The organism is Comamonas sp. UBA7528, from assembly GCF_002479375.1.
Lineage (GTDB): Bacteria > Pseudomonadota > Gammaproteobacteria > Burkholderiales > Burkholderiaceae_C > Comamonas.
Map to the genome: position 1 here is coordinate 1 of NZ_DLMU01000004.1, position 193,082 is coordinate 193,082.

173 protein-coding genes, 1 tRNA gene, 1 other RNA gene, 1 pseudogene and 1 riboswitch are annotated in these 193,082 nt (G+C 64.0%); of the genes and pseudogenes, 74 read left to right on the top strand and 102 right to left on the bottom strand.

What is annotated here, in order from left to right; genetic code table 11:
- The first annotated feature begins 463 nt into the window (after positions 1 to 463).
- The 9 genes from B3349_RS04110 to B3349_RS04155 all read left to right on the top strand — a co-directional run bounded on the left by B3349_RS04110 (position 464) and on the right by B3349_RS04155 (position 7,241).
- The gene (locus B3349_RS04110; RefSeq protein ID WP_291586645.1) at positions 464 to 697 is read left to right on the top strand and encodes a hypothetical protein; all 234 of its coding nucleotides are present in this window, start codon (positions 464 to 466) and stop codon (positions 695 to 697) included.
- 134 nt (positions 698 to 831) lie between these two features.
- Positions 832 to 2,145, top strand: coding sequence for a tyrosine-type recombinase/integrase (locus B3349_RS04115; RefSeq protein ID WP_291586646.1), 1,314 nt, complete (start codon positions 832 to 834; stop codon positions 2,143 to 2,145).
- A gap of 668 nt (positions 2,146 to 2,813) precedes the next feature.
- On the top strand, positions 2,814 to 3,071 hold the full coding sequence (locus B3349_RS04125; protein ID WP_291586647.1) for a hypothetical protein: 258 nt from the start codon (positions 2,814 to 2,816) through the stop codon (positions 3,069 to 3,071).
- A gap of 284 nt (positions 3,072 to 3,355) precedes the next feature.
- On the top strand, positions 3,356 to 3,562 hold the full coding sequence (locus tag B3349_RS04130) for a hypothetical protein (protein ID WP_291586648.1): 207 nt from the start codon (positions 3,356 to 3,358) through the stop codon (positions 3,560 to 3,562).
- A 3-nt stretch (positions 3,563 to 3,565) separates the two neighbouring features.
- A complete protein-coding gene (locus B3349_RS04135) occupies positions 3,566 to 4,015 on the top strand; it encodes a hypothetical protein (RefSeq protein ID WP_291586650.1) in 450 nt (149 codons plus the stop codon).
- A complete protein-coding gene (locus tag B3349_RS04140; RefSeq protein WP_291586652.1) occupies positions 4,012 to 4,218 on the top strand; it encodes a hypothetical protein in 207 nt (68 codons plus the stop codon). Before B3349_RS04135 ends, B3349_RS04140 begins: the two co-directional genes overlap by 4 nt.
- The gene (locus B3349_RS04145; RefSeq protein ID WP_291586654.1) at positions 4,215 to 5,129 is read left to right on the top strand and encodes a toprim domain-containing protein; all 915 of its coding nucleotides are present in this window, start codon (positions 4,215 to 4,217) and stop codon (positions 5,127 to 5,129) included. Before B3349_RS04140 ends, B3349_RS04145 begins: the two co-directional genes overlap by 4 nt.
- Positions 5,119 to 6,978 carry a DUF927 domain-containing protein gene (locus B3349_RS04150; protein WP_291586656.1) on the top strand — a complete coding sequence of 620 codons (1,860 nt, stop codon included), beginning with the start codon at positions 5,119 to 5,121 and terminating at the stop codon, positions 6,976 to 6,978. The genes B3349_RS04145 and B3349_RS04150 overlap by 11 nt, the downstream gene beginning before the upstream one ends.
- Entirely contained in the window at positions 6,975 to 7,241 is a 267-nt protein-coding gene (locus B3349_RS04155) for a hypothetical protein (RefSeq protein WP_291586658.1), read from the top strand. Before B3349_RS04150 ends, B3349_RS04155 begins: the two co-directional genes overlap by 4 nt.
- A 57-nt stretch (positions 7,242 to 7,298) precedes the next feature.
- On the opposite strand, the gene B3349_RS04160 is transcribed toward B3349_RS04155, so the two are convergent.
- Positions 7,299 to 8,060: a DUF5677 domain-containing protein gene (locus tag B3349_RS04160; RefSeq protein WP_291586660.1), complete on the bottom strand. Its 762-nt coding sequence runs from the start codon at positions 8,058 to 8,060 to the stop codon at positions 7,299 to 7,301.
- Between the two features lie 260 nt (positions 8,061 to 8,320).
- Here B3349_RS04160 and B3349_RS04165 point away from each other — a divergent pair, with 260 nt between their 5' ends.
- Entirely contained in the window at positions 8,321 to 8,800 is a 480-nt protein-coding gene (locus B3349_RS04165) for a DUF2280 domain-containing protein (protein WP_291586662.1), read from the top strand.
- 80 nt (positions 8,801 to 8,880) lie between these two features.
- Here B3349_RS04165 and B3349_RS04170 read toward each other — a convergent pair whose 3' ends face one another.
- Positions 8,881 to 9,756, bottom strand: a complete 876-nt coding sequence (locus B3349_RS04170; RefSeq protein ID WP_291586664.1) for a hypothetical protein — start codon at positions 9,754 to 9,756, stop codon at positions 8,881 to 8,883.
- A gap of 174 nt (positions 9,757 to 9,930) precedes the next feature.
- Between B3349_RS04170 and B3349_RS04175 the strand changes: the two genes are divergently transcribed.
- From B3349_RS04175 to B3349_RS04185, 3 genes are read left to right on the top strand one after another with little or no spacing between them, the layout of a single operon-like run.
- Positions 9,931 to 10,554, top strand: coding sequence for a hypothetical protein (locus B3349_RS04175; RefSeq protein ID WP_291586666.1), 624 nt, complete (start codon positions 9,931 to 9,933; stop codon positions 10,552 to 10,554).
- The gene (locus B3349_RS04180) at positions 10,551 to 10,904 is read left to right on the top strand and encodes a hypothetical protein (protein WP_291586668.1); all 354 of its coding nucleotides are present in this window, start codon (positions 10,551 to 10,553) and stop codon (positions 10,902 to 10,904) included. Before B3349_RS04175 ends, B3349_RS04180 begins: the two co-directional genes overlap by 4 nt.
- Positions 10,905 to 10,907: 3 nt before the next feature.
- Positions 10,908 to 11,363 (top strand): hypothetical protein, encoded by a 456-nt coding sequence (locus B3349_RS04185; protein WP_291586670.1) that lies wholly within the window; start codon positions 10,908 to 10,910, stop codon positions 11,361 to 11,363.
- Positions 11,364 to 11,926: 563 nt separating this feature from the next.
- Here the strand turns inward: B3349_RS04185 and B3349_RS04190 are convergent.
- The 10 genes from B3349_RS04190 to B3349_RS04235 all read right to left on the bottom strand — a co-directional run bounded on the left by B3349_RS04190 (position 11,927) and on the right by B3349_RS04235 (position 25,164).
- Positions 11,927 to 12,460: a hypothetical protein gene (locus tag B3349_RS04190; RefSeq protein WP_291586672.1), complete on the bottom strand. Its 534-nt coding sequence runs from the start codon at positions 12,458 to 12,460 to the stop codon at positions 11,927 to 11,929.
- Positions 12,460 to 13,770 (bottom strand): AAA family ATPase, encoded by a 1,311-nt coding sequence (locus tag B3349_RS04195; RefSeq protein ID WP_291586674.1) that lies wholly within the window; start codon positions 13,768 to 13,770, stop codon positions 12,460 to 12,462. Before B3349_RS04195 ends, B3349_RS04190 begins: the two co-directional genes overlap by 1 nt.
- Positions 13,771 to 14,303: 533 nt before the next feature.
- Positions 14,304 to 14,379, bottom strand: a tRNA-Thr gene (locus tag B3349_RS04200).
- A gap of 12 nt (positions 14,380 to 14,391) precedes the next feature.
- On the bottom strand, positions 14,392 to 15,414 hold the full coding sequence (locus B3349_RS04205; RefSeq protein WP_280014254.1) for a class 1 fructose-bisphosphatase: 1,023 nt from the start codon (positions 15,412 to 15,414) through the stop codon (positions 14,392 to 14,394).
- Positions 15,415 to 15,519: 105 nt separating this feature from the next.
- Positions 15,520 to 18,219 carry an aminopeptidase N gene (gene pepN, locus B3349_RS04210; RefSeq protein WP_291587220.1) on the bottom strand — a complete coding sequence of 900 codons (2,700 nt, stop codon included), beginning with the start codon at positions 18,217 to 18,219 and terminating at the stop codon, positions 15,520 to 15,522.
- 3 nt (positions 18,220 to 18,222) lie between these two features.
- Positions 18,223 to 19,327, bottom strand: a protein-coding gene (gene prfB, locus B3349_RS04215) for a peptide chain release factor 2 (protein ID WP_115594698.1) whose coding sequence is annotated in 2 segments (ribosomal slippage) — positions 18,223 to 19,245 and positions 19,247 to 19,327 — 1,104 coding nt in all. Because the reading frame shifts where the segments join, the coding sequence is not laid out codon by codon here.
- A gap of 226 nt (positions 19,328 to 19,553) precedes the next feature.
- Complete coding sequence (locus B3349_RS04220) at positions 19,554 to 21,314, bottom strand: methyl-accepting chemotaxis protein (RefSeq protein ID WP_291586678.1); 1,761 nt, start codon at positions 21,312 to 21,314, stop codon at positions 19,554 to 19,556.
- 645 nt (positions 21,315 to 21,959) lie between these two features.
- A complete protein-coding gene (locus tag B3349_RS04225; RefSeq protein ID WP_291586680.1) occupies positions 21,960 to 23,234 on the bottom strand; it encodes an acyl-CoA dehydrogenase family protein in 1,275 nt (424 codons plus the stop codon).
- Positions 23,235 to 23,346: 112 nt separating this feature from the next.
- Positions 23,347 to 24,438 carry a phosphotransferase gene (locus B3349_RS04230; RefSeq protein ID WP_291586682.1) on the bottom strand — a complete coding sequence of 364 codons (1,092 nt, stop codon included), beginning with the start codon at positions 24,436 to 24,438 and terminating at the stop codon, positions 23,347 to 23,349.
- Between the two features lie 6 nt (positions 24,439 to 24,444).
- Positions 24,445 to 25,164 (bottom strand): Crp/Fnr family transcriptional regulator, encoded by a 720-nt coding sequence (locus tag B3349_RS04235; RefSeq protein WP_066534849.1) that lies wholly within the window; start codon positions 25,162 to 25,164, stop codon positions 24,445 to 24,447.
- A 328-nt stretch (positions 25,165 to 25,492) separates the two neighbouring features.
- On the opposite strand from B3349_RS04235, the gene B3349_RS04240 reads away from it, so the two are divergent.
- A complete protein-coding gene (locus B3349_RS04240; RefSeq protein ID WP_291586687.1) occupies positions 25,493 to 26,095 on the top strand; it encodes a MarR family winged helix-turn-helix transcriptional regulator in 603 nt (200 codons plus the stop codon).
- Positions 26,095 to 28,269, top strand: a complete 2,175-nt coding sequence (locus B3349_RS04245; RefSeq protein WP_291586689.1) for an FUSC family protein — start codon at positions 26,095 to 26,097, stop codon at positions 28,267 to 28,269. Before B3349_RS04240 ends, B3349_RS04245 begins: the two co-directional genes overlap by 1 nt.
- Positions 28,270 to 28,389: 120 nt before the next feature.
- On the opposite strand, the gene B3349_RS04250 is transcribed toward B3349_RS04245, so the two are convergent.
- The 5 genes from B3349_RS04250 to B3349_RS04270 form a co-directional block, all read right to left on the bottom strand.
- The gene (locus B3349_RS04250; protein WP_291586691.1) at positions 28,390 to 30,195 is read right to left on the bottom strand and encodes a methyl-accepting chemotaxis protein; all 1,806 of its coding nucleotides are present in this window, start codon (positions 30,193 to 30,195) and stop codon (positions 28,390 to 28,392) included.
- A 395-nt stretch (positions 30,196 to 30,590) separates the two neighbouring features.
- Positions 30,591 to 30,932 (bottom strand): DUF4148 domain-containing protein, encoded by a 342-nt coding sequence (locus B3349_RS04255; RefSeq protein WP_291586693.1) that lies wholly within the window; start codon positions 30,930 to 30,932, stop codon positions 30,591 to 30,593.
- Positions 30,933 to 31,163: 231 nt separating this feature from the next.
- The gene (locus B3349_RS04260) at positions 31,164 to 34,322 is read right to left on the bottom strand and encodes a CusA/CzcA family heavy metal efflux RND transporter (RefSeq protein ID WP_291586695.1); all 3,159 of its coding nucleotides are present in this window, start codon (positions 34,320 to 34,322) and stop codon (positions 31,164 to 31,166) included.
- 12 nt (positions 34,323 to 34,334) lie between these two features.
- Positions 34,335 to 35,708 (bottom strand): efflux RND transporter periplasmic adaptor subunit, encoded by a 1,374-nt coding sequence (locus B3349_RS04265; RefSeq protein WP_291586697.1) that lies wholly within the window; start codon positions 35,706 to 35,708, stop codon positions 34,335 to 34,337.
- A 2-nt stretch (positions 35,709 to 35,710) separates the two neighbouring features.
- Complete coding sequence (locus tag B3349_RS04270) at positions 35,711 to 37,084, bottom strand: TolC family protein (RefSeq protein ID WP_291586699.1); 1,374 nt, start codon at positions 37,082 to 37,084, stop codon at positions 35,711 to 35,713.
- A gap of 173 nt (positions 37,085 to 37,257) precedes the next feature.
- Here B3349_RS04270 and B3349_RS04275 point away from each other — a divergent pair, with 173 nt between their 5' ends.
- The 4 genes from B3349_RS04275 to bsh all read left to right on the top strand — a co-directional run bounded on the left by B3349_RS04275 (position 37,258) and on the right by bsh (position 41,488).
- Positions 37,258 to 37,947, top strand: a complete 690-nt coding sequence (locus B3349_RS04275; RefSeq protein WP_291586701.1) for a heavy metal response regulator transcription factor — start codon at positions 37,258 to 37,260, stop codon at positions 37,945 to 37,947.
- Positions 37,944 to 39,305 carry a heavy metal sensor histidine kinase gene (locus tag B3349_RS04280; RefSeq protein WP_291586702.1) on the top strand — a complete coding sequence of 454 codons (1,362 nt, stop codon included), beginning with the start codon at positions 37,944 to 37,946 and terminating at the stop codon, positions 39,303 to 39,305. Before B3349_RS04275 ends, B3349_RS04280 begins: the two co-directional genes overlap by 4 nt.
- Positions 39,306 to 39,498: 193 nt before the next feature.
- Positions 39,499 to 40,152 (top strand): glutathione S-transferase family protein, encoded by a 654-nt coding sequence (locus tag B3349_RS04285; protein WP_291586704.1) that lies wholly within the window; start codon positions 39,499 to 39,501, stop codon positions 40,150 to 40,152.
- 268 nt (positions 40,153 to 40,420) lie between these two features.
- Entirely contained in the window at positions 40,421 to 41,488 is a 1,068-nt protein-coding gene (gene bsh, locus B3349_RS04290; protein WP_414646855.1) for a bile salt hydrolase, read from the top strand.
- Positions 41,489 to 41,691: 203 nt separating this feature from the next.
- On the opposite strand, the gene B3349_RS04295 is transcribed toward bsh, so the two are convergent.
- The 5 genes from B3349_RS04295 to thiO form a co-directional block, all read right to left on the bottom strand.
- Positions 41,692 to 43,521 (bottom strand): sensor domain-containing diguanylate cyclase, encoded by a 1,830-nt coding sequence (locus B3349_RS04295; RefSeq protein WP_291586707.1) that lies wholly within the window; start codon positions 43,519 to 43,521, stop codon positions 41,692 to 41,694.
- A 463-nt stretch (positions 43,522 to 43,984) separates the two neighbouring features.
- Positions 43,985 to 44,923 carry a thiamine phosphate synthase gene (locus tag B3349_RS04300; protein WP_291586708.1) on the bottom strand — a complete coding sequence of 313 codons (939 nt, stop codon included), beginning with the start codon at positions 44,921 to 44,923 and terminating at the stop codon, positions 43,985 to 43,987.
- Between the two features lie 20 nt (positions 44,924 to 44,943).
- Complete coding sequence (locus B3349_RS04305) at positions 44,944 to 45,765, bottom strand: thiazole synthase (protein ID WP_291586711.1); 822 nt, start codon at positions 45,763 to 45,765, stop codon at positions 44,944 to 44,946.
- Positions 45,766 to 45,853: 88 nt separating this feature from the next.
- Positions 45,854 to 46,051, bottom strand: coding sequence for a sulfur carrier protein ThiS (thiS, locus tag B3349_RS04310; protein WP_280011638.1), 198 nt, complete (start codon positions 46,049 to 46,051; stop codon positions 45,854 to 45,856).
- A gap of 83 nt (positions 46,052 to 46,134) precedes the next feature.
- A complete protein-coding gene (thiO, locus tag B3349_RS04315) occupies positions 46,135 to 47,262 on the bottom strand; it encodes a glycine oxidase ThiO (protein ID WP_291586717.1) in 1,128 nt (375 codons plus the stop codon).
- Between the two features lie 316 nt (positions 47,263 to 47,578).
- On the opposite strand from thiO, the gene thiD reads away from it, so the two are divergent.
- Positions 47,579 to 48,436 carry a bifunctional hydroxymethylpyrimidine kinase/phosphomethylpyrimidine kinase gene (gene thiD, locus B3349_RS04320; protein ID WP_291586718.1) on the top strand — a complete coding sequence of 286 codons (858 nt, stop codon included), beginning with the start codon at positions 47,579 to 47,581 and terminating at the stop codon, positions 48,434 to 48,436.
- Between the two features lie 124 nt (positions 48,437 to 48,560).
- Here the strand turns inward: thiD and B3349_RS04325 are convergent, their stop codons facing one another.
- The 4 genes from B3349_RS04325 to B3349_RS04340 all read right to left on the bottom strand — a co-directional run bounded on the left by B3349_RS04325 (position 48,561) and on the right by B3349_RS04340 (position 50,861).
- The gene (locus tag B3349_RS04325; protein WP_066534792.1) at positions 48,561 to 48,974 is read right to left on the bottom strand and encodes an ExbD/TolR family protein; all 414 of its coding nucleotides are present in this window, start codon (positions 48,972 to 48,974) and stop codon (positions 48,561 to 48,563) included.
- Between the two features lie 3 nt (positions 48,975 to 48,977).
- Positions 48,978 to 49,697, bottom strand: a complete 720-nt coding sequence (locus B3349_RS04330) for a MotA/TolQ/ExbB proton channel family protein (protein WP_291586721.1) — start codon at positions 49,695 to 49,697, stop codon at positions 48,978 to 48,980.
- 21 nt (positions 49,698 to 49,718) lie between these two features.
- Positions 49,719 to 50,432, bottom strand: coding sequence for an energy transducer TonB (locus B3349_RS04335; protein WP_218332544.1), 714 nt, complete (start codon positions 50,430 to 50,432; stop codon positions 49,719 to 49,721).
- A gap of 159 nt (positions 50,433 to 50,591) precedes the next feature.
- Positions 50,592 to 50,861: a (2Fe-2S)-binding protein gene (locus B3349_RS04340; protein WP_280011633.1), complete on the bottom strand. Its 270-nt coding sequence runs from the start codon at positions 50,859 to 50,861 to the stop codon at positions 50,592 to 50,594.
- A 333-nt stretch (positions 50,862 to 51,194) separates the two neighbouring features.
- Here B3349_RS04340 and B3349_RS04345 point away from each other — a divergent pair, with 333 nt between their 5' ends.
- The 5 genes from B3349_RS04345 to B3349_RS04365 all read left to right on the top strand — a co-directional run bounded on the left by B3349_RS04345 (position 51,195) and on the right by B3349_RS04365 (position 56,020).
- Positions 51,195 to 51,836, top strand: a complete 642-nt coding sequence (locus B3349_RS04345) for a PepSY-associated TM helix domain-containing protein (RefSeq protein ID WP_291586727.1) — start codon at positions 51,195 to 51,197, stop codon at positions 51,834 to 51,836.
- 31 nt (positions 51,837 to 51,867) lie between these two features.
- Complete coding sequence (locus B3349_RS04350; RefSeq protein ID WP_283339148.1) at positions 51,868 to 52,389, top strand: DUF2271 domain-containing protein; 522 nt, start codon at positions 51,868 to 51,870, stop codon at positions 52,387 to 52,389.
- Positions 52,390 to 52,475: 86 nt separating this feature from the next.
- Positions 52,476 to 53,276: a DUF4198 domain-containing protein gene (locus tag B3349_RS04355; protein ID WP_066534773.1), complete on the top strand. Its 801-nt coding sequence runs from the start codon at positions 52,476 to 52,478 to the stop codon at positions 53,274 to 53,276.
- Between the two features lie 55 nt (positions 53,277 to 53,331).
- A complete protein-coding gene (locus B3349_RS04360; RefSeq protein WP_291586733.1) occupies positions 53,332 to 54,525 on the top strand; it encodes an FAD:protein FMN transferase in 1,194 nt (397 codons plus the stop codon).
- 94 nt (positions 54,526 to 54,619) lie between these two features.
- On the top strand, positions 54,620 to 56,020 hold the full coding sequence (locus tag B3349_RS04365) for a sulfite reductase subunit alpha (protein WP_291586735.1): 1,401 nt from the start codon (positions 54,620 to 54,622) through the stop codon (positions 56,018 to 56,020).
- Between the two features lie 31 nt (positions 56,021 to 56,051).
- On the opposite strand, the gene B3349_RS04370 is transcribed toward B3349_RS04365, so the two are convergent.
- The 4 genes from B3349_RS04370 to B3349_RS04385 form a co-directional block, all read right to left on the bottom strand.
- Positions 56,052 to 57,215 carry an alpha-hydroxy acid oxidase gene (locus B3349_RS04370; RefSeq protein ID WP_291586737.1) on the bottom strand — a complete coding sequence of 388 codons (1,164 nt, stop codon included), beginning with the start codon at positions 57,213 to 57,215 and terminating at the stop codon, positions 56,052 to 56,054.
- The gene (locus B3349_RS04375; RefSeq protein WP_291586738.1) at positions 57,212 to 57,892 is read right to left on the bottom strand and encodes a Fe2+-dependent dioxygenase; all 681 of its coding nucleotides are present in this window, start codon (positions 57,890 to 57,892) and stop codon (positions 57,212 to 57,214) included. The genes B3349_RS04370 and B3349_RS04375 overlap by 4 nt, the downstream gene beginning before the upstream one ends.
- Positions 57,893 to 58,025: 133 nt before the next feature.
- Positions 58,026 to 60,287, bottom strand: coding sequence for a TonB-dependent receptor (locus tag B3349_RS04380; protein WP_291586740.1), 2,262 nt, complete (start codon positions 60,285 to 60,287; stop codon positions 58,026 to 58,028).
- 378 nt (positions 60,288 to 60,665) lie between these two features.
- Entirely contained in the window at positions 60,666 to 60,965 is a 300-nt protein-coding gene (locus tag B3349_RS04385; RefSeq protein WP_066534759.1) for an SWIB/MDM2 domain-containing protein, read from the bottom strand.
- A gap of 526 nt (positions 60,966 to 61,491) precedes the next feature.
- Between B3349_RS04385 and rraA the strand changes: the two genes are divergently transcribed.
- Entirely contained in the window at positions 61,492 to 62,016 is a 525-nt protein-coding gene (rraA, locus tag B3349_RS04390) for a ribonuclease E activity regulator RraA (protein ID WP_291586743.1), read from the top strand.
- 119 nt (positions 62,017 to 62,135) lie between these two features.
- Here rraA and B3349_RS04395 read toward each other — a convergent pair whose 3' ends face one another.
- Both B3349_RS04395 and B3349_RS04400 read right to left on the bottom strand, forming a co-directional pair.
- Positions 62,136 to 63,716, bottom strand: coding sequence for an ATP-binding protein (locus B3349_RS04395; RefSeq protein ID WP_291586745.1), 1,581 nt, complete (start codon positions 63,714 to 63,716; stop codon positions 62,136 to 62,138).
- Positions 63,717 to 63,725: 9 nt separating this feature from the next.
- Positions 63,726 to 64,403 carry a response regulator gene (locus B3349_RS04400; protein ID WP_291586747.1) on the bottom strand — a complete coding sequence of 226 codons (678 nt, stop codon included), beginning with the start codon at positions 64,401 to 64,403 and terminating at the stop codon, positions 63,726 to 63,728.
- Positions 64,404 to 64,652: 249 nt separating this feature from the next.
- On the opposite strand from B3349_RS04400, the gene B3349_RS04405 reads away from it, so the two are divergent.
- On the top strand, positions 64,653 to 64,949 hold the full coding sequence (locus tag B3349_RS04405) for a YkvA family protein (protein ID WP_291586749.1): 297 nt from the start codon (positions 64,653 to 64,655) through the stop codon (positions 64,947 to 64,949).
- A 48-nt stretch (positions 64,950 to 64,997) separates the two neighbouring features.
- On the opposite strand, the gene B3349_RS04410 is transcribed toward B3349_RS04405, so the two are convergent.
- Positions 64,998 to 65,843 carry a type 1 glutamine amidotransferase gene (locus B3349_RS04410; RefSeq protein WP_291586751.1) on the bottom strand — a complete coding sequence of 282 codons (846 nt, stop codon included), beginning with the start codon at positions 65,841 to 65,843 and terminating at the stop codon, positions 64,998 to 65,000.
- 265 nt (positions 65,844 to 66,108) lie between these two features.
- Here B3349_RS04410 and B3349_RS04415 point away from each other — a divergent pair, with 265 nt between their 5' ends.
- Both B3349_RS04415 and B3349_RS04420 read left to right on the top strand, forming a co-directional pair.
- The gene (locus B3349_RS04415; RefSeq protein ID WP_291586753.1) at positions 66,109 to 67,800 is read left to right on the top strand and encodes a VRR-NUC domain-containing protein; all 1,692 of its coding nucleotides are present in this window, start codon (positions 66,109 to 66,111) and stop codon (positions 67,798 to 67,800) included.
- Entirely contained in the window at positions 67,797 to 70,364 is a 2,568-nt protein-coding gene (locus B3349_RS04420) for a helicase C-terminal domain-containing protein (protein ID WP_291586754.1), read from the top strand. The genes B3349_RS04415 and B3349_RS04420 overlap by 4 nt, the downstream gene beginning before the upstream one ends.
- 335 nt (positions 70,365 to 70,699) lie before the next feature.
- On the opposite strand, the gene B3349_RS04425 is transcribed toward B3349_RS04420, so the two are convergent.
- The 4 genes from B3349_RS04425 to B3349_RS04440 form a co-directional block, all read right to left on the bottom strand.
- Positions 70,700 to 70,894 carry a hypothetical protein gene (locus B3349_RS04425; protein WP_291586756.1) on the bottom strand — a complete coding sequence of 65 codons (195 nt, stop codon included), beginning with the start codon at positions 70,892 to 70,894 and terminating at the stop codon, positions 70,700 to 70,702.
- A 10-nt stretch (positions 70,895 to 70,904) separates the two neighbouring features.
- On the bottom strand, positions 70,905 to 71,099 hold the full coding sequence (locus B3349_RS04430; protein ID WP_291586758.1) for a hypothetical protein: 195 nt from the start codon (positions 71,097 to 71,099) through the stop codon (positions 70,905 to 70,907).
- A gap of 192 nt (positions 71,100 to 71,291) precedes the next feature.
- On the bottom strand, positions 71,292 to 71,462 hold the full coding sequence (locus B3349_RS04435; RefSeq protein ID WP_291586760.1) for a hypothetical protein: 171 nt from the start codon (positions 71,460 to 71,462) through the stop codon (positions 71,292 to 71,294).
- Positions 71,463 to 71,888: 426 nt separating this feature from the next.
- A complete protein-coding gene (locus tag B3349_RS04440; protein ID WP_291586761.1) occupies positions 71,889 to 72,245 on the bottom strand; it encodes a PRC-barrel domain-containing protein in 357 nt (118 codons plus the stop codon).
- Positions 72,246 to 72,560: 315 nt separating this feature from the next.
- Here B3349_RS04440 and B3349_RS04445 point away from each other — a divergent pair, with 315 nt between their 5' ends.
- Together B3349_RS04445 and B3349_RS04450 are read left to right on the top strand one after the other, a co-directional pair.
- On the top strand, positions 72,561 to 72,965 hold the full coding sequence (locus tag B3349_RS04445; protein WP_291586762.1) for a hypothetical protein: 405 nt from the start codon (positions 72,561 to 72,563) through the stop codon (positions 72,963 to 72,965).
- A gap of 163 nt (positions 72,966 to 73,128) precedes the next feature.
- Positions 73,129 to 73,422: an ElaB/YgaM/YqjD family protein gene (locus tag B3349_RS04450; RefSeq protein WP_291586764.1), complete on the top strand. Its 294-nt coding sequence runs from the start codon at positions 73,129 to 73,131 to the stop codon at positions 73,420 to 73,422.
- A 135-nt stretch (positions 73,423 to 73,557) separates the two neighbouring features.
- Here the strand turns inward: B3349_RS04450 and B3349_RS04455 are convergent, their stop codons facing one another.
- Both B3349_RS04455 and B3349_RS04460 read right to left on the bottom strand, forming a co-directional pair.
- A complete protein-coding gene (locus tag B3349_RS04455) occupies positions 73,558 to 73,884 on the bottom strand; it encodes a BON domain-containing protein (RefSeq protein WP_291586766.1) in 327 nt (108 codons plus the stop codon).
- A gap of 31 nt (positions 73,885 to 73,915) precedes the next feature.
- Positions 73,916 to 74,080, bottom strand: a complete 165-nt coding sequence (locus B3349_RS04460) for a DUF1328 domain-containing protein (RefSeq protein ID WP_083520354.1) — start codon at positions 74,078 to 74,080, stop codon at positions 73,916 to 73,918.
- A gap of 362 nt (positions 74,081 to 74,442) precedes the next feature.
- Between B3349_RS04460 and B3349_RS04465 the strand changes: the two genes are divergently transcribed.
- On the top strand, positions 74,443 to 75,363 hold the full coding sequence (locus B3349_RS04465) for an SDR family oxidoreductase (protein ID WP_291586769.1): 921 nt from the start codon (positions 74,443 to 74,445) through the stop codon (positions 75,361 to 75,363).
- Positions 75,364 to 75,533: 170 nt separating this feature from the next.
- On the opposite strand, the gene B3349_RS04470 is transcribed toward B3349_RS04465, so the two are convergent.
- The 5 genes from B3349_RS04470 to B3349_RS04490 all read right to left on the bottom strand — a co-directional run bounded on the left by B3349_RS04470 (position 75,534) and on the right by B3349_RS04490 (position 80,359).
- The gene (locus B3349_RS04470; RefSeq protein WP_291586770.1) at positions 75,534 to 75,866 is read right to left on the bottom strand and encodes a four-helix bundle copper-binding protein; all 333 of its coding nucleotides are present in this window, start codon (positions 75,864 to 75,866) and stop codon (positions 75,534 to 75,536) included.
- A gap of 168 nt (positions 75,867 to 76,034) precedes the next feature.
- A complete protein-coding gene (locus B3349_RS04475) occupies positions 76,035 to 78,125 on the bottom strand; it encodes a catalase (RefSeq protein ID WP_291586772.1) in 2,091 nt (696 codons plus the stop codon).
- A gap of 428 nt (positions 78,126 to 78,553) precedes the next feature.
- Positions 78,554 to 78,982 carry a VOC family protein gene (locus B3349_RS04480; protein ID WP_291586774.1) on the bottom strand — a complete coding sequence of 143 codons (429 nt, stop codon included), beginning with the start codon at positions 78,980 to 78,982 and terminating at the stop codon, positions 78,554 to 78,556.
- 22 nt (positions 78,983 to 79,004) lie between these two features.
- Complete coding sequence (locus B3349_RS04485) at positions 79,005 to 79,781, bottom strand: carboxymuconolactone decarboxylase family protein (protein ID WP_414646851.1); 777 nt, start codon at positions 79,779 to 79,781, stop codon at positions 79,005 to 79,007.
- Positions 79,778 to 80,359 (bottom strand): (R)-mandelonitrile lyase, encoded by a 582-nt coding sequence (locus B3349_RS04490; RefSeq protein WP_291586776.1) that lies wholly within the window; start codon positions 80,357 to 80,359, stop codon positions 79,778 to 79,780. The genes B3349_RS04485 and B3349_RS04490 overlap by 4 nt, the downstream gene beginning before the upstream one ends.
- Positions 80,360 to 80,483: 124 nt before the next feature.
- On the opposite strand from B3349_RS04490, the gene B3349_RS04495 reads away from it, so the two are divergent.
- Entirely contained in the window at positions 80,484 to 81,380 is an 897-nt protein-coding gene (locus B3349_RS04495; RefSeq protein WP_291587227.1) for a LysR family transcriptional regulator, read from the top strand.
- An 80-nt stretch (positions 81,381 to 81,460) separates the two neighbouring features.
- Here the strand turns inward: B3349_RS04495 and B3349_RS04500 are convergent, their stop codons facing one another.
- Positions 81,461 to 81,685, bottom strand: a complete 225-nt coding sequence (locus tag B3349_RS04500; RefSeq protein ID WP_291586778.1) for a ferredoxin family protein — start codon at positions 81,683 to 81,685, stop codon at positions 81,461 to 81,463.
- Positions 81,686 to 82,112: 427 nt separating this feature from the next.
- Here B3349_RS04500 and B3349_RS04505 point away from each other — a divergent pair, with 427 nt between their 5' ends.
- Positions 82,113 to 82,364 carry a hypothetical protein gene (locus B3349_RS04505; RefSeq protein ID WP_291586780.1) on the top strand — a complete coding sequence of 84 codons (252 nt, stop codon included), beginning with the start codon at positions 82,113 to 82,115 and terminating at the stop codon, positions 82,362 to 82,364.
- 128 nt (positions 82,365 to 82,492) lie between these two features.
- Here the strand turns inward: B3349_RS04505 and B3349_RS04510 are convergent, their stop codons facing one another.
- Entirely contained in the window at positions 82,493 to 83,131 is a 639-nt protein-coding gene (locus B3349_RS04510; RefSeq protein ID WP_291586783.1) for a CDGSH iron-sulfur domain-containing protein, read from the bottom strand.
- 327 nt (positions 83,132 to 83,458) lie between these two features.
- Here B3349_RS04510 and B3349_RS04515 point away from each other — a divergent pair, with 327 nt between their 5' ends.
- Both B3349_RS04515 and B3349_RS04520 read left to right on the top strand, forming a co-directional pair.
- Positions 83,459 to 83,980, top strand: a complete 522-nt coding sequence (locus B3349_RS04515; protein ID WP_291586785.1) for a DsbA family protein — start codon at positions 83,459 to 83,461, stop codon at positions 83,978 to 83,980.
- Positions 83,981 to 84,216: 236 nt separating this feature from the next.
- The gene (locus B3349_RS04520) at positions 84,217 to 84,807 is read left to right on the top strand and encodes a hypothetical protein (RefSeq protein ID WP_291586787.1); all 591 of its coding nucleotides are present in this window, start codon (positions 84,217 to 84,219) and stop codon (positions 84,805 to 84,807) included.
- Between the two features lie 167 nt (positions 84,808 to 84,974).
- Here the strand turns inward: B3349_RS04520 and B3349_RS04525 are convergent, their stop codons facing one another.
- On the bottom strand, positions 84,975 to 85,595 hold the full coding sequence (locus tag B3349_RS04525) for a flavin reductase family protein (protein WP_291586789.1): 621 nt from the start codon (positions 85,593 to 85,595) through the stop codon (positions 84,975 to 84,977).
- Between the two features lie 637 nt (positions 85,596 to 86,232).
- Here B3349_RS04525 and B3349_RS04530 point away from each other — a divergent pair.
- Positions 86,233 to 86,463 (top strand): hypothetical protein, encoded by a 231-nt coding sequence (locus tag B3349_RS04530; RefSeq protein ID WP_291586791.1) that lies wholly within the window; start codon positions 86,233 to 86,235, stop codon positions 86,461 to 86,463.
- Between the two features lie 70 nt (positions 86,464 to 86,533).
- Here the strand turns inward: B3349_RS04530 and B3349_RS04535 are convergent, their stop codons facing one another.
- Positions 86,534 to 87,784 carry a chloride channel protein gene (locus tag B3349_RS04535; protein ID WP_291586793.1) on the bottom strand — a complete coding sequence of 417 codons (1,251 nt, stop codon included), beginning with the start codon at positions 87,782 to 87,784 and terminating at the stop codon, positions 86,534 to 86,536.
- A 77-nt stretch (positions 87,785 to 87,861) separates the two neighbouring features.
- A riboswitch (Fluoride riboswitch) is annotated at positions 87,862 to 87,927 on the bottom strand.
- Between the two features lie 60 nt (positions 87,928 to 87,987).
- Positions 87,988 to 88,470, bottom strand: coding sequence for a methyltransferase family protein (locus tag B3349_RS04540; RefSeq protein WP_291586795.1), 483 nt, complete (start codon positions 88,468 to 88,470; stop codon positions 87,988 to 87,990).
- 274 nt (positions 88,471 to 88,744) lie between these two features.
- Here B3349_RS04540 and B3349_RS04545 point away from each other — a divergent pair, with 274 nt between their 5' ends.
- The 5 genes from B3349_RS04545 to B3349_RS04565 all read left to right on the top strand — a co-directional run bounded on the left by B3349_RS04545 (position 88,745) and on the right by B3349_RS04565 (position 93,057).
- Positions 88,745 to 90,205, top strand: a complete 1,461-nt coding sequence (locus tag B3349_RS04545) for a cryptochrome/photolyase family protein (protein ID WP_291586797.1) — start codon at positions 88,745 to 88,747, stop codon at positions 90,203 to 90,205.
- Positions 90,206 to 90,322: 117 nt separating this feature from the next.
- Positions 90,323 to 90,751 carry a sigma factor gene (locus B3349_RS04550; RefSeq protein WP_291586799.1) on the top strand — a complete coding sequence of 143 codons (429 nt, stop codon included), beginning with the start codon at positions 90,323 to 90,325 and terminating at the stop codon, positions 90,749 to 90,751.
- Entirely contained in the window at positions 90,748 to 91,050 is a 303-nt protein-coding gene (locus tag B3349_RS04555) for an iron uptake protein (protein WP_291586801.1), read from the top strand. Before B3349_RS04550 ends, B3349_RS04555 begins: the two co-directional genes overlap by 4 nt.
- A gap of 11 nt (positions 91,051 to 91,061) precedes the next feature.
- On the top strand, positions 91,062 to 92,735 hold the full coding sequence (locus B3349_RS04560) for a PepSY-associated TM helix domain-containing protein (protein ID WP_291586803.1): 1,674 nt from the start codon (positions 91,062 to 91,064) through the stop codon (positions 92,733 to 92,735).
- A complete protein-coding gene (locus B3349_RS04565) occupies positions 92,728 to 93,057 on the top strand; it encodes a DUF3325 domain-containing protein (RefSeq protein ID WP_291586805.1) in 330 nt (109 codons plus the stop codon). Before B3349_RS04560 ends, B3349_RS04565 begins: the two co-directional genes overlap by 8 nt.
- A 206-nt stretch (positions 93,058 to 93,263) precedes the next feature.
- On the opposite strand, the gene B3349_RS04570 is transcribed toward B3349_RS04565, so the two are convergent.
- Complete coding sequence (locus B3349_RS04570) at positions 93,264 to 93,710, bottom strand: winged helix-turn-helix transcriptional regulator (RefSeq protein WP_291586807.1); 447 nt, start codon at positions 93,708 to 93,710, stop codon at positions 93,264 to 93,266.
- A gap of 110 nt (positions 93,711 to 93,820) precedes the next feature.
- Between B3349_RS04570 and B3349_RS04575 the strand changes: the two genes are divergently transcribed.
- A complete protein-coding gene (locus tag B3349_RS04575) occupies positions 93,821 to 95,077 on the top strand; it encodes an MFS transporter (RefSeq protein WP_414646852.1) in 1,257 nt (418 codons plus the stop codon).
- A 63-nt stretch (positions 95,078 to 95,140) separates the two neighbouring features.
- The gene (locus B3349_RS04580; protein ID WP_291586811.1) at positions 95,141 to 96,499 is read left to right on the top strand and encodes a pyridoxal phosphate-dependent decarboxylase family protein; all 1,359 of its coding nucleotides are present in this window, start codon (positions 95,141 to 95,143) and stop codon (positions 96,497 to 96,499) included.
- 96 nt (positions 96,500 to 96,595) lie between these two features.
- On the opposite strand, the gene B3349_RS04585 is transcribed toward B3349_RS04580, so the two are convergent.
- On the bottom strand, positions 96,596 to 99,211 hold the full coding sequence (locus B3349_RS04585) for a [protein-PII] uridylyltransferase (RefSeq protein WP_291586812.1): 2,616 nt from the start codon (positions 99,209 to 99,211) through the stop codon (positions 96,596 to 96,598).
- 207 nt (positions 99,212 to 99,418) lie between these two features.
- Positions 99,419 to 100,231, bottom strand: coding sequence for a type I methionyl aminopeptidase (gene map / locus B3349_RS04590; protein ID WP_192333220.1), 813 nt, complete (start codon positions 100,229 to 100,231; stop codon positions 99,419 to 99,421).
- Positions 100,232 to 100,409: 178 nt separating this feature from the next.
- On the opposite strand from map, the gene purL reads away from it, so the two are divergent.
- A complete protein-coding gene (purL, locus tag B3349_RS04595) occupies positions 100,410 to 104,420 on the top strand; it encodes a phosphoribosylformylglycinamidine synthase (RefSeq protein WP_291586816.1) in 4,011 nt (1,336 codons plus the stop codon).
- 134 nt (positions 104,421 to 104,554) lie between these two features.
- Here purL and B3349_RS04600 read toward each other — a convergent pair whose 3' ends face one another.
- Both B3349_RS04600 and B3349_RS04605 read right to left on the bottom strand, forming a co-directional pair.
- On the bottom strand, positions 104,555 to 105,340 hold the full coding sequence (locus B3349_RS04600) for a class I SAM-dependent methyltransferase (protein WP_291586818.1): 786 nt from the start codon (positions 105,338 to 105,340) through the stop codon (positions 104,555 to 104,557).
- A 520-nt stretch (positions 105,341 to 105,860) separates the two neighbouring features.
- On the bottom strand, positions 105,861 to 106,070 hold the full coding sequence (locus B3349_RS04605; RefSeq protein WP_291586820.1) for a hypothetical protein: 210 nt from the start codon (positions 106,068 to 106,070) through the stop codon (positions 105,861 to 105,863).
- 143 nt (positions 106,071 to 106,213) lie between these two features.
- On the opposite strand from B3349_RS04605, the gene B3349_RS04610 reads away from it, so the two are divergent.
- The gene (locus B3349_RS04610; RefSeq protein ID WP_291586822.1) at positions 106,214 to 107,227 is read left to right on the top strand and encodes a DUF808 domain-containing protein; all 1,014 of its coding nucleotides are present in this window, start codon (positions 106,214 to 106,216) and stop codon (positions 107,225 to 107,227) included.
- Between the two features lie 212 nt (positions 107,228 to 107,439).
- The gene (locus B3349_RS04615) at positions 107,440 to 108,042 is read left to right on the top strand and encodes an OmpW/AlkL family protein (RefSeq protein ID WP_066534637.1); all 603 of its coding nucleotides are present in this window, start codon (positions 107,440 to 107,442) and stop codon (positions 108,040 to 108,042) included.
- A gap of 174 nt (positions 108,043 to 108,216) precedes the next feature.
- Here B3349_RS04615 and B3349_RS04620 read toward each other — a convergent pair whose 3' ends face one another.
- Genes B3349_RS04620 through B3349_RS04630 form a run of 3 tightly spaced genes read right to left on the bottom strand, consistent with a single transcriptional unit; the run spans position 108,217 to position 111,521 of the window.
- Positions 108,217 to 108,960 carry a sulfite exporter TauE/SafE family protein gene (locus B3349_RS04620; RefSeq protein WP_291586824.1) on the bottom strand — a complete coding sequence of 248 codons (744 nt, stop codon included), beginning with the start codon at positions 108,958 to 108,960 and terminating at the stop codon, positions 108,217 to 108,219.
- Complete coding sequence (locus B3349_RS04625; RefSeq protein ID WP_291586825.1) at positions 108,960 to 110,513, bottom strand: M81 family metallopeptidase; 1,554 nt, start codon at positions 110,511 to 110,513, stop codon at positions 108,960 to 108,962. The genes B3349_RS04620 and B3349_RS04625 overlap by 1 nt, the downstream gene beginning before the upstream one ends.
- A 15-nt stretch (positions 110,514 to 110,528) precedes the next feature.
- Complete coding sequence (locus B3349_RS04630; protein ID WP_291586827.1) at positions 110,529 to 111,521, bottom strand: Bug family tripartite tricarboxylate transporter substrate binding protein; 993 nt, start codon at positions 111,519 to 111,521, stop codon at positions 110,529 to 110,531.
- Between the two features lie 115 nt (positions 111,522 to 111,636).
- Here B3349_RS04630 and B3349_RS04635 point away from each other — a divergent pair, with 115 nt between their 5' ends.
- The gene (locus B3349_RS04635) at positions 111,637 to 112,539 is read left to right on the top strand and encodes a LysR family transcriptional regulator (RefSeq protein WP_291586829.1); all 903 of its coding nucleotides are present in this window, start codon (positions 111,637 to 111,639) and stop codon (positions 112,537 to 112,539) included.
- Between the two features lie 112 nt (positions 112,540 to 112,651).
- Here B3349_RS04635 and B3349_RS04640 read toward each other — a convergent pair whose 3' ends face one another.
- A complete protein-coding gene (locus B3349_RS04640) occupies positions 112,652 to 113,344 on the bottom strand; it encodes a Bax inhibitor-1/YccA family protein (RefSeq protein ID WP_066534625.1) in 693 nt (230 codons plus the stop codon).
- Positions 113,345 to 113,555: 211 nt separating this feature from the next.
- Here B3349_RS04640 and B3349_RS04645 point away from each other — a divergent pair, with 211 nt between their 5' ends.
- A complete protein-coding gene (locus B3349_RS04645) occupies positions 113,556 to 113,963 on the top strand; it encodes a GlcG/HbpS family heme-binding protein (RefSeq protein ID WP_291586831.1) in 408 nt (135 codons plus the stop codon).
- A gap of 324 nt (positions 113,964 to 114,287) precedes the next feature.
- On the opposite strand, the gene B3349_RS04650 is transcribed toward B3349_RS04645, so the two are convergent.
- Positions 114,288 to 115,565, bottom strand: coding sequence for an O-acetylhomoserine aminocarboxypropyltransferase/cysteine synthase family protein (locus B3349_RS04650; protein WP_291586833.1), 1,278 nt, complete (start codon positions 115,563 to 115,565; stop codon positions 114,288 to 114,290).
- A gap of 237 nt (positions 115,566 to 115,802) precedes the next feature.
- Between B3349_RS04650 and B3349_RS04655 the strand changes: the two genes are divergently transcribed.
- Complete coding sequence (locus B3349_RS04655; protein ID WP_291586835.1) at positions 115,803 to 116,993, top strand: GGDEF domain-containing protein; 1,191 nt, start codon at positions 115,803 to 115,805, stop codon at positions 116,991 to 116,993.
- A 283-nt stretch (positions 116,994 to 117,276) separates the two neighbouring features.
- Positions 117,277 to 118,485: a GGDEF domain-containing protein gene (locus B3349_RS04660; protein WP_291586836.1), complete on the top strand. Its 1,209-nt coding sequence runs from the start codon at positions 117,277 to 117,279 to the stop codon at positions 118,483 to 118,485.
- Positions 118,486 to 118,561: 76 nt separating this feature from the next.
- Here B3349_RS04660 and B3349_RS04665 read toward each other — a convergent pair whose 3' ends face one another.
- Together B3349_RS04665 and B3349_RS04670 are read right to left on the bottom strand one after the other, a co-directional pair.
- Positions 118,562 to 119,389 carry a 3'-5' exonuclease gene (locus tag B3349_RS04665; protein WP_291586837.1) on the bottom strand — a complete coding sequence of 276 codons (828 nt, stop codon included), beginning with the start codon at positions 119,387 to 119,389 and terminating at the stop codon, positions 118,562 to 118,564.
- Positions 119,390 to 119,534: 145 nt separating this feature from the next.
- On the bottom strand, positions 119,535 to 121,547 hold the full coding sequence (locus B3349_RS04670; protein WP_291586838.1) for a peptidase U32 family protein: 2,013 nt from the start codon (positions 121,545 to 121,547) through the stop codon (positions 119,535 to 119,537).
- Positions 121,548 to 121,945: 398 nt separating this feature from the next.
- Here B3349_RS04670 and tadA point away from each other — a divergent pair, with 398 nt between their 5' ends.
- From tadA to B3349_RS04690, 4 genes are all read left to right on the top strand, one after another.
- A complete protein-coding gene (gene tadA / locus B3349_RS04675; protein ID WP_291586839.1) occupies positions 121,946 to 123,364 on the top strand; it encodes a tRNA adenosine(34) deaminase TadA in 1,419 nt (472 codons plus the stop codon).
- Positions 123,365 to 123,601: 237 nt separating this feature from the next.
- Positions 123,602 to 124,663, top strand: coding sequence for an LD-carboxypeptidase (locus tag B3349_RS04680; RefSeq protein ID WP_291587229.1), 1,062 nt, complete (start codon positions 123,602 to 123,604; stop codon positions 124,661 to 124,663).
- Positions 124,664 to 124,751: 88 nt separating this feature from the next.
- Complete coding sequence (locus tag B3349_RS04685) at positions 124,752 to 125,486, top strand: sterol desaturase family protein (RefSeq protein WP_291586841.1); 735 nt, start codon at positions 124,752 to 124,754, stop codon at positions 125,484 to 125,486.
- 65 nt (positions 125,487 to 125,551) lie between these two features.
- Positions 125,552 to 126,010, top strand: a complete 459-nt coding sequence (locus tag B3349_RS04690; RefSeq protein WP_291586843.1) for a hypothetical protein — start codon at positions 125,552 to 125,554, stop codon at positions 126,008 to 126,010.
- Positions 126,011 to 126,089: 79 nt separating this feature from the next.
- Here the strand turns inward: B3349_RS04690 and B3349_RS04695 are convergent, their stop codons facing one another.
- A complete protein-coding gene (locus tag B3349_RS04695; RefSeq protein WP_291586845.1) occupies positions 126,090 to 127,043 on the bottom strand; it encodes a DMT family transporter in 954 nt (317 codons plus the stop codon).
- Positions 127,044 to 127,130: 87 nt separating this feature from the next.
- On the opposite strand from B3349_RS04695, the gene B3349_RS04700 reads away from it, so the two are divergent.
- On the top strand, positions 127,131 to 128,003 hold the full coding sequence (locus B3349_RS04700) for a LysR family transcriptional regulator (RefSeq protein ID WP_291586847.1): 873 nt from the start codon (positions 127,131 to 127,133) through the stop codon (positions 128,001 to 128,003).
- Positions 128,004 to 128,030: 27 nt separating this feature from the next.
- Here B3349_RS04700 and B3349_RS04705 read toward each other — a convergent pair whose 3' ends face one another.
- The 12 genes from B3349_RS04705 to B3349_RS04760 form a co-directional block, all read right to left on the bottom strand.
- On the bottom strand, positions 128,031 to 129,476 hold the full coding sequence (locus tag B3349_RS04705) for an efflux transporter outer membrane subunit (RefSeq protein WP_291586850.1): 1,446 nt from the start codon (positions 129,474 to 129,476) through the stop codon (positions 128,031 to 128,033).
- Complete coding sequence (locus B3349_RS04710) at positions 129,473 to 130,645, bottom strand: HlyD family secretion protein (protein WP_291586852.1); 1,173 nt, start codon at positions 130,643 to 130,645, stop codon at positions 129,473 to 129,475. The genes B3349_RS04705 and B3349_RS04710 overlap by 4 nt, the downstream gene beginning before the upstream one ends.
- Before the next feature lie 56 nt (positions 130,646 to 130,701).
- Positions 130,702 to 132,492, bottom strand: a complete 1,791-nt coding sequence (locus B3349_RS04715) for an MFS transporter (protein ID WP_291586855.1) — start codon at positions 132,490 to 132,492, stop codon at positions 130,702 to 130,704.
- Positions 132,489 to 133,124: a TetR/AcrR family transcriptional regulator gene (locus B3349_RS04720; protein WP_291586856.1), complete on the bottom strand. Its 636-nt coding sequence runs from the start codon at positions 133,122 to 133,124 to the stop codon at positions 132,489 to 132,491. The genes B3349_RS04715 and B3349_RS04720 overlap by 4 nt, the downstream gene beginning before the upstream one ends.
- Positions 133,125 to 133,537: 413 nt before the next feature.
- The gene (locus B3349_RS04725; protein WP_291586857.1) at positions 133,538 to 138,226 is read right to left on the bottom strand and encodes a hybrid sensor histidine kinase/response regulator; all 4,689 of its coding nucleotides are present in this window, start codon (positions 138,224 to 138,226) and stop codon (positions 133,538 to 133,540) included.
- 286 nt (positions 138,227 to 138,512) lie between these two features.
- Positions 138,513 to 138,887, bottom strand: coding sequence for a hypothetical protein (locus B3349_RS04730; protein ID WP_291586858.1), 375 nt, complete (start codon positions 138,885 to 138,887; stop codon positions 138,513 to 138,515).
- A 175-nt stretch (positions 138,888 to 139,062) separates the two neighbouring features.
- Positions 139,063 to 139,794, bottom strand: coding sequence for a TetR/AcrR family transcriptional regulator (locus B3349_RS04735; protein WP_291586859.1), 732 nt, complete (start codon positions 139,792 to 139,794; stop codon positions 139,063 to 139,065).
- A 167-nt stretch (positions 139,795 to 139,961) separates the two neighbouring features.
- Complete coding sequence (locus B3349_RS04740; protein WP_291586860.1) at positions 139,962 to 142,409, bottom strand: membrane-bound PQQ-dependent dehydrogenase, glucose/quinate/shikimate family; 2,448 nt, start codon at positions 142,407 to 142,409, stop codon at positions 139,962 to 139,964.
- 317 nt (positions 142,410 to 142,726) lie between these two features.
- Positions 142,727 to 143,557: an IclR family transcriptional regulator gene (locus tag B3349_RS04745; RefSeq protein ID WP_291586861.1), complete on the bottom strand. Its 831-nt coding sequence runs from the start codon at positions 143,555 to 143,557 to the stop codon at positions 142,727 to 142,729.
- 89 nt (positions 143,558 to 143,646) lie between these two features.
- Entirely contained in the window at positions 143,647 to 144,639 is a 993-nt protein-coding gene (locus tag B3349_RS04750; protein WP_291586862.1) for an NAD(P)H-dependent flavin oxidoreductase, read from the bottom strand.
- A gap of 84 nt (positions 144,640 to 144,723) precedes the next feature.
- Entirely contained in the window at positions 144,724 to 145,344 is a 621-nt protein-coding gene (locus B3349_RS04755; protein ID WP_291586863.1) for a 2-hydroxychromene-2-carboxylate isomerase, read from the bottom strand.
- A gap of 52 nt (positions 145,345 to 145,396) precedes the next feature.
- The gene (locus B3349_RS04760; protein WP_291586864.1) at positions 145,397 to 146,125 is read right to left on the bottom strand and encodes an SDR family oxidoreductase; all 729 of its coding nucleotides are present in this window, start codon (positions 146,123 to 146,125) and stop codon (positions 145,397 to 145,399) included.
- A 372-nt stretch (positions 146,126 to 146,497) separates the two neighbouring features.
- On the opposite strand from B3349_RS04760, the gene B3349_RS04765 reads away from it, so the two are divergent.
- On the top strand, positions 146,498 to 148,069 hold the full coding sequence (locus tag B3349_RS04765; protein ID WP_291586865.1) for a class I adenylate-forming enzyme family protein: 1,572 nt from the start codon (positions 146,498 to 146,500) through the stop codon (positions 148,067 to 148,069).
- A gap of 122 nt (positions 148,070 to 148,191) precedes the next feature.
- Positions 148,192 to 149,202: a tripartite tricarboxylate transporter substrate binding protein gene (locus B3349_RS04770; RefSeq protein ID WP_291586866.1), complete on the top strand. Its 1,011-nt coding sequence runs from the start codon at positions 148,192 to 148,194 to the stop codon at positions 149,200 to 149,202.
- A 26-nt stretch (positions 149,203 to 149,228) separates the two neighbouring features.
- On the opposite strand, the gene B3349_RS04775 is transcribed toward B3349_RS04770, so the two are convergent.
- Positions 149,229 to 150,158, bottom strand: a complete 930-nt coding sequence (locus B3349_RS04775; protein WP_291586867.1) for an alpha/beta fold hydrolase — start codon at positions 150,156 to 150,158, stop codon at positions 149,229 to 149,231.
- 291 nt (positions 150,159 to 150,449) lie between these two features.
- Here B3349_RS04775 and B3349_RS04780 point away from each other — a divergent pair, with 291 nt between their 5' ends.
- The 8 genes from B3349_RS04780 (at position 150,450) to B3349_RS04815 (ending at position 159,646) form a co-directional block, all read left to right on the top strand.
- Positions 150,450 to 151,331 carry an ABC transporter substrate-binding protein gene (locus tag B3349_RS04780; RefSeq protein WP_291586868.1) on the top strand — a complete coding sequence of 294 codons (882 nt, stop codon included), beginning with the start codon at positions 150,450 to 150,452 and terminating at the stop codon, positions 151,329 to 151,331.
- A gap of 24 nt (positions 151,332 to 151,355) precedes the next feature.
- Positions 151,356 to 151,685: a hypothetical protein gene (locus B3349_RS04785; RefSeq protein WP_291586869.1), complete on the top strand. Its 330-nt coding sequence runs from the start codon at positions 151,356 to 151,358 to the stop codon at positions 151,683 to 151,685.
- Positions 151,686 to 151,780: 95 nt separating this feature from the next.
- Complete coding sequence (locus tag B3349_RS04790) at positions 151,781 to 152,839, top strand: aldo/keto reductase (protein WP_291586870.1); 1,059 nt, start codon at positions 151,781 to 151,783, stop codon at positions 152,837 to 152,839.
- A gap of 166 nt (positions 152,840 to 153,005) precedes the next feature.
- Positions 153,006 to 153,503 (top strand): Cys-tRNA(Pro) deacylase, encoded by a 498-nt coding sequence (ybaK, locus tag B3349_RS04795; RefSeq protein ID WP_291586871.1) that lies wholly within the window; start codon positions 153,006 to 153,008, stop codon positions 153,501 to 153,503.
- Positions 153,504 to 153,597: 94 nt separating this feature from the next.
- Positions 153,598 to 154,263, top strand: coding sequence for a glycerol-3-phosphate 1-O-acyltransferase PlsY (gene plsY, locus B3349_RS04800; RefSeq protein ID WP_291586872.1), 666 nt, complete (start codon positions 153,598 to 153,600; stop codon positions 154,261 to 154,263).
- A gap of 182 nt (positions 154,264 to 154,445) precedes the next feature.
- On the top strand, positions 154,446 to 157,070 hold the full coding sequence (gene alaS, locus B3349_RS04805) for an alanine--tRNA ligase (protein WP_291586873.1): 2,625 nt from the start codon (positions 154,446 to 154,448) through the stop codon (positions 157,068 to 157,070).
- A gap of 228 nt (positions 157,071 to 157,298) precedes the next feature.
- Positions 157,299 to 158,384 carry an ABC transporter substrate-binding protein gene (locus B3349_RS04810; protein ID WP_291586874.1) on the top strand — a complete coding sequence of 362 codons (1,086 nt, stop codon included), beginning with the start codon at positions 157,299 to 157,301 and terminating at the stop codon, positions 158,382 to 158,384.
- A 14-nt stretch (positions 158,385 to 158,398) separates the two neighbouring features.
- Complete coding sequence (locus B3349_RS04815) at positions 158,399 to 159,646, top strand: GGDEF domain-containing protein (RefSeq protein WP_291586875.1); 1,248 nt, start codon at positions 158,399 to 158,401, stop codon at positions 159,644 to 159,646.
- A 69-nt stretch (positions 159,647 to 159,715) separates the two neighbouring features.
- Here the strand turns inward: B3349_RS04815 and B3349_RS04820 are convergent, their stop codons facing one another.
- The 5 genes from B3349_RS04820 to B3349_RS04840 all read right to left on the bottom strand — a co-directional run bounded on the left by B3349_RS04820 (position 159,716) and on the right by B3349_RS04840 (position 164,685).
- Positions 159,716 to 160,741, bottom strand: coding sequence for a GGDEF domain-containing protein (locus B3349_RS04820; protein WP_066534553.1), 1,026 nt, complete (start codon positions 160,739 to 160,741; stop codon positions 159,716 to 159,718).
- 32 nt (positions 160,742 to 160,773) lie between these two features.
- Entirely contained in the window at positions 160,774 to 161,526 is a 753-nt protein-coding gene (gene trmB, locus B3349_RS04825) for a tRNA (guanosine(46)-N7)-methyltransferase TrmB (protein WP_218332486.1), read from the bottom strand.
- Entirely contained in the window at positions 161,483 to 162,490 is a 1,008-nt protein-coding gene (gene gluQRS, locus B3349_RS04830) for a tRNA glutamyl-Q(34) synthetase GluQRS (RefSeq protein WP_291586877.1), read from the bottom strand. Before gluQRS ends, trmB begins: the two co-directional genes overlap by 44 nt.
- A gap of 62 nt (positions 162,491 to 162,552) precedes the next feature.
- The gene (locus tag B3349_RS04835; RefSeq protein WP_291586879.1) at positions 162,553 to 163,656 is read right to left on the bottom strand and encodes an NAD(P)/FAD-dependent oxidoreductase; all 1,104 of its coding nucleotides are present in this window, start codon (positions 163,654 to 163,656) and stop codon (positions 162,553 to 162,555) included.
- A 60-nt stretch (positions 163,657 to 163,716) separates the two neighbouring features.
- Positions 163,717 to 164,685, bottom strand: coding sequence for a LysR family transcriptional regulator (locus tag B3349_RS04840; RefSeq protein ID WP_291586880.1), 969 nt, complete (start codon positions 164,683 to 164,685; stop codon positions 163,717 to 163,719).
- A 133-nt stretch (positions 164,686 to 164,818) separates the two neighbouring features.
- On the opposite strand from B3349_RS04840, the gene B3349_RS04845 reads away from it, so the two are divergent.
- Positions 164,819 to 165,520, top strand: coding sequence for a pirin family protein (locus tag B3349_RS04845; protein WP_291586882.1), 702 nt, complete (start codon positions 164,819 to 164,821; stop codon positions 165,518 to 165,520).
- A gap of 27 nt (positions 165,521 to 165,547) precedes the next feature.
- Positions 165,548 to 165,961 (top strand): DoxX family protein, encoded by a 414-nt coding sequence (locus tag B3349_RS04850; protein ID WP_291586883.1) that lies wholly within the window; start codon positions 165,548 to 165,550, stop codon positions 165,959 to 165,961.
- 300 nt (positions 165,962 to 166,261) lie between these two features.
- On the opposite strand, the gene B3349_RS04855 is transcribed toward B3349_RS04850, so the two are convergent.
- Genes B3349_RS04855 through B3349_RS04865 form a run of 3 tightly spaced genes read right to left on the bottom strand, consistent with a single transcriptional unit; the run spans position 166,262 to position 169,644 of the window.
- Positions 166,262 to 167,113, bottom strand: a complete 852-nt coding sequence (locus B3349_RS04855) for a MinD/ParA family protein (RefSeq protein ID WP_291586884.1) — start codon at positions 167,111 to 167,113, stop codon at positions 166,262 to 166,264.
- A gap of 10 nt (positions 167,114 to 167,123) precedes the next feature.
- Positions 167,124 to 167,882, bottom strand: coding sequence for a GGDEF domain-containing protein (locus B3349_RS04860; RefSeq protein ID WP_291587231.1), 759 nt, complete (start codon positions 167,880 to 167,882; stop codon positions 167,124 to 167,126).
- A gap of 55 nt (positions 167,883 to 167,937) precedes the next feature.
- Entirely contained in the window at positions 167,938 to 169,644 is a 1,707-nt protein-coding gene (locus tag B3349_RS04865; RefSeq protein WP_291586885.1) for a SulP family inorganic anion transporter, read from the bottom strand.
- A 222-nt stretch (positions 169,645 to 169,866) separates the two neighbouring features.
- On the opposite strand from B3349_RS04865, the gene B3349_RS04870 reads away from it, so the two are divergent.
- Positions 169,867 to 170,325: a BON domain-containing protein gene (locus tag B3349_RS04870; protein WP_291586887.1), complete on the top strand. Its 459-nt coding sequence runs from the start codon at positions 169,867 to 169,869 to the stop codon at positions 170,323 to 170,325.
- 140 nt (positions 170,326 to 170,465) lie between these two features.
- Here B3349_RS04870 and lapB read toward each other — a convergent pair whose 3' ends face one another.
- The 9 genes from lapB to gyrA all read right to left on the bottom strand — a co-directional run bounded on the left by lapB (position 170,466) and on the right by gyrA (position 182,412).
- Positions 170,466 to 171,638 (bottom strand): lipopolysaccharide assembly protein LapB, encoded by a 1,173-nt coding sequence (gene lapB, locus B3349_RS04875; RefSeq protein WP_291586889.1) that lies wholly within the window; start codon positions 171,636 to 171,638, stop codon positions 170,466 to 170,468.
- The gene (locus B3349_RS04880) at positions 171,628 to 171,939 is read right to left on the bottom strand and encodes a LapA family protein (RefSeq protein ID WP_291586891.1); all 312 of its coding nucleotides are present in this window, start codon (positions 171,937 to 171,939) and stop codon (positions 171,628 to 171,630) included. The genes lapB and B3349_RS04880 overlap by 11 nt, the downstream gene beginning before the upstream one ends.
- Before the next feature lie 79 nt (positions 171,940 to 172,018).
- The gene (locus B3349_RS04885) at positions 172,019 to 172,348 is read right to left on the bottom strand and encodes an integration host factor subunit beta (RefSeq protein WP_291586893.1); all 330 of its coding nucleotides are present in this window, start codon (positions 172,346 to 172,348) and stop codon (positions 172,019 to 172,021) included.
- A 99-nt stretch (positions 172,349 to 172,447) separates the two neighbouring features.
- Positions 172,448 to 174,169 (bottom strand): 30S ribosomal protein S1, encoded by a 1,722-nt coding sequence (gene rpsA, locus B3349_RS04890; protein WP_291586895.1) that lies wholly within the window; start codon positions 174,167 to 174,169, stop codon positions 172,448 to 172,450.
- A 121-nt stretch (positions 174,170 to 174,290) separates the two neighbouring features.
- Positions 174,291 to 176,333, bottom strand: coding sequence for a bifunctional 3-phosphoshikimate 1-carboxyvinyltransferase/cytidylate kinase (locus B3349_RS04895; protein ID WP_291586897.1), 2,043 nt, complete (start codon positions 176,331 to 176,333; stop codon positions 174,291 to 174,293).
- A 25-nt stretch (positions 176,334 to 176,358) separates the two neighbouring features.
- Positions 176,359 to 177,246: a prephenate dehydrogenase gene (locus B3349_RS04900; protein WP_291586899.1), complete on the bottom strand. Its 888-nt coding sequence runs from the start codon at positions 177,244 to 177,246 to the stop codon at positions 176,359 to 176,361.
- 12 nt (positions 177,247 to 177,258) lie between these two features.
- Entirely contained in the window at positions 177,259 to 178,362 is a 1,104-nt protein-coding gene (pheA, locus tag B3349_RS04905; RefSeq protein ID WP_291586901.1) for a prephenate dehydratase, read from the bottom strand.
- Between the two features lie 135 nt (positions 178,363 to 178,497).
- Positions 178,498 to 179,604 carry a 3-phosphoserine/phosphohydroxythreonine transaminase gene (gene serC, locus B3349_RS04910; RefSeq protein WP_291586903.1) on the bottom strand — a complete coding sequence of 369 codons (1,107 nt, stop codon included), beginning with the start codon at positions 179,602 to 179,604 and terminating at the stop codon, positions 178,498 to 178,500.
- A gap of 111 nt (positions 179,605 to 179,715) precedes the next feature.
- The gene (gene gyrA, locus B3349_RS04915; RefSeq protein WP_291586905.1) at positions 179,716 to 182,412 is read right to left on the bottom strand and encodes a DNA gyrase subunit A; all 2,697 of its coding nucleotides are present in this window, start codon (positions 182,410 to 182,412) and stop codon (positions 179,716 to 179,718) included.
- Between the two features lie 229 nt (positions 182,413 to 182,641).
- Here gyrA and ompA point away from each other — a divergent pair, with 229 nt between their 5' ends.
- The 4 genes from ompA (at position 182,642) to ssrA (ending at position 185,149) form a co-directional block, all read left to right on the top strand.
- Positions 182,642 to 183,286 (top strand): outer membrane protein OmpA, encoded by a 645-nt coding sequence (gene ompA / locus B3349_RS04920; protein WP_066534514.1) that lies wholly within the window; start codon positions 182,642 to 182,644, stop codon positions 183,284 to 183,286.
- 86 nt (positions 183,287 to 183,372) lie between these two features.
- Positions 183,373 to 184,086: a bifunctional 2-polyprenyl-6-hydroxyphenol methylase/3-demethylubiquinol 3-O-methyltransferase UbiG gene (ubiG, locus tag B3349_RS04925; protein WP_280011312.1), complete on the top strand. Its 714-nt coding sequence runs from the start codon at positions 183,373 to 183,375 to the stop codon at positions 184,084 to 184,086.
- The gene (locus B3349_RS04930) at positions 184,086 to 184,760 is read left to right on the top strand and encodes an HAD-IA family hydrolase (RefSeq protein WP_291586908.1); all 675 of its coding nucleotides are present in this window, start codon (positions 184,086 to 184,088) and stop codon (positions 184,758 to 184,760) included. Before ubiG ends, B3349_RS04930 begins: the two co-directional genes overlap by 1 nt.
- A 12-nt stretch (positions 184,761 to 184,772) precedes the next feature.
- Positions 184,773 to 185,149: a transfer-messenger RNA gene (ssrA, locus tag B3349_RS04935) on the top strand.
- Positions 185,150 to 185,268: 119 nt separating this feature from the next.
- On the opposite strand, the gene B3349_RS04940 is transcribed toward ssrA, so the two are convergent.
- The 6 genes and pseudogenes from B3349_RS04940 to B3349_RS04965 all read right to left on the bottom strand — a co-directional run bounded on the left by B3349_RS04940 (position 185,269) and on the right by B3349_RS04965 (position 187,367).
- Entirely contained in the window at positions 185,269 to 185,619 is a 351-nt protein-coding gene (locus B3349_RS04940) for a tyrosine-type recombinase/integrase (protein WP_291586910.1), read from the bottom strand.
- Positions 185,610 to 185,966 (bottom strand): site-specific integrase, encoded by a 357-nt coding sequence (locus tag B3349_RS04945; protein WP_291586911.1) that lies wholly within the window; start codon positions 185,964 to 185,966, stop codon positions 185,610 to 185,612. Before B3349_RS04945 ends, B3349_RS04940 begins: the two co-directional genes overlap by 10 nt.
- A gap of 30 nt (positions 185,967 to 185,996) precedes the next feature.
- The gene (locus B3349_RS04950; RefSeq protein WP_291586912.1) at positions 185,997 to 186,443 is read right to left on the bottom strand and encodes an Arm DNA-binding domain-containing protein; all 447 of its coding nucleotides are present in this window, start codon (positions 186,441 to 186,443) and stop codon (positions 185,997 to 185,999) included.
- Entirely contained in the window at positions 186,404 to 186,655 is a 252-nt protein-coding gene (gene xisR, locus B3349_RS04955; protein WP_291586914.1) for an excisionase family protein, read from the bottom strand. Before xisR ends, B3349_RS04950 begins: the two co-directional genes overlap by 40 nt.
- A 71-nt stretch (positions 186,656 to 186,726) precedes the next feature.
- Entirely contained in the window at positions 186,727 to 186,951 is a 225-nt protein-coding gene (locus tag B3349_RS04960; protein WP_291586916.1) for a hypothetical protein, read from the bottom strand.
- Positions 186,948 to 187,367, bottom strand: a pseudogene (locus B3349_RS04965) (SAM-dependent methyltransferase). The gene B3349_RS04960 and the pseudogene B3349_RS04965 overlap by 4 nt, the downstream one beginning before the upstream one ends.
- 621 nt (positions 187,368 to 187,988) lie before the next feature.
- On the opposite strand from B3349_RS04965, the gene B3349_RS04970 reads away from it, so the two are divergent.
- Positions 187,989 to 189,899, top strand: a complete 1,911-nt coding sequence (locus B3349_RS04970; protein WP_291586917.1) for a sensor domain-containing diguanylate cyclase — start codon at positions 187,989 to 187,991, stop codon at positions 189,897 to 189,899.
- 326 nt (positions 189,900 to 190,225) lie between these two features.
- On the opposite strand, the gene recT is transcribed toward B3349_RS04970, so the two are convergent.
- The 4 genes from recT to B3349_RS04990 form a co-directional block, all read right to left on the bottom strand.
- Positions 190,226 to 191,284: a recombination protein RecT gene (gene recT, locus B3349_RS04975; protein ID WP_291586918.1), complete on the bottom strand. Its 1,059-nt coding sequence runs from the start codon at positions 191,282 to 191,284 to the stop codon at positions 190,226 to 190,228.
- Positions 191,285 to 191,390: 106 nt separating this feature from the next.
- Entirely contained in the window at positions 191,391 to 192,086 is a 696-nt protein-coding gene (locus B3349_RS04980) for a YqaJ viral recombinase family protein (RefSeq protein WP_291586919.1), read from the bottom strand.
- Positions 192,087 to 192,213: 127 nt separating this feature from the next.
- On the bottom strand, positions 192,214 to 192,354 hold the full coding sequence (locus tag B3349_RS04985) for a hypothetical protein (protein ID WP_291586921.1): 141 nt from the start codon (positions 192,352 to 192,354) through the stop codon (positions 192,214 to 192,216).
- A 136-nt stretch (positions 192,355 to 192,490) separates the two neighbouring features.
- Entirely contained in the window at positions 192,491 to 192,784 is a 294-nt protein-coding gene (locus B3349_RS04990) for a hypothetical protein (RefSeq protein WP_291586923.1), read from the bottom strand.
- Between the last annotated feature and the right edge of the window lie 298 nt (positions 192,785 to 193,082).

Sequence of the window (193,082 nt, forward strand, 5' to 3'; positions counted from 1 at the left end):
CTAGAAAAAGCTGGTCGATTCAGTGGGCGAGGTCTACAGCGAGCGCCAGAGTCCCAGGTGTGCGATGGCGCCATCGTTGCCATTGGCGATGGGGCCAGTCATTGCGGGTGACGTACTGGGCGAAGAGACCACGGCCTGCGGTGGTGACGCCATCGCCGTCCATGCCACGGACGCCGCTGCACTGAGCCTCGCCATCGACAGGTAATTGGTATGGCGCGCCGCGCAATGCAGTATTGATCTTGCGTAGCCAGTTCTAAATTGGCAGGGGGAACTGCGGGTGTTGGTGAAACCGTAGCTGCAATCCCCTGACCGTTCTTGACCAGATTGGAGGTTGGAGTCGGTGGCCAGTCGTCGCGCGAGTCGCACGAACTCAACGACGTTGGTGTTGCAGGCATGGAGGCAATGGCTCCAGCGTAACGCCAGCATCATTCGTAGCAGTCAGGGCGCTGCGCAGCAAACCCGCATGAAGCAACGCTGCAAAGCAGGCAGGGCTGAAGTCAGCTTCACCCAATGGTCGGCAGCAGCACGACCGCAAAAGCGATGTACAGGCGAATGCACTGAAAAACAAAAAACCCGCTATGCAGAACATAGCGGGTTTTTTTATTTCAATGGTGCCGGAGACATGAATCGAACACGCGACCTTCTCATTACGAATGATAAGATAAAGGTGTTTGCCTGTGTTTGTCATTGTTTATAAAATCAATGAAAACAATGGCTTGTGGCTGACTGTTGGCAAAAGACTGTTTATCTTTACATGTCTTTATTTCGCGAATTTGCCTACAGATTGCCTACAGATTGCCTACAAGTTCACCTGAGAGCAGAAGGAGCCGCATGGCTGGCGCATCAAACAGGGTTCGACTGACTGCAGGCCGCGTGGCCTCGTTCCACTGCCCGGACGGCAAGACGCAGGGGTTCCTTTGGGATACCGATGTGCCCGCATTGCTGCTGCGCGCCACCCCTACCGGCCGCAAGACCTACGCCTTTGAGTCCCGCCTGCACGGCAAGACGCTGCGCATCTCGATTGGTGCCGTGGATTCGTGGACGCTGGACCAGGCCCGGGAGCAAGCCCGAGGCTATGCCGTGATGCTGGACAAGGGGCAAGACCCGCGTGAGCTGGAGAGGCAGCAACAAGCCGAGCAGGAAGCCCGGCGCCAGCAGGAGTTGGCCAAGACCTTGACCGTGGGTGAACTGTGGCCTGTGTACTTGGAGAACGGCAGACCTAAGCGGCGTGATGGGTGGAAGCCGCGCTACCTGGCGGACTTGCACGCGATGGCAGCCGCCGGCGGAGTGCCAAAGAAGCGGGGGCAGGGCGTGACAAGGCCTGGCCCGCTCTATCCCCTCTTGGCCCTGCCTCTGGCGGGAATCAATGAGGACTCGCTCAAGCAGTGGCATGACAAGGAAGCCAAGTCAGGCAAGCACCAGGCTGCCCGGGCCTTGATGATGTTCCGCGGTTTTCTGCGCTGGTGCTCGTCACAGCCCCAGTACCGCGACATTACCGACCGTGCTGCTGGCCAGGCACCAGCCATAGTGCAGAACCTACCGGCCACCAAGCGCCGTACTGATGCCCTGGAGACTGCGCAGGTGGCAGCGTGGTGGAGTGGTGTGGTGCAGCTGGACAATTTCACGGCCAGTGCATACCTGCGCGCTCTGTTGCTGACGGGGGCACGCCGCGAGGAAATGGCCGCTCTGCGCTGGAAAGAAGTGGACCTCCGGTGGCGCAAGCTGACTCTGGCCGACAAGGTGGAAAGCTCCAGAGTCATCCCTTTGACCCCTTACCTGCATCACCTGCTGGCCGGGCTGCCGAGGGTAGGGGAGTTCGTATTCCACAGCGCAGGCGAGACCGGTCACATCGTGGATCCTCGGGCCAGCCATGGCAAGGCCTTGAAGTCGGCGGGTATCGATCGGCTGACGTTCCACGGACTGCGCCGCAGCTTTTCCTTGCTGGGGGAGGCAGCAGGTGCACCAGCAGGAGCAATTGCCCAGGTGATGGGGCACAAGCCCAGTGCCACAGCAGAGGGCTACCGACCTCGCAGCGTGGATGCCTTGCGCCCGTTCTTGGAGCGCATCGAGGGCTGGATTCTGGAGCAGGCCGGCGTGGAGTTTGATGCCCAGGCAGAGCCCGGCAAGCTGCGTGCGGTGAGCTGACCACCAGCAGCGGCAGCCCAGCTGCAGCGGCGCCCACCTGGAAAACACTTCACGCGAGTCTCTATTTTTTAGTGTTATTGGTGTTATTCCTTTTCCTATCAACAACTTAGCGCATAACACCTTCTCTTTTCACGGTGTAGCGGGTGTTATGCGAGGCGTGTGCAATGCCGTGCTGCAGGCTGTTGCAACAACAACTACCAAACACGCCCAAACAGAGTAAAGCGTCTCCGTAGCATGAGAAACCATTGCAAATAGCCGCAAGGCGAAAGGATGGTTTCGAGTGCAGATCGCAACACCTGGCAGCGCACAGCTCGCTGCATCTAAGCCCCGTCAATTTCCCGCGCTGGAGCTGGTCACCAACCCCACGGTGACGACTGCAGCGGCGGCCTACTACCTGAACCGCAGCCCTACAACGCTTCGCATTTGGGCCTGCAAGGAAACGTTCCCGATGGGCTTGCGCCCTGTGCGTGTGTCGGGCCGGCTGGGGTGGCCTGTGGCAGGCATCCGAAGCATCCTGGGGGTGGCCTGATGCTGGTGGCCATCTTCTTCATCGCAGAGCGCATCCGCGCCTGGAGGGCAAAGGCATGACAGAAAAGAAAAACGCCCAGCCCCGCAAAACAGAACTGAGCGCCTTCAACACTTGCGCGCATGCTAGCAGAACCCGCCCGATGACACCCCGCCAACAGCGCGTGGTGCATGCCCTGCTGCACACCCGGGAGTGGATAAGCCGCGAGGCCATCGACCGCATTGCCGGTGCCAGCAATGGGCCGGAAATCATCCGGCAACTGCGCCAGCGCCTTGGACAAGACGCCATCGATATGGAGCGCGTCAACGTGCTGGACCGCGACGGGCAGCCTGTCCAGCCTGGCCGCTACCTTTTGACCGCTGCCGGCCGCCAGCGCTTGGCTGAAATGGAGGTGAAATGATGCGTAGCCTCTTCCATCGTCGGCGCATGTCGTGCTACATTGGGGCTGTCGCGCCCGTGAAGCGCGATCGGGATTGGTCTCCCGAAGCATCTCTGCGACGAAAGCCGCAGCTTCCGCAATGGTCTGCGGCTTTGTCATTCGCGCCCCTTTATGGTGGCTCGGCAGGCAGGCGCAAGCCTGGCCGGTTCTCGCAAGAGGTGCCCGGTAGACCAACCTGTCGAGCTACCGCCCTGATTGGTCTCAGAGCGGTGGTTTCTGGAAAACCGCACCTCTTGGAGGCCATCATGGCTACCTCTCCCCGCGCACTCGCGCCTACATCGCCCACCACGGGCACACCTGACCCCATCCAACTGCACGCCCAGGCGCACAACGCGCTGAATATGGCCGTGTTCTACCTGCGCCAGCCGCACGCCAACGTCCCCGGTGCCCGCAGCAAGGCAATTCAGGCCCTGGCCGCTTTGCGCAACCTGTCCGCAACGCTGGAGGGCTGAGCCATGGCGACCCCAAACAACGCTGCCCAAGTGGCAGTGCAGGCGGAGCTTTGCCAAAAACAGGCTGCAAGTCCCTGCGCTGTCCAACTTCCAACGCTTCAGCAAGCCATACACCTGGCTTGTTCGGTGCTGGCCGAATCGTTGAATGACGCCATCAAGGCCGCATCCTCCAACAGCCAATGGCGGGACGAGTACCAGGACAGCATTACTGCGGCGGAGGTGGCTCTGACTGTGGTGGAGCAGTTGAAGGTCGAGGCGCCGAGCGATGCCGGCGCTTTCGATACGCAGTGGTGGCGTGCGACTTCTGTCACCCGCTTGGCCAGAGATGCATTCCCCGACAAGGATTCCGGCGCGTGGCGTTTCCTTCGTGCCGCGGTCGACGAGTTTGAATCGCTGTATCGCGTGGTTGATTTCCTGGCCATCAAGGCAGAGCAGAAAGGCGGTGCAGCATGACCACCGCCACCAAAGAGCAATGGGCACCTTGCCTGCTGCTGGAGGGGCTGCCCACTGCCTGCGGCATCACCACCAGCTATGCCGAGCGGCTGCCGGCGCTCTACGACACGCCGGCCCAGGCCATGGCCGCAGCAGAGGCTGCAGCCAACCAGCGCCCCGACGCCATCGGCTGCAGCGCCAAGCGTGTGGAGGTGCCGGCATGATTGCCGACCACTTCGCCCAGGCCATCGCGGCGGCGGGCCTGATTCCCCCCGACACCATCCACGCTGATGGCCAGCTCTACCGGTTCAGCACCACCGGCAGGCGCAGTGACAGTGCGGGCTGGTATGTGCTGCACGCCGACGGCCTGCCGGCCGGAGTTTTTGGCAACTGGCGCACCGGGCTGACAGAGACATGGTGCAGCAAGTCAGAAAGCACGCTGACGCCGGCCGAGCGCGCCACCATGCTGCAACGCGTACAGGCGGCCAAGCTGCAACGGGCTGCAGCGTTGCAGGTGTGCCAGCAGCAGACCCGGGCAGTGGCACAGGCGCGCTGGAGAGTTGCCACCGCTGCAGGCCAGCACCCATACCTGACGGCCAAGGGCATCGAGCCATGGAGCCTGCGCGCCGAGGGCCCAGTGCTGCTGGTGCCCATGCGTGACAGTGCCGGCGTGCTGCACAGCTTGCAGACCATTGCACCAGACGGTTGCAAGCGCTTTCTGTCCGGAGGCCGCGTGCGTGGCTGCTATCACGCCGTGGGCCGCACAGAGGCGGGGATCGTGGTGTGCGAGGGCATGGCCACAGCGCACAGCGTGCGCGCCGCCACCGGCCTGGCCGTGGCCGCCGCATTCAGTGCCGGCAACCTGGCGCCCGTGGCCCAGGCCCTGCGCCGGAAGTACCCGGGCTTGCACATCGTCCTGGCTGCCGACGACGACCACACCACCGAGGGTAACCCGGGCCTGACTGCCGCACGCGCTGCAGCGCTGGCCGTCGGCGGCCTGGTGGCAGTGCCGCAGTTCCCTGCAGACCGACCGCCCAAGGCGACCGACTTCAACGACCTTTTTTCACTGGCAGGCAGCAACGCTGTGCGTGCGTGCTTTGCCGAAGTTATGGAAGGGCTAGACCATGGCCACTGAAGACATCGAGACCACCACCCGCGCCAGCATGGATGCAGGGCAGCAAGCCTGGAACCCACTGGAACCCAGCGCCATCCCAGCAGAACCCAGCCCTATCCCAAATGAGCTGGAGCGCCCGCGCTATGTGGTGCTGGACGAGCCGCACACGGCCGGCGACGGCACCAAGTACCGGGCCGGGGTCTGGTGGTTTGGCCTGAAGCCAAGCAAGGGGGATGCCCTGCCGGCCTTGGTGCAAAGCTGGATCTGCAGCCCGCTGCATGTGGACGCTGTGACCTTCGATGCCGCTGGTGCCAACTTCGGCCGACTGCTGCGCTTTCGCAATACGCTGGGCCATTGGAAGACGTGGGCCATGCCCATGGAGATGCTGCGCGGCGACACGGCAGACCTTCGGGGCGTGCTGCTGTCCATGGGGGTGCACCTCGACCCCAGCAACGCCGGCCGCAACATGCTGGCCACCTACCTGCAAAGCCAGGTGCCCACCAGAAAGATGGAGGCCGTCATGCAGACCGGCTGGGCCGGCGGGCAGTTCAAAGCCTTCGCGTTGCCGGACATGGTCATCGGCCCCCAGGCCATGCGCGTGACCTACCAGAGCGAGGCCAAGGGCACGGACGAATACACCCAGCGCGGCACCCTGGCCGGCTGGCAGCAAGGCATTGCAGCACCTGCTGCCGGCAACCCACTGTTGGTGCTGGCCATCAGCTCTGCCTTTGCTGGGCCAGTGCTGGCCCTGGTGGGGGTGGAGTCTGGCGGCTTGCACCTCATTGGTGACAGCTCCACCGGCAAGACCACCGCACTGCAGGCCGCTGCCAGCGTGTGGGGTGGCGATAACTTCCGCCGCAGTTGGCGCACCACTGCCAACGGCCTGGAAGGCGCGGCCGCGCTGTTCAATGACTCCCTCCTGGCCCTGGATGAAATCAGCGAGTGCGACCCACGCGATGTGGGCGAGGTGGTCTACATGCTGGGCAATGGCCGGGGCAAGCAGCGGGCCAGCCGCAACGGCTCTGCACGCACCGTGCACCGCTGGCGCACCAGCGTCATCAGCACCGGGGAGCGCAGCATTGCCACCAGCATGGCCGAGGCTGGCCAGCGGGTGAAGGCAGGCCAGGCCGTGCGCTTGCTGGACATTACGGCGCAGCGCACATTTGGCGCCTGGGACAACCTGCACCAGCACCAGAACGGGCCTGCATTTTCCGACGCGCTCAAGCGGGCTGCAAATGCCAACTACGGCACGGCCGGCCGGGCATTCTTGGAGAAGCTGACCCGCGACACCGGCGACATGGCCACTCGGCTCGAGGACATCAAAGCGCACCTTTTGAAGGGCGTGCAAAGTGGTGATGGGCAACCCTCCCGCGCTGCTGCCCGGCTGGCTGTACTGGCCCTGGCCGGCGAACTGGCCACCACCTACGGCATCACCGGCTGGGATGAAGGCGAGGCCACCACCGCGGCGAAGGTGGGTTTTGCTGCCTGGACTGCCTTACGCGGGGATGTGACCGGCAATGCAGAGCAAGACCAAGTAGTGCAGGCAGTGATGGCCTTTGTGGAGCGGCACGGGGACAGCAGGTTTTCCGATGCGGGCGAGATCTACAGCGAGCGCCAGCAGTCCCTTGTGCGCGACCGTGCGGGCTGGTGGCAAAGCACTGAGGAGGGGGTGGAATACCTCTTCACCGGGGACGGTATGCGCGAGGCGTTGAAGGGCTTCGACTTCGGCAGGGCGGTTCGCACTCTGCAGCAATCAGGTTTGCTGGCCCCTGGTGTTGACGGCAAGGCATCAAGGGTGAAGCGCATTCATGCGCGCAATGTCCGTGTGTACGTGGTGCAGCCTGAGAAGCTGGCAGTGGGGCGCGCATGAGCAGAGAGCAACGCCAGCAACTGGCCGAGGCTGCAATCCTGGCCATGGTGGAGCAGTTCGGGGAGGCGGTGGCCAGGCGCTTGCTGGAGGCCGTGGCCCGCCCCGAGGTGTTGGCTGCTTTGCCCCGCGTCATGGCCATGCAGCACGCCCAGCACTTCCACCGCCAGGGCCTGAGCCCACGGGATGCCAGCTACCGGATTGCTGACCTTACAGGGATGAGCGTGCGCAATGCCAGGAGGTATGCGGATGCGGTGTGTTTATAGGCTATGGATATGGGCGAAACTAGAGGGGGCGCAGATTCTAAAGAAAATCTGAAAGTTCTAATCGAACTGGATATGGCTGAAATGTTCTCGCAGGCGCTCCCGGCCAGTCTGTATGCACAAGACTGACATTTCGAAGATTTTTTCAAAATTTTCAAAAGAAGGCCCGATATTGACAGTCATATTTTCCCCACTGGGTTTATAGTTGATTAGGCTATGTTCTGTGGCATGTGCTCCTAGCATGGAAAGGCTTCTATAAATTCCTTGGAATAAAATTTCTAAATCTGCAACTTGAGCCGCCTCATAGTAAGTTGGGCCGCTTTTTAATGGTTTTACATTAAGTTTTGAAATTTTATTTGCTATTTCTTCTGAGAAATCAGAGTCATTAAAAAATCTACTTAGCCCATTTGTGATTTTGTACATTTCATTGCGGGTGCCATCTGGTAATTTCTCTTTAAATTCTGGTTTTCGCCAACAAGCACATGCAAAAAAAAGGCACTCATACCCCGTTCTTAACGTTGTTGTGGCAGCTCCATTCATTCCCATATCAGCGAGAAGTATAGACGCCTGACTACTTTCCAACATCCGAAAGAAAAATGACATTGCTGTCCATTCTTTTGGTGCGAAAGTTTCTTTGTTTAATATTTCTAGATCATTTAATGAATATCTTATAAGCTTCCTGGCAATGTCAATTATTTCTTGACCATTTTCTTCATTTCGGTAACGCATTTGCATAAGCTCTTCAGAAAGAAAGCTATGTTTTGCGAATGTGCTTTCTGTCCTGCTATCCATTCCAAATGCTGGGAATTTAATATTTTTCAATTAATACCGCCTAAATTTATTTATGACGCAAGAGGTGATGAGATAAATCTACATGAAATCATTTCTTGATAAAATCAGTATGCCCTCGGGTGGATATTAGATGTTATTGATTTATCCAAATCTAGGCATGTCTGGCTCCGCGGCTTGATTTCTGCTCAGTGCGCCAGCTTGAGAGGTAGCGACGGGACGATGCATGACCGGTTCGTAGCATGCCATGTGAGTAGCTCAACCAAGACCCACCCCCGACAGAAAGCATCATCATGGCGACCCTGACCGAAGACCTCAAAGTCTTTATTGTCCAAGCCCTCGCGTGCTATGACTCACCCTCCACGGTGGCCACAGCCGTCAAGGAACAATTCGGGGTTGTCGTCAGCCGCCAGCAGGTGGAGAGCTACGACCACACCAAGGCATCCAGCAAGGGCGTGGCCAAGAAGCTGGTGGCGCTTTTTGATGAAACCCGGGCGCGATTCCTTGAAGGCGTTGCAGCCGTACCCGTGGCAAAGCAGGTCTACCGCCTTCGGGTGTTGCAGCGTGCCCTGGAACGGGCCGAGAAGCAGGGCAATGCCGCGCTGGTGCTCCAGATCCTTGAGCAGTCTGCCAAGGAGTTGGGTGGGGCCTACACGAATCGCAAGGAAGTCACAGGCAAGGATGGTCAGCCCCTGGCCATGACCAGCGTCACCACCAACGTCACACCGGAGCAGCTCAAGGAGGCGGTGCAGAGCGTGCGGGACAAGTTCTAGCACTGCAGTAAAGGGCCAGTTGCTAGATAAGCGTAATTAATTTTCAGAGTTTCTATAGAGAATTTATAATTAAGCACTCTTTAGTAACTATGGCTTTTAATCGTTTCGATTGCAAGTGAAATACTATTTTTTTTCCCTGGCGGAGTTCTCCGTTCTTTTTCTACTGTGTAAACCATCTCTTGAATATTGTTGAATGCTCTTGATTTTTCAAATGGAGTAATAAATACAATGCTTTCTGGGCCGTTGCCTAAAGATAATTTCATAAAATCGTCATTAAGTTTCTCATTTCTTGGCAAGGTTATGTGGGCGATAAGGCCGTCTATATATATTCTTGCTCGTAGGATTTTTACGTTGCTATTGCTTGGAATTTCTGCTTCTTCGATTAATGGAATCCGATTGTGTGATATTCCACGGGTGCTTAGTTGAAATAAGTGTATCGGGAAATCTCTAAAATCTCCTGGATTCTCATTAAGAACACGAATTCTTAGATCTTCTTCTTCGTCGGGTAATAGTTTGACTTCGTCAAACTCATGGCGACTGCTTGCTGATGCTCTCCAGAGGATACTGAGGAAAAAAAGTCTGATTGCAGCTTCATCTGGTAATTTAAGAACTCTATGCCATGCTTCTGTGTTTTCTAATGGCGCAACATCCCATTCGGTGGATACTAAATCTTTAGAATTTATCGGCCATCCACTCCATACTAAATTTAACTCGCGAAGCTCTTCTATTCCACGAGTGTCAATTCGTTCGAGAATTTTTTCACCAGTGCTAGTGCACAATTGGTCGTCATACCATGTATCGGGGCGTGTTTTTCTCCCAAGACCGATTCCAGCTTCTATGACCTTTTGGCCGTCTCTGGATATTTTTGTTAGAGCTCTTGGCAGTATATGAGATTTAACATATTTTCCAGGAATTTTTGTTAATGCGCAAGATCCTTGAAATTCTTTTGTTTTCACCGAACTCCCTCTAAATATATTCTTAGCACGGCATAGCGGCTTTCTGTAGTGGTTGGCATGGCCGCTTTTGCTGTCGTAACTCTCTATTCTTAATCTCTTGGCAGTTACGTGCAACTGTCAAGCATGACACGCCACCCCAAGCGCTGACACAACCTCATCCCCAGCATTGGCCCCATGTTCACCAACATGGGATCACCAATGACAATAGAACCACTCGCCGCGGCCAAACAGCGGTGGCAGCAGGCCAGCCAAGCGCACGTTGCCGCAATTAAGGGAGTGCGCACAGCACAGGAAGCGTTGGAGCGCCTGCAGGGGCTGATTGCCACTGAGACGGCCGAGCTGACCAAGGCCCAGGAGGAACAGCGCGCCGGCATCCTGGCGGCCTTTGGGCTGGGCGGGAAGGCCCAGGAACCCCAGCACAGCGTGGCAGACATTCGCGCCCGCCTGGATGCCTTCGAGTCCGTTCTTCCGGAGCATGAGCAGGCGCTGCAGCAGGCCCAGGACAACACCAAGGAAACGGACGCCGCCGTCAAGGAAGCGGAGAAGGCCATCCTGCGCGCCAAGGCCCATGCTGCTATCGAGATGGAGAGCAAGGCATTTTCGGCCTTCAAGGCGGCCCACCTGCACCGCCTCGCGGTCGGCGCCGCGCTCAACGAGCGCGAATTGATGGTGATGCAGACTGCCCCCGGATACTGGCCCAGTCGCCTCTATGGTGACCGCCACCACATCGACTTCACCGTGCCAGGACTGGATGTCGCCAAGGCCAACCTCATCAACCTGGCAGAGAAGGGCGAATGATGGTCTTCACCACCAACACTCACCCGGCGCCCAAAGACTTGCGCCACCTTTCCCTGGCCGAGGCCAGCCGCCTTTACCGCCCGGTGCGCAACGATGGCACCCAGGCACCCGCACCAGGCCCGGAGGCAGATCCCATCCGAGTGGAGGTTTTGGCCAAGCTGGAGGAGGCCGGCATCCACACCGACGGCAAGACTGATGTGGCGTTGCTGGCCGACTACACGAAGATGCTGCGCGACCAGGCCGGCAAGCAGCAGGAACCGGCGAAGGGGGAGAAGCAAGCCCAAAACTCGGCAAGCAATGAGTTTGCGGGCTACTCCATCAACAGCCTGATTGACGAAGGAGCCAAGTAAGCCATGGCAAACGTAATCTATCGCGGCCCGAGCAGTGGCCAGCCTCGCACCGTATCGGACAAGCCCGTGGCCGCGGCCCTGCTGCCTGGCACGTTCGTGACCGAAGGCGCCACCACGTTGACCCAGGCGGCTGCCTTCGGCCACAAGGTGCGCCTGCTGGCCCACCGTGATTTCTATTCCTCTTTCGGAAGCGCCTTCGATGCCTCCCACCCGCTCAAGCAGCCATATCAATCGGGCGAGACGGGCGTGGCCTACGTCCTGGAGCCGGGCCAGCAGTATCAGGCCGCCATGGCTGCCGGGAACTACACCTTTGGCCAGCCATTGACCATCGGCGCCGCCGGCCGCCTGACCGCTGCCGCTGCCGGCAACGTGGTGGTGGCCTTCGCCGACAAGGCTGCCAACGTCGCTGCAGGGGATCTGCTGGACGTTGAGATAGCCAACTTCTACGCCATGGCCTGACCTGGCCAGCAGTAGCACTCCACGCGGCTTAGGCCGCGTTTTTCATTGGTGGGGCGGTTCCTAGCATGGGGTAGGTGTTCAACCTTTCGACGCCTACCAATGAGTGCGCTGAGCAGCTTTCTCGCCCTTGCCGATGATGACGACCCGTGGCACCCCAGCATTGTCATCAAGCCCGCTGCAGAGTGCCCACCGCTTGCGTGCATGCACACGGCACCAGCATCTGTTTTTCACCTGGCCAGCCGGCCTGTACAGGTGAAGCAGTCTCGCCACAAGGTTGCGGAGACACAGAGGCTCAAGGTCTCGGGCAGCACACGCGTTGTCCGTGGCGTCACGCGTATTGAAGGCGCGGCCTATCCATCCCGGTGGACTGCAGAGGATTACAAGCGTGAGGAGCAGCGGCGTGCACGGCAGGTGCCGCCGCGACCATCAAAGGGCGCGCGCTCGAAGGGGCAGAAGCTGCGAGAGCTGCTGGGCGAGGGGGCTGCTAGTAGTTGATGGTTGCAAGAGGATGCAGTGGAGGGTAGACCTGTTGCCCTAGGGCGCTCTAGTTAGCCGTGGGCGCATCATGTTAGGTGCACCGTACGACGCGGCATGTCTAAACCATTCAGGGCTAGCAAACGAGCTTCCTTGCTGCTCGCCGTTACTCGGATCGTGGCGTCAGTCGCAAGCCATCGATAAGGGGATACTCCCTTTGTCGCTGCAGAATCCCTTAATTTTCGTAGATCAGAAAATCCCTCGGTTTCCAATTTTTTCTTCAGCCACACCAATTTTTCAATCATCTTCTTCACTTCACCAGTACTGTTGGCGGGGTGTGGTTCGATCCAAAAAGCCGACTCAATATTCGCTCCTGACTTTATTCCAACGGCATAGTCCCACCGAGGTGATGCGCCCTCACTTTGCTTATAGTGAGAATCAATGTCAACGCTATGCGTGAAAATGTTTCCTGCACTAACAGTAATGCGATCCCGGTATTCCCCCTTGACGGCGTGCTTCCCTGCAACTATTGCTAGCCCAGCCTTGGTAGCTGCATTTTCGAAGTCTGTCTTTTTCGTCGGTGACGCTTTGGCACCTGCCTTTGCAATTTTTTTGGTTGCCATCAGCGGCGCTCCTCATTTGTTGCTGCCTTGCGTGAGACTCGCTTGGTCCGAGCCTCTGCTTTGTTCACTGCTTTCGCAATCGCCGAATTTGTCTTGTTGGAGAAGCCTGTAATGCCTCCCCAGCTAGCTTCCTGCTCATTGTCTGCGCCTGGGTTCAAATGAGAAATTTCTGTGGCAGAAGACGTACGACCTAAAAAATAAACCCTGTAGTCCTTCTCGAGTGCTGCTTTGCCTAGCGCCTTAGCTTTGTTAGATGCTGTCAGGCCAAACAACTCGCGGACTGACGATTCATCTGCTTCTAGGCTCTTGAACTCCTGTAGTGCCCAAACCATTTCTAGTACAACCGGGGAGTGAGTTGAGATAACGACACGGTAATCACGGCGTAGCAACTCAAGAACCAGGAGCAAGACAGCAGAGATGGCTTGAGGGTGGAGTCCCATCTCCGGCTCTTCTAATACCACCCACTCAATGGCCTCTTCTTTGCTATGGCCAGTCTTGCGCCGAGGCTGAGGCGTACAAAGCCAATACAGTCCAAGCAGCATAGGAATGAATTCGCGTTGTCCAGCTGACAAAGACAGGAATCCTAATGCCTGCTTTTGTCCGTCGACTTTTAGCGCAAGCTTCTTTGTGTAGTCTGCCTCATCGATCATCAGGCGGCTACCGCCGAATAGGTGTTCGCTAATTGGTGCTCGCAAATCCTCATTTAGGCGATTTGACGCTGGAAACAATTCACCTTTTGCACCAAATTCATTTTGAATAAGGTCATGAACCGCATCACTGAAGGCTCGCAGCGAATAAGGGTCGCCAAAATTAAACTGCCCAAAGTTCTGCGAGATTCCCCCAGGCAAACTCATCACTCTTTGCGCGGGGATGTAAAATACACGCTCATATCTGAGCGTGCTTTTGCTTGGCTTGGCATAATCGTGCAGGTTAAGGGTCTTGCCACCCCAAACCACACTAGTTTTACGGTCAACGGCCCCCTGCATACCCCTGCCAAAATATGCATCCATGAAGCCATCAGGTTTACCCGCAAAGCCCATGTTGTGATGCTTGAAGGTATCGTGGACGTGTTCCCGATCTACCAGTAGTTTCAGCGTCTGAAGCAGCAAGCTTTTTCCTGTTGCCTGCGGACCAACAATGACCGTCAAGTCGCCAAAGGTAACATCAGCATGCGTAATTGGACCAAAGTTACTGACTTCTAATCGCGGATGGGCCCGCTTTCGTTTCACTTTCTTCGCCCTCTCGCCAGATCTCTTTTGCGCAGATGTCGCTCCTGGGTCAGTTGCGGCGACATTGCTCTCATCATTCATCACTTGATCTCCTGCGTTGGTTTGATCTTTAAGAACTCAATCCCTGTGTTGCCAATATGCTTGAACTCTAACTTGTAATGCAGTCTTGGTTCGCATGGCTGGATGACTGAGTCGACTAGTTTTCCAGAATGTCAGCAAGAGTCTCGCAGTTATGCCTCTTGAACGCCACTGCAAAGCATACGTTTGAGGTCAAAGATTGAACAGCCACAATGCGTCGAAAGTCACTTTGTAGCCTGAGCATGCTTGGTATCAGAGTCACTGGTTGTCTAAGCACAGCGCTAGCCCGTAACACTCATAACACCCACTACATCAGCAGTGTTCTGCTGCAAGGCGTTGATTCGCAAAGGGATAACACAGGTAACACGCATAACACCCGAAAACAGAGAAGTCTGAAGCGAAGTGTTGTGGTGGGCGCGGCGCAACCAGGAGGGACTCAGGGCCTGATTTGGCAAAAGTGCCTACAGATTGCCTACAAGCTCGGGGAATAGAAAAAGCCCGCTATCTTTTGGATAGCGGGCTTTCCTTTATTTTCGTGGTGCCGGAGACATGAATCGAACACGCGACCTTCTCATTACGAATGAGCTGCTCTACCGACTGAGCTACACCGGCAACAAGCGGAAATTATAGCGCGTTTTTATCGGCTTCGAGGTGATACTGCGTGATGCGTTCCACTTCGTTCTTGGAACCCAGCACGACGCTTACGCGCTCGTGCAGCTGGGTGGGCTGGATTTCCAGAATGCGTTCGCGGCCGTTGGTGGCCATGCCGCCGGCCTGCTCGATCAGCCAGCTCATGGGGTTGGCTTCGTACATCAGGCGCAGCTTGCCGGGCTTGAGCGGCTCGCGCTTGTCCCAGGGGTACATGAAGACGCCGCCGCGGCACAGGATGCGGTGCACGTCGGCCACCATGGCGGCCACCCAGCGCATGTTGAAGTCCTTGCCGCGCGGGCCTTCCTTGCCGGCCAGCACTTCGTCCACATAGCGCTTCACGGGCGCATCCCAGTGGCGCATGTTGGACATGTTGATGGCGAATTCCTTGGTGTCTTCGGGGATCTTGACGTTTTCCTCGATGAGCACGAAGGAGCCTTGCTCACGGTCCAGCGTGAACATGGAGACGCCGTCGCCGACGGTCAGCACCAGCGTGGTCTGGGGGCCGTAGATGCAGTAGCCGGCGGCCACTTGCTGGGTGCCGGGCTGGAAGAAGTCGCTGTCGTGCACGCCGGGGTGGCCTTCAGGCTTCTTGAGCACGCTGAAGATGGTGCCGATGGACATGTTGATGTCGATGTTGGACGAGCCGTCCAGCGGGTCGAACATCAGCAGGTATTCGCCCTGGGGGTAGCGGTTGGGCACCACATAGATGCCTTCCATTTCCTCCGAGGCCATGGCAGCCAGGTGGCCGCCCCATTCGTTGGCTTCGATCAGCGTCTCGTTGGCGATGATGTCCAGCTTCTTCTGCACTTCGCCCTGCACGTTCTCGCTGCCGGCAGTGCCCATCACGTCGCCCAGCTCGCCCTTGTTCACGGCAAAGCTGATGCGCTTGCAGGCGCGGGCAACGACTTCCAGCAACAGGCGCAGCTGGCCGGGGATGAGGCCGTCCACGCGTTGCTGCTCGACCAGGTAGCGGGTCAGGCTGATGTTTTTCTTCATGGGTTTGAACTCCTTAAAAATGCACGGGTGATCTGGCGCAGGCCGGACCACCTGGCGCAAGGGGCGGACGCGGTGCCGGCCTCTTGCGCATGTCGGTGTGTGGCCTCAATCGGCCAGAGCGCGGGTGATGACCTCACGCACATCGTTGGACAGATTGGGCTTGGCGGCCACGCGTTCGATGGCAGCCTGGGCTGCAGAGCGGTAAGGCTCTGCCAGCTTTTTCCAGCGGTCCATCACCCGGGCCAGGCGGGCGGCCACCTGGGGGTTGATGCCGTCGATCTCGATCACGCGGTCGGCCCAGAACACATAGCCCGCCGCGTCGGTGCGGTGGAAGGCGCCCGGGTTGTTGCAGAAGCTGAAGATCAGGCTGCGCGCGCGGTTGGGGTTCTTGATCTGGAAGTCCGGGTGCTTCATCAGCGTCTTCACGGCCGGCAGCACATTGCCGCCGCGGTCGCAGGCACTGCCTTGCAGGGCGAACCATTTGTCCAGCACCAGGGCATCCTGCTGGAACAGGGCGTGGAAACGCTGCAGCGCTTGCGCGGCCAGGGGACTGGCACTGTAGATCAGGGCGGAGAGGGCGCTGGAGCGGTCGGTCATGTTGCCCGCGTCCTTGCAGCGCTGGTAGGCCTTGCCGGGCCAGACGGTGTCCCCGGTCTGGGCCGATGCCAGGCACAGCATGGTCAGGGCGCGGCCAGCCAGGGCGCGGCGGCCGGCGCTGACATGGTCGGGGCGGTAGGCGCCGGTGTCATGGTGGGCCTGCCAGAGTGCTTCCCACTCGGCTTGCAGCGCGGTGGCCAGTTGCAGCTGCATGGCTTCGCGCACGGCGTGCACGCGCTGCGGGTCGACTTCGGCCAGCTGTTCGGCAATATAGCTTTCCGAAGGCAGTGTGAGCACCAGGTCCTTGAAGGCAGCATCCAGCTTGTCATTGCCCAGCACATCGCGCAGTGCCTGCATGAAATCGGCCGGCAGCAGCGCGGCGCCTGCGGCGTCTGCCGGTGCCGTGATGGCCTTGAGCGCGTAGCGCAGGCCCAGGCGCTGGCTGGCTTCCCATTGGTTGAACGGGTCGCTGTCGTGCGCCAGCAGGGTCAGCAGCTCGGCATCGCTGAAGTCGCATTCCAGCACCACCGGGGCGCTGAAGCTGCGCAGCAGCGAAGGCACAGGGGCTTCGGTCACGTTGGTGAAGACAAAGCTTTGCTCGGCGTCGGTCAGCACCAGCATACGGCTCTTGGTGGCCTGTGCGGCGTCTTCGCCCTGTAGCTGCAGCGCGATTTCCTGGCCGCCGGCCGAGATCAGGCCCATCTGCACGGGGATGACAAAGGGCAGCTTCTCGGGCTGGCCCACGGTGGGGGCGCAGCGTTGGGACAGGGTCAGCGTGTAGGTCTGGGCGGCAGCGTCGTACTGGCCCACGGCCTGGAGGACGGGCGTGCCGGCCTGGCTGTACCAGCGACGGAACTGCGGCAGGTGCTGGGCCAGTGGCGAGCCGGGGTTGGCATCGGCAATGGCCTGCGAGAAGTCGTCACAGGTCACGGCGTGGCCGTCGTGGCGCTCGAAATACAGCTTCATGCCCCGGGCAAAGCCTTCGCGGCCCACCAGGTTGTGCTGCATGCGCACGACTTCCGCGCCCTTTTCGTAGATCGTGACGGTGTAGAAGTTGTTGATCTCGATGTAGCTGTCAGGGCGCACCGGGTGGGCCATGGGGCCGGCATCCTCGGGGAACTGCACGGTGCGCAGCACGCGCACATCGTCAATGCGCTTGACGGCACGCGCCGATGCGCTGCCCGCCATGTCCATGCTGAATTCCTGGTCGCGGAAAACCGTCAGACCTTCCTTCAGCGACAGCTGGAACCAGTCGCGGCAGGTGACACGGTCGCCGGTCCAGTTGTGGAAGTATTCATGACCGACCACGCTCTCGATGTTGAAGTAGTCGGTGTCGGTGGCCGTGGCCTGGTTGGCCAGAACATACTTGGTGTTGAAGATGTTCAGGCCCTTATTCTCCATGGCGCCCATGTTGAAGTCGCTGGTGGCGACGATCATGAAGCGTTCCAGGTCCAGGCTCAGACCGAAGCGCGCCTCGTCCCATGCAATGGAGTGCATGAGCGAGTTCATGGCGTGCTCGGTCTTTTCCAGATCGCCGGGGCGCACAAAGACCTGCAGCAGGTGTTCGTTGCCTGCGCGGCTCTTGATGTGCTGTTCGCGTGCGACCAGCTTGCCGGCCACCAGTGCGAACAGGTAGCAGGGCTTCTTGTGCGGATCGACCCACTTGGCAAAGTGGCGGCCGTCTTCCAGATCACCGGAATCCACCAGATTGCCGTTGGACAGCAGCACCGGGTACTGGGCCTTGCTGGCGCGCAGGGTGACGGTGTACATGGCCATCACATCGGGACGGTCCAGGAAGTAGGTGATGCGGCGAAAGCCTTCGGCCTCACACTGCGTGAAGAAGGTGTCCTCGCTCACGTACAAGCCCATGAGCTTGGTGTTCTTGGCGGGCGCGCAGGTGGTGAAGATCTCCAGCTCCACGGGGGCATCGCCCTCGGGCAGGTTCTCCAATACCAGCTGGTCGCCTTCCATCTTGAACGAGGTGCCGCCGCCGTTGACCATCACCCGGGCCAGGTTCAGCTCGTCGCCATCCAGGCGCAGGGCCTGTGCCGGCACATCGGGGTTGCGGCGCACGCGCATGCGGTTGAGCACGCGGGTCTTGGCCGGGTCCAGGTCGAATGTCAGCTCCACCGTGTCGATCCACCAGGCCGGGGCCTGGTAGTCGGCACGGTAGACGGCTGTTGCTTGTCCTTCACGCAGCATGGGGATTCCTTAAACGCCTTGCTTGAGCGAGGCTTCGATGAACACGTCCAGATCGCCGTCCAGCACCTTCTGGGTGGCCGAGACTTCGACATTGGTGCGCAGGTCTTTGATACGGCTGTTGTCCAGCACGTACGAGCGGATCTGGTGGCCCCAGCCCACATCGGTCTTTGTGTCTTCCAGCTTCTGCTGCTCTTCCATGCGCTTGCGCATTTCGAAGTCGTACAGGCGCGAACGCAGGCGCTGCCACGCCACGTCACGGTTGCTGTGCTGGCTGCGCCCGTCCTGGCACTGCACCACGATACCGGTGGGGATGTGGGTCAGGCGCACCGCCGAGTCGGTCTTGTTGATGTGCTGGCCGCCCGCGCCCGATGCGCGGTAGGTGTCGGTGCGCACGTCGGCCGGGTTGATGTTGATCTCGATGGAGTCATCAATCTCGGGGTAGACGAACAGCGAGGCGAACGAGGTGTGGCGACCACCTGACGAGTCGAACGGCGACTTGCGCACCAGACGGTGCACACCGGTTTCGGTGCGCAGCAGGCCAAAGGCGTATTCGCCTTCGATCTTGATGGTGGCGCTCTTGATGCCTGCCACGTCGCCGGGTGTTTCTTCTTCCACCGTGGCCTTGAAGCCCTTGCGTTCGGCGTACTTCAGGTACTGGCGCAGCAGCATGCTGGCCCAGTCGCAGGCTTCGGTGCCACCGGCGCCGGCCTGGATGTCGACGAAGCAGTTCAGCGGATCGGCTTCCTGGCTGAACATGCGGCGGAATTCCAGCTCTTCGATCAGCGGGCGCAGCTTGGCGGTCTCGGCCTCGATGGTTTCCAGACCGGCTTCATCGCCTTCTTCCCGGCTCATTTCGTAGAGCTCGGAATTGTCGGCCAGCTCGGTGGTGAGCTTCTGCAAGGTCAGCACGACGGAGTCGAGCGACTTCTTTTCCTTGCCCAGCTCCTGGGCCTTCTTGGGGTCGTTCCAGACCGCGGGGTCCTCGAGCGAGGCGTTTACCGTGCGCAGGCGTTCAAATTTGGCATCGTAGTCAAAGATACCTCCGAAGGTCCTCTGTCCGGGCGGACAGGTCTTCGAGGGCGGCGCCGATTTGGTTGATGCGTTCTGCTTCCATGGTCAATTCCTGTTCTGTTTGTAGAGTGGCAGGCGCAAGCGGCGCCTTAAAAGCGTGATTTTCGCATGGTGCACTCCCTGCTGCTGCAAGACGGCCCCACAAGAATGCGCGATACATGGATTTGCCGCCGCGACAGGGCAGCAAAACGGCTGCTAGAAACGACAACAGGCCCCGCAGGGCCTGTGTGCATGGGATGCGCAGCGGCAGGGCTGCGCTTTGGCCGTGCTTAGAACGCTTCCCACTCGTTCTCTTGCTGGGCGGACGATGCCGTAGGGGCAGGCGCTGGGCGGCGGGGTGCCGCCGGTGCCAGGGCCGGGCGGTGCGCTGCCGCCACGCTCTTGGCAGGGCCCTTGGCGACGGGGCGTGGAGCGGACACGGCGGCCGTAGCACGGGGAGCGGCCACGGGGCGGGTGGCCGCCACATCCAGGGCGGCAGGGCCCTTGGCCAGCTTGAACACGCGCACGGTCTGGCTCAGTTGCTGGGCCTGATCCTGCAGGGAACTGGCCGCGGCGGCGGATTCTTCTACCAGGGCGGCATTTTGCTGGGTGACCTGGTCCATCTGGGTGACAGCCTGGTTGATCTGTTCGATGCCCGAGGTCTGCTCGTCGCTGGCGGCGGTGATTTCACCCATGATGTCGGTCACGCGTTTGACGCTGTCCACGATCTCGCTCATGGTCTGACCGGCCGACGCCACCTGGGAATTGCCTTCTTCCACCTTGCCCACGGAGTCGTCGATCAGGTGCTTGATTTCCTTGGCGGCTTCGGCGCTGCGCTGGGCCAGGGTGCGCACCTCGCCGGCCACCACGGCAAAGCCGCGACCCTGTTCACCCGCTCGGGCGGCTTCCACTGCCGCATTCAGCGCCAGGATGTTAGTCTGGAAGGCAATGCCGTCGATCACACCGATGATGTCGACAATCTTGCGCGACGAGGTGTTGATGGCGGTCATGGTGTCCACCACCTGGTTGACCACGGCGCCGCCGCGCTGTGCCACCTGTGAGGCACTGGCCGCCAGCTGGTTGGCCTGGCGGGCATTGGACGCGTTCTGCTTGACGGTGGAGGTCAGCTCTTCCAGGGAGGCGGCGGTTTCCTCCAGCGAGCTGGCTTGCTGCTCGGTGCGCGAGGACAGGTCCTGGTTGCCTGTGGCGATCTGCTGGGTGGCGGTGGCGATGGAATCGCTGCCCTGGTGGATCTGGCCGACGATCTGCACCAGGCTGTCGTTCATCTGCTTGAGGGCTTGCAGCAGCTGGCCGGTCTCGTCGGTGGATGTGGATTCGATGCGGCGGCTCAGGTCGCCGCCGGCCACGGCCTGGGCCAGTTCCACGGCGTGGTTCAGCGGACGAGAGATCAGGCGGGCGATGAAGAAGGCCAGCGCCAAGCCGGCCGCCATGCTGATTGCCACGATGGCCCAGATCAGGTTGCGGGATGCGGTGTAGATCTCGTCCCCCAGCTTGTCGGCGGTTTCGGCACCGGTATTGATGTGTTCAAACAGCACGTCGACCTTGCTGTTGATGCTGCGGCTGATGGTCAGCGCTTCGCCGCGCAACAGGGCAGTGGCTTCGGCGGTCTGTTGTTCGCGCGACAGGCGGATAGCCTTGTCATGCACCTGGTTGTACTGGCCCATGGCCTGCACGATTTCGGCGTGCAGGCGCTTGTCGTCATCGGTGTTCAGAAACTTGTTCAGCAGCTCCACGTTCTGTTGCAGACCGTCCCACAGCTTTGGCATGGTCTGCTCGTAGGTGGCAGCTTCCTCGGGGGTGGCGCTTAGCACATGCTGCTGTTCCTGCGAGCGATAGCGCTGCAGCTGGTACTTGACCTCCATGGCCGTGCGGGTAGCTGGCAGCCACTGGCGGGCCAGATCTGTTCCCGTCTGGTTGACGCGGTCGAGCTGCACGATCGACAGCAGGCCGATCAGTGCGGTCAGCACCAGGATCGCACCGAAGGACAGCAGAAGTTTGCTGGAGAGCTTTAGGTTATGAAAAAACTGCATGGTGGGGGTTGCAGCACGGGGCCGCTGAGAGTGCGCGAAGCTTTGTTAGAAACTGGAATGCCAACGCAGGCATGGGTGGACGCTGCCGCGACCACACCACAAAAGCGCATGCGGTCGGGCCGATTCTAGGGGGGCGCCAGCTTTGTAAAGGGTTGTTTGTAGGCGACCACTTTGTTGCATGGTGCCGAGGGTGCTTGCTATCAAACCTGATGATGGCGAGGCAATGGGGTGATGGTGCAAGCCTTTGATTTGATTGTTTCTGGTCCACCAAATGTGGGAACTACGCCATCAGCTGCACTGATGGTTGCTGAGGCTGCGGCGCCACAGTCACCCATGCCTGCAGGTTATGACCATTTTAAGAAAATGGTCTATCAGTAGGCGATTGCCTTGTTTGCTTTGTTTGATGCGGTCAGGCTGCCCAGCTTCCGGAGAACGCCGCGGGCCCTGGGAGTTTTGCTGTGGCAGAACAGGCTGCCCGCGTGCTCCGGGCGTGGCGGCATCTGCACACATGCAACACATGCAACACATGCAGCTTGCGGGCGCAGGCCATAAAAAAGGCCCTGGAACGCGATGTTCCAGGGCCAGCCGCCGCACAAGGGTGGACAAGTGCACGGGCACGGCGCATGCCGCGCCTGCTAGAGGTAATCAGCTGCCGCGGGTGATGGGCACGTCGGCGTTCTTGCCATAGGTGCCGTACTTGCCCAGCTCCCACTTGGCAATGGCGTTGCGGTGGACTTCGTCCGGGCCGTCGGCAAAGCGCAGCGTGCGTGCGTGGGCGTAGTCAAAGGCCAGCGGGAAGTCCTGGCTCATGCCGCCGCCGCCGTGCACCTGGATGGCCCAATCGATCACGTCGCAGGCCAGCTTGGGCGCCACCACCTTGATCATGGCGATTTCAGTGCGAGCCACCTTGTTGCCCACGGTGTCCATCATCCACGCGGCCTTGAGCGTGAGCAGGCGGGCCATGTCGATGCGGCAGCGCGCTTCGGCGATGCGTTCCTGGGTGACGGTCTGCTGGGCGATGGTCTTGCCGAAGGCCACCCGGCTGCTGGCGCGCTTGCACATCAACTCCAGGGCGCGCTCGGCCTTGCCGATCAGGCGCATGCAATGGTGGATGCGGCCGGGGCCGAGGCGGCCCTGGGCGATCTCGAAACCGCGGCCCTCGCCCAGCAGGATGTTGCTGGCGGGCACGCGCACATTCTCGAAATACATCTCCATGTGGCCGTGGGGTGCATCGTCGTAGCCCATCACGGACAGGGGGCGCACCACGCGCACGCCGGGGGTGTCGGCGGCGACCAGCACCATGCTCTGCTGCGAGTGCTTGGGTGCCTCGGGGTCGGACTTGCCCATGGTGATGTAGACGGCGCAGCGCGGGTCGCCGGCGCCGGAGATCCACCACTTGTGGCCGTTGATGACGTACTCGTCGCCCTGGCGCTCGATACGGGTGCAGATGTTGGTGGCGTCGGATGATGCCACTTCCGGCTCGGTCATGGCGAAGGCGGAGCGGATTTCGCCGTTGAGCAGGGGCCTGAGCCAGCGCTCGTGGTGTTCCTTGCTGCCGTAGCGAGCAATGGTTTCCATGTTGCCGGTGTCGGGCGCCGCGCAGTTGAACACTTCGGAGGCCCAGCCCACGCGGCCCATGATTTCGGCCAGCGGGGCGTATTCCTGGTTGGTCAGGCCTGCGCCGTCCACACCGGCGATCTCGGCCGTGTCCTTGGGCAGGAACAGGTTCCACAGGCCTTGCTCCTTGGCCTTGTCCTTGAGGGCGTCCAGGAAATGCAGGTGGCTCCAGCGCTTGCCGGCCTGGGTGTTGGCTTCCAGCTCGCTCCAGTAGGTCGCTTCATTGGGATAGATGTATTCATCCATGAAGCGTTGCAGGCGCGCTTGCAGCTCCTTGGTTTTGGGGGAGTAGTCGAAGTCCATGGTGTCTCCTTGAGGGTGGTGGGCGCACATGGGCGCGCGCTGCCCCCCGGCAGCCGCATGCCGTCTTGCACAGTGGGGGATGGGAAAACCGTCTGTTGCCAGGCGGAACGGATTAAGCCCGGTGTTTCTGGGCGTAGGACCAGGCCAGCTCCGCCATGGGGCGGGCGGTGTCGCCCGAGGCCTTGGCCTGGGCGCTGGATGCGGTGCCGGCCTCCACCCGCTTGGCAATGCCTTGCAGGATGGCGGCGATGCGGAACATGTTGTAGGCGAGGTAGAAGTTCCAGTCGGCCTGCAGCTGTTCGGGCGTGGTCAGGCCGGTGCGCTCGCAATAGCGGCGCTGGTATTCGGCTTCGGAAGGAATGCCCAGCGTGGCCAGATCCAGCCCGCCGATGCCACGGCCCAGCGTGCTGGGGATATGCCAGGCCATGCAGTGGTAGCTGAAGTCTGCCAGCGGATGGCCCAGCGTGGACAGTTCCCAGTCCAGCACGGCCACGGCGCGGGGCTCGGTGGCATGGAACATCACGTTGTCCAGGCGGTAGTCGCCGTGGACGATGGAGACCTTGCTCTCGTCCCTGGCGCTGTCAGGCAGGTTGGCGGGCAGCCAGGCCATCAGCTTGTCCATCTCGGGGATTGGCTGGGTGATGGAGGCCACGTACTGCTTGCTCCAGCGGCCGATCTGGCGCTCGAAATAGTTGCCGCTCTTGCCATAGTCCGCCAGGCCCTGGGCGGCAAAATCCACGGTATGCAGCGCGGCGATCACGCGGTTGAGTTCGTCGTAGTAGGTGCCGCGCTGGGTGGGCGTCATGTCCGGCAGCGACTGGTCCCACAGCACGCGGCCTTCCTTGAACTCCATGATGTAGAAGGCGCGGCCGATGACGGATTCGTCCTCGCACAGCGCATACATGCGGGGCACGGGCACCTGGGTGCCCGCCAGGCCGCGCATGACCTTGAATTCGCGCTCGATGGCGTGGGCCGACGGCAGCAACTTGGCCACCGGACCGGGCTTGGAGCGCATCACATAGCTGCGCCCCGGCGTGACCAGCTTGTAGGTGGGATTGGATTGTCCGCCCTTGAACATTTCCGCTTGCAGCGGGCCGGCAAAGCCTTCCACATGCTGCTGCATCCAGGCGGTGAGGGCCGCCATGTCGAATGCGTGGGTGTCAGAGACGGGCTTGGTTCCTACAAAGTGGTCAAATTTGCTCATAAGTCCTTACAGGTCGGTTTCCGCAATGCGCAGAAGCGCATTGCGGTCCCGCACCACCAGCCCACCTGGTTCGATGCGGATGCTTCCCTCGCGCTCCATGCCTTTGAGTTCCTGGTTCACGCGCTGGCGCGATGCTCCGAGCAACTGGGCCAGCTCTTCCTGGGCCAGCTGCAGTCCGATGCGGATTTCCTGGTTGTCCGACAGGCTGGGAATGCCGTAGCTGCGTGCCAGATGCAGCAGTTGCTTGGCCAGCCGGGCACGCAGGGGCAGGGTGTTCAAGTCCTCGACCAGGCCGTACAGCTGGCGGATGCGCCGCGCCTGCAGCCATAGCATGGCTTCGTAGAACTCCACATGCGATGCCAGAATGCGCTTGAAATCTGCCTTGGCCACACACACCAGCGTGGTCGCGCCATGGGCGTACACATCGTGCGTGCGCCGGTCTCCGTCGAAAATCGACACATCCCCAAACCAGATGCCCGGCTCCACATAGGTCAGCGTGATCTGCTTGCCCGTGATGGAGGTCGAACTCACGCGCACCGCCCCCTTGGCGCAGGCAATCCATTCCTCGGGCGGCTCGCCGCGGGCGCAGATGAGTGCACCATCCTTGAAACGTTTGACGTATGCGCATCGAAGTATGTCGTGCCGTAATGACGGGGATAGGGATGAAAACCAGCGTCCTGAGTTGATCGCTTCTCTTTCTTCGATAGTAAGAATCGGGTCGTCCATGGCCTGTCGTTTCTGTGACTGAAAACAGCCCCATTGTCGCGTCAGGGACGAGGTCTGATTTGGATCAGCAGGCCACAAACGGATGAAGTTGTCCGATACACGACAGCAGCATGGCGCGGAACGTACAAAACCAAGGGTTAACCCTTTTAATTTGGGGCCGGCCGGCCGCAGCGTGGAGCGCAAAGCCAAGGCGGGTTGTGCTCCGCCCAAAGGCGCGGCCGGTAGCCAGAGCTGAGGAGAGGGCGCTGCAGGCACCCTTGGGGCAGCACGGAATTGCTTGTTGGGTAAAATGATTTGAATTGCAAATTATTTAATCTACAAATCATTGATGTCGCCCTCCACTGCCAACCCTCGTCCCCGCGCCGCCAAAAAAAAGGCTGCGCCCAGGCAGCCTGTGGCGGGTGCGGCCCAGTCCGCCAACACGGGCCATGCGACCTCACCGACCCACGCTGAAGCACCGTTGTTCGGCTATACGCTGATGAGCCTGGGACGCCAGTGGCGCCGCGTGGTGCACCTGCGCCTGGCCGAGCTGGGGCTGACCGATGCCACCTGGGCACCGCTGTTCCACCTGCATGCTGCGGGGCAGGGCATCAGCCTCAAGGCCCTGGCGCAGCGCGTGGGCCTGGACAGTTCCACCCTGGTGCGGGTGGTCGATCTGCTGGAAAACCGGGGCCTGGTGCGTCGCGAAACCGATGCGCACGACCGCCGCAGCAAGCTGCTGCAGGTGACCGAGGCGGGAAACGCCGCCGTCGCAGATGTGCGTGCCAAGCTGGTGCAGGTGGAAGGCCGCCTGCTGGACGGCATGGATGCAGCCACCTCGCAACTGTTGCTGGAAGCCATGCTGCAACTGCAGCAGCGCATGGCGCAGGAGCTGGGCGATGCGCCAGAGGACGCAGACGATGCGGAACCCGCTGCGGAGCAGGGACAGTGATGGCGCAGGACGCTCATACATCCCGGTGGCAGCGCGGCCTGGCGGCCTGCGGTTTTCACCTGCCCACCCTGGTGTTTGCTTTGCGCACTGCTTTGGCCGGCTTTGTGGCGCTGGCCTTGGCCTATGCCCTGGGGCTGGAGCATCCGCACTGGGCGGCCATGTCGGCCTGGGCTTCCAGCCAGCCCATGCGCGAACATCTGCTGTCGCGCGGTATCTACCGCTTTGCAGGCTCCGTGGTCGGTGTGGCCTTTGCCGTGGCACTGGTGCTGAGCGCGCAGGGCTCGCTGTGGGGGCTGGCCGTGGGGCTGGCCCTGTGGGGGGCGCTGTGCGCCTTTCTGGGCAATCTGCAGCGTGGCTATATGGTTTATGGCTGCATGCTGGCGGGCTATTCGGCTGCCATGGTGGTGCTGTTGCACCACGGCGGGGCGGAGGACGTCTGGCCGTTCGCCTGGGACCGCATGCTGACAGTGGTGACCGGTGTGCTGGCTGCGCTGTGCATTTCCTGGTGTTTTGCCCCTCGGCGCAAGGCCGCCGTGCTGATTGCCCAGAGCCGCCAGGCGCTGGCGGCCGTGCTGGATGCCTGCGTGGCCCGCCTGCGCGGCCACAGCGCTGGACCCGGGCTGGACGACGCCAGCCTGCTGGTGCGCCTGGCCGAGGTGGAGGAGTTGCTGGAGCTTTACCCCGAAGGCTCGCGCACCGCGCGCAACACCAGCAAGGCCATGCACTGGCAGCAGCACCAGGCGCTGGAGTTGGTCTACCACCTGGGACAGACGGCACCACACATGCCGGCCGGGTCCGGTGGTGCTGACCCGGTGTGGGCGTTTTCCGCGGCATGCCCCGATGCCACAGTTTCCGCCGCCGCACTGGCCGATGCATTGCAGCACCTGGCCCAGGTGCTGCGCCAGGCACCTGCCGCAGACAGCGCGGCGGCCCAGCAGGTGGACGCTGCATTGCGCCAGGCGATTGCCGCGTGTGAAGCGCTGGTGGAGCGTATCCAGGCGGGCGGCAACGCAGTGCAGCCGGGGCTGAACGCCTTGTACCTGCTGATGCAGGAGATGCGCCGCGCCGTGCGCGCCGAGCAACTGGATCTGGGTGGGGCCGCCCATGCGGGCACGGCATGGCTTGACCGCGGTGTCGAGCCCCTGCCGCTGCACCGTGACTGGGTGGGTGCCCGTGAAGCTGCCATCCGCGCGGGCGGCACCTTGCTGTGTTTTGGCCTGCTGTGGGCCTGGACGGGCTGGAGCCTGATTGCCTTCGGCATGCTGGGCCTGTCGGTGATGCTGCTGGTGTTCTCGGCCTTCGAAAATCCAAATCGCACCATGGCGTTTGTGCTGCGGGGCCAACTGATCGGCGCCGGATTGGCCCTGCTGTGCCAATGGCTGGTGTGGCCCTGGGCGCATTCCGGCTGGCAGATGGTGTGGATGCTGCTGCCTTTTGCCCTGTTGGGCGGGCTGGTGTTTGCCCACAAGCGCACCGCGGCCGGTGCCATGGACACCAATATGGCCATGCTGATCCTGCTGGCCCCGGTCTTTCCGTATGTGCAGGACATGGGCAAGAGCGTGACCATGGCGCTGGCAGTGGTCTCCGGCCCGGCGTTGGCCTGGCTGGTCTATCGCTGCATCTACCCGACCAATGCCCAGCGCCGCATGCGCACGCTGGCACAGATGATGGTGGCCGAAGTGCCGGCACTGGCACATCGCATGGTGGAAGAAGGCAGGCCCGGTTTGCTGCCCAGCCTGCCGGCCAGCATGGCCGTGGCGCCCGCCGGGTTCTGGCAGGCGCAACTGCACCACCGCCTGCTGCGGCTGGTGCGCTGGGCCGACAAAACCCAGCACCCGCGCCGTGCCACCTTACCGGAGCTGGGCCTGGCTCTGCGCTCCACCCAAAGCACCATGCTGCAGCTGCAGCAATGGCGGCGCTGCACTATTTTGGTCACCCCGCAGTTGCGGCGTACCGAGCGGCTGGCCGAGCTGGCGTTGCGCCGCACCGCTCAGTGGGGGAGCGCCCACAGTCTGGAGGCGCAGGACGCGGCCGGCCGCCACGCCGCCCGGGCCTGGCAGGCCCTGGCAGACCAGCTCGGCCTGCCGGCGCTGCTGGCCGCCGAGGCGCAGCGTGTTGCCGGGCGCTACCTGCCCGAGCTGTGTGCCGCACGACGGGATCTGCAGGTGCAGTAAGGGCTGGGTGAGTGGATGTGCAAAGAAAAAGGGCTTCGCAGGAAGCCCTTTTTTATGGCGTAGTGGGGTGCATGCGGTGCTGGGGTGCATCCGAAGCACTGGAGCCGCCGCTGCACAGGCTTAAAAACTCTCCCAATCATCCATTTCCTGGCCTACGGTGGCGGGCTTGGGGGCGGGTGCACTGACTGCTCCCGATGCGCCAGATGCGCCAGCGATGGGGCGGCGCAGGGCTGGCGCAGCCGGTGCGCTGGAGCCCGTCTGCGTGGGACGGGAGAAGGGGCGAATGGACGGGGCAGGAACGGTGGATGGACTTGCCGGCTGGGCATGGGCCACGGGCGTCGCCATGGCCACCGGGCTGTGCTGCTCGTAGGCGGACAGCTTGAACACCGCCACGGTGTCCACCAGCGACTGGGCCTGGTTGTTCAGGCTGCTGGCGGCGGCGGCCATTTCTTCCACCAGCGCGGCGTTTTGCTGGGTGGTCTGGTCCATCTGGGTCACAGCTTCGCCCACCTGGGCCACGCCCTGGCTTTGTTCGGTGCTGGCGGCGCTGATCTCGCCCATGATGTCGGTCACACGGCGGATGGCGGCCACCACTTCGTTCATGGTGGTACCGGCCTTGTCCACCAGCAGGGTGCCTTGGCCCACGCGCTCCACGCTGGTGCCAATCAACTGCTTGATCTGCTTGGCTGCGTCGGCGCTGCGGCCGGCCAGTGCGCGTACCTCGCCGGCGACCACGGCAAAGCCCCGGCCTTGCTCTCCGGCGCGGGCGGCTTCGACGGCGGCGTTCAACGCCAGGATGTTGGTCTGGAAGGCAATGCCGTCGATCACGCCAATGATGTCGGAGATCTTGTGGCTGCTGTCATTGATGCTTTTCATGGTCTCCACCACTTCGGCCACGATCTCACCGCCCTGGGCCGCCACGGTGGATGCGGTCATTGCCATCTGGTTGGCCTGGCGGGCGTTGTCGGCGTTCTGGCGCACGGTGGAGCTGAGTTCCTCCATGGAGGCGGCGGTTTCCTCCAGCGCGCTGGCCTGCTCCTCGGTGCGGCCCGACAGATCGTGGTTGCCGGCGGCAATCTGCGCGCTGGCTGAGGCCACGCCCTGGGCATTGCTGCGCACCGTGGACACCGTCTGCACCAGGCTGAGCTGCATGCGCTGCAGCGCCCCCAGTAGCAGGCCCATCTCGTCCTTGCGGCCTGTCTCGACCTGGGCGCTGAGATCGCCGGCCGCCACGCGGTTGGCCGCCGCGACGGCCTGGCCCAGCGGCAGGGTGATGGAGCGGGTGAGGGCGATGGCAATCCACACACCCAGTGCCAGGGCCGACAGCACCAGCACGCTGGCCACCAGGATGGCTTGCTGGTAGGTGTTCTGTGCATCAGTCCGTGCGGCGGCAGCACCGGCACGGTTGAGTTCCACATTGCCGGTGATCAGGTCGGTGGCGGTTGCAAAAGCCTTGGCCGATTCCCCGACGGCCAGGGCCCGTGCCTCGGCAAAGCGTTCTTCGCCGGCTTCGGCCAGTTCCAGCAGCCGCTTGTCGACCGTCAGGTAGGCAGCCCATGCGGCTTTGATCTTCAGGTTGAGTTCCTGTTCTTCGGGGGAGGAAACCAGCTTGTCATAGGCCAGCATGGTGGTGTCCATCTTGGCAATGGCTGCGTCGTGTAGCGCCCTTTGCGCCCGCTTGCCTTCGGGCGTCACTTCCAGTACCGAGCGCAGGGAGGCGCGGCGGGCGCTGTTGGCCAGCGCACGTGCATCGCCCAGGGTCTGTACGCTGGGCAGCCAGTTTTCGGCGATCTCCTCGGTGCCGTCATAGATCCTGGAGGCCTGGAAATGGGATGCGGCCCCCATGCTGCACAGCAGCAGCAAGATGATGGCAAAGCCAGCACTCAGGCGAGCGCCAATTTTGAAGTTGCCCAGAAAACCAGCCATGTTGAACGCCTCCAGATGAAAAATGCGCAGGCCTTGCGTGCCACGCCTGCCCCGCCAGGGGCGGGATTTTTTCGATTCTTGGGCATTTCCAAGGGCTCAGGCACTCCACTGGGAGGCCGTTGCATGGCCGACTGTCGATCTGCAGCGGGGTAGTAGACCGTCTGTGTCCACCTGGAGACTGGCATGGTGAGACCGATGCGGGATGGGCCCACCGGCGGCCACGTACGACAGAAGGTCCATGGCCGTCTGTCCAAGGCCTTCGCGTTGACGGCGCCGCGCCGCGGGCAGCGTGTCTTGCTGTGCTTTGGGGGCTGTATGCGGCAAATGCCACATTCCCAATGGCCCCGGCATCCGCTTCTGGTGTGCCGGGGAGTGTTCGCGACGCTGTGTCGATTTCAGCCCCTGTACATCTCGCGGCGGGCTTTGCGCTGCTCCGGGGTCTCGTTCAACAGTTCGTCCAGCACCTGCTGGCGCGTCTTGTTCGACGGCGAGGTGTCAACCACCGGGTAGTTGCTGTTGCGGAATACATGGGGGCCGCCGTTCTTCAGGAATTCGGCCGTTTCCGCCTGGACCTGGGCCCGTGTCCGGTCGCTCCGGAAGTGGTCGGGGTACGTCACATATCCTGCCTCCGAATTTTTCGGGTGAATGTAGCTGCTGGCAAAAGCGTTGTTCATGGCAGTCAGCGCCAGGGTGGCGCATGCCATGGAAAGCAGGATGGGGGTGCGTGTGGTGTGCATGAGGGTGTGCCTTTCAATCAGGTTGCAATCACCTCGAGGCGATGGCTTGCACCATGGCTTTCGAGAGGATTTCATTGTGGAAAGCGCACGCTGACGGAAGGCACACCGGAAGATGACATTGCGGCAATGAACGCTCTGGGTGGCGTGCAGAAGCAGCAAAGCCATGGCGGGTGGGCCATGGCTTTGGGGGTGGGGTCAATCCGGTGCGCTCAGGGGGCAATCAGTTGACGGTCAGGAGGATGGCGCCGTCTGCGGCAATTCATCCTCGGATGGGTCGTGCCGGTGGACCAGGCGGTAGAGCAGCGGGAGCACCAGCAGGGTCAGCACCGTGGAGGACAGAATCCCGCCGATCACCACCGTGGCGAGCGGGCGCTGCACCTCGGCGCCGGTCCCGGTCGCGATGGCCATGGGCACAAAACCCAGGGAGGCCACCAAGGCGGTCATCAGCACCGGCCGCAGGCGCGAGAGCGCTCCTGCGTGTACCGCTGCGGGAACCGCCATCCCTGTTTCACGCAAGGCACGGATGGACGAGATCATCACCAGCCCGTTCAGTACGGCGACGCCTGACAGCGCGATGAAGCCGATGGCCGCAGAAATGGAGAGCGGAATGTCCCGCAGCCACAGTGCCAGGATGCCGCCGGTCAGCGCAAACGGAATTCCGGTGAAGACGATGAGCCCGTCGCGCACATTGCCGAACATGGCGAACAGCAAGGTGAAGACCATCAACAGCGCGAGGGGGACCACGATCTGCAGCCGCTGCTGTGCCGACTGCATGTTCTCGAAAGTGCCGCCCCAACGTGTCCAGTAGCCGCTGGGCATGGGAATGGCGTCCAGCTCACGCTGAGCCTGCTCGACGAAAGAGCCGATGTCGCGGCCGCGCACATTGGCGCTCACCACGATGCGGCGCTTGCCATCTTCGCGGCTGACCTGGTTCGGGCCGGGTGACAGATCAAATGCAGCGACGGCGGACAAGGGGATGAAGCCTGTCCTGGCGTCACCTTGCGCGGGCAGGGCGATGGGCAGGCGTTCCAGGGCAGCGAGGTCGCTGCGTACCGATTCCGGCAGGCGCACCTGGATGTCGAAGCGGCGGTCGCCCTCGAACACGGTGCCGGCTTCCTGTCCGCCGATGGCCGTGGCAATGGTCTGCTGCACTTCGCCCATGTTCAAGCCATAGCGCGAGGCTTTCTCGCGATCGACTTGCACGGTGAGCATGGGCAGCCCGGTGGTCTGCTCCACCTTGACTTCCGATGCGCCGGGCACCTTCTGCAGCATGGCGGCGATGGCTTGTGCCGTGCGCTCCAACACCAGGTTGTCGTCACCGAAGACCTTGACCGCCACATCGCTGCGTACACCCGAGATGAGTTCGTTGAAACGCAGCTGAATCGGCTGGGAAAACTCGTAGTTGCTGCCGGGAATGGCTTCCACCACCTGCTGGACGGCTGCCAGCAGGTCTTCGCGGCTGCGTTGCGGATCGGGCCATTGTTCCCGGGGCTTGAGCATGATGTAACCGTCGGAGATGTTCGGCGGCATGGGGTCTGAGGCGATCTCTGCGGTGCCGGTGCGCGCGAACACGCGCTCGATTTCCGGGAAACTTTCCTTGAGGGTGCGCTCCAGCTGCATTTGCATGTCCAGCGATTGCGTGAGGCTGGTGCCGGGGACACGCAAGGCCTGGATTGCGAAATCGCCTTCGTTGAGGTTGGGGGCGAACTCGCTGCCCATGCGCGATGCGAGCAGCAGGCTGAGCACCACCGCCACGACGGCCGCCGACATCACCACCAGAGGGATGCGCATCACCTTGGTGAGCAGTGGCTCATACGCCTGGCGGGCCCATGCCATCAGGCGGTTTTCCTTCTCCGCAACGCGCTTTCCGATGCACAGCGCAATGGCTGCAGGGATGAAGGTGATGGACAGCACCATGGCGCCGGCAAGGGCCAGCACCACGGTGAGCGCCATGGGATGGAACATCTTGCCTTCCACACCCGTCAGCGCAAAGATGGGCAGGTAGACCACCATGATGATGAGCTGACCGAACAGCAGAGGCCTGCGGGATTCCCTGGCGGCGGCAAACACTTCGTGAAAGCGCTCGCTGCGGGTGAGCAGCCGCCCTTTGAGCTCCTGCGCATGGGCCAGACGGCGAACGCAGTTCTCCACGATGACCACTGCGCCATCGATGATGATGCCGAAGTCCAGCGCACCCAGGCTCATCAGGTTGGCGCTGATGCGGTACTGCACCATGCCGGTGAAGGTGAACAGCATCGACAGCGGAATGATCAGGGCCGTGATCAGGGCCGCGCGGATGTTGCCCAGGAACAGGAACAGCACCACCACGACCAGTGCAGCGCCTTCCACCAGGTTCTTCTTCACCGTGGCGATGGCTTTTTCCACCAGCGTGGTGCGGTCGTAGACCGTCACGATCTTCACGCCTTCGGGCATGCTCTTGCGGATGGAATCCATGCGCGCGCCCACCGCTTTGGAGACCACACGGCTGTTCTCGCCAATCAGCATGAACACCGTGCCCAGCACGACTTCACGCCCGTTGTCGGTGGCGGCGCCGGTGCGCAATTCACGCCCCAGTTCGACATCTGCCAGGTCCCGGATGCGCACGGGCTGGCCCTGGGCTGTGCCCACAATCACCTGCCGCAGGTCGTCGATGCCCTTGACCTGGCCGGGCGCACGGATGAGGTATTGCTCCCCTTCGCGCTCGATATATCCTGCACCGACATTGGTGTTGTTGTTCTGCAGGGCCGTGACCAGCCTGTCCATCGAGATGCCATAGGACGCCAGCTTGTCTGGGCGCGGCGCGATCAGGTACTCCTTGGCAAATCCGCCAATCGAGTTGATTTCCGTGACGCCGGGCACGTTGCGCAGCTGGGGCTTGATGACCCAGTCCTGGATCTCGCGCAGGTCCATGGGGGTGTAGGGCGTGCCATCCGGCTTTCTGGCGCCTTCTTCCGCCTCCACGGTCCAGAGGTAGATTTCGCCCAGGCCCGTGGAGATGGGGCCCATGCTGGGGGAAATGCCGGATGGCAGTTTTTCACGGGCCTCCTGGATGCGTTCATTGACCAGCTGGCGGGCAAAGTAGATGTCGGTGCCGTCCTTGAAGATGACGGTGACCTGCGACAGCCCGTAGCGCGACAGCGAGCGGGTCTGCTCCAGCTGCGGTAGACCCGCCATGACGGTTTCTATGGGGTAGGTGATGCGCTGTTCGGTCTCCAGCGGGGAATAGCCCGGGGCCTGCGTATTGATCTGCACCTGGACATTGGTGATGTCCGGCACGGCGTCAATGGACAGACGCTGGTAGCTGAAGAGGCCGAGAACGGCCATGGCGGCCACGGCCACCATGACCAGCCAGCGCTGCTCGATGGCAAAGCGGATGATGCGCTCAAACATGGGAACTCCGGATCAGTGCGTGTGCTCGGCGGACGCTTTGCCCAATTCGGCCTTCAGCAGGAAGGAGCCGTCCTTGACATAGTTCTGTCCGGCCTGCAGGCCCGCCGTGACCTCGGTGGTCCTGCCGTCCGAGCGTCCCAACTGGATGCGCTGGGCCTTGTAGCCCCCCTGGGCAGGAACGAACACCACGATCTCCTTGCCATCCGGGCGCTGGATGGCTTTGGCGTCGACCGCGACGGGGACCTGGGATGCCTCGGCGAGGACTTTCACTTCCACAAACAGGCCGGGCCGCCACACCCCCTTGGGATTGGCCAGCGCCACCCGGGCGGGGGCCGTGCGTGTCTGCTCGCCGATCAGCGCACCGACATAGGCGATCTTGCCCTCGGCGCTGGATTCGAATGCCGTGGCCTGCACCGTGACCGGGGCGCCAACGCTCACAGCAGGCAGTTGTGGTGCGGATACATTGATTTCCGCCCAGACGAAGCTCAGATCCGACACGGTGAAGGAGGCCGTGCTTTCCGTAACGGATTCACCCACGGTCAAGTGCTTTTCGACGACCACGCCTGCCAGGGGAGCACGCAGCTCATATCGGCTGGAGTTGCCTGTGCCTGCGGATCCGGCACCCATGGCCGCGAGTTTCTGCGCGGTGTTGGCCACGGCAATTTCGGCTTCCTGCAGTGCCTGGCGGGCCTGCAGATAGTCCTGCTCCGCTGAAATCTTCTCCTCCCAGAGCTGCTTTTCGCGTTGGTAAGTGTTTTTTGCGAGCGCCAGACGCTTCTGTGCCGTTTGCAGCTCGCTGCGCTGGTCCGATATGGCCGCGCTGTGGATCACCGCCAGAAGCTGCCCCTTGGCGACTTTCTCTCCCAGCCGGGCATGGACTGATGCCACGACGCCGGCCACGCGCGGCACCACGTGTGCGGTGCGGTCTTCGTCCAGGCGGATCTCTCCCGGCAGCAGAATTTCCTTGCGGATGGCAGCCGCACCCGCCTGGGCCAGGGTTACGCCCGCTTTCTTCGACTGGGCTTCGCTGAGCTGGATCAGGCCTTCTTCCTCTTCGTGGCCGTGCGCGTCTTGTCCATGCGCGCCAGCTGACGCTTCGGCATGCTCCTCCTTTTCTGCCTTGCCGGTCTTTTCGTTGTGGTGTTCTTCGTCGGCATGGCTGTCGGCTTCCTGGTGGTCGCCATGCTTTTCAGCGGGTTTGCCGTGGTGTTCGCCATCCTGGTGGCTTTCGGCATCCGCATGGCCGGAAGCGGCGGCTGGGGCCGTGGTTCCGGGTGCACGCAGGATGAGCGCACCCCCGACCATGCCGCTGGCCAGAATGGCGGCCACGGCGATCCAATGTTTGGGAGCAGAGAGCGATGCGTCGAATTGCTTGAGGTCGGACATATTCAGATTCCAGTGTGTGTGCGATCCTGGGAGGCCGTGCCCAGGAGGCGGTCTATTTCTGCGCGTGCCTTGTGTGAGGCCATCAGCTGGTCCAGCAGCTGGCGCTGGCTTTCGAACAGCGTGCGTTGTGCATCCAGTACATCCAGAAAGCTGAACTTGCCCAGGGTGAAGCCGCGTACCGCGACGTGGTAGGCAGACTGTGCGGTGGGCAGGACCTGGCTCTGGAGCAAGGCCAGTTGCTGGTTGCTGCTGATTAGTTGCTGGCGTGCCGCAAATACCTGGGCCTGCAGTTGCAGGCGCTGTTCCTGCAATTTCTGTTCGGCCTGGTCCACTTTGCGCAGCGCCTGGAGCTGGTTGCCCGTGTTGCCGTCGAACAGCGGCAGCGGGATGCTGACGCCCAGCACCACCTGGTTGCGACCCACTTCGTTCGCTCGCTTGACGCCGAGACTGACGGTCGGGTCCTGCACGCGCCGAGCCCGTTCGAGTTCTGATGCCGCATGGCTCTGTTCCAGCGCGTGGCGCGCCAGCGCCATGGCGGGGGCCGTTTCCAGCAGCGCGTCCAACTGGTCTGCCGTCGGTACTTCGGACGTGGCGGTGAAGTCCCCGATGGCTTCGCCGACGTCTGCCGCCTTGCCGCCCCAGAGCGCGGCCAGGTTCTGCTGCGCGACCGCAACGGACGCGTGGGCTTGTTGCAGCTCCAGGGCGGCATTGGCCTGGGCCACCTGGGCGCGGCTCGCTTCGAGCGGAGGCACCTTGCCGGCCTGGACGCGTTTGCGAGCCGCATCGCTGGCCTGCGTGGCGAGACCATGGAGGTGGGACGCGAACTGCACGCGCTGCTGGGCAAGCAGCAGCTCGTTGAATCCATTGACCAGTTGGTAGCGCAGTGCTGCCTGTGTTTCGGCCACGGTGGAATGGGCTGCGGCTTTCTCGCTTTCCGCCATGCGCATGCGTGCTGCACGTTTGCCGCCCAACTCAATGAGCTGGTTGATCTGGACCGTGCTGGAGCGTGTTTCGGAACGGGTGTCTTCCTGGCTGAATGCCAGCTCGGGATTGGGTCGTGCCTGGCTTTGCAGGATGGACCCTTCGGCGGCGGCAGCGCCGAACCGGGCGGCCTTCAGCCCGGGGTTGGCAGCCAACGCCTTGTTCCAGGCGTCGGCCAGGGTGGTCGATGCACCGGTTTTCGCGGGGCCGTCTGCCGTTGCCGCTGCCGCAGGTGCTGTTGCTGTTGCTGTTGCTGAGGCTGACATCACCGGCGAGGAGGGGGTGTCGGGCGCCGCACTGGCGGATGCCCCGCCGGAGACTGCGAGCGCAATCCATGCCAGGGAAATCTTGCGCTGCGTACGTGCCCCGCCGGGAGCATGGGCCAGGGTTGCCATGTGTGCTTCTCCAGAAATGTGTCGCGCACACGGACAGCCCTGCGGGCGGTGAGGCTGCAGGGCGCAATGTGCGTTTGCACAAACTGTAGAAACCGGCAGCGAACACAATCCCGTCGGCCAGATGACAAATTTGTAATCATCCGGGGGCGTGCAAATCCGGGAAAATCAGATAGATGAGACTGCTGTTGATTGAAGACGAAGCCAAGCTGGGCGAGTACCTTCGCAAAGGTCTTGCGGAGGAAGGCTATACCGTGGATGTCGCAGTGAACGGCATTGACGGGCTGCATCTGGCGATGGAGCTGGACTACGACCTCATTGTTCTGGATGGCATGCTGCCGGGCATCGACGGCTTTGCCGTGCTGGCGGCGCTGCGGCAGTCCAAGCCGACGCCGGTGCTGATGCTCACGGCCCGCGCGGATGTCGAGGATCGCGTACGGGGCCTGCAGAGTGGCGCCGATGATTACATGATCAAGCCTTTCGCCTTCTCCGAACTGGTGGCCCGCATTCAGGTGCTGTTGCGCAGGGCGCAGGCCTACCAGGTATCGCCCGAGCCCACGGCGTTGAAGGAAGCCGATCTGGAGGTTGACCTGATCCGGCGCAAGGCGATCCGGGCAGGGGTGCGGCTGGACCTGACGGCCAAGGAGTTCAACCTGCTGGCGCTGCTGTTGCGCCGCCAGGGCGAGGTGCTGTCCCGCACCGAGCTGGCCTCGCAGGTCTGGGACATGAATTTTGACAGCGAAACCAATGTGGTCGAGGTGGCTGTGCGGCGCCTGCGCATGAAGGTGGACCAGCCTTTTGAGACCCCGCTGATCCACACGGTGCGGGGCATGGGCTATGTGCTGGAGAGCCGGGCCCGGCCATGAAGCAGGCCGCTGGAGTGCAGCACCTCGGCAGACAGCTTTCCCGCTGGATGGCCTTGTTGTCGATGCTGGGGCTGGGGGCGGTCAGCATCGCGGTGTATCTGGTATTTGACACCACACTGTCGGCGCGCCAGGAGGAAATGCTGGACCAGAAGCAGCAGGCACTGGTCCATGTGCTGGGTGACGACGACGTCGAACACCGGGACAAATCGCTGGCCCATGTGCTGACCGATTTTCTGGCGGGCCATGCCGACTACGCCATCCGCATTGTGGACACCCAGGGCGCCACGCTGTTCGACAGCCGCGTTCCCGGTCTGGGGGCGGAGCACACGCTGCAGCGGACGTTCGCCGTCACCATCCAGTCCCGCACCACAGACCATGCGCAGGCAGCGACGGCCACACTGGTGATGGACCGGCGCCCTGATGACGCCCTGCTGCGGGCGCTGGCCTGGGCGCTGTTCATTTCCATGATTGCGGGCTCGCTGCTGCTGTCCTTGTTTGGCGGCTTGCTGGTTCGCCGCAGTCTGCGCCCCATCCAGTCGCTGGTCTCGCAGATCGACGAACTGTCGGCCAAGGACTTCGGGCGCCGTCTGGACGGCAGCGGGCTGCCGCAGGAGTTGCTGCCCATCGTGACACAGTTCAATGCCTTGCTGGACCGGCTGGCAGACGCTTACCGGCAGCTGGAATCCTTCAATGCCGACGTGGCCCATGAGCTGAACACGCCGCTGTCCACGCTGATTTCCAGCACCGAGGTGGTGTTGCGCAAGCCCCGCACGGTGGAGGACATGCGCGAAGTACTGGAGTCCAACCTGGAGGATCTGCGCCGCATTGCCGCGATGGTGGGGGACATGCTGTTTCTCTCCCGGGCAGACCGGGGCGCGGGAACCCGGGAAGCCAAGGTGTTCAGCCTGGCCGCGGTGGCCGCCGATGTGGTGGAGTTCTATGAGGCCGTGGCCCTGGAGGCGGATCTGGTCGTGGAGGTGCGCGGCGATGCGCAAATGCAATTCGACGCCCCTTTGATGCGCAGGGCGTTGTCGAATCTGCTGAGCAATGCCACGCGCTATGCCGACAGTGGCTCGCGCATCGTGATCCAGATCGGCACCCGGGCGCAGCACGGGCACGCGGAAGCGGTCATCGCCGTGACCAACACCGGCGCGGACATCGCACCCCAGCATTTGCGCCATCTCTTTGACCGTTTCTACCGCGCGGATTCTGCCCGCTACAACGCCGATCGCAACCACGGCCTGGGTCTGGCCATCGTGAAGGCGATTGCCAAGATGCACGGCGGAACGGTGTTTGCGCAGTCGGAGGGTGGGTCGACCACGTTTGGTTTGGTCCTGCCGGGGGTACCTGGGGCCTGAGGGCGGTGGTCTGTGCCGTGTATGGCGGAGCGGACCCATGCCTATGCCTGTGGAGCTCTGCGCGTTGCAGCGGCCACGGCGTTGTCGGGGGTGGCCCTGCGTCCCGCATACCATGCGGATTGACCGCGCTCGCCGTCCTCTGCAAGAGGCCGGTACTTGCTCTTCCTGCTGGCGTACACCACTGACCTTCACCATGACCACCAAGCAACTGTTCTATTACCCCAGCAACGCCAGCATGGCACCCCACATCGTTCTGGAAGAGATCGGAGAGGAGTTCGCGCTGGTGAAGGTGGAGCGCGCACAGAATGCGCACAAGTCCGCCAACTATCTGCGCCTGAACCCCAATGGTCTGATTCCGGTGTATGTGGAGGGTGACATGGTGCTGTATGAGACGGCCGCCATCTGCCTGCACCTGGCGGATACTCACCCCGCAAGTGGTATGGCCCCCCTGCTGGCCACCCCCGAGCGGGCGGATTTCTACAAGTGGCTGATGTGGCTGAACAACACATTGCAGACTGCGTTGATTGTCTATTTCTATCCCGAGCGCTGGGTGGATGAAGGCAACACGGCTGGCGCCCGGCAGGTGCAAGCCCACGCGGAGTCGAAGATCGCCGGCTTGCTCGAACAATTGGAGTCGCAGCTGCACAAGAGTGAAGGCCCCTGGTTGTTGGGGGCGCAGTACACGGTGCTGGACCCCTATGCGTTCATGCTGTGCCGCTGGACCCGGGGCTTCGCACAACCCGCGCGGACATGGCCACTGCTGGGTGCCTATCTGCAGCGGATGCTGGCGCGGCCGGCCGTGCAGCGCGCCATCGCTACGGAAGGGCTGGCAGCCCCCCTGGTCTGACAGGGGGCGCAGGCAAGCGATTGGCTCTCCACGCAGCGATGCTGGTGCGCTGATTGCGGCAAGGCGGGTCAGGCAGCCAATTTTGCGAAGCGCACGCATCCCTGGTGCCAGGAATCGTTTGCGATGCCCCTGACTGTGGCCCTACCATGCACAGCGGGTGTGGCGCCGCAGTGGGTCACGTTGCGGGGTACGCAGGAGATGCCACTCTGCGCTGCGTTCCGGTTTCGCTTTGTGCTTTTCGTTTGCGCTTCAGGAGGCCTTGATGAACATGAACTTGCCACGCATGCGTCCGCAATGTGCTGCGTTGTTGATCGGTATTGCGGGGATTGCTGCCGCGTCCAGTGCCTGGGCCTGCACCCGGCTGGTGTTTCACGGGGCCAACGGCCAGGTGGTGACGGCGCGCTCCATGGACTGGAAGAGCGACATCGTCAGCAACCTCTGGGTGCTGCCGCGGGGCATGGCGCGCAACGGGCAGACTGGGCCCAACACGGTGCGCTGGACATCCAAGTACGGCAGCGTCATCACCTCGGGCTACGACGTCTCGACCACCGATGGGGTGAACGAAGCCGGTCTCAATGCCAATCTGCTGTGGCTGGTGGAATCGGAATACCCCACATTCGATGGTCGTGGCAAGCCCGGGCTGACGATTGCCGCATGGGCGCAGTATGTGCTGGACAATTTCGCCACCGTGCAGGAAGCGGTGACGGCACTGCAGAAAGAGCCTTTCACTATCGTGACAGACAATGTGCCGGGTGAAAACCGGCTGACCACGCTGCATCTGTCCATGTCGGATGCCAGCGGTGACAGCGCCATCGTGGAATACATCGGGGGCAAACAGGTCATTCACCATGGCCGCCAATACCAGGTGATGACCAACTCGCCCACTTTTGATGAGCAACTGGCACTGAACACCTATTGGAAGCAGATCGGCGGCACAGTCATGCTGCCGGGCACCAACCGTGCCTCCGACCGTTTTGCACGTGCATCGTTTTATGTGAATGCCATTCCCAAGGACCAGAGTCCGAACAAGAACCTGGCTAGCGTGTTCAGCGTGATACGCAATGCCTCGGTGCCCTATGGCATCAGCACCCCGGGCCAGCCCAATATCTCGTCGACCCGCTGGCGTACCGTGTTCGATCACCAGCGCAAGCTGTATTTCTTTGAGTCCGCACTGACGCCCAATACCTTCTGGGTGGACCTCAAGGAGCTGGACTTCAGCCCGCAGAGCGGCAAGGTGCTGAAACTGGACCTGGGGCCGGACCAGAACCACACCTTTGCGGGCAATGCCACGACTGCGTTCAAGCCATCCGCACCATTCCAGTTCCTGGGCATCTGAGCGCCGCTGCCGAACCGCGCACAGGCAGACAGAAGGTGTGGGTGCCGCGTTCCGCCATGCCCATCGCAAGCTGGGCTGGCAGCGAGTGACCGGGGTAGAGACCGTCATTGCAGCCCCAGCGGCGCTGACAGGCGAGGGCGTTACCGGCCTGTGTGCAGCGGTGGCACGCTGAAGCCGGTGCCGCAGCCACCGCACCGGGGGCGTCATCGACTGGCGCTGTCGTGCAGGTCCGCATACTGCACGATGCGGCCCTTGCCGGCATGCTTGGCTGCGTACATGGCTGCGTCCGCGCTTTGCAGCAGTTCTGCGGTGGAACTGCCCTGGGTACTGACAGAGATGCCGATGCTGATGCCGACCTGGGCCATGGTGCCTGCTTGCAAGGCGATGGGCTGGCGCACGGCATCCATGCAACGGTGCATCACCGATAGCGCTTCCTCGTAGGTGCGCAAACCCGCAAGCAGCACCACGAACTCATCACCGCCCAGGCGGGCCACGCAGTCTCCCGCGCGGGCCTGCGCTGTCAGTCGGGCGGAGATCACCCGCAAGACTTCATCGCCGGCATCATGGCCCTGGGTGTCGTTGATCTGCTTGAAGCCATCCAGGTCCATGAAGCACACGGCCACCATCTGGCCGGAGGTCAGCTCCTGGGTGAGGGTGTCCTCCAGTGCCCGGCGGTTGGCCAGACCGGTGAGGGCATCGTGGTTGGCCAGGTGGTTGGCCGCCTGCTCGCCCTGCTTGAGGGCGTCAATGTCCACAAAGATCCAGAGCGATTCCTCGGCATTCAGCAGGGTGCCCGAAGCGTCTACCCACAGCAACTTGCCGTCGGCCGTTCGCAGCTGGAACTGCGCGTGAAACTTGCCGCGTGCCAGCAAGGATCCGTAGGCTTTGTCGCCGATGAGCTGGTAGGTCGCATCGTCCGGGTAGAGCATGCGCGTGGACGCACCCTGCAGCGCCGTGGCGGATTGCTTGAACAGACGGCGCAGGGCGGGATTGGTCCACACGATCCTGCGGTCACGCAGGCGGGCCATGCCGATCAGGTCATTGTCGATGACGAGTTCCTGCTCTTTGCGTATGCGGTGTTCGCGCTGTTGCAGGCGGTACAGTGCCACGGAGCCCAAAGCGATCAGGACAATGCACAGGCCCGTGAGGCCCCATGCACGCCAGGCGGAGGCACGCCACATGGCCAGGTAGGCCTCGGTTCCCAGCCCGGTGAACACCGTGAGGGGGTAGCCAGGCAGGCGCTGGTAGGCGGTGATGCGCTCCACACCATCCAGCAGCGTGGGGGTGATGTACCAGCCTTCCTCGCGGTTGCGGTCAATGGCTTGGTGGTACTCGGGCGAGACGGTGTCCTTGCCGATGCCTGCTTCGGCATCCTGGTTTGCTCCCGGATAGCGGGCGACCAGCAGTGCCTGGTCGGTGCGCAGTGCCATGGCGCTGCCCGGACCAAAGGACTGGCGCTGGAACAGCTGGTGGAAATGCTCCGCTGCGACGATGGCATACACAATGCCTTGGAAGCTGTCGTCCTCGGACTGCAGGCGCCGCGCCAGCACGATAGACCATTTGTCGAAGGAGTGGCTGACCAGGGGCTCGGACACCACCATCTGGTCGGTGGCACGGGCCTGTGCGAAATAGGTGCGGTCGGAGACCGAGAACGGGGCATGGATTTCGCTGGGTGTGATCAGGACCTCACCCTCGCTGTCGGTGGTGCGCAGGGCCGTGACAAAAGGGATCAGGGCCCGTTGCTCCTGCAGCATCTCGTACAGGGCATGGTTGGCAGTGGGCAGACCTTCAAAGCTGCGTGTGCGGTAACGGCTGGCAATGGAAGACAGGGCGTTGTCCACCAGCCGCATCTCTGCGGCCAGCTCCAGGCTCAGGCTGCGTGCCTGGTGCTGGGTGACGGCCACTCCCAGGTCCATGTCCGCACGGTAGTTGGCATGCATGCTGAACCAGGTGGCACAGCACAGCAAGGCAGCGACCAGCAAGTTGCCGAGCACAATGCGACGCAAAAGCGTATGGGAGCGGAGGCTTGTCATCTGGATGCTCAGGGTCTCTGGAGACACGCTGGGGTCCGCAACAGTTCGGATCCGGGCGCAGGCTCCAATCACCGGTTGAGTAGAAAGTCTCGAGTTCGGCTGTGCAATGGATTCTTGTCCACTGTGGCTGCGAAGCATTTATAAGCCAGGATGAGATTCCCTGAAAAGGCCTGCAGGGGGAGAAAGCCTGCTTCCAGAATTGATGGCAGGCGGCGCACTGCCAGTGCCGCCTTCTCGGGCGGTGCGGTCACGGCGCAGCCCGATGAACCAGCTGTGTCAATGGCGCCACAGCCGCCACAGCCTCCGTGGGTGCATCTCCGGACCACAAGTCATCGTTGCGGCGCAGTCCAGGCAAAAAAGAGGACTTCATCCGAAGTCCTCTGGCGGCAATGGTGAATGGAACTACTGTGGCACTTCCATGGCACTCTTACAGCGCCGTGGACAGCCAGTAATCCGAGCCGGCCTATGGCTGGGGCAGTCTGGCCATCAGATCGCGCGCTGCCGCTTCCGGATCGGGTGCATTCACCAGCGCACGCACCACGGCGATGGAGCCAACGCCAGTGGCGGCGATATCCGCAAACTGTTCGGCGGCAATGCCGCCGATGGCTACCAGTGGGTAGGCCTGCATCAGCCGCACATAGGCCTGCAGACGGGCCATGCCCTGGGGCGCGGTGACCATTTTCTTGAGCGTGGTGGGGAACACAGCACCCAGGGCGATGTAGCTGGGCTGCACCGCGTGGGCGCGCACCATCTCGGCATAGCCGTGGGTGCTGACGCCCAGGCGCAGCCCGCTGGCATGGATGGCGGCCAGGTGGTTACCGGCCAGCGCATCCAGGTCTTCCTGGCCGACGTGGATGCCGTAGGCTCCGGCCTCAATGGCTTGCTGCCAGTGGTCGTTGATGAACAGGCGGGCGCTGGTGCCTTGCACGGCGGCCACGGCCGCGCGCACTTCGGCACGGATGGCGGCGGCGTCGTCGCTCTTGAAGCGCAGCTGCACCGTGGGTACGCCGGCACGGGCCATGCGGCCCACCCATTCGGCCGTGGGCAGCACGCCGTACAGACCCAGCTGGCGCGGGCAGGCAGGGAAGGCCCGGGCGGGATCGGCACCGGCCAGGCCAAAGTCCTGGGGATCGTCCGGCCAGTGGGTGACGTCGAAGTGGTTGGTACGCTCGGTCTGGTGCTGCCAGGCCTGGGCCAGGCATTCGGCATCGACCGCAATGAAGCCCAGGCGGCTGCAGGCCTGCAGGGCAGCCAGGTAGGCGGGCTCCGCACGCAGCGCGGGTGGCGTGGGCTGGGGCACCAGTTCCACGGAGTTGGCATTGTGATGCAGGCGCGCGCCAAAGGTGGTGCTGTGGTGGTGGACGATGGCGTCCGCCAGGGCCTGGATTTCTGCAGTGTGCATGGCGTGGTCTTCCAGGGAGGTCAGGCGTGGTGCCAGAACGGCGTGCCTAGCACGGGGGTGCTGGGCTGGGCGGAGCGCTGCTCGGCCATGGCGCCGGCCAGGTAGCCGTTACGGCCGGCTTGCACGGCGTCGGCAAAGGCACCGGCCATGCGCACGGGGTCTTCCGACAGGGCCACGGCGGTGTTCAGCAGCACGCCGTCGAAGCCCCATTCCATGACGGTGCAGGCGTGGGAGGGGCGGCCCAGACCGGCGTCGACGATCAGCGGCACGTTCAGGCGCTCGCGCAGTGTCTGCATGGCATAGGGATTGGCGGGGCCGCGGCCGGTGCCGATGGGCGCGGCCCAGGGCATGACGGCCTGGCAGCCGACATCGACCAGGCGCTGGCACAGCACCAGATCTTCGGTGCAGTAGGGCAGCACCTGGAAACCGTCCTTGATCAGGATGGAAGCGGCCTCCACCAGGTTCAGGGTGTCGGGCTGCAGGGTGTAGTCGTCGCCGATCAGCTCCAGCTTGATCCAGGGCGTGTCGAACACCTCGCGCGCCATCTGGGCGGTGGTGACGGCTTCCTGGATGGTCATGCAGCCAGCGGTGTTGGGCAGCACGGGCACGTTCAGCTTGCGCAGCAGTTCCCAGAAGCTGGCGCCGGTTTCGGCCACTTCGGCGGCGCTGCTGCCCTGGCGGCGCAGCGAGGCGGTCACCATGGCCGGTTTGGCGCGGGCGACTGCGGCTTCCAGCACGGCGGGGGAAGGGTAGCGCGAGGTGCCCAGCAGCAGGCGGCTGTGGAAGGTCTGGCCGTACAGCGTCAGGCTGTCAGTGGAGGAGGCGGTGGTGTCGGTCGACATGAAATACTTTGGTGTTGGCGGAGGGCTCCGGCGCCTGCAGGGCGAGGGAGCGGTCCATTGAACGCTGAATCGAGGTCCGGGTCTGTGGTCAGCCGCCGGTCACGGGGGCAATGATTTCGACCTTGTCGCCTTCGACCAGTGCATGGGCCGCATAGCGGCCACGGGGCACAAAGCCAGTGTTCACCGCCACGGCAAAGGGCGGCTTGGCCTGCCACTGGGCCACGGCATCGGCCACGGTGGCGTTGGCAGGCAGTTCCACGGATTGCTGGTTGATGGTGATGTGCATGGGCTCTCAAATCAGGGCAAAAAGGCAAAAATCCACCACGGGTTAACCCATGGGAGTGCGGCGATGCCGCGGGCCGGGCGGGCTCAGGCCGCCTGGGCGGCGGTCTGGGGCGCAGTGTGCGGCAGGTGCACGGCCACGTCGAATTGTCGGGCCAAGTCGGTAGCCCCGCTGCGCAAAACCTGCAAAGTGATGTCCAGCATGGCCGGGGAGATCATGAAACCATGGCGGTACAGGCCGTTGACCTGCAGCACACGCTCATCCAGCCAGCGCAGGGCGGGCAGGTTGTCGGGCAGGGTGGGACGGCACTGGGTGGCGATCTCCAGGATGCGTGCCTCGGCAAAACCGGAGTGCACGGTGTAGAGGGCACTGAGCAGTTCCATGGTGGAGCGTACGCTGGCTGGGCCCATGTCGTCGGATTCGATCTCGGTGGCGCCGATCACAAACACATGGTCCTGCTTGGGCGCGATGTACAGCGGGTAGCGTGGGTGCACCAGGCGCGTGGGGCGCTGCAGCGTGACTTCGGGGGCGTGGACGCGTACGACCTCGCCGCGGATGCCGCGCAGCGCGCTCCACTCTGTGCGGGCACCCAGACCGCGGCAATCCAGCACCAGATCGGGCTGGCCGGCATTGCCGGGGGCAAAGTCCGTGGTTTCACGGGCAGTGTGCCAATGGAATTGCACGCCCAGACGGGCCAGGGTGGATTCCAGCGCGGCCAGCAGCTGGCGGTTGTCCAGCTGACCCTCGCCGGGCAGGTACACGCCCTGCTGGAAGCGGCCCTGCAGTGCAGGCTCCACGGTGGCCATCTGGGCGTGGCTGACGCTTTCCAGTGCGGGCAGTGTGGGGTTGATGCGGCGGTTCTTCTCGAACAGGCCGCACAGGCGGCTGGCATCGGGTGCATCCTGGCGGTGCCAGACCACCAGGGTGCCGTTCTGCTGGAAGTAGACCGGAGCGTCGAGCTGGGCAATCAGCTCTGGCCAACGGGTGAGGGCGTATTGGCCCATGCGCACCACGCCGGGCTCGGTGATGGCCGATTCGGCCAGCGGGGCCAGCATGGCGGCGGCCACGCGGGCGGCGGCGCCGTCGGCTTCGGGGCCCTTGGCCTCGAACACTTCCACGCGGTGCCCTTCGCGCGCCAGCTCCAGGGCCAGCAGGCGGCCCATCAGGCCGGCGCCCAAAATGGCGATATGGGAAGGTGCAGTCAGAGCAAGCATGGCGGTGTCGTTTCGTCCAAGGCGGTTAGAAGGCAATCCAGGGACCAAACGGGGTGGCACAGCCTGCAGAGGGCGGGCACCGGCTGTGAAACTCCCCACGCCAGCATGATCTGGATCGGGTGTCGGGGTCGCCTGCGTGCCGGGTCGGCATCCAGGCGGCCCCAGGGTCTGTTCTCAGTCGCATGCGGCCCGTGCCGCTGTGCGGCGGGCCGATGGACACCCCTGTTTCGTCCGTGAGCAGGAATTACAGCACAAGCCGCATACCTGGGATGGCCTTGTCGGCACAAGCCTTGGCTTGGGTCATAATTTTTGCCCTATGACCCCTCAGACATCCTCTGCGCCGCACCAAACTTCGCGTTATGTGCGTGTGCTGTCCATTGCCGGCTCCGACAGCGGCGGTGGCGCCGGCATCCAGGCCGACCTCAAGACTTTCAGTGCCCTGGGCTGCTATGGCATGACGGCCATCACGGCCATTACCGTGCAGAACACGCTGGGCGTGACCGGCATCCACAGCATTCCCGTGGATATTCTGCGCGGCCAGATCGACGCCGTGGTGGAAGACATCGGTGTGGATGCCGTCAAGATCGGCATGCTGGCCACGCCGGAAGTGGTGCGAACGGTGGCCGATGCACTGCGCCGCCATGGCCTGCAGCAGGTGGTGCTGGACCCGGTGATGGTGGCCACCAGCGGCGACCGCCTGATTGCCGAAGACACCAAGGACGTGCTGGTGCGCGAACTGTTCCCGCTGGCCACGGTGGTGACGCCCAACCTGGACGAGGCCAGCCTGCTGATCGGCCGCACCATCGATGGCATCGACGCGCTGGAAGCTGCAGCCAGCGACTTGCTGGCGCTGGGCGCGCCGGCCGTGGTGGTCAAGGGCGGGCATTTGCCCGGTGACTGGGTGGTGGACCTGCTGGCCGCGCAGGACGGTCTGCGCCGCACGCTGGAATCGCCCCGCATTGCCACGCACAACGGCCATGGCACGGGTTGCACGCTGTCGTCGGCCATTGCCTCCCACTTGGCCCTGGGCCTGCCGCTGGCTGATGCCGTGGCGCACGCGCGCAGCTATATCCTGGAAGCGATCCGTGCCGGGGCGGCCGTGCGTACCGGCCATGGCCATGGGCCGCTGAACCACGGCCACGCGCCCGTGGCCCAGATCATTCGTCGCAGCTGAAGGCGCGCAGCGGCGCAGGTCGTCGATGAGTCCCGCTGTGGCGGACATGCAAAAACACCCCGCAGGCTGCGCGCCATGCGGGGTGATTTTTTGGTGACCTGCCCAGGCCCAGGGGCAGGTGGGCTTATTTGGTGACCGGGTCGGTCACAAAACCGATCTTGCGCACGCCGGCAGTTTGTGCGGCAGCCATGGCCTGGGCCACGCGCTCGTAGCGCACTTCCTTGTCGCCGTGGATGTGCAGGTCGGGCTGCGGATCCTTGGCGGCTTCGGCCTGCAGGCGGGTTACCAGTTCCTCGTCGGAGATGGCTTCCTTGTTCCAGTGGTACTTGCCATCGGCGGTGATGGACAGGCTCACGTTCTGCGGTTTGACCTTCTCGGGCTCGTTGCTGGCGCGGGGCAGGTCGACGTTGATCGAGTGCTTCATCACCGGGATGGTGATGATGAAGACGATGAGCAGCACCAGCATGACGTCCACCAGGGGCGTCATGTTGATTTCGTTCATGACTTCATCGCTGTCGTCTTGGGTGCCGAAAGCCATGGCTTACGCGCCTTTCTTGATGGGAGAGACGTTGTGGTGGCCTTGGCCGCTGTCCACGCGGGCGCCGGTCACGAAGTAGGCGTGCAGGTCGTGGGCAAAAGTGTTCAGGCCGTTGAGCACGTTCTTGTTGCCGCGCACCAGGGCGTTGTAGCCCAGCACGGCGGGGATGGCCACGGCCAGACCGAAGGCGGTCATGATCAGCGCTTCGCCGATGGGGCCGGCCACCTTGTCGATGGAAGCCTGGCCCGAGGTGCCGATGGCCACCAAGGCGTGGTAGATGCCCCATACGGTGCCGAACAGGCCCACGAAGGGGGCGGTGGAGCCCACGGACGCCAGAATGGCCAGGCCGGCTTGCAGGCGGGCGGTGAATTCATCCACGCAGTAGCGCAGCGAACGGGTCATCCAGTCGCTGATGTCCAGCGCGTCATGCAGGTGGGCGCTGGTCTTGCGGTGGTGGGACTGGGCTTCACGGCCTTCCAGGGCCATGTAGCGGAAGGGGTTGGAGGGCTCGGTGTCCAGTTTGCTCAGGCCGGCGCTGAAGTCTTCGCTGTGCCAGAAGTCCTTGGCCTGGCGGGCTTGCTTCTTGTACTTCACCAGAGCCAGGGTCTTGATGATGATGACCGCCCAGGAGGCGACCGACATGATCAGCAGCAGGATGGCCACGCTGCGCATGACGAAGTCACCTTGTGCCCAGACGTGGGCAATGCCGAATTGGGATTCCATGAAAACTCCTGAGATGAATGTTTATTCGAGAACGAAATTGATGGGGACGATGTTCCACATGCCTTCGGGCACGCCGTTGCGCTTGCCGGGCACGAACTTCCATCGCTTGACGGCTTCCAGCGCCGCCTTGTCCAGGCGTTCAAAGCCGCTGGACTTGTTGATTTCGAGCTGCTGAGGCTGGCCTTGCTCGTCAATGAAGACGCGCAGCACGACCTTGCCCTGTTCGTTCATGCGACGGCTGATCGCTGGATAGGACGGACGCGGGTTGTTCAGGTAGGCCGCGTTGCTGGATGGCAGCTGGATGGCTGGCGGCGCGGGCGGTGCCGGTGGTGCGGGCGGAGCCGGGGGCGCAGCTGGCGCGGCCGGCACGGGCTTGCTGGGCTCGCTGTCCAGTGTGCCGGTGGGCGCATTGGGGGAGGGGGTCGGGTCCGCAATGGCCTTGGGCAACGGCTGTTTTTGCACGGGCTTGGGAACTGGTGCGGGCTTGGGCGTGGGCTTGGGCGGTTGGGGTGTGGGCGGAGCCGGAGGAGGAGGGGCCGGAGGCTGTGGTTCGGGGGCGGGCGGCGCAATGAACTCGGCAATCACCTCGGCGGGCACGATCAGCGGCTCGGGTGAGTGGGTCAGTGCATGTTGCAGCGCCCAGATGCCGGCCACGTGCAGTGCTAGCACCGAGCCGGTGATGACCGCATTGCGGTGCATATTGCCGGTCGGCGCGAAACGTTCAGATGAAGACATAGGGATCAAAAAGCCGGCCACGAGGCCGGCACTTGCACAGGGTCTGGTTCACGACCCCTCGAAGACTAGCGGATTGCGGACCCATTCAGGTCAACATAGCGCAACCCGAGGTGATGGGCTAGCGCCGGAAAATCCACAGGGAGCACCCCAGGACCAGGATCAGACTGCCAGTGACGGTTGCGAGGAATGCCATGCTTTGCTCTCCAAAATAGAGGTGGCAAGCTGAACCGGCTTGGCAGATTCATTGTGAATGGCAGCATGCGTGCCGCTGGAGCAGCATTTGTCCACTACGTCACGGGCACAGCTTTCGCAGCGTCCGCACTGGGTGGCCACGCCGAGTTCGAACTGAATCTCGTCGAAAGACATGCCCGCATGTGCGTGGCGTGCGATTTCGCGGTCAGAAACCCGGCGGCAAACACAAACAATCATGATCTCAAGCAGATGTGGCTGGCTGTTAAAAGATGGGGTTGATTATAAATAGGAATCTATCGCATTTGCAATGTCTATCTTGTTCATAGTCGTTGCAGAGGTTCCTGAAAGTGGAAAAGCGGGGGAGGTGCCGTCCCTGGTGGGTGCCGTGCTCCTCTCTTCTGTATAGCAAAGGGGCTGGAATGGCCCTGTACGTCTCAGGGGCGGGGAGCTACGGTGGGGGCGGGGTCTGCGTAAATCTTAGGTAAATGAGAGCTATTTTTATTTGTTGGCTCTAGAATCGAGGGCTTCGTGGCGCAGGGCAGGGTCCGTGCGCACGCCATCTTTTTGTGTATGCAAGCCTCCCCTTCTTCCCAACGTGCCTACTGGCTGAAAACCCTGCATGAATGGCACTGGGTCAGTTCCGCCATCTGTCTGGTGGGCATGCTGCTGTTTGCCGTGACGGGCTTCACCCTCAACCATGCCGGCCAGATCGAGGCCAAGCCCCGCGTGGTCTCCCGCCAGGATCGATTGCCTGACTCCTTGCTGCCGGTGCTGCAGCAGGCGGCCGAGGCGCAGAAATCCCAGCCGCAGGAAGGCGCCGGCCTGCCGGTCACCGTGCAGACCTGGGCACGCGAGGTGCTGGGGGCCGAGACCCGCCAGCGCGCCGTGGAGTGGAGTGAGGACGAGGCCTATGTGCCACTGCCCCAGCCGGGCGGCGATGCCTGGCTGCGCATCGGCCTGCAGGACGGCGAGGCGGAATACGAGCACACCGACCGCGGCTGGATCTCTTATTTCAATGACCTGCACAAGGGCCGCCACACCGGCACGGCATGGAGCTGGTTCATTGACGTGTTTGCCGTGGCCTGCCTGGTGTTCTGTATCACCGGCCTGTTTATCTTGCAGATGCATGCGGGCCGCCGGCCCATGACCTGGCCCATGGTGGGGCTGGGGCTGCTGGTTCCCGCCTTGCTGGCCATGCTGCTGGTGCACTGAACCTTGATCGAATCACTTTAGAGGGACATCCATGACAACAAAAATCTTGCGATTCACGGCCGCGCTGAGCGCCGTGGCCGGTCTGCCCGCCATTGCCGGCAGCATGAATGTGGGCGTGGAAGTGCCGCGCCTGGACGTGGCCGAATACCACCGCCCCTATGTGGCTGTGTGGGTGGAGCGCGCCGACAACTCGGTGGCCGCCACGCTGTCCGTGTGGTACGACACCAAGATGCGCGATGCCGAAGGCATCAAGTGGCTCAAGGACATGCGCCAGTGGTGGCGCCGCACCGGCCGTGAGCTGACCATGCCCATCGATGGCGTGACCCAGCCCACCAAGCCTGCCGGCAAGCACGCGCTGTCGTTTGCCGAAGGCCGCAACCCGCTGCCCAAGCTGGCCCCCGGTCAGTACAAGCTGCAGGTGGAAGCGGCCCGCGAAGTGGGCGGCCGTGAACTGGTGACCATTCCGTTCGAATGGCCTGTCAAGCAGGCCACCAACCTGAACGTCAAGGGCAAGAGCGAGCTGGGCGACATCACGCTCGAACTCAAGCCCTGATCCGCTGTCTTTTCGCGCTGTTCCCTGGCATTGCTTCCCCGGTTTCCCGCTTTCTCTGTTTCGACCATCTATTCCAAGGAGTCACCATGTTTTCTGCTTCCCGCCTTGCCCTTGCCCTGTCGCTGGCCTGCGCTGCCGTGGGCGCCCAGGCGCACAATCTGTGGCTCAAGCCGTCGAGCACGGTGCTGTCCAAGGCCGACTGGGTGACGGTGGATGCGGCCGTCTCCAACGACATCTTCTTCTTCAACCACCGCCCCCTGGCCGTGGACAAGCTGACCATCACCGCACCCGACGGCAGCACCGTGCAGCCCCAGAACGTGGCCAAGGGTGAACTGCGCAGTGTGTTCGACCTCAAGCCGGAAAAAGCCGGCACCTACCAGCTGAGCATCGTCAACCAGGGTGCCATGGGCTCGTACAAGGATGCCGCCGGCCAGATGAAGCGCCTGCGTGGTTCCGTGGAAGACATCGTCAAGCAGATCCCTGCCGACGCCAAGGAGGTGATGGTGGCTGAAAGCGCCAGCCGCATCGAAACCTTTGTCACCATGGGCAAGCCTTCGGCGCTGCGTCTGAGCGGCAAGGGTCTGGAGCTGGCCCCGGTGACCCATCCCAATGATCTGGTCGTGGGTGAGGAAGCCACTTTCGCCTTCCACGTGGACGGCAAGCCTGCTGCCAATGTGGAGGTGGTGCTGGTGCCCGAAGGCAAGCGCTACCGCGATGCAGTGAACGAGATCAAGCTGGTGACCGACGCCAAGGGTCAGTTCAAGGTGAAGTTCCCTGTGGCAGGCATGTACTGGCTGGATGCCGACGTCAAGGACAACAAGACTTCGGTGCCCCAGGCCAAGGAGCGCCGTCTGGCCTACGTGGCCACGCTGGAAGTGATGCCCTGATGACATGCTGCCATTTGCCCTGGTGGCAGATGGCATTTGTTTGGTGTTGCCAGCCATGAAGCCACCCGCACGCGCACTGCAGGATCCCGTGAAGCCCGGCGTGCGTCAGGCGCCGCGCGTGCATTTTGGCGCCGGCATCTGGCAGCGCCCTGCACCGGCGGCGGCGGCTGTGCAGGCAGCCAAAGAGGTGGCTCCGTCGTTTGCCGCCGCAGGCTGGCAGACCGCAGGAGCGCAGCGCCTGCAGTTGCAGCAAGACCGCAGCCTGCAGGCCCTGGGCGGTGCCACCATGGGCACCACCTGGTCGCTGCGGCTGGTCAACCCCGGCTATGCCCCGCTGGCGCCCGTGCAGGCCCTGGTCCAGTCCACCCTGGACGAAGTCATTGCGCAGATGAGCAACTGGGAGCCGGATTCCCGGCTGTCGCGCTTCAACGCCGCTGCACCCGGTAGCTGGCACGGGTTGCCGGCAGAGCTGGCCCAGGTCATCGATGCGGCCTTGCACTGGGCGCAGGCCTGTGGTGGCGCCTGGGATCCGACGGTGGGCGCCCTGGTGGCGCTGTGGGGCTATGGCCCGCGCGCGCAGCCGCAGCAAGCGCACAGCGGGCAGTTGCCTTCGAATGCCGAGATTGCCCAGGCTCTGCGCCATTGTGGCTACCAGAAGTTGCAATGGGAGCCTGCGCAGCGGCGCCTGTGGCAGCCGGGTGGCCTGCAACTGGATTTGAGCGGCATTGCCAAAGGCTTTGCCGTGGACTGGGTGGCCCAGCGCCTGCAAGCCGCTGGCTGGCAACATGGGCTATTGGAGATTGGTGGCGAGATCCTCGGCTGGGGCCGGCGCCCCGACGGCCAGCCTTGGCGCGTGGCAGTGGCCGGCCTGCCGCCCGAGGTGCAGGGCAGTGCCACCCCGGAAGCCGTGCCCTTGCAGGGCGGCGCTCTGGCCACCTCCGGTGACCACTGGCATGTGTTCACCCAGGGGGGGCGGCGCTATTCGCACACCATCGACCCGCGCACCGGCCAGCCGGTGGCGCATGCCCTGACCAGCATCACCGTCTTTCACGCGGCCTGCATGCATGCCGATGCCCTGGCCACGGTGCTCACCGTGCTGGGGCCGCAGGCGGGCTGGGATTTCGCGTTGGCACAGAATGTGGCCGCCGTGTTCCACACCCACCCCGATACGGCGCATCCCCAGGGGCAGCGGTGCAGCACGCCGGCATGGGATGGGCGTTTTGCCTCCGCTGGAGGCCTTGGACAATAAGAGCCGCCTGCGCGCTGCGGGATGCCATATCCGGTGGCGAGTGGATAAGGTTCTCTCTGGCAGGCGTACACACAGCTATGGTTTTGAGATCAGCATGATGGATTGGATTGTGACCCCGGCGCGCCTGGGTGGTGCGCTGGCGCTGGTGCTGGGCTATGCAGGCCTGTGCTCGGGCGTGGCCTGGCGGCTGCGACAGCAGCGCCAGGCGCTGCTGCGTGAACGCCGCAGCCTGCAGCAGGGGAGTGCTGCTGACGGTGCGGCAATGCTGGTGGTCTACGCCAGCCAGACCGGTCAGGCCGAGGCTCTGGCCCGCGATACCGCGCACACCCTGCATGCCGGTGGCTGCCCGGTGCAGCTGGTGCCGGTGCAGGAGTTGACGCTGGCGCAGCTGCAATCCTGCAGCCACAGTCTGTGGCTGCTGTCCACCACGGGCGAAGGCGATGCGCCCGACCAGGCGCTGCCCTTTGTGCAGCAGTTGTTGCCCCAGTCCGTGGCGTTGCAGGGGCACGATGCCCGCATTCTGGCGCTGGGTGACCGGGAATATGAGCAATTCTGTGCCTTTGGCCTGCGGGTGCAGGCCTGGCTGCAGAGCCAGGGTGCCCAGACCCAGGTGGTGTGCATGGACAGCGGTCAGGCTCAGGCCCAGACGCGTGCGCTGGCGGACTGGCAGACTGTTGTGGGGACGCTCTTGCAGAACCTGACGGGCCAGGCCGCAGCCGGCTGGCAGTCGACAGACAGCAGCCTGCATTGGGTGCTGCGCAGCCGCACCCATTTGAACCCTGGCAGCCAGGGTGGGGCGGTGTACCTGCTGGAATGGGAGCCCAAGAACGGCCAGCTGCCGCAGTGGGAGTCGGGCGATCTGGTGTCGCTGTGTCCCCCGGGCGAACCGGATGCGCCGCGCGATTACACCATTGCGTCGGTACCGGCAGACGGCTGCCTGCAACTGCTGGTACGCCAGAGCGTGCGGGACGACGGCGAGCCGGGTGTGGCGTCGCGCTGGCTGTGCGAGGAGATGGCGCTTGGCGCCGCGCTGACGCTGCGCATCCGTGCGCACAGCGGTTTCCGGCTGGAGGGCAATATGGATCGACCGGTGGTGCTGATTGGCAACGGCACCGGTCTGGCCGGACTGTACAGCCACATCAAGGCGCGGGTGCAGCAGCAGCAGTTTGACCACTGGTTGCTGTTTGGCGAGCGCAGCCCCGAACATGACAAGCTGCTGGATGCACAGCTGCAGCAATGGGTGGCGCAGGGCCAACTGGCCCGGCTGGACCGTGCCTGGTCGCGCGATGTCCCGCACCCCGGCTATGTGCAGCAATTGCTGGCCCAACAGGCCGACCGCCTGCGCCACTGGGTGGAGCGCGGTGCTGCCATCTATGTGTGCGGCAGCCTGCAGGGTATGGCCAAGGGCGTGGACGATATGCTGCGCGAGCTGCTGGGCAGCGAGCAGCTGCAGGCCTTGGCCGCCAGCGGACGCTACCGGCGGGACGTGTACTGACGAGCGGCTTGCGCCCGTGCCCTGGCGCGATTCAGCGTGGCTGCCACAGCAGGTTGGTGCCGATTTGCTGCAGCTGGGTGCATCCGGTCTGGGCCATGGCCAGCTCCAGTTCGGAGTGCAGCAGGTACAGCATGTGCGCCGTACCCAGCGTGCCGGCCACGGCCAGGCTGTGCAGTTGCGGACGGCCGATCAGCACCGCATTGGCGCCCAGAGCCAGGGACTTGAGCACGTCGGTGCCCTGGCGGATGCCGCTGTCCAGCAGCAGCGGCAATTGCGGGCCGACGGCTTGGCGCACATCGGCCAGCACATCGATCGGGGAGACTGCCGCATCCAGTACGCGTCCACCGTGGTTGGACACCACGATGGCATCGGCCCCCAGTGCGACGGCCTGGCGGGCTGCGCGTGGCGACAGAATGCCTTTGATGATCAGCGGCAGCCGGGTGTGGGCACGCAGCCATTCCAGGTCGCTCCAGCGGGGTGCGCCGGTGGCCAGCGGTGTGCCGAACAGAATGTGCTCGCCCATCAGGTCACCGGTCTGCTGGGACTGCGGCATGCCGCGCAGGTTGACTGCTTCCACGCCGGGGGGCAAGGGGTAGCCTGAGCGCTTGATGTTGGCGTCCACCGTCCACACCAGGGCCTGGTAGCCGGCTGCTTCTGCGCGGCGGACCAGGGACAGGGTGTGCCCGCGGTCAGGTTGGCTGTAGAGCTGGAACCACAACGGGGCCGTGCGGCCCAGCTCCAGGGAAGCGGCGGTGGCCGCCTGGGCGATTTCTTCCAGCGTGTAGCTCGACAGGGTGCTGACCACCATGCCGGTGCGCATGGCCATGGCCGCGCGCACGCTGGCGAGTTCGCCTTCCGGGTGGGCCAGCCGGTGGTAGGCCACCGGTGCCAGCAGCACCGGCCAGTCGAAGGTCTGGCCCAGCAGCTGCAGGCGGGTGTGGGCCTGGGACAGGTCCGGCAGCGGCTCGGGCAGCATGCGGATGCGGTCCAGTGCCTGGCGGTTGTGCGCTAGCGCATGGGCCTGGTCGCAGCCGCTTTCGATGTGCGCCCAGGCATGGGCTTCGATATGGTGACGTGCCTGGCGCGCGTAGTCGGCCAGGGCCCCGATGTCGGACGGGATGCGCTGCAGGGCCGGCTGCACGGCCTGGCCCAGCGCATTGAGCGCAGTGGGCGGTGCGGAAGGCGTGTCTGTCATGCTTCGGACCACATGCGCAGCAGGTTGTGGTAAGTGCCGGACAGCGTGGACAGGCGGGGGTGTGCAGGCAGTTCGCTGCTGAGTTGCTGGATGGCCTGGTCCAGATCGAACAGCAGGCGGCGCTGCTCGGCCGATTTGATCAGGCTCTGGGTCCAGAAGAACGAGGCATAGCGCGTGCCGCGCGTGACCGGGTTCACGCGGTGCAGGCTGGTGCCGGGGTAGACGATGGCGTCACCCGCCGCGAGCTTGACGGTCTGTTGGCCAAAGGTGTCTTCCACCACCAGCTCGCCACCTTCGTATTCCTCCGGCTCGCTGAAGAACACGGTGGTCGACACATCGGTGCGCACCTTGATGGCCGTGCCGGGGATGGTGAACAGGGCGTTGTCGATGTGGTTGCCGTAGGTGCCGCCGCCTTCGTAGCGGTTGAAGCGTGGCGGCAATACCTTGCTGGGCAGGGCGGCAGACAGGTACAGCGGATGGTGGCCAAGGCGGTCCAGGATCAGGCTGCCCAGGGTCTTGCCCGTGGCACTGTCCAGCGGCAGTTGCAGATTGTTCTTGACCTGGGCGGCCAGGAAGCCGGCCGTGGTGCGGCCATCCTGCCAATTGGCTTGTTCAAGCGCTTGGCGGCATTGGCGCACATCTTCGGCGGACAGCAGGGCGGGGATACGCAGCAGCATGGCAGGAGAAATCCTTCAAGACGGTACAGGGTACAGGCGTAAGTGTGGATGCAAAAAGCCCCGTGGGCACGGTGGTCCACGGGGCTGTGACGATGGCCTGTGCTACATCAAGCGCGCAGGCGGGTCAGGGGGCTCAGTACGTGAACTTGAGCGAAGCCACGGCAGAGCGGCCTGCCGCAATATTGGCGTAGTGGGGCGAGCGCACGCCACTGTAGTACACCTTGTCACCCAGGTTGTACAGGTTCAGCTGGAATGCCAGGTTGCGGTTGATCTGGTAGCCCAGCATGGCGTCATAGCGCGAGTAGCCGCTGACGCCCTTGGTGACGATGCCGCCACCAGGCGCGGTCGACAGCGCGTAGCTGGCGTTGACGCTGCTTTGTGCGTACACGCCCAGGCCCAGGGTCAGCTTGTCCGTTGGCTTGTAGCTGGTCCACAGGCTGAAACTGTGCTTGGGCGTGTTGGGGAAGGGCTGGCCGTTGGCGGCATTGCCTGTGCCCATGTCCTTTTGCTCGCTATCCATGTAGGTATAGCCGCCAAAGACGCTCAGGTTGCGCAGGATCTGACCGGTAAAGCCCAGTTCGATGCCATTCACGACCTTGCTGCCGGCCATGTAGTCCACGCCGCCTTCGGTGATGCGCGCGTTGGTCACCTCATTGCGGAAGATGGCGGCGGTCAGGCCCAGCTTCTTGTCCAGCAGATCCCACTTGGTGCCCAGTTCCATGGAGCGGGTTTTTTCGGGCTTCATGTCGGCTGCCTTGGCAGTCGTCATGACCATGTCTTCGTTGGCGTTGCCCAGGGCATTGCCTACCGGGCGGGTGGCGGTGCCGATGTTGGCGTAGATGCTGCCATTGGGTGCCGGCTTGTAGACCAGGCCCAACTGGTAGTTGAACAGGGTGTCGGAACGCGAGATGTCGTAGGCCGGGTAGGTGTTCGGTGCACGGCCGCCGGCAGGGCCCGAAGCCGAGGTCTTGTAGTGGTCGGCACGCAGGCCCAGGTTGAGCAGCCACTGCTCATTGAACTTCAGCGTGTCGAAGCCATACAGGGCGACGGTGTCGACCTGGTTGGTCGTGGCTTGCGCTGGCAGGCTCCAGGCGAATGTCCAGGGGGCATTGGCGCCGCTGGGGTTGCTCAAGGTGGTGCACCATGGGGCAACCGCCGAGCTGCAGGTGCCGCCGCTTTGGATGGCGGCAGAACGGACTTCGGCCTTTTCCTTGGACAGTTCCAGGCCCAGCGCAAAGCTGTGGCCGACAGAGCCCGTCTGGGCCTTGCCTGTCAGCTCGGTCACGTTCTGCAGAGTGGTGGTTTCCGAAACGCGTGCGTTGCCGCGACGCCAGACATAGCCTTTGATGGCATTGCCCTTGCTGTCGTCCGGCTGGGTCCAGATGTAGTCCTGGTCGGTCTTGCTGTAGCGCAGGCTGTTGCGGATCTTGTTGGTATCGGTGAACTTGTGTTCCACGGTGGCCGTGAACAGGTCGCTCGTTTCTTTTTCGTAGTCACGGTGGGTCAGGCCGTACCAGTTGGCGCGGTCATTGCCATAGGTGGGGCGTACCACGCTGCCGCCAGGCAGGCTGGCCATGGCGGCGTTGCTGTACAGATAAGGCACGCCACCGTCGGGAATATTGTCGGTCTTGAGGTGCTGCCAAGACAGCGTGACTTCGGTGGGCGTGCCCATGCCGAATGTCACGGTAGGGGCAATGCCCCAGCGCTTATTGGTCGGGCCATCACGGCCGGGAATGTCGGCGTCATGCGCCATGGCATTCAGGCGGAAGCCGGTGGTTTCGCCCAGCTTGCGGTTCAGGTCCAGGGTGGCGCGCTTGTAGTTGTCGGTGCCCAGGCCCACATCGCCGGAGACGAAATTGTCGTTCTTGGCTTTCTTGGTGGTCAGGTTGATGGAGCCACCCGCACCGCCACGACCGGCGTAGGCCGAGTCAGCGCCCTTGATGACTTCCACCGATTCCAGGTTGAACACTTCGCGGCTACCGGCGGCGATGTCACGCATGCCGTCCACAAAGGTACTGGATTGTGCATCCATGCCGCGGATGAAAGGCTGGTCACCGGAGGGGTTGCCACCTTCGCCATTGCCGAAGGTGATACCGGGGGTGGACTTCAGCGCGTCTTTCAGGCTGGTGGCACCGGTTTGCTTGATGATTTCTTCGCCGATCACCTGCACGGTCTTGGGGGTGTCCACCAAGGGGGCCGTGAACTTGCCCTGGGGCGAAGTCTGGGGGTTGAAGGGAGCGTCGGCCGTGGCGTTCACCTGCACGGAAGGCAGGGTGACTTCTTGCTGGGCCAGCGCGTTGCCGCCCATCAGGCACAGGCCAGCAGCGACCACGATCTGCGTGAGCTCGCAGTGCAGTGCGTTGATGTCTGTAGGTGTGTTTTTGAATGTAGACATGTGAGCAAAGGTAGAGGGAATCTGGTCCCAGGCAGGCCCGAGGACGCTGGATTTTAGGCACTACTGATAATTGTTCTCACTACTATTTCGAGAGGATGGGATGTAAAGCTGTGGTTTGTTGCCGTCTTGCAACAAATGGCGCCATAGCGGTCTGTCATCCGTTTGGTGTTGGTGCTTGCTTTCTTCGGAAGTTTTGCCATATGGCGCTGCTTGGGGCAGCAGCAGAGTACGCCGCACGACACACCCTGACAGACAGGTGTGAGACCATCGCCAGATCGCAGTGCATAGGGCTGGCGGGTACGTTGCGAAAACGGAGTTGTGCCGCAGACGCAAAAAAGCCGGCTCGGGGCCGGCTTTTCGAATCCTGTGAAGGACGCTTTACTTGACGTGCTTGCCGATCAGGCCAGCCATCTCAAACATCGAGACTTGGGGCTTGCCGAAGACTTCCTTGAGCTTGGCGTCGGCGTTGATCATGCGCTTGTTGGCAGCGTCTTGCAGGTTGTTGGCCTTGATGTAGACCCACAGCTTGCTGATGATTTCGGTGCGTGGCAGGGGAGTGGAACCGACCACGGCAGCCAGAGCGGCGCTGGGGGTCAGGGGTTTCATGAAGGCTGCGTTAGGGGTGCGCTTTTTTGCAGGTGCTGCCGGTGCAGCGGTTGCCTTCTTTGCAGTTGCCATGGTTGCTTGTCCTTGTTGAGGAAGTGTGGTTCTCTTCGCCACGCTGCGGTCTTGCAGCAAGGCATCAGCAAATCCTACTGGGAAAATTTGCCCATTCCAAGCTGACTGGCCCCTTTTTTTGCCTCGAATTGTTGTGCAACGTCACTTTTGGCGGGTTTCCGGCACTGGCGGCGCGCCGGAATGGGTGTCCAGGGTGCCATGGCGACAAAAAAACGGTGGTGGCTGCACTCGCGTGCGGAGGCGATTTTCAGGGGGAATGGCAGCGCTGGCGGCACAGCCAGAGGTGTCAGGCGGACATCTGTGGAAGACCGTGGCCCATGTTGTCGGGAGCCTGTCAGCGGCTGCCGGGATGATAGGGTGGCCCTTCCCGGTGGCTTGCACGTGCTGCCTGCGATCTGCCGTCGGCTGCCGTTTGCTGGCTTGCGTGCGGCTGTATTCTGCGTCTCTGCCAGGGCCTCGGCGCCAACGCTGGGATCCGCTATCTCGCGCCCTGCGGGGTGATGACTATTGTTTTGGAGCTTTTTTCATGCGCGCTGCCTCTGCCCACGGTCCCCAGGTTGCCACCTGCGATCTGTGCGATGTGTACAAGAACGACGAATCCGGCCAGTTCCGGGTGCTGCCGCCGGTGTTTCCCAGCTTTGGCGGGGTGGAGTCCTTTGCCGGCCCGGCCTTCACGGTGAAGTGCTTTGAAGACAACAGCCTGGTCAAGGCGGCGGTCGACGCCCCGGGCCAGGGTCGGGTGCTGGTGGTGGATGGTGGTGGCTCGGTGCGCCGCGCGCTGGTGGGCGGCAATCTGGCGGCTGCCGCTGCCCGCAACGGCTGGGCGGGCGTGGTGGTGTATGGCGCTGTGCGCGATGTGGCCGAGTTGCGTGCCGCCGCCGTGGGCATACGCGCGCTGGCGCTGATGCCGCTGCCCACCGAAAAGCGCAACGAAGGTCAGTCCGGCGTGGCCGTGCAGCTGGCCGGGGTGACGGTACGCCCCGGTGACTGGGTGTATGCCGATGCCGATGGCGTGGTGGTGGCCGACCGGGCCATCCACCCGGGAGCCTGAGCGCTCCGTAGCGGCCGCGTCCTGCGGGGCTCATGACGCTGGTGGTTGCTGGCGTCTCCTGCAGGCATGCCTACGAGGCGTCTTGGGGCGCCAGAGCGGCAGATATTGCCCCCGGCGCCTCAGGCTGCGCGGTTCGTCACCCGCTGGAGCGGCAGCGACAAGGTCGCGACCAATCCTGGTGCGCCCGGAGCCAGCTGCAACTGGCCGCCAGCGCTTTCGGCGATGCGCTGCACGATGGTCAGACCCAGGCCGCTGCCCTGGGTGGCCGATGTCTTGCGCCAGAAGCGTTGCAGGGCCTGGGTGCATTCCTCGGCACTCAATCCGGGGCCATGGTCCTGCACCTGAATCTGCAAGGTGGCGGGAGCGGTGGCCGTGCTGGCACAGGCCTCCATTCCTGTCATACCCGTTGAACCGTGGTTCCTTGTGCCATGGGCTGGGCCGAGCCTTCCCTCAGCGCCATTGGCATCGCCAGCTGTGCCCGTGCCGGCAAGCTGCAGGCTCAGTTGCAGGGTGATGGGTTGCGCACCCAGGTGGTGGCGCAGGGCGTTGTCTACCAGGTTGGTGACGGCGCAGGTCAACAGGGCGGGGGCCAGTGGCAGCTCCCAGCCGTGCAGTGCGTAGGGTTCCAAGTCGGTCTGCAGCCTGGGCGTCGGGGCGCCGCCTTTGCCGGCGCGTTGCAGCGATTGGCGGCAGGCCAGTTGCAGGGCCTCGGCGATGGCAGCGCCCTGCGTGCTGGGCGCTGTGCCGGCGCTGGCGCTTTCCACGCGGGCGAGCTGCAGCAGCTGTTCCAGTGTGGCGTGCATGTGGTCGATGCCTTCGCTGGCCTGCTTCAAGGCCAGGCTGGCGGGTCTGCCTGTGCCGCTCGGCGTGGCCGGGCCGGTGCCCGCGTGGCGTTCCAGCACCAGTTGGGCCACTTGCACATGGGTTTTGATGGCGGTCAGCGGGGTGCGCAACTCGTGTGCGGCGTCGGCCGTCCAGCGGCGCTCGTGCTCGATGGCACGGTTCATGCGGCCCAGCAGCTGGTTCAGGCTGCCCACCAGGGGGGCCAGCTCTGCCGTGTCCTGGCCGGTCTGTACCGGCGACGGGTCCTGGGGAGGGCGGTGCTGTAGCTCTTCACCCAGGCGGCGCAGCGGCTCCAGGCCCAGGGTGCAGATCCACCAAGTCAGCAGCACCACGCCGGCCAGGGCCAGGACAAAAGGTACCACCAGGGTATAGACAAAGGATTGCACCAGCTGTTCGCGCACGTCCAGCCGATCGGCTGTGGCGATGCGGATGCCGTTTTCCTCCAGCACATAGGTGCGCCAGGATTTGCCGCCTTTCTCAATGCGGCCAAAGCCGGAGCGGGTGAGCGGGGTGAAGTCGGGGCTGTTGCTGGTCTTGGCCAGCGGCAGGATGTCCACCTCGCTGCGCACCAGGCTGACCTCGCAGGCCACGCCGTCGCGGGCAATCACCGATAGCAAGGCGTTGTTGGCGGGCGTGATGGCATCCACCTGCGCCGGCTGGAATTGGTGGACGATGCCCGCCACCATGCGGGCGCTGGCGATCAGCCGGTCGTCCAGCATGGTGCGCAGCTCGCGCTGCATGGTGGGAAACATCCAGGCCGCCACGCTGCCCCACAGCACGCACAGTGTCAGGCTCAGACCCAGCACCAGGCGCAGGCGCAGGCTGGTGGGGGCGGGGGAGCGGCGCAACAGTTTCATGCCGGATCCTCAAAGACCGGGCTGGCAGTAACGCGCGCCCAGCCGAAAGCCGATGCCGCGCACCGTGTCGATGATGTCGCTGCCCAGTTTCTTGCGCAGATGGTGTACGTGCACGTTCACCGTGTTGCTGCCCACATCCAGGTCAAAGCCGTACAGGCTGTCGTGCAGCTGGGCCAGATTCAGCACACGGCCTCGGGACTGCAGCAGCGCCGCCAGCAGCGCCCATTCGCGGCGCGACAGCTCCACCAACTGACCATTGCGCCAAACTTCGCCGGTGCCGGCGTTCACCTGGCAGTCCCCCAGCGCTATCAGGTCGGTGGCACGGCCGCCGGCGCGGCGCAGCAGCGCGTGCAGGCGCAGCACCAGTTCCTGCAGGTCGAAGGGCTTGGTCAGGTAGTCGTCGGTGCCGGTCTGAAAGCCGGCCACCTTGTCTTCGATGGTGCCGCGCGCGGTCAGTATCAGCACCGGCAGCTGCAGGCCGCCAGCGCGCCAGCTGCGCAGCAGGGCCAGGCCGTCACCGTCGGGCAGGCCCAGGTCCAGCACACAGGCGTCGAAATGTCCCGCAGTCAGATGGCGGTCGGCGAGGGCCAGGTTGGGGGCAATGTCGCAGGCAAAGCCGTGCAGCTCCAGACCGGCCTTGATGCCGCTGGCCACGAGGCTGTTGTCTTCCACGATCAGTATGTGCATGCCGCTGCCCCTGCACGCCCACGCGCGCAAAAAACCAGTGATTCTAGAAATGCAGGGTTATCGCAGTATTAAAGGAGGGTTGTCGTGGCGTGCCCGGGCCGGCAGGCGAGCGAGGCAGAATTCCTTGGACGCTCTGCAGCAATTGCTGACAGCAGCAGCCCTTGTCATCTGCCAAATTGTCCGCATGTGGTGAACGGGTCGCGGGGTATGTTGCTGCGGGACCCGCTGGCGTGGAGAGAAAGGTCTGTCATGTGGAAGCTTGGTCGTCTGCTGTCGGTGTTTCGCAAGGAGCTGCGGCTCGCCTGGGCGGTGCTGCGGGATCCGCGTGCGCCCAAGGCTGCCAAGCTGGCCACGGTGCTGGCAGCGTTGTACGTGGTCAGCCCGGTGGATTTTGTCTCGGACTTCATCCCCGTTCTGGGCTGGCTGGATGACGGGGTGATCGCCTTTCTGCTGCTGCAGCTGGCCTTCAAGTTCCTGCCGCCCGAGCTGCTGGCCACGCTGCGGGCCCGGGTGGCGCAGCGCAGCCCCGGCAAGGCCACGCCCTGAGGCCAGGGCGCGTGCCTGCGCTCCTGGTGTTCGACGTTATCGACGTGATCAGCCCACAGCGCGCGCCAGGATGGCTTTGGTCTGCTGTGCCAGCGGTGCCTGGTACTGCAGTGTCAGATCGGGGCCGGGTTGGTCCAGTCCGGGCTGGGGTGCAGTGGCAGGCGCGCCGGGCAGTGCCCCCAACTGAAACAGCGTTGGCCGGTCCAGTTGCTCTGCCCAGGCGCTGTAGGTGCGCCGCGCCGTGGCGTGCAGCAGCGCCAAGTGCTGGGGGAGCTGGGCCAGAATCTGCGGTGCGCGCTGCACGGCGGGGCCGGGTGCGTGGCGCAGTTCGTCCTGGCCTTCGCTGCACCAGGCGCGGACACTGTCCTCCGTGACTTCCAGGTGGCCCTGAAACGCCCAGTGGCGGCCGTGCACAAAGCCTTTGTTCAGGCAGAACGCGCCGTACATGCTGCGCGAGGCGCCCTGGGGCAGCTCGAACGTGTCGTAATGCCAGTTGAACAGCGTGATCCGGGGGGGCAGCTGCATCAGATCCTGCGCCTGGCGTGTGACCCATACGTTGCTCCAGCCGATGTTGGGGCAGGGGTTGCGCCACACCCGAGCGCCCATGGCGCGGGCCAGCATCTGCGCGCCAAAGCAGTGGCCCAGCACGGGCACGTCGTGTGCCAGTGCGCTCTGCAGCAGGCAACGTTCCTGTTCGATCCAGCGCAGCTGCTCGTTGGCGCAGTGGTTGCTGCCCAGCACCACCACCCCGCGGTAGTCCGACGCCCGCACAGGTGCGCGGCCTTCCTGGCAGGGGCTGATCAGTTCACAGGCAATGCCTTGCTGCTGCAAATGTTCCCAAAGTACCCCGGGGCCTTGTGCGGCTTCGTGCTGGAGGATGGCGACAGGTTTCATACATCAAAGGGCTGGGTGTTACAGCCTGTGGTGGCGATGGCTGAAATTTAGGCATTCGGGCATCAAGCCCGTGTCGGGATTGCGCAGTTGGCTATCAAGATGGTGTCAAGCTGGCGTAGCCAGGCAGAGGGGCCGCATGCCTTGCGCCACGCCGTTCTGCCCATAGCCCTGGCAGCGCGGTAGGCATTGGCCGGGCAGAGTGGATGGATCTGTATAAAAATACAGGTTCCTGCCCATTTCCGCCACTTCCTGCAATTTCCCGCCCGTGTCTGCGCCGCAGCCTGCTGCCCTCCCGCCCCATCGCCTGTATTACCTGCACAACTTTCAGCGTGCGCTGAACTGGTTGGGGCAGCGCTATGGGGACCTGCTGGGTGAAGAGGAGGCCGGCTTTCTGGCCGGGTTTGCCCGGTTGCCGGAGACCGCACAGGCCCTGCTGGTGCGCATGGTGATGCGCAAGGGTCCGTGGTTTCGGGCCAGCAAACTGGTGTATGCGGAAATCGGCGACAGTGCCCAGGCGGCCGTGCCGCTGCTGCAGATGGGCTGGCTCAGCACTTCGGAGCCCATGGCGCTGGCCGAGCTGTTTGGCCTGCACACCAAGCCCGAACTGCTGGATATCTTGAAAGGCGCCGGGTTGGCGGCCACGCTGCGCAAGGCCGACATGCTGGCTGCGCTGGACGGGCAGATGGACCCTCAGCCCTATGCGGGCTGGCACCCCCAGGCCACGGAACCTGTCTGGCGCGTGATGGTGGGGGAGGTGTGCGAGCGGCTGCGGCTGATGTTCTTTGGCAACCTCCACCAGGACTGGTCGGAGTTTGTGCTGGCCGATCTGGGCATTTTCCGCTACGAAGCCGTGGCGCTGGATGCCGCCTCACGCGCTTTTCAGAGCCGTGCCGATGTGGACTTCTACCTGGCTATTTCCACCAGCCGCCAGACACTGGATGCCGGGGGCGATGCCGGGGCACTGCTGCAGTCGCTTGGGCAGCTTGAAAGCCCCCACCACTGGCTGAGCCAGCGCCGCGCCAAGCTGCTGCTGCGCCTGGGCCAGGCATGCGAGCGGGTGCAGGACTGGGAAACCGCTGCCCGGGCCTACACCGCCAGCCGCTACCCCGGCGCCCGCCACCGGCATATCCGCGTGCTGGAGCGCATGCAGTGCTTTGACCTGGCCCTGGACCTGGCGGCCCAGGCCCAGACGGAACCTGAAAGTGAAGAGGAGTCTCAGCGCGTGGCCCGCATGCTGCCGCGCTTGCGTCGCAACGCGGGCCTGGGCGGCGCACCCCGCCAGGCTGCGTTGGCTCCGGCCGTGGCTGCGCTGTGCAGCGAGATCGTGCTGGCGCCGCCTGCCCAGCCGGTGGCCGTGGAATACGCATTGCGCGACCACTGGCACCGCGCGGAGGCACCGGTGTTCTATGTGGAGAATGCGCTCATCAACTCGCTGTTCGGCCTGCTGTGCTGGCCGGCGATTTTTGCACCGCTGCCGGGGGCGTTCTTCCACCCCTTTCAAAGCGGTCCGGCGGATCTGGGGGCTCCCGACTTTGTGGCCCGCCGCCAGCCCCTGTTCGATGCCTGCCTGGCCGAGCTGCAGGACGGCCGTTACCGCGCCACCATCTGCCAGCGCTTTGCCGACAAGGCGGGCACGCAGTCGCCCTTTGTGTGCTGGGGCGCGTTGAGTGAAGCGTTGCTGGCTCTGGCGCTGGACTGCATTCCAGCCGTCCATCTGCAACGGCTGTTTGACCGCCTGTTGCGGGACGTGAAGGCCAACCGCACCGGCTTTCCCGATCTGGTGCGTTTCTGGCCTGAACGCGCAGAGGGCGCAGGACGTTATGAGCTGGTGGAAGTCAAAGCGCCTGGTGACAAGCTGCAGGACAACCAGATCCGCTGGCTGGACTATTGCGCCGCCCATGGCATTCCCGTATGCGTCTGCCATGTGCAGTGGCAGGGGGCTGGTGAAGAGGTATGAGCAGCGCCGCTGCCCCGCTGACGGTGGCCGTGCGTGCGCTGTGCGAATTCACGGCCCGCAGTGGTGATCTGGACCTGCGTTTCACCCCAGCGCCCAGCGCGCTTGAAGGCAGGGAGGGCCATGCCGTGGTGCAGCAACGCCGCCAGGCGCAACCGGGCAGCAAGTATGAAGCCGAGGTCGCGCTCAGTGGCCAGTTTGAAGACCTGCAGGTGCGCGGCCGGGCCGATGGTTTTGATGCGCTAGCGCTGCAGTTGGAGGAAATCAAGACCTACCGCGGCCCGCTGGACGCGGTGCGCCCCCACCACCGCGCATTGCACTGGGCACAGGCCAAGGTCTATGGCCATCTGCTGTGCCAGGCACGCGGACTGGCGCGGTTGAGCGTGGCGCTGGTGTATGTGCACACGCCCTCTCTACAGGAAACGGTGCTGGTGCAGGACTGCAGTGCCGACGAGTTGCAGCAGTTTTTTGCCATGCACTGCCGCCTTTACCTGGACTGGGCGCGCAGCGAAGCCCATCACCGCCAGCAGCGCAATGCGGCGCTGGCGGCAGCGACCTTTCCCATGGCGGCGTTTCGCACCGGGCAGCGGCAACTGGCGGTGGCGGTCTACCGCACGGCCCGCAGCGCCAGTGCAGGCCGGTGCCTGATGGCCCAGGCCCCCACCGGGATTGGCAAGACGCTGGGCACTATTTTCCCCATGCTCAAGGCCATGGCGGGGCAGGGCGCCACAGCGGCCTCGGCTGCAGACACCACGCCCCCTGGCTCCGCGGTGCATGGTGCAGCCAGCGCTTCGGACACTTGCAACGGGCTGGACAAGATGTTTTTCCTGACCGCCAAAGGCACGGGCCATGGGCTGGCATTGCATGCGCTGGAGCAAATGCAGACGGCATTGACCCAGGGGCAGCACGAACCGTTGCGGGTGCTGCAAATGCGCCCACGTGATGCCAGTTGCGAGCACCCGGACAAGGCCTGTCACGGGGAGTCCTGCCCATTGGCACAGGGGTTTTTTGACCGGCTGCCGGCGGCACGGGGTGAGGCCGTGGCCCTGTCTGCATCTGCGGCGCCGGTACTGTGGGACGGCTCTGCTGTGCGCCAGGTGGCGCTGCAGCATGGCATCTGCCCTTATTACCTGTCGCAGGAGCTGGCGCGCTGGGCCGATGTGGTGGTGGCCGACTACCACTATTTCTACGACAGCGCCGCCATGCTGTATGCCCTGGCGCAGCAGCAAGGCTGGCGTGTGGGCGTGCTGGTGGACGAGGCCCACAACCTGCTGGAGCGCGCCCGCAGCATGTACACCGCACCGTTGTCACAGTTCGACCTGGCGGCCGCCCGTCGTCGCTCGGCCAGTTCGGCCACGGGGGCCGTCAAGAAGGCGCTGGATGCCCTGCAGCGCCAGTGGAGTGCACTGAACAGGGCGCAAGCAGGCCTGTCGCAGCAGGCGCCGGATTCCGACGCAGACGAAGCACCGGGGGCACAGAGCTTGCCACTGTTTGCCCAGGCGGCCCCCCACACCGTGTGCGGGCCGCTGGCCCGCAGCCACACCGCCAGCCACGCGGACTACCAGAGTTATGCCGCCATCCCTCCCGCGTTGCAGGTAGCGGTGCAGCGTGCCATCGGTGCGATTGCCGATGTGCAGGCCGACCAGGCTTTGCCTACGGGCGACCCGGTACTGACGCTGTACTGGGCGCTGCTGCACTTTCAAGCCCTGGCTGAACAGTTTGGTCCGCATGCGCTGTTCGATGTGCAACTGGCGCCGCCGCTGTCGGCTCGCGGCGGGCAGCCACGCACACCGGCCTCCACGCTGTGCATACGCAATGTCATTCCCGCACCGCACCTGGCTGCGCGCCATGCGGCGGCCCAGGCCACGGTGCTGTTTTCCGGCACACTCAGCCCGCCGCAGTTCTACCGCGATCTGCTGGGGCTGCCAGTCGATACCGCCTGGCTGGAGGTGGACGCGCCATTTGCCGCCCACCAGCTGCAGGTGCGCATTGCCCGCCACGTCTCCACACGCTGGCGCGACCGCGAGGCATCGCTGGTACCCCTGGTAGATCTGATCGCCCGGCAGTACGCCGGCCAGCCCGGCAACTACCTGTGCTTTGTCAGCAGCTTTGACTACCTCCAGCGCGTGGCTGCCAGCTTGCAGCGCCTGCACCCGCAGCTGCCGTTGTGGCAGCAGGAGCGCAGCATGGACGAAACCGGGCGTGCGGCCTTTCTGGAGCGTTTTGTGGAAGGAGGCCAGGGCGTGGGGCTGGCCGTGCTGGGCGGCGCCTTTGCCGAAGGGGTGGACCTGCCTGGCACCCGCCTGATTGGGGCTTTTGTCGCCACGCTGGGGCTGCCACAGGTCAATCCCGTCAATGAAGCCATGCAGCGCGCCATGGATGCTGCCATGGGGGCCGGACGGGGCCATGACTACACCTACCTTTACCCTGGCTTGCGCAAGGTGGTGCAAGCCGCTGGCCGCGTGATCCGTACCGAGCAGGACCGGGGCGTGGTGGTGCTGGTGGATGACCGCTTCCAGCGCGCCGAGGTCAGGGCACTGCTGCCGTCATGGTGGCAGGTGGAGTGAAACACCGGAACGGCCCCGCAGGTACGGGCTGGACATTGACCTCCATCGATCGCGCGCTGCGCAGGGCTTCACCGTGGGTGATGGCTTCCATGGTGTTGTCCTTGGGGCCTGGCTGCCATGGCAGGCAGAGACGCCCGCTTGAAGGGGCGTTAGAGCGGCTGAAGAACGCCACTGCGGTTCGGCCTGATAGAACTGGGCCGGATTCGCGCACTGACTGCAGGGTGCGCAGCGAGGTGGCGGTTCCGGGGTGACCGTTCAGGGGAGCGCGCCTACGCCCTGGCGCAGCGGTGAGAGATATGGAGGAGCGCTGCCGTTCGCTGACGGGACGTCCCGGTCTATTTTTTTGGCGTGTCCGGCATCACTGTGCGTTCGGATTCGGGATCCTGGGGAATGTCAGATTCGGTGTCTGGAGAGAATGGCGGATGGGGCGGATCATCGCCCTCACTTTCCTGCTCGGGGTAGGGTTTGCCAACGGGATCCATCTCCTCGTCCTCGGGAAATGAGGGCTTGCGTGTGCTTGACATCGTCATCTCTCACTCCTCACTGCTGGCTGCTTTTCCCGGGCTTGGGAGCCGGTGCAGCAGGTCGACTTTCCTTGGGTACGGATTGGGGCCCGGTATTGGGCTTGCGGTGTTGCTCGGCGATGATGGTCGGTTCGGCCGCCACACCTTCTCCGGGCGCTCGCTTCGGCGAGCGATGCTGGCTTGTATCGGTGTTGCTGGTTTTGGTTGACATATTTGCCTCCTGAGAGCCGCTCACGCCACCTCGATATATGGGTTGCTCGGCCTTGTCGTGCGTGGCGTGCGAGGGGGGGTATGGCCTGCGGCCCCGCACCCCGTTCCGGCTGAAAAGCTGGACTTCGCGGAGTGTGTCAGCCGCTTTGAGAAGCCGGTCCCATGCATGCATCGGCCGGCTGTCGGTCACCACTTAACGCTGAGGCTGGTTCTGCTGGTCCTGCCCAGGCTGCTGGCGATTCGGGTTTTGCTGCTGCTGTTGGTCAGAAGGCTTTTGCCCGGGCTGTTGCTGACCAGGCTGCTGTTGATTGGGGTTCTGCTGTTGTTGCTGGCCGGGCTGCTGCTGATTGGGTTGCTGAGACATGGCGTGAGCTCCTTCAGGTGAAACGGCAGGTCGGGGTGAGCTGCCTGGTTGTCAGCATGGAGCGCCGGGTGCCGCCGATCTGTAGTCAAAGTCTGACAATGCGCTTCAATCATGTAAGTGAATGCTCTCTATTTGTGCGTTGAAGAGCCTATAAGAGGGAGGGTTCTTTTCTCACAGCTTGAGGTGCTTTGTAGACTTCTTTTACGGCAATTCTTCAATGTCCATGCGTGAAGCGCGCCGTCCCTCTTACTTCGTTGCTCTGCCTTGTGGTGCCAGCTGTCGTGCCTGCGGTCTCACGCTTTGTCTCTTGCTGCCAACCTGCGTTTCGTTGGAGCGTGTTAGCCGTTCCAGGGGGGCTGTGAAGCATGGATGACCCATGGAAAAAGCCCGCATATGCGGGCTTTGGTGTTTGGCGCCTCAGATAATTTACAGGTAGGGAACCCCGTAATAGTCGTTCACGCGGCGGCGGTTTTCATCCGTGTAGTCCCAGTCAATACCGCGTTCATAACTTGGAGCACCTTCCAGTTGCTCCTTGCTCACGGAGACAACATAGCCGCCCATATTGGGTTCATATTTCAGGCTCCCCCAGGGAATGGGGTAATTGTCGGTACCTATTCCCAGGAAGCCGCCAAACTCCATGACGGCGTACCGGACTTGTCCGCTGACCTTGTCAATCATCAGAGAGTCGATCGAGCCTAGCTTTTCGCCATTGGGATTATAGACGTTGGTGCCATTGACCTTGTCAGAGGAAATGATGCTCGATGCAGTGTTGGGTGTAACCATGGCTATCTCCTAGAGGGGGTTTACACACAAGCGCTGAGAAAATGCGATGCCACAAGGGTGGCATTGCGAGGTGCGGAAAATATGGGGTGAGAGAAGTTTCTCTCTATGGATGAACCGCTTCAACGCTTGAGGCTTGCGAAGCAGAATGGCTTCTGGGTACAGATTAGGTCACGTCGTCGACGTCAAAGGGTAGTCGTTAGGTCTGCAGGAATGTAGGATCAGCGCTTACTTAATGCTTTTTAATGAGATAAATACCCGCGGGTGTAACTTATTGCGTGGAATTGAGTGAAAATAATCTCTGTTGTTTGAAAATATATGTCTCACGCAGAAATAAATGAAAAGCTGTGGGGCTGCAGCCTTCAAGGAGGGGTAATGCAAGGAGGGTTAATGCGAAATTTTTTTGCGGTCATTTTTCTGGCATTGGTTTGTGGTGCTGCGGCGCAGGCAGAAGGTGAGCCTGCGATCAATGAGGCTCTTTTGCGCAATGCATTGGCCGAAAGACTGATTGGTACGGAAGGTGCCGAGTTAAGGGCCTTGGAAGTCATTGAAAGCAAAAAAGAGAAGGGCGATTTTCAGATCTGCGGTGAAATCAAGGTGGGCGACAGCGGTGCTTATACGCCTTTCCTGGTGTATATCGTGAATATGGAGAAGTACGCGGTGATGGATATATCGCCCAATGCACGCAAGCTATGCACATTGGTCAAGCAGGGGGAGGTCTAGGCGTCGTGCTTCGCCTCCTGCTTGGGGCATTGGCAGGGAGGCGCGCTCAGCCACTGTTTCATTTGGCTGCGCTTGTATCAGTCAAGGTTGTGATCGACCTACATCCATGGCGGGGTGTTGCGCGTACTCTGTACAGACTATTCACCACACGAAGGAGTACACAATGAAGTTGTTTTCCCCGAATGCCTCGACCATTCAGCGAGACCTGACCCGCCTGCTGCAAGATACGGGTGAGGTGCTTGCTGCGCGAGCCAAGGAGGAGCCCAAGTTGAAGGAGGCTGTGCAGTTCCTGGATCGCGGACTCAGCCGCGCTCGAAATGCGGCAAACGGGGCTGTGGATTATTCGAAGGACGTTGCACGCCACACCGATGACTATGTCCATGATTCACCATGGCAGGCCGTTGGTGGTGCATTGGCCGTGGGGGTTGTCATCGGTATGCTTTTGACAAGACGGTAAGTCCTATTCTGGTGTTGAATTTTTGTGAAGAGAAAAGCCCGCATCATGCGGGCTTTTCTATATATCGTTACCAGAGACCGGATTCAGGTCCGTGTAGTGCGATTGTCAATAAAGCATTTTATGGACGTGTAAGAATCAAGGGCGAACCACAATGCTGTTCCTTACCCCCATAACACCTTTGGTGTTGCGTGTGATGGATTCTGCACGGTCTTTTTCTGCCTGGCTTTTGGCAAAGCCGGAGAGTTGAACCACACCCTTCATGGTTTCAACGCTGATGGAGGTGGCTGCAACAGTTTTATCCTCTGCGAATTTTGCTTTTACCGCTGTGGTAATGCCAGAGTCGTCCATATACGACCCCACACTTTGTTGATTGCGGGCTACGGAGCACCCTGTGACAGCCAAAACGCCAGAGCCCAATGCAATGGCGAAAATCAGAGCGCTAGATGTATGGCTTGCTTTCATGACGATTCCTTTCTGGGTTGGGTGTCGGAAGTTATTTCTTGTTGATCAAACTTACGACAAAAGTAATTACCGCAATCGCGATAAAGACAAAGAAGAGAATTTTTGCGATATCCACTGCACCTGCAGCAATGCCGCCAAATCCCAAAACAGCGGCGATCAGTGCAATGACCAAGAAAATAACAGCATAACGTAGCATGTTTGCCTCCTGTACTTAATTTTTATACTGGGGCTAAGAGAAGATTTGTAAGGTTATTCAATAAATGGATGAAAGATATGGACTACACCATACGGAATTACCAGCCTGAGATCACTGTAAATCAATATTGCATCTGCGCTTCCATAGATTAATATAATGAATTTTAAAATTCAATATGGCAATAGAAAAGTTCTAGAAGGAATGGCCCAGTGTGAATGTTATCAACCTTGCTTGGTTAATAGGTTTTCACACGAAATACATGAAAGGAGTCATCGCGATGCAAGATACAAAAAAGCGGAAGAAATCTGAGCGTCAAGCCGATGCCGCTGTGCAGTGCCAACAGCTTATTCGGGCGACGCAGGATGCAGGCACCCGCACGTGGTGCGCATTCAAAGACAAAAGCCAAAGCTGCTCCAGGTCCTGGGCATGCCGAGCCAGCGCCCCCGCTGCCATCGCAGACGCTGGCCAAGCCCGGGGTGCAGGCCGACATGCAGCTGCAGCCTTTGAGCCTTGCCAGGGACTACCGTGGCAGCGGCAAACTGGAGGGCAAGATTGCCATCATTACAGGAGGGGATTCAGGCATCGGTCGGGCCTTAGCGATTCTCTTCGCGGGGGAGGGCGCACAGGTCGCCATTGCCTATCTGAATGAAGACGAGGATGCCAAAGAGACCTGCCGTCTGGTGGAAGCGGAAGGTGGTGCATGCCTGTCCATCTCGGGCGATGTGCAAGATACTGCGTTCTGCGAGGGTCTGGTTGCCAAGGTACTCGTGAAGTTCGGCGCCATCCATGTGTTGGTAAACAATGCAGCCTTTCAGGAGCATGCGGAACGCATCGAAGATCTCACCGAGCAGCGACTTGAAGAGACGTTCAAGACGAACGTCTTTGGCTACTTTCACATGGTCAAAGCCGTGCTCCCTCATCTTGGCGAGGGCGACTGCATCATCAACACCGGTTCGGTCACAGGCCTTCGCGGTAGCAAGAACCTCTTGGACTACTCGGCCACTAAGGGTGCAATCCATGCGTTCACCAAGGCGCTTGCAAGCAACCTGGCCGAGCGCAATATCCGCGTGAATGCCGTGGCACCGGGTCCTGTCTGGACACCACTCAATCCGGCAGATAAAAAGTCGGGGGATGTGGCGGAGTTTGGGGCCAAAACCGACATGCGGCGACCTGCCCAGCCGGAGGAAATCTCGCCGGCCTATGTTTTCCTGGCGCCTCAAGCCTGCTCCAGCTACATCACGGGCGTGGTGCTTCCCATTACAGGAACGGCAGCGGAAGGCTGATTTTCGCCATGCACACGAAGACCCGGGGTCGCGAGTATTCGCGTGGCGGATAGCTCAGCCTTGGGTGGAGCGCCCCATCATGCCAGCGACCGCGAGGCGCTCCCGAATGCCCGTCCGTGCCACATGCGCGCGTGTCATGCAGCACAGACTCACACCATGGCAGAACGGCTTCAGTTGACCACGGCCTGGCAGGCTTTTGCGCACTGTTTGCATGCGTCGGCACACCGCTGGCAGTGGTCATGTGAATGCTGGGAGCATTCATGCGCGCAAGCCAGGCAGACTTCGCTGCACACACGGCAAAAATGCCGAGCCATTTCACTGTCGCGGGCCATCGCATTCGCAGCCAGACTACAGATGGCTGCGCAATCTGTATCAAGCGCAATGCAGCGCTGCATCTTTTTTACGTCGTCTTCCTTGAGGCAAGCGGCCAGGCAAGCGCTGCAGGCGACAGCACAAGCGTTGCATGCGTCGATGCAAGCCTGATAGCGGGAATGAATATGCATTGCTCAATCTCCGATTCTCTTCGCTGTGGACGATGCGGTCCAGAGCCATAAAGGCTCTGTTCCATCCGATCTATTCGGGCTATTCGGCCCTACAGCGGTGCGGCTACAGAGCGCAAAGTGACTCCTTAACCGCAATGGGAAGCCGCTGGCATGGCCGGTGCCTTCCGTTCACGCAAGGCTGCGCAAGGTGGGCTCACGTTCCCAAAAGCGGGACACCGCGGTCTTCACAAACGCTTTGGTGTCACCCGGGTCCACTACGCCGGCGTCTGGTTTCACTCCCGCGGCTTCCAGGATGGCGTGCGTGCCCTTGCAGGCTGCGATGGCTTTGAGGTGGCCAAAGGCATCGCGAAACCAGTTCTGGGCTACGGCTTGCTTGGCCAGTTTTTTGCCAGACTCCAGCGGGATGATGGAAGCCACCGCATCAAACTGGGCAGAGGGCGATCCGGCCAGTTGCCCATCGATGGCGGCTTCCTTGCCATCACTCAGCGTAATGCCACCCAGGCGCGGGGCAATCAACTTGACGCAGGCCTTGGCCGATTCCAGCGCTTTGCGTAGCGCGGCAACGGACTCGGCATTCGATCCTTCGTCCACCAAAATGGCTATGCAGCGGCCTTCCAGCGTGGGCTTCATTCGGTCGATGATGCGGGTGGCCGGGCTGACCGGCAGATCCTGCACGGGCACCGTCGGCTGCGCGGCATCAGGTACGGGCGACAGGCCCAAGCCCTTGGCCACACGCAGGCCCAGTTCCTCGTCAATCACGCGCAACTGGCTGACCACGGCGCTGCGCACGTGGGGTGTCTGTACCTTTGAAAGCTCAAACACCAAGGCGCTGGCGATGTGGGCCTGTTCCAGGGCACTTTGGCTGCGGAAGAACATGCGTGCCTGGCTGTAATGGTCCGCGAACGATTCGTGGCGTACGCGGCCTTTGCTGCCCACTGCGGTCTCGGCAAATGCGCGTGAGCCCTGCGCCAGCGAGGCACGCGGGCTGTCAGGTTGCAGGCTGGTCGGCTCATAGGCCACGCGACCCTTCGGCACCTGCATTTGCATGTGTCCGTCGCGCTGGTGGTGGGCGAAGGGACATTTCGGCGCATTGACAGGGATTTGCGCAAAATTGGGCCCACCCAGGCGCGAGAGCTGCGTATCCAGGTACGAGAACAAGCGCCCTTGCAGCAGCGGGTCGTTGGAGAAATCGATGCCCGGCGGCACGTTGGCTGGGCAGAATGCCACCTGTTCGGTCTCTGCAAAGAAGTTGTCGGGCCAGCGATTGAGCACAAAGCGGCCGATTTTTTGCAGTGGCACTACTTCTTCTGGAATGATTTTGGTGGGGTCGAGGTGGTCATAGGGCAGTTTGTTGGCCTGCTCTTCGGTGAACAGCTGCACGCTCAGTTCCCAGGCAGGTGCCTGGCCGGCCTCCAGGGCTTCAAACAGGTCGCGGCGATGGAAGTCGTTGTCGGCGGCTTGCAACGCGAGCGCTTCGTCCCACACGGTGGACTGGATGCCCAATTCGGGTCGCCAGTGGAACTTGACAAAGGTGCTGTCGCCCTGGGCGTTGATCAGCCGGAAGCTGTGCACACCGAAACCTTCGATGGTCCGCAGGCTGCGGGGGATGGTGCGGTCGCTCATGATCCACATCACCATGTGCATGGACTCGGGCATTAGCGAAATGAAATCCCAGAACGTATCGTGGGCCGAGGCGGCCTGCGGAAAGCCGCGGTCGGGCTCCATCTTCACGGCGTGCACCAGGTCGGGAAACTTCATCGCATCCTGGATGAAGAACACCGGCACGTTGTTCCCGACCAGATCCCAATTGCCTTCGTCGGTGTAGAACTTGATGGCAAAACCACGCACATCGCGCGGAGTGTCCACCGAGCCAGCGCCGCCTGCCACGGTGGAGAAGCGCACAAAGATGGGGACCTTCTTGCCCGTTTCAGTCAGCACCTTGGCCGTGGTGTATCTGGCCAGGGATTGGCTCAACTCAAAATAGCCGTGGGCGCCTGTGCCACGGGCGTGGACGATGCGCTCGGGGATGCGCTCGTGGTCAAAGTGGGTGATTTTCTCTCGCAGGATGAAGTCTTCGAGCAGGCTGGGGCCGCGCTCATAGGCCTTGAGAGAGTTCTGGTTGTCGGGGACCGGAATACCTTGCTGGGTCGTCATCGCCGGGTGGCTACCTCCGGCTTGCTGCTGCAGCTCGCCGGCGTTCCCGCGCAGGTCGGTCACTGACGGCTTGGCACTGCTTTTTTTTGCTGCTGGCTTGGTCATACAAACTCCTTGGCTGGTGGGAGCTGTTAACTATGCAGCGCTGGGCTGTCAGCGGGGTAGGCGTGGGGGAGGCATTGCTGGGGGCGATTGGACTACAAGGTGGGTGCTCAGCGTGCTCGAACCTCCCCTGGCCCGGCGAGCCCTGTGCGCCGGATTGGCCATAGCATTGTTGAGGGTTCAGAACATCCTGTTTCCATATGGAACAGGAGTCTCAATGAACACGCTGCCCCGAACAAACAGCTTCTGGCAGGCCAAGCCGATCCAGCGGGCGGGCGTGCCGTTGGCAGGTGCTGGCCGCGGGATCCGCACCCAGCGTCGCCGGGACGTGGTGGCGCAGGTGAATGCCGCTTCCAGCGTGCGCAGGTCAGGGCACCGCCGCCATGATGGCAGACGGCGTGGGGCACTGCCATGGCCCTTGCGGGTCTGGGCTAGAAATCGATCACCACCGACGGTGCGCTGCGCCGGGCCTCGCCGTGGTACACGGCTTCGATGTTGTTGCCATCGGGGTCCAGCACAAAGGCCGCGTAGTAGCCGGGGTGGTAGGGCCGTTCGCCCGGCGGGCCGTTGTCGCGCCCGCCATGCGCCAGCGCGGCACGGTGAAAGGCATCGACCATGGTCTGGTCTCTGGCCTGGAAAGCCAGGTGGCAGCGGCCCGTCAGCGCGCCCAGTGCGGCCGCGCTGCCGGCCGAGGACACCACCAGTTCGTCGGCCCAGAAGAAATCATCGCTGGTGCCGATGATGGGAATCTCCAGCACAGCCAGGACGGCGGTGTAGAAGTCCTGGCTGGCTTGGAGGTCGCTCACCACCAGCTGGATATGGTCGATGAGGCGTCCGCGGTGCAGTTGGTTGGTCTCCATGGTCATCCTTTCACATTCAATGTCAGGGTTGCACACCCAGTTGCCGGGCCAGCGCCGCCTGTGCGCACGCCCCGGAAGCGGCATCGACCTGGCTGGTCAACACCTGCACCACCTGCTGCAGCTGGCTGGCCGTCAGTCCGGTGTTCAGGCTGATGCGCATAGGGGCCTGCAGCTGGCCGTCGACGCCGGGCAGGGCCGCCAGCATGCCGACGGTGGCGATTTCGCGGCTTTGCCAGTCCAGGTTGTCGCGCGCAAAGATGTCGCCGAACAGGTGTGATTTTAGGAACACATCGGTGGCCGGTGCAAAGTCAAACAGCGGCCCGGTGACCGGGGCTCCGGCAAGCCTGGCCTGGTTGGCGGTGCCCAGTGCCAGCAGGGCGTCGCCTGTGGGGACGGCACCGGGTTCGCGACCCACGGTGTCTTGCACGCCGCGTTGCCTGCGGGCATCGACCAGCTGCATCAGCTCACCCAGGGCGTTCAGGCTGCGTGGAAAGCCGGCATAGGCATAGACCTGTACCAGCAGTTCCTTGACCTCCTGGATCGGTATGTCGGCGTCCAGCGCCTGCTCCAGTGCCGAGCGAAGCCGGGGCATGTCGCCCACTGCCGCCCAGGCGGTGACAGGTGCGATGGCCAGCTGGCGGGCTGTGAGGCTGGTGCTGGGGGGAGCGTGCTGAGTGGTGGATGGGGGCATGGGCGTCTCCTGCGCGTGGGAGGGGTTGGCCGATAACGCCAGCACGCTGCCCAGCGCCTCGACCAGCGGGGCTGCATGCGGGCGGGGAATGGGGAGGCGGGGCTTCATGGTGCAGCGGTGCCGTGGCCTGTGCCCGCAGGGGCGGCTGAGATGGTGTCGGCACTCTGGTGCGCTTGCGCTTCTCTGTACTGGGCTTCGGTGACGTGCTCCATCCAGTCCACATTCCTGCCGTCACTGTCGGACGGTGTGACGGCCATGTGCGTGAGCGCCGTGAACAGGCCCGCACCATGCCAGTGTTTGATGCCGGGAGGGCACCACACCACATCGCCCGGCTGGATGCGCTGGGCGGGCTTGCCCCACTCCTGGGTCAGTCCCACACCACCGGTGACCACCAGGTACTGGCCCTTGGGGTGGGTGTGCCATGCCGAGCGGGCTCCGGGCTCGAAGGTGACGTAGGCGCCGGAGGTGTTGACCTGGTCATTGGCGGCATACAGCGGGTCAATGCGTGCCCGGCCCGTAAAGAACTGCGCAGGCCCTGCGATGGCGTGCTGGCTGCCCGCTGCTGCAATGCGCTGGGCCGCCGGCAGGACGGCGGAAGCGGCAGCGGCAGCGGCGGCAGGCACGGGTTCTGCGCCAGCCAATGTGCTCAGGCCGGTGGTTAGCAAGGCGGTGGCAATGGGTTTCATGGAGCGTTCCTTTCTCAGTGCGGTCTGCGTGCAAACCCTGAACAACGTGCGATTCACTGTAGAAGGCGCTGACTTGATTGAATAGATGGCAAAATCTGCATGAACTGGTGAAATTGGCTCATCAATAATGTCCGAGAACCTGAATGATCTGCAGGCCTTTGTGGCCGTGGCGCGCGCGCAGAGCTTTACCAAGGCGGCGGCGCAGATGGGGCTGTCGCGTTCCGCGCTGAGCCACAGCATGCGGACGCTGGAGGAGCGGCTGGGGGTGCGCTTGCTCACCCGCACCACACGCAGTGTGTCGGTCACGGAGGCGGGCGATCGTCTGCTGCACACGCTGGCGCCCCGGCTGGACGACATCGACGCCGAGCTGGCAGCGCTGGCAGCATGGCGTGACAAACCGGCGGGCATGGTGCGGATCTCCACCCACGACCACGCCATCACCACCGTGCTCTGGCCCAGGTTGCTGCCGCTGTTGCATGCCTATCCCGAAATCCAGGTGGAGTTTGCGGTGGACTACGCCATGACCGATATCGTGGCCGAGCGCTTTGATGCAGGAGTGCGCTCAGGCAACCAGCTGGACAAGGACATGATTGCCGTGCGCATCAGCCCAGACCTGCGCATGGCGGTGGCGGCATCGCCGGCCTATCTGGAAGGCCGCAGACTACCGCTCAGTCCCGCTGATTTGACCGGGCACCGCTGCATCAATCTGCGCCTGCCCACCTACGGAGGGCTGTACGCCTGGGAGTTTGAAAAAGGGGGCCAGGCACTGAATGTGCGGGTGACGGGGCAGGTCACGGTGAACAACACATTCTGGCTGCTGCGCGCCGCGCTGGATGGCATGGGGCTGGCCTATGTGCCACTGGATCTGCTGCAGCCCCATTTTGAGCAGGGTACCCTGGTGCCGGTGCTGCAGGACTGGTGGCCCAGCTTCCCGGGCTACCACCTGTATTACGCCAACCGCAGGCAACCCTCACCGGCGCTGACGCTGGTGATCGAGGCGCTTCGGATAGAGAGCCGTTAACGCTATCCCGGATCCAGCCTGGGCAGGTCATCGCTTGGGGCTGCCGGGGCATGCCGGCCGGGCCGCGCCTGTTCGATCCCTCATGGCCGTGCCGTCCGGGTGCTGGCACTGGATGGCACCGGAGGAAAAGTTGTGTGCCAGCTCCAGCACTTCCTCTGGGGTGGCACGTTCGAGTGAATCCAGGCGACCTCCACATTGGGCACAAATACGTCCGGGCGGTCCAGCACGCAGTGGCGCGAGTGGATGCAGCGCTGGCCGTCGAAGGTGACGATGACGTTGGAGGAGGAGACTGTTTCGCGGCCCATGGTGAGCTCCTGTTCTGGTTGTGGAGTTTGCTGCCGGCCCGTCCCGCGCCTTGTCGCCAGGCTGGATGCGGTGGGCGGGCTGGTCCCACTCCTGGGTCAGTCCCGCGCCACCGGTGACCACCAAGTACTGGCCCTTGGTGTGTTCTGCCAGGGCCAAAGTGTTGATTGTCAGGTGGCTATAGGATACAAATCCAGAAGAGATGGTGCGGCTGCATTTGGAACGATTCTTGGTGCTCCCGTTGGAAATGCGGCCGGCTTATTCGCCCGCAACGTTGCGGTGGCGATTGCGATTCGTCCCGAAGTACCGGGGTGTCGAATGCATTTGCGATTTCGGCCTCACCAATGAATGGATGTTCTTCTAGCTTTTTTCTGAGTCGGTTGGCTTGGGTTTCGGCTGGTACAGCTCGAAAAATGAGCAAAATAAGTGATGGAAAAGTTTTATCTCAAGCTTCGAAACTTTCTTGTAATCTGGTTTATCTATTTTTCTGCAACATTAGGCATCGCATTGGCTGGATCATTCGTAGTGCTTCCGGTGTTGAAGCTCATTCGTTTTGGAGTATTTGAGCTACTACCCAACGCAACCTATTTGGTCAAAGTATCTAAAGCAGTCTTCTTTTGTTCATTTTTCCTGAGCTTAGTTATGTGGCTTTGGGGTGAGATAGAGGCCAAAAGAAACTGAAATTGAAATAGCTCTGAACAGGGGGCGGCCGACGATGATTGAAACGCCTGTCTTAGGCGAGTGCGGCTGGATAGGTTGAAGTCTGATCGGGGTGCCTGGCTTGGCCATGGCAGTCGCGCTGCGCCGGTTCAATCCCCGCTGACAAATCCCGCCTTCACATGGCTGCCGTCACAAAACGGCTTGTTGGCGGAGTGCCCGCAGCGGCACAGCCAGGTGTCGGTCACCCGGGTGATGGTGCGTCCGGTGCCGCTGACCACCTCGAGTGGACCGCTCACGTGTAGCGGGCCGTTGGTGGTGGGGTCTATCTGCAGCGGACCGTTGCGCCGGGCCAGCGGGGCGGAGTCCTGTGTGGGCGGTTCTCCCGTGGCGGTGAAGCCGGCGGTGGTGTGGCTGCCGTCGCAATAGGGTTTCAGCTGCGATGCACCGCAGCGGCACAGTGTGGCGCGCAGGCCATCGGGCCGGCCGGCCACCACCAGTTCTGCATGGAAGGCCAGCGGTCCGTTTTCCCGCACGCGCACGGTGTTGACCAGGGGCGGCAGTTCCATGGCCGTGCCGTCCGGGTGCTGGCACTGGATGGCACCGGACGGGCAGTTGTGTGCCAGCTCCAGCACTTCCGCCGGGGTGGCACGTTCGGGGTGGATCCAGGAGCCCTTTACATTGGGCACAAACACGTCCGGGCGGTCCAGCACGCAGTGGCGCGAGTGGATGCAGCGCTGGCCGTCGAAGGTGACGGTGACGTTGGAGGAGGAAACGGTTTCGCGGCCCATGGTGAGCTCCTGTTCTGGTCGTGGGGTGTGCGCTGCTGGCCCGTCCCGCGCCATGTCGCCCAGGCAGGCACGAGCGCACCTGCCCATCGTAGGCAGGCACGCGCTGCAGCAGGCGTAGGCCTGTGCCGCAGCGTGCAGCCTGGTGTGGCTCCGGCCTGCACCAGCCTGCAGCGGTGGCAGACGGATGGCGGGCGGGAGTGAGGGGTAGTCCCCAACCTCTTTGGGTGCCCGCCCATGCCAGCATGGCGGCTGTGCGGCAGGTGGGGCCTGTGGTGTTCTGCCCTGTCCTATTTTTTCCTGCTGCCGGTGTGATGGAGGAGCTGGCTCATGTCTGCACTGCAAGTCCCTGTTTCGGCCCATGACCATGTCCACGGACCGCGTGATGCCGCCGTGGTGCTGGTGGTGTATGGCGATTACCAGTGCCCGTACTGCGGCATGGCGGAGCCGACCTTGCAGCGCATTCGCCAGGAGCTGGGTGACCGGGTGGCGGTGGTGTTCCGCAACTTTCCACTGCCGATGCATGCCCAGGCGCTGCCGGCGGCCTTGGTGGCGGAGTTTGCGGGCCAGCACGACAGTTTCTGGAAGGCGCACGACTGGCTCTACAGCCACCAGGCGACCCTGGGGCCGCCGTTGTACGGGCGCTTGCTGCAGACGCTGCAACTGAATGCGGAGGAGCTGGGGCCGGCCATGGCCGGCGGGAACCTGGAAGCCCGCATCCGTGCCGATATCGACGGTGGGGAGCGCAGCGGGGTGGAGGGCACGCCGGCCTTTTTCCTGAACGGTGAAGCTTTCCCTGTCCACCACAGCCATGGCGAGCTGTACGAGGCGGTTCTGCGGGTACTGCGCTAGGTGAGCCGGGTACGCACGCAGCCTGATGCCAGCAGCCACATGCAGTGGCTGGCAGTGTCTGGCAAGACCTGTCGTATGGCGGGTGCTGTGGGCGGAAGATGGCTTCGTCTCAGGTGCCCCACATGCTCCGAGTCCGAGGTCAACACGCCTGCCGTGGACAGGGCTGCGCTGTGGCTTTTGCCCTGGGGGGCTGTCAGGCATGGCACCATGCGGGTTTTGGATCTGGAGTGAGCGATATGAAGTTCTGGCTGGCAGGGGTGCTGGGTGCCCTGGTGGTGGCAGGGTGTGCAAGCAAGCAGGCGCTGGTGCCGCAGGTGCAGCAGGGTGTGGATGCCAAGGGCGTTAAGACCGTGACCGTGGCTCCCGAGAAGGTGCAATGCAGCCGCCCGCAATGTCCCACGCTGGCGGCATCCTGGACCGCCGCCAAGCAGGGGCAGGCCGTGCTGAGCATTGGCTTGCCTTACCAGCAGGCCGCGGTGACGGGGGCGGATTTCCACTTTGGCAGCGGCGAGGTGCTGCGCGTGCGTTCGCGTTCGCAGACCGCTGCCATGCAGCAAGGCTATCCGGCCACGGCATTTGACGTGCCGCTGCGCACCATGGAGCGCCTGGCGTATTCGCCGCGCAGCTGGGTACGCGTTTACACCGAAGGCGGCAATGTGGATGAAACCATCAACAGCGGCGAAGAAACCAGCCGCGCCTTCACGGCCATGAACTATTTCATGGGCGGCGTGCAGGCTGCCACCGGCCAGGGACCCAGTGACGATGTGAACCAGGGCGGTCTGATGGACCGCCTGGGCCTGGGCGAGGACAAAGAGCGCAACCGCTGAGCGACGCCGCCTTCCGCTGCGGTATGCAAACATGGCGCCCGGTGTGGGCGCTGTGTGTTTCTGGAGGGTGGTTGTGCCAACCGGGGCGCTTGCCCTCACTTCAACGGCAATGGCACCGGGGAATCCAATGCGCAGGGCCCGCAGGGGCGAGCCACAGCCGCAGCGCCTTACTCCGGCATGCTGCTGGGCAGTTGCAGGCTGTCGCCGGTGACATAGAACTGTCCACCCGCCACATAGTGCAGGGTGCGCAGATCGTCCGGTGCGGTGTCGAATTTCCAGCGGCCCTGCTGGAACACGCGTTCATCGGCCCAGGCGGCCGTTACTTCGCCAATGAACAGGTCATAGGCCTGCTGGTTGTGCGGCTCCGCGATGACGCGGCACACCAGCCAGCCGGCGCAGCCGGCTACCAGCGGCGCGCCGGGGGCGGCGGACGCGCGGAACAGCTCCACGCCATGGCGCTGCAGCTTGTCCGGGTGCTGCAAGGCGCTGTCGGTGCCCACATCCAATGTCAGCCGGGCCTGGGCGCGCGTGGGCAGCTGCAGCACGAACTGGCCGCTGGCCTCCACCAACGCTCGGGTTCGGGTCTGCTTGTCCAGTACCACAGTTACCTTGGGCGGAGCAAAGTCCAGCGCGCAGGCCCAGGCGGCGGCCATCACGTTGGCATCTCCCGCGTGCGCGGCCGACACCAGCACCGTGGGTCCGTGGTTCAGCAGGCGGTAGCACTTGTCCAGTGGCACGCTCTGGCAGTGGGCGGGCAGGTGCAGCGGGAGATCGTCAAAGGAAGTCATAGCGGTGCAGGAAGGGCGACAAAACAGGCAGTGTAGGCGGCTGCCACTGGCGTGCCGTGGGTAGCGGGCAGGCGCTGGAGAAGAGGCGGTATGTCAGACCGGCAGCACAGCGCCCAGGCGCATGGAGCGCAATGGCAGGCACCATGCGGGAATACTCCATGGTGGCGTAGCCCGTTCGGGGCAGCTATCCTCCATATTCAGGAGACGCAGCACATGGGCGATTATGGTGGAGCCCATATCCATATGGCTGCATGGCGCCTGATCACCTGCGGGGCCTTATGCGCCACGAGAATCAGTATGGAGCTGCGGGATTTTCCGGGGGATACCACAAGTCGTGCTTTTTCGCCACAGCCAGATACCTTGCGCTTCATTCCAAGTTGCGCACGTTATAGTGCTTTCACGGGTTCATTATCGGACCTGTTTCTTCCTTGTGGTGTGCCATATAGAAGAACGGATAGGTCGTTAGTTTGAAAACGGCCCCGTATGGGGCGCCATGTTTGGTATAACACTCCTGTAGCGAAACTAGGCGGTCAGCCCGTTGCGGTATCTGGACGGCGCACAGGACGAGTTTGAGCGTGGCATGATTTCATGGTGCTAGACTTTTGATTCTGAAGACGAATAATCAAGGAAGAGTATTTTGGATACACCCATTTTGCACACACTCATCAGCCTGATTCCCTTGGTGCTGATTCAGGGGGTTTATGCCATCTTTGCAGCGCAAGTTGCCAAAAGAACCCAAAGAAGCGTGCCGCTGTTTGCCATTCTCACCCTGATTCCGGGGATTGGCATGTTCTTCTTTGCCTACGTTGTCTGGTCGACGACTTTGTACGTGCTGGATTCGCTCAACGAGCTCAAAGCAAAACCTTGAATGCCCTGGCATGCGGTCTTGGCGGGTTCAAGATCGCATGCCAGGGCAGAACCAGGGTACCTACAGGGGTTCATGGCTGCCCGGCCTGCCGGTGCAGGCCGTGCTTGCTGCGCCCGATGCGTTGTGCCTGGTAGATGCCGGCATGCCCGGAACACAGATAGGCGGTCACGCACGCGATGGCGGCAAATGGACCGATCTGCGGGCCGAACAGCTCCAGCGCCATCAGGATGGTGGTGATGGGGATATTCGCAGCTCCCGCAAACACGGCGACAAAACCGAGGCCGGCCATCATCGCAAGGGGCATGTGCAGCAACGGGGCCAGCGCATTCCCCAGCGTGGCACCGATGTAGAACAGCGGCGTGACTTCACCGCCCTTGAACCCGCTGCCGACGGACGTGGCCGTGAACAGCAGCTTTCCCAGGAAGTCCCATGGCTGAGCTGGTGCGTGGAACGCCTGCAGGATGTCGGGTATGCCCAGGCCGATGTAGCGGTAGGCATCCAGCCCCCACACGGCCGTTGCAATGGCGATGCCGCCGATGAAGGGGCGCAGCGGGGCACAGGGAACGCGGTGTTTCATGAAGGCGCCGATGGCGCGGGTGGTTTTTGCAAACAGCATGCCGACCAGCCCGAAGAGGACCCCGGCGATGGCAACGGCCAGCACACTCCACCAGTCCACAGGCGCGACGTCCACCACCGCATAGTGGGTGTGGTGGATGCCCCAGGCAACCCCCACCTGGCTGGCCGCAATGGCAGCGACAACGCACGGGAGCAGCGCGTCGTAACGCATGCGCCCCATCGCCAGCACCTCCAGACCAAAGATGGCGCCCGCCAGCGGCGTTCCGAAGACCGAGGCAAAGCCTGCACTCAGCCCAGTCATGAGCAGGATGCGCCGGTCGTGCGGTGCCAGCCGGAAGACCGCGGTCAGCTGGTCGGCGAGTGCACCACCCATCTGGACGGCGGTTCCCTCGCGGCCTACCGAGGCGCCAAACCCATGCGATACCACCGTGCTGGCGAGCACCAATGGCACCATGCGCAGCGGCACCACTTTTTTCGGCGTGTGGATCTCATCGAGGATGAGGTTGATGCCGCCATCGACCGACTGGCCCACCAGGCGGTAGAGCATGCCCACCGTCAGGCCGGCGAATGGCAGCAGCCATACCACCCCACGGTGGGCCTCACGCCAGGTGGTGGCATGGTCGAGCGCAAAAAGAAAGAAGGCGGAAGCAGTGCCAGCGAGTGCTGCCACCCCACAGGCCAGGACGAACCACATCCCCATGCGGGGCAGCAGCGCGAATGAAACGGGTGGAAAGAGTTTGGGCATTGGTCAATAGCGCGAAGGAATCGGCCTGACCAATGGGGGGACGTATACGCGAGCGCCTACAGTCCCGACACAGGTCAGGTTCTGTAGACGTCATCAGCTGCATGCCGCAGCGGTTGAGGAGGAACGTCATCTCCTTGGCCGCCAGTATAGCGGTGCCGGCGGTGTGTGCTGGCTGCCGTTTTGCGCCGGGGTTTTCCATTGGCTCACAGCCAGCGGCGCACCTCCTGGCAATAGCGTTCGAATGCGGGACCGAAACGCGCGTGCAGCGCGGCTTCTTCAGGGCGTATCTGGAAATGTTGCAGGTAGGCCATGAACACCATGACCGCGAGCAGCCCGGACAGCTTGCCCAGCCCTGCGGCGAAGGCCAGCAGCAGCAATGCAAAGCCCAGGTACATGGGGTTGCGTGTCAGACGGTAGACCCCGCGCACCACCAGTGCCGAAGATGCGGCGGGGTTGACCGGGTTGACGGTGGTCCGTGCGCGGCGGAATTCCCGCACGCCAGCCAGGCAGAACCCTCCGCCCACGGCCGCCAGCACGGCGGCGGTCATCCCAGCGCCGGGCAGCCGGATGGACCGGAGATCGGGCAGCAGCCAGATGGCAGCCGCGAACAGCGCAAACAGTGCCAAGGGTGGCACGCGCAGAGAGAGCCAGGAGGAAGGCTGCGATGAGGGAGGGCGGGTGGACATGGGGAGTCGGTGAGGTAATGGTGGAATCTTTTATGGTGCAAGCGTAAAGATTGAAGTCACTTCAATGTCAACGGGCGTGATGACTTCGCAAAACTGCCGGGCGCCAATGGAAAGCGCACGGTCGCCAGAGCGTGCGCAGCCTGGGCCGGCGTGCTGGGCATGCAAACCTTCACCAGGATGAAGCCAGGCACACGGGAGCGCTGGCGTGGAAGTTGGCTGCAGCCCGCGCTCTGTTGTGCTTCAATGCTCAGCCCAGCTTTCGTTTTCTTCTGCCATGGCGAATTCCTGCGCCCTGGTGTGGCTGCGGCGCGACCTGCGCTGCGATGACCATGCCGCGCTTTATCACGCGTTGCGCCGCTTCGAGCGGGTGTATTGCGCCTTTGTCTTCGACACCGACATCCTGAACGCGCTTCCCCGCAAGCAGGACCGGCGTGTGGAGTTCATCCACGCCAGCGTATTGCAGTTGCACGGCGCGCTGCAGGCCTTGTCTGCCGCTGCGGGTGTTCCCGGTGGCGGGCTGATCGTGCGGCATGGCAGCGCTGCAGAATGCATTGTGCAACTGGCCCGCAGTCTGGGCGTGCAGGAAGTGCTGACCAACCGCGACTATGAGCCTGAGGCCATGGCACGGGACCAGCGGGTGGCCCAGGGCTTGGGGGAGCTGGGCATTGCGTTCAGCGACTACAAGGACCAGGTGCTGCTGGACCGGGACGAGGTACTGACGCAGCAAGGCCAGCCCTACAGCGTGTTCACGCCCTACAAGCGGGCATGGCTGCAAAAGCTGGACGCCTTCCAGCTCAAGCCATATCCGGTGGCGCGCTATGCCCACCATCTGGCCCCGTTACCGGCGGAGGAACGCTTGCCGACGCTGGAGCAGCTGGGGTTTGAGCGTACCAACCTGCAGGCCTTGCCCATGCCGGCGGGCATGGACGGTGCGCAGCAGCTGTTACAGGACTTTCTGCCGCGCATGCATGCCTACCAGGAGGCGCGGGACTTTCCCGGGCGCAAGGGCGTGTCCTATCTTTCCGTGCACCTGCGCTTTGGCACGGTGTCCATTCGCGCCTTGGCAAGTCTCGCACTGGAGCGAGCCGTGCAGGGGGATGAGGGGGCGCAGACCTGGCTGTCCGAGCTGGCCTGGCGCGATTTCTACTTCATGATTCTGTGGCACCACCCCCATGTGGTCACCCAGTCTTTCCGCCCGGAATACGAACGCGTGCTGTGGGACGATGCCCCACAGCTGTGGCAGGCCTGGTGCGAGGCACTGACCGGCTACCCGTTGGTGGATGCTGCCATGCGCCAGCTGCACCAGACCGGCTATATGCACAACCGCTTGCGCATGGTGGTGGCCAGCTTTCTGACCAAGGATCTGGGCATTGATTGGCGCCGGGGCGAGCGCCACTTTGCCGAGCACCTGAACGACTATGACCTGTCGGCCAACAACGGCGGCTGGCAGTGGGCGGCATCCACTGGCTGCGATGCGCAGCCCTGGTTCCGCATCTTCAACCCCGTCACGCAGTCACAGCGGTTTGACCCGGATGGCCGCTTCATCCGCCGTTATGTGCCGGAGCTGGCCAGGCTGCCGGACAAGCACATCCATTTCCCGGCGGGAATGAAGCCGCTGGAGCTCCAGGCCTGCGGCGTGCAGCTGGGCGTGAACTATCCACATCCTGTGGTGGACCACGCCAGCGCCCGGCAGCGGACGCTGATGCGCTTTCATTTTCTGCAAAGCGACCGGTAGGGCGAAAGCGAACCCTGCGCAGAGCTTACGGCAGAGGGCTGCGGCGGTGAAACAAGATGCAAAACAAATCTTATACAATGATATTAATTCTCATTAACGATTTGTGCGCTGCGGATCTTGGGCCACAGCTACGCGAAGGGCATTGTGGGTACCGCAGAGTTCACGCTTCAAAAGCAGGTCAAGAGCTTGTACACCGACCACCATGGTTGGTTGCACGGCTGGCTGCGCTATCGCCTGAATGATGCGACGAATGCCGCAGACCTGGCGCACAACACCTTTGTACGGGTGATCGCCCGTCCCCGCAGCTTCAACACCGGCCCGGAAGCACGGGCCAGGCTGGATACCCGGGCCGAGAGGTCGGAGGAATCCGTCACCCAAGGCGCAGCCAGCCTGCTGCAGGCGCTGTATGAGACTGACGCCATGCTGCTGCGCCAGTCATCCAGGGCTGCCCGCGCCTTTTCCCCAGGTAGGGGGCTGCAGCATGGCGCACCGGGAAGTCGCACGCGAATGGTGTGTGTTTTCTCGCATGGAAGCATTTTGATATGAAGTCCACTTTGACATCTCGCACTCCTTGGCATGCCGTGCTGCGCATCGCTGCTGCGGTCCTGGGCGGCTACATGCTGACCTGGGGCTTTATCGCGTTGGCGACAGCCGGCATGTTCGCGCTGGGCATGGAATTTCACGATGCAGAGCATCTCAGCTACATGCTGGGGATGCTGCTGTATCTGAGCGCCTTTCTCTGGGCGTTCGCAGCACCACGGCTGTCGCGTGTGTGGTTGGTTTTTGCTGGTGGTGGCGCACTTATGGCCGTCCTGGCTTCGCTGCTGCAATCGCAGTTGACTTAGGAGTGGAGCTGATGTTTCAAAGTTTTCGCCATGCCATGACCTGGCTGCACACATGGTTTGGTCTGGCCCTCGGATTTGTGCTGATGGCGTGTTTCTTTTTTGGATCGCTGTCGGTGTTCGACCGGGAAATTGACCGCTGGGCCATTCCTGCCTCACGCTTCGCACCGCAGCCCATGCCGTCCTTTGACAAGGTGCTGCGGCCGGTGTTCGAGGACATGCAACCCAGCCAGCGCAGCATCGAGTTCATGCGGGACAAGGTGAACGGCCCCATGCCAGAGCGCTTCGATACCGTGCGCAACTGGGGGGCGTACACCACGCACCGGGATCCGATGCTGAGCCTGTTTGCGGGCTATGTGGTGCCCAACGCCAAGAATCCCGATGACGCGGTGCGAGGCAACCGCACCATCGACCCGCGCAGCGGCGGCGCGTTGCCGGATGACCAGCTCAAGATCGGCAGCGGTTTCCTCTATCCCTTGCACTACAGCCTGACCTTCTACTGGAAGGGCCTGGGCTTCTGGATCGTCGGATTCGCGGCCTTGATGATGCTGGTGGCACTGGTGACCGGTGTGGTCATGCACCGCAAGTTCTTCCGCGAGTTCTTCACGTTTCGCCCCAAGAAGGCGGTGCAGCGCAGTGTGCTGGACCTGCACAACATGATGGGCGTGCTGGCGCTGCCGTTTCACTTCTTCTTCGCCTTCACCGGTCTGGTGATCTTCGCGGGGATCTATTTCCCGGTGTCGCACACCCAGTTGGAGCCGCTGCACGAGTTGCACGAGCAGCATGAGGCGCAGACCACAGGGCTGCCGCATGACCGTGCCGGTGTGGCGGCGCCGCTGGCGTCGGTGGATGACATGGTGCGTGAAGCCCAGCGGCGATGGGCCGCCAAGGGCATGGCCGGCGAGGTAGGTCTGCTCTCGCTGCGCCACGTGGGGGACGCCAATGGCTATGTCAGCGTCTTCCGGGCCGGTACGGACCGCATTGCGCTGGTGGGCGACGGCATCCATTTCAAGGCCAGTACCGGGGAGCTGCTGCGCGAAGACCCGCCCCGTACTGCGGTGGACAGCCTCAACACCTTTCTGACCGGGCTGCACCTGCAGCACTTCCGCCACTGGCTGCTTCGCTGGCTGTACGTGCTGGGCGGGTTGATGGGGTGTGTCTGCATCGCCACGGGCTTTATTTTCTTTGTCGAAAAGCGCAAAAAGCAGCATGCCAAGCAAGGTCGGCAGGGCAGTCGCATTGTGGATGCCCTTGCGGTGACCACCGTCACGGGCATGCTGATTGCCACCTGCACCATCCTGATTGCCAACCGCCTGCTGCCTGCATCACTGCCCAGCGGATGGCCGCCTCGGGGCGATCTGGAGCAATACCTGTTCTGGGCCGGATGGGTGGCAGCAATGGCGCATGCCTTCTGGCGCAGCGCACCCGTTGCCAGCGGGCAGCCGAACCCCGCCTGGGGTGAGCAGTGCTGGGCCGTTGCCGCCATGGCGGTGCTGGCCGTGGGGCTGAACTGGATCACGACGGGAGACCACCTGCTGAAGACCGTGGGCGAGGCCTACTGGCCGGTGGCGGGCGTGGACCTGAGCCTGTTGGTCTGCGCGGCCCTGGCCGCAGCGGCTGCTCGCAAGCTGGCGCTGCGTGCAGCGGCTGTGGGTCCGGTGAACCGTCTGGAGGCCGCCCATGCTTGAAGGACCGACGGCTGCGCTGTTTCTGGTGGTGGCCTGCTTGGCCTGCTGGGCGGGCATGGGCTGGCTGGCCCTGGCGATGGACGGGCATTGGGAACAGGTTTTCCAGGCAGAGCAGCCGCAGAGCGTGGTGTGGCGGCTGCGTGCCCAGGGTGCCGCAGGGCTGGCGGTGGGCTTGGTGCTGTGCCTGCAGGCCGACCATGCATCGATGGCCGCCTTGGTGTGGGTGATGATCCTGGCCGCTGCGGCATTGTCTGTGGCGATGACACTGTCATGGCGTCCGGGCTGGCTGGCATGCTTGGCCTGGGTGACGCGCAAGGCGTAGAGGTTGCAAGCAGCGGGATCGGTCGCATGCCCGTATGCGGGCGATTCCGGGTGTGAGAAGGGATGCTTCTCCCATCCAGCCAGGCATTGCTGCAGCCTGGCGAGGCAGCCAGCAATGGAAAGGCCGGTGGTACGCGCCATCCGTGCCGTTAGCCGCCATGCGCGCCTTGCTCCGGGCGATCACGGCATTCACCCGTGCGCATGGCTTCAGGTCACTTTTCGCACTTCGGTGGCGGCAGGCTGCAGCACCGTGCCATCCTGGGCGTGCGGTGCCATGGGGGGCACCGGCTGGCCCGTGCGCTTGTCGATCAGCACCGAATGGCGTTCGCTGGGCGCAAACAGGTGCTGTTCGCCCCATTGGCGCAGCGCCACCACCACGGGAAACAGGCTCTCGCCCTGCGGTGTCAGCACGTATTCCTGGTAGGCCGAGCCATCCGAGGCGTCCTGCATGGCCAGGATACCGGCGTCGACCAGCTTGCGCAGCCGGTCGGACAGAATATTTTTGGCCATGCCCAGGCTGCGCTGGAAGTCGCTGAAGCGGCGCATGCCGTCGAAGGCATCGCGCACGATGAGCAGGGACCAGCGATCCCCGATCAGGTCAACAGAGCGCGCAACGGGACAAGGTTGCTCGTTCAAGGATTTACGGGCTGGCATGGTGTCTCCTGCAGGGTGGGCGGCAGCGGGCTGTTTGGTTGCATTTTAAAACTACATGCCTTAGCATCATTCTGGTTTTGTTTTGAAACTAGATTGAGTGAGCTTGGACCATGAAGGCCTGCACCGCACCACCATCGCCCCCGCCGTTGCCACAGCGCTGTGCACCGGCGCAGTCTGCAGACATGCCCCGCAGCCTGGTCTGGCTGTTCGCCGTGGCCAGCGGCCTGAGCGTGGCCAATGTCTATTACGCGCAGCCCTTGCTGGATGCGCTGGCGCAGGACTTTGGCATCAGCCATGCGGCGGTGGGCGGTGTGGTCACGGCTACACAAGCCGGGTGTGCGCTGGCGTTGCTGCTGCTGGTGCCTCTGGGCGACCGGGTGGAACGCCGCCGCCTGATGGCCCTGCAGCTGCTGGCGCTGGCCGCTGCGCTGGTGGCCGTGGCCATGGCCCAATCGATTCCCGCATTGCTGGCGGGCATGCTGGCGGTGGGTTTGCTGGGGACGGCAATGACGCAGGGGCTGATCGCCTATGCCGCCAGCGCGGCAGCGCCCCAGGCGCAGGGGCGTGTGGTCGGCGCGGCACAGGGCGGGGTGTTCATCGGCCTGCTGCTGGCCCGGGTGTTTGCCGGGGGCATCAGCGATGTGGCGGGTTGGCGCGGCGTGTACCTGTGCGCCGCCGCGCTGATGCTGCTCATTGCCTTGCCGCTCTGGAGGCGGTTGCCTCTGTTGCCTGCAGCGCCCGATGCGATGGGCTATCCGCGACTGGTTGCGTCCATGCTGACGCTGCTGTGGGAAGAGAAGGTGCTGCAGGTGCGCGGGGTGCTGGCGCTGCTGATGTTTGCGGCATTCAACATCTTCTGGAGTGCGCTGGTGTTCCCGTTGAGTGCGCCGCCCCATGGCTTCTCCCACACCGCCATCGGCGCGTTGGGCCTGGTCGGTGCGGTGGGGGCGCTGGCTGCCACGCGCGCCGGGCAATGGGCGGACCACGGCCATGCGCAGCGCACCAGTGCCGCAGCGCTGGTGGTGTTGCTACTGGCCTGGTGGCCGCTGTCGCTGATGGAGCGTTCGCTGGGTGCGTTGCTGGTGGGCATCGTGCTGCTCGACATGGGAGGGCAGGCGCTGCACGTGACCAACCAGAGCATGATTTTCCGCATCCGGCCCGAGGCCCACAGCCGGCTGGTCGGCCTCTACATGCTGTTCTACGCGGTCGGCAGTGGCCTGGGGGCGATTGGCACGACGCTGACCTATGCCCGTGCGGGCTGGCAGGGCGTGTGCCTGCTGGGGGCTGTGGTCAGTGTGCTGGCGCTGCTGTTCTGGTGGGCGACGCTGCGGTTCACACCGCAGGAAATGCAGCAGGGATCGCCGTAGGCACCGCTGCCGACCACGAAGCAGGAATGAACCATGCATGAACCAGGAAGGATAGATGCTCGAATGAACGAACTGGAGCTTTTGGCCCATGCCGATGTGCGCGGGCGCCGCTACACCGAAGCCCACGGCCGGCGCCGCGCATTTCCGTCGGAGGACGCGATTGCCGCATTGGCGGCCTTCGATGAGCCGCTACCCGAACAGGGTTTGCCGGCGGAAGCCACGCTGGCGCTGCTCGACGATGTGGGGTCCCCTGCAACCACGGCATCCAATGGGCCACGCTATTTCGGGTTTGTGATCGGCGCGGCATTGCCCACCGCTGCGGCGGCGGAACGCTTGATGCTGGCGTGGGACCAGTGTGCCTCGACCTTTGACAATTCTCCGGTGTCGGCCACGGTGGAGCGTGTGGCAGCACGCTGGGTGCTGGATGCCCTGGATCTGCCGCGGGACAGCGCCGTTGGCTTTGGCACCAGCGCCACGGCCTGTACCTTGACCGCCCTGGCCGCAGCGCGGCGCGAGTTGCTGGCACGGCAGGGCTGGGATTTTGACGGCCAAGGGCTGCATGGCGCGCCGGAGATACGGGTGGTAGTTTCCGCGCTGGTGCACATTACGGCCAAGAAGGCGTTGCGTGTGCTGGGCTTCGGGCTGAACCAGATCGTCCATGCGCCGGTCGATGACCAGGGGCGGGTGGACGTGGCGCAACTGCCGGCGCTGGATGCACGCACCATCCTCTGCCTGCAGGCCGGTGAGGTGAACACCGGCGCCTTCGACCCCTTCGCGCAGATCCTGCCGCATGCCAGAGCGGCGGGGGCATGGGTGCATGTGGATGGCGCTTTCGGCTTGTGGGCGCGGGCCTCCTCGCTGGCCCACCTGACCCAGGGCATCGAGCTGGCCGACAGCTGGACGACCGACGCGCACAAATGGCTCAACACCCCTTACGACTGCGCCATGGCGATTTGCCGTGATGCGCGGGCCCTGGCCGAAGCCATGAACAGTGATGCGGCCTATTCCAGCGCCAGCGTGGATGCCCAGAAAAATCTGACGCTGGAGTTTTCACGCCGGCCCCGCGGGATTCCGGTGTGGGCGGCATTGCGCAGCCTGGGCCGCCAGGGCGTTGCCGAGCTGGTGGAGCGGCATTGTGCGCAGGCGCGCCGCTTCGGGGAAGGCCTGGCGCAGGCCGGGTTCGAGGTGCTCAACACCGTGACGCTCAACCAGGTGCTGTTCCGCTGCGGCAGTGACGCACACACCCATGCGGTGCGCGTTGCAGTGCAGGCTTCTGGCGAGGCATGGTTCGGCGGCACCCTGTGGCAGGGACGGCCTGCCATGCGCATCAGCGTGTCGTCCTGGCGCACGCGGGACGACGATGTGGAGGCGCTGCTGGCCTTGCTGGAGAGGGTGGGGCGGGAAAGCGCTGTGGGTCGGTGAGCGGCCATGGTGTGCCGCCCGGCCGGTCAGGTCCAGGCGCTCCGGCAGGAGCAGGCCGGAGCGGTGTGCCCCGGCTGTGCCCCGGCTGTGCCTTTGTTACTCCGCCAGTGCGTTCACCAGATCGGTTTCCAGCTCCAGCTGGGCAGTGTTGTTGCCCAGCGTGGGGCCCTGGATCAGAAAGCTGTCCTCCACCCGTTCGCCCAAGGTGCTCACCTTGGCCAGCTGCACGCTGACGCGGTGTTCGGCCAGCACGCGGGCCACGGTGTAGAGCAGACCGGCACGGTCGCTGGCGGAGATTTCCAGCAGCCAGTGCTGTGATTTTTCGTCCGGCTGCAGCACCACGCGCGGCGGCATGGGGAAGCTGCGCACCCGGCGCGAGACGCGGCGGCGCGCCGGCGGGGGCAGGGGGCCTTCGGCCTCGATGGCGTGGGGCAGGCCTTCTTCGATCAGCGCAGTCAGCTCGCGCCAGTGCACTTCCAGCGGCTCGCTGGTGATGACCTGGAAGGTGTCCAGCGCATAGCCGTTGCGTGCGGTGTGGATGCGTGCGTCCAGAATGGAGAAGCCCGAGCGGTCGAAGTAGCCGCAGATGCGGGCAAACAGGTCGCTGCGGTCGGGCGTGTAGACCATGACCTGCACGCCTTCGCCGGCCAGCGACTGGCGCGCCCGCACGATGGGGGTGGGCGTGCCCACATAGCGGCCCAGGTGGCGGGCGTGCCAGGCGATGTCGGCGGCCTCGTGGCGCATGAAGTAGCTCACGTCCAGCGTGTTCCACAGCAGCTTGTGCGATTCGTGCGGCTGGGCGCTAAGCGCCAGCTGCACCAGGGCTTCGCGCTTGCGCGCCTCGACCAGGGCCTCGGCGTCGGGCGCCCGGCCGCCCAGCATGCGCACGGTGGCGTGGTACAGGTCTTCCAGCAGCTTGCCCTTCCACGCGTTCCAGACCTTGGGGCTGGTGCCGCGGATATCGGCCACGGTCAGCAGGTACAGGGCGGTGAGGTGACGCACCGAACCCACGCGGGCGGCAAAGGCACGGATCACGTCGGGGTCGGTGGTGTCCTGCTTTTGCGCCACCTGGCTCATGGTCAGGTGTTCGCGCACCAGAAACTCGACCATCTGCGCGTCGTCCGCGTCCACGCCGTGCTGGCGGCAGAAACGCTTCACCTCGATGGCGCCGATCTGCGAATGGTCGCCGCCCCGGCCCTTGCCAATGTCGTGGAACAGGGCGGCGAGGTACAGCAGCCAGGGCTTGTCCCAGCCGCTGGCCAGCTGGGAGCAGAAGGGGTATTCATGCACATGCTCAGCCATGAAGAAGCGCCGCATATTGCGCAGCACCATCAGCGTGTGCTGGTCCACGGTGTAGACGTGGAACAGGTCGTGCTGCATCTGGCCGACGATGCGGCGGAAGGCCCACAGGTAGCGCCCCAGCACCGAGGTCTGGTTCATCAGCCGCATGGCGTGGGTGATGCCGCTGGGTTGCTGCAGGATCTGCATGAAGGTGGCGCGGTTGACGGGGTCGCGGCGGAAGGCTCCGTCCATCATGCCGCGTGCCGAGTACAGTGCGCGCAGCGTGCGCGCGGACAGGTCGCGCAGGCCGGGGGAGGTCTCGTAGGTCAGGAAAGTGGCCAGGATGGCCTGGGGATCGCGACGGTACAGATCGTCGCTGGCGACTTCGATCAGGCCGTCCTTGTCGAAGAAGCGGTCGTCGATGCGGACCATGGCACCCTGGCTGGCTGGGTACAGGCGTTCCTCGATGTTCAGCAGCAGGATCTGGCTGAGCTGGGTGACGGCCTTGGCTGCCCAGTAGTAGCGGCGCATCAGTCCTTCGCTGGCGCGCACCGGCATGCGCTGGCCGGTGCGCTGGTGGCTGTGAAAGCCCAGCTGTTCGGCCACGGTGGTCTGCAGGTCGAACAGCAGGCGGTCTTCGTGCCGGCCGGTGGCTGCGTGCAGGCGGGCGCGGATGTGGCCGATCAGCGCCTCGTTGCGCTCCAGCTGCTGGGCTTCGAAATGCGTGGCGATGCCGCTCTGGGCCAATTCCTTCCAGCTGCTGCCCAGGCCGGCGGCCTTGGCCACCCAGAGGATGGTGTGCAGATCGCGCAGGCCGCCGGGCGATTCCTTGCAGTTGGGCTCCAGTGCGTAGGCGGTGTTCTCGAACTTGTTGTGGCGCTGGCGCATCTCCAGCATCTTGGCGGTGAAGAAGGCGCGCGGGTTGAGCAAAGCACGAAAGCGCTGCTGCATCTGGGCGAACAGGGCCAGATCACCGTCGATCAGGCGCGACTCCAGCAGCGCGGTCTGGATGGTGACGTCGGCCGCGGCCTCGTCCACACATTCCTCCACGGTGCGCACGCTGGAGCCGATTTCCAGCCCGGTGTCCCAGCAGGCGCCGATGAACTGCTCCAGCTGTGCTTTGAAGGGGCTGTCTTCGCCAGCGGGGTGTTCGGGCACCAGCACCAGCACGTCCACGTCGGAGGCGGGAAACAGCTGCGCACGGCCATAGCCGCCCACGGCGATCAGGGCCACGCAGTCCGGCAGGCCTGTCAGCTGGCGCAGCGCCTGCAGGTGCTGGTCGGTGCGCTCGGACAGCTTGTGCAGCAGCGGGCGCACGCTGCGTTTGGCAGGGGCGGGCTGTTGGAACTGCTCTACCAGCGCGGCCTTGTCCTGGCGGTAGGCGTTGCGCAAAGCGGTCAGATCGGAGAGTGCGGGGGCAAGCGTGGTCATGTTGGCAATGCAAGCAAAAAACGTGCGCAAATGGTGCGGCGCTGGGGAGGCGTGCACCGCACACGTGCACTGTAGCGGCTCTGCGGACTTGCAGGTCTTTGGTGGGGAGGCTGATCGGGCTAGAGGCGTAAAAAAGCCGCTGAACCCCGGAAGGGTGCAGCGGCGGGCGGGCAGCGCAGCAGGGGGGCTGGGCGAAGCCGGGCTGGATCAGGTGCGCAGCGCGGTGATGAAGTCCGGCGGCGTGGGGGAGCCGTCCGACCAGGTCAGGATGTCATAGCCCGTCTTGGTGACGGCCAGCATCAGCTCCCACTGCGCGGTCAGGCTGTGGTCCTTGGTGATCACGGTCCAGCCATCGGGCATGGCCTTGATGTCCTTCTTGCCCAGGTTGAGCATGGGCTCGATGGTGAAGACCATGCCTTCTTCCAGCACCACACCGGTGCCGGGGCGGCCGTAGTGCAGCACCTGGGGCTCGTCGTGGAACACCTTGCCGATGCCGTGGCCGCAGTATTCGCGCACCACCGACAGGTTGTGCCCTTCGGCGAAGGACTGGATGGCGTGGCCGATGTCGCCCAGGGTGGCGCCGGCCTTGACCTGCTGGATGCCCTTCCACATGGCTTCGAACGTCAGCTGGCACAGGCGCTTGCCGGCAATTGTGCCGTCGCCCACGATGAACATGCGGCTGTTGTCGCCAAACCAGCCGTCGTCGGTGATGATGGTCACGTCCACATTGACGATGTCGCCCTTCTTGAGCGGCTTGTCGTTGGGGATGCCATGGCAGACCACGTGGTTGACCGAGGTGCAGACATAGGCCGGGTAGGGCGTCATGCCCGGCGGCTGGTAGCCCAGGCAGGCGGTCTTGGTGCCTTGCTGGGCCATGCGTTCGGCGCACAGATCGTCGATCTGCTGGGTGGTGATGCCGGGCTTGATGTGGGGGGTGATGTAGTCCAGCACATCCGAAGCAAAGCGGCCTGCGACGCGCATGCGCTCGATGTCTTCGGGGGTCTTCAGTGTGATGCTCATGCTGTCAATTATCCCATTGCGGGCTTGAACCTGCAGGGGCAAGGGGCGGGAGTGCCTCGGGTTAGTCCCAGGCACGGTAAAATCAGAGGCTCACCGATTCAGCGCTTTGGTTGGCCCCCTCGCAACAGGGGGCGGGCCAGGGTGCCCTTCACCAGCCTTCACATAAACAGGCCGCCACGTGACATTGCATCTGACACAGTTTGAGGGTGGAAACGCCCTGAGCTCGTTCCGCGCCCAACAGCTTCTGACCGACCTGGTCGCCATCCACCCCAAGATCACAGGCGTGTCCGCGCGCTTTGTGCATTTGGTGGCTACCGAGGGGACGCCTGTGCCCGCATTGCAAGAGCGCCTGTCGGCGCTCTTGACATATGGCGAGCCCTTTGAAGGCAGCGCCGATGGCGTGCCCTTCATCGTCACCCCCCGGATGGGCACGATCTCGCCCTGGGCTTCCAAGGCCACCGATATTGCCCGCAACTGCGGCCTGGAAGTGTTCCGCGTGGAGCGCGCCACCGAATACCGCGTGGCCCTGAAGTCGGGTCTGCTGGGCGGCACGCCCGAGCTGAGCATGGAACAGACGGCCCAGATTGCCGCCCTGCTGCACGACCGCATGACCGAGTCGGTGTTTGCCACGCGTGCCGAGGCCGAAAAGCTGTTCTCCGCACTGCAGGCTGCTCCGATGGAGTTTGTCGATGTGCTGGGCGGCGGTCACGCCGCGCTGGAAATCGCCAACAAGCAATGGGGCCTGGCTCTGGCCGATGACGAGATCGAGTACCTGGTCAACGCCTTCAATGGCCTGAAGCGCAACCCCACGGACGTGGAGTTGATGATGTTCGCCCAGGCGAACTCCGAGCACTGCCGCCACAAGATCTTCAACGCCAACTTCACCATCGACGGTGTGGCGCAGGAGAAGTCGCTGTTCGGCATGATCCGCAACACCGAAGCCGTGTCGCCTCAGCACACGGTGGTGGCATATTCGGACAACGCCTCCATCATGGAAGGCCACCAGGTCGAGCGCTTCATCGCCAAGTTCGATGCCGCCACCGGCGCGGCACAGGCTCCCAGCTACCAGAAGCAAAGCGCCACCAACCATGTGCTGATGAAGGTGGAAACGCACAACCACCCCACGGCCATCTCGCCCTTTCCCGGGGCATCGACCGGCAACGGCGGTGAAATCCGTGACGAAGGCGCGACCGGCCGGGGCTCCAAGCCCAAGGCCGGCCTGACCGGTTTCACGGTCTCCAAGCTGTGGGGCAGCGAAGTGGGCAAGCCCGAGCACATTGCGAGCCCGCTGCAGATCATGATCGAAGGCCCGCTGGGTGGCGCGGCCTTCAACAACGAATTCGGCCGTCCCAGCCTGACCGGCTACTTCCGTGAGTACGAGCAGCAGGTGGGCGATGTGACCCGCGGCTACCACAAGCCCATCATGATTGCCGGTGGTCTGGGCGTGATCGACGCCGAGCTGACCCAGAAGATTCTGTTCCCTGCCGGCACGCTGCTGATCCAGCTGGGCGGCCCCGGCATGCGCATCGGCATGGGCGGAGGTGCGGCCAGTTCCATGGCGTCGGGCACCAATGCCGCAGAACTGGACTTCGATTCGGTGCAGCGCGGTAATCCCGAGATCGAGCGCCGTGCGCAGGAAGTCATCAACCACTGCTGGCAGCAGGGCGCGCAGAACCCCATTCTGGCCATCCACGATGTGGGCGCCGGTGGCCTGTCCAACGCCTTCCCCGAACTGACCAATGACGCGGGCCGTGGCGCACGCTTTGACCTGCGTGCGGTGAACCTGGAGGAATCCGGTCTGGCGCCCAAGGAAATCTGGTCCAACGAATCGCAAGAGCGCTATGTGCTGGCGATCGCACCCGAATCGCTGGCGCAGTTCACCGCTTTCTGCGAACGCGAGCGTTGCCCGTTTGCCGTCATCGGCACGGCCACCGAAGAGCGCGAGCTGGTGCTGGAAGACACAGCTGTGGTGTCGGGCGACCAGAAGTTCCCGGTGAACATGCCCATGAACGTGCTGCTGGGCAAGCCGCCCAAGATGCACAAGGACGTGAAGACGGTGGAGCGCGAGCTGCCCGCCATCGACCTGACCGGCGTTCCGCTGGAAAAGGCTGTCATTGAAGTGCTGGCCCACCCCACGGTGGCATCCAAGCGCTTCCTGATCACCATCGGTGACCGCGCTGTGGGCGGCATGACCCACCGCGACCAGATGGTGGGCCCCTGGCAGGTGCCAGTGGCCGACGTGGCCGTGACGCTGGCCGACTTCAAGGGCTTCAAGGGTGAAGCCATGGCCATGGGCGAGCGCACGCCGCTGGCTGCCATCAATGCGCCCGCATCGGGCCGCATGGCTGTGGCCGAAGCCATCACCAACATGCTGGCGGCGCCGATCGAGCTGTCCAAGATCAAGATGTCGGCCAACTGGATGGCCGCCTGCGGCGAAGCCGGTGAGGATGCCGCTCTGTACGCCACGGTCAAGGCCGTGGGCATGGAGTTGTGCCCGGCGCTGAACATTTCCATTCCCGTGGGCAAGGACAGCCTGTCCATGCGCACGCAGTGGAATGACAACGGCGTGACCAAGAAGGTCACTTCGCCTGTCAGTCTGATCATCACCGGCTTTGCATCGATCGACGATGTGCGCAGCACGCTGACTCCGCAGCTGGACGCCACCGAAGATGACACCACCCTGGTGCTGATCGACCTGTCGCGCGGCAAGATGCGCATGGGCGGCTCCATCCTGGGCCAGGTGCTGAACCAGTCCGGCAACGAAACGCCCGACCTGGACCAGCCCAAGGACCTGATCGGCATGGTGGATGCTGTGAACGCCTTGCGCGCCAAGGGCCAGATTCTGGCCTACCACGACAAGGGTGACGGCGGCCTGCTGGCGACCGTGGCCGAAATGGCCTTTGCCGGCCATGTGGGCGTGGCGCTGAATGTGGACATGCTGATCACCGAAGGTGATGGCATCAGCGACAGCCGCATGGACAGCGGTGAGGGCAAGAACTGGGGCAACCAGGTGTCCGGCCGCCGCGAAGACCTGACGCTGCGCGCGCTGTTCAATGAAGAATTGGGTGCGGTGCTGCAGATCAAGACGGCAGACCGCGCCGAAGTGCTCCAAACCCTGCGCGAGCATGGCCTGGCCACCTGCAGCCACATCATCGGCAAGACCCGCCCGGTGTCGTCTGCCGTGGACATGGGCAAGGGCGAGCTGCAGGTCTGGCGCGATGCCAAGAAGGTGTTTGGCGCCACGCTGAGCGATCTGCACCAGGTCTGGGATGCCGTGAGCTGGAAGATTGCCCAGCAGCGCGACAACCCCGCCTGCGCCGACAGCGAACACGCTGCGGCAGGAGTGCCTGCAGACCCCGGCATGCATGTGCACCTGACGTTCGACCCGCAGGACAACGTGGCGGCGCCGTTCATCAACGTGGCGGCCAAGCCCCGCGTGGCAGTGCTGCGCGAGCAGGGCGTGAACTCCCATGTGGAAATGGCCTATGCCTTCACCGAAGCCGGTTTCGACGCGGTGGACGTGCACATGACGGACCTGCAGACCGGCCGTGCCCAGCTCAAGGACTTTGCGGGCGTGGTGGCCTGCGGCGGCTTCAGCTATGGCGACACCCTGGGTGCCGGCATTGGCTGGGCACGCTCCATCACCTTCAATGACCGCCTGTCGGCAGAGTTCCAGCAGTTCTTTGGCCGCACCGACACCTTTGGACTGGGCGTGTGCAACGGCTGCCAGATGTTTGCCGAACTGGCCGACATCATTCCTGGCGCACAGGACTGGCCGCGTTTCACGCAGAACCTGAGCAACCGCTTTGAAGCGCGCCTGTCGATGGTCGAGGTGCTGGAGTCGCCCAGCCTGTTCCTGCAAGGGATGGCGGGTTCGCGCCTGCCGATCGCCGTGGCACACGGTGAGGGTTATGCCAACTTCAAGTTCCGCGGCAACCAAGCCCAGGTGCTGAAGGCCATGCGCTACGTGGACAACCACGGCCAGGCGACCGAACAGTACCCGTTCAACCCCAACGGCTCGGCCGGTGGTCTGACGGCAGTGACCACGGCCGATGGCCGTTTCACCGCCATGATGCCCCACCCCGAGCGCGTGTTCCGCAATGTGCAGATGAGCTGGACGTCGGGCGACAAGGCCGAATTCAGCCCCTGGATGCGTGTGTGGCGCAATGCGCGCAAGTGGCTGGGTTGATCTTGATCTGATCAGCGCCTGTCCATGAGAAAGCCCCGCAGTGTGAAAGCTGCGGGGCTTTTTTGTTGCCGCCAGCATGCGGCGAAGCATGCTGTGTTTGGGACGTGCAGTGTTAATTGGATGAGCACGAGTGGCTATTGCATTGGGCGTGGTGGTTTGGCATACACCAGCAAACGCCCTTTGTAGCCTGCTTGCAGTTCGGTCTCCGTGCGGTCCAGCCGGGTTTCCGTCACGCCATAGCCGCGTTCGGCCATCTGGCGGCTGAAGGCGGCGCGGTTGCCGCGGTCAGGGTCGATGATCCAGATCTGCGCGCTGGCGCTGGCATGCTCGCAGATGTAGTTGGGCAGGCGCGCAAACTGATCCCGTTCGTACAGCAGGTCGCTGCCGATGATGAGATCGAACACCCCATGCACTGGAAGATCTGCCACGGGTGCAACAAAGCCGCCCGGCGAGCTACCCGCCAAAGCGGTGGTCTGGGCAGCTGCATCGAAATGGGCGGTGGCTTCGGCTGCTGCGGCAATCGATTCCAGCGCCCCCCATTGGCCCGCGCGGTATTTCATGGGCGGCAGGTCGTTCAGGCGCAGGTTCTCTTTCAGAAAGTCACCTGCCAGCGGGTGGCAATCGCTGGCCGTGATGTCCGCCCCCATACGGTGGCACACCAGGCTGGCCAGACCCAGTCCACAGCCCAGCTCCAGAATGCGCCGGCCTTGGATCACGGGCTGCTGTGCCATGTGGTTGGCCAGCTCGCTGCCGGAGGGCCATAGCAGACCGAACAGCGGCCAGATGGCATCCGAGATGCCCAGGCGCAGTGCGGCGCCGTCGGGGTCGAAGAATTGTTGCCGGTCCAGCAGGGAGCGAATTTGCATGTCCTGCGCGCCATCGATGTGAATGGACTCTTGTTTGGTCAGATACCCGGGCATGGGGTGCGGCGCGTCAAAACGGCAGCCGCTCAAGTGAAGGTGTCTGCAGTATGCGGTGTGAATGGCAAAACCGGACACCTGGCAGCGAATGTCCTTGGTGTGGGGAAAGCACGTTGCGGAACATGCCCCGTGTTCCACCACCGGCAGTCGCCTTGAAAAGACACGCCATGGCAGGGCTGGGCTTGCCCATGCTGTTCGGCGGTGTGGCGGCCTTGGGGGACGATATTGCACGGATGACCAAACGGAGGCTGGCAAAAGCACGTCCGTCCTGGACGATGCGGCCACTCAGACCCGGGTGGCCATGCCAAAGATGGCAGGATTGCCGGCAGGCGTGTATGGCGCAATGTGCGCAAGTGGCTGGGGTGATCCGGCATCCGGGATGCGTCGCAAGCAAAAGCCCCGCAGTGTGAAAGCTGCGGGGCTTTTGATAAGGGCACGGCGGGCTTTGTGCCTGCGGCCCTGCCCATGGCTGGCGGTCATGCGTCGCGCACGCGCAGTGCGGGACTGTGCCGGACCGGGTCTAGTCCACCAGCACCACCCCGAGCTTGGCGAGTTTGGCTGCCAGCACATCACGGCGGCGGGCTGCTTTGGCTGCGGTTTCGCTGACGGTTGCGATGGTTCTGGGGCCTTTGGAGGCCGCGGCCTTCACCAGTTCCGCCTTTCGAGCGGCTTCGGCCGCGACTTTGCGGTAGCTGGCGATCAGTTCTGCGTGTGCGATGGGTTGGGTCACAGGATGTCTCGTTCAATGGGGCGCCCATTGTCACGGCAAAACGCCGCAAGCGTGCGGAGGCGGGTTGCCTGGCAGCGTCGAGCCGCCGCAGCAGCGCCGTTTGAAGGCATGATGGCGGATATCGAAACCAACGGGGGCGTGTGATGGCGGGTGCAGGTCTGTTGATGTTGCTGGACGATATCGCCACGCTGCTGGATGACGTGGCGCTGATGAGCAAGACGGCGGCGGGCAAGAGCACGGCCATCCTGGACGACGTGGCCACACAGAGCAAGGTGGCGATGCAGAAGACGGCCGGGGTGCTGGGCGACGATCTGGCGTTGAATGCCGAGCAGGTGACGGGCGTGCGTGCCAACCGCGAACTGCCGGTGGTCTGGGCCGTGGCCAAGGGTTCGCTGCTGAACAAGGCCATTCTGGTGCCTGCGGCACTGTTGATCAGCGCGTTTGTACCCTGGCTGATCACCCCGCTGCTGATGGTGGGCGGCGCCTTTCTGTGCTTCGAAGGTGTGGAGAAGGTGCTGCAGATGCTGCACAAGCGCCAGCAGCATGATGTGCAGGAGGCGGTGCACGACGCCCAGGAGGCGGCTGAGAAGGGGGTAGCTCCGTCATCGGTGCATGCTGCCCGCGCAAAAGCCATGGATCCGGTGGCCTATGAAAAGGAAAAAGTCGCAGGCGCCGTGCGCACGGACTTCATTCTGTCGGCCGAAATCATGGCCATTGCGCTGGGCACGGTGTCGGCCAAGCCGCTGTGGGAACAGTTCACGGTGCTGGTGGCCGTGGCGCTGGCGATCACGGTGTTTGTCTACGGCATCGTGGCCTGCATTGTGCGGATGGACGATGTGGGCGAATGGCTGATGCGCAAGCCCGGTGCGGCTCTGCAAGGGCTGGGCCGGGGGCTGATCGCTTCCACGCCGTGGCTGATGCGCGGCCTGTCCATTGTGGGCACGGTGGCCATGTTCCTAGTGGGCGGCAGTCTGCTGGTGCATGGCATGGCACCCATTGAGCACTGGCTGCACACCCATATCGAACCTTTGGGCAGCGCGGCGGCGGCCATCGTCCCTTTGCTGGTGCATGTGGGGGTGGGGGCCGTGATCGGCGGCCTGGTGGTGGTGGTGGTGCACCTGTGGCACCGGCTGCGCGGTACGCAGCCTGCACACTGAACCAGGGCCTGTGGTGTGGCCCTGCTGTGGGAGGCTGGGGCCGCTTGGGTGTTGCACTGTCTTGGAGTGTTGCGGCTGTGCAACGCACTGTGCGGGTGCCGCACAGGGCTGGAAAAAGCTTGAGCTAGGGCAAATGCCAGTTGTCAGCACTTTGTTTCAATCAAGTCCAAGGGGAAATCACCCCGATTCAGTGACCCAAAGGAAACACCAAGATGAAGAAGACTCTGCTGGCAATTGCCGCTCTGACTGCCCTGACCTCCGGTGCTGCAATGGCGCAGCAGCAAGACGGCAACTGGATGGTGCGCGTGCGCGCCGTTCACCTGGACAGCGCTAACAAGGACTCCACCGGTCTGGGCTTGTCGATCAACAACAAGACGATGCCCGAGTTCGACATCTCTTACTTCTTCACGCCGAACATCGCTGCAGAGCTGATCCTGACCTACCCCCAGAAGCATGACGTGCGTTCCAGCGCACTGGGCGGCAAGATCGGTACCCTGAAGCACCTGCCTCCCACCCTGCTGGCCCAGTACCACTTCACCAACTTCGGTGCCTTCAAGCCTTATGTGGGCGCTGGTATCAACTACACCCGCTTTTCCAGCGTGGACATTGCTGACGGCGCTGCCGACGTGAAGCGCAACAGCTGGGGTGGTGCCCTGCAAGTGGGTTTCGACTATGCGCTGGACAAGAACTGGTCCATCAACTTTGACGTGAAGAAGCTCTACCTCAAGACCGACGTGAGCCTGGCTGGCTCGAAGATCGGCACCCTGAAGGTTGACCCCGTGCTGGTCGGCGTGGGCGTGGGCTACCGCTTCTAAGCTGTACGCTGGATCCTTTCAAAGACCGCTGCCTTGGCAGCGGTTTTTTTATGCGTTCACCCTGCTTCGCAGGCATCGGCTTGTCCGATCGGGAATGCCCTTCGCATGCCGGTGATGGGCTGGAGTTCAGACCGGACGGCTGCTTTCTGAGGGGAGGCCGGCGCAGTGTGGGCTTCAGCTGCCCAGCGCCTGACCGACCAGGCACAGCCCGCTGACCACCAGCAGTCCGCAGATCACTCGGCGCAATGCGCCAGGGGAAACACAGCGTGCCAAGCGATTGCCCAGCAGCACGCCGGCGACGGCCACGCCCATCAGCAGCAGCCAGCGCTGCCACAGTTCGGCCTGTGACAGGCGCCCGGATGCGCCCATGGTCAGCAGCACGGTGCACGCGCTGGCGGCAATCACCACCGGTGTGGTGGCACGCAGGGCCTGCATGTCGGGCAGTCGCCGGCTGAGCCAGGCGACGACCAAGGGGCCGGCAGTGCCAAACAGCATTTCCACCAGGCCGATGGCGCCACCCATGGCCGCAGCCCAAGGGGTGGAGGCTGCGCTGCCCGTACGCAGAGGGGCCGGAGCGGCGCGCAGTGCGTGCAGGCCCACGGCGGCCACATAAGCCCCCAGCACCAGCAAAGGCCAGCGCGCCGACAGCACCTGGCTGAGCCACAGGCCGGCCAGGGCGCCGGCGACTACGCCCGGCAGCAGGCGGCGCAGTTCGGCCGTGTTCACCTTGCGCAGATTCAGCCCACCGTGCAACAGGGATGCAGGCACATCCAGCAGCAGGGTCAGGGCCACCACCTCCGGCAGCGGCCAATGCCAGGCCAGCAAAGGCACGACGACCAGGGCCGAGCCAAAGCCGGTGATGCCCAGCACCACATAACCCGCCAGCACGACGGCGGCGGGGTAGAGCAGCTCGGGCATCAGGCCACAGCGCCAGAGGCCATGGGCGGCATTGCAGCGGGCCAGCTCTCTGCCTGCTCCAGCCCGGCATCGGCATCCAGCGGGTACATCGGACGGGGCAGTTGCCGGAAGGGGAACAGGCTGTAGTCCGAGCTGCAGACTCCCGGACCGCTGACCAGCACGATGTGCCTGGCAAATGGCTCAAAGCCGGCGCGGAAATGCTGGCGCGATTTGAGCAGCACGTACCTGGCCTGGGCCGGATCCACGCCGGCGTGGGTGAAGACGCCGGTGTCGTAGGGTTCCTGCGGGCGCTCGGAGATGAAGATGCGCACCGTGCCCACACGCAGCACGGCCGTGCGGCCCAGGCTCAGGCGCATGCCGGTGTACATGGGGCCGGTGACGGTGTAGTCGCCATCGGTCAGCCGCTCCACCACGCCGCACAGCCGCAGCGGCTGGCCTTGTAGCTGCAAGGCGGGCATGTCGGTCTTGCCGCCCACATCCAGCGTCACTTCGGCACCCACGCCGGCTTCAAACAGCGTGGCCACGCTGGCCGGGTCACAGAACGGGCCCGCCACCACATCTTCCAGGCCCTGTGCCAGCACTTCCTGCAGCACCGCCATGATGTCGGTGGTGCCGCCGGCGCCGCAGTTGTCGCCGTGGTCCACCAGGATCACCGGGCCCTGCGGCAGGCGCTTGGCCTGGGCAATCGATTCGGCCACTGGCGCGGCGGGAAAGACAAAGTCCGCGCGGCGCGCCCAGGCCAGGGTGCACAGCTCGTCCAGCAGTTGCTGGCCCTGTGCCAGGCGATCGCGCTCGGTCACGATGGCCACGGAGAAGCCGGCGCAGGGAATGTCGGACAGCGGAAAACCGCCAAACACCGAGGCGTTGCAGACCTCGCCGTCACGCTCCGCCTGCATGGCGCGGTCCATGATGTCTTTCATGGGCTGCATGGCCGGTGTCTGGCGCAGCATATGCGTCAGCATGGGCAGGCGGCGCCACAGCAGCACCGGGGCGCTGCGGCGCTCCAGCAGCGCGCGGATGCTGCGGCCCACGCGGGCCCCGGTTTCGTACACATCCACATGCGGGTAGGTGCAGTAGCCGGCGATGGCCGTGGCGTGGCGGATGAGTTCGCGGCTGAAGTTGGCATGGAAGTCCAGGGCCACGCCGATCGGCAGGCCTGCCGGGGTGCAGGCGCGCAGGCGGCGCAGCAACTCGCCTTCGGCGTCGGCATAGCCGTCCACCACCATGGCGCCATGCAGGTCCAGCAAGATGGCATCGCAGCCTTGCTCGGCGCTGTGCACCACGGTGTCGCACAGGTGCTCGAAGGCTTCGCGTGTCACCAGGCCGCTGGGCACCGCGTTGGCGCAGACGGCAAAGTCCACGTCAGCGCCCATGTCGCGGGCCAGATCGAGGTAGGCGGCAGCAGCGCTGTTGGTGCCCTCGCAGGCCATGCGGGCGGCATCGCCGTAGGCGGGGCCGTTCGAGGTGGTACCGCGGCGAAAGTCGCTCAGCTGCGTGGGTACGGGCGAGAAGGTGTTGGTTTCGTGGCGAATCAGTGCAATGACGAATTTCATGTGTCAGCCCGTTGCTTATTGTTTTTCCAGACCCGATTTCTCGACCAGCGCCCCGTAGCGCCGGGTTTCCTGCTGCAAAAAGGCCCTGGCTTTGGCGGGTTCCAGCAGCACGGCGTCCAGGCAGAGCATGTCCATGGTCCTGGTGAAGTCCTCCTCTTTGGCGCCGGCCTTGAGGATGTCGTAGAGCTTGTCGATGACGGGCTGGGGCGTGCCGCTGCGCATGACCACGGACAGGTTGGACTGCACGCTCAGCGCCTTGGGGTTCTGGTCGCTTTGGGCTGCGGCCTTGGGAAATTCCTTGAGTGTGCGGCTTTGCAGCACGGCCACGGGCAGCACGCGGCCGCTGCGGGCGTGGGCGACGGAGGAGCCGACCACGTCCACATGCGCATCGGTGTGGCCGCCGATCAGGTCGGCCACGGCAGGGGGCGATCCGCGGTAGGGCACGATTTCGAACTTCAGTCCGTTTTCGCGGCGCCAGCTGTCCAGGGCCAGATAGGCGGCTCCGCCAATGGTGTTGACGCTGATGGACACCTTGCCAGGCCGGGCCTGGATGGCCTGCACCAGCTCGTCCAGGCTCTTGTAAGGCCCCTGTCCATTGACGATCAGCCAGTGCGGGTAGGTATTGAGCACGGTCACCGGGGTGAAGTCGCGGTCGCCGTCATAGCGCGCGTCCTTGAGCAACCAGCGGTTGATGTTCAGCGTGTTGTCGCTGGCCAGGAACACGGTGTGGCCGTCTGCCGGCTCGCGCATCACGGCCAGGGCGCCGGGTACGGTGGCACCACCGGTGACGTTCTCCACCACCACGCTCACCTTGGGGAAGGCTTTGCCCAGCTTGTGGGCCACCAGGCGGCCCATGACGTCGGCCGTGCCGCCTGGCGGGTAGGGCACTACCACCTTGATGGTGCGGCGGGGCCAGTCGGTTTGCGCGTGGGCAGCGGACATGCCCAGCACGGGGGCGAGGCAGGTGGTGAGGGCCAGGCCAACAATCTGGCGGCGAGAGGGGTGCATGCGTGTCTCCTTGTTATGTATTGCCGGTATGCGAGGTAGGCAACGCGGCGGAGTATAGAAACGCATGTCGATAAGGTCTAATATATATAAGGTCTATTGTTTATATAAAAACTATATGGATGAGCACCGTCTGAAATGCTTTGTCGCGGTTTACGAGCAAGGCAGTGTGTCGGCTGCGGCCGAGCGCCTGCACATGACCCAGCCGCCTTTGAGCATCTTGCTGCGCAAGCTGGAGGAAGAGCTGAAAGTGAGTCTGTTCGACCGTAGCGGCCATCGCCTGGTGCCGACCGCCACGGGAGAGCTGTTCTATCTGCGTGCCAAGGCATTGCAGGCCAGTTTGCAGGCCGTGCGGCGTGAGCTGCGCGAGGCAGAACAGGGATCGCGTGGCACCGTGCACATAGGCTGTGCCACGGCGGCCAGCCTGTTTCTGATGCCCCGAGTGATGGAGCAACTGATGGCGTGTGATCTGAAGATCACCGTGCATGTGCACGAGGGCGAGACGGGCTACATGCTGCAGCGTTTGCGGGAGCGCAGCCTGGATCTGATCATCTGCCGCAGCCAGTACACGGCGCCGGAGCTGCAGAACCTGGAGATCATGAACGAGCCGCTGCGGGTGGCGCTGCCTCCACAGCACCCGCTGTGCGAACACGCGCAGGTGCCGCTGGCGGCGCTGCGCCATGAACGCTTTCTGCTGCACAGCTCACTGCTGGGTACGGGCATTTCGGACATGTTGCTGCGCGCCTGCCAGCAGGCCGGATTCACCCCGGAAGTGGCGTACTGGGGCGTGGAGACCTTGCCCATGCTGTTGATGGTGCAAAAAGGGCTGGGCGTGGCGTTTGCCCCCGAAAGCTTTGCGCAACTGGGCGTGCAAGGCCTTCCCGCACTGGTGCCGCTGCAGGATGCCGGGCTGCGCACGCACCTGAACCTGATTTGGCAGCGTGCGCATGCGCTGCCCCCCGCGGCCGAGCGGATCAAGGCACTGATTCTGGCGCAATGCGGGGTGCAGCCGGCAGGGTGAGTGGCGTGCTTGGTTGGTTGCCAACGCATGGTAAACGCCCACAAAAAAGGCACGCCATAGCGTGCCTGGGTGTGAGGCCCTCTGCGCATGCAGAGGGTGGCCGGTGCGGCGCTTATTCGCGCTCGCCGCCCATGATGCCCAGCAGGGCCAGCAGGCTCTGGAACACATTGAAGATGTCCAGGTACAGCGACAGTGTGGCGCTGATGTAGTTGGTTTCGCCGCCGTCGATGATCTGCTTGAGGTCATACAGCATGTAGGCGGAGAAGATGCCGATGGCCAGCATCGAAATGGCCATCATGCCGGCCGTGGAGCCCACGAACACGTTGATGACCGAGCCCACCAGCAGCACCATGGCGCCGACGAACAGCCATTTGCCCATGCCCGACAGGTCGCGCTTGATCACGGTGGCCAGCGAGGCCATCACGAAGAACACGCCGGCCGTGCCCGCAAAGGCGGTCATGATCAGCTCGGAGCCGTTCTTGAAGCCCAGCACCATGGCAATCATGCGCGAGAGCATCAGGCCCATGAAGAAGGTGAAGGCCAGCAGCACGGGCACGCCGGCGGCGGAGTTCTTGGTCTTTTCGATCGCGAACATGAAGCCGAAGGCACCGACCATGAACACGATCAGGCCCAGGCCGCCGGAGAGCGAGCGGGTGATGCCGGTGGACACGCCGATCCAGGCGCCCAGCACGGTGGGCAGCAGGCTCAGCGCCAGCAGCCAGTAGGTGTTGCGCAGCACCTTGTGGCGCTGCTGCTGCGAGATGGCAACGCCAGCAGTGTCCCAAGAGGTGACGTGATCATTCATGGATAGGTTTCTCCTGTGTGTGGCTGCCGTTCAGGCAGTCCAGTGAATATGAGGGTGGAGGAAGGAAAGCGCAAGGGCCATGCGCTGGCACCCGTGGATGGACCTGGGCATTTTTAGGTTGTAATGTTTTGCGCTCAGGGTCGCTTTCGGTCCGGGTTTGCACATTATGCTGGTTGCTTCCTACTCAGCGCAAATATCTGCCTTACAGACCATGAAGACCAAGCACGAACTCGAACTCTCCGACGTCAAGAAGATCGCCGCCGCCGCCGAGGCAGAGGCCCTCAAGAACAAGTGGGCTGTGACCATCTCCATCGTCGACGATGGCGGCCACCTGCTGTGGCTGCAGCGCATGGACGGCGCCGCACCCATCTCCTCGCACATCTCGCCTGCAAAGGCCCGCACTGCCGCCGTGGGCCGCAAGGACACCAAGGCTTTTGAGGACATGATCAACAATGGCCGCACCGCTTTCCTGAGCGCGCCGTTTGTCGATGGCCTGCTGGAAGGTGGCGTGGCCATCGTCAAGGACGGCCAGGTGCTGGGCGCCGTGGGCGTGTCCGGAGTGAAGGCCAGCGAAGACGCACAAGTGGCCAGCGCCGGTATTGCAGCCCTGGCGCTGTAAGAAGCCCGGGTTTCCACCCCGCAGGCTGCTGTGCGCTTCCAGGCGCACCGGCGTCTATAAAAAGAGCGCTTCGGCGCTCTTTTTATTGGTGGGGCCTTTGGGAGGCGGGGGGCATGGCCGGCTGCGGCCGGGGTGGTGTGCGTGTCCGGAAGGCCGTCCGATGCCCACTGCATGCCAGGCAAGCCCACGGCAGCTTCATCCGGCAGTCCGCAGGCGAGATTGACGGGCGTGGCTGGCGTGGCGGATGCCAGTCTGAGGCACGATCAATCATAAAAAAGAGCGCCGAAGCGCTCCTTTTTTGGGAGGGATGGGCCGCAGGTGCTCTCAGACCTGGGCCAAGGCCTGCTCCAGATCGGCCAGCAGGTCGTCGATGTGCTCAATGCCCACGGACAGGCGCACCATGCCTTCGGTCACGCCGGCCTTGGCCAGCTCGGCGGGGTCCAGCTGGCGGTGGGTGGTCGAAGCCGGGTGGGTGGCCAGCGACTTGGCATCACCGATGTTCACCAGGCGTGTGAACAGTTGCAGGGCGTCGAGGAAGCGGGCTCCGGCGGCACGGCCTTCGCTGCCCTTGAGGCTGAACGACAGAATGCCCGAGGCGCGGCCGCCCGACTGCTTTTGCACGATGGCGTGGTCGGGATGGTCTTTCAGGCCGGCATAGCGCACCCATTCCACCTTGGGGTGGTTTTGCAGCGTTTCTGCAATCTTCTGTGTGTTTTCGCAGATGCGGTCCATGCGCAGGGCCAGGGTTTCAATACCTTGCAGGATCTGGAAGGCGTTTTGCGGCGAGATGGCCGCACCCATGTTGCGCAGCGGCACCACGCGGGCGCGGCCGATGAAGGCCGCGGGGCCCAGGGCTTCGGTGTAGACCACGCCGTGGTAGCTCACGTCGGGCTCATTCAGGCGCTTGAAGCGGGCTTTGTGCTCGGCCCATGGGAACTTGCCGCTGTCCACGATGGCACCACCCACACTGGTGCCGTGGCCGCCCAGGTATTTGGTCAGCGAGTGCACGACGATGTCGGCGCCATGCTCAAACGGACGCAGCAGATAGGGCGAGGGCACGGTGTTGTCCACGATCAGCGGCACGCCATGCTGGTGGGCCACATCGGCCAGTGCACGGATGTCGGTCACGTTGCCCAGCGGATTGCCGATGGATTCGATGAACACGGCCTTGGTCTTGCTGTCGATCAGCTTGCCGAAGCTGGCCGGATCGCGCGGATCGGCGAAGCGCACCTCGATGCCTTGCTGCGGAAAGGTGTGGGCAAACAGGTTGTAGGTGCCGCCATAGAGCGTGCTGGCAGACACGATGTTGTCGCCGGCTTCGGCCAGGGTCTGGATGGCGGCAGTGATGGCGGCCATGCCCGATGCCAAGGCCAATGCGGCAATGCCGCCTTCCAGGGCCGCAACGCGCTTTTCCAGCACGTCGGTGGTGGGATTCATGATGCGGGTATAGATATTGCCCGGCACCTTCAGGTCGAACAGATCGGCGCCATGCTGGGCGCTGTCGAATGCGTAGGCCACCGTCTGGTAGATGGGCACAGCCACGGCCTTGGTGGTGGGGTCGGGGGCGTAACCGGCGTGAACGGCAAGGGTCTCGAGGCGCATGGATGTCTCTTTCTGGTGGTCTGCGAAAAAGGGAAGGACCCGGGGATCGCACCGGCCGCGAGGGCCTGCTGTGACCGCTGGTCCGGCATAGCTGCGGCGATTATGCAAGGGGCCCTGCGCAGAACGAACCAAGCTTTAGCTATGTGCTTATGGTGCTGGCCCCACGGTCTTTCCGGATGGGTGGCAGCACTTGGATACACTTGTTTACCTTCTTACTTCTGTGCAGGCCCTGCATCGGTGTTCTCTCTGCCCGACCGCTATTTCGCACTCCTGGTACCGCTGTGCGTGCTGCTGCTGGCAGCGGCACTGGTGGTGTGCTGGGGAGTACTGCGCCAGCAACGCCAGCAGCGCTATCTGCTGTGGCTGGCTGCGGGCTATGCGCTCAGCGCCATTGGCCTGGGCTGGCAGAGCCTGCTGGACAGCGCGCAGTTCGCCTTCTGGGCCCCCGTGACCGGGGTGCTGTACCTGGGGGGCGCGTGGTCGCTGGCGCGTGGCATTGCCGGGCGCTATGGGAAATCGGCCCACCCGCGCACGGCGCTGCTGATCGCCATGGTGGTGCTGGCCGCTTTGTACTACTACGGCCATGTGCAGGACAGGCTGCTGGTGCGCATGCACTGGCTCAATGCCGGCCTGGGTCTGATGCAGATCCTGCCCATGCGCGGCATTTTGCGCAGCCAGCTGCCGGGCAACCGGCTGGAGCGGGCCCTGCGCATGTCCTTTCTGGTGTTTGCCTGCTACACCATGGTGCGGCCCTTGCTGATCATGTTGCTGGTGCCGGGATTGCAGGGCAACGACATTCCGCGCTCGGGCTATTGGCTGATCACGCTGGCAGGGACACTGTTGTTTGCGCTGTGGTTCACCATGCTGGTGGTGGCCTGCACGGTGCGCGATGTGTTTGCCCAGCTGCATGAAGAGCGCAGCCGTGACCCGCTGACCCGGCTGCTCAACCGCCGGGCGTTCATGGAGACCACCGAGGGAGTGCTCCGCGACCGCCGCAGCGGTCCCTGGGCCGTGGTGGTGGGCGATATCGACCACTTCAAGCAGGTCAACGACAACTGGGGCCATGCCTGCGGTGACCGGGTGCTGCAGCAAATCAGCCTGGTGCTGCAGCAGCAGGTGCGCCAAGGCGATCTGGTGGCGCGCTTTGGCGGTGAGGAGTTTGTGTTGCTGCTGCAGCGTGCCAGCCTGCTGGATGCCGAAAGCGTGGTGCAGCGCGTGCGCCAGCAGCTGGAGTCGGCCGATGTGCCTGGCCTGCCCAATGGCCGGCGGGTGACGGTCAGCTTTGGCATTGCTCCGGTACAGAGCCTGGAGCACCTGAGCAAGGCCCTGTCGCGTGCCGATGCCCTGTTGTATGAGGCCAAGCAGGCCGGTCGCAACCGGGTGCGGGTGGACGCCGAAGCCCAGGCTGCCGGCATGGTGGCGCCATAATCGGACTGACGGCGGAGCAATGAATGGCGGTGGCGATCGCTCTTGAAAAAAGAGCTGCTTGTGCTTTGCTGCAGGGCGCTGAGGCGTCCAAAGCCTGCAGATTCTTGGCGCGCTGACAGGGGCTGCGACCGCGCCAGGACTCGCCCGGGGAATGGGCGCCGACGCCAATGTGCACTTGTACAAGATCAAAGGCAGATGCGGCAGGGCACTCTTGCGCAAAGATACACTCAGATACATAGGGCTTACAAAGCCTGTGCCCCTTTTTCCACCGCCCGCATTGCCTGTGAATCTGCCTGCTGACCAGTACTTTGCCTTGATTGCACCCGCTTGCGTGATCTTGCTGGGCGGCGTGCTGCTGGCCTGCTGGTGGGTGCAACGCAACCAGACCCGTGCGCGGTTTCTGCTGTGGATGGCGGCCGGCTATGTGCTGCCGGCGCTGGCGCTGGGCGCGCAAAGCCTGATGACCAATGCCCAGCTGGGCCGGTGGTCGCTGGCCACCGCCGTGCTGTACCTGGCAGGGGCCTGGGGGCTGGCGCAGGGCATGGCGTTGCGCTGTGGCCAGGCGCACATCAACCGCTGGGTGGGGGGGCTGGCCGTGGTGGGTACGCTGGCCGTGCTGTATTACTTCTCCTACGTCGATGACGACCTGTGGGCACGGGTGCAGTGGCTGAACGTGGGGGTGGGTGTGCTGCAGTTCCTGCCCACACACAGCCTGCTGCGTGGACAGCGCGCTCGGGACCGGCTGGAAACCGCGTTGCGCTGGACCTATTTCTTCTTTGCTTCCTATACGCTGCTGCGCCCGCTGGGCGTGTGGCTGGTGGTACCCGTCGAGCATGTGGGTGAACTCACCCGCTCGGGCTACTGGCTGCTGACGTTGGCGGGCACCTTGCTGTTCACGTTGTGGTTTTCGCTGGTGCTGCTGGCCTGCGTGGTGCGTGATGTGTTCACCACGCTGCGCGAGGAGCGCAACCGCGATCCGCTGACCCGCCTGCTCAACCGCCGCGCTTTCATGGAGGCTGCCGAAGGCGTGCTGAACGACCGCCGTGTGGCACCCTGGGCGGTGGTGGCGGGGGATATCGACCATTTCAAACGGGTGAACGACAGCTGGGGACATGCCTGTGGCGACCAGGTGTTGCAGTCCGTCAGCCAGGTGATGTTGCAGCAGGTGCGTGCCGGCGATCTGGTTTCACGCTTTGGCGGCGAAGAATTTGTGCTGCTGCTGCAGCGGGCCAGCCTGGACGACGCGGAAGGCGTGGTGGAGCGCATCCGCCAGCAGATGGCGTCGCCCCAGGGACCCTGTCTGCCCAATGGCCAGCAGGTGACGGTCAGCTTTGGCATTGCCCCTGTCCATAGCCTGTTGCACCTGACCAAGGCCTTGTCCCGCGCCGATGCCTTGCTGTACGAGGCCAAACAGGCTGGTCGCAATCGCGTGCATGTGGACCGTCTGCTGCCGCCTTCGGTGCTGAACGATTTTCAGGCGCTGAAACGCTGACACCACAGCGCGGATCGCTGTCCATACCGCGGCTCAAAGGCCTGCAGGGCTTGCAATCCTCAGGAGCCGGTCCGGCTCAGCCTCGGCGGGGCTGGAAAAGCGCTGCAATGCGGCTGCGGACGGGAGCTGCACCTTGCGTGCTTTGCGGGCCTTGTGTGCCAGATGGTGGTGCCAGGGCGGCGGGCTGGGGCTCGGACGATGGCTGCCGTGTGGGCGCTGGTGGGGCGGACTGCATGGGGTCCGACCCGGGTGCACGGGATGCGCGAGGGGGCCGGGGCGGGCGGGCCGTTGCAGGCGCGGGTTGGCGGGACTGCCAGGCGGGCAGGGCGGCATGGACCACGGCCGGCCCGTGGGCATCGTTGGCCGCATAGCGCAACTGGCCGGGGCTGTACTGGCGCGCCGCCCAGTTGGAGGTGGACATCTTCTTGGACTTGTGGAAGTTCTGCCCCAGTACCAGCGCCACCGCCGCACGCACACCGGTGCTGTTGCCGTAACCGTACTGTTTGAACACCCGGTCCAGGTCCACCACGTTGTGCAGTTCACAGCCCAGGCGGTGCGGCAGGGTGGCTTTGTCGTTGTCCAGGCCAAAACCCACTTTGCAGATGCCAGGGTGGGCCAGCAGTTCGCGGGCCAACTCCAGTGCCTGTGGATGGTGCAGCTGCAGCAGCCAGGCCGCATCCGTGGTCGCCAGTTGCACCAGGTGCGGGCCGGTGTCGACCTGCTGGGTGCTGAAGATGGGCTTGCTTTCCGTATCAAAACCCAGCGCGGTCTGGGCCAGCAGGGCCGTGCGGGCGGCGGCAAATTCGGCCTCGGTGGCGGGCAGGTGAATGGCGTTGTCCGGCAGGGCTGCGAACGCAGGCAGCAGCAGGCTTTCTTCTTTGGTGGGCGGCTTGAGGCGGGGCATGGTGCGCAATTGTCGCAGCTGCACCGGGCCGCCGCCGCGCACATGCGCGGGCGGCCGGGCAGCCTGGGTTGGTGGCGTTGTCGCCCGCAGAGCTGCTTGCGCGCTTCGCTGTGGCGCGCGTACGGCCTTCACCGGGAGAGGCTAGTCAGGCCTGGGGCTTGGGCAGCGGCGCGGGGCGTGTGCGGTAGAACTGCATCGGGTGTTCCTGCATTTCCTTGGCATGCTGGTTCAGCACCGATTTCTTCATCTTGCCCACCACGTGCATCTCGCAGGGTTTGCAGTCAAAGCGCAGCGTGAGCTTTTCCTTGCCGTTGATCAGCTGCAGCGGCTCGGCCTTGATCGTGCCCTTGACGCCGATCACGCCCTTGGCCTGCTTGGGGCACAGGCTCATGGAGAAGCGCACGCAGTGCTTGGTGATCATCAGCGAGACTTCGCCTTCTTCTTCCTTGCTTTCGTAAGCGGCGTTCACCACCTTCACGCCATGCTTTACATAGAAGTCATGTGCCTTCTGGTTGAACACATTGGCCAGATAGCTCAGCGTGTCCTCGGGGAAGGGGGCTGGCGGCTCCATCGGCTTGGCGCGCGGCAGGCGGATCAGGCCGTCGGCGCGGGCCTGTTCCAGCCCGGCCAGTGCATCGCGGCGCAGCTGGTTCAGGGCTGAAGCGGGCACAAACCAAGGCTGGCTGACACTCAGCGCGATGTCGTTGACCGCGAAGATGCTGGCGCCAAAGCGGCCCAGTTGTTCGCGCAGCGTGGCTTCGGCCTTGGCCGTGTCCGTGGCGGCCTGGTGGGCCTGTTCGATGCCAGCGGTGGCGGTGAAACCGTCTTCGTCGGTCAGCGTCAGCGCAAAGCCCGCCGCGGTTTCCTTGAATTCGGCCCACAGACCGATGCGGCGTTCGCTGGACTTCTTCTCCAGTGTGCGCACCCAGTCCATATCGCGGTTGCGGTTGATTTCCAGGCCCTTGCGCAGGTCCTTGAACTCGGCAATCTCGTTTTTGGGAAAGACGCGCCAGATGCCTTTCTTGGCATGCACGCATTCGGCACGGTTGATGTGCACGCCCACCAGTTCCTTTTGCAGGTCGTAGTAGCACAGGCCGTCGCCGTTGTGCAGCTCGGAGGCCTTGTCGCTGGCTTCGATTTCGAACCACTTGTCGCCCACCTGGGTGACCCAGCCAATGGCGCGGCCGGGCGTCTTGGGGGTGTCGAAGGCGCCGATGTCGTCCTTGCGGCCGTTGACAAAGTAGTCGGTGAACTCGCGGTTGAAGTTCTGGTCGGGATCGGGCTCGAACGTGAACGTGGTGCGCCCGGAGGAGGAGCGCGCCAGCGGCTGGTCGGAGAACTCGCGCTCTTCGATGATTTCGTCCAGCAGCTTGCGGTAGTGGGCCGTGATGTTCTTCACATAGCCCATGTCCTTGTAGCGGCCCTCGATCTTGAAGCTGCGCACCCCGGCGTCGATCAGGGCGCGCAGGTTATCGCTCTGGTTGTTGTCCTTCATGGACAGCACATGCTTTTCGTGCGCAATGATGCGGCCGCCGGCATCCGTCACCTCATAGGGCAGGCGGCAGGCCTGGTTGCAGTCGCCACGGTTGGCGCTGCGGCCTGTGTGGGCGTGGCTGATGAAGCACTGGCCGGAATAGGCCACGCACAGCGCACCGTGCACAAAGAATTCGATCGTGGTGCGGGCCGGGTCGGTGGCGGCGCGCACGGCGGCAATCTGCTGCAAATCCAGCTCGCGTGCAATCACGATCTGGGACAGGCCCGCATCCTGCAGAAACCGCGCCTTTTCGGGGGTGCGGATATCGGTCTGGGTGGAAGCGTGCAGCTGGATGGGGGGCAGATCCAGCTCCAGAAGGCCCATGTCCTGGATGATCAGCGCATCAGCTCCTGCGTTGTAGATCTGCCAGGCCATGTCGCGCGCGCCCTGCAGTTCATCGTCGCGCAGGATGGTGTTGAGCGTGATGAAGATGCGGCTGCCAAAACGGTGGGCATGCTGGATGAGCCGCTCCAGGTCGCGGATGTCATTGCCTGCGGTGGCGCGTGCGCCAAAGGCCGGGCCGCCGATGTAGACAGCATCCGCGCCATGGTTGATGGCTTCAATGCCGATATCGGCGTCGCGGGCCGGGGACAGGAGTTCGAGCTGGTGGGGCAGGAGGGACATAGGGCGCGGATTATCCCAGGGCCATGCAGGCAGCGGGCGAAAGCGGGGAATTGACCGTTCATCGGCAAAAATACCAAAAACCAGGGATGTGCACGTGTACAAGATTTACCTACAGTGGCATTGCCACCTTCGCGGGTGGAGTGGTGCCGGCCGCAGCCTCTGACAGGCGGTGCCCGGTGTGCCCAAGAGAGCCCATTGCGGTGTTGACGGTCTGCTTGCCTGGTCTGCAGACCGTCACTGTCCAGGGGGAGGGGAGGCGCGCTGAGGACATTGCCTGTCGCGGGCCGTGGCCGGACCACTGTCTCTTTCAATAAGCTTGACGGGCGCCTTCGGGCGCCCTTTTTTTGTGCCCACTGGCACATGCAGGCTCCAGGCCGGGCGGGGATAATCGCCGGCACATGCCTGCTTCGCCTCCGCTCCCCCCCGACGCCTCTGACGCCGCTTTCGATCACGCCCACTGGATGCGCCATGCTCTGCGCCTGGCGCAGCAGGCGGCGGAGGCGGGCGAGGTGCCTGTGGGTGCCGTGGTCGTGTACCAGGGCCAGATCGTGGGGGAAGGCCGCAATGCCCCGATTGCCAGTGGCGACCCCACGGCCCATGCCGAAGTGCAGGCGCTGCGCGATGCGGCACGCCGCCTGGGTAATTACCGTCTGGAAGGCTGTACCCTGTATGTGACGCTGGAGCCATGCACCATGTGCAGTGGTGCCATGCTGCACGCGCGCGTGGGTCGGCTGGTCTATGGCGCCGCCGAGCCCAAGACCGGTGCGGCGGGTTCGGTGCTAAACGTGTTCGGCTACCCCGCCATCAACCACCAGACCGAGGTGCTGCGCGGTGTGCTGGCCGAGGAGTGTGCCGCCTTGCTGGGCCGGTTCTTCCAGCAGCGGCGTCAGGCACACCGGGCGGCGGCCGTGCACCCGCTGCCAGATACCGCGCTGCGCGTGCCCGACCGTGCGTTTGCCGATCTGCCCGACTGGCCCTGGCAGCCCCGCTACCGCAACGACCTGCCCAGCGGACAGGGACTGCGCCTGGCCGCTGTGGACGAGGGGCCGCACGACGCCCCGCTGACCTGGCTGTGCCTGGCCGCCAGCCCGGGGTGGGGCTGGGCCTTTCGCCACCTGATTCCCGCTTTTCTGTCCGCAGGCCACCGTGTGGTCGTACCGGACCTGCCGGGCTGGGGCCGCAGCGATCAGCCCAAAAAGCCCCAGGCCCACAGCGCCGCCTGGCACCAGCAGCTGTTGCAGGAATGGGTGGACGCACTGGATGTGCACCACGCTGTGCTGCTGGGGCAGGGCGATGCCGCCCCGCTGGGGCTGGCCGTGGCCAGCCAGCAGCCGCAGCGCTTTGTGGGCGCCTGGCTGCACGATGTATGGCCTGTGGACGCCTTGCCCCCGGCCTGGGCGGACTGGCAGTTGCAGGCCGCCCGCAAGCCCCGGTGGCCGGTGGGGGCGCAGCTACAGCAGGCGTGGGGGCTGGCCCCCACGGCGGCGGAACAGGCAGCATTCGATGCCCCGTTTGCGGCGGCCGGTCACCGCGCGGCACTGCAGGCGGCGCCACAGTGCCGCACCGCCTTGCCCGCTGTGCCGGCCGGGTTGCTGCACGACTGGCTGGCGCAGGGCCGCTGCTGGGTCACCCGCACGCCGCAGGCAGCGATGCCGCAGCCAGTGTGCAGCGCATCCGAGTACGAGGCCGCCTGGAAGCAGGCGCTGCCTGCGCTGGCCGGGCACCCGCACGCCATGCCGTCCAACCCCGGTCTGGACTGGGGCCGGCCGCAGGCAGACGGCGGCGCACGCTGCGCTGTGGAATACTTCCGTCCGTAGCCCGCAGGCCGTGCCTGCGCGGCGTGGGTGCCTTGCTGCTGTGGCAAGACCCTCTCTCGCATTCCCCTTTTCACGGAGCGCACCGCCTGCTTGGGGTGCGGACAAGCTTTGGCGACCACCCGCAAATCCACCGGAACCTCTCCCAGCCCATCCTCCCGCAAGACCCCGACCACGGTGGCACCGGCGGCCGCTGTTCCTGCCTATACCGCGGTGCAGACACCGGCGCAGGGCCTGGGCATGGGGCATGCCTGCGGTGCAGACTGCGGGCATGACAGCCATCACGATCACGGCCATGCCGACCATGTGCATGCGGCCGACGGCAGCTGCTGCGGCCACGACCACAGCCACGGTCCCAAACATATCTATGTGTACTCGCCCTCGGGCGCGGTGCGCGACAAGGCCGCATTCAAGCGCGGCATCCGGCAGCTGGAAGCCATGGGACACCAGGTGGAAGTGGATGCCGATGCACTGGCCAGCAGCCAGCGCTTTGCCGGTGACGATGCCACCCGCCTGGCCGCCATCCACCGCGCGGCCGCCAGCGGGGCCGATGTGGCCCTGATCTCGCGCGGCGGCTACGGCCTCACCCGCATCCTGCCGGGCATCAAGTACAAGACCGTAGCCAAGGCCATTGCCAAGGGCACGCGATTCGTGGGTCTGAGCGATTTCACCGCCTTTCAGCTGGCCATGCTGGCCCAGACGGGCGCCACGACCTGGGCGGGCCCGGTGGTCAATGCCGACTTCGGTGTGGACACCAGCGATGGCGGCGAGGTGGATGACATCATGCTCGACTGCTTTGCCGATCTGCTCAGCGGCCAGGGCGAGGGCGCCGGCTGGCAGATGCCCAAGGTGGGCGAACTGCCCAATGGCAAGCCCCAGCTCAAGGACTTCTATGTGCCTGGCGGCGCCACGCTGTGGGGCGGCAACCTGGCGGTGCTGGTGTCCCTGTTGGGCACGCCATATTTCCCGCAGATCGAAGGTGGGGTGCTGTTCCTGGAAGATGTGGGTGAGCACCCCTACAAGATCGAGCGCATGCTGAACCAGTTGCTGCTGGCCGGGGTGCTGCAAAAGCAGAAGGCCATCGTGCTGGGTCAGTTCACCGAGTTCAAGCTCAACACCCATGACAAGGGCTTCAAGCTGCAGACCGTGATCGACTGGCTGCGCATGCAGCTCAAGCGCCCGGTGCTGCAAGGCCTGCCGTTTGGCCATGTACCCACCAAGGTGCTGCTGCCCGTTGGGGCGCAGGTGTCGCTGTCGGTCGAAGGGCGTGATGCTCTGATCTACTGGGGGCATACCCACTGAATGTCTTTCGGGGCTGGCGTGGGCGCCTGCCCCGGCTGAGAGCCCGTGGGTGGGCGTGGTGTGATGGATGGTTCAGAGGGAGCAATCGATGTGGGAATTTGCGGCCTATCCGCTGCTGGCGCTGGTGTTCGTGGGAATCTTCAGCCGGGAGGTGATTGCCCCTGCATCGCGCAACCACTGTGACCGGCGCTGGCTGCTGATGTCCAGCGCGCTGGCCTGCAGCACGCTGCTGGTCACCTTGCTGGTGGGACATTGGTTCTCGGACAGCATCCGCGCTGTGGCGCTGTTCGATGTGGGCCAGCGTTGGCCCGCGCCGCTGGTGGGCCTGGCCAGCTTCGGGCTGACCAGCTTTGTCTTTTACTGGTGGCACCGTGCCACGCACCGCTCCGATTTGCTGTGGCGGGTGTTCCACCAGTTGCACCACAGTGCGCCCCGGGTGGAGGCCTTGACCGCTTTCTACGCCCACCCCATGGACACGGCAGCAGCGGTGCTGCTGAGTGCGCTGTCCAGCTACTGGGTGCTGGGCGCCAGCCCGCTGGCGGCGGCGTTCGCCATCGGACTGACCGGTGCCTTCGACCTGTTTCTGCACGCGGACATCCGCACGCCGCGCTGGGTGGGTTACCTGGTGCAGCGTCCGGAGATGCACACCGTGCACCACCAGCATGGCCACCATGCGCAGAACTACGGCCTGCCGATCTGGGACCTGCTGTTCGGCACCTGGGCCAACCCGCCCGAGCGCGTGCAGCGCCTGGGCTTTGACGACGAAAAAGCCGCGCGCATCAGCGACATGCTGCGCTGGCAGGATGTGCACAAAAAACGCTGAAGGGTGCTGGCGCGTGGCGCGCCGCATCCTTTGCTTTCCATTCTTCCACACAGGACAGACACCGCATGGGCAAAGCCGCATTGCAATGGACTGACGCGATGCTGGCCCTGCTGGGCCAGGAAAAAGACGCCGTGCTGGCCGAGCGCTGGGGCACATCGGCCAAGACGGTCAACCTCAAGCGCAATGCGCTGGGGATTCCCGCTGCGGGGCATTTCCAGTGGACGCCCACAGCCCTGGCGCTGCTGGGTCAGCAGCCGGATGCGGCCGTGGCGCAGCAACTGGGCATCAGCAAGGCCAGCGTGGTCGCCAAACGCAGGGAGCTGGTCATTGCCCCGGCCTCTGGTGCCACGGCTGCTACTGCTGCCTACGACTGGACACCCGAGGCCGTGGCCCTGCTGGGCACAGCATCTGACGCCAAGGTGGCCGCCCAGTTGGGAATCAGCCGGTTGACGGTCTACCACGCCCGTGTACAAAGGGGAATTGCGGCAAGCCAAGGGAGCCGCAAGCCAGCGGACGCCAGCTGATACCTGCCTGGTGTGTGTCGGATACCGCTGGAGGCGGCGCGCTGGCGTGCCGCACCAGGCTTCCGGACGGGTGTAAAGGCTAGCGCGCCGTCTGCCGTTCGGCCCAGACCACGGCGCAGGCGATGATGCCCAGGCCCAGCCATTGCCCGCCATCCAGGCGCTGGCCCAGCAGCAGCCCGTCGATCAGCAGCGCCACCGCAGGGTAGAGGTACTGCAGCAGCGCCACACGGCTGGTGGGCAGGCGGGCCATGCCGGCGTAGATCAGCATATAGGCCAGGGCTGTGTGCACCAGCCCCAGGGCGGCCAGCCACAGCCAGCTGGCGCCCGATGCGGGCCAGCCGTGCTGCAGCGGCCAGACCCACAGCAGCACGGTACCCAGCAGGCATTGCCACCAGGCCAGGGTGCTGGCGTTGACCGGCTGGTGCCGCTGCAGCCCCTGGGCGATCAGCGTGACGGCGGCGGTGCACAGTGCGCCTAGCAGGCACAGGGCCACACCCAGCAGGTAAGCGGGGTGGGGGGCGTTGGCCTGGTCTTGCCACAGCGCCGACAGCGTGCCCGTGGCCAGCACCAGCCCCAGCAATGCCAGCAGCACGGCCGCCACCCGCTGGTGGCTGATACGTTCCTGGCCGCGCATGGCGCTCCACAGCAGCAGCCACAGCGGCTGCACATGGAACAGCACCACGGCCATGCCGGTGGAGGTGGCGAGAATGGCAGCAAAGAACAGGACCCATGCCAGCACCATCAGGGAGCCTGCCGCCAGCACGCCGGGCGCGGTTTGGCGTGTCAGCCGCAGCTGGGTCCCCTGGCGGAGCCACAGCAGCCACAGTGTCAGCCCCAGCAGGCCGAAGGCGCTGCGCGCCCAGCTGGCGGTCAGTGCGCCGGCCTGGGCCTGGTGCAGAAACAGCCCGATGCTGCCCAGCAGCGCGTTGCCCCACAGAAAAGGAGCAGCCCCCGAGGCGCGGTGGACGCCGGGTGGCGTGGAGGTCGCAAGCGCTGTGTTGCAGGCCGAAGAAGGGGAGGAAGGTGGTGACATGCCGCGCAGTGTGCGGCGCGGTATGGATGCCGAAAAGCGCATAATTTAGGCGGTAACTATTCGATAAAAGAATGTAAGGAGGCGGCTGTGGCCCTGCGGGATCTGCAAATCGACTGGCTGCACTGTCTGGTGGCCGTGGTGGATGCCGGTTCGCTGTCGGCCGCAACGGTGCAACTGCACCGTTCCCAGTCGGCGGTGAGCATGCAGCTCAAGAAGCTGGAGGACGCCGTGGGCCACCGCCTGCTGGAGCGTGGTGCCCGTCGGCTGGAACTGACGGAGCAGGGACAGACGTTGCTGGGCTATGCCCGCCGCATGCTGGACCTGCAGGCCGAGGCCCAGGCTGCGCTGCAGCCTGCGGTGCTGAGCGGCCGTGTGCGCCTGGGCGTGCCGGATGACTATGCGGCCACCTACCTGACCCCGGTGCTGCGCCGTTTTGCGCCCCGGCACAGCGGCGTGGAGATTGAGCTGAACTGCGAACAGTCCACCGCTCTGATTCCACGGGTGGAGCGGGGGGAGCTGGATCTGGCGCTCATCTCGCGTGACCACGCGCGGCGCGGGCGGCTGCTGTTCCATGAGCCCATGGTCTGGGTAGGCTCTCCCCAACTGGAGCTGTGGCGGCGCGACCCTCTGCCGATTGCCGTGTATGAAGACATCAGCCTGGCGCGGCGGGGCGCCATCCATGCGCTGGCGTTGCAGGGGCGGCGCTACAAGGTGGTCTACCACAGCTCCAGTCTGGCGGGGCAACTGGCGGCGGTGGAGAGTGGCCTGGCCGTGGCCGCCCTCACGCAGTGCAGCGCGCCTGCACAGCTGCAGGTGCTGGGGCGCGAGCAGGGCCTGGGACCGCTGGCACCGATGCAGGTGGCGGCCTACCGCAGCAAGGCATCGCGTGGGAATGCGGCCGTGGATGAGCTGGAGCGCCTGCTGGTGCAGACGCTGCGCATGGCGCGCGGTGTGGGCTAAGGCGGTCCGGCCCCGGCGTGGCGGTGACTAGGGGGCCGGAGGGGGCGTAGCGCCACCAGCGCCACCCACGGCACTTGCTTGCCAGCCGCCACCCAGGGCCTTGTACAGCTGCACGCGGTTGTCCAGCTCGGCCTGGTGCAGGCGCACCACTTCCAGCTCGGCGGCATAGAGGTTGCGCTGGGCGTCCAGCTCCTCCAGGTAGCTGGCATAGCCGGCTTCATAGCGGTCATGGGCGTAGCCCAGGGTCTGGTGCAGCACGTCACGGCGCTGTGTGGCGTGCAGTGTCTGCTGGGCCAGGCGCTGGGTGCCGGTCAGCGCCGACTCCACATCGGCAAATGCGGCCAGTACGGCACCGCGGTAGGCGTAGGCCGCTTGGTCGCGCTGGGCTGTTGCCGCGTCCAGCTGCGCCTGCAGGCGGCCACCGTTGAACAGCGGGGCCAGCAGGCTGCCGCCCAGGCTCCACACGGTCAGCGGGTTGTAGTTGAGCGAGTTGACCAGCAGGCTGCCCACGCTGGCGCTGAGGTTCACCTGCGGCAGAAAGGCGGCGCGCTGGGCCTGCAACTGGTGGTCGCTGGCGGCCAGCAGTGCGGCGGTACGGGCGATGTCGGGGCGGCGCTCCAGCAGCTGCGACGGCAGGCTGGACGGCACGGCGGGCAGTCGCAGATCCTGCAGGCGCTGCGTGGGGGCTGCGGCCAGCGCGGTGTTGCCGCCGGCCTGGCCGAGCAGCAGATTCAGCGTGACCAGCTGTTTGTCGACCTGCGATTGCAGCTGCTGCACCTGCTGCTGCACGCTTTCATGCTCGGCCTGGGCCTGGGTGACCTGCAGCTGCGAGATATAGCCCACACGCTGCTGGTCCTGGGCCAGCAGCAGTGCTTTCTCCCGTGAGACGACGGTGGCCTGGCTGATGGCCAGTTGCTGCTGCAGCGCACGCAGGCCCACATAGGTCTGCACCGTGGTGGCAGCCACCGTCAGCTGCACCGCCGCGCGGTCGGCCTGGCTGGCCTGCAGCCGGGCAGCCGCGGCCTGGCTCTGCTGGGACAGGCGACCCCACAGGTCCAGTTCCCAGCTGGCTTGCAGGCCGGGTTGCACGTTGCGGGACTGGCTGGGGCCCAGCACGGTCAGGCTGCGGCCGGCCTGGGCACCCAACGTGGCATTGAGCTGCGGGCTGCGCGCGGCGTCGGTGGCGGCCAGGTTGGCCTGGGCTTCCTGCACGCGGGCCGCGGCGGTCAGCACATCGGTGTTGTTCGCCAGCGCCTGCTGTACCAGGGCATTGAGCTGGGTATCGCCCAGTTGCTGCCACCACTGGGCCGTGATGGGGGCGGTGCTGGCTTCGGACGGTGTGCTCCACTGCGCAGGCAGTTGCGGCCGGGCGTCGTCGGGGGCGGCGGGAGGCAGCGGGGCGCAGGCGGACAGCAGGGCTGCGGCCAGCACCGCCGCCAGCGTGGCTCTGGATGTAGAGGGGCGGCGCATCATGGCTGCTGACCCTCTGCGGTGGGGGCCGCCGAGGCCTTGGGCGCGGCAGCGGTATCCACATGGGCGATCACCGACATGCCGGGGCGCAGGCGCGCCGCGTCGGGCTGGCCGGCATCGATGGCGATCTTGACCGGCAGGCGCTGTACCACCTTGGTGAAGTTGCCGGTGGCGTTGTCGGCCTTGAGCACGGAGAACTCGGAGCCGGTGGCGGGCGCGATCTCCAGCACGGTGCCGGTCAGCTGTGCACCTTCCAGGCCGTCCACGGTGAAGCGGGCGGGCTGGCCGATGCGCACATGGGCCGTCTGGGTTTCCTTGAAATTGGCCACCACCCACAGCTGGGGCGGCACCACATACAGCAGTTGGCTGCCGGCGGCCACATACTGGCCCTTGCGCACCGTCACTTCGCTCACCTGTCCGTCACTGGGGGCGTGCACCGTGGTGTTGTCCAAGTTGATGCGGGCCTGCTGCACCTGGGCTTCGGCCATCTGCACGGCGGCTTGCAGGGCATCGCGGTTCACGGTGGTGGCCTTGATGGCTTCGTTGCCGATGGCGATGTCGGCCCGGGCCTTGTCCACATTGCTGGCGGCCAGGCGGGCGGTGGCGCGCACCTTGTCGCGCTCGTTCAGCGACACCGAACCGCGGCTGGCCAGGTCTTCCACGCGGCGCAGTTCGGCCTGGGCACGTTCGGATTCAGCCTGGGCGGCCGACAGGGTGGCTTGCTTGGCCCCCAGTCCGGCGTGGTTCTGCGACTGGGTTTGGGCCGAATTCGCCAGCTGCGCCTTGGCATTGGCCAGCTGGGCCTGGGCCTGGGCCAGCGCGGCTTCATAGCTGCGGGTGTCGATCTTCACCAGTTGCTGGCCGGCGGTGACGCGTTCGTAGTCCTTGACCAGTACTTCCGTCACATAGCCGTTGACCTGGGGCGCCAGCACCGTGACCTGGCCGCGCACATAGGCGTTGTCGGTGGAGATGTCGGCCGTCTGGAACGGGCCCACATTCCAGGCGCGCAGCACCAGCGTGATGCCGAGCACGCCGATCACCACGGCCATCAGCGCGCTGCGCAGTGTGGGGCGCTCCTTCTTGGGAGTGGGGGACGGGCCCGGGGCCGCGGCAGCAGGGGCTGCGGGCGGCGTGGGGGCAGAGGTCGGTGCGGAAGTGGGGGCGGTGCTCATGTTGTTGGGTTCGGTTATGGGGAGCAAAAGGGGGCCGGCGCAAGGCGCCGCAGGCATCAGCGGGCGTCTGCGGTGGCGGGCGGCGGCCGGGCCGCAGAGGCCGGTGCTGCAGCGGGTGCGGGGACGTCGTCGGTGTCGTCACCGTCATCGTCCGGCGTGGCATTGGCGGCGTCGGTGCCGACTTCGCTGGCGCTGTCCTGCAGGCTGCGGGCGTGGCGTGCTGCCCGCGCGGCTGTGCGCCGGGCCTGGCCGATTTCCAGCAGGCACCAGGCCAGATAGACAAAAGCCACCAGCGCGACGACATGGAACACATCGTTGTAGGCCAGCACATTGGCCTCGCGCCGTACGGTGGCGGCCAGCTGGGCCGTGCCCTGGGCGGAGCGCAGTGCCGGGTCGGTGATGGTGGGGGCCAGGGCCTGCTGCTGCAGCTGCAGGCGTTGCGCCACCAGCGGATTGGCCGGGTTGATCTGCTGCACCAGGTCCACCGAGTAGGATTGTTCGCGGTAGGTCTGGTAGGTGCCCAGCAGCGAAGAGCCGATCAGCCCGCCCAGCGCCTGGGTCATGGAAATGGTCAGAATGGCCGTCAACATGTGGCTGGGGCCGTTTTTCAGGCCCTGTACCACGCCCAGCAGCATCAGCGGGCCCATGAAGATGCCCGAGCCCACGGCCAGCAGGAACTGGCTGAGATAGAAGTCGGCCGGGCGGTCCAGGCTGGTGCGGTGAAAGTCCAGAAACGCGCCTGCCGCCAGCAGCACCAGGGCGGCCAGCAACTGCTTGGCAGCGTTGTCCAGGCCGAAGGTGGCCGACGACAGCACAATGCCCAGCAGCGTGCCGAAGAAGATCACCACGAACAGTGGCTGCATCTGGTCGGGCGTCATGCCCAGCGTGCGCATCAGGCCCACCACGCCATAGCTTTGCTCGGTGGTCAGAAAGCGCAGCACGATGGCACCGATCACGAAGCGGATGGTGGCGCTTTGCGTGAACCAGCGGGTGTAGAGCAGCGGATTGGGGCGGTGGTGTTCCAGGTAGAGGCCGGCAAAGAGCAGCACGATGGCGCCGCACAGCAGCCAGGCCAGCTCGGGCGCATTGAACCACCAGCGGGTGGTGCCTTGCACCAGCACGGCCACCAGCAGGCCCACGCCTGGAATTAGCAGTGCCATGCTCAGAAAATCGCGCTTGCCGAAGACCTGGATGTGCACCCCCGCCGGCAGCTTGAGCAGCACCACGGCGGCAAACGACAGCAGCGCCAGACCGGCTTCCAGCATGTACAGGTTGTGCCACTGGCCGTGGTTGAGCAGGCTGGGCGACAGCATCCAGGCCAGGGGCGTGGCCAGCTGGCTCACGCCCACGCCCAGCACCAGCAGCTTGAGCACATAGGTGCGCGGCAGCGCCTGCAGCATGTACAGCGTGCCCAGCGAGGTGCAGGCCGCTGCCGCCAGGCCGCTGGCGCCGCGCAGCCAGAGCAGGCTTTGCGGGCTGCCCAGCAGCAGGTGCAGCACGCACAGCAGGGCGTACAGGCCCAGGCCGATCTCGGCAAACAGGCGCATGCCGTACTGCTGGCGGAATTTGTAGACCAGCATGTTGGCGGTCACATTGAAGGTGACGTAGGCGCCCGACAGCCAGGCGGCCTCGCTGGGCGTGAGCCCCATCTGCCCCTGGATGGTGGGCAGGTTGGCGGTGAACAAGGCATTGCCCAGGCCCCCGGTCAGCCCCACCAGCACGGCCACCAGGGCGTAGCAGACTCGCTCCCATGGGGCATGCCAGGGCATGGCGGGCGAGCCGGGCAGGGCCGGCTTTTCGTGCTCTTCCCAGTCGGGAGGGCGGCGCAGGTAGACGGTTTCGGTCATGCGGCAGACACGGCTGAAGCGGCTGAATCCACCGAAGCGGCAGTTGACGTGGCAGAGTCGGCCGCGGTGTCGGCATCCGGCTGCAGGCCGCGGCGCACAATGCCCAGCGCCTGGCGGGCCAGGCGGCGGCGTTCGGCGTCGGTGTTACCGCGCAGCGCCGCCCCCAGCATGCTGGACAGCAGCGAAATGTCCTGTGCCTGGATATCGGCACGGATCAGGCCGCTTTGCTTGCCGCGTTCCAGTGCCGGGCCGAACGCTGACCAGACACGCTGGCGCAGGGCGTTGACGCGCGGGTCGTCCAGCTTGGCGGTACGCCAGTAATCAGACAGCGCGGGCGAACCCACAATGCGGGCCGACAGGTATTCCAGCAGGGCGAAGAAGGCGTCCGGTCTGTCCTTCAGCCGATCGGCCTGGTCATGCAGGCGCTGGGCCGAGCGTTCCATCAGTGCCAGCAAGATGGCGTGGCGATCGGGGAACTGGCGGTACAGCGTGGCGCGGCCCACACCGGCCTGTTCCACCACCAGTTCCAGCGGGGCATTCACGCCGTGTTGGGTGAACACGGTGTCCGCGGCATCCAGCAACTGGGCGCGGCGGGTGGCGGCATCGGGGCGTTTGGTGGGGCAGGAAGTCATGGGGTGAATTTTCGGACAATTTTGTCCGTTTTGCTTTGGCGCATGAGCAGCCATGGCGCGAAGCGGGTTATTGCAGGGCCTCCGAGGGCCTGGGTGGATCTGCCCAGGGCTGCAGGGGCCAGTGCGGCCAGCACGACACAGTGGCGCTGGAAGTCGCAGTGGCGATTGCTGCGCGGGTCCTGCGAGAGGGCCGTCGGATCGCCCCTGCACCTGCTGCAGTTCCGTGCACCCAGGGTGCACCACCAGTTGGCGCCCGTGCATGCGAGTCGGATGGGGCCAGGGTGGGGCGCGATCAGCGCACGCTGCACCGTGTGCAGGTGCAGGTGCAGGTGCAGGTGCAGGTGCAGGTGCAGGTGCAGGTGCAGGTGCAGGTGCAGGTGCAGGTGCAGGTGCAGGTGCCGCGCGGCAGCGGCTTACGGCTGCAGGTCGCTTTCGGGCACCCGGGCACAACGCCGTACCAAGGCCAGCAGCTCGTTCGGTGCGTAGGGCTTGGTCAGGAAGGCCTGGGCCCCGGCGTCGATGGCTTTCTGGCTCACCGGGCCGGCTTCGTGGGCGGTGAGCATCACCACCGGCAGTTGCTTGCAGCGGGTGTCGGCGCGCACGCGGCGCAGCAGTTCCAGGCCGTCCATCTCGGGCATTTCGATGTCGGCCAGCAGCAGGGCCGGCAGCTCGCCGTCTTCCAGCAGTTGCCAGGCCAGCAGGCCATCGGCGGCGGTGGCCACGCGGTAGCCCTGGGTCTGCAGCAGATGCTGGGCCAGGCGGCGCACGCTCATGGAGTCGTCGGCGATCAGCACCAGGGGCTGTGGGGCTTCCGGGGCGCTGGCATCGCCGCTGGCGGCCACTGGCTGGGCCGATTGCAGCAGGCGGCGCGCCTCGTGTGCTGCCAGGGCCGCATAAGGGTCGTATACCTGCAGCACCTGGCCGCTGGGCTGGGCAGCGGTGCCCAGCAGGCCGGGCAGGGGCACGGCCACATCGGCGGGGGGCTGCAGCGCCACTTCCTGTGTGCCCAGGACTTCATCCACCTGCAGCGCCCAGCGGGAGGTGTCGCTGCGCACCACCAGGGCAATGGACTGGCCGTCCACCGGCGGGGCACTGCTGCGAGCGGATTGCTGCCACACGGCACCGGCCCAGTACAGGGGCATGGGGCCGGTCACATCGTCGGGAAGCATTCCCTGGGCGACGGCCTCGTCCATCTGTGCGGCGGGGATGTGGCGCACGGTTTCGATGCTGCGGGCTGGCAGGGCAATGCTCCAGCTGCCTGCCCGCAGGGCCACGACCTGCTCCACCTGCGGCGGCGCGGGCAGGGTGATGGTGAAGGTGCAGCCCTGTCCGGGCTGGCTGTCGATGCGCAACTGCCCGCCGAGCTGCTGCACGCCGGCCTGCACGGCGTCCATGCCAATGCCGCGGCCGGAGAGTTCAGTGATCTGGGCGGCGGTGCTCAGGCCCGGATGCAGGATGAGCTCGGCTGCGCGCCGGGCGTCCACGGTCTCACCCGGCTGCAGCAGGCCCAGGGCGATGGCCTTGGTCTGGACGCGCTCCACCTGCAGGCCGGCACCGTCATCCTGCACGGTCAAGGTCTGGACCGGGCCCTGGGTGTGCAGGCGCACCGTGATCTGGCCGGCTTCGGGCTTGCCGCTCGCCTGGCGCTGGGCCGCGGGCTCGATGCCATGGTCCACGCAGTTGCGCAGCAAATGTTCCAGTGCCGGTGCCAGCTGGTCGGCCACACTGCGCTCCAGCAACTGGTCGCCGCCTTCCAGCAGCAGCTGGGTGGGCTTGCCGGTGTCGCTGGCGGCCAATTGCACGGTGGCCAGCAGGCGTTCGTGCAGCTGGGCCAGCGGGGTCAGGCGCGCATACAGCAGCGTGTGCTGCAGCGCACGCAGGTGGCCGCCCTGGGTGGTGAGGGCGGTGTCCGCCGTCGCCAGGCCGTGCTGCAGCTGGCGCTGCACGGTGCCGATGTCGTCCGCACCGTCGCTGAGGCCGCGGATCAGGTCGTGCAGCTCTTCATGCCATTCATAGGACAGGTCCATATCGCCGTGCAGCACCAGGGTGTCGGCCCAGGCGGCGCAGTCCTTGAGCTGGGCGCGCAGGCGCTGCAGGCAGCTTTCCATCTCGGCCAGCATCTGGTGGTTGTCGGCCAGGGACTGCTGGGTTTGCTCGTGGGTGCCCCACAGCGCCTGGGCGTGGCGGCCCACGGTGTCGATGGGGCTGGCGCCCCAGTGCTGCAGCGAACGCTCGGGGTGGCGCGCAGCCAGCTCCTGCTGCAGGGCGATGAAGGCGATACGCAGCACTTCCAGCGGTTGCTGCAGGGCACGGGGCCCCAGCGGGCCGTCGTTGGGCTGTGCCAGCAGGGCCAGGTCCTCCAGGGCATGCACCTGGCTGGCCCAGGCGGCGGCACCGGCCAGGCGGGCGCTGCCCTTCAGGGTGTGCAGACTGCGCAGCAGGGTCTGGCGGGGCGTGCCTTGCTCGGCAGGTCGCTCCATCCACTGGTGCAGCGCGGTCTGCAGCGCTGGCCAGACGGCAAGCACCTCTTCCTCGAATACCGCAAAGCGCACGGGCTCGAGCTGGTCCACGCTGGGCAGGACCGGAGCTGGCACGGCGGCAGGAGCCTCTTCGTGCCCGATGGCCTGGTGGGCGGTCGTGCCATCGATGAAAGTGGTGTGGCGGTCGGATGGTGCACCGTCGGTGCCGGCTTCGTCGGGGGCCGCAGGCGCTTCGCTGTCCGGCGCTGGTGGGGCGGATACCGTGTCTGCCAGGATGTGGTTCAAGGCCTCCAGCACCTGGGGGTGGGGGCGGCGCATGAAGCCGGCGGCAAACTGGTGCAACAGGCGCAGCACTTCATCGGCGGCATGGACGCAGGCCTGGCGCTGAGGCGCTGTGGCATTGCGGCGCAGGCGCTCCAGTACCATCTGCAGGGTGTGGGTGAGCAGCGAAATCTCGGTGCAGCCGGCGCCCCAGGCGCTGCGTGTCAGTGCGCGCGCCTGCTCTGCGGCCGTGGCGGGCAGGGGGGTGTCGCTTTCCGCCGCCCAAGCGGCGATCTCTGTCTGCAGTTGCTGGCTGAAGCCATCGGCTTCGGTCAAAAAGCCCTGGTTGGGCTCTGCCCGGGGGTGGCCGGCCGCACCTTGCAGCAGGGCGGCACCGGGTTGCAGCTCGGGCACGGCGGCCGCGGCCAGGCGTGTGGCCAGAGCGGTGCGCTCGTCCATGGGCATGGCGGCTTGTGCTGCGGTGTCCTGCGGTGATGGCACATCGGCGCCGGTATCGACGGCATCTGCGGCATCTGCGGTGTCGGCTGTGGTTGCCGGTGCAGCGGAGGGCACTGTGTGCCCATCGTCTACCGGGCGTTCTGCCGGCGCACTGTCCGTCTGCGGTTCGGAGCGGTCCTGAGGTGCTTCCCCTACGGGAACGTCGGTGTCGGTGTCGGTGTCGGTGTCGGTGTCGGAGGCTGGTGCGCCGTGCTCGCCGCTGGCGGCTTCGGCTGTCGTGGTGGTCGCTGCGCTGTCTGCAAGGGCATCGGATGTGGTGTGGTCCTGCTCGGCAAGGGCCGCATCCACAACGCTTTCCGGCATGCCGGTGGGTTGCGGTGTGGTGGCCGCGGCGAGCAGAACCGGCTCGGGGAATGGCTGTGCTGCATCTGGCGTGTCGCCTGCAGACACGGCCGCCACGGCGGTAATCTCGCTCTGTCCTACCGCTTCAGGCGCTGCAGCAGATGCTGGCGCCGCAGGAGCCTCTGTGTCTTCCAGCGCGGCTACACCTTCCTGTATTGCCGCAGCCTCTACCGCATCCACAACATCTGCCGTAGAGGCGGGGAAAATGGCATCTTCCGCTGCGCTGGTGGCTGCCGGGACCGTGGTGGCGGTGGATATCTCCCCTGCGGCTTCCGCCACCAGCTGTGGCATCGCTTCCAGCGCGGCGGGCTGGACGGACAGTTCAGCGATTTCGGCCGGCGCCTCGGGCGCTTCGGGCTCGTCGCCGAACACCAGGTGCGAAAGGTTCAGGCCTGCATCGTCTGGCGTGGCGGATGGGTCGGCTGCAGGAGCGGTGGTGCGGTGCACTGCCAGTGGATCGCGCAGTGGCGCAGCCACTGCGGCGGGCACTGCCAGGGCTTCGGCTCCGCGGCCCAGGTCCAGGGTCAAGGTGGTGTCACCGGGCTGCGTGGCTGCCGGTGTGACCCGTGCCGGTGCGTCTGCGGGCAGCAACTGGCAGCTGTGGCAGATGGCCTGCAGCACGGGCGGCAGTCCATCCATCACCATGGCGGCGGTGTCGGCGGCCTGGGCGCAGTAATACAGCAGATCGCGCACCAGGGTGTCGGGCGGCGGGGCGACGGCGGTGTCGCCGGCCTTGGCCACGCTGGCGTAGTGCATCAGCACGCGCGAGGCCAGGCGCTTGGTGTAGAGGTCCTGCTCCAGCAGGCCATGGGCCGTGGCATCAAAACAGCCGGCGGCTGCCTGCCAGAAGGCGGTATCGGCCGGTGCCGTGCAGGTCTGGGCCAGGCCCAGGCATAGGTCGCGCAGGCGGGCAGCGGCAGGGGCGTCAGCGTTCTTGACCACGGCCAGCACCTGCTGGTCCAGCAGGGCGCGGGTGGATGGGGTCACCCTGTGGGGCGGTACCTGCAGCGCGGCGGGCAGCGGCGCGGGAATGGGAGCCAGTTGCCAGCGCAGCTCCCACAGGTCGGCCGGGTGGGCGCTGTCCTTGCCGCCAAGCTTGCAGACGGCGCGGTAGGCCGGGAAAAGGTGGGTCACCTGCGCGTTGCGGCCCACCTGCAGAGTCTGCAGGTGGGCCTGGGCGTCCTTGGCGGCCAGCAGCAGCACATCGCGGGGGAGCGGGCTGCCTGGCGCCGTGCCGGTCGGTGCGACGGGCTGGCGCAGCGCGGTTTCCATGGCCTGCAGCAGCCGGGCCAAACCGGGTTGCTGCACCACGTCCAGTGCGCGGGCGGTCTGGTGTAGCAACTGGGCGGCCTGGGACGGCGCCAGGGGATCGGTCGATTGCAGCAGGGCCGGCAACTCCTGCAGCATGGCGCCCAGCGAGGGCGGCACCTGAACACGGGCTCCTGCCAGGTTGGCGGAGGCCGGGGTGGGTGCAGCCGGGGGCGTCAGGAGATCGGTCATGGCAGTGGGGAGGCAGGCCTGGCGGCATGCAGCACAAAGTCGGGAAAAGGCAGGCGGCAACTATGGTACGCGCCCGCGGGCAGCACGCAGGCAAATGCGATGCAAGCTGCAAGCGTAGCGCGAGATGGGCGTGCGGACCGCTTCCTCCGAGCAATTCGCTGCGCCACTGCAGGCTGTGTGCGGCAGGGAAGTCATGCCGTTGGCCGGCCCGGCATAGGCATACGCGTGGCCTGTTGGGGCCGTGAACCCGGGGTTGATCGGGGTGTAGCGGCCACGCCGGGGCGGCTTACTCAGCGTACTTGCCGTTTTCCTTGCGCCGCTCGCGCATGCCTTTGCGGATGAACAGGTTCACGCCGGGCAGTGCCAGAAAGGGCTCGCCCATGCCGCCGGCCACATGGGCGGCCAGACGCTGGGGCAGATCGGCCAGCGTGGCCTGGATGGCGGGCACTTCGCCGGCATGGGGGTGTTCGTCCACAAATTCCTGCAGGTACTGGCGGACTTCGCGTTCCAGCCATTTCAGGTTGGAAGGCAGGGCGATGTAGGTGGGCTGCTGCTCGCCTTCGGCCTCGAAGCCGAACAGGTAACAACCGATGAAGTGGCGGAAGGTTTCGCCCACATCGGGGCCGCGGGAGAGCTTGCGCAGCAGATCAAAAGGCCACATGGCAGGGGAGTGTCCGTGGTAGGGCGCCGGCAGCATGGCTGCAGGGCCTGCAAAAACAGGAGCGCGCGGGGCGCGCCGGATGGGAAAAATGGATGCCCAATGTAGCGCAAATGCCGCGTGCGCAAGCACAAGCCGCGGTATGGAGGCATCGGGCGGTGTGAGGCCGGCGCCGCGTTCAGGGCTGGCGCACAAGACGGCTGAGCTGGTCGAGCAACAGTTGCAGGTGGCGTGTGCGCAGTGTGTCGCCCAGCAGATCCACCTGCAGCAGGCTGTTCCAGGTGGCGGCGTGGTCCACGCGAAAGCTCGACAGGGCTGAAATCAGGTAGTGGACGTCGACCGCCGTCACATCGGCGCGGAACACGCCTTGCGCCACGCCGCGCTGCAGGATGCGCTCCACCGGCTCCAGCGCGGCCTTGCGCAGCAGTTCGGTGTTGGAGACCTGGCCCAGCAGTTGGGCGCCCTGAAAGTTCTCCTGCAGTACCAGGCGGGTGAATTCCTGGTTTTGTTCGTGGTACTCGAAGCTTTTCTGCGCCAGGGCGTGCAGGGCCTGCAACGGCGGCAGGGCGTCGAGGTGGAGCTTTTCTTCCGAGGCCCGGATATCGCTGTAGCACTGGGCGATGACGGCTAGGTACACATCCTTTTTGTTGCCAAAGTAGTAGTACAGCATGCGCTTGGCGCAGCCGACCTTGGCCACGATGCGTTCCAGCCGGGCGCCGTCAAAACCGTAGTTGGCAAATTCGGTGCGGCCCGCTTCCAGCAGGGCCCGGCGCATGTCGGCGGCGGAGTCTGCTGCTGTATCGGGGGGCGGGCGGCCGGTGTCGCCGAGGTCACTGGTATGGCCGGGTGCAGTGTGGGGTGTGGCCGGCGCCATGCCGGAAGCCTTGTCACTGTTGTGCTGCGCGTTCACCACCATCTCTCTTTGCAAGCTGTCGTCCACTAAAGCCTGCCAGCGTAGCACGCGCAGCGGCGGCTGGCGCCAGAGACAAAAAAAGCCATGGCCTGTGCAGACCATGGCGTCGGGGTGCTGGCGCTGCGCGCATTCCGTGGAACAGAAAGTGCGCGCAGGGCGGGGGCTTACCTGGCGGTGCCGTCCGGCAGGGCGTAGGCGATCACATAGTCGCCGCGGTCGGGCGACTGGCGGGCGCCGCCGGCCGAGATCACCACATACTGCTTGCCGGTCTTGGGCGACTTGTAGCTCATGGGGCCGCCCTGGCTGCCCACGGGCAGGCGGCTCTTCCAGATTTCCTTGCCGGTGGCCGTGTCCCAGGCGCGCAGGTAATAGTCCTGCGTACCGGCAAAGAACACCAGGCCGCCCTGTGTGGCCAGGGTGCCGCCCAGTGTGGGCAGGCCCACGGGCAGCGGCAGGCGCATCTTGATGCCCATCGGGCCGGTGTCCTGCACCGTGCCCACAGGCACTTGCCAGGCCACTTGCTGGGTCTTCATGTCGATGGCGGTCAGCGTGCCGAATGGCGGCTTCTGGCAGGGAATGCCCAGCGGCGACATGAAGCGGTCCTTCATCACTGCGTAGGGCGTGCCGCCCAGCGGCACCTGGCCCATACCGGTGTTGGGGGACTCGCCGCCGTCGGACAGCGCGGCATCCTTCTTCTGCGGCACCATCTGCACCCACAGGCCCAGGCGCATGTCGTTCACAAACAGCAACTGGTTGGCCGGGTCGGCCGACAGACCGCCCCAGTTCATGCCGCCCAGCGAGCCGGGGAAGCTCAGCGAGACATCGGTATCCGGCACGGTGAACAGGCCGTCATAGCGCATGGACTTGAACTTGATGCGGCACATCAGCTGGTCCAGTGGCGTGGCGCCCCACATGTCGGCTTCGGTCAGTGTCTGCGTGCCGATCTGCGGCATGCCGACGGACAGCGGCTGGGTGGGGGCATATTTTTCGCCCGGGATGCTGCCGGGCTTGACGGCCACGTTTTCCACCTTGGTCAGGGGCTGGCCGGTCTGGCGGTCCAGCACAAAGATCTGGCCGGCCTTGGTGCCTACCACCAGTGCGGGCGTTGTGGCGCCGTCCGGGTGGGGGAAGTCGATCAGCGTGGGGGCCATGGGAATGTCAAAGTCCCACAGATCGTTGTGCACGGTCTGATAGACCCATTTTTCCTTGCCGGTCGCGGCGTCCAGCGCCAGAACGGATGCGCCGTATTTCAGGTCCGCTGCCGAACGGGTGGCGCCATACAGATCGACCGAGGGCGAGCCCATGGGCAGGTACACGGTGTTGGAGCTGGGGTCGTAGGTGGTGCCCGCCCACACATTGGCGGAGGAGCGGGTATAGGTCTGGCCGGGGCTGAGCAGCGCGTTCGGCGTGGCCGAGCCTGCGTCAAACGCCCAGCGCTGTGCACCGGTCACCACATCGAAGCCGCGGATCACGCCGCCGGGCATGTCCACCTGCACATTGTCGGCCACACGGCCGCCGATGACGATGGTGGTGCCGGCCACGGTGGGGGCCGAGGTCAGGGTGTAGTACGCAGGATTGGCAATGCTGCCCAGGCCCTGCTTGAGATCGACCACGCCATGGGTGCCAAAGTCATCGCACAGCGCCCCGGTGTCGGCGTTCAGGGCAAACAGGCGCGCGTCGATGGTGTTCATCAGAATGCGGCGCTTGCAGCTGCCGGCGGCGGGCAGCGCCACTGCCTGCACCGGTGTCGAGCCCGGCACGCTGGGCTGGGCCAGGGGGGCTTCGGCATCGAAATAGGCGAGGCCGCGGCAGCGTTCCCACACGCCACCCACATGGGAGTTGGTGTCATGGCGCCACAGCTGCTGACCGGAGTCGGCATCGAGGGCGATCACATTGTTGCTGGGCGTGCAGAGGAACACCTTGTCGCCCACCTGCAGCGGCGTCAGCTGGTCTTCAGCGCCTGCGCCGGTGGATTTGGGCACATCACCGGTGTGGAAGGTCCAGGCCACCTGCAGCTGGTTCACGTTGTCCACATTGATCTGGTCCAGCGCGGCAAAGCGGTCGTTGTTGCTGCTATTGCCATAGTGGTTCCAGTCCTTTTGCTCGCTGGCGGCATCCACGGGCTTGCGCGTGGCTGCCGCGGCCTGGGGGCTGACCTCGGGATGGATCTGGAACATGGAGGCAAAGGCCGCCAGACTCGCGATCAGCAGCACGCCGGCTGTGGCCAGAGGGGCTTTGGCACGGTTGGCGGCAGGCGCACCGGCCTGGCGCAGCAGCGGCATGCTGGCCAGCACCACCACGGCGCCAAAGGTCAGCGCCAGCAGGCGGGAGATCAGGCTCCAGTAATCCAGGCCCACTTCGCACAGTGCCCAGACCACGGTCCCGGCAAAGGTCAGCAGGTACAGCCATGCACCGCTGCGGTGGCGGCGAAGGGTCTGCACGCCGGATGCCAGCAGGCCGATACCCGCCAACGCAAAGTACCAGCTGCCTCCCAGACTGATGAGCTTGGCGCCGCCAACCAGGAACGCCAGGCCGGCCACGGCCAGCACCGCTCCCAGTATCCAGAGCCAGACACGCGCCGCCACCGGCTGCGCCTGCGCTTGATGAGTCATATCGAACCTCGCATGAAAACAGGCCTGGGCATGGGACCATGCAGGCCTTTATTGTCGTGAGAAAAAAAGTCCATTTTCATGGGAAATAAAGTCCATGTCGTGCTGGCGTGTACCGGAGATTTCAGAAATTTGTGAAATTCAATAGCGGTTACCGCTGCTTGCGCATGTGCACGGCGGGCTGGCACAGGTTGGAGCGGGCGTGCCTGTGTCTGCGTGGTGCTTCACTGGTGCCATGGACGGATGCCCCCGGGTGCCGCTGGCCGGGCCGCCTGGTTCCTGATGCTGGCCTGGGTACGGGTAGGGAGGCAGGCCGTGCGTCAGTTGCCGGGCTGGAAATGCTGTTCAATCGCCCAGGCGCTGCGCAGCAGCAGCGGGCGCACGGTGTGCTCGACAAACTGCGGCGTCATGGTGCGGATGTCGCCCGAGGCGCTGAGCACCATCATGGGCATGCCCTTGCCCACGCGCAGCGGGGTGGCGATGGCGCCGACTTCGCCCCGCCATTCCGAATACGAGGTGCAGCAGTCGGTGGCTTCGTACTCCTCGCCGGCGCGGGTGATGGCGCGCTCGATCTCGGCATAGCCTTCGGGGTTGAGGTTTTTGACCCGTTCCATCACCGATCTGCGGGCTGCTGGGCGCGAACCGGCCAGGTAGGCGCGGCCCATGGCGGTGGTGTGCAGCGGAATGCGCGAGCCCAGGTTCAGCCGGATGGTGATGACCGAGGCGTCGCTGCGCGCCGTCTCCAGATAGAGCATGGACATGCCTTCGCGCATGCCCAGGGCGATCAGGCAGCCGGTCTGGTTGGCCAGCTCCTGCATGATGGGACGGCTGATTTCGCGCGCGTCCAGCCGCAGGAGTGTGGTGCCGCCCAGGGACAGCGTGGCCATGCCCAGCCGGTAGCGGTTTTGCACGCCGTCGTGGTGCAGAAAGTCCAGCAGCGTCAGCGTGTGCGTCAGCCGGGTGACGGTGGACTTGGGCAGGCGGCAACGCTGGGCGATTTCCTGGTTGCCCAGGTGTTCCTCGCCCGAGGTGAAGCATTTGAGCACCTGTAGCCCCCGCGCCAGCGCGGTGACGAACTGGCGGTCTTCCTTGTGGTCGTCAATGGGCATCGGCAGTTTTCCGATGTCGCGGGCGGGCGTGGGGGTGTGCATGGGCCAGGATGGAAGAGGAAATACCATGTCCCTGGCCGAACTTTGCGGGTGGGGACATGGGTGGGCAAGCGGGGCAGCCGCCGCGATTTTCAGGCGGATGTGCCGGCGTCCACCATGGCACGCAGGCGGCCGTTGATCAGCTCGTCGGTGGCTTCGCGCATGATGCGCTCGATCAGCTCGGCCACGCTGGGGATGTCGTGGATCAGACCGGCCACCATGCCGCAGCTCCAGGCGCCGGCATCGACATCGCCCTGCACCATGGCCTTGGGGTAGATGCCACCCACCAGCTCGCGAATGTCCTCGATGGTGGTGCTGGCGCCCTTGGCGGCTTCGATCTCCAGCAGTTTCTGCACACCGGGGTTGTTCAGCACGCGTTCGGTGTTGCGCAGCGGGCGCATGACCAGGCGGGTGTCCAGTTCGCTGGCGGCGACGATGGCGTTCTTCACGTTCTGGTGGACCGGGGCTTCCTGGGTGCACAGAAAGCGGGTGCCCATGTTCATGCCATCGGCGCCCAGCGCGAGCGCCGCCACCAGGCTGCGGCCGTCGGCCATGCCGCCGGAGGCCACAAACGGGATCTTCAGCGCACGGGCGGCTGCGGGCAGCAGAATCATATTGGGCACATCGTCCTCGCCGGGGTGGCCGCCGCATTCAAAGCCGTCCACGCTGACGGCGTCGCAGCCGATGCGCTCGGCCTTTAGTGCATGGCGCACGGCGGTGCATTTGTGGATCACCTTGATGCCGGCAGCTTTCAGGGCGGGCATATAGGCCTCGGGGCTGCGGCCGGCGGTTTCCACCACTTTGATGCCGCCGTCGCGGATGGCGGCGATGTATTCCTCGTACGGAGGCTGGGTGAACGAGGGCAGGAAGGTGAGGTTGACGCCGAACGGCTGGTCCGTCATGCCCCGGGTCTTGGCGATTTCCTGGGCCAGCTTCTCGGGCGTGCCCAGCGTGAGGGCGGTGATCATGCCCAGACCGCCGGCGTTGGAGACGGCTGCCGCCAGCGGCGCCAAGCCTACATAGTGCATGCCGCCCTGGATGATGGGGTGGCGGATGTTGAACAGTTCGGTGATGCGTGTCTTCATGGTGTGTGAGGGCGTGGAAAGGGGGTTGCAGATGCGCCCCGGCGGGGCCGGGGCAGCGGTGGGTGCCGCGGGTGGAGCAAGGCGTCAGCTGCCGGTACGCTGGGCCAGGATTTCTTCTTCCACCTCGCGCAGGCGGTCCTTGCCGAAGAACATCTCGCCACCGACAAAGAAGGTGGGGCTGCCAAAACAGCCGCGTTCATAGGCCTGCTGGGTGTTGGCCAGCAACTGGTTCTTGACTTCGGGTGTGGCAATGGCGGCGGTGATGGCCGCTGCGTCGAGACCGGCCTGCTGCAGCACGCTCTGGAACAGTTCGGGCTCGGCCATGTTCAGAGCGCGTTCCCACATGGCGGCAAACATGGCGTCCACATAGGGTGCCAGGCAGCCCATCTGCTGGGCAGCGATGGCGCCGCGCATCATCATCAGCGTGTTGACCGGGAAATGCGGATTGCGCTGGTAGCGGTGCAGGTCGTGCTTGCGGATGAAGCGCTGGATTTCCAACTGGTCGTAGGCGCGCTTGGTGGGAATGTCGGCAAACGCCTCCATGGGCGAGCGGTTGTTGGCCAGTTTGAAGATGCCGCCCAGAAGAATGGGCACATAGGTCACGGGCTGGCCGGTGCGCGCGGCGATGGCGGGCAGCACCTGGTGGCAGAAGTAGGCATTGGGGCTGCCAAAGTCAAACAGGAATTCCACGGTTGGCTGGTGCATGGTGCAGGCTCTGGTCTGAGGGATGGGGTGGCAGGCGGTGGTGGGTGGCGGCTTACCAGCTTTCCAGCCAGGGGCGCAGCTCGGTCTCGTGCGTCCAGGCATTGCGCGGCTGCTGGTGGATGGCCCAGTAGGCGTCGGCAATGGCTTCGGGGCTGACGATGCCGTCCTGCTCCTTGAGCGCATAGCGCTCGGGGAAGTTGCTGCGGATGAAGTCGGTGTCGATGGCGCCATCGATGATGGGGTGGGCCACATGGATGCCCTGGGGCCACAGCTCGCGCGCCATGCTCTGCGCCAGGGCGCGCAGGCCGTGCTTGGCGCCGGCGAAGGCGGCAAAGCCGTCGCGCCCGCGCAGGCTGGCGGTGGCGCCGGTGAACAGAATCGTGCCCCGTCCGCGCGGCAGCATGCGCTTGGCGGTCTCGCGCCCCATCAGAAAGCCGGCAAAGCAGGCCATTTCCCAGACCTTGAAATAGACGCGTGCCGTGGTCTCGGTGATGCCAAAGCGCACATTGGCGCCGATGTTGAACACCGCCACTTCGATGGGGGCGATCTGGCTTTCGATGTGCTCGATCAGGCTGGCCATCTCGTCCTCCTTGCGCGCATCGCTGCCAAAGCCGTGGGCTTGGCCGCCTGCGGCGCGGATCTCCTGGACCAGCGGCTCCAGCTTGTCGGCGCTGCGGCGGGTGACGCAGGCGATATAGCCCTCACGGGCAAAACGCTTGGCTATTGCGCCACCCGTGGCGTCTCCGGCGCCAATCACGAGGATGGCTTTCTTGTCACTCATGGCTTGTCTCCTGTGTGTGCAGATGCAGTGCAGCCGGTGGGGCATGCATGTGCCGCCATCCTTGCCGCTGGGGCTGATTGTGGAGGGCGCGGACCGTTTGCAACCACCGGTGGCGCAGATCAAGTTCCGCACAGCGGTTTTGCAGTTGCATGCAGGGCATGCGGTCTGGTGTCCCATGAACGGGTCTGCAGCGCAGGGTAGTGCCTGCGTAACTAGCGCAGCGGCAGCCAAATGGCAAGGGTGTCTTTCTGGAGGCGTTGTTCCGCATGGCGGTTTGGGAAAAGCGGGTGCCGGGTAAAGGGGGCTTCTACACTTTTTCCAGCGCAGCAGCCATGGCGGGCCGCTGTGGCCCACACCATGACAGGAGACACCATGCACGCAGACACCGTGGATGCCCGTTTGACGGCATCGCCCCTTTCTTCCGCGCCACGCCGCATCCATGAAGCGATTGCCCCCTGGGTGCAGCGCCAGCCTGGCCACCTGGCGGTGCAGGATGCGCAGCACCGCCTGAGCTACCAGCAGCTGTGGGCGGTGAGCGATGCACTGGCCCGGCAACTGCAGCAAGCCGGGGTGCGCGCCGGCGACCGCTTGCTGGTGGTGGGCGAAAACTGTGCGGCGGCCTGTGCACTGTTTGTGGCCGCCAGCAAGCTGGACGCCTGGGTGAGCATCGTCAATGCGCGGCTGTCGGAGCGGGAGATCGCGCAGTTCAAGCAACATTCCGGTGCCCGACGTGTGGTCTACCTGACCCATGTCTCGCCCGAAGCCGTGGTCCATGCCCGCCATGCGGAGGCTGTGGGCTGGGACACGCCGGTGGGGGCACTGGGTCTGGGCCCTCTGAATGCACAGGCCCAGGCGGAGCCTTGCAGCGTCGACCCGGCCGAGCAGGTGGCGGCCCTGGTCTACACCTCGGGTACCACGGGCCATCCCAAGGGGGTGATGCTGACGCATGCCAACCTGCTGTTCGTGGCCCAGTCGGCCCGCGAGATCCGCGAGATCCGCGAGATCGGCCCGCGCGATCGGGTCTATGGCGTGCTGCCCATGGCCCATGTGGTGGGGCTGTCGACCCAGTTTCTGGGCAGTCTGTGCGCCGGTGCCAGCCTGCTGCTGGAAGCACGCTTCACGCCGGAAGCCGCCGCAACGGCCCTGCGGGAACAGGACGTCACCCTGTTTGTGGGCGTGCCGGCGCTGTTTGCCCGGTTGCTGGAATGGAGCCGCTCGCAGCAGCAGACGCTGCGTGCACCGGCACTGCGCCTGATCGGGGTGGCCGGTTCAACGCTGACTCCCAGCCTGAAGGCCCAGGTGGAGCAGGCTCTGGGTCAGACGCTGCACAACGGCTATGGCCTGACAGAGACCGGCCCCACCATTGCCCAGACGCGCGGCGCGCCGCGCGCGGACTGTGTCGTGGGCCAGCCGATTCCGGGTGTGGAGGTCAGCCTGCGTGGTCCCGGCGGCCTGCCGGTGGCGGCCGGGCAGGTGGGCGAGCTCTGGGTGCGCAGCCCGGGGCGCATGCGTGGTTACTACCGCGACGCCGTCACCACGGCCCAGGTGCTGGATGCCGCCGGCTGGTTCAACACCGGCGACATGGCGCGCCAGGGGGCGGACGGCGCGCTGGAGGTGGTGGGGCGCAGCAAGGAGCTGATCATCCGCTCGGGCTTCAATGTCTATCCGGTGGAAATCGAGCAGGTGCTCAACAGCCATGCGGCCATCGTGCAGTCGGCCGTGGTGGGGCGCGAGGTGGCGGACAACGAAGAGGTGGTGGCTTTTGTCGAGGTCAAGGCCGGCATGGACCCCGACCTGCAGGAGCTGCGCCAGTGGCTGCGCGCGCAGCTGTCGCCCTACAAGGTGCCCAGCGAGATCCGTATTGTGCCTGCGCTGCCGGCTGCGCCCACCGGCAAGATCCTCAAGCATGTGCTGAAGCACTGGGCAGGCAGCCCTGCGGCGTGAGGCCGGGGCCCACCAAATGCAGAGACACACAACGCAGAGACGAGCTGCGCAGGCAAGCCGCACACCAGGGCGGCGCATCTGGCGCGCATTGAGCGCATCCCTTCCATAACCGGAGACATTCCATGACCGATTCCCACATGAGGCAGGGCCGCCGCCGCATGGCCGCTGCACTGGTGCTGACCCCTTTGCTGGCCCCGCTGGCCGGACTGCAGCCCGCCCGCAGCTGGGCTGCTGGTGCCGCTGCAGGCTACCCGCGCAAACCGCTGAAGATCGCCATCGGCTTTGTGCCGGGTGGATCGACCGACGCCCCCATGCGCGTGCTGGGCGAACAGGTGGCACGTATTCTGGGCCAGCCGGTGGTGATCGAGAACAAGCCAGGCGCTGGCGGCGTGCTGGGGGTGCAGGGCATCCTCAACGCACCTGCCGATGGCTATACGCTGGCGATTGCACCGGCCGGCATCTACCGCCTGCCGTACACCCAGAACATCCGCTGGAGTCCGGATACCGATTTGACCTACATCATCGGCCTGACGGGCTATGCCTTCGGCATCGTGGTGCCGGCGAACTCACCGCTGCGGACCTTGCAGGACTATGTGGCCTACGCCAAGGCCCACCCGGGGGAGCTGACCTACAGCACGCCAGGCATTGCCACCACCAACCACCTGACGATGGAGCAGCTCTCGCGCCAGTTCGGTATGGTGCTGAACCACGTACCGTACAAGGGCTCGGCCGACTCCCTGCAGGCGCTGCTGGCCGGGCAGGTGGCGTCGGCAGCCGAGACCTCGGCCTTTGTGCCCTATGTGGAGTCGGGCAAGCTGCGGCTGCTGGCCGTGTGGGGCGACAAGCGCATGGCGCGGTTTCCCGGCGTGCCCACGCTGCAGGAAAGCGGTGCCGACATCGTGCAGAAGTCGCCCTGGGGGCTGGTCGGCCCCAGAAACATGGATCCGGCGATTGTGCGCACACTGCACGATGCCTTCCACCAGGCCATGCAGAGCCCGGCATTTGTCCAGGTGCTGGAGCGCTTCGACATGGCGCCGGACTACCGCAGTCCGCAGGATTTCCATGCCTTCGCCCAGGCATCGATGCGCAAGGAGAAAGCAGTGGTCGAGATGCTGGGCCTGCAGGCGAAATAGCGGTCTGCAGGAGGCCGTCGCAGGCTTCAATCGGCGGTGGTGCAGAAATCCTCAATCAGCCGCGCCACGGCGGCGGGCTGGTCGTGGTGCAGCATGTGGCCGGCGTCTTCGACCCGCGCGACGCGGTAGTCGGGCACTGCCTGCAGGCGCTGGTGGTATTCGGCCAGCGTGTAGCGCTCTTTCCACCAGCCGGCCAGGCTGTCGTCGCTGGCTTCCACCGCCAGCAGGGGCGCGGTGATGGCCGCGTAGTGGGCCAGGGCCTCGTCCACACGGAACAGCTGGGGGTTGACGATCTTGTGTGCGGCGTCGCCCAGGATGGCCCAGCGGCCATCGGCCTGCGGGGCCGACCAGTGCCGGGCCAGCCACAGGGCCTTGTCGGCCGGCAGGCGCGGGTTGGTCTTGCGCAGGCGCTGTGCCACGTCGTCCACGCTGGCATAGGTTTTGAGGGCGATAGCGCCGCTCTCCAACTGCTGCAGCTCGTCCAGCCACTGGGCCGTGCGCTTGGGGGCCTGGGTGGGGCGGCTGGCGGGCATGCCAAAGCCTTCCAGGTTCACCAGGCGGCGAATGCGCGCCGGACGGGCGCCCGCGTAGAACATGGCCACATTCCCGCCCATGCTGTGGCCCACCAGATCGATGGCTCCATCTCCCGGCACGCAGTGGCGCAGCAGTGCGTCCAGATCGCCCAGGTAGTCGGCGTAGTGGTAGTTGTCGCAGGGCGCGGGCATGGGGCTGAGCCCGAAGCCACGCCAGTCCGGGGCGATGATCTGCCGCCCCTGTGCAAACGCCTGGCTGAAGGCATCCACTACAAACTGCCAGGAGGCGGAGACATCCATCCAGCCATGCACCAGCACCAGGGGGACACTGTCGGGCTGGGGCTGGCCCCAGGTGCGTACATGGTAGGAGAGGGTGCGCACCGGAAGGTGCTGGCTGGTGGCGGCGCGTTGGGGCTGGTACATGTCGGGATGTCAGTGCAAAGGCGGTACGGCTGTCAGATAAATGCCCGCGGAAGGGGTGAACGGTGCACGCGCCGGCAGTTGCGCGCACTACAGTAGCTGCAGCAAATCCTATAGCAACCGATGCGGCACGGGTGGGCGGGACTGTCCGGCGCGTGACGCACTGCGTGACATGGGGGGACCGGAGTGGAGCGACCAGTCAAGCTTGCCAGTTTTCGATGGGCTGCGGCCCTTTTTCTGTGCCTGTGCAGCGGCTGGCCGCCGGCACTGGCACAGGCCGGGACGGTGACGGTGGTGACCTCGCTGTCGCAGGAAATGATGCGGGCCTACCGCGTGGCGTTCGAACGCCAGCATCCGGGCATTCGCCTGGAGATCGTGGCCAAGAGCACCGCAGAGCTGTTGCGCGAGGTGGAGCAGCGCCCAGCGGGCAAGCGGCCGGACATTGTCTGGGCCTCGTCCATCGAAGCCTTTGTGCTGCTGGCGCGCAAAGGGCTGCTGCAGCCTGCTCCCGAGCTGCGCAACCCCCAGGTGCCTGCCAAGGTGGGGCCGCATGCGCTCAACGATGCGAGCGGACGCTATTTTGGCCAGTCGCTGTCGGGCTACGGCGTCATGTGGAACAGCGACTATCTGCGCCAGCGCCAGATCCGGGAGCCCCAGGAGTGGCAGGACTTGGCCCAGCCCGCCTATGCCGGCCATGTGGTGCTGAGCGCGCCTTCACGCTCCGGCACCACCCACCTGATGGTGGAAAGCATGCTGCAGGGCCTGGGCTGGGAACAGGGCTGGGCGCTGCTGCTGCAGTTGGCGGGCAACGCGGCGGAGATCACTCCTGACAGCTATGCCGTGCCCCGGGGCATTGCGCGTGGCAGCTATGGTGCCGGCCTGGTGATCGACGCGTTCGGCTTGGCGGCCAAGTACTCCGGCATGCCGGTGGATTTCGCCTACGCCACCATGGCTCCGGTGCTGCCGGCCAGTATCGGCCTGGTGGCCGGAGCGCTTAACCCGGACGAGGCCAAGCGCTTCATGGCCTTCACCCTGTCGCCGCCGGGGCAGCAGCTGTTGCTGGACCCCCGGATCAACCGCCTGCCGGTGCTGCCGGCCGCGGTGCTGCACATGCCCGCGGGCTACCCGGATCCCTACCTGCAGGCCCAGCGTTCGCGCCTGCAGTTTGATGTGTAGCTCTCCAGCACGCGCTACCAGCTGGTGAGCAGGCTGTTTGACCTGGTGGTGACGGAACCCCTGGCCGAGCTGCAGGCTGCGACCCACGCCATCCATGCCGCAGACCGGGCATTGCGCGGGCGGGCCAGTCGGCAGGGTGCAGCACTGCTGGCATCGGCCCGCAAAGTGGCCTATACGCCGGTGCTGCCGGCCGTGGAGGCGGGCAGCCGGCAATGGCTGGCGGCGGCAGGCGCCCCGGCCGATGCCCAGTGGGAGCGGCTGCAGGCCATCTGGAGCGAGACGGCACGCAACAACTACCGGCGTGCGCGCCAGCTCGCGGAGCAGGCACTGGTACAGGCCCAGGCCGCCCCCTGAAGCCACCCCGTGGTACGGATTCCGCCCGGTTTGTCTGCAACCGGTCTGCCAGCTCCTTACACTTGAACTCTATTGTGAAGAGCAGGAAAGCAAGCATGCAGCATGTCGAACTGGGCCGCAGCGGCCTGAAAGTCAGCCCCATCTGCCTGGGCACCATGACCTTTGGAGAGCAGGTGAACGAGGTGGACGCCCACCGCATCCTCAGCCGTGCGCTGGAGCGTGGCGTGTATTTCTGGGACACGGCCGAGATGTATGCCGTGCCGGCGCGCGAAGCCACCTACGGTGCGACCGAGACCATTCTGGGCAACTGGTTCAAGGCCAACCCCGGCCAGCGCGACAAGGTGGTGCTGGCCAGCAAGGTGGCCGGGCCGTCGCGCGGCATGCCATGGATCCGCGAAGGCACGGGTCTGAGCAGTGCCGACATCGTGGCCTCCTGCGAAGGCAGTCTGCGCCGCCTGCAGACCGATGTGATCGACCTCTACCAGATCCACTGGCCGGAGCGCCATGTGCCTGCCTTCGGCGCGCTGTACTACGAGCCGGCCAAGGACAACTCCGCAACCCCGATCCGCGAACAGCTGGAAACGCTGGCCAAGCTGGTGCAGCAGGGCAAGATCCGCCATGTGGGGCTGTCCAACGAAACGCCTTATGGCGTGCATGAGTTTGTGCGCCTGGCCGAGGAGCATGGCCTGCCACGCGTCGCCAGCGTGCAAAACCCCTACAGCCTGCTGAACCGCAGCTGGGAAAACGGCATGGACGAAAGCTGCCACCGCCTGGGCGTGGGACTGCTGGCCTATTCGCCGCTGGGCGTGGGCCTGCTGTCCGGCAAGTACGACGCCATGGGTACGCAGGCGCCGGATTCCCCGCAGGGCCGCATTGCCAAATACGAATCGGTGCGCAAGCAGCGCTGGGGCCGCCCCGAGGTACTACCCGTGGCCCGCCTGTACAACGCGCTGGCCCGCCAGCACGGCCTGACGCCGTCGCAGATGGCCTTGGCGTTCTGCTACACCAAGTGGCAGGTGGCCAGCACCATCATTGGCGTGACCAGCCTGGCGCAGCTCGACGAAGACCTGGCGATCTGGGGCACGCAGCTGCCTGCCGAGCTGCTGGCGCAGATCGACGCCATCCGCTGGCAGCACCGCGACCCGGCGCAGTGACCGGGCGCTACGCCCGCTGAAGCGGCGCTCTTTTCCTTCTGCACCTGTGCTGCTGGAGGAGAGGGCCGGGTGCTGTGCGGTGTCCGCAGGGCCACCGCCCCTGGTCCCATCGGTCTTCCACGCGCTTGTCGGGCGTGTGGGAGGCGAGGCTATCCATTCAGAGAATATGGCAAAAAAAGACAAGGCCCATGTGAGCGAAACCCCGGCCACCCAGCTGCTCAAGGCGCACAAGGTGGAGTTCACCGAGCACCCGTATGAGTACGTGGAGCATGGCGGTACCAGCGAATCGGCGCGCCAGCTGGGGCTGGATGAACATGCGGTGGTCAAGACCCTGGTGATGCAGGACCAGGATGGCAGACCGCTGCTGGTGCTGATGCATGGCGACTGCACGGTGTCCACCAAGAATCTGGCGCGCCAGATCGGCGCCAAGAGTGTGGAGCCCTGCAAGCCCGAAGTGGCGAATCGCCACAGCGGCTATCTGGTGGGAGGGACTTCGCCGTTTGGCACGCGCAAGGAGATGCCGGTCTATATCGAGTCCAGCATTCTGGATTTGCCGCGCATCGCCATCAACGGTGGGCGCCGTGGTTTCCTGGTACAGATCGCCCCCCGGGTTTGTGTGGAGCTGCTGGACGCCAAGCCGGTGCAGTGCGCGCTGGCACAATAAGCCCTTCGCGGAACGGCCCTGGCCGGCCCCGCCAAAACCGGAAAAACAACAAATACCAGCCGCCTGCCTTGGAGGGCAGGCAAGGATTTCTCTCTTGAACGCATTGCTTCCCTCCCTGGCCACCGTGCTCGCCTACCTGATCGGTTCGCTGTCGTTTGCCGTCATCGTCAGCCGCGCTTTCGGCCTCAGCGACCCGCGCACCTATGGCAGCGGCAACCCCGGCGCCACCAATGTGCTGCGCTCAGGCAGCAAGAAGGCGGCGGCCGTGACGCTGCTGCTGGATGCGCTCAAGGGTTTTGTACCCGTGGTGCTGGTGAAATATGCCGGCCCGCAGTTCGGGCTGGAAGAAGGCACGCTGGCGCTGGTGGCCATTGCGGCGTTCCTGGGCCATCTGTTCCCGGTTTTCTTCCAGTTCAAGGGCGGCAAGGGCGTGGCCACGGCGCTGGGCGTGCTGCTGGGCATCAGCGGCTGGCTGGGTCTGCTGGTGCTGCTGACATGGTTGGCGGTGGCGGTCATCAGTCGCTATTCCTCGCTGTCGGCACTGATCGCCTCCATCGCCGCACCGGTGTACTACGTGCTGCTGGACGGCAGCCTGTGGGCGGCAGAAAAGCCGCTGCTGGCAGCCATCATCGCCATGTCGGCCCTGCTGCTGTGGCGCCATGCGCAGAACATCGGCCGCCTGCTCAAAGGCCAGGAGAGCAAGATCGGCAGCAAGAAAGACAAGGCCTCTGCCGCCAAGGGCAAGGCCGCCAAACACTGAGCCACGCCTTTCGCCACCCCACACCGAAGCCCTGCAGCCCGCGCTGCGGGGCTTTTTGCTGGTGAGGGCGTCGCGGGAATGCCGCGGTGCAGGCGGAGGGCGGTGGGCCAAACCTATAATCAAAGGTTGTTCCGTGCCGTAGCAAGCAATTCGGCTCCTGGCACACCGAAACCCCCATATCCATGAGCACTCCCACTTTCTCCGTTGCCGACATCCGGAAGACGTTTCTGGACTTTTTCGCATCCAAGGGCCACACCATCGTGGAATCGAGCCCGCTGGTGCCGGGCAACGACCCCACCTTGATGTTCACCAACTCCGGGATGGTCCAGTTCAAGGACGTGTTCCTGGGTACGGACAAGCGCCCCTACAACCGTGCGACCAGCGTGCAGACCTGCCTGCGCGCCGGCGGCAAGCACAACGATCTGGAGAATGTGGGCTACACCGCCCGCCACCACACCTTCTTCGAGATGCTGGGAAACTGGTCGTTCGGTGATTACTTCAAGCGCGAGTCGCTGAAGTGGGCCTGGGAACTGCTGACCGAGGTCTACAAGCTGCCGGCCGACAAGCTGCTGGCCACCGTGTACGCCGAGGATGACGAGGCCTACGACATCTGGACCAAGGAAATCGGCCTGCCGCCCGAGCGCGTGATCCGCATCGGCGACAACAAGGGCGGCCGCTACAAGTCCGACAACTTCTGGATGATGGCCGACACCGGCCCCTGCGGCCCCTGCTCGGAAATCTTTTTCGACCACGGCCCACATATTGCTGGCGGCCCTCCCGGCTCGCCCGATGAAGACGGCGACCGTTTCATCGAAATCTGGAACAACGTGTTCATGCAGTTCGACATGGACGAGCAGGGCAATGTCAAGCCGCTGCCTGCGCCCTGCGTGGACACCGGCATGGGCCTGGAGCGTCTGGCGGCCATCCTGCAGCATGTGCACAGCAACTACGAGATCGACCTGTTCCAGCACCTGATCAAGGCGGCCGGCCGCGAGACGCATACCGCCGATCTGGAAAACCCTTCGCTGAAGGTGATTGCCGACCACATCCGTGCCACCGCCTTCCTGGTGGCCGACGGCGTGATCCCTTCCAACGAAGGCCGTGGCTATGTGCAGCGCCGCATCGTGCGCCGCGCCATCCGTCACGGGTACAAGCTGGGTCAGAAGACCCCGTTCTTCCACAAGCTGGTCAAGGACCTGGTCGCCACCATGGGCGATGCCTATCCCAAGATCCGCGAGCAGGAAGCCCGCATCACGGAGGTGCTGAAGGTCGAGGAAGAGCGTTTCTTCGAAACCCTGGCCCACGGCATGGAAATTCTGGACAGCGCGCTGGCAGGCGGCACCCAGGTGCTGCCCGGTGATGTGGCCTTCAAGCTGCACGACACCTATGGCTTCCCGCTGGACCTGTCCAACGACGTGGCGCGCGAGCGTGGTCTGTCGGTGGACGAGGCCGGCTTCCATGCGGCCATGGAGCAGCAGAAGAACCAGGCCCGTGCGGCCGGCAAGTTCAAGATGGACCGTGCGCTGGAGTACACCGGCGCTGCCAACACCTTCACCGGCTATGACAAGCTGGCAGAGCCGGCCACGATCGTGGCACTCTACGCCGATGGCGTCAGCGTGAACGAGCTCCAGGCCGGCCAGTCTGGCGTGGTGGTGCTGGACACCACCCCGTTCTACGCCGAATCCGGCGGCCAGGTGGGCGACCAGGGCGTGATCGCCGCCGGCGACGCACGCTTTGCCGTGGAAGACACGCAAAAGATCAAGGCCGATGTGTTTGGCCACCATGGCCAGTTGGCGGCCGGCAGCCTGAAGGTGGGCGACGCCGTGCAGGCGCAGGTGGATACCCAGCTGCGCGCTGCCACCGTGCGCAACCACTCGGCCACCCACCTCATGCACAAGGCATTGCGCGAAGTGCTGGGCAGCCATGTGCAGCAAAAGGGCTCGCTGGTCAATGCCGAGCGCACCCGTTTCGACTTTGCGCACAACGCGCCGGTGACGGCCGAGCAGATCCGCGAGATCGAAGCCCGCGTGAATGCCGAAGTACTGGCCAACAGCGCCACCGATGCCCGCGTGATGGACATCGAAAGCGCCCAGAAGACCGGCGCGATGATGCTGTTCGGCGAGAAGTACGGCGAAACCGTGCGCGTGCTGGACATCGGCACCAGCCGCGAGCTGTGCGGCGGCACCCACGTGCACCGCACGGGCGACATCGGCCTGTTCAAGGTGGTGGGCGAATCGGGGGTGGCCGCAGGCGTGCGCCGTATTGAAGCGGTGACGGGCGAGAATGCGCTGGCCTATCTGCAGTCGCTGGAATCTACCGTGGACCAGGCAGCGGCGGCCTTCAAGGCACCCGCTGCCGAGCTGACCCACCGCATCGGCGGTGCGCTGGAGCAGATCAAGGCGCTGGAAAAGGAAATCGCCGCCCTCAAGGGCAAGCTGGCTTCCAGCCAGGGCGATGAACTGGCCACGCAGGCCGCCGATATCAACGGCGTCAAGGTGCTGGCGGCCAAGCTCGATGGCGCCGACGCCAAGACCCTGCGCGACACCATGGACAAGCTCAAGGACAAGCTGGGCGCGGCCGTGATCGTGCTGGCGGCCGTGGACGGCGACAAGGTGCAGTTGGCTGCCGGGGTGACCAAGGCCGAAACCGCCAAGGTCAAGGCTGGCGAGCTGGTGAACTTTGTGGCCCAGCAAGTGGGCGGCAAGGGCGGCGGCAAGCCCGACATGGCGATGGCCGGTGGTTCGGATGCGGCGGCAGTACCTGCCGCTCTGGCATCGGTGCAGGCCTGGGTGTCCGAGCGTCTGTAAAACATCGTCGCTGCGGCAGTGGAAAACCCTGTTTTCCGGCCATGCATGAAAAAGCCCGCCATGCGCGGGCTTTTTTCGTTATCGTTCTGGGTTTTGCTGTGATGGCCCGGAATGGGGCCGCACGCGCCAGGAAACTCCACGATGCCATTGATTGCCTGCTTTGCGCTGGGATGTCGGAAGACACAGGACTGTCTGCGCCAGTGCGGAAGGTGGGCCGCTTTGCGTGTCGTGACGGCATGCATTGCGCTGCTGCTGGGCGTCGCGACGGGGGCGGCGGCGCAGCGCGTGACCTTCATCAATCCGGGAAAAAGCGGCGAGGGCTACTGGGTGACGGTGTCGCAGGTGATGCAACAGTCGGCACGCAGCCTGGGCATGGAGCTGGAGATCCTTTATGCCGAGCGCAACCGGCTGATGCCGATCACGCTGGCCAAAGAGATCGCACAGCGGCCGGCGCGCAGCAAGCCGGACTACCTGGTGGTCACCAACGACTACAGCGTGGCCCCGGAAATCCTGCGCTCGCTGGAAGGCGCCGGGATTCCGGTGTTCATGGTGTTCAGCGGCATCCCCGAGGATCTGCATGCCCAGACCGGCCGCCCGCGCGAGCGCTATCCGTTCTGGCTGGGCAGCATGGAGCCGCGTGCGGAAGATGCGGGCTACATGACCGCCCGGGCGTTGATTCAGAAGGCGCGCACCATGCCCCAGTTGCGGGGCGCTGACGGCAAGCTGCACTTCATGGCGTTGGCCGGGGACCGCTCCACCACCGCCTCGGCGGCACGGAACAAGGGCATGCTGCATGCGGTGCGGGAAGCCAAGGAGGTGGTGTTCACCCAGCAGGTCTATGGCGAGTGGCTGCGCGAGCGGGCGCACGAGCAGGCCAAGGTGCTGTACCAGCGCTACCCCGATGCCCGCCTGGTCTGGGCCGGCAGCGACCAGATGGCTTTTGGAGCCATGGAGGCCTGGCGGCAGCAAGGCGGCACTCCTGGCAAGGATGCCTTGTTCAGCGGCATCAACACCTCGCAGGAGGCTCTGGATGCCCGCAAGCGTGGCGAGTTGACGGCGCTTGCCGGTGGCCACTTTCTGGCGGGTGCCTGGGCGTTGGTGATGCTCTACGACCACTTCCGGGGCATCGATTTCGCCTCCGAGGGGCTGGAGCTGCACTACCCCATGTTCATGCTGCTGAACGAAACCAATATTCCGGCCTTCGAGTCACGTTTTGTACAGGTACAGACACGTGTGGACTTCAAGGCCTTCAGCAAGTTTCACCAGCCGAAGCTGAAGCACTACGACTTCGACATCGGCCGTTTGCTGCGCTAGCCCGCGGCCTATTCATGTCGTCTGCAGACACCACGCGCTTTCGCTCCATTTCCACGCTGCTGATCCAGCGCATTGTCTGGCTGTCGCTGGGCTGCATGCTGGCGTTGGGCGGGCTGCATGCCTGGATCGAGTTCCGGCATGAGCAGGCCAGCTTCGAGCGTTCCATGCGCCTGCTGGCGGACAACAGTATGCGCAATCTGTCGATGGCGCTGTGGGACATCGATCCCAAGGCCGTGCGCGAACAGGTCGACTGGATGGGCGCACTGCCGGAGGTGGCCCAGGTGCAGGTGCAGGCCCTGGCCACGGGCGAGAAGTTCAGCAGCGGCCGGAATGTGCGGGACGTGCCGGCCACCGTGACGGTGCAGATCATGCCGCCGGACGGGCAGGCGATTGCACTGGGGGTGATGGAGATTTGGGCCGACCCGCAGTACTTTCTGTCCACCATGGCCCAGTCCACGCTGCGCGTGACCCTTGGCTATGCGCTGTTCACGCTGCTGATCTGTGTGATGGTGGCCTGGCTGCTGGGGCGCGAGCTGCGCCAGCCGCTGTCCCAGATTGCGCGCTTTGCCGCCGGCCTCAAGCCCAACGCGCTGAGCAAGCCGCTGCAGCTGCAGCGGCCGCAGCGCGCACAATCCGACGAGATTGACCTGGTGGTCCAGGGCTTTTTGCAGCTGCAAGGCGACCTGCGCAGCTACATCGACAATCTGGACGGGTTGGTGGCCGACCGCACCCAAAAGCTGGAAGTGCTGGTGGATGAGGTCAAGCGCCTGTCGCTGATGGATGCTTTGACGGGCTGTCTCAACCGCCGGGCACTGGACGAGCGCCTGCCGTCCGAGTTGGAACGCAGCCTGCGATATGGCCGGCCGCTGTCGCTGGTGTTTGTGGACATCGACCATTTCAAGGCCATCAACGACCAGCATGGCCACGGCGTGGGAGACATTGTGCTGCGGGAGGTGGCGTCGCGCTTGCACACCCATCTGCGCAGCCAGGTGGACTGGGTGGCGCGCTACGGGGGCGAGGAGTTTCTGCTGGTGATGCCGGAAACCACGGCCCGCGAGGCGCTGGAATCGGCGCAGCGGCTGGCCGATTTCGTGCGCACCAGCCCGGTGCTGGTGCAGGGCATGGCATTGGAGGTGACGGCCAGCTTTGGCATTGCCCAGCTGCGTGGGCGCGAGACGCTGAGCAGCCTGCTGGGGCGGGCCGACAGCATGCTCTACCAGGCCAAGGCCGATGGTCGCAACTGCATTCGCATGGCGCTGTAAGGTACAGCAGTCCCGGTGGCGCTGCTGGAAAAGCAGCGGATTGGCGGTCCAGGAGGCTGCGGGAGAGGCCTAGAAAAGCTCGACGTCGTCGTGTGCCACCTGGTGGCCCAGGGCGCCTTCGGCCACCAGGCTTTCGTAATGGCAGACCTGGTTGCGGCCATGCTGCTTGGCGTAGTACAGGGCCTGGTCGGACTGGCCCAGGATTTCCACCGGCGAGCACAGGCGCGTGCTGGTAAAGCCCAGGCTGACGGTGATCTGGCCCAGCTGTGGGAAGGCGTGGGATTCCACGGTCTTGCGAAAGCGCTCGAACACCTGGTGCGCTTCCTTCAGCGAGGCAGCGCGCAGCAGGATCACGAACTCCTCACCGCCAAAGCGGAAGATGCGGTCCTGGGTGCGGAACGAGGCGCGCAGCAGATTGGCCACCAGGATCAGCACCTCATCGCCAAACAGGTGGCCGAAACGGTCGTTGACCTGCTTGAAGTGGTCGATGTCCACGACCGCCAGCCACTGCTGGGGGACTTCGTCGCTCAGGCTGTGCGGCGCAGCGGCGACGCTGGCATTGGCTTCCAGGCTGGCAAAGCGGATGAACTGCTCGTCAAAGGTCTTGCGGTTGAGCAGGCCGGTCAGTGCATCGCGTTCGCTGTAGTCCAGCAGGCTCTGGTAGTTCTGGTAGACGCGGAAGATGCCTTGCAGCACCTCGATGCGCTGGGTGCTGAAAGGGCGGGACTGGGTGATTTCGAGGCAGGTGCGTGCCTTGTTGTGCATCCACACCGGCAGCCACAGCACATGGTGATGGGGACCATCGCTGTGGCGGGCACTGCTGCGGGCCTGTTGGATGCACTCGGCCAGCGGTGGCAGCGTGTGCAGGGGCTGGCCACGCTGGTCGCTGGAGGCTTCGCAGTCGGAAGACAGGATCTCGCCGTCCTGCAGCCAAGTGCGGGGGCGGATCAGGGTGCCTTCGGCCTGCTCGGACAGCTCCAGCGCGCGCACATTGGTCACATGGGGCAGCTGCTGCATGGTGGAGAGTACCGACACTTCCAACCGCACGTGATCGCGGTGGCCGGTCATCTCAACCAGGTTCTGAAGAATTTGCATGCTGCCTTGTTGGACTCAATGAACTGGGGGTGCTATACGCGGCGGAAAACGACGTCCCACACGCCATGGCCCAGGCGCAGGCCGCGGTTTTCGAACTTGGTCAGCGGGCGGTAGTCGGGTTGCGGCGCATAGCCTTCGGCAGTGTTGCGCAGCAGCGGTTCGGCGTCCAGCACTTCCAGCATCTGTTCCGCATAAGGCTGCCAGTCTGTGGCGCAATGGATATAGCCACCGACTTTCAGACGAGCGGTCAACTTGGCCACAAAAGCGCTCTGGATCAGACGCCGCTTGTTGTGCTTTTTCTTGTGCCAGGGGTCCGGGAAAAAGATGTGGATGCCGTCCAGGCAGCCTTCGGGCAGCATCTGCTCCAACACTTCCACCGCGTCGTGCTGCAGGATGCGGATGTTGGTGATGTCGTGCTCGCCAATGCGCTTGAGCAAGGCGCCCACGCCGGGCTCGTGTACTTCGCAGCACAGGAAGTTGTCATCCGGGCGCACACGGGCAATGTGTGCCGTGGCTTCGCCCATGCCAAAGCCGATTTCCAGAATCAGTGGCGCGGTGCGGCCAAAGGCGGCCTGCGCGTCCAGCGGAGCGTTCTGGTAGTTCAGCAGATAGCGGGGGCCCAGGTCTTCAAACGCCTTGGCCTGGCCGGTGGTCACACGGCCGGTGCGGCGCACGAAGCTGCGGATGGTCTTGGGGTGGAGCACACCGGCAGGCGCCTGGCCTTGCGGGGTGGGGGCTGCATCAGGGGCAGCGGGGGTATGAGGAGTATCGGTCACGGGCCGCATTGTAAAAGCCCTGCCAATTCAGGACCCATGTGTGCAAGGCGTCCGGGATTGTCGCGGGGCTCTCCACGGGCGACAAGCCCAGTACAGAGGCGGCTTGATATAGCGCAAACAATGGGTCGCTGAGATCCAGCGGTGTGGCCCCATGCTGCTTGGAGAGCTTTTCTCCATCAGGCATCAGCACCAGTGGCGTGTGCAGATAGGCCGGTGTCGGCACGCCCAGGGCATGCTGCAGCAGCATCTGGCGAGGGGTGTTGTCGGTCAGGTCTTCGCCGCGCACCACATGGGTGATGCCCTGCAGCGCATCGTCCACCACCACGGCCAACTGGTAGGCATACAGGCCGTCAGCGCGCTGCAGGATGAAATCGCCCACGGCTTCGGCGGGGCGCTGGGTTTGCGGGCCCAGGCGCCGGTCCTGCCAGTGCAGGCAGCCATCTTCCAGTGCAAAGCCGGCCGGTGCCGCCCCAGCCGCCAGTTGGGCGGGCCAGTTCCGCACATATTCATCGAGCCGGAAACGCCAGCTGCGTCCCGGTTTGCCGCGCAGGCCGTGGCGGCAGGTTCCGGGGTAAGGGCGCTCCACATGCCGCACATGGACCACGCCTTGGGCCGCCCACGCGGCTTCCAGGTCACGCTTTCCGCAGCCGCAGGGATAGGCCAGGTCGCTGTGCCGGAGCTGCTCCAGCGCTGCCGCGTAGTGTGCGTGGCGCTGCGACTGCCAGACTGGGGGGGCATCAGGGTGCAGGCCACACTGGGCCAGTTGCTGCAGGATGTGCTGGTCGGCGCCGGGTTGGCAGCGCGGTGGGTCGATATCTTCGATGCGCACCAGCCAGGTACCACCATGGGCACGGGCGTCCAGCCAGCTGGCCAGTGCGGCGACCAGCGAGCCCGCGTGCAGCGGGCCGGTGGGGGAGGGGGCAAAACGGCCGCAGTAGGGTGCGGCCGAAGGTGGGCAGGCAGAGTCAGGCATGTGCGGGCACAGGCCTGGCAGGCGGCACCATCACAGGGTGCCGGCCCGCAGGCCGCAGGAGGTCAGGCTGGATTGTCCACCTGATCGGCAATGGCCAGCGCCAGATCCAGGCCGGAGAGGAACGCGTCTTCGGCCCGCATGCCCACGCACCAGTCGCCGCAGACGCCGAACTGCTCGTGCGAGTCCCAGGCAAACGACTGGCCCAGCGGGGTGGTGGTGCGCGCGTGGGGCCACAGGCGCACATCCATATGGCTGGGCTGCACGCGGATGCCCGTCACTTCGGTGAAAGCCTTGTGCAGCTTGGCCAGCACGCGGGCCGGGCTGTCATTCTGGTGCTTGAGCGACCATTCGGCGCTGGCGTGCACGGTCCAGCGTTCCTTGAGGGAGCGGCCTGGCTTGGATGATTCGCGTGCCAGCCAGGCAATGCGGTGGTGGGTGCTGCTGGCCACGTTCCAGTCCGGCCCCAGCGTGGTCACTCCGGGCTGCATGGCCTGGGGGAAGGACAGCATCATGGTCCAGCAGGGTTCCATTGCCACTTCCGACAGCGGCAGGGTCAACGGGCTTTGCACGCCGCTGCCACGCAGCAGCAAGGTGGCTGCCGGAGCAGGGATGGCCAGCACCACGGCGTCAAAGCCGGCGTAGACATTGGGGGCGTCATCCGGGCTGGAGACGCGCAACTGCCATTGGTCCGGGTGCAGGCGGTCGCGTTCCAGCGCCTGCACCTGGGTGCGGGTGTGCAGCATGCCGTGGCGCTCCAGGGGGGCGGCCCAGGTGCGCACCAGATCGCCCATGCCGGGGCAGGCCACCCAGTGGTGTTCCTTGCCGTTGGGCCGGGCCACTTTCTTGCCGGTTTCGTCCAGCACCACGATGGTGGTGGCACTCCAGGGGCGGCACAGACCCGGCACGGTCACATCCAGTGCCTGGGCAAAGCGCGGGTCGCGCACAGTGAAGAACTGCACGCCGGCATCGAAGCTGCCGTTGGCGGTGTCGATATGGCCCATGCGGCCGCCAGCCTGGGCTTCCTGTTCAAAGATCGAAACGCGAAAGCCGGCCTGCACCAGGGTGCGGGCGCATGCGGTACCGGCCATGCCGGCGCCGATGATGGCGATGTGATAGGGGCGGGAGGGAGCGGGCAGAGGGGTGTCGTAGGCTGCGTTGCGCGGCATGGAGAGTCTCCGTTATGGGTATGGGGTGCGCGGCGCTGGGCGTGCACTCCGGTTCACACTCTACACTGCATCCGACCCGCCGCCGGGCAGGTGGGGGTGCCGTGAATGGTCCAGCAGGGCGTTGCGGGTGGTGGGGCTTTCCAGCTGTTCCAGCCACCATTGCAGGGACCGGCCGGGGCGGGTGTGCGCCGAAGGTGTCCACGCATAGCGCAGCCGCATATTACGCGTGGGGCGGGCGACGTCCTTGACGCGGAGCAAGCCGGCTGCAACATAGGGCGCGACCATGCTGTCGGGCAGAAAGCCGCAGCCCAGGCCGCGGATCTGCGCCTCGATCTTGGCGGGCATGCTGCCCACCGTGAGGGTGTCCTGCCCGCCGAGCAGGCCCACGCTGGCCGCGTCGCGCACGCCGGAGTCCGCCACCACGATCAGCCGGTGGGCCAGCAGGGTTTCGTCGTCGATGGGTTCGGTGGCATTGGCCAGCGGATGGTGGGGCGCCACGGCAAAGCGAAAGATCATGTCGCCCAGATCGCGGGTCTGCAGACTGGCTGTGTCGCTGGACTGCACGCTCACGCCGATGGCCAGGTCGGCGCGGCCGGAGGTGAGGGTCTCCAACGTGCCCGACAGAATGCCCTCCACCAGCTTCAGGCGCGTTGGAGGGTGCAAGGCGTAGAAGGCTTCGACCAGATCCAGTAGGGTGGCACGGTGGATCACACCGTCGACCACGATGGTCAGCTGTGGCTCCCAGCCGGTGGCCACACGCTTGACGCGGTGGGCCACGGCGTCCATGTCCTGCAGCAGGCGGTCGGCTTCCTGCAGCAGGGCCTGACCGGCTTCGGTGGGCTGGGCCTGGCGCGAGCGGCGGTCGAACAGCAGTACATCCAGCGCTTCTTCCATCTGGCGCACACGATAGGTCAGGGCGCTGGGGACCAGTCCCAGCGTGCGCGCGGCGGCGGCAAAGCTGCCGGTGTCGGCAATCACCTGCAGCATGGACAGACTGTCGGGGGTGAGCACGTCGCGGGGTTGGGGCATGGCAGTGCAGGATGCAAAAGATTTGAATGATGCCATCAAACCCATGGGGCCCCCTGCAGCGGTCCCCGCCCTACAGTACATCCATGGGTTGCACAACAGCGCGCAGCCCGCCATTCACACAAGGAGCACCGCGATGATCCGCATCCACAAATCCGCCGACCGGGGCCACGCCGACCATGGCTGGCTGGTGTCCCGGCACAGCTTTTCCTTCGCCAGCTACTACGATCCGGCCCACATGGGCTGGGGCAATCTGCGTGTCATCAATGAAGACCGCATCGCTCCCGGCACCGGTTTCGGCTCCCATGGCCACCGCGATATGGAGATCGTCAGCTATGTGATGTCGGGCGAGCTCTCGCACAAGGACAGCATGGGCAACGAGCAGGTGATTGTGCCGGGCGAGGTCCAGCGCATGACCGCCGGTAGCGGCGTGGTGCACAGCGAGCACAACCATGCAGCCGGCCAGACCACGCATTTCCTGCAGATCTGGCTGCTGCCGCTGCGCCAGGGCATGGAGCCTGGCTACGAGCAAAAGCACTTCACCAATGCAGAGAAAACCAATATCCTGCGCCTGGTGGCATCGCCTGAAGGTGCGGAGAACTCCGTGCAGCTCAATGCCGACGCCCGCATCTACGCCACGCTGATGAATGGGTCTACCGCACTGAGCCAGGCCCTGGATGCCCAGCGCAAGGCCTATGTGTTTGTCGTTTCGGGCGCGGTGTCCATCAATGGACAAAAGCTGACAAGTGGGGATGCTGCGCTTATTGAGAATGAATCAAGCCTGACGCTGGACCAGGCGAGCGAGGCCGAGGTCCTGGTGTTTGATCTGGCAGCCTGATTGGTACAACTAGGAGCACGCAACATGATGTGGAATTCTTCTCAGAACGTCTTTGCGCTGGTCGGGCGCATCTTGATGGCTTTTCTGTTCATCCCCGCCGGGTTCGGCAAGATCAGCGGCTTTGCCGGGGCCGTGGGCTATGCCGCAGCCATGGGCATGCCCATGCCCACCGTGGCCGTCGGCATCGGTCTGCTGATCGAGCTGGTCGGGGGTATCGCCTTGCTGCTGGGCTGGGGCACACGCTGGGCAGCCCTGGTGCTTGCGTTCTTTACGCTGGTGGCCAGCTTTTTCTTCCACGCCTACTGGGGGCTGCCGGCCGATCAGGCGGGCATGCAACAACTGCTGTTCAACAAGAACGTGGCAGTGGTGGGGGGGCTGCTGGCCTTTGCCGCCTTCGGTGCGGGCGCCTTCAGTGTGGATGGTCGCCGTCGTACCCTGTAAGCTGTGCCGCGCAATGCCGCCGTGCGGCGGTGTGGCCCACTTGCCAAAGGCGCCCACTGGGCGTCTTTTTTGTTGCATGGGCGGCAGCACAAAAAGCCTGCTGATGGGCAATGGACTGATGGCCGGAGCGCATGGTCTCCCGCGGAAACGCCACGCAGAACCGGCCATCGGTGCCGGCGCCACCGATGGCAGTCCGACATGCCGCACCGCCCAAAGGCTCCGGCGTGCTTCAGCCTGCTGCAATAAAAAACGGTGCAGATGACTGCACCGTTGTTCGTGAGCGCCGGGGCTGGACGCTGCTCAGGCGTACTCCACCGGGGTCAGCATGGTCTTGATCTTGTTGGCCAGCTGGGCCACGGCCAGGGCTGCTGGGCAGCCAGGCATGCTGTGCAGCAGCAGTTGGCGGCGCATCACCGACTCGCGCACGGCCTTGTCGGCGGGGATGTCGCCCATGTGGATCAAACGCATGGGGTTGCCGGATTCCGTGCTGACAAAGCGGTTGAGCACCTGCTGCAACTGGCCGGTGATGGCACGACCATCACCGGGACGTGCGGCCTGGTTGATCACCAGACGCATGTTGTGGCGCTTTTGCTGCGTAGTCAGCACCTTGATGGCCGCGTAGGCATCGGTCAACGAGGTGGGCTCGGGCGTGGCCACGATCAGTACTTCGGACGCCAGCGACACGGAGAACAGCACCACGTCCGAAATGCCGGCGCCGGTGTCGAGCAGCACCACGTCGTAGCGCGGCGCCAGCGTGTCGATCACATGCATCAGCTGGTTGCGGATTTCCGGAGTCAGGCGGGAGTATTCCACCATGCCGGAGCCGGCCAGCAGCACCGAGAAGCCGCCTGGAGCGGTGATCACTGCTTCGTCCAGCGTGGCTTTGCCGGTGAACACATCGTGCAGCGTGACCTTGGGGTAGAGGTTCAGCACCACATCCAGATTGGCCAGTCCAAGATCGGCATCCAGCACCAGCACGCGCAGGCCGTGGCGGGTGAGGGCGGCCGCCAGGTTGGCGGAAACAAAGGTTTTCCCGACGCCACCCTTGCCACTGGTGATGGCAATGATGTGCGCACGCGAACCACGCGAAGCAGGTACATGCGTGGACTGGGCAGTGGCTAGCGGGGAAGGGGGGGACAGCACGTCGCTCATCTTATTGCTTTCAGTTGACGCTGCCGGCAGGCTCATCCACGGCGTTCCACGCCGCGGCATCTTCGGAAACATCCGCCCAAGTGGACGGCATGTGGGTCAAAGGTCCAAATAGTAAGCTTTTTTCTTCTGCAGAAACGGTACTGTCCGGTTGTTCTTCAATATGCACGCAGTTGCGACCGCCGCTTTTGGAGCGGTAGAGCTGTTGGTCCGCACGCTCCAGCCACAGCTTGCGGGTGCTGCGGATCCATTGGAGCGCGAAGGCGCCGCCGACACTCACGGTGACCTGCAGCTCCTGGGTGGGAGAGATGGGCACGCGCACGGCCTCGACGGCGCGGCGAATGCGCTCGGCCACCGATTTGCCGAATGCGGCATGGCAGGCCGGCAGGATGATGGCGAATTCTTCGCCACCAAAGCGCACCAGGGTGTCCATGGGGCGCACGCTGTCGGCCAGCACACGGCTCACGGCCTGCAGCACCTGGTCGCCCGCCACGTGGCCATGGGCGTCGTTGATGTGTTTGAAATGGTCGATGTCCAACATCAGCAGCAGGGCTGCTTCGCCCGAGCGGGCCACGCGGTCCAGCTCGCAGTCGATGACCTTGAAGAGCTGGCGGCGGTTGGACAGACCGGTGAGTGGATCTTTGAGCGACAGCTCGCACAGACCGTCAATGAGGGCCTGCAGATAGCGAGCAGGCTCAGCGTCTGCAGGCAGCTGGCCGGCACCTACCAGTGCGCGCGCAGCTTCCAGTTGCAGATCCTGCAGGGACACCATGGGGAAAGCCTTAGATCCAGTCACGAAAATTGTTCGAAAGTGTGACGGGAGTGTATCAGCCTCGCGCATACCCTGGCGGCACCGACGTTTTTGGCGTCGGAGTGGAAGGGGCCAGGGACGAGAGAGCTTGGGCATCGGTTCGGTACAGCACCAGGTCATCGCCGGGCACCAGTGCTCCGGCACGTACCAGTATCTGTTCCACGGGGAGTTTCATTCCGCCGATATGCAGGGCAATTCCCTGCTTTTGCAAGGACCGCCGCAGCCGCACGAACATTTCGACGCCTGTCACATCGATGCGGTTGATGGGCAAGGCGGCCAGATACAGGATGCGGATGTCCGGGCGCTGTGCCAGCTGGTCGGTGATGTGGCGCTCCAGCGACTGTGCGGAGGCAAAATCCAGCTCCGCATCCATGCGCAGGGCCAGCACCTCCGGCGCGATGGCGGGCAATTGCCACAGATGGCGGTCGCGCAGGCTGCCGTCGGGATGGGGCGCCACTTCGATGATGCGGGGATGCAGGCGCTGGTACAGGAAATAGCCCAGGCTCAGCACAATGCCGGCAAACACCCCCCAGTACATCTGCGGTGCTGTCAGCAGCGTCAGCAGCAGCGTGGCCAAGGCAATGCAGCCTTCCACCCTGGATATCTGGAACAGGTAGAGGATGGCCCGGGGCTTGATCAGGTTGACCACGGCCGTGATGACGATGGCCGCCAGCGCTGCCTGCGGCACATGGTAGAGCGCGGGAATGAACCACAGCACCACCACCACCACCAGCAGGATGGCAAAGAGGTTGGAGTACCCGGTCTTGGCGCCAGCCAGCAGATTGACGGCCGAGCGCGAGAACGATGCGCTGGTGGCAAAGCTGCCGAACAGGCCAGCGCTGATCTTGGACAGGCCCTGGGCGATCAGGTCCTGGTTTTCGTTCCAGCGGGTGCCAGCCTGCTGGTGCTCGACCTGGGCGCTGGATGCGGTTTCCAGGAAGCTGACCAGCGAGATCACCAGCACCGGCAGGATCAGCGCGCTGAATTCCTCCCAGCTGAGCATGCCGGGCCATGTGAGGTGCGGCAGGCCGCTGGGCAGATGGCCTACCACATCGCCACCGGCATCGGCATACCCGGTGGCCCAACTGACGATGCCGGTGAGGGCGATGATGACAATCGCCGACGGAAAGGCAGCGCGCCAGCGCTTGGTCAGCACCAGCAGCGCAATGCTGCCCATGCCATAGGCAATGGCATGTCCGTCAAAGTGCTGGAGCGAGGGCGTGTTCCAGACGGCACTCCAGGTGCTGCGCAGGCCCAGCACCGCTGGCAGCTGGGAAGCCAGGATCAGCAGCGCGGCCGCCTGGGTGAAGCCGGTCAGCACCGGCGCGGTGACCAGGTTGAGCAGCCAGCCGGCACGCACCAGTCCCAGCACGGCCTGGACCAGACCGGCCAGGATGGCCATCCAGGCTGCCAGCAGCACCCAGTGGGCGGACCCGGGTTCGGCCAGTCCTGTCAGCGAAGCACCGATCAGCAGCGCACTCAGGGCGGTAGGGCCGACGCCCAGCCGGGGTGAGCCACTGAACAGCACCGCCACCAGGGCCGGGACGATGGAGGCATAAATGCCGGTGATCAGCGGCATGCCTGCCAGCGCAGCGTAGGCAACGCCCTGGGGAAGCAGCATCAGCCCGACCGTCAGGCCGGCCCAGAACTCCCCTTGCAGCAAGGTGGCGGTGGGCCGGGGCCAGGCCAGAAAAGGGAAGTAGCGGGCGAGAGAGGTCAGCATGGCCCGATTGTGCGTGGTTTCACAGCAAAGCGCTGATGCGCGCCGGGCTGGAGTGCAGCTGTTGCTATGGAATTAGATAGCGCCATTCATCGGTCATGTCAGGGTTTGTCCTACGCGCCGCTGAGAGTGCGCCTCACTCCAGGCCATGTGGGAACCACGTAGAGTAGGTTGGCATGGCCTTGCGCCATTCCGATGAACTGTCAGAACGAAGGAGCAGACACCGTGAATAAATCGACCCAACGCATTGTGCAGATCATTGCCGTTTCGGCCCTGGCCTTTGGCCTGGCGGCCTGCAACAAGGCTGCTGACGAGGGACAGACCGCAGGCCAGAAGCTCGACAGCGCCATCGCCAACACCGAAAAGGCAGCAGACAACGCGGCGGCCAATGCCTCCGCTGCCGCCACCAATGCCGCGGATGCGGCCAAGGATGCCGCAAAGGACGCCGGCAATGCCATGGTCTCGGCAGCCGACTCGGCTTCTATCACGGCCGCGGTGAATGCGGGCCTGATCAAGGACTCCGAGCTGAGTGCCATCAAGATCAATGTGGACACCAAGGACGGTGTGGTCACGCTGACGGGAGAGGCGCCCAGTCAGGCGGCCAAGGACCGCGCTGGCGATATCGCCAAGGCGGTGCAGGGGGTGAGTTCGGTGGCCAACAACCTGACCGTGAAGGCGGGCTGAGTTAGGTCTGCCTTGCCCCTTGCTGCACCGGCATGCCGGTGCAGCAGCAAAAAAAGCTGCGATGCATCGCAGCTTTTTTTTCATGGCTTAGTCCAAGTCCAGCCCAGCCGCCGTGGCCGGGCATCTGGCAAGGGGAGGAGTTACAGCTCTTCGACGCGGCGTGCGGGGTAGCTGTCCCAGCTCTGGCAACCGGGGCAATGCCAGAAATGGGTGCGGGCTTCGAAGCCGCAGGCGGCACAGCGGTAGCGCAGCAGCGGCTTGCTGGCATGGTCCAGCGCTTTTTGCACGGCGGGGTGGAACTGTTCCTGCTCCAGCTTTTCGCCTGCCAGCCACTTGGTGGCTGCGACCAGCGAGGGTTCGCGGGTCAAATGCTGCACATACCAGCTGCGGGCATCGGCCTGGGCGTCGCCGTCTTGGGAGGATGCCGGGGCTGCGCCCAGGGCGACCAAGGCGTCCAGCAGGTCCAGTGACGGCGTTTGCTGGTAGTGCTGGCGCAGCAGGGCTGCGGCATCGGCGGTGTGGTCGCTGGCGGCCGCCACTTCCAGCAGCAGCGGTGCGGCCAGTGGCAGGCCTTGTGGTGTTTCGCGCGACAGCGTGACCAGGGACTGGAAGGCGTCGTCGGAGCGTTGCAGGCGGTGCAGCACCTTGGCCAGTTCAATGCGTGGGCGGATGGATTGGGGGGCTATGGCCACGGCCTCATGCAGCAGGTCCATGGCGGGCTCCAGCTGGGCGTGGGCGGCTTTCTCGCTGGCTTGCTCGCACAGGTAATGGGCAAGGCGGGCGCTGAAGTCGCCCTGGTTGGCGGTCTGCATGCGGCGGGCAATGTCGGCGGCCAGTGGCCAGTCGCGTGAGCGTTCGTAGATGGCCAGCAGTGCCAGGCGGGACTCGGTCTCGTAGGGCGTGCCTTCCAGACGGCGCAGGGCTTCTTCGGCACGGTCCAGCAGGCCGGCTTTCAGAAAGTCCTGGGCCAGACCGTGCTGGGCACGTTCGCGGTCGGAGGTGCTCAGGTCTGCCCGCGACAGCAGGTGCTCGTGCACGCGCACGGCGCGGTTGTATTCGCCGCGGCGACGGAACAGATTGCCCAGCGCAAAGTGCAGCTCGGTGGTGTCGGGGTCGTTCTGCACAGCCTCGATGAAGGCATCAATGGCTTTGTCCTGCTGCTCGTTGAGCAGGAAGTTCAGGCCTTTGAAATAGGCCTTGGGTGCCTGGCGGTTTTCTGCGCGGATCTGGCGCAGGTCCAGGCGCGAAGCCAGCCAGCCCAGGATGAAGGCCAGCGGCAGGCCCAGCAGGATCCAGCTGAGGTCAAATTCCATGGATGCTCGAGGAAATGGTGTCGGAAGAGGTCACAGGTGCTGGCGTCTCGGCATTGGCGGGCGCAGGGACTGGCTTTTGGGCGTGGGCCGCAGCCTTGCGGTGCTTCCACCAACGCGGCACCATGCCGAGCACCCCGGCAATCAGGCCCAGGCCGAAGGCAGACAGTACCACCAGGACCAGAGGGGCTCGCCATTGCGTGCCAAAGAAGAAATGCACCGTGACTTCTTGCTGGTTGTTCAGCGCGAAGGCGAAGAGGGTGAAAAAAATGGCTGCCTTGAGCAGCCACAACAGGTATTTCATGCGCGCCCTTGTAGTGACGCTCTGATTCTAGAACCTTCGCTGCGCTTTTTGAGCCGGCGCAGCATGTGGATTCGAGGGCTCAGACCTTGCGTTGCAGGAGGGGGGTGGTGTCGCCGGCGGCCGTGGACACAGGGTGGTCCACATCTTCGCGCAGCGCCTTGCCGGGCTTGAAATGGGGGACGCGCTTGGCGGGAATCTGCACAGCTTCACCGCTGCGGGGGTTGCGGCCCAGACGGGGGGGGCGGCGGGTGACAGAGAAGCTGCCAAAACCGCGGATCTCAATGCGCTGGCCACGCACCAGGGCGTCGCTCACGGCGTCCAGGATGGTTTTCACGGCCAGTTCGGCATCGCGCTGGGTCAGCTGATCGAAGCGGGCGGCCAGTTCCTCGACGAGGTCAGATCGGGTCATCGCACAAAAGTGAGGCTAGGGTGAAAAGCGCAGCGGGCGCCGAGAGAGCGCCCGCTGCTTGCAAATCCTCAGTGTTAGCGCAGGGCTAACGCTGTGGGATTACTTGTCGGCGTCCAGCTTGGCACGCAGCAGAGCGCCCAGGCTGGTGGTGCCGGCATTTTCCTTGGAGGATTGGGCCGACAGGGAAGCCATGGCTTCTTGCTGTTCAGCTTGGTCCTTTTGCTTGATGGACAGCTGGATGTTGCGGGTCTTGCGATCCACGTTCACCACCACGGCGGTCACTTCGTCGCCTTCCTTCAGCACGGAGCGGGCATCTTCCACGCGATCGCGGGAGAGTTCGGACACGCGCAGGTAGCCGATGATGTCTTCGCCCAGATCGATTTCAGCGCCACGTTGGTCCACGGTCTTGACCTTACCGGTCACGATCTGGCCCTTGTCGTTCACGGTCACGAAGGTCGTGAAAGGATCGCTGTCCAGTTGCTTGATGCCCAGGGAGATGCGCTCGCGCTCCACGTCCACGGCCAGCACGATGGCTTCGACTTCCTGGCCCTTCTTGTAGTTACGAACAGCGGCTTCGCCGGTTTCGTTCCAGGACAGGTCGGACAGGTGCACCAGGCCGTCGATACCGGCAGCCAGACCCACGAACACACCGAAGTCGGTGATGGACTTGATAGGGCCCTTCACGCGGTCGCCGCGCTTGGTGTTCTGAGCGAATTCTTGCCAGGGGTTGGCCTTGCATTGCTTCATGCCCAGGGAGATGCGACGCTTGTCTTCGTCGATTTCCAGAACCATGACTTCCACTTCGTCACCCAGGGTGACCAGCTTGGAAGGAGCAATGTTCTTGTTGGTCCAGTCCATTTCGGACACGTGCACCAGACCTTCGATACCGGGTTCCAGTTCCACGAACGCGCCGTAGTCGGCAATGTTCGTGACCTTGCCGAACAGACGGGTGGCCGAAGGATAACGGCGCGACACGCCCATCCAAGGATCGTCGCCCATTTGCTTCAGGCCCAGGGACACGCGGTTCTTCTCGGTGTCGAACTTCAGGATCTTGGCAGTGATTTCCTGGCCGGCAGTCACCACTTCCGAAGGGTGACGCACGCGGCGCCATGCCATGTCGGTGATGTGCAGCAGACCGTCGATGCCGCCCAGGTCAACGAACGCACCGTATTCGGTGATGTTCTTGACCACGCCTTGCACGATGGCGCCTTCCTTCAGGGTTTCCATCAGCTTGGCGCGTTCTTCGCCCATGGAGGCTTCGACCACAGCGCGGCGCGACAGCACCACGTTGTTGCGCTTGCGATCCAGCTTGATGACCTTGAATTCCAGGGTCTTGTTTTCGTAGGGGGTCAGGTCCTTGATGGGACGGGTGTCGATCAGCGAACCAGGCAGGAAAGCGCGGATGCCGTTGACCAGAACGGTCAGGCCGCCCTTGACCTTGCCGGAGGTGGTGCCGGTCACGAATTCGCCGGATTCCAGCGCCTTTTCCAGCGACAGCCAGGAAGCCAGACGCTTGGCGGTGTCGCGCGACAGGATGGTGTCGCCGTAGCCGTTTTCGATGGAGCCGATGGCCACGGACACGAAGTCACCCACTTGGACTTCGACTTCGCCCTGGTCGTTCTTGAACTCGTCCAGAGGCACGTAGGCTTCCGACTTCAGGCCAGCGTTCACCACCACGAAGTTGTGCTCAACGCGCACGACTTCAGCGGTAATGACTTCGCCAGGACGCATTTCGGTGCGTGTCAACGACTCTTCAAAAAGGGCTGCAAAAGATTCAGACATGTAGTTCCTTGACTGCAAACAGGTTTCCGTCGGCACCATTGCCGGCGTTTTTATGTCTGTAAGCAGAGGCTTGCAGGTGTCACCCTGCGGGTTAAAAGGTTGCAAACCGCAGCACCAGTGCGCATGAAAAAGGCGCGAATGTGGTGTGCGGACCCAGTGCTCAGCCTTGTGCGGCGGGCGCAAAAGGCTGGCGCGCTGCCCACCAGTCCATCACCTGTTGTACGGCTTCTTCGGCCGTGCCGGTGGAGTTGTCCAGTTGCAGCGCGTCTTCTGCGGGCTTGAGGGGGGCGGCTGCGCGATGCATGTCGCGCGCATCCCGGGCTTCAAGGTCCGCAAAAAGCGCCTGCATATTAGCAGGAAGTCCCTTGGAAATCAACTGCTTATACCTACGCTCGGCGCGGCATTGCACGCTGGCCGTGAGGTAGACCTTCAGCGGCGCCTGGGGGAAGATCACCGTGCCCATGTCACGGCCGTCGGCCACCAGGCCGGGCAGGGTGCGAAAAGCGTGCTGCACGCCCAGCAGGGCGCTGCGCACGGCCGGGAAGGCCGAGACTTTGGAGGCATTCATGCCTGCTTCCTCGGAGCGGATGGCCAGCGAGACATCTTCGCCATTGACCAGTACGCGCTGGTCGGGGGTGAATTCCAGCTGCTGCGCTGCAATCAGCGCCGCAATGCGTTCGGCGTTGGCGGCTTCCAGGGCCATGCCGGCGCGGGTGGCCACCAGACCGGTGATGCGGTAGAGCGCGCCGGAATCCAGCAGATGGTAGCCCAGGCGTTCGGCCACCTGGGCTGCCACGGTGCCTTTGCCGGAGCCGGAGGGGCCGTCGATGCAGATCACCGGAATCTGCTGTGCCGGGGTGTCGCACACGGCAAACAGCGATTCAAAGAAGTCCGGGAAGGTCTTGCCCACGCACTGCGGGTCCTCAATGCGCACCGGCAGGCCGGCCGGATTGAAGGCAGCCAGTGCGAAGCACATGGCCACGCGGTGGTCGTCATAGGTGTGGATGCTGGCGGCTTTCCATCCGGCAGCACTGGCGGGTGGGGTGATGCGGATGTAGTCCGCGCCTTCTTCCACTGTGGCGCCGAGCTTGCGCAGTTCGCAGGCCATGGCGGCGATGCGGTCGGTTTCCTTGACGCGCCAGCTGGCGATATTGCGCAGCGTGGTCGTGCCCTGGGCGTACAGCGCCATCACGCCCAGCGTCATGGCGGCGTCGGGAATGTGGTTGCAGTCCAGATCGATAGCCTTCAGCGGCCAGGCGCCACGGCCTACCTGCAGCCAGTTGGGGCCGCTTTCCACCTGCGCTCCCATGGCCTGGGCGGCCTCCACAAAACGGATGTCACCCTGGATGGAGTCCTTGCCCACGCCCAGAATCCGCACGCCCGGCTGGCCGGGTGTGGCGGCTGCGAGGGCGCCGAGGGCGATGAAGTAGCTGGCGGACGAGGCGTCGGCTTCCACATGGATGGCGCCCGGCGACTGGTAGCGGCTGCCGGCAGGAATCACAAAGCGCTGCCAGCTTTCGTTGCGAACCTGGATGCCAAAACGCGCCAGCAGTTCCAGTGTGATGTGGATGTAGGGCTTGGAGATCAGTTCCCCCACCACCTCGATGGTGATGGCCTTGTCCGTAGCCAGCAGGGGCAGTGCCATCAGCAGCGCGGTCAGGAACTGGCTGGAGACATCGCCGCGCACCTGGATGGGGGCGTCACTCCAGCAGCTGAAGTCCGGCTGGCCGATTTTCAGCGGCGGGAAGCCTGCATCCTTGAGGTAATCGATCTGGCAGCCCAGCTGGCGCAGCGCATCGACCAGGTCGCCGATCGGGCGTTCGTACATGCGGGGCACGCCTGTCATTTCAAAGTTGCCACCCAGCAGGGCCAGGGCGGCGGTCAGCGGGCGCATGGCGGTGCCGGCATTGCCCAGGAACAGGGTGGCGGCCGTGCCAGCGGGCAGCCGGCCGCCAATGCCGGTCACGGCAATCGGCTGGCTGGGTGTGACGGCGTCAGGAGTGATGGTGCAGCCCAGTTGCTTGAGTCCGGCCAGCATCACGCGGGTGTCGTCGGAATCCAGCAGGTCGTGGATGGTGGTCGTGCCCTGGCTCAGCGCGGCCAGCAGCAGTACGCGGTTGGAAATGCTTTTGGAGCCGGGCAGGCTGACGGTGCCGCCGGCCGTGGCCAGCGCGGGAAGGTCCAGGAATGCGGTGCGGTACATGCAGGAGGAATTCTCAAAAATACAGTCAGGCCGGCGTGCGTGTCGCAGGGGGCTGGCCCATGGTCCAGTGCAGGCGGGCAGTGCTGGACCGGGTCAGCAGGGCTTGCAGCGCCTGGTCGTCATCGGCCAGCATGGCCTGTTCCAACTGCTGCAGTGCTTGTTGGAAGTGGCGGGACTGGGCCAGCACTTCTTTTTTGTTGGCCAGCAGCACATCGCGCCACAGGCGGGGCTCGCCGCCAGCAATGCGTGTGAAGTCCCGAAAGCCGGGGCCGGCCAGCGACAGAAAATGGGCCGCTTCCGGCTGGGCCAGTATGCCGTTCATCATGGCAAAGGCCAGCAGGTGGGGCAGGTGGCTGACGGCCGCGAAGGCGGTGTCGTGTGTTTCCGGTGCCATGCGGGTCACGCGGCAACCCAATGCCTTCCACAGTGCTTCGGCATGCTGCAACTGGGGTGCCAGGGTGTGCTCGGTGGGGGTCAGCACCACCAGGGCATTGCGGTACAGGTGGACGTCGGCGTGTTCGACGCCGGCCACTTCCTTGCCGGTGATGGGGTGGGCTGGCACAAAGCTGCCGAAGCTGTTGCCCAGTGCGTTGCGCGCAGCGTGCACCACATCGGTCTTGGTGGAGCCAACGTCCATCACCAGCGTGCGGGGGGTGACCTGCTGCTGTATGGATTGGAGCGTGGCTTCGGTGGCGGCCACTGGCATGGCCAGCAGCACCAGGTCGGCACCGGAGGCGGCCATGGCGGCGGTGGGCGCGATGTCATCAATCACGCCCATCTGGCGGGCGCGTTCGGTGGTGGAGGGGGATTTGCTATAGCCGACCACACGCTTCACCAGACCGGCTTCTTTCAGCGCCAGCGCAAACGAGCCGCCCATCAGGCCACAGCCGATCAATCCCAGTTGTTCAAACATGCGGGAGCGTCCTCAGGCTGCAGCCACGGGGTAGGTGCCCAGCACCTTGTAGAAGGCGCTCAGGCTCTGCAGCTCGGCCAAGGCCTTTGCCATGTTGGGCTGGGCCGGGTGACCTTCCAGGTCGATGTAGAAGTAGTACTCCCACTGGCCGGTCCGGGCCGGACGCGATTCGAAACGCGTCATGGAGACGCCGTGCGTCTTCAGGGGGACCAGCAGATCGTGCACGGCGCCGGGGCGGTTGGGCACGGAAATGACCAGGCTGGTGCAGTCCTTGCCTGTGGGGGCAGGTGTGGCCAGGGTGTGAGGCAGGCAGATGACAGCAAAGCGCGTGCGGTTGTAGGCGTCGTCCTGGATGGCGTGACTGACGATGTGCAGGCCAAACTGCTGTGCGGCGCGTTCGCTGCTGATGCCGGCCCAGCCGGGGTTCAGGGCTGCCAGACGGGCGCCTTCGGCATTGCTGTCGACCGGGCGGCGCTCGGCATGGGGCAGGTGTTTGGACAGCCAGGCGTGGCACTGTGCCAGGGCCTGGGGGTGGGCCGCCACCACCTCGATGCCGTCGAGCGTGTTGCTGGTGCGCAGCAGGTTATGGCGGATCAGCATGCTCACCTCGCCCACGATGTGGCAAGGCGAGTTGCGGAACATGTCCAGGGTGCGGTTGACCACGCCTTCGGTCGAGTTTTCCACGCCCACCACGCCGTACTGGGCGCTGCCGGCGGCGGTGGCGTGGAACACTTCTTCAAAGGTGTTGCAGTACAGGAAGTCGGCGGCACCGCCAAAGTACTGCACCGCGGCTTCTTCGCAGAAGGTGCCTTCGGGGCCGAGCACGGCCACGCGCTGGGGCGATTCCAGCGCCAGACAGGCGGACATGATTTCACGCCAGATGGCGGCCACATGCGCGCCCTTGAGCGGGCCGGGGTTGTGGGTCTTGATCTTTTCGATGACCTGGGCCACGCGGTCGGGACGGAAGAAGGTGGAGCCTTCCAGCTTCTTCAGGTCGCCCACTTGCTCGGCCACGCGGGCGCGCTGGTTGACCAGCTCCAGCAATTGCTTGTCCAGGCTGTCGATTTCGTTGCGCAGCTTCAGCAGCTCGGGGCTGGCTTGGGGTTCTGTGCTCATGGCATCCTCAAAATGCAAAAGCAGCCTGTACGCATGCAGGTGACAAACGTTTGCCATAGAGCGTTGCGGCAAATCGTGGTGCTGCACGCACCGGCGGCTTGTTTTTTATCTGTGCGGGGTGGTGGAGGTCAGGCGTCAGGCGCTGGTGCGCTCGAATTCACGCATGTAGTCGACCAGTGCCTGCACCCCCGCCAGCGGCATGGCGTTGTAGATGCTGGCGCGCATGCCGCCCACGGACTTGTGGCCCTTGAGCTGGAGCAGGCCACGTGCCTTGGCGCCGGCCAGGAAGGCATCGTTGCGGCTTTCGTCACGCAGCAGGAACGGCACGTTCATGCGCGAGCGGTAGGCCTTGTCGACCTTGTTCACGTACAGCTGCGAGTCATCGATATAGCCATACAGCAACTCGGCCTTGGCGATGTTGCGCGCTTCCATGGCGGCCACGCCGGTCAGGCTGCCTTCGGTCTGGCGCTGGAGCCATTGGAAGGTGAGGCCTGCCATATAGATGCCCCAGGTGGGCGGCGTGTTGAACATGCTCTGGTTGTCTGCCACGGTCTTGTAGTCGAACGCCGTGGGGCAGGCCGGCAGGGCGCGGCCCAGCAGGTCTTCGCGCACGATGACGATGGTCAGGCCGGCCGGGCCGATGTTCTTTTGCGCGCCGCCAAAAGCCAGGCCCACGCGGCTCCAGTCCACCGGGCGCGAGGCCACGTGCGAGGAGAAGTCGATCACTAGCGGGGCGTTGCAGCCCAGGGCCTGCAGGTCGGGCAGTTGCTGGAACTCCACGCCGTGGATGGTTTCGTTGCTGCACAGGTGCACGTAGGCCGCATCGCTGCCCAGCTTCCAGCTGGCGGCATCGGGCACGCTGGTGAAGTTGCTGGCCTCGCCGCTGGCGGCCAGGCGGTTGCTGGCGTACTTGCCGGCTTCCTTGAAAGACTTCTGGCTCCAGCTGCCGGTCACTACGAAGTCCACCGCACCGCCTTGCGACAGGTTCAGCGGAACGATGGCGTTTTCGGCCAGGCCGCCGCCTTGCATGAACAGGATCTTGAAGTTTGCGGGCACGGCCAGCAGGCTGCGCAGGTTGGCTTCTGCCGCTTCGTAGATGCTGATGAATTCCTTGCCGCGGTGGCTCATCTCCATCACGCCCATGCCGGAGCCTTGCCAGTCCAGCATCTCGGCAGCGGCTTGCTGCAGGACTTCTTCGGGGATGGCGGCGGGGCCGGCGGAAAAGTTGTAAGGGCGCGTCATGGTCGGCTATCAAATCGGGCTGCAGCGCCACGGTAGTCGGCGCAGTCAGCTATCAAAAATGCAATGTTAGGCGAAAAAACACCCCACAGCTTGCGCAGTGGGGTGTGGGGCTTATTCCGCCGAGGGTGCCTCGGGGGTGTCATCGCCTTCGGTGGCCTCCCCGGGGTTGGCTTCCGGGTCGCCTTCGGCGTCGCTGTTGGCGTCGTTTTCGGCAATCCGCTGCAGGCCGCTGAGCTTGGCGCCTTCGTCCAGTGCAATCAGTGTGACGCCCTGGGTGGCACGGCCCATTTCGCGGATCTCTGCCACCCGGGTGCGCACCAGCACGCCGGTGTCGGTGATCAGCATGATCTCGTCTTCGGTGCCGACCAGGGTGGCGGCCACGACCTTGCCGTTGCGTTCGGACTGCTGGATGGCAATCATGCCTTTGGTGCCGCGGCCGTGGCGGGTGTACTCACCGATGTGGGTGCGCTTGCCGTAGCCGTTTTCGGTGGCGGTCAGCACGCTTTGCGAGCCTTCGACCACGTTGCCGGTGCCGTCGTCGGCTTCGGCCACCAGCATGGCAATCACGTTTTGCGTGTCGTCGATGTTCATGCCGCGGACACCGCGGGCATTGCGGCCCATGGGGCGGACATCGTTTTCGTCGAAGCGCACCGCCTTGCCGCCGTCAGAGAACAGCATCACGTCGTGCTTGCCATCGGTGAGTGCGGCGCCAATCAGGAAGTCGCCTTCGTCCAGGCCCACGGCAATGATGCCGGCCTTGCGCGGGTTGCTGAACTCCGTCAGCGGCGTCTTCTTGACGGTGCCCATGCTGGTGGCCATGAAGACGTAGTGGTCTTCTGGGAAGCTGCGGTTGTCACCGGTGAGCGGCAGCACCACGTTGATCTTCTCGCCTTCTTGCAGCGGGAACATGTTGACGATGGGGCGTCCGCGCGAGCCGCGCGAGCCTGCAGGCACTTCCCAGACCTTGAGCCAGTAAAGGCGGCCGCGGTTGGAGAAGCACAGCAGGTAGTCGTGCGTGTTGGCGATGAAGAGCTGGTCGATCCAGTCGTCTTCCTTGGTGGAAGTGGCCTGCTTGCCGCGGCCACCGCGCTTTTGTGAGCGGTATTCGGATAGCGGCTGGCTCTTGATGTAGCCGGTGTGCGAGAGCGTCACCACCATGTCGGTGGGGGTGATCAGGTCTTCGGTGGACAGGTCTTGCGCGCTGTACTCGATGGTGGAGCGGCGCATGCCCTTCTTGGATTGGCCGAATTCGGTCTTCAGTGTGGTCAGCTCGTCACCGATGATGGTGGACACGCGGGCGGGCTTGGCCAGGATGTCCAGCAGGTCTTCGATGGCGGCCATGATCTCGCGGTATTCGGCGACGATCTTGTCCTGTTCCAGGCCGGTCAGGCGCTGCAGGCGCATTTGCAGGATTTCCTGCGCTTGCGTGTCGGAGAGACGGTACAGGCCATCCTGGCCCAGACCAAATTCGCGTTCCAGCGATTCCGGGCGGTAGTCGTCGGCATTGACCACGCCGCCGTCTTCGCGGGTGCGGGTGAGCATTTCGCGCACCAGCTTGCTGTCCCAGCTCTTGGCCATCAGCTCGGCCTTGGCCACCGGTGGGGTGGGGGCGTTGCGGATGATGGCGATGAAGTCATCGATATTGGCCAGCGCCACGGCCAGGCCTTCCAGCACGTGGCCCCGGTCTCGCGCCTTGCGCAGCTCGAACACGGTGCGTCGGGTTACCACTTCGCGGCGGTGCTGCAGGAAGACCTGCACCAGATCCTTGAGGTTGCACAGCTTGGGCTGGCCGTCGACCAGCGCGACCATGTTGACGCCGAAGGTGTCCTGCAGCTGGGTCTGCTTGTACAGATTGTTCAGCACCACTTCGGGCACTTCGCCGCGCTTGAGTTCGATCACCAGGCGCATGCCGGATTTGTCCGACTCGTCCTGGATGTGGCTGATGCCTTCGATCTTCTTTTCGTGCACCAGCTCGGCCATGCGCTCTTGCAGGGTCTTCTTGTTCACCTGGTAGGGGAGCTCGTCCACGATGATGGACTGGCGCTGGCCCCGGTCGATGTCTTCAAAGTGCACCTTGGCGCGCATCACCACACGGCCGCGGCCGGTGCGATAGGCTTCCTTGACACCATTGATGCCGTAGATGATGCCGGCGGTGGGGAAGTCGGGCGCGGGCACGATTTCCATCAGGTCGTCCACGCTGGCTTCCGGATTGCGCAGCAGGTGCAGGCAAGCGTCCACCACTTCGTTGAGGTTGTGTGGCGGGATATTGGTGGCCATGCCCACGGCAATACCAGCCGAGCCGTTCACCAGCAGATTGGGCAGGCGGGCCGGCAGGGTCAGCGGCTCGCTTTCGGAGCCGTCATAGTTGGGGCCGAAATCGACGGTCTCCTTGTCGATGTCGCCCAGCATTTCGTGGGCGATCTTGGAGAGGCGGATTTCCGTGTAACGCATGGCAGCGGCGCTGTCGCCGTCCACCGAACCGAAGTTGCCCTGGCCATCGACCAGCATGTGGCGCAGGGAAAAATCCTGGGCCATACGCACGATGGTGTCGTACACGGCGCTGTCGCCGTGGGGGTGATACTTACCAATCACGTCCCCGACGATACGCGCCGATTTTTTGTAGGGGCGGTTCCAGTCGTTATTGAGCTCGTGCATGGCATAGAGCACACGACGATGCACGGGCTTCAGGCCATCGCGCGCATCAGGGAGTGCGCGGCCCACAATTACGCTCATTGCGTAATCGAGGTAACTGCGGCGCATCTCTTCTTCTAGGCTGATGGGAAGTGTTTCTTTGGCAAACTGGGTCATGTACTCTTATACGGTGACAGCGAAGAGCGGTCATTTTAGGGTGAATGGCATGTTGCTGCCAGGCAACACATGTCCGGTATTAGGCTTTTGTCCTACTGTTGGTGCCCAAGGGCCTTGGCTTTTGCTCTGTTACGTATGGCACAATCAAAACCAGCGTTCTTGGTGATGGTCACTAATGACGTCCTCAATTCCGTGGTCCGGCCACGGCTCAATCCCCAAGAGGAGAACCATGAAGAAACTGAACAAAGTAGCGATGCTGTTCGCAACCGCCGCCCTGGCAACTGCCGCTGGCGCTCAAGTCAAGGCAGCTAACGGTGGCAATGTCATCGACAACTGGCAGAACGGCACCGGCGAACACGTCTGGAAGAACGGCACGAACGAACTGTGCTGGCGCGATGCCAACTGGACGCCTGCTACTGCTGCTGTGGGTTGCGACGGTGCTCTGCAGCCCGCTCCTGCTGTGGCTCCTGCTCCCGCTGCTGTTGCTCCCGCTCCCGCTCCCGCTCCCGCCGTGGCTTCGAAGGTGACCTTCGCTGCTGACGCTTTCTTTGACTTCGACAAGGCTGTTCTGAAGCCCGAAGGCAAGGCCAAGCTGGATGACGTGGCCTCCAAGGTCAAGGACATCAACCTGGAAGTCGTGATTGCTGTGGGTCACACCGACTCCATCGGCTCTGACGCTTACAACCAAAAGCTGTCGGTGCGTCGCGCTGAAGCCGTGAAGGCTTACCTGGTGTCCAAGGGCATCGCCAAGGACCGCGTGTACACCGAAGGCAAGGGCGAAAAGCAACCCGTGGCCGACAACAAGACCAAGGAAGGCCGCGCCAAGAACCGTCGCGTGGAAATCGAAGTGGTCGGTACCCGCGCCGCTCAGTAATCTTCGGATTGCCTCTAAAAAGCCCCGGCAACGGGGCTTTTTTTATTCCTGCTGATATGCCCGTGGATGGGTGACAATCTTTCACTATGAGCCAAAGTACCAATGTGGATCCAGCCGAGCTGGAGAAATTTGCCAGCCTGGCCCACCACTGGTGGGATACAGAGAGTGAATTCAAGCCTTTGCACCAGATCAATCCGCTGCGCCTGGCGTGGATTGACGGTCTTGCCTCGCTGAAGGGCAAGCAGGTGCTGGATGTAGGCTGTGGTGGTGGCATCCTGGCCGACTCCATGGCGCGCAAGGATGCGCAGGTGCTGGGGATCGATCTGGCCACCAAGTCACTGCGCGTGGCGCAGCTGCATGCGTTGGAAGCCGGCACCACGGGCGTGCAATACCGCGAGGTGCCGGTGGAGGTGCTGGCGGAAGAGAAGCCGGGTGCCTTTGATGTGGTGACCTGCATGGAGATGCTGGAGCATGTGCCGGATCCGGCCTCGGTGGTGCGGGCTTGCGGTCAGTTGGTCAAGCCGGGTGGCTGGGTGTTTTTCTCCACCATCAACCGCAATCCCAAGGCGTATGCCTTGGCCATTGTGGCGGCGGAGTATGTGCTCAAGATGCTGCCGCAGGGTACCCATGAATTCGACAAGTTCATCCGCCCCAGCGAGCTGGCGCAATTTGCCATGGATGCGGGCTTGGTCGTTGATTCGGCCAAGGGAATGGAGCACAACCCTTTGACGGGGCGTTACTGGTTGAGTGGCGACACCAGCGTGAACTACCTGCTGGCGACACGCCGGCCCGTCCTGTGATGGCCGTGCCCTGGAATGGCGTGCGCGCCGTGTTGTTTGACCTGGACGGCACTTTGCTGGACAGTGCTCCGGATCTGGCCGCCGCAGCGAATGTATTGCGTCGCGATGCGGGCCTGGATGATTTGCCGCTGTCGCATTACCGGCCTTTTGTGGGCACGGGCGCACGCGGAATGCTGCGCATTGCGCTGGGTCTGCAGCCGGATATGCCAGAGTTCGAGCTGCGCCGCGAAGAGTTCTTTCAAGCCTATGAGGGCTTGCTGATGCAGCATTCGGGCCTGTTTGCCGGAGTGCCGCAGCTGGTGCAGGGGTTGGAGCAGCAAGGTCGTCCCTGGGGCATTGTGACCAACAAGTCCGAGCGCTTTACGCTGCCGATTGCCCGCCAGGAGGCGACGCTGGGTCGGGCGGCGGTGGTGGTCTGTGGTGATACCACGCCACATGCCAAGCCACATCCGGCACCCTTGCTACATGCATGTGAGCGCCTGGGCATCTTGCCGGAGCACGCCATTTACGTGGGGGACGATGAGCGGGACATGCAGGCGGCGCGTGCCGCAGGGATGCGCGGTGTGGCTGCGGATTACGGCTATCTGGGCGGCGTGGACAGTACAGCCGGCTGGAATCCGGATGCTGCAATTAAAAATCCCCTGGAGCTCTTGAAGTTGCTGGGGATGGACTAAGATACGGTCTATGGGGCTGTCCTGGTTTCGACGTGGGTTCGGGATCAGCGCGGTGCATGCCGAGCTTGAGTGACGCTCGTAAATCTCCATTCAAAAAACTAACTGCAAACGACGAACGTTTCGCACTCGCCGCTTAATCCGGTGAGCCTTGCAACAGCACGTTGATGGGCTGGGCAAGGGGGTAGAAATACCTCCAGGCTGCAAGGGAATTTACATCAGCTGGTTCTGCGCCGGGTACCTTGGTGTGGAACAAGAAAATAGGGTACTGGCCTTGTTTGCAGCGTGCGCCTGCGCGGCAAACCGGGTGAGATTCAAAACAGAACGCTAAGCATGTAGATCTGTCTGACGAAGGCTTGCGGACGCGGGTTCAATTCCCGCCAGCTCCACCATCCACAGCAACGCCACACAATGAGAGCCATTGTGTGGCGTTCGTCTTTTTGCCACGTTGGTTGCCCTCTGTTGCGCTGAGATTCACACCAAATTCACACCAGAATCACACGGGCAAAATTCAGGTTACGGCGCGCAGGGTGGGCTTGGGCTTCTGGTAGTCCTCGCGAATGAACTTGCCGTAGGTGCGGAAGACCATCTCCACATCCTCGTGCCCAAGCTGCTGGGCGACATACCAAGGGCTCGCCCCAGCCGTAAGCAGTGTGGACGCAAAAGTGTGCCGGATCTGGTACGGGTTCCGATACTCGATTCCTGAGCGCTTCATGATCGGCAGCCAGGCCGACTTGCGTATCTGAGCGTCTGTTTCCCAAGGCTCGAGTGTTCGAGGGTTCAAGAAGACGCGGCTGCCGCGCAGCATGCTGATGGATTTTTGAGCCTTTAATGCAGCCATTGCATCAGAGTTCAGATCCACTGTCCGGATGCCTGCGGCAGTTTTGGCGCCTTGACCACGCCGGCAACTTGATTCCATTCAATGCGGGCTGTGGCATTGTCGAAGTCAATGTACTGCCACTCCAGCGCCTGCAGCTCGCCGGGGCGCAGCCCTGTATTGAACCAGAACAAGAAGGTGGGATGCTCGTCGGCCCGACATGCCTGCAAGATGCTTTCCCGCTCGGCCTGCGTGAACGGCTGGATCACATAGTCGCTGGCCTTGCTGGTCTGGCGGATCAGCTTCACCAGGGCAATGCGGTCGAACGGGTTGCTGACAATGATTCCATTGTTCAGTGCATCCTCAAACACGGAACGCAGAGGGATCAGCATGTTCCGGATGGCTTTGGAGGTGCAGTCCATCTAGCTGACCCAGTCACGCAGTGCAGATGGCGTGACTTCTTCCAGCCCCCAGCCGTGCCAATGGCGCATGCGCTCGCCGTTGATGCTCTTGGCATATCCGCGGAACGTTGCTGGTGACATCTTCCCGTTGTCGACTTGCTTTTGGTATAGCTGCAGTTGCTTTTCCAGCAGCGTTTCCATCATGCTAGTGACGATGGTTTTGCGCTTTGCATTCGGGCTACCGGGGAAATACTCTTTGTAGTCAAACGAGCCGTTGGCCACCTTGCGCCGAATCTCGTTGCGCAAATTGCTGGCATACAGAATCGAAGCCTTGTTGATGGTGCAGGGTGGCAGCAGTTCTCTGCACTGCTTGGCATTCCAGGTAAAGGCGATTTGAATGCGGGCTCCGGTGGCAGTTTCCCGGATGGTTACGCCCGGCGGGGTTGAGGGAGTTGGCTTTTTATCCATTTATCGGCTTCCTTGATGTTGACGTAGAGGCGGCGAGCAATAAAGGCACAGTGCTTTCCATCCAGCCATACGCCTTCACGGCGGCGGTTGTGAACGGTCATGCGAGTGACGCCGGTTAGCTCATGAAATTTTTCAGCGAGTACCCATTTGGGCTCGATTGATGCAACTGCTGGTGGTGGCGGCGCTTGGGTTTCGGTGGCGACGGTGTTCATGGCATGGACGTAAAAAAGCCCCGCTCAAAATGGTGGGGCTGGTTGTCGTAGGGGGCGAGATCGGGGGGGGCTCATGTTGTGCCGCGCGTCTGCAACTGGGCGCGCTGCAGCCGCAGCAGGTTAGCGGCGCTCACGCCACGGACGTATGTCCATTGGCGTGCCCATAGCCGCTTCCAGCGCTTGGGCGCTTGGCGTGGATCGCCGTGGAAGTCGCGGAATTTCCCGTCGATGCATGGCGTGTCGAGAAAAGAAGCGAGAAAGCGTTTGCGGCGCTGGCGTTGTGTGGCAGTGGTCATGGGTGTTGCTCCTGTAGCTTCATGAACACCAGCCAATGCGTCATTCCGGCGCGACCGCTGACTTGGCCGAACAGCGGCTTCTCCGGCGGAAGGTCCAGCACCTCGCGGAGCTTCACCTGGGTCTCGTTCCACTTGAACACCAGCACGCCCTCGGGCTCCAGGACGCGGAAGCATTCGGCGAAGCCCTGGCGCAAGTCGTCGCTGAGCTTCCCGTGTTTGGCCGCGAGCCAACTGCGCGGGCCGGCGCGCTCAAGGTGTAGCGGGTCGAATGCCACCAGCCGGAACGAGTCGTCCGGCTCAGGCAGCGCGCGGAAGTCCATGAGCATGCCGGGCTCGATGGTCAGCGTGCGCGTGCCGTCATCGCGGTGCGATCAGTCAGTGACGGTCAGGGTTTCACTGCGGCGATCGCCGAAGATGGCGCGCGGGTCGGCCTTGTCGAACTACATCATTCGGCTGCCACAGCAGGGGGCGAATACGCGGGGTGTAGCGTTGGTCATAGCTGATTCCAGAATGAGAAAGGCCCGCGGTGGGCGGGCTGGGGGCGGCCACGCTCCAGCCAAAGCCACGAAGGCGCTTGCAGCCGGATCAGGTGCTCAACAGCCCAGGAAGTGGTTCCGCTGTCCATAGTCGCGATGGCGTGAAAAACGCATGGTCATCGCCTTACTGTTCGAGACGGGGCAGTAATGAAAAAGCCCGCTTGCAGCCGGCTGGGTGTAAAGACGCCGGTGCCCGCGGATGCGGGTGTGCCTAGGGAAAGAGAAGGGGGGCGGGCAGAAGCGCTACCCAGGCTCGGCGAGAGAGAGAAGGTATCCAGTCCTCTGGTGTGAACGGCTGCGTTGGGTCAGTCGCAAACGTGACCTAAGGTCAACATTTGCGCTTGTCTTGCCACACCTCAAATCGGACCATTCCGGCCGCTGATAGTGGGATCACAATCGAAGATAGAAGCTTGATAGGCAGTGAATAACTCTTGTCGTACGTTTGCCCACATCAACAACAGCAGATTAACGGGACCCATCTTGAGCAATCATGGTTCGCATATGAAGAGCATCCGTTTTTTTGACCGTCTGATAGATGGAGTGGTAACAAGTCTCATTCGATCCAGACGGCTTTTGCTAAAAACTGTTGTCGGCGTTTTTTTTATTGCTGCCATACTGATAGCGTCCACTTGGCATAATCTGCGCGAGTCGCGTGGGTACCACGTTCAACGCGGCGTGGACGCTTCTGTCAACCAAGCCCGGTTGTTGAGCTACGAGCTCAACACCGAGATGCGGCTGATTGATAACGCCCTTTCGACTATTGCGCATGAGTTTTATCAGTCCGGGGCAACTGCACAAACATTTGAATCGGCAGTAATCAAGCAGGCTGCTTTGCTTCCTTTCTCCAAAGCAGTACGTGTTGCCGATGCCAATGGCATGGTGCGCCTGGGCCTTTTGCCCGATGAGCAGCCTTTTTCGATTGCGGATCGGGTGTACTTTGAAGAAGTCAAACGCTCGGACAAGATGATCATCTCGGAACCCTTGATCAGCCGGTCGTTCAAGGAATGGAGCGTGGTGCTTAGCAGAAGGCTGGAGAGCGCAAACGGTACCTTCAAGGGCGCTGTTTTTGTGGTGCTGGATGTTGAGCATTTCCGCAACCTGTTCGAAAAGCTGACTCCCGGTGAAGACAGCGCAACCACGCTGCGTTCTGCAGAAGGCCGCTTGGTAGCCCGCTATTCAGAGGCTGATCCCACGTCGCGCATAGGCATTGGTGGCACGCTAACGTCAATAGCGCTGAAGGAAACTGTCCGCCGCAGCCCTGAGCAAGGGTGGTACATCACCAAAACAGCCCTGGACGGCATTGAGCGAATTACCGCCTACCAACGCCTGTCCTCCCCTTACCCTCTGACGGTCTATACCGGCATCAGCACTGAAAGCTACCTGCAGCCTTGGCGCAGTGAAGCCGTGCGTGCTTGGGGCCTGACAGGGCTTTGTGTGCTGCTTATGGCGCTTGGTGCAGGAAGCCTGTTTCTGCACCAGCAGCGAGAATTGGCTGACAAGTTGCGCAATGCAGAGTTGCTGACAGAGCAAAGCTTCTTTGTTGAAAATGACCTGATCGGCATGATCAAGGTGCGCGACCGGAAAATACTCTGGGCCAACAAGGCCATGGCGCGCATGCTGGGTATGAATATTTCTGATCTGAACCAGCAGTCCAAGCTTTGCATTTATCCGGACCAAGAGACATACGAATGGATCGGGCGGCTGTCCGGCGAAGCACTCAGCCAGAACAAGCACTTCCGCACCGAAGTGCAGTTGCAAAAAAGCAATGCTCAAACCTTCTGGGTGGACGCCAATGCCGCACAGATCACAGAAACGGATTCTGTGTGGATTTTTGTGGATATAGACGCCCATAAAAAGCTCCAACAAGAAACCGAACACCAAGCCACCCACGACGCTTTGACAGGTCTGGCCAACCGCCGGCTTATGGTCATGCAGATGGAGCGTTTCATTGCACTTGCCAACCGCCACCTGAGCTCAGTTGCCATTTGCTTTATAGATCTGGACGGGTTCAAGGCTGTGAACGACACCTACGGGCACGATGCCGGCGATGTCGTTCTGCAGACCGTAGCCAAGCGCCTGAAAAGTGCAGTGCGTGAGCACGATTGTGTTGCCCGCCTGGGCGGGGACGAGTTCCTGGTGATGCTGACCGGACGTAACGATCGCGAAAGCGTTGTGCACACCATGCAGCGCTGCCTGCAGGAAGTGCTGATCTCTATCGTGGTGGAAGACATCCACACGACGAAAGTGGGTTGCAGCATCGGTATTGCCTACTATGAATTTGATAACGAGTCATGCGATTCGTTGATTGAGCGTGCTGATGAAGCCATGTACATGGCAAAGCACGCAGGCAAAGGGTGCGTCATTGAATCAAACAGGCAAACAAGAAGCGAAGACTCTGGACAGACCACATAAGGAATGGCATCAGTTTGGCGCCAAGCTTGGCATCTGTGCCCAAACTTGTGTCTTCCCTTCCCCCATTTGCCGGGGGCTGGCCGCATTCTGCAGCGTTTGCAGCTGCTGAAGTAGCCGTAGAAAAGCCCGCATGCTGCGGGCTTTCTTCTTGAGGCATGGTTGCTTCGATCGCAAACGCTGCGCGCCCTTTGCCCGCAGTCCACGATGGCGGCTTGATGCGGCCGGTCCAAGTAGCGCCGGTTGAAGCGGTGTGCTACCTAGGGCCCTCCCAACGTGATCAAGTTTGAAGGGCTCCTGCCGAGTGGGGCGGGCGCTCATCGATTTATTCACACAGGAATCTCAGCGCGCAAGGCGTCATATTTCGCAGACAGGTTACGGCGCTCATGCTCGTCAGGCAGTTCGCCAATCAGTCCTCCCGCATCATCCAGTGCCTCCAACGTATTGGCCTTGAGCATCATGTCCAGGACCTGCGGAGCGGTGAAGCCAATGGCCCGGGGCGAACTCACTGTCTGCGGCGCTGGTGTTTGGCTTGCGGACGGTCCATCGACCACCCCATCTTCATCTGGGCCAGCCGTGGGCATGTCTTCCGGCACCACAGCGAATTCGCCGTCGATGATGGTGCTGGCGTCCAGGCCTTGATCCTTACCAGCGTCGGCCATGCCGTCCAGCGTGGCGGCAGTCTGGAACTCGATGGAGAGCGGCAGGTACTTGGCCAGCCGGCGGATCACGGTCTTGCGGCCCATCTCCGTGAAGTTTTCTTTCCAGGGGCCGTAGTTGCCCTTGCTCTGGGTGCTGCGCATGATCTGCTCGACCTGCAGACGGCTCATGAACTCGAAACAGTGCCCGCCATCCTTGAGCTTTGCCACGGCATAGAAGCCGATCACATCGCCACGTTCGCCCATGGCAGGACGGTGCTCCAGCTTTTCATCCAGGCCATACACTAGGTCGAATTTGTCGTTCTCGCAGACCTCGTGTGCGGCAATGCTCACGATCTGGCCGCTGCGGCGCGCCAGGTCAATCAGGCCCTTGTAGCCGATGATCACCTGCACGCTGTTGACCCAGCGCTCATTGCCGTTGCCGTCTTTGCGCTTCGTATTGAATGGCACCAGGTAGGCGTGGCCCAGCACGGTGTTGGGCTCCAGGCCCATCTGGGCGCACTGGCCGATGGCGCCGACCAGGCTGGCCACATCGCACTTTGCCAGGGCCGGGGTGGTGGTTGCTGCGATCTGGGCAACCTTCAGCAGGCGCTCGGCATTCAGATGCTTGGGCAGCATCTTGGCGATCTCGCCCTTCTTGGTCATCAGCAGGTGAGCGATCTGCTCTTTGGGCTTCATCTGGGCCAGTGGGCGGTTGACGGCTGCGGCCTGGGGGATGCTGGTGCTCATGCGTGCTCATGCGTGCTCCTGGGTGTTGCCGCGCAGGGCGGCTTCGTTGTGGTCGACGAGCTGCTTGAATTCGAGCAGCTCGGTTTCCATGTTGTCGATGTAGTCGTCATTGCGCGGAACGCGCCAACGGGTGAAGTCGCGGCCGATGCTGGCCAGGGCGGGGCAGTAGATACAGAAGTCCCACGGTGATCCACATCCCGCCTTGGACCTGATCCATGAAGTCTCTGATGTCGTTGTCGACCAGCGCGGTGCGCAGGCGCAGCGGGTCGACCAAGCATTTGTATTCGGCACCGCCGCTGGGGCCGATCAAGCCGTCAGCACTCGCGCCGAATGCGTTGTCGACCGTGGTCACAAAGCCGCAGGGATCCACAACCAGGTCGGCGTGCTGTTCGTGCGCGGCCCTGGCCATGGGCTCCAGCTCGTGCCCGCGATTCATGGCCCAGGTCTCGACCCCTGCATCCAGTGGCTCGTAGCTGATGCGCTCGATGGCCAGACGGAAGGCATAGTTCTTGGCCGCCTCGGAGAAGTCGCCCACGGGCAGGCCCTCAATGGCGCGCTGCACGGTTTCCGTCAGTTTCGGCTTGGTCTTGTAGCCGGCCTTTGCGGCTGCGGCCTCGATGGTCATGCCCGCCCGGATGGCAGCCACCAGCTCCGACTGCTGGACTGTCAGCCCACCAACGCGCTCACGCGCTGTCTTGAACATGCTGGCAGTGATGACGCCTGCCCGGGCACGCTTCCATTCGTCCGTGCCCTGGGCGCTGTAGTGAACAAGGAACGGTGGCAAGTCGGTGAGCGCATTCATGGATACCTCGCAAAGATGGTCACTGCGGCGGCCAGCAGAGCGAGTGCGCTGATGCCAAGCCACTTGAGCAGGTCCAGAAAATAAGAAGCCCGCAACGAGGCGGGCTGGTGGAGGGGAGTGGTGGTGTTCACGCAGAACCTCGCACACCGGCAGTGGTGATGCCCGCGATGACGCTGCCGGCGCGCAGCAGGCCGGCGCTGTATGCCGCGTCGCGGGTGCTGAAGGTGCCAGCACTGGGCTGGCCGTTCACGATGTAGATGAAGCGCATGAGATCTCCTAAAGCTGGGTGGCGGCCTGAGCGGCGACGATGGCCACGGCCAGAATGAACAAAGCCCGCTTGATGGCGGGCTTCTTCTTGCGGCGCGGCAGGCGCTGGAGTTGGATGGTTGGGCGCATGCTGGCTCTCAATCAGAGAAGCCGGCCCGGCGCTCCACCTGGGCGTCCTGGCGCAGGGCCTGGCGGTGGGTGTCGTAGGCGCTGAGGATGGCCTCGTCGATGCTCGGCTCCAGCAGCGGGGCGATGTTCACGCCGCGGTGCCAGATGGCCGAGACAGACAGGTCAAAGTCATCGCCGTAGTGGATCAGCGTGTCCAGCGTGACGCCCTCGACGGTCACCTGAAAGCGCGCAGTGTCAGGCTCATAGGGCGGCAGGGCATTTGCATCGGAGGGTATGGCACGCAGCGGGAGTCGGGCGTTCATGCATGCTCCTGTTTGAAAGCAAAAAGGCCCGCCGAAGCGAGCCTTAGAAATGAAAAAGCCCGCTGGGGCGGGCTGGGGAGAGATTAAGCAGCAGAGATATTTATGTTGGTCCGTCTTGGACGTAGACAAACACTAGTTGACCAGTGTGGGACGAAAGTACATGGATGCATTCAATCCGTGGACAACGCCTGCAGCGTGTGAACTGGTTGTGCCCACCCGTGTGCGGGGGCCTGGTCGGTCCACACTTTGATGTGGGGCGGCTCGCTGATCACACCACCAAAAATGGTGGCAAAAGCAA

Bases quoted from the DNA above. Each gene is read 5' to 3' on its own strand.
- rraA (WP_291586743.1), top strand. From the start codon at position 61,492: ATGCGCGCTGCCTCTGCCCACGGTCCCCAGGTTGCCACCTGCGATCTG.
- B3349_RS04505 (WP_291586780.1), top strand. From the start codon at position 82,113: ATGGAAAAGTTTTATCTCAAGCTTCGAAACTTTCTTGTAATCTGGTTT.
- B3349_RS04335 (WP_218332544.1), bottom strand. From the start codon at position 50,432: ATGTCTTCATCTGAACGTTTCGCGCCGACCGGCAATATGCACCGCAAT.
- B3349_RS04275 (WP_291586701.1), top strand. From the start codon at position 37,258: ATGAGACTGCTGTTGATTGAAGACGAAGCCAAGCTGGGCGAGTACCTT.
- xisR (WP_291586914.1), bottom strand. From the start codon at position 186,655: ATGAACACCGTCGCCACCGAAACCCAAGCGCCGCCACCACCAGCAGTT.
- B3349_RS04765 (WP_291586865.1), top strand. From the start codon at position 146,498: ATGCACGCAGACACCGTGGATGCCCGTTTGACGGCATCGCCCCTTTCT.
- B3349_RS04520 (WP_291586787.1), top strand. From the start codon at position 84,217: ATGAAGTTCTGGCTGGCAGGGGTGCTGGGTGCCCTGGTGGTGGCAGGG.
- B3349_RS04430 (WP_291586758.1), bottom strand. From the start codon at position 71,099: ATGTCAACCAAAACCAGCAACACCGATACAAGCCAGCATCGCTCGCCG.
- B3349_RS04990 (WP_291586923.1), bottom strand. From the start codon at position 192,784: ATGAACGCCCGACTCCCGCTGCGTGCCATACCCTCCGATGCAAATGCC.
- B3349_RS04885 (WP_291586893.1), bottom strand. From the start codon at position 172,348: ATGACCCGATCTGACCTCGTCGAGGAACTGGCCGCCCGCTTCGATCAG.
- B3349_RS04490 (WP_291586776.1), bottom strand. From the start codon at position 80,359: ATGAAACCCATTGCCACCGCCTTGCTAACCACCGGCCTGAGCACATTG.
- B3349_RS04985 (WP_291586921.1), bottom strand. From the start codon at position 192,354: ATGCGCTTCATCTACATCGTGAACGGCCAGCCCAGTGCTGGCACCTTC.
- B3349_RS04205 (WP_280014254.1), bottom strand. From the start codon at position 15,414: ATGAAGAAAAACATCAGCCTGACCCGCTACCTGGTCGAGCAGCAACGC.
- B3349_RS04465 (WP_291586769.1), top strand. From the start codon at position 74,443: ATGCAGGCACCCGCACGTGGTGCGCATTCAAAGACAAAAGCCAAAGCT.
- B3349_RS04665 (WP_291586837.1), bottom strand. From the start codon at position 119,389: ATGCCCCGCCTCAAGCCGCCCACCAAAGAAGAAAGCCTGCTGCTGCCT.
- B3349_RS04815 (WP_291586875.1), top strand. From the start codon at position 158,399: ATGTCGTCTGCAGACACCACGCGCTTTCGCTCCATTTCCACGCTGCTG.
- B3349_RS04340 (WP_280011633.1), bottom strand. From the start codon at position 50,861: ATGATTGTTTGTGTTTGCCGCCGGGTTTCTGACCGCGAAATCGCACGC.
- pheA (WP_291586901.1), bottom strand. From the start codon at position 178,362: ATGAGCACAGAACCCCAAGCCAGCCCCGAGCTGCTGAAGCTGCGCAAC.
- B3349_RS04865 (WP_291586885.1), bottom strand. From the start codon at position 169,644: ATGCTGACCTCTCTCGCCCGCTACTTCCCTTTTCTGGCCTGGCCCCGG.
- B3349_RS04720 (WP_291586856.1), bottom strand. From the start codon at position 133,124: ATGACTTCCTGCCCCACCAAACGCCCCGATGCCGCCACCCGCCGCGCC.
- B3349_RS04325 (WP_066534792.1), bottom strand. From the start codon at position 48,974: ATGGCTTTCGGCACCCAAGACGACAGCGATGAAGTCATGAACGAAATC.
- lapB (WP_291586889.1), bottom strand. From the start codon at position 171,638: ATGGAATTTGACCTCAGCTGGATCCTGCTGGGCCTGCCGCTGGCCTTC.
- B3349_RS04220 (WP_291586678.1), bottom strand. From the start codon at position 21,314: ATGCAGTTTTTTCATAACCTAAAGCTCTCCAGCAAACTTCTGCTGTCC.
- B3349_RS04480 (WP_291586774.1), bottom strand. From the start codon at position 78,982: ATGGAGACCAACCAACTGCACCGCGGACGCCTCATCGACCATATCCAG.
- B3349_RS04450 (WP_291586764.1), top strand. From the start codon at position 73,129: ATGAAGTTGTTTTCCCCGAATGCCTCGACCATTCAGCGAGACCTGACC.
- B3349_RS04690 (WP_291586843.1), top strand. From the start codon at position 125,552: ATGGGCAAAGCCGCATTGCAATGGACTGACGCGATGCTGGCCCTGCTG.
- B3349_RS04900 (WP_291586899.1), bottom strand. From the start codon at position 177,246: ATGTTTGAACAACTGGGATTGATCGGCTGTGGCCTGATGGGCGGCTCG.
- B3349_RS04440 (WP_291586761.1), bottom strand. From the start codon at position 72,245: ATGGTTACACCCAACACTGCATCGAGCATCATTTCCTCTGACAAGGTC.
- B3349_RS04820 (WP_066534553.1), bottom strand. From the start codon at position 160,741: ATGCAAATTCTTCAGAACCTGGTTGAGATGACCGGCCACCGCGATCAC.
- B3349_RS04750 (WP_291586862.1), bottom strand. From the start codon at position 144,639: ATGAAGACACGCATCACCGAACTGTTCAACATCCGCCACCCCATCATC.
- B3349_RS04895 (WP_291586897.1), bottom strand. From the start codon at position 176,333: ATGTACCGCACCGCATTCCTGGACCTTCCCGCGCTGGCCACGGCCGGC.
- B3349_RS04615 (WP_066534637.1), top strand. From the start codon at position 107,440: ATGAAGAAGACTCTGCTGGCAATTGCCGCTCTGACTGCCCTGACCTCC.
- B3349_RS04565 (WP_291586805.1), top strand. From the start codon at position 92,728: ATGCTTGAAGGACCGACGGCTGCGCTGTTTCTGGTGGTGGCCTGCTTG.
- B3349_RS04180 (WP_291586668.1), top strand. From the start codon at position 10,551: ATGATGGTCTTCACCACCAACACTCACCCGGCGCCCAAAGACTTGCGC.
- B3349_RS04970 (WP_291586917.1), top strand. From the start codon at position 187,989: ATGAAGAGCATCCGTTTTTTTGACCGTCTGATAGATGGAGTGGTAACA.
- B3349_RS04360 (WP_291586733.1), top strand. From the start codon at position 53,332: ATGAAGCCACCCGCACGCGCACTGCAGGATCCCGTGAAGCCCGGCGTG.
- B3349_RS04445 (WP_291586762.1), top strand. From the start codon at position 72,561: ATGTCTCACGCAGAAATAAATGAAAAGCTGTGGGGCTGCAGCCTTCAA.
- B3349_RS04775 (WP_291586867.1), bottom strand. From the start codon at position 150,158: ATGTACCAGCCCCAACGCGCCGCCACCAGCCAGCACCTTCCGGTGCGC.
- B3349_RS04365 (WP_291586735.1), top strand. From the start codon at position 54,620: ATGATGGATTGGATTGTGACCCCGGCGCGCCTGGGTGGTGCGCTGGCG.
- B3349_RS04680 (WP_291587229.1), top strand. From the start codon at position 123,602: ATGGGGCATGCCTGCGGTGCAGACTGCGGGCATGACAGCCATCACGAT.
- B3349_RS04485 (WP_414646851.1), bottom strand. From the start codon at position 79,781: ATGAAGCCCCGCCTCCCCATTCCCCGCCCGCATGCAGCCCCGCTGGTC.
- B3349_RS04135 (WP_291586650.1), top strand. From the start codon at position 3,566: ATGGCGACCCCAAACAACGCTGCCCAAGTGGCAGTGCAGGCGGAGCTT.
- B3349_RS04385 (WP_066534759.1), bottom strand. From the start codon at position 60,965: ATGGCAACTGCAAAGAAGGCAACCGCTGCACCGGCAGCACCTGCAAAA.
- B3349_RS04110 (WP_291586645.1), top strand. From the start codon at position 464: ATGAAGCAACGCTGCAAAGCAGGCAGGGCTGAAGTCAGCTTCACCCAA.
- B3349_RS04330 (WP_291586721.1), bottom strand. From the start codon at position 49,697: ATGGAATCCCAATTCGGCATTGCCCACGTCTGGGCACAAGGTGACTTC.
- rpsA (WP_291586895.1), bottom strand. From the start codon at position 174,169: ATGGTGCCGACGGAAACCTGTTTGCAGTCAAGGAACTACATGTCTGAA.
- B3349_RS04770 (WP_291586866.1), top strand. From the start codon at position 148,192: ATGACCGATTCCCACATGAGGCAGGGCCGCCGCCGCATGGCCGCTGCA.
- B3349_RS04525 (WP_291586789.1), bottom strand. From the start codon at position 85,595: ATGACTTCCTTTGACGATCTCCCGCTGCACCTGCCCGCCCACTGCCAG.
- gluQRS (WP_291586877.1), bottom strand. From the start codon at position 162,490: ATGCCTGACTCTGCCTGCCCACCTTCGGCCGCACCCTACTGCGGCCGT.
- B3349_RS04625 (WP_291586825.1), bottom strand. From the start codon at position 110,513: ATGAAATTCGTCATTGCACTGATTCGCCACGAAACCAACACCTTCTCG.
- B3349_RS04930 (WP_291586908.1), top strand. From the start codon at position 184,086: ATGGCCGTGCCCTGGAATGGCGTGCGCGCCGTGTTGTTTGACCTGGAC.
- B3349_RS04945 (WP_291586911.1), bottom strand. From the start codon at position 185,966: ATGCTGATCCCTCTGCGTTCCGTGTTTGAGGATGCACTGAACAATGGA.
- B3349_RS04740 (WP_291586860.1), bottom strand. From the start codon at position 142,409: ATGACTCATCAAGCGCAGGCGCAGCCGGTGGCGGCGCGTGTCTGGCTC.
- B3349_RS04575 (WP_414646852.1), top strand. From the start codon at position 93,821: ATGAAGGCCTGCACCGCACCACCATCGCCCCCGCCGTTGCCACAGCGC.
- B3349_RS04300 (WP_291586708.1), bottom strand. From the start codon at position 44,923: ATGCACACTGCAGAAATCCAGGCCCTGGCGGACGCCATCGTCCACCAC.
- recT (WP_291586918.1), bottom strand. From the start codon at position 191,284: ATGAGCACCAGCATCCCCCAGGCCGCAGCCGTCAACCGCCCACTGGCC.
- alaS (WP_291586873.1), top strand. From the start codon at position 154,446: ATGAGCACTCCCACTTTCTCCGTTGCCGACATCCGGAAGACGTTTCTG.
- B3349_RS04225 (WP_291586680.1), bottom strand. From the start codon at position 23,234: ATGGACTTCGACTACTCCCCCAAAACCAAGGAGCTGCAAGCGCGCCTG.
- B3349_RS04635 (WP_291586829.1), top strand. From the start codon at position 111,637: ATGGATGAGCACCGTCTGAAATGCTTTGTCGCGGTTTACGAGCAAGGC.
- B3349_RS04950 (WP_291586912.1), bottom strand. From the start codon at position 186,443: ATGGATAAAAAGCCAACTCCCTCAACCCCGCCGGGCGTAACCATCCGG.
- B3349_RS04260 (WP_291586695.1), bottom strand. From the start codon at position 34,322: ATGTTTGAGCGCATCATCCGCTTTGCCATCGAGCAGCGCTGGCTGGTC.
- B3349_RS04580 (WP_291586811.1), top strand. From the start codon at position 95,141: ATGAACGAACTGGAGCTTTTGGCCCATGCCGATGTGCGCGGGCGCCGC.
- B3349_RS04855 (WP_291586884.1), bottom strand. From the start codon at position 167,113: ATGAGCGACGTGCTGTCCCCCCCTTCCCCGCTAGCCACTGCCCAGTCC.
- B3349_RS04265 (WP_291586697.1), bottom strand. From the start codon at position 35,708: ATGTCCGACCTCAAGCAATTCGACGCATCGCTCTCTGCTCCCAAACAT.
- B3349_RS04685 (WP_291586841.1), top strand. From the start codon at position 124,752: ATGTGGGAATTTGCGGCCTATCCGCTGCTGGCGCTGGTGTTCGTGGGA.
- B3349_RS04620 (WP_291586824.1), bottom strand. From the start codon at position 108,960: ATGCCCGAGCTGCTCTACCCCGCCGCCGTCGTGCTGGCGGGTTATGTG.
- B3349_RS04760 (WP_291586864.1), bottom strand. From the start codon at position 146,125: ATGAGTGACAAGAAAGCCATCCTCGTGATTGGCGCCGGAGACGCCACG.
- B3349_RS04745 (WP_291586861.1), bottom strand. From the start codon at position 143,557: ATGCACACCCCCACGCCCGCCCGCGACATCGGAAAACTGCCGATGCCC.
- B3349_RS04650 (WP_291586833.1), bottom strand. From the start codon at position 115,565: ATGCGCCTCGAGACCCTTGCCGTTCACGCCGGTTACGCCCCCGACCCC.
- B3349_RS04455 (WP_291586766.1), bottom strand. From the start codon at position 73,884: ATGAAAGCAAGCCATACATCTAGCGCTCTGATTTTCGCCATTGCATTG.
- B3349_RS04560 (WP_291586803.1), top strand. From the start codon at position 91,062: ATGTTTCAAAGTTTTCGCCATGCCATGACCTGGCTGCACACATGGTTT.
- B3349_RS04555 (WP_291586801.1), top strand. From the start codon at position 90,748: ATGAAGTCCACTTTGACATCTCGCACTCCTTGGCATGCCGTGCTGCGC.
- B3349_RS04395 (WP_291586745.1), bottom strand. From the start codon at position 63,716: ATGAAACTGTTGCGCCGCTCCCCCGCCCCCACCAGCCTGCGCCTGCGC.
- bsh (WP_414646855.1), top strand. From the start codon at position 40,421: ATGAACTTGCCACGCATGCGTCCGCAATGTGCTGCGTTGTTGATCGGT.
- B3349_RS04475 (WP_291586772.1), bottom strand. From the start codon at position 78,125: ATGACCAAGCCAGCAGCAAAAAAAAGCAGTGCCAAGCCGTCAGTGACC.
- B3349_RS04410 (WP_291586751.1), bottom strand. From the start codon at position 65,843: ATGAAACCTGTCGCCATCCTCCAGCACGAAGCCGCACAAGGCCCCGGG.
- gyrA (WP_291586905.1), bottom strand. From the start codon at position 182,412: ATGACCCAGTTTGCCAAAGAAACACTTCCCATCAGCCTAGAAGAAGAG.
- B3349_RS04630 (WP_291586827.1), bottom strand. From the start codon at position 111,521: ATGCACCCCTCTCGCCGCCAGATTGTTGGCCTGGCCCTCACCACCTGC.
- B3349_RS04835 (WP_291586879.1), bottom strand. From the start codon at position 163,656: ATGCCGCGCAACGCAGCCTACGACACCCCTCTGCCCGCTCCCTCCCGC.
- B3349_RS04400 (WP_291586747.1), bottom strand. From the start codon at position 64,403: ATGCACATACTGATCGTGGAAGACAACAGCCTCGTGGCCAGCGGCATC.
- B3349_RS04285 (WP_291586704.1), top strand. From the start codon at position 39,499: ATGACCACCAAGCAACTGTTCTATTACCCCAGCAACGCCAGCATGGCA.
- ybaK (WP_291586871.1), top strand. From the start codon at position 153,006: ATGGCAAAAAAAGACAAGGCCCATGTGAGCGAAACCCCGGCCACCCAG.
- B3349_RS04185 (WP_291586670.1), top strand. From the start codon at position 10,908: ATGGCAAACGTAATCTATCGCGGCCCGAGCAGTGGCCAGCCTCGCACC.
- tadA (WP_291586839.1), top strand. From the start codon at position 121,946: ATGCCTGCTTCGCCTCCGCTCCCCCCCGACGCCTCTGACGCCGCTTTC.
- map (WP_192333220.1), bottom strand. From the start codon at position 100,231: ATGAGCATCACACTGAAGACCCCCGAAGACATCGAGCGCATGCGCGTC.
- B3349_RS04145 (WP_291586654.1), top strand. From the start codon at position 4,215: ATGATTGCCGACCACTTCGCCCAGGCCATCGCGGCGGCGGGCCTGATT.
- B3349_RS04880 (WP_291586891.1), bottom strand. From the start codon at position 171,939: ATGAAATACCTGTTGTGGCTGCTCAAGGCAGCCATTTTTTTCACCCTC.
- B3349_RS04470 (WP_291586770.1), bottom strand. From the start codon at position 75,866: ATGCATATTCATTCCCGCTATCAGGCTTGCATCGACGCATGCAACGCT.
- B3349_RS04350 (WP_283339148.1), top strand. From the start codon at position 51,868: ATGACAACAAAAATCTTGCGATTCACGGCCGCGCTGAGCGCCGTGGCC.
- B3349_RS04305 (WP_291586711.1), bottom strand. From the start codon at position 45,765: ATGTCGACCGACACCACCGCCTCCTCCACTGACAGCCTGACGCTGTAC.
- B3349_RS04850 (WP_291586883.1), top strand. From the start codon at position 165,548: ATGTGGAATTCTTCTCAGAACGTCTTTGCGCTGGTCGGGCGCATCTTG.
- B3349_RS04250 (WP_291586691.1), bottom strand. From the start codon at position 30,195: ATGGCTGGTTTTCTGGGCAACTTCAAAATTGGCGCTCGCCTGAGTGCT.
- B3349_RS04115 (WP_291586646.1), top strand. From the start codon at position 832: ATGGCTGGCGCATCAAACAGGGTTCGACTGACTGCAGGCCGCGTGGCC.
- B3349_RS04535 (WP_291586793.1), bottom strand. From the start codon at position 87,784: ATGCCCAAACTCTTTCCACCCGTTTCATTCGCGCTGCTGCCCCGCATG.
- B3349_RS04420 (WP_291586754.1), top strand. From the start codon at position 67,797: ATGAGCAGCGCCGCTGCCCCGCTGACGGTGGCCGTGCGTGCGCTGTGC.
- B3349_RS04540 (WP_291586795.1), bottom strand. From the start codon at position 88,470: ATGTCCACCCGCCCTCCCTCATCGCAGCCTTCCTCCTGGCTCTCTCTG.
- B3349_RS04640 (WP_066534625.1), bottom strand. From the start codon at position 113,344: ATGAATGATCACGTCACCTCTTGGGACACTGCTGGCGTTGCCATCTCG.
- B3349_RS04730 (WP_291586858.1), bottom strand. From the start codon at position 138,887: ATGTGGCCTTTTGATCTGCTGCGCAAGCTCTCCCGCGGCCCCGATGTG.
- B3349_RS04610 (WP_291586822.1), top strand. From the start codon at position 106,214: ATGGCGGGTGCAGGTCTGTTGATGTTGCTGGACGATATCGCCACGCTG.
- B3349_RS04280 (WP_291586702.1), top strand. From the start codon at position 37,944: ATGAAGCAGGCCGCTGGAGTGCAGCACCTCGGCAGACAGCTTTCCCGC.
- thiS (WP_280011638.1), bottom strand. From the start codon at position 46,051: ATGCACATCACCATCAACCAGCAATCCGTGGAACTGCCTGCCAACGCC.
- B3349_RS04235 (WP_066534849.1), bottom strand. From the start codon at position 25,164: ATGGACGACCCGATTCTTACTATCGAAGAAAGAGAAGCGATCAACTCA.
- B3349_RS04255 (WP_291586693.1), bottom strand. From the start codon at position 30,932: ATGCACACCACACGCACCCCCATCCTGCTTTCCATGGCATGCGCCACC.
- B3349_RS04960 (WP_291586916.1), bottom strand. From the start codon at position 186,951: ATGACCACTGCCACACAACGCCAGCGCCGCAAACGCTTTCTCGCTTCT.
- B3349_RS04405 (WP_291586749.1), top strand. From the start codon at position 64,653: ATGTGGAAGCTTGGTCGTCTGCTGTCGGTGTTTCGCAAGGAGCTGCGG.
- B3349_RS04500 (WP_291586778.1), bottom strand. From the start codon at position 81,685: ATGGGCCGCGAAACAGTCTCCTCCTCCAACGTCATCGTCACCTTCGAC.
- B3349_RS04230 (WP_291586682.1), bottom strand. From the start codon at position 24,438: ATGAGCAAATTTGACCACTTTGTAGGAACCAAGCCCGTCTCTGACACC.
- B3349_RS04345 (WP_291586727.1), top strand. From the start codon at position 51,195: ATGCAAGCCTCCCCTTCTTCCCAACGTGCCTACTGGCTGAAAACCCTG.
- B3349_RS04375 (WP_291586738.1), bottom strand. From the start codon at position 57,892: ATGCTGCTGCGTATCCCCGCCCTGCTGTCCGCCGAAGATGTGCGCCAA.
- B3349_RS04190 (WP_291586672.1), bottom strand. From the start codon at position 12,460: ATGGCAACCAAAAAAATTGCAAAGGCAGGTGCCAAAGCGTCACCGACG.
- B3349_RS04510 (WP_291586783.1), bottom strand. From the start codon at position 83,131: ATGGGCCGCGAAACCGTTTCCTCCTCCAACGTCACCGTCACCTTCGAC.
- B3349_RS04725 (WP_291586857.1), bottom strand. From the start codon at position 138,226: ATGACCGATCTCCTGACGCCCCCGGCTGCACCCACCCCGGCCTCCGCC.
- B3349_RS04600 (WP_291586818.1), bottom strand. From the start codon at position 105,340: ATGCCCGGGTATCTGACCAAACAAGAGTCCATTCACATCGATGGCGCG.
- B3349_RS04670 (WP_291586838.1), bottom strand. From the start codon at position 121,547: ATGTCCCTCCTGCCCCACCAGCTCGAACTCCTGTCCCCGGCCCGCGAC.
- B3349_RS04860 (WP_291587231.1), bottom strand. From the start codon at position 167,882: ATGGTGTCCCTGCAGGATCTGCAACTGGAAGCTGCGCGCGCACTGGTA.
- thiD (WP_291586718.1), top strand. From the start codon at position 47,579: ATGACCCCTCAGACATCCTCTGCGCCGCACCAAACTTCGCGTTATGTG.
- B3349_RS04845 (WP_291586882.1), top strand. From the start codon at position 164,819: ATGATCCGCATCCACAAATCCGCCGACCGGGGCCACGCCGACCATGGC.
- B3349_RS04165 (WP_291586662.1), top strand. From the start codon at position 8,321: ATGGCGACCCTGACCGAAGACCTCAAAGTCTTTATTGTCCAAGCCCTC.
- B3349_RS04175 (WP_291586666.1), top strand. From the start codon at position 9,931: ATGTTCACCAACATGGGATCACCAATGACAATAGAACCACTCGCCGCG.
- B3349_RS04425 (WP_291586756.1), bottom strand. From the start codon at position 70,894: ATGACGATGTCAAGCACACGCAAGCCCTCATTTCCCGAGGACGAGGAG.
- B3349_RS04515 (WP_291586785.1), top strand. From the start codon at position 83,459: ATGTCTGCACTGCAAGTCCCTGTTTCGGCCCATGACCATGTCCACGGA.
- B3349_RS04570 (WP_291586807.1), bottom strand. From the start codon at position 93,710: ATGCCAGCCCGTAAATCCTTGAACGAGCAACCTTGTCCCGTTGCGCGC.
- B3349_RS04370 (WP_291586737.1), bottom strand. From the start codon at position 57,215: ATGACAGACACGCCTTCCGCACCGCCCACTGCGCTCAATGCGCTGGGC.
- B3349_RS04705 (WP_291586850.1), bottom strand. From the start codon at position 129,476: ATGATGCGCCGCCCCTCTACATCCAGAGCCACGCTGGCGGCGGTGCTG.
- B3349_RS04150 (WP_291586656.1), top strand. From the start codon at position 5,119: ATGGCCACTGAAGACATCGAGACCACCACCCGCGCCAGCATGGATGCA.
- B3349_RS04545 (WP_291586797.1), top strand. From the start codon at position 88,745: ATGGCGAATTCCTGCGCCCTGGTGTGGCTGCGGCGCGACCTGCGCTGC.
- B3349_RS04460 (WP_083520354.1), bottom strand. From the start codon at position 74,080: ATGCTACGTTATGCTGTTATTTTCTTGGTCATTGCACTGATCGCCGCT.
- B3349_RS04270 (WP_291586699.1), bottom strand. From the start codon at position 37,084: ATGGCAACCCTGGCCCATGCTCCCGGCGGGGCACGTACGCAGCGCAAG.
- trmB (WP_218332486.1), bottom strand. From the start codon at position 161,526: ATGCGGCCCGTGACCGATACTCCTCATACCCCCGCTGCCCCTGATGCA.
- B3349_RS04710 (WP_291586852.1), bottom strand. From the start codon at position 130,645: ATGAGCACCGCCCCCACTTCCGCACCGACCTCTGCCCCCACGCCGCCC.
- B3349_RS04645 (WP_291586831.1), top strand. From the start codon at position 113,556: ATGAAGACCAAGCACGAACTCGAACTCTCCGACGTCAAGAAGATCGCC.
- ubiG (WP_280011312.1), top strand. From the start codon at position 183,373: ATGAGCCAAAGTACCAATGTGGATCCAGCCGAGCTGGAGAAATTTGCC.
- thiO (WP_291586717.1), bottom strand. From the start codon at position 47,262: ATGCTTGCTCTGACTGCACCTTCCCATATCGCCATTTTGGGCGCCGGC.
- B3349_RS04240 (WP_291586687.1), top strand. From the start codon at position 25,493: ATGTCGCCCTCCACTGCCAACCCTCGTCCCCGCGCCGCCAAAAAAAAG.
- B3349_RS04295 (WP_291586707.1), bottom strand. From the start codon at position 43,521: ATGACAAGCCTCCGCTCCCATACGCTTTTGCGTCGCATTGTGCTCGGC.
- serC (WP_291586903.1), bottom strand. From the start codon at position 179,604: ATGACGCGCCCTTACAACTTTTCCGCCGGCCCCGCCGCCATCCCCGAA.
- B3349_RS04980 (WP_291586919.1), bottom strand. From the start codon at position 192,086: ATGAATGCGCTCACCGACTTGCCACCGTTCCTTGTTCACTACAGCGCC.
- B3349_RS04715 (WP_291586855.1), bottom strand. From the start codon at position 132,492: ATGACCGAAACCGTCTACCTGCGCCGCCCTCCCGACTGGGAAGAGCAC.
- B3349_RS04155 (WP_291586658.1), top strand. From the start codon at position 6,975: ATGAGCAGAGAGCAACGCCAGCAACTGGCCGAGGCTGCAATCCTGGCC.
- B3349_RS04840 (WP_291586880.1), bottom strand. From the start codon at position 164,685: ATGCCCCAACCCCGCGACGTGCTCACCCCCGACAGTCTGTCCATGCTG.
- B3349_RS04755 (WP_291586863.1), bottom strand. From the start codon at position 145,344: ATGCACCAGCCAACCGTGGAATTCCTGTTTGACTTTGGCAGCCCCAAT.
- B3349_RS04125 (WP_291586647.1), top strand. From the start codon at position 2,814: ATGACACCCCGCCAACAGCGCGTGGTGCATGCCCTGCTGCACACCCGG.
- B3349_RS04140 (WP_291586652.1), top strand. From the start codon at position 4,012: ATGACCACCGCCACCAAAGAGCAATGGGCACCTTGCCTGCTGCTGGAG.
- B3349_RS04130 (WP_291586648.1), top strand. From the start codon at position 3,356: ATGGCTACCTCTCCCCGCGCACTCGCGCCTACATCGCCCACCACGGGC.
- B3349_RS04380 (WP_291586740.1), bottom strand. From the start codon at position 60,287: ATGTCTACATTCAAAAACACACCTACAGACATCAACGCACTGCACTGC.
- B3349_RS04695 (WP_291586845.1), bottom strand. From the start codon at position 127,043: ATGTCACCACCTTCCTCCCCTTCTTCGGCCTGCAACACAGCGCTTGCG.
- B3349_RS04585 (WP_291586812.1), bottom strand. From the start codon at position 99,211: ATGACCACGCTTGCCCCCGCACTCTCCGATCTGACCGCTTTGCGCAAC.
- B3349_RS04435 (WP_291586760.1), bottom strand. From the start codon at position 71,462: ATGTCTCAGCAACCCAATCAGCAGCAGCCCGGCCAGCAACAACAGCAG.
- ompA (WP_066534514.1), top strand. From the start codon at position 182,642: ATGAAGAAACTGAACAAAGTAGCGATGCTGTTCGCAACCGCCGCCCTG.
- B3349_RS04355 (WP_066534773.1), top strand. From the start codon at position 52,476: ATGTTTTCTGCTTCCCGCCTTGCCCTTGCCCTGTCGCTGGCCTGCGCT.
- B3349_RS04245 (WP_291586689.1), top strand. From the start codon at position 26,095: ATGGCGCAGGACGCTCATACATCCCGGTGGCAGCGCGGCCTGGCGGCC.
- B3349_RS04790 (WP_291586870.1), top strand. From the start codon at position 151,781: ATGCAGCATGTCGAACTGGGCCGCAGCGGCCTGAAAGTCAGCCCCATC.
- B3349_RS04195 (WP_291586674.1), bottom strand. From the start codon at position 13,770: ATGAATGATGAGAGCAATGTCGCCGCAACTGACCCAGGAGCGACATCT.